This is a genomic window from Sulfitobacter sp. DSM 110093, from assembly GCF_022788715.1.
GTDB lineage: Bacteria > Pseudomonadota > Alphaproteobacteria > Rhodobacterales > Rhodobacteraceae > Sulfitobacter.
The window spans coordinates 1,515,786-1,736,995 of record NZ_CP085167.1 but is presented as its reverse complement, the minus strand read 5'-3'; the positions used below and the strand labels follow the sequence as shown (position 1 = coordinate 1,736,995).

The 221,210-nt window shown below is 59.0% G+C and carries 230 protein-coding genes, 5 tRNA genes, 1 other RNA gene and 3 pseudogenes (2 of these 239 cut by a window edge); 110 read left to right on the top strand and 129 right to left on the bottom strand.

Annotated features, from left to right (window positions below; genetic code table 11):
- Both DSM110093_RS08505 and DSM110093_RS08500 read right to left on the bottom strand, forming a co-directional pair.
- Window positions 1-808 carry the 5' portion of a tyrosine-type recombinase/integrase gene (locus DSM110093_RS08505; RefSeq protein WP_243264650.1) on the bottom strand. Its footprint begins 608 nt before the window's first position, so the window shows 808 of its 1,416 coding nt (coding positions 1-808); its start codon is at window positions 806-808; its stop codon lies beyond the left edge, outside the window.
- Window positions 809-925: 117 nt separating this feature from the next.
- Window positions 926-1,015: transfer RNA gene (locus DSM110093_RS08500), tRNA-Ser, on the bottom strand.
- A gap of 145 nt (window positions 1,016-1,160) precedes the next feature.
- On the opposite strand from DSM110093_RS08500, the gene DSM110093_RS08495 reads away from it, so the two are divergent.
- From DSM110093_RS08495 to DSM110093_RS08460, 8 genes are all read left to right on the top strand, one after another.
- On the top strand, window positions 1,161-2,003 hold the full coding sequence (locus DSM110093_RS08495) for a DUF2059 domain-containing protein (protein WP_347568617.1): 843 nt from the start codon (window positions 1,161-1,163) through the stop codon (window positions 2,001-2,003).
- Complete coding sequence (locus DSM110093_RS08490) at window positions 2,003-2,812, top strand: DUF2059 domain-containing protein (RefSeq protein ID WP_243264649.1); 810 nt, start codon at window positions 2,003-2,005, stop codon at window positions 2,810-2,812. Before DSM110093_RS08495 ends, DSM110093_RS08490 begins: the two co-directional genes overlap by 1 nt.
- 206 nt (window positions 2,813-3,018) lie before the next feature.
- A complete protein-coding gene (locus tag DSM110093_RS08485; RefSeq protein WP_243264648.1) occupies window positions 3,019-3,705 on the top strand; it encodes a 50S ribosomal protein L21 in 687 nt (228 codons plus the stop codon).
- Window positions 3,706-3,717: 12 nt separating this feature from the next.
- Window positions 3,718-3,987 (top strand): 50S ribosomal protein L27, encoded by a 270-nt coding sequence (gene rpmA / locus DSM110093_RS08480; RefSeq protein ID WP_093926210.1) that lies wholly within the window; start codon window positions 3,718-3,720, stop codon window positions 3,985-3,987.
- Window positions 3,988-4,274: 287 nt separating this feature from the next.
- The gene (locus DSM110093_RS08475) at window positions 4,275-4,811 is read left to right on the top strand and encodes a GNAT family N-acetyltransferase (RefSeq protein WP_243267697.1); all 537 of its coding nucleotides are present in this window, start codon (window positions 4,275-4,277) and stop codon (window positions 4,809-4,811) included.
- 30 nt (window positions 4,812-4,841) lie between these two features.
- Complete coding sequence (gene obgE, locus DSM110093_RS08470; RefSeq protein ID WP_243264647.1) at window positions 4,842-5,876, top strand: GTPase ObgE; 1,035 nt, start codon at window positions 4,842-4,844, stop codon at window positions 5,874-5,876.
- Window positions 5,864-6,970 carry a glutamate 5-kinase gene (proB, locus tag DSM110093_RS08465; protein ID WP_243264646.1) on the top strand — a complete coding sequence of 369 codons (1,107 nt, stop codon included), beginning with the start codon at window positions 5,864-5,866 and terminating at the stop codon, window positions 6,968-6,970. Before obgE ends, proB begins: the two co-directional genes overlap by 13 nt.
- A 33-nt stretch (window positions 6,971-7,003) precedes the next feature.
- Window positions 7,004-8,269, top strand: a complete 1,266-nt coding sequence (locus tag DSM110093_RS08460; protein ID WP_243264645.1) for a glutamate-5-semialdehyde dehydrogenase — start codon at window positions 7,004-7,006, stop codon at window positions 8,267-8,269.
- Between the two features lie 3 nt (window positions 8,270-8,272).
- Here DSM110093_RS08460 and DSM110093_RS08455 read toward each other — a convergent pair whose 3' ends face one another.
- Window positions 8,273-8,878, bottom strand: a complete 606-nt coding sequence (locus DSM110093_RS08455; protein WP_347568616.1) for a histidine phosphotransferase family protein — start codon at window positions 8,876-8,878, stop codon at window positions 8,273-8,275.
- Window positions 8,879-8,904: 26 nt separating this feature from the next.
- Between DSM110093_RS08455 and DSM110093_RS08450 the strand changes: the two genes are divergently transcribed.
- The 5 genes and pseudogenes from DSM110093_RS08450 to tsf all read left to right on the top strand — a co-directional run bounded on the left by DSM110093_RS08450 (window position 8,905) and on the right by tsf (window position 12,838).
- Window positions 8,905-9,090, top strand: a complete 186-nt coding sequence (locus tag DSM110093_RS08450; protein WP_243264644.1) for a DUF3553 domain-containing protein — start codon at window positions 8,905-8,907, stop codon at window positions 9,088-9,090.
- Window positions 9,091-9,237: 147 nt separating this feature from the next.
- Window positions 9,238-9,996 (top strand): GNAT family N-acyltransferase, encoded by a 759-nt coding sequence (locus DSM110093_RS08445; protein WP_243264643.1) that lies wholly within the window; start codon window positions 9,238-9,240, stop codon window positions 9,994-9,996.
- Window positions 9,993-10,538: pseudogene (locus DSM110093_RS20920) on the top strand (lysophospholipid acyltransferase family protein); the annotation flags it as partial. The gene DSM110093_RS08445 and the pseudogene DSM110093_RS20920, both read left to right, overlap by 4 nt.
- Window positions 10,539-10,985: 447 nt before the next feature.
- Window positions 10,986-11,864 (top strand): 30S ribosomal protein S2, encoded by an 879-nt coding sequence (gene rpsB, locus DSM110093_RS08435; RefSeq protein ID WP_243267695.1) that lies wholly within the window; start codon window positions 10,986-10,988, stop codon window positions 11,862-11,864.
- A gap of 98 nt (window positions 11,865-11,962) precedes the next feature.
- Window positions 11,963-12,838, top strand: a complete 876-nt coding sequence (gene tsf / locus DSM110093_RS08430) for a translation elongation factor Ts (RefSeq protein WP_243264642.1) — start codon at window positions 11,963-11,965, stop codon at window positions 12,836-12,838.
- A gap of 312 nt (window positions 12,839-13,150) precedes the next feature.
- On the opposite strand, the gene DSM110093_RS08425 is transcribed toward tsf, so the two are convergent.
- From DSM110093_RS08425 to DSM110093_RS08355, 15 genes and pseudogenes are all read right to left on the bottom strand, one after another.
- Window positions 13,151-13,903: a LuxR family transcriptional regulator gene (locus tag DSM110093_RS08425; RefSeq protein ID WP_243264641.1), complete on the bottom strand. Its 753-nt coding sequence runs from the start codon at window positions 13,901-13,903 to the stop codon at window positions 13,151-13,153.
- A complete protein-coding gene (aroQ, locus tag DSM110093_RS08420) occupies window positions 13,903-14,340 on the bottom strand; it encodes a type II 3-dehydroquinate dehydratase (protein WP_243264640.1) in 438 nt (145 codons plus the stop codon). The genes DSM110093_RS08425 and aroQ overlap by 1 nt, the downstream gene beginning before the upstream one ends.
- A gap of 160 nt (window positions 14,341-14,500) precedes the next feature.
- Window positions 14,501-14,971: pseudogene (locus DSM110093_RS08415) on the bottom strand (IS30 family transposase); the annotation flags it as partial.
- A 254-nt stretch (window positions 14,972-15,225) separates the two neighbouring features.
- Window positions 15,226-16,251 carry an IS110 family transposase gene (locus tag DSM110093_RS08410; RefSeq protein WP_243264639.1) on the bottom strand — a complete coding sequence of 342 codons (1,026 nt, stop codon included), beginning with the start codon at window positions 16,249-16,251 and terminating at the stop codon, window positions 15,226-15,228.
- A pseudogene (locus DSM110093_RS08405) lies at window positions 16,251-16,874 on the bottom strand (IS30 family transposase); the annotation flags it as partial. The gene DSM110093_RS08410 and the pseudogene DSM110093_RS08405, both read right to left, overlap by 1 nt.
- A gap of 132 nt (window positions 16,875-17,006) precedes the next feature.
- Complete coding sequence (gene phoB / locus DSM110093_RS08400) at window positions 17,007-17,696, bottom strand: phosphate regulon transcriptional regulator PhoB (protein WP_093926199.1); 690 nt, start codon at window positions 17,694-17,696, stop codon at window positions 17,007-17,009.
- 4 nt (window positions 17,697-17,700) lie between these two features.
- Window positions 17,701-18,408, bottom strand: coding sequence for a phosphate signaling complex protein PhoU (gene phoU / locus DSM110093_RS08395; RefSeq protein WP_243264638.1), 708 nt, complete (start codon window positions 18,406-18,408; stop codon window positions 17,701-17,703).
- Between the two features lie 4 nt (window positions 18,409-18,412).
- The gene (gene pstB, locus DSM110093_RS08390) at window positions 18,413-19,210 is read right to left on the bottom strand and encodes a phosphate ABC transporter ATP-binding protein PstB (protein WP_093926197.1); all 798 of its coding nucleotides are present in this window, start codon (window positions 19,208-19,210) and stop codon (window positions 18,413-18,415) included.
- A 15-nt stretch (window positions 19,211-19,225) separates the two neighbouring features.
- Window positions 19,226-20,581, bottom strand: a complete 1,356-nt coding sequence (gene pstA / locus DSM110093_RS08385) for a phosphate ABC transporter permease PstA (protein ID WP_243267646.1) — start codon at window positions 20,579-20,581, stop codon at window positions 19,226-19,228.
- Window positions 20,578-22,074: a phosphate ABC transporter permease subunit PstC gene (pstC, locus tag DSM110093_RS08380; protein WP_243267645.1), complete on the bottom strand. Its 1,497-nt coding sequence runs from the start codon at window positions 22,072-22,074 to the stop codon at window positions 20,578-20,580. Before pstC ends, pstA begins: the two co-directional genes overlap by 4 nt.
- A gap of 71 nt (window positions 22,075-22,145) precedes the next feature.
- Window positions 22,146-23,186 (bottom strand): substrate-binding domain-containing protein, encoded by a 1,041-nt coding sequence (locus DSM110093_RS08375; protein ID WP_243267644.1) that lies wholly within the window; start codon window positions 23,184-23,186, stop codon window positions 22,146-22,148.
- Window positions 23,187-23,324: 138 nt separating this feature from the next.
- On the bottom strand, window positions 23,325-24,377 hold the full coding sequence (locus tag DSM110093_RS08370) for an ATP-binding protein (RefSeq protein WP_243267643.1): 1,053 nt from the start codon (window positions 24,375-24,377) through the stop codon (window positions 23,325-23,327).
- Window position 24,378: 1 nt separating this feature from the next.
- A complete protein-coding gene (locus tag DSM110093_RS08365; protein ID WP_243267642.1) occupies window positions 24,379-24,900 on the bottom strand; it encodes a gamma carbonic anhydrase family protein in 522 nt (173 codons plus the stop codon).
- Window positions 24,897-25,475 (bottom strand): guanylate kinase, encoded by a 579-nt coding sequence (gmk, locus tag DSM110093_RS08360; RefSeq protein WP_243267694.1) that lies wholly within the window; start codon window positions 25,473-25,475, stop codon window positions 24,897-24,899. The genes DSM110093_RS08365 and gmk overlap by 4 nt, the downstream gene beginning before the upstream one ends.
- Window positions 25,476-25,547: 72 nt before the next feature.
- Entirely contained in the window at window positions 25,548-26,438 is an 891-nt protein-coding gene (locus DSM110093_RS08355) for a YicC/YloC family endoribonuclease (protein WP_243267641.1), read from the bottom strand.
- A 252-nt stretch (window positions 26,439-26,690) separates the two neighbouring features.
- Between DSM110093_RS08355 and DSM110093_RS08350 the strand changes: the two genes are divergently transcribed.
- Window positions 26,691-27,389, top strand: coding sequence for a PAS domain-containing protein (locus DSM110093_RS08350; RefSeq protein ID WP_243267640.1), 699 nt, complete (start codon window positions 26,691-26,693; stop codon window positions 27,387-27,389).
- A gap of 93 nt (window positions 27,390-27,482) precedes the next feature.
- Here DSM110093_RS08350 and DSM110093_RS08345 read toward each other — a convergent pair whose 3' ends face one another.
- Window positions 27,483-28,853 carry a 3-deoxy-7-phosphoheptulonate synthase class II gene (locus DSM110093_RS08345; RefSeq protein WP_243267639.1) on the bottom strand — a complete coding sequence of 457 codons (1,371 nt, stop codon included), beginning with the start codon at window positions 28,851-28,853 and terminating at the stop codon, window positions 27,483-27,485.
- Between the two features lie 191 nt (window positions 28,854-29,044).
- Between DSM110093_RS08345 and DSM110093_RS08340 the strand changes: the two genes are divergently transcribed.
- The gene (locus DSM110093_RS08340) at window positions 29,045-30,049 is read left to right on the top strand and encodes a GlxA family transcriptional regulator (protein ID WP_243267638.1); all 1,005 of its coding nucleotides are present in this window, start codon (window positions 29,045-29,047) and stop codon (window positions 30,047-30,049) included.
- Between the two features lie 4 nt (window positions 30,050-30,053).
- On the opposite strand, the gene DSM110093_RS08335 is transcribed toward DSM110093_RS08340, so the two are convergent.
- Complete coding sequence (locus tag DSM110093_RS08335) at window positions 30,054-31,151, bottom strand: PQQ-dependent sugar dehydrogenase (RefSeq protein WP_243267637.1); 1,098 nt, start codon at window positions 31,149-31,151, stop codon at window positions 30,054-30,056.
- A 183-nt stretch (window positions 31,152-31,334) separates the two neighbouring features.
- On the opposite strand from DSM110093_RS08335, the gene DSM110093_RS08330 reads away from it, so the two are divergent.
- From DSM110093_RS08330 to DSM110093_RS08305, 6 genes are all read left to right on the top strand, one after another.
- A complete protein-coding gene (locus tag DSM110093_RS08330; protein ID WP_243267636.1) occupies window positions 31,335-32,519 on the top strand; it encodes an ABC transporter substrate-binding protein in 1,185 nt (394 codons plus the stop codon).
- A gap of 147 nt (window positions 32,520-32,666) precedes the next feature.
- Window positions 32,667-32,828 (top strand): hypothetical protein, encoded by a 162-nt coding sequence (locus DSM110093_RS08325; protein WP_243267635.1) that lies wholly within the window; start codon window positions 32,667-32,669, stop codon window positions 32,826-32,828.
- A 91-nt stretch (window positions 32,829-32,919) separates the two neighbouring features.
- On the top strand, window positions 32,920-33,702 hold the full coding sequence (locus DSM110093_RS08320; protein WP_093926184.1) for an ABC transporter ATP-binding protein: 783 nt from the start codon (window positions 32,920-32,922) through the stop codon (window positions 33,700-33,702).
- Window positions 33,699-34,520: an ABC transporter ATP-binding protein gene (locus DSM110093_RS08315; protein WP_243267634.1), complete on the top strand. Its 822-nt coding sequence runs from the start codon at window positions 33,699-33,701 to the stop codon at window positions 34,518-34,520. Before DSM110093_RS08320 ends, DSM110093_RS08315 begins: the two co-directional genes overlap by 4 nt.
- Window positions 34,521-34,522: 2 nt before the next feature.
- On the top strand, window positions 34,523-35,533 hold the full coding sequence (locus DSM110093_RS08310) for a branched-chain amino acid ABC transporter permease (RefSeq protein ID WP_243267633.1): 1,011 nt from the start codon (window positions 34,523-34,525) through the stop codon (window positions 35,531-35,533).
- Window positions 35,530-36,834 carry a branched-chain amino acid ABC transporter permease gene (locus tag DSM110093_RS08305; RefSeq protein ID WP_243267632.1) on the top strand — a complete coding sequence of 435 codons (1,305 nt, stop codon included), beginning with the start codon at window positions 35,530-35,532 and terminating at the stop codon, window positions 36,832-36,834. The genes DSM110093_RS08310 and DSM110093_RS08305 overlap by 4 nt, the downstream gene beginning before the upstream one ends.
- A gap of 75 nt (window positions 36,835-36,909) precedes the next feature.
- Here the strand turns inward: DSM110093_RS08305 and DSM110093_RS08300 are convergent, their stop codons facing one another.
- The gene (locus DSM110093_RS08300; protein ID WP_243267631.1) at window positions 36,910-38,445 is read right to left on the bottom strand and encodes a helicase HerA-like domain-containing protein; all 1,536 of its coding nucleotides are present in this window, start codon (window positions 38,443-38,445) and stop codon (window positions 36,910-36,912) included.
- A gap of 467 nt (window positions 38,446-38,912) precedes the next feature.
- Here DSM110093_RS08300 and DSM110093_RS08295 point away from each other — a divergent pair, with 467 nt between their 5' ends.
- Window positions 38,913-39,578 carry an invasion associated locus B family protein gene (locus DSM110093_RS08295; protein WP_243267630.1) on the top strand — a complete coding sequence of 222 codons (666 nt, stop codon included), beginning with the start codon at window positions 38,913-38,915 and terminating at the stop codon, window positions 39,576-39,578.
- Between the two features lie 74 nt (window positions 39,579-39,652).
- Here DSM110093_RS08295 and DSM110093_RS08290 read toward each other — a convergent pair whose 3' ends face one another.
- The 4 genes from DSM110093_RS08290 to DSM110093_RS08275 are packed head-to-tail and all read right to left on the bottom strand — an operon-like array spanning window position 39,653 to window position 43,837.
- Window positions 39,653-40,861 carry a beta-ketoacyl-[acyl-carrier-protein] synthase family protein gene (locus tag DSM110093_RS08290; RefSeq protein ID WP_243267629.1) on the bottom strand — a complete coding sequence of 403 codons (1,209 nt, stop codon included), beginning with the start codon at window positions 40,859-40,861 and terminating at the stop codon, window positions 39,653-39,655.
- A gap of 4 nt (window positions 40,862-40,865) precedes the next feature.
- A complete protein-coding gene (locus tag DSM110093_RS08285; protein WP_243267628.1) occupies window positions 40,866-41,123 on the bottom strand; it encodes an acyl carrier protein in 258 nt (85 codons plus the stop codon).
- Window positions 41,124-41,155: 32 nt separating this feature from the next.
- The gene (lpxD, locus tag DSM110093_RS08280; RefSeq protein ID WP_243267627.1) at window positions 41,156-42,247 is read right to left on the bottom strand and encodes a UDP-3-O-(3-hydroxymyristoyl)glucosamine N-acyltransferase; all 1,092 of its coding nucleotides are present in this window, start codon (window positions 42,245-42,247) and stop codon (window positions 41,156-41,158) included.
- 33 nt (window positions 42,248-42,280) lie between these two features.
- Window positions 42,281-43,837: a L,D-transpeptidase family protein gene (locus DSM110093_RS08275; protein WP_243267693.1), complete on the bottom strand. Its 1,557-nt coding sequence runs from the start codon at window positions 43,835-43,837 to the stop codon at window positions 42,281-42,283.
- Window positions 43,838-44,228: 391 nt separating this feature from the next.
- Between DSM110093_RS08275 and DSM110093_RS08270 the strand changes: the two genes are divergently transcribed.
- From DSM110093_RS08270 to DSM110093_RS08255, 4 genes are all read left to right on the top strand, one after another.
- Window positions 44,229-44,798 carry a DUF882 domain-containing protein gene (locus DSM110093_RS08270; RefSeq protein ID WP_243267626.1) on the top strand — a complete coding sequence of 190 codons (570 nt, stop codon included), beginning with the start codon at window positions 44,229-44,231 and terminating at the stop codon, window positions 44,796-44,798.
- Between the two features lie 128 nt (window positions 44,799-44,926).
- Window positions 44,927-46,564, top strand: coding sequence for an FAD/NAD(P)-binding domain-containing protein (locus DSM110093_RS08265; protein ID WP_243267625.1), 1,638 nt, complete (start codon window positions 44,927-44,929; stop codon window positions 46,562-46,564).
- 119 nt (window positions 46,565-46,683) lie between these two features.
- A complete protein-coding gene (locus DSM110093_RS08260; protein WP_243267624.1) occupies window positions 46,684-47,280 on the top strand; it encodes a L,D-transpeptidase in 597 nt (198 codons plus the stop codon).
- Between the two features lie 433 nt (window positions 47,281-47,713).
- Complete coding sequence (locus tag DSM110093_RS08255) at window positions 47,714-48,004, top strand: hypothetical protein (protein ID WP_243267623.1); 291 nt, start codon at window positions 47,714-47,716, stop codon at window positions 48,002-48,004.
- Window positions 48,005-48,113: 109 nt separating this feature from the next.
- On the opposite strand, the gene DSM110093_RS08250 is transcribed toward DSM110093_RS08255, so the two are convergent.
- From DSM110093_RS08250 to DSM110093_RS08175, 16 genes are all read right to left on the bottom strand, one after another.
- Window positions 48,114-48,203, bottom strand: a tRNA-Ser gene (locus tag DSM110093_RS08250).
- Window positions 48,204-48,275: 72 nt separating this feature from the next.
- Window positions 48,276-48,998: an alanyl-tRNA editing protein gene (locus DSM110093_RS08245; protein ID WP_243267622.1), complete on the bottom strand. Its 723-nt coding sequence runs from the start codon at window positions 48,996-48,998 to the stop codon at window positions 48,276-48,278.
- A complete protein-coding gene (locus tag DSM110093_RS08240; protein ID WP_243267621.1) occupies window positions 48,995-51,358 on the bottom strand; it encodes a DUF3772 domain-containing protein in 2,364 nt (787 codons plus the stop codon). The genes DSM110093_RS08245 and DSM110093_RS08240 overlap by 4 nt, the downstream gene beginning before the upstream one ends.
- A 5-nt stretch (window positions 51,359-51,363) precedes the next feature.
- Complete coding sequence (locus DSM110093_RS08235; protein WP_243267620.1) at window positions 51,364-52,398, bottom strand: cysteine synthase A; 1,035 nt, start codon at window positions 52,396-52,398, stop codon at window positions 51,364-51,366.
- 13 nt (window positions 52,399-52,411) lie between these two features.
- Window positions 52,412-53,545: an NUDIX domain-containing protein gene (locus DSM110093_RS08230; RefSeq protein ID WP_243267619.1), complete on the bottom strand. Its 1,134-nt coding sequence runs from the start codon at window positions 53,543-53,545 to the stop codon at window positions 52,412-52,414.
- 5 nt (window positions 53,546-53,550) lie between these two features.
- Window positions 53,551-53,991: a TrgA family protein gene (locus DSM110093_RS08225; protein WP_243267618.1), complete on the bottom strand. Its 441-nt coding sequence runs from the start codon at window positions 53,989-53,991 to the stop codon at window positions 53,551-53,553.
- Window positions 53,992-54,027: 36 nt separating this feature from the next.
- Window positions 54,028-55,239, bottom strand: coding sequence for a cyclopropane-fatty-acyl-phospholipid synthase family protein (locus DSM110093_RS08220; RefSeq protein WP_243267617.1), 1,212 nt, complete (start codon window positions 55,237-55,239; stop codon window positions 54,028-54,030).
- A 62-nt stretch (window positions 55,240-55,301) separates the two neighbouring features.
- A complete protein-coding gene (locus DSM110093_RS08215; RefSeq protein ID WP_243267616.1) occupies window positions 55,302-56,723 on the bottom strand; it encodes a deoxyribodipyrimidine photo-lyase in 1,422 nt (473 codons plus the stop codon).
- Between the two features lie 61 nt (window positions 56,724-56,784).
- Window positions 56,785-58,008: an aminotransferase class V-fold PLP-dependent enzyme gene (locus DSM110093_RS08210; RefSeq protein WP_243267615.1), complete on the bottom strand. Its 1,224-nt coding sequence runs from the start codon at window positions 58,006-58,008 to the stop codon at window positions 56,785-56,787.
- A gap of 100 nt (window positions 58,009-58,108) precedes the next feature.
- Window positions 58,109-59,746 (bottom strand): BCCT family transporter, encoded by a 1,638-nt coding sequence (locus DSM110093_RS08205; RefSeq protein ID WP_243267614.1) that lies wholly within the window; start codon window positions 59,744-59,746, stop codon window positions 58,109-58,111.
- Window positions 59,747-59,923: 177 nt separating this feature from the next.
- Window positions 59,924-60,349, bottom strand: a complete 426-nt coding sequence (locus DSM110093_RS08200; RefSeq protein ID WP_243267613.1) for an HIT family protein — start codon at window positions 60,347-60,349, stop codon at window positions 59,924-59,926.
- A gap of 66 nt (window positions 60,350-60,415) precedes the next feature.
- Complete coding sequence (acuI, locus tag DSM110093_RS08195; protein ID WP_243267612.1) at window positions 60,416-61,402, bottom strand: acryloyl-CoA reductase; 987 nt, start codon at window positions 61,400-61,402, stop codon at window positions 60,416-60,418.
- A gap of 35 nt (window positions 61,403-61,437) precedes the next feature.
- Window positions 61,438-62,541, bottom strand: coding sequence for a dimethylsulfoniopropionate demethylase (locus tag DSM110093_RS08190; RefSeq protein WP_243267611.1), 1,104 nt, complete (start codon window positions 62,539-62,541; stop codon window positions 61,438-61,440).
- A complete protein-coding gene (locus tag DSM110093_RS08185; protein WP_243267610.1) occupies window positions 62,541-63,014 on the bottom strand; it encodes a DinB family protein in 474 nt (157 codons plus the stop codon). Before DSM110093_RS08185 ends, DSM110093_RS08190 begins: the two co-directional genes overlap by 1 nt.
- A gap of 23 nt (window positions 63,015-63,037) precedes the next feature.
- Entirely contained in the window at window positions 63,038-63,670 is a 633-nt protein-coding gene (locus DSM110093_RS08180; protein WP_243267609.1) for a DUF1326 domain-containing protein, read from the bottom strand.
- A gap of 1 nt (window position 63,671) precedes the next feature.
- Window positions 63,672-64,460, bottom strand: a complete 789-nt coding sequence (locus tag DSM110093_RS08175; RefSeq protein ID WP_243267608.1) for a DUF2182 domain-containing protein — start codon at window positions 64,458-64,460, stop codon at window positions 63,672-63,674.
- Between the two features lie 79 nt (window positions 64,461-64,539).
- Here DSM110093_RS08175 and DSM110093_RS08170 point away from each other — a divergent pair, with 79 nt between their 5' ends.
- The 8 genes from DSM110093_RS08170 (at window position 64,540) to DSM110093_RS08135 (ending at window position 69,756) form a co-directional block, all read left to right on the top strand.
- Entirely contained in the window at window positions 64,540-65,295 is a 756-nt protein-coding gene (locus DSM110093_RS08170) for an FCD domain-containing protein (protein WP_243267607.1), read from the top strand.
- Between the two features lie 70 nt (window positions 65,296-65,365).
- Window positions 65,366-65,713, top strand: a transfer-messenger RNA (tmRNA) gene (ssrA, locus tag DSM110093_RS08165).
- A 130-nt stretch (window positions 65,714-65,843) separates the two neighbouring features.
- The gene (chrA, locus tag DSM110093_RS08160; protein ID WP_243267606.1) at window positions 65,844-67,088 is read left to right on the top strand and encodes a chromate efflux transporter; all 1,245 of its coding nucleotides are present in this window, start codon (window positions 65,844-65,846) and stop codon (window positions 67,086-67,088) included.
- A 73-nt stretch (window positions 67,089-67,161) separates the two neighbouring features.
- Window positions 67,162-67,641, top strand: a complete 480-nt coding sequence (locus DSM110093_RS08155) for a ClpXP protease specificity-enhancing factor SspB (protein WP_243267605.1) — start codon at window positions 67,162-67,164, stop codon at window positions 67,639-67,641.
- A gap of 95 nt (window positions 67,642-67,736) precedes the next feature.
- On the top strand, window positions 67,737-69,128 hold the full coding sequence (gene fumC, locus DSM110093_RS08150) for a class II fumarate hydratase (RefSeq protein WP_243267604.1): 1,392 nt from the start codon (window positions 67,737-67,739) through the stop codon (window positions 69,126-69,128).
- The gene (locus DSM110093_RS08145; protein ID WP_243267603.1) at window positions 69,125-69,301 is read left to right on the top strand and encodes a DUF4169 family protein; all 177 of its coding nucleotides are present in this window, start codon (window positions 69,125-69,127) and stop codon (window positions 69,299-69,301) included. The genes fumC and DSM110093_RS08145 overlap by 4 nt, the downstream gene beginning before the upstream one ends.
- Complete coding sequence (locus DSM110093_RS08140) at window positions 69,298-69,531, top strand: ribbon-helix-helix domain-containing protein (protein ID WP_243267602.1); 234 nt, start codon at window positions 69,298-69,300, stop codon at window positions 69,529-69,531. The genes DSM110093_RS08145 and DSM110093_RS08140 overlap by 4 nt, the downstream gene beginning before the upstream one ends.
- Window positions 69,532-69,540: 9 nt before the next feature.
- Complete coding sequence (locus DSM110093_RS08135; protein ID WP_243267601.1) at window positions 69,541-69,756, top strand: N-(5'-phosphoribosyl)anthranilate isomerase; 216 nt, start codon at window positions 69,541-69,543, stop codon at window positions 69,754-69,756.
- Between the two features lie 49 nt (window positions 69,757-69,805).
- Here DSM110093_RS08135 and DSM110093_RS08130 read toward each other — a convergent pair whose 3' ends face one another.
- The 4 genes from DSM110093_RS08130 to DSM110093_RS08115 all read right to left on the bottom strand — a co-directional run bounded on the left by DSM110093_RS08130 (window position 69,806) and on the right by DSM110093_RS08115 (window position 74,152).
- Window positions 69,806-70,699, bottom strand: a complete 894-nt coding sequence (locus DSM110093_RS08130) for a fructose bisphosphate aldolase (protein ID WP_243267600.1) — start codon at window positions 70,697-70,699, stop codon at window positions 69,806-69,808.
- Between the two features lie 70 nt (window positions 70,700-70,769).
- Window positions 70,770-72,122 (bottom strand): cytochrome P450, encoded by a 1,353-nt coding sequence (locus DSM110093_RS08125; RefSeq protein ID WP_243267599.1) that lies wholly within the window; start codon window positions 72,120-72,122, stop codon window positions 70,770-70,772.
- A complete protein-coding gene (locus DSM110093_RS08120) occupies window positions 72,119-73,345 on the bottom strand; it encodes a hypothetical protein (protein ID WP_243267598.1) in 1,227 nt (408 codons plus the stop codon). The genes DSM110093_RS08125 and DSM110093_RS08120 overlap by 4 nt, the downstream gene beginning before the upstream one ends.
- Before the next feature lie 54 nt (window positions 73,346-73,399).
- Window positions 73,400-74,152: a cytochrome c biogenesis protein CcdA gene (locus DSM110093_RS08115; RefSeq protein ID WP_243267597.1), complete on the bottom strand. Its 753-nt coding sequence runs from the start codon at window positions 74,150-74,152 to the stop codon at window positions 73,400-73,402.
- A 91-nt stretch (window positions 74,153-74,243) separates the two neighbouring features.
- Here DSM110093_RS08115 and DSM110093_RS08110 point away from each other — a divergent pair, with 91 nt between their 5' ends.
- Window positions 74,244-74,471, top strand: coding sequence for a sulfurtransferase TusA family protein (locus DSM110093_RS08110; protein ID WP_243267596.1), 228 nt, complete (start codon window positions 74,244-74,246; stop codon window positions 74,469-74,471).
- Window positions 74,472-74,576: 105 nt separating this feature from the next.
- Here DSM110093_RS08110 and DSM110093_RS08105 read toward each other — a convergent pair whose 3' ends face one another.
- A complete protein-coding gene (locus DSM110093_RS08105; RefSeq protein ID WP_243267595.1) occupies window positions 74,577-77,438 on the bottom strand; it encodes an Rne/Rng family ribonuclease in 2,862 nt (953 codons plus the stop codon).
- 550 nt (window positions 77,439-77,988) lie between these two features.
- On the opposite strand from DSM110093_RS08105, the gene DSM110093_RS08100 reads away from it, so the two are divergent.
- Window positions 77,989-78,279: a hypothetical protein gene (locus DSM110093_RS08100; protein WP_243267594.1), complete on the top strand. Its 291-nt coding sequence runs from the start codon at window positions 77,989-77,991 to the stop codon at window positions 78,277-78,279.
- Window positions 78,280-78,302: 23 nt separating this feature from the next.
- Here DSM110093_RS08100 and DSM110093_RS08095 read toward each other — a convergent pair whose 3' ends face one another.
- The 5 genes from DSM110093_RS08095 to purC are packed head-to-tail and all read right to left on the bottom strand — an operon-like array spanning window position 78,303 to window position 83,147.
- Window positions 78,303-79,637, bottom strand: a complete 1,335-nt coding sequence (locus DSM110093_RS08095; RefSeq protein ID WP_243260551.1) for a sigma-54 dependent transcriptional regulator — start codon at window positions 79,635-79,637, stop codon at window positions 78,303-78,305.
- A gap of 4 nt (window positions 79,638-79,641) precedes the next feature.
- The gene (locus DSM110093_RS08090; RefSeq protein ID WP_243267593.1) at window positions 79,642-81,402 is read right to left on the bottom strand and encodes an ATP-binding protein; all 1,761 of its coding nucleotides are present in this window, start codon (window positions 81,400-81,402) and stop codon (window positions 79,642-79,644) included.
- 36 nt (window positions 81,403-81,438) lie between these two features.
- On the bottom strand, window positions 81,439-82,107 hold the full coding sequence (gene purQ, locus DSM110093_RS08085; protein WP_243267592.1) for a phosphoribosylformylglycinamidine synthase subunit PurQ: 669 nt from the start codon (window positions 82,105-82,107) through the stop codon (window positions 81,439-81,441).
- Window positions 82,107-82,337, bottom strand: coding sequence for a phosphoribosylformylglycinamidine synthase subunit PurS (gene purS / locus DSM110093_RS08080; RefSeq protein ID WP_067629083.1), 231 nt, complete (start codon window positions 82,335-82,337; stop codon window positions 82,107-82,109). The genes purQ and purS overlap by 1 nt, the downstream gene beginning before the upstream one ends.
- A 48-nt stretch (window positions 82,338-82,385) precedes the next feature.
- Window positions 82,386-83,147, bottom strand: coding sequence for a phosphoribosylaminoimidazolesuccinocarboxamide synthase (purC, locus tag DSM110093_RS08075; RefSeq protein ID WP_243267591.1), 762 nt, complete (start codon window positions 83,145-83,147; stop codon window positions 82,386-82,388).
- A 167-nt stretch (window positions 83,148-83,314) separates the two neighbouring features.
- On the opposite strand from purC, the gene DSM110093_RS08070 reads away from it, so the two are divergent.
- Both DSM110093_RS08070 and bmt read left to right on the top strand, forming a co-directional pair.
- Window positions 83,315-83,632 carry a DUF1476 domain-containing protein gene (locus DSM110093_RS08070; RefSeq protein ID WP_243267590.1) on the top strand — a complete coding sequence of 106 codons (318 nt, stop codon included), beginning with the start codon at window positions 83,315-83,317 and terminating at the stop codon, window positions 83,630-83,632.
- Window positions 83,633-83,766: 134 nt separating this feature from the next.
- Entirely contained in the window at window positions 83,767-84,780 is a 1,014-nt protein-coding gene (bmt, locus tag DSM110093_RS08065; protein ID WP_132443426.1) for a betaine--homocysteine S-methyltransferase, read from the top strand.
- 3 nt (window positions 84,781-84,783) lie between these two features.
- Here bmt and DSM110093_RS08060 read toward each other — a convergent pair whose 3' ends face one another.
- Complete coding sequence (locus DSM110093_RS08060; protein ID WP_243267589.1) at window positions 84,784-85,860, bottom strand: PA0069 family radical SAM protein; 1,077 nt, start codon at window positions 85,858-85,860, stop codon at window positions 84,784-84,786.
- A 201-nt stretch (window positions 85,861-86,061) separates the two neighbouring features.
- Between DSM110093_RS08060 and DSM110093_RS08055 the strand changes: the two genes are divergently transcribed.
- Both DSM110093_RS08055 and DSM110093_RS08050 read left to right on the top strand, forming a co-directional pair.
- Entirely contained in the window at window positions 86,062-86,760 is a 699-nt protein-coding gene (locus DSM110093_RS08055) for a B12-binding domain-containing protein (RefSeq protein WP_243267588.1), read from the top strand.
- 55 nt (window positions 86,761-86,815) lie between these two features.
- On the top strand, window positions 86,816-87,460 hold the full coding sequence (locus DSM110093_RS08050) for a DUF1638 domain-containing protein (protein WP_243267587.1): 645 nt from the start codon (window positions 86,816-86,818) through the stop codon (window positions 87,458-87,460).
- A 4-nt stretch (window positions 87,461-87,464) separates the two neighbouring features.
- Here DSM110093_RS08050 and DSM110093_RS08045 read toward each other — a convergent pair whose 3' ends face one another.
- A complete protein-coding gene (locus DSM110093_RS08045; protein ID WP_243267586.1) occupies window positions 87,465-87,875 on the bottom strand; it encodes a SufE family protein in 411 nt (136 codons plus the stop codon).
- Window positions 87,876-88,001: 126 nt separating this feature from the next.
- Here DSM110093_RS08045 and DSM110093_RS08040 point away from each other — a divergent pair, with 126 nt between their 5' ends.
- Window positions 88,002-88,520: a hypothetical protein gene (locus DSM110093_RS08040; protein ID WP_243267585.1), complete on the top strand. Its 519-nt coding sequence runs from the start codon at window positions 88,002-88,004 to the stop codon at window positions 88,518-88,520.
- A 56-nt stretch (window positions 88,521-88,576) separates the two neighbouring features.
- On the opposite strand, the gene rnd is transcribed toward DSM110093_RS08040, so the two are convergent.
- The 3 genes from rnd to purM all read right to left on the bottom strand — a co-directional run bounded on the left by rnd (window position 88,577) and on the right by purM (window position 91,454).
- The gene (gene rnd, locus DSM110093_RS08035; protein WP_243267584.1) at window positions 88,577-89,734 is read right to left on the bottom strand and encodes a ribonuclease D; all 1,158 of its coding nucleotides are present in this window, start codon (window positions 89,732-89,734) and stop codon (window positions 88,577-88,579) included.
- Between the two features lie 80 nt (window positions 89,735-89,814).
- Window positions 89,815-90,411 carry a phosphoribosylglycinamide formyltransferase gene (gene purN / locus DSM110093_RS08030; RefSeq protein ID WP_243267583.1) on the bottom strand — a complete coding sequence of 199 codons (597 nt, stop codon included), beginning with the start codon at window positions 90,409-90,411 and terminating at the stop codon, window positions 89,815-89,817.
- Window positions 90,408-91,454, bottom strand: a complete 1,047-nt coding sequence (gene purM, locus DSM110093_RS08025) for a phosphoribosylformylglycinamidine cyclo-ligase (protein WP_243267582.1) — start codon at window positions 91,452-91,454, stop codon at window positions 90,408-90,410. Before purM ends, purN begins: the two co-directional genes overlap by 4 nt.
- A gap of 127 nt (window positions 91,455-91,581) precedes the next feature.
- Between purM and DSM110093_RS08020 the strand changes: the two genes are divergently transcribed.
- A tRNA-Ile gene (locus DSM110093_RS08020) sits at window positions 91,582-91,658 on the top strand.
- 52 nt (window positions 91,659-91,710) lie between these two features.
- On the opposite strand, the gene DSM110093_RS08015 is transcribed toward DSM110093_RS08020, so the two are convergent.
- Both DSM110093_RS08015 and DSM110093_RS08010 read right to left on the bottom strand, forming a co-directional pair.
- Window positions 91,711-92,160, bottom strand: coding sequence for a DUF4442 domain-containing protein (locus tag DSM110093_RS08015; RefSeq protein WP_243267581.1), 450 nt, complete (start codon window positions 92,158-92,160; stop codon window positions 91,711-91,713).
- A 70-nt stretch (window positions 92,161-92,230) separates the two neighbouring features.
- A complete protein-coding gene (locus DSM110093_RS08010) occupies window positions 92,231-93,553 on the bottom strand; it encodes an ATP-binding protein (RefSeq protein ID WP_243267580.1) in 1,323 nt (440 codons plus the stop codon).
- Window positions 93,554-93,597: 44 nt separating this feature from the next.
- Between DSM110093_RS08010 and DSM110093_RS08005 the strand changes: the two genes are divergently transcribed.
- From DSM110093_RS08005 to DSM110093_RS08000, 3 genes are all read left to right on the top strand, one after another.
- The gene (locus tag DSM110093_RS08005; RefSeq protein WP_243267579.1) at window positions 93,598-94,512 is read left to right on the top strand and encodes an MBL fold metallo-hydrolase; all 915 of its coding nucleotides are present in this window, start codon (window positions 93,598-93,600) and stop codon (window positions 94,510-94,512) included.
- A 145-nt stretch (window positions 94,513-94,657) separates the two neighbouring features.
- Window positions 94,658-94,780, top strand: a complete 123-nt coding sequence (locus DSM110093_RS20885) for a hypothetical protein (protein ID WP_279290858.1) — start codon at window positions 94,658-94,660, stop codon at window positions 94,778-94,780.
- 98 nt (window positions 94,781-94,878) lie between these two features.
- Complete coding sequence (locus DSM110093_RS08000; RefSeq protein ID WP_243267578.1) at window positions 94,879-95,301, top strand: DUF4112 domain-containing protein; 423 nt, start codon at window positions 94,879-94,881, stop codon at window positions 95,299-95,301.
- A gap of 65 nt (window positions 95,302-95,366) precedes the next feature.
- Here the strand turns inward: DSM110093_RS08000 and ndk are convergent, their stop codons facing one another.
- Window positions 95,367-95,789, bottom strand: coding sequence for a nucleoside-diphosphate kinase (ndk, locus tag DSM110093_RS07995; protein ID WP_007119733.1), 423 nt, complete (start codon window positions 95,787-95,789; stop codon window positions 95,367-95,369).
- A gap of 106 nt (window positions 95,790-95,895) precedes the next feature.
- Here ndk and DSM110093_RS07990 point away from each other — a divergent pair, with 106 nt between their 5' ends.
- The 4 genes from DSM110093_RS07990 to DSM110093_RS07975 all read left to right on the top strand — a co-directional run bounded on the left by DSM110093_RS07990 (window position 95,896) and on the right by DSM110093_RS07975 (window position 99,755).
- Window positions 95,896-97,761, top strand: coding sequence for an ABC-F family ATP-binding cassette domain-containing protein (locus tag DSM110093_RS07990; protein WP_243267577.1), 1,866 nt, complete (start codon window positions 95,896-95,898; stop codon window positions 97,759-97,761).
- Between the two features lie 92 nt (window positions 97,762-97,853).
- On the top strand, window positions 97,854-98,492 hold the full coding sequence (locus DSM110093_RS07985) for a MarC family protein (RefSeq protein ID WP_243267576.1): 639 nt from the start codon (window positions 97,854-97,856) through the stop codon (window positions 98,490-98,492).
- A 46-nt stretch (window positions 98,493-98,538) separates the two neighbouring features.
- Complete coding sequence (locus DSM110093_RS07980; protein ID WP_243267575.1) at window positions 98,539-99,120, top strand: TIGR02281 family clan AA aspartic protease; 582 nt, start codon at window positions 98,539-98,541, stop codon at window positions 99,118-99,120.
- A gap of 398 nt (window positions 99,121-99,518) precedes the next feature.
- Window positions 99,519-99,755, top strand: coding sequence for a hypothetical protein (locus DSM110093_RS07975; RefSeq protein ID WP_243267574.1), 237 nt, complete (start codon window positions 99,519-99,521; stop codon window positions 99,753-99,755).
- A 51-nt stretch (window positions 99,756-99,806) separates the two neighbouring features.
- Here the strand turns inward: DSM110093_RS07975 and DSM110093_RS07970 are convergent, their stop codons facing one another.
- Window positions 99,807-100,265, bottom strand: a complete 459-nt coding sequence (locus DSM110093_RS07970; RefSeq protein ID WP_243267573.1) for a DNA polymerase III subunit chi — start codon at window positions 100,263-100,265, stop codon at window positions 99,807-99,809.
- A gap of 7 nt (window positions 100,266-100,272) precedes the next feature.
- Entirely contained in the window at window positions 100,273-101,745 is a 1,473-nt protein-coding gene (locus DSM110093_RS07965) for a leucyl aminopeptidase (protein WP_243267572.1), read from the bottom strand.
- Between the two features lie 130 nt (window positions 101,746-101,875).
- On the opposite strand from DSM110093_RS07965, the gene lptF reads away from it, so the two are divergent.
- Genes lptF through DSM110093_RS07930 form a run of 7 tightly spaced genes read left to right on the top strand, consistent with a single transcriptional unit; the run spans window position 101,876 to window position 109,854 of the window.
- Window positions 101,876-103,009: an LPS export ABC transporter permease LptF gene (lptF, locus tag DSM110093_RS07960; RefSeq protein ID WP_243267571.1), complete on the top strand. Its 1,134-nt coding sequence runs from the start codon at window positions 101,876-101,878 to the stop codon at window positions 103,007-103,009.
- Complete coding sequence (lptG, locus tag DSM110093_RS07955) at window positions 103,006-104,103, top strand: LPS export ABC transporter permease LptG (RefSeq protein ID WP_243267570.1); 1,098 nt, start codon at window positions 103,006-103,008, stop codon at window positions 104,101-104,103. Before lptF ends, lptG begins: the two co-directional genes overlap by 4 nt.
- Window position 104,104: 1 nt before the next feature.
- Window positions 104,105-106,237 carry an LPS assembly protein LptD gene (gene lptD, locus DSM110093_RS07950; protein WP_243267569.1) on the top strand — a complete coding sequence of 711 codons (2,133 nt, stop codon included), beginning with the start codon at window positions 104,105-104,107 and terminating at the stop codon, window positions 106,235-106,237.
- Complete coding sequence (locus tag DSM110093_RS07945) at window positions 106,225-107,463, top strand: peptidylprolyl isomerase (RefSeq protein WP_243267568.1); 1,239 nt, start codon at window positions 106,225-106,227, stop codon at window positions 107,461-107,463. The genes lptD and DSM110093_RS07945 overlap by 13 nt, the downstream gene beginning before the upstream one ends.
- Window positions 107,460-108,434, top strand: coding sequence for a 4-hydroxythreonine-4-phosphate dehydrogenase PdxA (pdxA, locus tag DSM110093_RS07940; protein ID WP_243267567.1), 975 nt, complete (start codon window positions 107,460-107,462; stop codon window positions 108,432-108,434). Before DSM110093_RS07945 ends, pdxA begins: the two co-directional genes overlap by 4 nt.
- Window positions 108,431-109,273: a 16S rRNA (adenine(1518)-N(6)/adenine(1519)-N(6))-dimethyltransferase RsmA gene (gene rsmA, locus DSM110093_RS07935; protein WP_243260584.1), complete on the top strand. Its 843-nt coding sequence runs from the start codon at window positions 108,431-108,433 to the stop codon at window positions 109,271-109,273. Before pdxA ends, rsmA begins: the two co-directional genes overlap by 4 nt.
- Window positions 109,274-109,275: 2 nt before the next feature.
- Window positions 109,276-109,854, top strand: coding sequence for a hypothetical protein (locus DSM110093_RS07930; RefSeq protein ID WP_243267566.1), 579 nt, complete (start codon window positions 109,276-109,278; stop codon window positions 109,852-109,854).
- A gap of 54 nt (window positions 109,855-109,908) precedes the next feature.
- Here DSM110093_RS07930 and DSM110093_RS07925 read toward each other — a convergent pair whose 3' ends face one another.
- The 3 genes from DSM110093_RS07925 to prfA form a co-directional block, all read right to left on the bottom strand.
- Window positions 109,909-110,517 carry a DUF4167 domain-containing protein gene (locus tag DSM110093_RS07925; RefSeq protein WP_243267565.1) on the bottom strand — a complete coding sequence of 203 codons (609 nt, stop codon included), beginning with the start codon at window positions 110,515-110,517 and terminating at the stop codon, window positions 109,909-109,911.
- A 208-nt stretch (window positions 110,518-110,725) separates the two neighbouring features.
- Entirely contained in the window at window positions 110,726-111,541 is an 816-nt protein-coding gene (gene prmC / locus DSM110093_RS07920; protein WP_243267692.1) for a peptide chain release factor N(5)-glutamine methyltransferase, read from the bottom strand.
- A gap of 23 nt (window positions 111,542-111,564) precedes the next feature.
- Complete coding sequence (gene prfA / locus DSM110093_RS07915) at window positions 111,565-112,620, bottom strand: peptide chain release factor 1 (RefSeq protein WP_243267564.1); 1,056 nt, start codon at window positions 112,618-112,620, stop codon at window positions 111,565-111,567.
- A 60-nt stretch (window positions 112,621-112,680) separates the two neighbouring features.
- On the opposite strand from prfA, the gene DSM110093_RS07910 reads away from it, so the two are divergent.
- Window positions 112,681-112,980, top strand: a complete 300-nt coding sequence (locus DSM110093_RS07910; RefSeq protein WP_243267691.1) for a hypothetical protein — start codon at window positions 112,681-112,683, stop codon at window positions 112,978-112,980.
- Here DSM110093_RS07910 and DSM110093_RS07905 read toward each other — a convergent pair.
- The 3 genes from DSM110093_RS07905 to DSM110093_RS07895 form a co-directional block, all read right to left on the bottom strand.
- The gene (locus DSM110093_RS07905) at window positions 112,918-113,343 is read right to left on the bottom strand and encodes a DUF1499 domain-containing protein (protein WP_243267563.1); all 426 of its coding nucleotides are present in this window, start codon (window positions 113,341-113,343) and stop codon (window positions 112,918-112,920) included. The genes DSM110093_RS07910 and DSM110093_RS07905 overlap by 63 nt on opposite strands.
- Before the next feature lie 104 nt (window positions 113,344-113,447).
- Window positions 113,448-114,413 (bottom strand): agmatinase, encoded by a 966-nt coding sequence (speB, locus tag DSM110093_RS07900; RefSeq protein ID WP_243267562.1) that lies wholly within the window; start codon window positions 114,411-114,413, stop codon window positions 113,448-113,450.
- Window positions 114,413-115,582, bottom strand: coding sequence for a M20 aminoacylase family protein (locus DSM110093_RS07895; protein ID WP_243267561.1), 1,170 nt, complete (start codon window positions 115,580-115,582; stop codon window positions 114,413-114,415). Before DSM110093_RS07895 ends, speB begins: the two co-directional genes overlap by 1 nt.
- A 64-nt stretch (window positions 115,583-115,646) precedes the next feature.
- On the opposite strand from DSM110093_RS07895, the gene mazG reads away from it, so the two are divergent.
- The 4 genes from mazG to DSM110093_RS07875 all read left to right on the top strand — a co-directional run bounded on the left by mazG (window position 115,647) and on the right by DSM110093_RS07875 (window position 119,345).
- Window positions 115,647-116,471 carry a nucleoside triphosphate pyrophosphohydrolase gene (gene mazG, locus DSM110093_RS07890; RefSeq protein ID WP_243267560.1) on the top strand — a complete coding sequence of 275 codons (825 nt, stop codon included), beginning with the start codon at window positions 115,647-115,649 and terminating at the stop codon, window positions 116,469-116,471.
- A 77-nt stretch (window positions 116,472-116,548) separates the two neighbouring features.
- On the top strand, window positions 116,549-117,490 hold the full coding sequence (locus DSM110093_RS07885) for a nucleoside hydrolase (RefSeq protein WP_243267559.1): 942 nt from the start codon (window positions 116,549-116,551) through the stop codon (window positions 117,488-117,490).
- Window positions 117,487-117,936 (top strand): GNAT family N-acetyltransferase, encoded by a 450-nt coding sequence (locus DSM110093_RS07880; protein WP_243267558.1) that lies wholly within the window; start codon window positions 117,487-117,489, stop codon window positions 117,934-117,936. Before DSM110093_RS07885 ends, DSM110093_RS07880 begins: the two co-directional genes overlap by 4 nt.
- Window positions 117,936-119,345, top strand: a complete 1,410-nt coding sequence (locus tag DSM110093_RS07875; protein ID WP_243267557.1) for a protein adenylyltransferase SelO — start codon at window positions 117,936-117,938, stop codon at window positions 119,343-119,345. Before DSM110093_RS07880 ends, DSM110093_RS07875 begins: the two co-directional genes overlap by 1 nt.
- Before the next feature lie 3 nt (window positions 119,346-119,348).
- Here DSM110093_RS07875 and DSM110093_RS07870 read toward each other — a convergent pair whose 3' ends face one another.
- Together DSM110093_RS07870 and DSM110093_RS07865 are read right to left on the bottom strand one after the other, a co-directional pair.
- The gene (locus DSM110093_RS07870; protein ID WP_243267556.1) at window positions 119,349-120,236 is read right to left on the bottom strand and encodes a DMT family transporter; all 888 of its coding nucleotides are present in this window, start codon (window positions 120,234-120,236) and stop codon (window positions 119,349-119,351) included.
- A 92-nt stretch (window positions 120,237-120,328) separates the two neighbouring features.
- Window positions 120,329-121,639, bottom strand: a complete 1,311-nt coding sequence (locus tag DSM110093_RS07865) for a DEAD/DEAH box helicase (protein WP_243267555.1) — start codon at window positions 121,637-121,639, stop codon at window positions 120,329-120,331.
- A 347-nt stretch (window positions 121,640-121,986) separates the two neighbouring features.
- On the opposite strand from DSM110093_RS07865, the gene DSM110093_RS07860 reads away from it, so the two are divergent.
- Together DSM110093_RS07860 and DSM110093_RS07855 are read left to right on the top strand one after the other, a co-directional pair.
- Window positions 121,987-122,406, top strand: a complete 420-nt coding sequence (locus tag DSM110093_RS07860) for a Fur family transcriptional regulator (RefSeq protein ID WP_243267554.1) — start codon at window positions 121,987-121,989, stop codon at window positions 122,404-122,406.
- Entirely contained in the window at window positions 122,403-123,101 is a 699-nt protein-coding gene (locus DSM110093_RS07855) for an NYN domain-containing protein (RefSeq protein ID WP_120351010.1), read from the top strand. The genes DSM110093_RS07860 and DSM110093_RS07855 overlap by 4 nt, the downstream gene beginning before the upstream one ends.
- Window positions 123,102-123,111: 10 nt before the next feature.
- Here the strand turns inward: DSM110093_RS07855 and DSM110093_RS07850 are convergent, their stop codons facing one another.
- Complete coding sequence (locus DSM110093_RS07850) at window positions 123,112-124,173, bottom strand: AbrB family transcriptional regulator (protein ID WP_243267553.1); 1,062 nt, start codon at window positions 124,171-124,173, stop codon at window positions 123,112-123,114.
- Between the two features lie 129 nt (window positions 124,174-124,302).
- Here DSM110093_RS07850 and DSM110093_RS07845 point away from each other — a divergent pair, with 129 nt between their 5' ends.
- The 3 genes from DSM110093_RS07845 to DSM110093_RS07835 are packed head-to-tail and all read left to right on the top strand — an operon-like array spanning window position 124,303 to window position 127,054.
- A complete protein-coding gene (locus DSM110093_RS07845) occupies window positions 124,303-125,205 on the top strand; it encodes a DMT family transporter (protein WP_243267552.1) in 903 nt (300 codons plus the stop codon).
- A 32-nt stretch (window positions 125,206-125,237) separates the two neighbouring features.
- Window positions 125,238-126,515: a phosphopyruvate hydratase gene (gene eno / locus DSM110093_RS07840; protein ID WP_243267551.1), complete on the top strand. Its 1,278-nt coding sequence runs from the start codon at window positions 125,238-125,240 to the stop codon at window positions 126,513-126,515.
- Window positions 126,515-127,054, top strand: a complete 540-nt coding sequence (locus tag DSM110093_RS07835; protein ID WP_243267550.1) for a GNAT family N-acetyltransferase — start codon at window positions 126,515-126,517, stop codon at window positions 127,052-127,054. Before eno ends, DSM110093_RS07835 begins: the two co-directional genes overlap by 1 nt.
- Window positions 127,055-127,118: 64 nt before the next feature.
- On the opposite strand, the gene DSM110093_RS07830 is transcribed toward DSM110093_RS07835, so the two are convergent.
- Together DSM110093_RS07830 and DSM110093_RS07825 are read right to left on the bottom strand one after the other, a co-directional pair.
- Window positions 127,119-127,793 (bottom strand): hypothetical protein, encoded by a 675-nt coding sequence (locus tag DSM110093_RS07830; RefSeq protein ID WP_243267549.1) that lies wholly within the window; start codon window positions 127,791-127,793, stop codon window positions 127,119-127,121.
- Between the two features lie 257 nt (window positions 127,794-128,050).
- Window positions 128,051-129,178: an anhydro-N-acetylmuramic acid kinase gene (locus DSM110093_RS07825; protein ID WP_243267548.1), complete on the bottom strand. Its 1,128-nt coding sequence runs from the start codon at window positions 129,176-129,178 to the stop codon at window positions 128,051-128,053.
- 66 nt (window positions 129,179-129,244) lie between these two features.
- Between DSM110093_RS07825 and tyrS the strand changes: the two genes are divergently transcribed.
- The 3 genes from tyrS to DSM110093_RS07810 all read left to right on the top strand — a co-directional run bounded on the left by tyrS (window position 129,245) and on the right by DSM110093_RS07810 (window position 131,989).
- The gene (gene tyrS / locus DSM110093_RS07820) at window positions 129,245-130,495 is read left to right on the top strand and encodes a tyrosine--tRNA ligase (protein ID WP_243267547.1); all 1,251 of its coding nucleotides are present in this window, start codon (window positions 129,245-129,247) and stop codon (window positions 130,493-130,495) included.
- Between the two features lie 127 nt (window positions 130,496-130,622).
- Window positions 130,623-131,378: a 3-hydroxyacyl-CoA dehydrogenase gene (locus DSM110093_RS07815; protein WP_243267546.1), complete on the top strand. Its 756-nt coding sequence runs from the start codon at window positions 130,623-130,625 to the stop codon at window positions 131,376-131,378.
- Complete coding sequence (locus tag DSM110093_RS07810) at window positions 131,378-131,989, top strand: hypothetical protein (RefSeq protein WP_243267545.1); 612 nt, start codon at window positions 131,378-131,380, stop codon at window positions 131,987-131,989. The genes DSM110093_RS07815 and DSM110093_RS07810 overlap by 1 nt, the downstream gene beginning before the upstream one ends.
- On the opposite strand, the gene DSM110093_RS07805 is transcribed toward DSM110093_RS07810, so the two are convergent.
- The 3 genes from DSM110093_RS07805 to DSM110093_RS07795 all read right to left on the bottom strand — a co-directional run bounded on the left by DSM110093_RS07805 (window position 131,986) and on the right by DSM110093_RS07795 (window position 135,125).
- Window positions 131,986-133,797, bottom strand: a complete 1,812-nt coding sequence (locus DSM110093_RS07805; RefSeq protein ID WP_243267544.1) for an ATP-binding cassette domain-containing protein — start codon at window positions 133,795-133,797, stop codon at window positions 131,986-131,988. The genes DSM110093_RS07810 and DSM110093_RS07805 overlap by 4 nt on opposite strands.
- A 70-nt stretch (window positions 133,798-133,867) precedes the next feature.
- A complete protein-coding gene (locus DSM110093_RS07800; RefSeq protein WP_243267543.1) occupies window positions 133,868-134,590 on the bottom strand; it encodes a GNAT family N-acetyltransferase in 723 nt (240 codons plus the stop codon).
- Window positions 134,591-134,660: 70 nt separating this feature from the next.
- The gene (locus DSM110093_RS07795; protein WP_243267542.1) at window positions 134,661-135,125 is read right to left on the bottom strand and encodes an outer membrane protein assembly factor BamE; all 465 of its coding nucleotides are present in this window, start codon (window positions 135,123-135,125) and stop codon (window positions 134,661-134,663) included.
- A gap of 90 nt (window positions 135,126-135,215) precedes the next feature.
- Between DSM110093_RS07795 and DSM110093_RS07790 the strand changes: the two genes are divergently transcribed.
- From DSM110093_RS07790 to DSM110093_RS07755, 8 genes are all read left to right on the top strand, one after another.
- Complete coding sequence (locus DSM110093_RS07790; protein WP_243267541.1) at window positions 135,216-135,767, top strand: DUF177 domain-containing protein; 552 nt, start codon at window positions 135,216-135,218, stop codon at window positions 135,765-135,767.
- 201 nt (window positions 135,768-135,968) lie between these two features.
- Window positions 135,969-136,175 carry a 50S ribosomal protein L32 gene (gene rpmF, locus DSM110093_RS07785; protein WP_093741388.1) on the top strand — a complete coding sequence of 69 codons (207 nt, stop codon included), beginning with the start codon at window positions 135,969-135,971 and terminating at the stop codon, window positions 136,173-136,175.
- A gap of 50 nt (window positions 136,176-136,225) precedes the next feature.
- On the top strand, window positions 136,226-137,302 hold the full coding sequence (gene plsX / locus DSM110093_RS07780; RefSeq protein ID WP_243267540.1) for a phosphate acyltransferase PlsX: 1,077 nt from the start codon (window positions 136,226-136,228) through the stop codon (window positions 137,300-137,302).
- The gene (locus DSM110093_RS07775; RefSeq protein ID WP_243267539.1) at window positions 137,299-138,270 is read left to right on the top strand and encodes a beta-ketoacyl-ACP synthase III; all 972 of its coding nucleotides are present in this window, start codon (window positions 137,299-137,301) and stop codon (window positions 138,268-138,270) included. The genes plsX and DSM110093_RS07775 overlap by 4 nt, the downstream gene beginning before the upstream one ends.
- Window positions 138,271-138,379: 109 nt before the next feature.
- Window positions 138,380-138,682 (top strand): integration host factor subunit alpha, encoded by a 303-nt coding sequence (gene ihfA / locus DSM110093_RS07770; protein ID WP_040701172.1) that lies wholly within the window; start codon window positions 138,380-138,382, stop codon window positions 138,680-138,682.
- A 3-nt stretch (window positions 138,683-138,685) separates the two neighbouring features.
- Window positions 138,686-139,666, top strand: coding sequence for a MerR family transcriptional regulator (locus DSM110093_RS07765; protein WP_243267538.1), 981 nt, complete (start codon window positions 138,686-138,688; stop codon window positions 139,664-139,666).
- 67 nt (window positions 139,667-139,733) lie between these two features.
- Window positions 139,734-139,810: transfer RNA gene (locus DSM110093_RS07760), tRNA-Pro, on the top strand.
- A gap of 78 nt (window positions 139,811-139,888) precedes the next feature.
- Window positions 139,889-140,965 carry a 2'-deoxycytidine 5'-triphosphate deaminase gene (locus tag DSM110093_RS07755; RefSeq protein ID WP_243267690.1) on the top strand — a complete coding sequence of 359 codons (1,077 nt, stop codon included), beginning with the start codon at window positions 139,889-139,891 and terminating at the stop codon, window positions 140,963-140,965.
- A 12-nt stretch (window positions 140,966-140,977) separates the two neighbouring features.
- Here the strand turns inward: DSM110093_RS07755 and DSM110093_RS07750 are convergent, their stop codons facing one another.
- From DSM110093_RS07750 to DSM110093_RS07715, 8 genes are all read right to left on the bottom strand, one after another.
- Window positions 140,978-141,130, bottom strand: coding sequence for a hypothetical protein (locus DSM110093_RS07750; RefSeq protein ID WP_243267537.1), 153 nt, complete (start codon window positions 141,128-141,130; stop codon window positions 140,978-140,980).
- A gap of 66 nt (window positions 141,131-141,196) precedes the next feature.
- On the bottom strand, window positions 141,197-141,853 hold the full coding sequence (gene scpB, locus DSM110093_RS07745) for an SMC-Scp complex subunit ScpB (protein ID WP_243267536.1): 657 nt from the start codon (window positions 141,851-141,853) through the stop codon (window positions 141,197-141,199).
- Window positions 141,854-141,856: 3 nt separating this feature from the next.
- Window positions 141,857-142,651: a ScpA family protein gene (locus DSM110093_RS07740; RefSeq protein ID WP_243267535.1), complete on the bottom strand. Its 795-nt coding sequence runs from the start codon at window positions 142,649-142,651 to the stop codon at window positions 141,857-141,859.
- Window positions 142,644-143,651: a beta-N-acetylhexosaminidase gene (nagZ, locus tag DSM110093_RS07735; protein WP_243267533.1), complete on the bottom strand. Its 1,008-nt coding sequence runs from the start codon at window positions 143,649-143,651 to the stop codon at window positions 142,644-142,646. Before nagZ ends, DSM110093_RS07740 begins: the two co-directional genes overlap by 8 nt.
- Window positions 143,651-144,655 carry an SPOR domain-containing protein gene (locus DSM110093_RS07730; protein ID WP_243267532.1) on the bottom strand — a complete coding sequence of 335 codons (1,005 nt, stop codon included), beginning with the start codon at window positions 144,653-144,655 and terminating at the stop codon, window positions 143,651-143,653. Before DSM110093_RS07730 ends, nagZ begins: the two co-directional genes overlap by 1 nt.
- 78 nt (window positions 144,656-144,733) lie before the next feature.
- Window positions 144,734-146,479: an arginine--tRNA ligase gene (argS, locus tag DSM110093_RS07725; RefSeq protein WP_243267530.1), complete on the bottom strand. Its 1,746-nt coding sequence runs from the start codon at window positions 146,477-146,479 to the stop codon at window positions 144,734-144,736.
- 106 nt (window positions 146,480-146,585) lie between these two features.
- On the bottom strand, window positions 146,586-147,206 hold the full coding sequence (locus DSM110093_RS07720) for a hypothetical protein (RefSeq protein WP_243267529.1): 621 nt from the start codon (window positions 147,204-147,206) through the stop codon (window positions 146,586-146,588).
- Between the two features lie 47 nt (window positions 147,207-147,253).
- Entirely contained in the window at window positions 147,254-148,411 is a 1,158-nt protein-coding gene (locus DSM110093_RS07715; protein WP_243267527.1) for a deoxyguanosinetriphosphate triphosphohydrolase, read from the bottom strand.
- Window positions 148,412-148,506: 95 nt separating this feature from the next.
- On the opposite strand from DSM110093_RS07715, the gene DSM110093_RS07710 reads away from it, so the two are divergent.
- The gene (locus DSM110093_RS07710; RefSeq protein WP_243267526.1) at window positions 148,507-148,830 is read left to right on the top strand and encodes an iron-sulfur cluster assembly accessory protein; all 324 of its coding nucleotides are present in this window, start codon (window positions 148,507-148,509) and stop codon (window positions 148,828-148,830) included.
- Between the two features lie 15 nt (window positions 148,831-148,845).
- Here DSM110093_RS07710 and DSM110093_RS07705 read toward each other — a convergent pair whose 3' ends face one another.
- Both DSM110093_RS07705 and DSM110093_RS07700 read right to left on the bottom strand, forming a co-directional pair.
- A complete protein-coding gene (locus tag DSM110093_RS07705; RefSeq protein ID WP_243267524.1) occupies window positions 148,846-149,904 on the bottom strand; it encodes a hypothetical protein in 1,059 nt (352 codons plus the stop codon).
- A gap of 56 nt (window positions 149,905-149,960) precedes the next feature.
- Window positions 149,961-150,224 carry a DUF6749 family protein gene (locus tag DSM110093_RS07700; RefSeq protein ID WP_243267523.1) on the bottom strand — a complete coding sequence of 88 codons (264 nt, stop codon included), beginning with the start codon at window positions 150,222-150,224 and terminating at the stop codon, window positions 149,961-149,963.
- A gap of 347 nt (window positions 150,225-150,571) precedes the next feature.
- Between DSM110093_RS07700 and xth the strand changes: the two genes are divergently transcribed.
- The gene (xth, locus tag DSM110093_RS07695) at window positions 150,572-151,354 is read left to right on the top strand and encodes an exodeoxyribonuclease III (RefSeq protein WP_243267521.1); all 783 of its coding nucleotides are present in this window, start codon (window positions 150,572-150,574) and stop codon (window positions 151,352-151,354) included.
- Between the two features lie 3 nt (window positions 151,355-151,357).
- Here the strand turns inward: xth and DSM110093_RS07690 are convergent, their stop codons facing one another.
- The gene (locus DSM110093_RS07690) at window positions 151,358-151,942 is read right to left on the bottom strand and encodes an HNH endonuclease (protein WP_093926080.1); all 585 of its coding nucleotides are present in this window, start codon (window positions 151,940-151,942) and stop codon (window positions 151,358-151,360) included.
- A gap of 146 nt (window positions 151,943-152,088) precedes the next feature.
- On the opposite strand from DSM110093_RS07690, the gene DSM110093_RS07685 reads away from it, so the two are divergent.
- Window positions 152,089-152,532 (top strand): VOC family protein, encoded by a 444-nt coding sequence (locus DSM110093_RS07685; RefSeq protein ID WP_243267520.1) that lies wholly within the window; start codon window positions 152,089-152,091, stop codon window positions 152,530-152,532.
- On the opposite strand, the gene DSM110093_RS07680 is transcribed toward DSM110093_RS07685, so the two are convergent.
- Genes DSM110093_RS07680 through DSM110093_RS07670 form a run of 3 tightly spaced genes read right to left on the bottom strand, consistent with a single transcriptional unit; the run spans window position 152,529 to window position 154,542 of the window.
- Window positions 152,529-153,194, bottom strand: coding sequence for an alpha/beta fold hydrolase (locus DSM110093_RS07680; RefSeq protein ID WP_243267518.1), 666 nt, complete (start codon window positions 153,192-153,194; stop codon window positions 152,529-152,531). The two genes, DSM110093_RS07685 and DSM110093_RS07680, sit on opposite strands and share 4 nt — an antisense overlap.
- A complete protein-coding gene (locus DSM110093_RS07675) occupies window positions 153,191-153,823 on the bottom strand; it encodes a DNA-3-methyladenine glycosylase 2 family protein (RefSeq protein WP_243267516.1) in 633 nt (210 codons plus the stop codon). Before DSM110093_RS07675 ends, DSM110093_RS07680 begins: the two co-directional genes overlap by 4 nt.
- Window positions 153,820-154,542 (bottom strand): precorrin-6A/cobalt-precorrin-6A reductase, encoded by a 723-nt coding sequence (locus tag DSM110093_RS07670; RefSeq protein ID WP_243267515.1) that lies wholly within the window; start codon window positions 154,540-154,542, stop codon window positions 153,820-153,822. Before DSM110093_RS07670 ends, DSM110093_RS07675 begins: the two co-directional genes overlap by 4 nt.
- 147 nt (window positions 154,543-154,689) lie before the next feature.
- Between DSM110093_RS07670 and DSM110093_RS07665 the strand changes: the two genes are divergently transcribed.
- Complete coding sequence (locus tag DSM110093_RS07665) at window positions 154,690-155,901, top strand: MFS transporter (RefSeq protein ID WP_243267513.1); 1,212 nt, start codon at window positions 154,690-154,692, stop codon at window positions 155,899-155,901.
- 4 nt (window positions 155,902-155,905) lie between these two features.
- Here the strand turns inward: DSM110093_RS07665 and DSM110093_RS07660 are convergent, their stop codons facing one another.
- From DSM110093_RS07660 to cysS, 4 genes are read right to left on the bottom strand one after another with little or no spacing between them, the layout of a single operon-like run.
- On the bottom strand, window positions 155,906-156,670 hold the full coding sequence (locus tag DSM110093_RS07660) for a squalene/phytoene synthase family protein (protein ID WP_243267511.1): 765 nt from the start codon (window positions 156,668-156,670) through the stop codon (window positions 155,906-155,908).
- Window positions 156,667-157,386, bottom strand: coding sequence for a class I SAM-dependent methyltransferase (locus DSM110093_RS07655; protein ID WP_243267509.1), 720 nt, complete (start codon window positions 157,384-157,386; stop codon window positions 156,667-156,669). The genes DSM110093_RS07660 and DSM110093_RS07655 overlap by 4 nt, the downstream gene beginning before the upstream one ends.
- The gene (gene cimA, locus DSM110093_RS07650; RefSeq protein ID WP_243267507.1) at window positions 157,383-158,999 is read right to left on the bottom strand and encodes a citramalate synthase; all 1,617 of its coding nucleotides are present in this window, start codon (window positions 158,997-158,999) and stop codon (window positions 157,383-157,385) included. The genes DSM110093_RS07655 and cimA overlap by 4 nt, the downstream gene beginning before the upstream one ends.
- Entirely contained in the window at window positions 158,996-160,366 is a 1,371-nt protein-coding gene (gene cysS / locus DSM110093_RS07645) for a cysteine--tRNA ligase (protein WP_243267506.1), read from the bottom strand. Before cysS ends, cimA begins: the two co-directional genes overlap by 4 nt.
- A 292-nt stretch (window positions 160,367-160,658) precedes the next feature.
- On the opposite strand from cysS, the gene DSM110093_RS07640 reads away from it, so the two are divergent.
- On the top strand, window positions 160,659-161,840 hold the full coding sequence (locus DSM110093_RS07640) for a pyridoxal phosphate-dependent aminotransferase (RefSeq protein ID WP_243267504.1): 1,182 nt from the start codon (window positions 160,659-160,661) through the stop codon (window positions 161,838-161,840).
- 72 nt (window positions 161,841-161,912) lie between these two features.
- On the opposite strand, the gene DSM110093_RS07635 is transcribed toward DSM110093_RS07640, so the two are convergent.
- Both DSM110093_RS07635 and DSM110093_RS07630 read right to left on the bottom strand, forming a co-directional pair.
- Window positions 161,913-162,512: a porin family protein gene (locus tag DSM110093_RS07635; RefSeq protein ID WP_243267503.1), complete on the bottom strand. Its 600-nt coding sequence runs from the start codon at window positions 162,510-162,512 to the stop codon at window positions 161,913-161,915.
- A 397-nt stretch (window positions 162,513-162,909) separates the two neighbouring features.
- Window positions 162,910-163,167: a hypothetical protein gene (locus tag DSM110093_RS07630; RefSeq protein WP_243267502.1), complete on the bottom strand. Its 258-nt coding sequence runs from the start codon at window positions 163,165-163,167 to the stop codon at window positions 162,910-162,912.
- Between the two features lie 243 nt (window positions 163,168-163,410).
- On the opposite strand from DSM110093_RS07630, the gene DSM110093_RS07625 reads away from it, so the two are divergent.
- The 3 genes from DSM110093_RS07625 to DSM110093_RS07615 all read left to right on the top strand — a co-directional run bounded on the left by DSM110093_RS07625 (window position 163,411) and on the right by DSM110093_RS07615 (window position 166,067).
- A complete protein-coding gene (locus tag DSM110093_RS07625; RefSeq protein WP_243267500.1) occupies window positions 163,411-163,908 on the top strand; it encodes a sigma-70 family RNA polymerase sigma factor in 498 nt (165 codons plus the stop codon).
- A gap of 81 nt (window positions 163,909-163,989) precedes the next feature.
- A complete protein-coding gene (locus tag DSM110093_RS07620) occupies window positions 163,990-165,360 on the top strand; it encodes a phospholipase D-like domain-containing protein (protein WP_243267499.1) in 1,371 nt (456 codons plus the stop codon).
- On the top strand, window positions 165,357-166,067 hold the full coding sequence (locus tag DSM110093_RS07615) for an endonuclease/exonuclease/phosphatase family protein (protein WP_243267498.1): 711 nt from the start codon (window positions 165,357-165,359) through the stop codon (window positions 166,065-166,067). Before DSM110093_RS07620 ends, DSM110093_RS07615 begins: the two co-directional genes overlap by 4 nt.
- Before the next feature lie 18 nt (window positions 166,068-166,085).
- Here the strand turns inward: DSM110093_RS07615 and DSM110093_RS07610 are convergent, their stop codons facing one another.
- A complete protein-coding gene (locus DSM110093_RS07610; RefSeq protein ID WP_243267497.1) occupies window positions 166,086-166,424 on the bottom strand; it encodes a hypothetical protein in 339 nt (112 codons plus the stop codon).
- A 162-nt stretch (window positions 166,425-166,586) separates the two neighbouring features.
- On the opposite strand from DSM110093_RS07610, the gene DSM110093_RS07605 reads away from it, so the two are divergent.
- Window positions 166,587-167,120 carry a class II aldolase/adducin family protein gene (locus tag DSM110093_RS07605; protein ID WP_347568639.1) on the top strand — a complete coding sequence of 178 codons (534 nt, stop codon included), beginning with the start codon at window positions 166,587-166,589 and terminating at the stop codon, window positions 167,118-167,120.
- Here DSM110093_RS07605 and DSM110093_RS07600 read toward each other — a convergent pair.
- From DSM110093_RS07600 to DSM110093_RS07590, 3 genes are read right to left on the bottom strand one after another with little or no spacing between them, the layout of a single operon-like run.
- A complete protein-coding gene (locus DSM110093_RS07600) occupies window positions 167,107-167,883 on the bottom strand; it encodes a MetQ/NlpA family ABC transporter substrate-binding protein (RefSeq protein ID WP_243267495.1) in 777 nt (258 codons plus the stop codon). The two genes, DSM110093_RS07605 and DSM110093_RS07600, sit on opposite strands and share 14 nt — an antisense overlap.
- Before the next feature lie 43 nt (window positions 167,884-167,926).
- Entirely contained in the window at window positions 167,927-168,601 is a 675-nt protein-coding gene (locus DSM110093_RS07595) for a methionine ABC transporter permease (protein ID WP_243267494.1), read from the bottom strand.
- On the bottom strand, window positions 168,591-169,652 hold the full coding sequence (locus DSM110093_RS07590) for a methionine ABC transporter ATP-binding protein (protein WP_243267492.1): 1,062 nt from the start codon (window positions 169,650-169,652) through the stop codon (window positions 168,591-168,593). The genes DSM110093_RS07595 and DSM110093_RS07590 overlap by 11 nt, the downstream gene beginning before the upstream one ends.
- A gap of 192 nt (window positions 169,653-169,844) precedes the next feature.
- On the opposite strand from DSM110093_RS07590, the gene DSM110093_RS07585 reads away from it, so the two are divergent.
- Window positions 169,845-170,762 (top strand): MBL fold metallo-hydrolase, encoded by a 918-nt coding sequence (locus tag DSM110093_RS07585; RefSeq protein WP_243267491.1) that lies wholly within the window; start codon window positions 169,845-169,847, stop codon window positions 170,760-170,762.
- Window positions 170,759-171,706 carry an MBL fold metallo-hydrolase gene (locus DSM110093_RS07580; RefSeq protein ID WP_243267490.1) on the top strand — a complete coding sequence of 316 codons (948 nt, stop codon included), beginning with the start codon at window positions 170,759-170,761 and terminating at the stop codon, window positions 171,704-171,706. Before DSM110093_RS07585 ends, DSM110093_RS07580 begins: the two co-directional genes overlap by 4 nt.
- A gap of 9 nt (window positions 171,707-171,715) precedes the next feature.
- Here the strand turns inward: DSM110093_RS07580 and DSM110093_RS07575 are convergent, their stop codons facing one another.
- A complete protein-coding gene (locus DSM110093_RS07575; protein ID WP_243267488.1) occupies window positions 171,716-172,975 on the bottom strand; it encodes a urate hydroxylase PuuD in 1,260 nt (419 codons plus the stop codon).
- 97 nt (window positions 172,976-173,072) lie between these two features.
- Between DSM110093_RS07575 and DSM110093_RS07570 the strand changes: the two genes are divergently transcribed.
- Complete coding sequence (locus tag DSM110093_RS07570) at window positions 173,073-173,987, top strand: LysR family transcriptional regulator (RefSeq protein WP_243267486.1); 915 nt, start codon at window positions 173,073-173,075, stop codon at window positions 173,985-173,987.
- Here DSM110093_RS07570 and uraH read toward each other — a convergent pair.
- On the bottom strand, window positions 173,984-174,337 hold the full coding sequence (uraH, locus tag DSM110093_RS07565) for a hydroxyisourate hydrolase (RefSeq protein WP_243267484.1): 354 nt from the start codon (window positions 174,335-174,337) through the stop codon (window positions 173,984-173,986). The genes DSM110093_RS07570 and uraH overlap by 4 nt on opposite strands.
- 139 nt (window positions 174,338-174,476) lie before the next feature.
- Here uraH and puuE point away from each other — a divergent pair, with 139 nt between their 5' ends.
- Genes puuE through DSM110093_RS07550 form a run of 3 tightly spaced genes read left to right on the top strand, consistent with a single transcriptional unit; the run spans window position 174,477 to window position 177,868 of the window.
- Window positions 174,477-175,886, top strand: coding sequence for an allantoinase PuuE (gene puuE, locus DSM110093_RS07560; protein ID WP_243267483.1), 1,410 nt, complete (start codon window positions 174,477-174,479; stop codon window positions 175,884-175,886).
- On the top strand, window positions 175,883-176,377 hold the full coding sequence (locus DSM110093_RS07555; protein WP_243267482.1) for an ureidoglycolate lyase: 495 nt from the start codon (window positions 175,883-175,885) through the stop codon (window positions 176,375-176,377). Before puuE ends, DSM110093_RS07555 begins: the two co-directional genes overlap by 4 nt.
- Before the next feature lie 54 nt (window positions 176,378-176,431).
- A complete protein-coding gene (locus tag DSM110093_RS07550) occupies window positions 176,432-177,868 on the top strand; it encodes a nucleobase:cation symporter-2 family protein (protein ID WP_243267481.1) in 1,437 nt (478 codons plus the stop codon).
- Window positions 177,869-177,964: 96 nt separating this feature from the next.
- Here DSM110093_RS07550 and DSM110093_RS07545 read toward each other — a convergent pair whose 3' ends face one another.
- The 4 genes from DSM110093_RS07545 to DSM110093_RS07530 form a co-directional block, all read right to left on the bottom strand.
- Window positions 177,965-178,786, bottom strand: a complete 822-nt coding sequence (locus DSM110093_RS07545; RefSeq protein WP_243267479.1) for a bifunctional allantoicase/(S)-ureidoglycine aminohydrolase — start codon at window positions 178,784-178,786, stop codon at window positions 177,965-177,967.
- 473 nt (window positions 178,787-179,259) lie between these two features.
- Window positions 179,260-179,826 carry a hypothetical protein gene (locus DSM110093_RS07540; RefSeq protein WP_243267477.1) on the bottom strand — a complete coding sequence of 189 codons (567 nt, stop codon included), beginning with the start codon at window positions 179,824-179,826 and terminating at the stop codon, window positions 179,260-179,262.
- A 94-nt stretch (window positions 179,827-179,920) separates the two neighbouring features.
- Complete coding sequence (locus DSM110093_RS07535) at window positions 179,921-180,646, bottom strand: RlmE family RNA methyltransferase (protein WP_243267476.1); 726 nt, start codon at window positions 180,644-180,646, stop codon at window positions 179,921-179,923.
- Window positions 180,646-181,764 carry a Ppx/GppA phosphatase family protein gene (locus tag DSM110093_RS07530; RefSeq protein ID WP_243267474.1) on the bottom strand — a complete coding sequence of 373 codons (1,119 nt, stop codon included), beginning with the start codon at window positions 181,762-181,764 and terminating at the stop codon, window positions 180,646-180,648. Before DSM110093_RS07530 ends, DSM110093_RS07535 begins: the two co-directional genes overlap by 1 nt.
- A gap of 277 nt (window positions 181,765-182,041) precedes the next feature.
- On the opposite strand from DSM110093_RS07530, the gene DSM110093_RS07525 reads away from it, so the two are divergent.
- From DSM110093_RS07525 to DSM110093_RS07510, 4 genes are all read left to right on the top strand, one after another.
- The gene (locus DSM110093_RS07525) at window positions 182,042-182,338 is read left to right on the top strand and encodes a virulence factor (RefSeq protein ID WP_243267473.1); all 297 of its coding nucleotides are present in this window, start codon (window positions 182,042-182,044) and stop codon (window positions 182,336-182,338) included.
- 30 nt (window positions 182,339-182,368) lie between these two features.
- Window positions 182,369-183,298: a methylenetetrahydrofolate reductase gene (locus tag DSM110093_RS07520; protein WP_243267472.1), complete on the top strand. Its 930-nt coding sequence runs from the start codon at window positions 182,369-182,371 to the stop codon at window positions 183,296-183,298.
- 10 nt (window positions 183,299-183,308) lie between these two features.
- Window positions 183,309-184,388, top strand: a complete 1,080-nt coding sequence (locus DSM110093_RS07515) for a methyltetrahydrofolate cobalamin methyltransferase (protein ID WP_093926292.1) — start codon at window positions 183,309-183,311, stop codon at window positions 184,386-184,388.
- Between the two features lie 221 nt (window positions 184,389-184,609).
- Window positions 184,610-184,903 carry a hypothetical protein gene (locus DSM110093_RS07510; RefSeq protein WP_243267470.1) on the top strand — a complete coding sequence of 98 codons (294 nt, stop codon included), beginning with the start codon at window positions 184,610-184,612 and terminating at the stop codon, window positions 184,901-184,903.
- Window positions 184,904-184,915: 12 nt separating this feature from the next.
- Here the strand turns inward: DSM110093_RS07510 and DSM110093_RS07505 are convergent, their stop codons facing one another.
- The 3 genes from DSM110093_RS07505 to DSM110093_RS07495 form a co-directional block, all read right to left on the bottom strand.
- On the bottom strand, window positions 184,916-185,710 hold the full coding sequence (locus DSM110093_RS07505) for an SDR family NAD(P)-dependent oxidoreductase (RefSeq protein WP_243267468.1): 795 nt from the start codon (window positions 185,708-185,710) through the stop codon (window positions 184,916-184,918).
- A 70-nt stretch (window positions 185,711-185,780) separates the two neighbouring features.
- Entirely contained in the window at window positions 185,781-186,776 is a 996-nt protein-coding gene (locus DSM110093_RS07500; protein WP_243267467.1) for a zinc-binding alcohol dehydrogenase family protein, read from the bottom strand.
- Between the two features lie 331 nt (window positions 186,777-187,107).
- On the bottom strand, window positions 187,108-188,097 hold the full coding sequence (locus DSM110093_RS07495; RefSeq protein WP_243267466.1) for a nucleoside recognition domain-containing protein: 990 nt from the start codon (window positions 188,095-188,097) through the stop codon (window positions 187,108-187,110).
- A 119-nt stretch (window positions 188,098-188,216) separates the two neighbouring features.
- Between DSM110093_RS07495 and DSM110093_RS07490 the strand changes: the two genes are divergently transcribed.
- The 3 genes from DSM110093_RS07490 to DSM110093_RS07480 all read left to right on the top strand — a co-directional run bounded on the left by DSM110093_RS07490 (window position 188,217) and on the right by DSM110093_RS07480 (window position 190,751).
- Complete coding sequence (locus tag DSM110093_RS07490; RefSeq protein WP_243267465.1) at window positions 188,217-188,669, top strand: Lrp/AsnC family transcriptional regulator; 453 nt, start codon at window positions 188,217-188,219, stop codon at window positions 188,667-188,669.
- Window positions 188,670-188,871: 202 nt separating this feature from the next.
- Window positions 188,872-189,849 carry a YeiH family protein gene (locus DSM110093_RS07485; protein WP_347568638.1) on the top strand — a complete coding sequence of 326 codons (978 nt, stop codon included), beginning with the start codon at window positions 188,872-188,874 and terminating at the stop codon, window positions 189,847-189,849.
- Entirely contained in the window at window positions 189,846-190,751 is a 906-nt protein-coding gene (locus DSM110093_RS07480; RefSeq protein ID WP_243267463.1) for a LysR substrate-binding domain-containing protein, read from the top strand. The genes DSM110093_RS07485 and DSM110093_RS07480 overlap by 4 nt, the downstream gene beginning before the upstream one ends.
- 63 nt (window positions 190,752-190,814) lie before the next feature.
- Here DSM110093_RS07480 and DSM110093_RS07475 read toward each other — a convergent pair whose 3' ends face one another.
- The 13 genes from DSM110093_RS07475 to DSM110093_RS07415 form a co-directional block, all read right to left on the bottom strand.
- Complete coding sequence (locus DSM110093_RS07475) at window positions 190,815-191,462, bottom strand: CDP-alcohol phosphatidyltransferase family protein (RefSeq protein WP_243267462.1); 648 nt, start codon at window positions 191,460-191,462, stop codon at window positions 190,815-190,817.
- Window positions 191,455-191,865: a hypothetical protein gene (locus DSM110093_RS07470; protein ID WP_243267460.1), complete on the bottom strand. Its 411-nt coding sequence runs from the start codon at window positions 191,863-191,865 to the stop codon at window positions 191,455-191,457. The genes DSM110093_RS07475 and DSM110093_RS07470 overlap by 8 nt, the downstream gene beginning before the upstream one ends.
- Window positions 191,862-192,797 carry a phosphatidate cytidylyltransferase gene (locus DSM110093_RS07465; protein WP_243267458.1) on the bottom strand — a complete coding sequence of 312 codons (936 nt, stop codon included), beginning with the start codon at window positions 192,795-192,797 and terminating at the stop codon, window positions 191,862-191,864. The genes DSM110093_RS07470 and DSM110093_RS07465 overlap by 4 nt, the downstream gene beginning before the upstream one ends.
- A gap of 1 nt (window position 192,798) precedes the next feature.
- Window positions 192,799-193,431 carry a lysophospholipid acyltransferase family protein gene (locus DSM110093_RS07460; RefSeq protein WP_243267456.1) on the bottom strand — a complete coding sequence of 211 codons (633 nt, stop codon included), beginning with the start codon at window positions 193,429-193,431 and terminating at the stop codon, window positions 192,799-192,801.
- Between the two features lie 174 nt (window positions 193,432-193,605).
- Window positions 193,606-193,682 (bottom strand) — tRNA-Arg (locus tag DSM110093_RS07455).
- 74 nt (window positions 193,683-193,756) lie between these two features.
- Window positions 193,757-194,977 carry a cysteine desulfurase gene (locus DSM110093_RS07450; RefSeq protein ID WP_243267455.1) on the bottom strand — a complete coding sequence of 407 codons (1,221 nt, stop codon included), beginning with the start codon at window positions 194,975-194,977 and terminating at the stop codon, window positions 193,757-193,759.
- A 3-nt stretch (window positions 194,978-194,980) separates the two neighbouring features.
- On the bottom strand, window positions 194,981-195,559 hold the full coding sequence (locus DSM110093_RS07445) for a YIP1 family protein (protein ID WP_243267454.1): 579 nt from the start codon (window positions 195,557-195,559) through the stop codon (window positions 194,981-194,983).
- Between the two features lies 1 nt (window position 195,560).
- Window positions 195,561-196,043 carry a YIP1 family protein gene (locus DSM110093_RS07440; RefSeq protein ID WP_243267453.1) on the bottom strand — a complete coding sequence of 161 codons (483 nt, stop codon included), beginning with the start codon at window positions 196,041-196,043 and terminating at the stop codon, window positions 195,561-195,563.
- The gene (gene sufD, locus DSM110093_RS07435) at window positions 196,043-197,323 is read right to left on the bottom strand and encodes a Fe-S cluster assembly protein SufD (RefSeq protein WP_243267452.1); all 1,281 of its coding nucleotides are present in this window, start codon (window positions 197,321-197,323) and stop codon (window positions 196,043-196,045) included. Before sufD ends, DSM110093_RS07440 begins: the two co-directional genes overlap by 1 nt.
- Window positions 197,323-198,078 (bottom strand): Fe-S cluster assembly ATPase SufC, encoded by a 756-nt coding sequence (gene sufC / locus DSM110093_RS07430; RefSeq protein ID WP_243267451.1) that lies wholly within the window; start codon window positions 198,076-198,078, stop codon window positions 197,323-197,325. Before sufC ends, sufD begins: the two co-directional genes overlap by 1 nt.
- A 154-nt stretch (window positions 198,079-198,232) precedes the next feature.
- Window positions 198,233-199,756 carry a Fe-S cluster assembly protein SufB gene (gene sufB / locus DSM110093_RS07425; RefSeq protein ID WP_243267688.1) on the bottom strand — a complete coding sequence of 508 codons (1,524 nt, stop codon included), beginning with the start codon at window positions 199,754-199,756 and terminating at the stop codon, window positions 198,233-198,235.
- Between the two features lie 36 nt (window positions 199,757-199,792).
- The gene (locus DSM110093_RS07420; protein ID WP_243267687.1) at window positions 199,793-200,827 is read right to left on the bottom strand and encodes an aminotransferase class V-fold PLP-dependent enzyme; all 1,035 of its coding nucleotides are present in this window, start codon (window positions 200,825-200,827) and stop codon (window positions 199,793-199,795) included.
- 56 nt (window positions 200,828-200,883) lie between these two features.
- Window positions 200,884-201,345, bottom strand: coding sequence for an Rrf2 family transcriptional regulator (locus DSM110093_RS07415; protein ID WP_093926308.1), 462 nt, complete (start codon window positions 201,343-201,345; stop codon window positions 200,884-200,886).
- 173 nt (window positions 201,346-201,518) lie between these two features.
- Between DSM110093_RS07415 and DSM110093_RS07410 the strand changes: the two genes are divergently transcribed.
- The 4 genes from DSM110093_RS07410 to DSM110093_RS07395 all read left to right on the top strand — a co-directional run bounded on the left by DSM110093_RS07410 (window position 201,519) and on the right by DSM110093_RS07395 (window position 204,300).
- Window positions 201,519-202,172, top strand: coding sequence for an alpha/beta hydrolase (locus tag DSM110093_RS07410; protein ID WP_093926309.1), 654 nt, complete (start codon window positions 201,519-201,521; stop codon window positions 202,170-202,172).
- Entirely contained in the window at window positions 202,172-202,408 is a 237-nt protein-coding gene (locus DSM110093_RS07405; protein ID WP_093926310.1) for a hypothetical protein, read from the top strand. The genes DSM110093_RS07410 and DSM110093_RS07405 overlap by 1 nt, the downstream gene beginning before the upstream one ends.
- Window positions 202,405-202,989, top strand: a complete 585-nt coding sequence (locus DSM110093_RS07400) for an HD domain-containing protein (RefSeq protein WP_243267450.1) — start codon at window positions 202,405-202,407, stop codon at window positions 202,987-202,989. Before DSM110093_RS07405 ends, DSM110093_RS07400 begins: the two co-directional genes overlap by 4 nt.
- 96 nt (window positions 202,990-203,085) lie before the next feature.
- Window positions 203,086-204,300, top strand: coding sequence for an NADP-dependent isocitrate dehydrogenase (locus DSM110093_RS07395; protein WP_243267449.1), 1,215 nt, complete (start codon window positions 203,086-203,088; stop codon window positions 204,298-204,300).
- Window positions 204,301-204,402: 102 nt separating this feature from the next.
- Here DSM110093_RS07395 and DSM110093_RS07390 read toward each other — a convergent pair whose 3' ends face one another.
- Window positions 204,403-204,609 (bottom strand): DUF6356 family protein, encoded by a 207-nt coding sequence (locus DSM110093_RS07390; protein ID WP_243267448.1) that lies wholly within the window; start codon window positions 204,607-204,609, stop codon window positions 204,403-204,405.
- Window positions 204,610-204,724: 115 nt separating this feature from the next.
- On the opposite strand from DSM110093_RS07390, the gene DSM110093_RS07385 reads away from it, so the two are divergent.
- The 3 genes from DSM110093_RS07385 (at window position 204,725) to typA (ending at window position 207,492) form a co-directional block, all read left to right on the top strand.
- Complete coding sequence (locus DSM110093_RS07385) at window positions 204,725-205,183, top strand: Lrp/AsnC family transcriptional regulator (protein WP_243267447.1); 459 nt, start codon at window positions 204,725-204,727, stop codon at window positions 205,181-205,183.
- Between the two features lie 15 nt (window positions 205,184-205,198).
- Window positions 205,199-205,528: a multidrug efflux SMR transporter gene (locus DSM110093_RS07380; protein ID WP_093926315.1), complete on the top strand. Its 330-nt coding sequence runs from the start codon at window positions 205,199-205,201 to the stop codon at window positions 205,526-205,528.
- A 146-nt stretch (window positions 205,529-205,674) separates the two neighbouring features.
- Window positions 205,675-207,492, top strand: a complete 1,818-nt coding sequence (gene typA, locus DSM110093_RS07375) for a translational GTPase TypA (protein ID WP_243267445.1) — start codon at window positions 205,675-205,677, stop codon at window positions 207,490-207,492.
- A gap of 84 nt (window positions 207,493-207,576) precedes the next feature.
- On the opposite strand, the gene DSM110093_RS07370 is transcribed toward typA, so the two are convergent.
- From DSM110093_RS07370 to recA, 4 genes are all read right to left on the bottom strand, one after another.
- Complete coding sequence (locus tag DSM110093_RS07370; protein ID WP_243267444.1) at window positions 207,577-208,302, bottom strand: phosphatase PAP2 family protein; 726 nt, start codon at window positions 208,300-208,302, stop codon at window positions 207,577-207,579.
- A gap of 83 nt (window positions 208,303-208,385) precedes the next feature.
- Window positions 208,386-208,673, bottom strand: coding sequence for a DUF1330 domain-containing protein (locus DSM110093_RS07365; protein ID WP_243267442.1), 288 nt, complete (start codon window positions 208,671-208,673; stop codon window positions 208,386-208,388).
- Window positions 208,674-208,678: 5 nt separating this feature from the next.
- Window positions 208,679-211,336: an alanine--tRNA ligase gene (alaS, locus tag DSM110093_RS07360; RefSeq protein ID WP_243267440.1), complete on the bottom strand. Its 2,658-nt coding sequence runs from the start codon at window positions 211,334-211,336 to the stop codon at window positions 208,679-208,681.
- Between the two features lie 139 nt (window positions 211,337-211,475).
- Complete coding sequence (gene recA, locus DSM110093_RS07355; protein ID WP_243267686.1) at window positions 211,476-212,540, bottom strand: recombinase RecA; 1,065 nt, start codon at window positions 212,538-212,540, stop codon at window positions 211,476-211,478.
- Window positions 212,541-212,750: 210 nt separating this feature from the next.
- On the opposite strand from recA, the gene DSM110093_RS07350 reads away from it, so the two are divergent.
- Window positions 212,751-213,344 (top strand): gamma-glutamyl kinase, encoded by a 594-nt coding sequence (locus DSM110093_RS07350; protein WP_243267439.1) that lies wholly within the window; start codon window positions 212,751-212,753, stop codon window positions 213,342-213,344.
- A 33-nt stretch (window positions 213,345-213,377) separates the two neighbouring features.
- Here the strand turns inward: DSM110093_RS07350 and DSM110093_RS07345 are convergent, their stop codons facing one another.
- Window positions 213,378-215,126, bottom strand: a complete 1,749-nt coding sequence (locus DSM110093_RS07345) for an ATP-binding protein (protein WP_243267437.1) — start codon at window positions 215,124-215,126, stop codon at window positions 213,378-213,380.
- Window positions 215,127-215,315: 189 nt separating this feature from the next.
- On the opposite strand from DSM110093_RS07345, the gene DSM110093_RS07340 reads away from it, so the two are divergent.
- Entirely contained in the window at window positions 215,316-215,495 is a 180-nt protein-coding gene (locus tag DSM110093_RS07340) for a hypothetical protein (RefSeq protein WP_243267435.1), read from the top strand.
- 292 nt (window positions 215,496-215,787) lie between these two features.
- Here DSM110093_RS07340 and DSM110093_RS07335 read toward each other — a convergent pair whose 3' ends face one another.
- Both DSM110093_RS07335 and guaB read right to left on the bottom strand, forming a co-directional pair.
- The gene (locus tag DSM110093_RS07335; RefSeq protein WP_243267434.1) at window positions 215,788-216,948 is read right to left on the bottom strand and encodes an RsmB/NOP family class I SAM-dependent RNA methyltransferase; all 1,161 of its coding nucleotides are present in this window, start codon (window positions 216,946-216,948) and stop codon (window positions 215,788-215,790) included.
- A 50-nt stretch (window positions 216,949-216,998) separates the two neighbouring features.
- A complete protein-coding gene (gene guaB, locus DSM110093_RS07330) occupies window positions 216,999-218,447 on the bottom strand; it encodes an IMP dehydrogenase (protein WP_243267432.1) in 1,449 nt (482 codons plus the stop codon).
- Window positions 218,448-218,637: 190 nt separating this feature from the next.
- On the opposite strand from guaB, the gene DSM110093_RS07325 reads away from it, so the two are divergent.
- A complete protein-coding gene (locus tag DSM110093_RS07325) occupies window positions 218,638-220,698 on the top strand; it encodes an ASKHA domain-containing protein (RefSeq protein WP_243267431.1) in 2,061 nt (686 codons plus the stop codon).
- On the top strand, window positions 220,698-221,210 hold the 5' portion of the coding sequence (locus DSM110093_RS07320; RefSeq protein ID WP_243267430.1) for a class I SAM-dependent methyltransferase. It continues 333 nt past the right edge of the window; 513 of the gene's 846 nt are visible here — the first part of the coding sequence; the start codon lies at window positions 220,698-220,700; the stop codon falls past the right edge of the window. Before DSM110093_RS07325 ends, DSM110093_RS07320 begins: the two co-directional genes overlap by 1 nt.

The following is a 221,210-nucleotide window of genomic DNA, read 5'->3' as shown; positions in this document are numbered from 1 at the left end:
ACGCATTGCGTTTCTCGTCAGGTTTCTTCTTCGTGGCCTTCCTTTTCGACGTCCCTTGCTCTTTGACGACCCAAGGGTTCGCAATCGCCTTTCCGCTTCTTGTCTTCAGCAGCCTTTTGTCCGTTATTGCCCATGCCCAAAGACCCCTAAGGAGTGTTGTGTGCTTTGCTACTGTCTTTGGGCTGACCTTAGCTATCAAGGGAAGATACTCATTCCTGAACCTGAACACTGTATGAGGCGTGACATCGTGCAAGGTTGGGTTCTCCTCGTCTAGAAAGGTGATGAGGTGCCTCATCGAGGAGCGGACGTTCATTGCCGAGGTGATTGCCAGAGGATCGTAACCATACGGGTTTCCCTCCTCGCGTTCTTCCAGATACATTTCCAACGCCTTAGCTAGGGGGATCGCGCCCCTGAAAACCATCTTTCCGAACGCCTCGGCCTGCTGACCCTTTCCGACCCTCTCAGCCCGCTCCAGCTCGTCACTGAGTACAAGGTCAAGGGCCTCGGGGTCATTAGCTTCCTCACGCATCTTTCGCCACTCAGCGGCGTTTTCCGGCGTAAGTGCGATAATGTTACCGACGTGCCTTCTGCCGGAGCTTTCTAGCGCATCCGCTTCCAGCTGTCTGATCTGGCCGATCCGAACATCACGTAACCGGACGGCTTCAGCATGACTGCGAGTATTGAGACCTAGTTTGATCTCTCTCCCGAACGGCTTGCTCGTCCATGGGTTCACTGTGCCTATCAGAATGTCAGGGGTGACCATGCGCAAAGAGTATCCCCGCCCACGGGGCTTGGTGAGATACTGCATGTCAGGCTCTTCTGTGCCTGAGGCGCTGGGATGATCTCTCTTGTGGTCCATCACGTACCACGCAGTAAGGTGTACCACACCTAGTTCTTACTATAGAAATCAACTGGTTAGGAAGATTGGCGGAGAGACAGGGATTCGAACCCTGGGAACCCGTGAAGGCTCAACGGTTTTCGAGACCGCCCCGTTCGACCACTCCGGCACCTCTCCGCGGGGGTCTGGGTGGCCCGTTTAGTCGCCTTTTCAGGCAGTGGCAAGAGGGGTTTTGCGCATCAACCGAAAGTTATCCAATTTTCGTTGCGCCGGGGCTGGGAAGGCCTAAGTTTAAGGTTAGAATATTCCGAAAGGACAGCCCGTGTTCCGTCAAAATCGTCTGATAATCGCCCCCTTCGTTATGGCATTCATTGCGTTGATCGCATTTGCCCACCCAGTGCGCGCAGCTGATCGCGGTGCGCTGGAACGGTTTTTGGAAGTGACCGGCTTTGACGTCGCGTTGGATAGTATCCGGCTTTCTGCCGATTCCGCACCCGAGATGCTGGGACTTCAGACTGAGGATTTTGGATCGGAATGGTCACGGCTCGTTGGGGATGTGTTCGATACCCAGCTGATGCATGACATGGCGATGGACATTCTAGCCGAAACGCTGAGCGACGATCTGTTGGATCACGCCGCCAGCTTTTACGCGAGCGATCTGGGCAGGCGTTTGGTTGACGTAGAGAACAAAGCGCATATGACCGAGGATGATGGGGTGAAAGCCGAAAGCGGCGTAGCCATCATTGCGGGGCTAGAGCAGATTGATTCACCTCGGTTAGAGACCTTACGGCGGTTAAATGTCGCCAGCGATGTTGAGGAAATATCGGTCCGGGCCATTCAGGAGGTGCAGATACGGTTCCTACTCGCCGCTGCTGGGGCCGGGGTGATCGAATTGCAAATGGAAGAACCTGACTTGCGGGAGATGATGCGCGCGCAGGCGGCTGACTTGGGCGCCCAAATCGCCGCGAATGCGTTGGCCAATGCCGCCTATACCTATCAATCCTTTTCGGACGACGCCCTTGCGGCCTATGCCGTTGCGCTCGAGCAACCGAAGATGCAGCAAGTTTACACCCTGATGAATGCTGTTCAATATGAGATTATGGCCAACCGTTTCGAGGCCGTAGCCGCTCGCCTTGCGGCGATGCAACCCAGTCAGGATATCTGATGCGCGCATGGATTTTTGCCCCGCTTCTGTGGCTTGTGGCTCTGCCCGCTTGGGCCGACGCGCGAATGTCCGTTCTCGTCGATCTGTTGGAGTTGCGCGAAGCGGCGGCGATCCTCAGCGATGAGGGGCAGGCTCATGCGGAAACGTTGAACCAAGACATGCTAGGCGGGCAGGGCGGTCCGGGTTGGGAGTTGCAGGTCGAGAGCATCCATGACCCGGAGCGGATGGCAGAGGCCGTGCGCCGTGCGCTCGAAGAAACGATGAGCCCTTCCGCGGTAGAGGACGCAATCGAATTTTACACTACAGAACTGGGTGGACGGGTCATCGCGCTGGAAAATGCCGCCCGCGCCGCCATCACTGAGCGTGAAGTAGAGCAGATCGCGCGGGCAAACTATGGGGTACTGGCTGGGGATAATGACCCACGGCTTGCTTTGATCCGCCGCTTGATTACATCTGCCGATATGGTCGACCGCAATGTAAGCACGGCGCTTAATAGCAATTTTCAGTTTCTACGCGGCATGCGCGATGGCGGCGCGCTCGAAGACAGCGACGAAGACCTGCTCGCTGAAATTGGCGGTGATCTTGATGCGGTGACCGAAGACACCTCAGTTTGGGCACATGCCTACATGCTGCTGGCCTATCACCCCTTGAGCGACGCCGAGATCGCACGCTACGCCGCATTTGCCGAAACCGATTCAGGGCGCACCCTCAATCGTGCGCTTTTCGACGGTTTTGGCCGCGCATATGAGGATATCTCTTACGCTTTGGGTCGCGCTGTGGCATTGAACATGGTGGCTGAGAACCTCTGACATCTATGCTATTTCAGCGGTCGAAAACCTACTTGACTTACCCAGCCATTCCGAAGATAAGCCCGCATCCCGGCGGTTAATCCGTCCTAGGGATTGATTTTTAATGACGCCCCACGGGCGCGCTGTTCGAGGCGGATTGGCCGGAAAGCCATCCACAAACTCCCAAGTGGGGGCCACAGAACGCGGATGACAGAAAAGGAAGACGCATGTTTGCGGTCATCAAGACAGGCGGCAAGCAATACAAAGTCCAATCCGGCGATATGCTGCGGGTTGAACGTATTGCGGCCAATGCTGGCGAAACGGTCCAGTTCAACGAAGTTCTGATGCTCGGCGGCGACAGCCCCGTGCTCGGCGCGCCCATGGTTAAAGATGCAGGTGTTCAGGCCGAAGTCGTTGACCAGATCAAAGGCGAAAAGGTAATCAACTTCGTCAAGCGCCGCCGGAAGCACTCTTCCAAGCGTACCAAGGGTCACCGTCAGAAACTGACCTTGATCAAGATCACCGACATCCTGTCTTCGGGCGCGGATAAGTCGGGCGTGTCTGCCGCTGTTGGCACCGGTTCCGTGAGCGCCTCGGCTGTGGCCGCGATCACCGGAAAGACCGACGACGCAACACAGATCAAGAAAGCCAAGAAGGCGAAAGCCACTAAGGCCGCTCCAAAAGCCGAGAAAGCCGACAAGATGTCGGAAGCTGGCGCGGACGATCTGAAGGCGTTGAGCGGCGTAGGCCCAGCACTTGAGAAGAAGCTGCACGAAGCGGGTATCACCTCCTTCGCTCAGATCGCAGCATGGACCGAAGCGGATATCGCTGAAGTTGACGAGAAACTGTCTTTCAAAGGCCGTATCCAGCGTGAAGGCTGGGTCGATCAGGCCAAAGAAAAGACCAAAGGCTAAGGAGAGACCGAGATGGCACATAAAAAAGCAGGCGGTTCATCCCGTAACGGGCGCGACTCAGCTGGTCGTCGCCTTGGCGTTAAGAAATATGGCGGCGAAGCCGTTATCCCTGGCAACATCATCGTGCGTCAGCGCGGCACCAAATTTTGGCCCGCCGAAGGCGTTGGCATGGGTAAAGATCACACGATCTTTGCTGTTGTAGACGGTGCTGTGACCTTCCACAAAGGTTTGAAAAACCGCACGTTTATTTCGGTTCTGCCACGCGCGGAGGCCGCTGAATAAGCCGTACCCCACAGGGTTTGAAAAAATTCAGGGATCGGCGATACCGCCGGTCCCTTTTCTTTTTCAGGGAATATTCCCATGTATTTAATATCACCTAAGCGGCCGTTTCGGCCCGCCAGCAATTTCGACCCTCAGGGGCGATTGCTGCTTGGATTATATGAGATCGTTACGTTCGGCAGGGAGGTTTGTGCCGAAAGTCGCGTCGCATTTACGCGCCAGCTTCGCGTGATCAGGGCAGGAGTGCGCACCCGCCCGCTACTCAGTCTGTTCGGAGGAGGAACATGACGATGCAGATGGAACCTATAGTTAACCAACCCGTGATTGAAACCGACCGGTTTGATCTGCGCCCTGTGCGCCGCTCGGATATGGGGATGATCGAAATGTACGCCAGCGATCCGCGTGTCGCCAATGCGACGTCGTCCATCCCGCACCCATTGCCGCCCGGAAGCGTAGAGGCCTATGTGACACGCGCCATGGCCGATGACCGCGAAGAAGATGTTTGGGTCATGGATGGGACCCGGGCTGGCAGTTCCGAAGTCATGGGCGTAATCTCCCTGACACGCCTTGATCGCAACCAGTCCGAGGTCGGCTACTGGGTGGCGCCTGCGTTCTGGAACACGCATCTTGCCTCTGACGCGGTGCAGGCGCTGGTGAATGCGAACCCTTTGGGCAATGACGCGCTTTTTGCCTCTGTCTTCCACGATAACCCAGCCTCGGCCAAAGTGCTGACCAATGCGGGGTTTGTCTATCTTGGCGATGCGGAAACCTATTGCTTGGCCCGCGATGCTGCCGTACCCACATGGACCTATAGTCGTAAGCTGTAGGACCGTATCCCGCGCCTGAAAGGCAAGACCATGAAGTTTCTCGATCTGTGCAAAGTCTATATTCGATCCGGCGGCGGTGGCGGCGGCTGCGTGTCGTTTCGCCGCGAAAAATATATCGAATATGGCGGTCCGGATGGCGGTGATGGTGGTACGGGCGGTTCTGTCTGGGCCGAAGCGGTCGATGGGCTGAACACATTGATCGATTTCCGCTATCAGCAGCACTTCTTTGCCAAAAGCGGTCAGCCCGGTATGGGCAAGCAGCGGACCGGGAAAGACGGCGATGATATCATCCTCCGCGTCCCGGTAGGGACCGAGATCCTTGATGAGGATCAGGAAACAGTAATCACTGACCTGACCGAATTGGGCCAGCGTGTGCAGCTTGCACGCGGCGGCAATGGCGGATGGGGCAACCTGCACTTCAAATCCGCGACAAACCAAGCGCCCCGCCGCGCCAATCCCGGTCAAGAGGGCGTTGAGCGTACGCTCTGGCTGAGGTTGAAGTTGATCGCTGACGTAGGTCTGTTGGGCCTGCCGAATGCGGGTAAATCGACGTTTCTTGCTGCCACTTCCAACGCGCGGCCCAAAATTGCGGATTACCCATTCACCACCCTGCACCCGAACCTTGGCGTTGTAGGAGTGGACAACACTGAATTCGTCGTCGCAGACATTCCCGGCCTTATCGAGGGGGCTTCCGAAGGGCGCGGCTTAGGCGATCTTTTCCTAGGCCATGTGGAGCGTTGCGCGGTGTTGTTACACCTGATCGACGGCACGTCCGAAACCGTAGCCGAAGACTATCGCACCATCATTGGCGAGCTTGAAGCCTATGGGGGCGATCTGGCGGAAAAACCACGTGTGACTGTGCTGAACAAAGTTGATGCACTGGATGAAGAAGAGCGCGTAAGCCGCTTAGATGAATTGAAGAATGCCTGCGGCGGCGATGTAATGATCATGTCCAGTGTGGCGGGCGAAGGGGTTACCGACGTGCTTCGAACCCTGCGCCAGAATATCGACGATGACCGCCTGCGTTTCCGTACCACCGAGGAAGAAGAGCCTTGGCAACCCTGAGCGCCGCCCGCCGTGTCGTGATCAAGATCGGTTCCGCCCTTTTGGTGGACCGCGATAGCGGCGCATTGCGTCGCGATTGGCTTGTCGGGCTGGCGCAGGATGTATTGTGGCTCAAGGGCTTGGGCTGCGATGTTGTGCTAGTTTCTTCGGGCTCAATCGCGCTTGGCCGGGGGGTTTTAGGGCTACCTCCAAGCGTTCTGGCATTGGAGCAGGCGCAGGCAGCCGCCGCAGTTGGACAAATTCGACTTGCCCGTGCTTACGAAGAGGTGCTTGCCCCACATGAGATTACGACTGCGCAGGTCTTGGTCACCTTGGAAGACAGCGCTAACCGCCGCCGCTACCTAAACAGCCGCGCAACACTAGAACAGTTGCTTTCGCTTGGGGTGGTGCCGATCGTGAACGAAAATGACACAGTCGCAACCGACGAAATTCGCTTTGGTGACAACGACCGGCTCGCGGCGCAGATCGCTGTGACGGTGGGGGCGGATCAGTTGATCCTGCTGTCTGATGTAGACGGTTTTTACAGCGCGAATCCCACGCAAGATGCAAGCGCGAAACGCTATGACGTCATTGACACCATCACGCCCGAGATTGAGGCGATGGCCGGAGATGCCGGGTCGGGCCTGTCCAAAGGGGGCATGAAGACCAAGGTGATGGCAGCCCGGACCGCAACTGCGGCAGGATGTGCGATGGCGATCACCGATGGTTTTGTCCTCCGCCCGCTTACCGCATTGGAATCCGGCGGAAATGCCACGTGGTTCACTGCCCAAAGCGATCCGCAGGCCGCACGCAAACGCTGGATTGCTGCGATGAAACCACGCGGCGGTGTAACGCTCGACGCCGGTGCGGTTGCTGCCTTGGCGCGGGGGACATCGTTGTTACCGGCAGGGGTGACGGCGGTCAACGGGCGCTTTGAGCGCGGCGACAGTATTACAATGTATGACCTTGCGGGGCATGCGGTAGGCTGTGGTCTGAGCCGATATTCCGCAGCAGAGATTGAACAGATCAAAGGCCATAAGAGCGCGGAAATAGAAGCGGTCTTGGGCTATCCGGGACGCGCGGCACTGATCCACAGGGATGACATGGCGCTATAGGCGCGATTAAGATCAAGACAGGGGCATAAGGCCATGAATGAGATAGTTAATATTCCTGAATTGATGGCCGATATCGGCGCACGTGCCCGGGCGGCTGCGGCGCAACTGGCGACCGCCAGTGCGGAGCGCAAGCACGCAGCATTGATCGGTGCCGCCGAAGCCGTTTGGAAAGAGCGCGCTGAAATTATCGCTGCCAACGCAAAAGATCTCGACTTTGGACGCGAGAAGGGTCTGACCGACGCGATGATGGACCGTTTGATGCTGGACGAAGGCCGCATCCGCAGCATGGTTGATGGACTGCGTTCAGTCGCAGAGCAAACTGACCCGGTGGGCGAGGTGATCGCAGAATGGGACCAGCCCACTGGGTTGAACATTCAGCGCGTCCGCACGCCCTTGGGGGTGATCGGTGTTATCTATGAATCGCGTCCGAATGTGACGGCGGATGCGGGCGCACTTTGCCTCAAGGCCGGGAACGCGGTGATCTTGCGCGGCGGGTCCGAGAGTTTTCATTCCTCCCGTGCCATCCATCGCTGTTTGCAGCAGGGGCTGCGGGATGCAGGGATGCCGGAAGATGCGGTGCAACTGGTGCCGACGCGCGACCGTGACGCTGTGCGTGAGATGCTCACCATGACCGAAACCATTGATGTGATCGTGCCCCGTGGCGGCAAGGGGCTGGTCGGGTTAGTGCAGCGCGAAGCGCGGGTGCCGGTCTTTGCGCATCTTGAGGGGATTGTGCACATCTACATCGACGCTGAGGCCGATCCGGAAAAAGCGCTTAAGGTTGTGTTGAACGCCAAGACGCGGCGCACTGGGATCTGTGGCGCGGCGGAATGCCTGCTGATCCATCACGATATTGCAAAATCTATTGGCAATGGTGTGATCCGCGCCCTGATCGACGCAGGTGTCGAAGTGCGCGCAGATGCTGGGCTGCAGGGTATTGCTGGCACCGTTCCGGCGACCGATGCGGACTGGGGCCAAGAATACCTTGATATGATCGTCGCCGCGCGGACGGTGCCAGACGCACAGGCTGCCATGGATCATATTCGCCAATATGGGTCAGGACATACCGATTGCATTTTGACTGAGAATGCTAAAACCGCTGCGGAGTTCTTTAATGGGTTGGATTCCGCGATCTTGATGCACAATGCCTCTACCCAGTTCGCGGATGGCGGAGAGTTCGGCATGGGTGCAGAGATTGGCATCGCCACAGGTAAGCTACACGCCCGCGGCCCGGTCGGCGCGGCGCAGTTGACCAGCTTTAAGTATCTCGTGCGTGGTGACGGTACGGTCCGCAGCTGAAACCTAAAAGGACAGGGTCAAAACGGTATTCGCGCTGTGTAGGCGCACCTCTTTTCCCTGCGCCTGCGCGAGGATCGGCAATAACGCAAATTGTACCTGCGCGGGCTGAAGCTGCTTGTCTTGATCTGCTTGCGATAGAAGTGACCAAAGATCGTCCTCGATTGCGATCTTGTCAGCCTCAGCCTGCAGCCGCCATTCGCCCTCCGGATGGGTGACGGTGATGCGCCCGCCATGGTGTAAAGCCGTCTCAATACACAGCAGTGCAAGGAATGCCATTCGCACATCGTTGCGTGACTGAGATGCTGTGATTTGCCAATCAACCTCGATACGTGTGGCGGCATAGAGGTCGCGTAGGATCGATGTCACCTCGCCCTGACCCATGGTCTGATCACCGGCGGCGCCAAAAGCGATGCGGAAAAATCGTATCCGCGCAGAGGCGCTTTCTACGCTTTGGCCAATCAACTCAAGTTCTGGCCCGGAGGATGCGCCGGTGCCCGCCATGTTCAACAATTCAAGCCCGTTGTTGATGGCGCCGATTGGCGATATCAAGTCGTGGCAAATACGGCTGCCGATAAGCGCAGGCAGGTCGAGGTTAACGTGGCCCATCATGGCCCCCCTGAATGATTGGAAACATCATGGATGATCTGAATGCGCTTCTTAGCCCGGGCATGTTGGTCATGCATCCACAGCACCCCGACTGGGGTACAGGCCAAGTGCAAAGCAACATCGGCGGCAAGGTAACGGTCAACTTTCGCGACCAAGGTAAGGTGGTCATAGACAGCTTTCGCTTAGGATTAATGCCGGTCTTTGATGAAGGATGACCCTTTCCAAATCCTTAAGAGTGGAAAAATATTCTCTTTCACAACTTAAAATAGAGTATCGGCTTGGGGGTGATCTGGCAAGTGTTGCGCCTTGGGAGCTGATTGCCTATCAGGCGGAGAACTTGTTTTAAGGCACAGGATTGGCCGATGCCGCGGGGCGTTGCAGCAGATTTTCAGGTCAGACTGGCGCGAACGGACGCCGATGTGCAGGCCGCACAACGGCTGCGCTATGAGGTCTTTGTGCAAGAGCTGGGCGGCGGTGGCGCAATGGTCGACCACGCGGCACGGCTTGAGCGGGACCGGTTTGATCCCTTCTTTGATCACCTTCTGTTGACGGATCTGCGCAACGGCAAGCTGGCTGGCGTCTACCGCGTGATGCGCGGCGATATGGCCGCGCGGGCAGGGGGCTTCTACTCAGAGGCCGAATACGACCTGACACCGCTGGTGCATTCGGGGCGTAGGCTGTTGGAATTGGGGCGGTCCTGTCTTGATCCGGCTTACCGCGGCGGTGCTGCGATGCATCACCTCTGGGGGGCCTTGGCACGCTATGTGGCAGAGCATGAGATTGAGGTTCTGTTCGGTGTTGCGAGCTTTCATGGCACGGATACGGCAGCTTTGGCAGAGCCTCTCTCCCTCTTGCATCACCGGCATCTCGCACCTTCGGAGTTGCGCGTCTGCGCCCGAGAATTTGCGCCAATGGATTTGATCTCAGAGGGCGACCTGGACCGTCGGAAAGCCATGCTCGCGGTGCCGAGCCTGATAAAGGCCTACCTACGGCTTGGCGGTTGTGTGGGGCAGGGCGCTTATATCGACCGCGCATTTAACACCACGGATGTCTGCCTGATCCTTGATACGAAACAGATGAATGCGCGTCAGTCTCGGATTTATAACGGCGGCGCTGTATGACCACAACGTGGGACAGTGATCAGCCGCCGCCAAAGCTGCGCCTGACCCTCACAGGGATGCTGCGTGTGGCGCTGCGCGGGACAACCTTGGCGCTACTGGTCTTTGGCGGTTTGGTTATTCTACTGGCGTTTCGACTGATCGAGCGGCCAATCTTTGGGCTGCACCGGCCCATCACGCCTTATATAACCCAGACCGTGTGCCGCGCGGCGTTCTGGATATTGGGTATGCGGTTTATCAGGCAAGGCACGCCGATGGAGCGGCGCGGTGCGGTGGTGGCCAACCATACGTCTTGGCTGGATATCTTTGCACTGAACGCGGCCAAGCGGATCTATTTCGTTTCCAAATCCGAGGTCGCAGGCTGGCCCGGCATCGGCTGGTTGGCGCGGGCGACCGGGACAGTCTTCATCCGTCGGGACCGGGCCGAGGCGCGCAGCCAGACAGAGGTTTTCCGGACGCGCTTGTTGGCAGGGCATAAGCTGTTGTTCTTCCCCGAAGGCACCAGTACCGACGGCCTGCAAGTGCTGCCTTTCAAAACAACGCTCTTTGAAGCCTTCTTCGATCCCGAACTGCGTAACGAGATTGCGGTCCAGCCGGTAAGCGTTGTCTACCACGCGCCACAGGGCGAAGATGCGCGGTTCTATGGATGGTGGGGGGATATGTCCTTCGGGGTGCATTTGCTGACGACGCTGGCCGCGCGGCATCAGGGTGCGGTCGAAGTGGTGTATCATTCGCCGCTGCCCGTGGCGGATTTCACCGGACGCAAGACGCTCGCGCAGCGCTGCGAAGCGATCGTGCGGGCAGGGCACGCAGACCCCCCGGTCGGGCCCGCAATAAGCCCCTTGCGCTGCGACGCATGCTGGCATATACGCGCCCCACTTGAACCCGCAGTCGGGGTTGGGCCTTTTGGGGAGAAATCCCAAAACGTCCGCCGGTTGGCAGCATGTCGCTGTCATACCCCCGATGAGGCTAAACCGGAAAGGTATAAAGACATGGCTCTTCCTGAGTTCTCCATGCGCCAACTGCTTGAAGCAGGCGTACACTTTGGTCACCAGACACAGCGCTGGAACCCCCGCATGGGCCCGTACATCTACGGCGCACGCAACGGCATCCACATCATGGACCTTACACAAACCGTTCCTATGCTGGACGATGCGCTGAAAGTTATCCGTGACACCGTCGCCAAAGGCGGCAGCGTTCTCTTCGTCGGCACCAAGCGTCAGGCTGCTCAGCCGATCGCCGAAGCCGCAGAGAAATGCGCACAGTATTACATGAACCACCGTTGGCTCGGCGGCACGCTGACCAACTGGCAGACCGTTTCTCAGTCGATCAACCGTCTGAAAAACATCGATGAGCAGTCCGAGCGCGGCTTTGAAGGTCTGACCAAGAAAGAGCGTCTTGGCATGGAACGTGACCAGTTCAAACTGGAAGCATCCTTGGGCGGCATCCGTGAAATGGGCGGTCGTCCTGACCTGCTGTTCGTCATCGACGTGAAAAAAGAAGCATTGGCGATTGCCGAAGCCAACAAACTGGGCATCCCAGTTGTGGCCGTGGTTGACACCAACTGCTCGCCCGACGGCATCGACTACATCATTCCCGGCAACGACGACGCGGCCCGCGCCATCTCGCTCTACTGCGATCTGGCAGCGCGTGCGGCACTTGACGGCATGTCCGCTCAGCTGGGTGCGGCAGGCGTTGACCTTGGCGCCATGGAAGAAGCCCCCGAAGAAGAAGCCGTGACCGCAGGCGAAAGCACCGGCGTCGAAATCGGCAACGCTTCGGAAGAAACTCTGCATGACGATGCCATGGGCAAAGACGCGCCGCTGGACATCGAATCCAAGAAAGAGACCGTCGCAAAAGCCGAAGGCTAAGCGTCACGGACCTGAAACACGGGGCAGGGTAACCTGCCCCGATTTCCACCAGATGCGGGCCTTGGGCCTGCCCCCGATTTCCAAAGGAGAACCAAGAGATGGCAATCACAGCATCCATGGTCAAGGAACTGCGCGACAGCACCGGCGCAGGCATGATGGACGCCAAGAAGGCGCTGACTGAAAGCAATGGCGACATGGAAGCCGCCGTTGACTGGCTGCGCACCAAAGGTCTGGCCAAAGCGGCCAAAAAATCCGGCCGTACAGCAGCCGAAGGTCTTGTGGCCGTTAAAGTTGAAGGCGGTCACGGTGTCGCGGTTGAAGTGAACTCCGAAACCGATTTCGTCGGCAAAAACGCCGAGTTCCAATCCATGGTCAGCAACATCGCCGATGCAGCGCTAAAAGTTGACGATGTTGACGCGCTGAAAGCGGCTGAGATCAATGGCAAGTCCGTTGAAACCACGCTGACCGACGCGATCGCCAAAATCGGCGAGAACATGTCCCTGCGCCGTATGCAAAGCATCGATGGCGAGACCGTTGTCTCCTACGTGCACAACGCAGCTGCGCCCGGCATGGGCAAGATCGGCGTTCTGGTCGCCATGAACGGTGGCAACGAAGAGTTCGGCAAGCAGGTCGCGATGCACATCGCCGCTGTGAACCCGGCGTCGCTGTCCGAAGCTGACCTTGACCCGGCCGTTGTCGAGAAAGAAAAGCAAGTTCAGATCGACATCGCCCGTGAAAGCGGCAAGCCCGAAGCCGTGATCGAAAAGATGATCGTGGGCCGGATGCAGAAGTACATGTCCGAAGTGACATTGCTGAACCAATCCTTCGTCGTGAACCCTGACCTCTCGGTAGGCAAGGCCGCCGAAGAAGTTGGCGCAACCATCACCGGTTTCGTGCGTCTGGAAGTTGGCGAAGGCATCGAAGTCGTCAAAGAAGACTTCGCCGCCGAAGTGGCCAAGGCAGCAAAAGGCTAAGCCCTTTTGTTATAATGATAAAAAGGCGGCGCATTTCGATGCGCCGCCTTTTTTGTTTTGCGACCTAGAAACACCACCAGCCGAACTGGCACGCGATGTCGCGGCGCGGGGCAGGGAGCATTCACGAGGAAACGGTAAAGAACCCGGCCAGCCAGGTGAAATATACCTGACTGAGACCGGCGGCCCGAAAAGAGCCTTGGTATTACAAGGATTAACGGCCCGTCATACCTCAGGTGCGAACACCCGCGATACTGGCGGACCATGGCGATCTACCACTCTGGGTTCCAGTAAGGTATTCCATACCCTAATATATTACGGGTCCATGACAAACATCTGGTTCGCGAATGCGGCCTTCAAAACCGCCTGCGCTGTGGTTTCCACCGAAAGTGCTTCCCGCGCGAGGCGAAGGTGCTTCTCCACTGTGGCTGCGGTGAGCCCCATCAGAAGGGCGATGTCCTGCGTTGTCTTGCCGTCGCCAACCCATTCAAGCACCTCCAACTGCCGTCGTGTGAGGCTTCGGTTTGGGCTGCTATAGGGCAGGGACAAGATTTTTAGATGCGCGATCTCGTTCATCAGCTGAATATCCGCACCATGTTCTGTCCAGATCGCGTCAACATCCCGTTTGGTCATCCCGCTCTTGGCCGTGAGGGCAATGGCCCCCTTAGAACGTGCCGAAATAGAGCGAAAACTGATCGTATAGCCCGCGATTACATCCATACTGCGGTTAAATTCGATCACGCGGTTTTCCGCGTCCGTCCTGCCATCGTGCTCTGCAGCTGTCAGTGAATCCCAGCTACAGGCACCTTCGTTGTTAAGCGCCCACCGCACCATTGGCGCATGCAGATAGAGCCCGCTATGCAGGTACCCGTTAAGATACTTTGAGCTCTGATTACTGAGGATCACGAAATCCGCCGGATCGCCCAGCGACGTCGGGGTTCGGTAGCGCGTAAAGCCGTAGATCAGCCGATCAAACCCATAGTCAGCCATCTGTCGTGTATGGGCATCCCAGAGTTCTTCGATTGTCGGGCTATGCGCGACCTGGTGAAGATAGTCGCGCAAATTCATCAGCTTACGACGCGTTGTTGAAGAGCTTGCAGCGCCAGAACATAGCCATGCGCGCCAAAACCGCAGATTTGCCCCAAGGCAACAGCCGCGATGTAAGACGTATGGCGATAGCTTTCTCGAGCGTGAATATTGCTTAGATGCACTTCTACCACCGGCAGGTCGACCGAGGCGATGGCGTCCATCAGGGCAATTGACGTATGGGTATACGCGCCAGCGTTTAGGACAATGCCATCATGCTTACCGCGCGCCTGATGGATCAGATCGATCATCGCACCTTCATGATTGGATTGCGCAAATTGCATTTTCAAACCAAGCCGCGCAGCTTCAGCTGCACAAAGGGCTTCGACATCTGCCAATGTCGTTTTCCCGTACACCTCAGGCTGCCTTGTGCCTAAAAGGTTCAGGTTTGGGCCGTTCAAAATAAGTACAGAGGCCATATTCACTCGCTAAATACCATCTAGACAGTGTTAACGGAGCGAAACTGGCGCTGTCCAGCGTCAGGTGCCATTGAGGTGCTACTGTGGCGAGAAGATCGCAACAACGGGGCCGTGGCAATGTGAACTCACGTTGAAGCGCAATTTCTGTTTGATCAGTTTATCAGGGTGACGTCACCCTTTCCATCAGGTTCAATCGGAAGACTTCAGCGGGCGTTTGATACCCCAGACACTTGCGCGGCGTGCTGTTGAGACGGTCGCAGATCGACCTTAAATATCGATCTGTGAACACCGTGGGATCAGCCTTTCGCGGAAGGTAGCGGCGTAGACGGTTGTTGGTGTTTTCGACCGTACCCTTCTGCCAAGGCGATTGGGGGTCGCAGAACCAAGCGTCGACACCAAGCCCAGCTTTCAAATGCCGCCAGGCAGTGAACTCTGTGCCGCGATCAAATGTGATGCTGCGACGGGCTTCAGCGGGCAGGGGAGATAAGCTATCAATCAGGCCTTCCATCACCGGCTTTGACTGACGATCTGGGTTCTTTAAAACGACAGCGAACCGGCTCACGCGTTCGACCAACGAAGTCACATTCGCTTTCCCAAACTCCTTGCGGAACATCACCAGATCGCACTCCCATGTGTGGATGCCCGCTTTGATGCAAGAGATAATTTGACGGTTTAAACATGTGATCGGGTACGGTCATGTGTCAGGCCTCAATTTGCGACGTTTCACATGCCGCGGGCCGGTATGGCGATGCGAAGGTTGGGTCCATATCAATGACACGAGCGCGGAGCTCTCTGGGAGTGCCTGGTTTTCCTAACCTCGATCTGGTCGATCATTTGTCCTTACTGTCTCAATGTCCTTCTCACATCATACCGAGCGTTGCAGGCTTACGCCGTCGCGATCGGATCTCGATAATCTTCATGCTTCGTCATCATTGCCCAAATGGTTCGGGCTGTTTTGTTAGCCAACGCGATTGCGACCAACATACGTGGTTTGCGTTCTAACATTTGCTCAAGCCACGACCCTTTAGGTGGTCCATTTTTGATCGCCCATCTGATCCGGGTCATGGCGCCGATGATCAGCAGTCGTCGGATGTCGCGTTGCCCCATCTTTGATGTTCGCCCCAACACTTGCCGCCCACCTGTTGATTTCTGAACCGGGACCAGACCCAGCCATGCCGCAAAATCCCGACCGCGTTTGAAGCCTTCTAGCGGCGGGGAGAATGCCTTGATCGCCATTGCACTCACAGGTCCGACCCCCGGCGCAGTTTGCAATCGGATCGTTTCTGGGTCGGATTTCGATTCTTCTTTCAGGCGCCGCTCTATCGCAACTATTTTGTCAGTAATGATACTTAGCTGATCCAAGTGTATATGGCTGAGTTCAATAACAATTGAAGGCAGGTCACAATCCGGGCTATCAATCTGTTCAGCTAACTTCTTTACAAAGTTCCGACCGGGAGGGGCGATGATCCCGTATTCCATCAAATGACCACGCAGCGCATTGATGATGGAGTTACGTTGCCGAACAAACAAATCCCGTGTCTTGAAGACCATCGAACGGGATTGTTGTTCAGCCGATTTGACAGGAACAAATCGCATTGTGGGCCTGACTGCCGCTTCCGCAATGGCCTCGGCGTCGTTTGCGTCATTCTTCTGGCGCTTAACGAATGGCTTCACATAGATAGGTGGGATCAAGCGGACGTCATGGCCCAACTTCATGATCTCGCGACCCCAGTAGTGCGATGACGCACATGCCTCCATTGCGACCACGCAAGAGGGCTGTTCGCCCAAGAACTTCAGGAACTGACCCCGAGTTAGTTTCTTGCGGAACATTGGCTCACCAGTAGCCGTCGCGCCGTGTGCCTGGAAAACGGACTTTGCCAAGTCGACGCCGATCATTGTAACTTCATTCATGGATGCTTCCTCCAATTTGGTGCTTTCAACATCACCATTATGGCACACTTTGATGCCGCTTCAGGGGTGGGGCATCCACACCATCAATGCCCGAATTGGCTACGTTCGGCTATCGCTTCGGGGCGATGGGCTATGGCAATTTCATCAAGAAATCTGCGCCCATGATGCCTGCGGGTTCCGCGTGGCCTGCGGCGTCGGCGATGCTCTGGTAAATGGCGATAGAACTTCTCAGCACGGCCGTCTTTGGAGTAAGCATAACGATAGATCGTCTCATGGCTGACGCGCATGGGATGGCACTCTTGCCGCATGCGTCCCGCGATCTGTTCAGGCGACCAACCCGCATCAAGTCCGTCGCGGACTGCCGCCATGATGTCAGGATATCGGATCAACTTACGATGCACCGCGCGGCGTTGTTCGTATCTGTCCTGCGCGTTCACAGCGTGGTAGCCGTTCAGCTGTGGCAGTTCTTCGTCATGATAGAAGTTCCGCCTGATCTCGCGGTAGATTGTTGAGGGCGCGCGACGCAGATTGTCGGCGATCTCTTTGATTGGTATCTTCGCATCAAGCCATTTGGCCAGCTTGCGGCGTTCTTCGAGGTTTAGGTGAGGGTAGCAGCGTCCCATTGATCAACTCCATGCAAGGTCCTGTATTGATACAGAATTCGCACTTCATTTGTGAATCCACCCCAAAATGCAGACTGATACTTATAATCAGTATTATGTAAATAAATAGTATCTGTAAGTACGCGAATTCGCTTAACCTAAGGCGTAACCCGCGCCACGTACGGTTCTGATCGGATCGCCACCGCCTTCGCGGGTTAACGCCTTGCGCAGGCGTGCGATATGAACATCGACCGTGCGTGTATCAACATAGATATCACGGCCCCAAACATGATCGAGCAACTGATCACGGCTGAACACACGACCGGGTTTTTCCAGCAACGTTGTCAGCAATCGGTACTCAGTCGGTCCCAACTTTAACTCGCTGCCTGCACGGCTCACGCGGTGACGCTCTGGATCGAGCTGTATGTCATCAAAGCTGAGAAGTGCGCCTGCAGCCGCCGGACGGGTTCGGCGCAGTTGGGTCCGTACACGCGCCATGAGTTCACGCAGATTGTATGGCTTGATCACATAGTCGTCCGCACCGGTTTCAAGACCTCGAACGGTGTCCACTTCTTCGGATCGCGCCGAGAGCATGATGACCGGGATATGCCGCGTGCTCTCACGTGATTTAAGCTGACGACACACCTCGATGCCGCTCATCAAGGGCATCATCCAATCAAGGATCACCAGATCAGGTGCGGCCTCTGACACCAGCAGCATCGCTTCTTCGCCATCTTCGGCTCGGCGCACCTCAAAGCCTTCGGCTTCGAGGTTATAGGCCAGCACCTCCCGTTGCGCTGGTTCGTCTTCTACCAGCAAAACCTGTGGCCGTGTTACGTCCATCTTCTCAGTCCTTCGTGGTGATCGAGGTGCGGTCGGCTTTGGGGCGATCTTCCTCGGGCGTTTCACCGGTCACCAGATAGACGACTTGTTCGGCGATGGCAGTCACATGATCGCCCATACGCTCGACGTTCTTGGCGATGAAATGCAGGTGCATACAGGCCGTGATGCTGCGTGGGTCTTCCATCATGAAGGTCAGGAATTCGCGAAACAGCGCGTTATACATCTGGTCGACATCTTCGTCGCGGGTGATCACATCGCGTGCGAGTTCAGCGTCGCGCTGGATATAGGCATCAAGCGCGTCTTTCAGCATCGCCTCAACTGCGCCGGCCATGCGGCGGATTGCGCCGGTGCTGTCGCTCACGGGCTCCATTTGATTCAGAACGCTTGTGCGCTTGGCCATGTTTTTCGCATAGTCGCCAATACGTTCGAGGTTGGCGCTAATCTTGATGACGCTTAGCGTCAGACGCAGGTCAATCGCCGTGGGCGCACGCAAAGCGATGACGCGGGCGGCGCTTTCGTTGATCTGTTCCTCCAGACCGTCGATGGCCTTGTCCCCTGCCCGCACCTCATTAGCGAGCTCTTCGTCACGGGTTTCAAGCGATTGTGCGCCGCGGCGGATGGCGTCTTCGACCAAGCCGCCCATTTTGAGGATCTGTGCCTGAACGGCTTCCAGATCGCGGTCGAATGCTGATGCAATGTGTTGATCTGACATGATATTATCCAATACGGCCGGTGATGTAGCTTTCGGTGCGCGGGTCTTGGGGGCGCGTGAAGATGTCGTCGGTGTCGCCAAATTCCACAAGGTTGCCGAGGTGGAAGAAGGCAGTCTTCTGGCTCACCCGTGCGGCTTGTTGCATGGAGTGTGTGACGATCACGACGGAGTAGTTTTGGCGCAATTCGTCAATCAATTCCTCGACTTGTGCGGTGGCGATCGGATCAAGGGCTGAACAAGGTTCGTCCATCAACAGCACTTCCGGCTCCGTCGCCACGGCGCGGGCAATGCACAGACGCTGCTGTTGTCCACCTGACAGGCCAGTGCCCGGCGCGTGCAGACGGTCCTTCACCTCGTTCCAGATCGCCCCACGGCGCAGCGCCTGTTCAACGATGTCGTCAAGATCGGCCTTGTTGCGGGCCAGCCCGTGAATGCGCGGGCCGTAAGCCACGTTGTCATAGATCGACTTGGGGAATGGGTTTGGCTTTTGAAACACCATGCCGACCTTGGCGCGGAGCTGCACCGGATCGACACGTTTGTCATAGATGTCTTCGCCGTCGATACGGATATCTCCGGTCACACGGGCCGCATCAATAGTGTCGTTCATTCTATTGATACAGCGAAGAAAAGTCGACTTGCCGCAGCCTGATGGGCCGATAAAGGCCGTCACGGTTTTGTCGGCGATATCGATGTCCACGTCACGAATGGCGTGGCTGTCACCGTAGTAGACCTGCACGTTGCGGGCCGCGATCTTGACGGGTTGGATTGTCACGTCACTCTCCGAATATCTGTTGTCTTTCATGGTCCCGTCCCTTGTTTACCAGCGTCGCTCAAAGCGGCGGCGGAGCAGTACGGCGATGGCGTTCATTGAGATCAGGAACACCAGCAAGATGATGATACCGCCCCAGGCACGTTCATAGAAGGCTGGGTCGGCGCGTTTGGCCCATTCGTAAATTTGGGCCGGCATGGCTGAGTTCGGCGACATCAGTCCTTCGGCGATGCTTTCCGGTGGATTGGAGGCGATGAAGCCAACCATGCCAATCAGCAGCAAAGGCGCGGTTTCGCCAAGCGCTTGGGCCAGACCGATGATGGTGCCAGTCAGAATGCCGGGCGCGGCGAGGGGCAGCACATGGTGGAAGACCGATTGCATCTTCGAGGCCCCTACCCCAAGTGCTGCATCCCGGATCGAAGGCGGCACCGATTTCAGCGAGGCGCGGGTCGAGATGATGATCGTCGGGAGCGTCATCAGCGTCAGCACCAGACCACCGACCAAGGGGGCGGAGTTCGGCAGGTGCATATAGTTGATAAAGACCGCAAGGCCGAGGATACCAAAGACGATCGACGGCACCGCCGCGAGGTTGCTGATGTTCACCTCAATGATGTCGGTGATCCAGTTCTTGGGGGCAAATTCTTCGAGGTAGATAGAGGCAGCGACACCGATGGGCAGCGCCAGCACAAGCACCACCAGCATCATTGCGAAGGAACCGATCATCGCCACGCCCATGCCCGCCGCTTCTGGCCGCGCGTCAGAAGCGTCGGCCCCGGTGATGAAGTCGAGGTTAAAGCGTTTTTTAAGGCTGCCGTCAGCTACCAAAACATCCACAAGATCAAGCTGTTCTGCGTTGATGTTCTTGTCATTCGCTATGCTTTCACGGGTGACGCGGCCTTTGAGGTAGCCATCGACGCGGCTGTTGGTCAAAAACTCAAACTCAGCATCGCCTCCGATCAGTTCAGGGTTCGCCAGAACATGATCGCGAAGCTGTGCGGCGGCGTCTTTTGACAGGAGGCCGGCCATGTCTTTAGACTTTAGCTCGGTCTCGATCCCTGCCGCTTCGACTTTGTTTTCAAAGGCTGCTTTCAAAAGGGGCGAATAGCCAAAGGTCGAGACCTTCTTGATGTCGTCCAGATCACGGTTCCCGTTCTTGTCGAGCTTGTCCTCAAGAAGTGGCACCGAGAGCGTCACATATGTTTGCTGGAACGCGCCTGTGCCGCGCGAGATAATGGTAAAGAGCAGCGTCAGCAACATCAGCAAGCCGATGGTGATGGCGATGATACCATAGAGCTTGAAACGGCCCTCGGCTGCGTTGCGGCGTTTGGTATGCCCGTCTTGCACCAGCAAGGACGCGCCGCGCGGGTCTGCAAAGGGGGCTGCGGGGTTGGGGATATCGCTCATTCGTACTGCTCCCGGTATTTGCGCACAATGTAGAGGGCCAGCACGTTAAGGCCCAAGGTCAGGACGAAGAGGGTCAGGCCCAAGGCGAAGGCCACCAGCGTCTCGGGGCTGGCGAAATCACTGTCTCCGGTGAGTTGGCTGACGATGCGGGTGGTGATGGTGGTCATGGCCTCCAGCGGATTGCCCGAGATGCGGGCGATCGCCCCTGCCCCCAGCACGACGATCATCGTCTCACCGATGGCGCGGCTGGCGGCCAGCAAAACGGCCCCGACGATGCCCGGCAAAGCGGCGGGGATCACGACCTGACGGATCGTCTCGGACTGCGTGGCGCCCAAGCCAAAGGAGCCGTCGCGCAGCGACTGGGGCACCGCGTTGATGATGTCGTCCGACAGGGACGAAACAAAGGGGATCAACATGATGCCCATGACCAAACCAGCGGTCAGGACCGAGGTCGCGCCAGACATCCAGTCAACGCCCAGCAGCCCCGCATCCCCCCGGCCAAAGACCTGCACAAGGAACGGCCCAACCGTCAGCAGCGCGAAGAGACCGTAAACGATGGTGGGGATACCCGCGAGGATCTCCAGCAGCGGCTTGGCCGTGGCGCGCACTTTGGGGCCAGCATATTCACTCAGGTAGATCGCCGCGAAAAGCCCGATGGGCACAGCCACCAGCAGCGCGATGAAAGAGATATAGAGCGTCCCCCAAAGCAGCGGCAGGATCGACAGGTCACTGTCACCGCGAAAGTTCGGCGCCCAAGAGGAGCCGAAGAAGAAGTCGGTCCATGGGTGCAGATTAAAGAAGTTGATCGTTTCGAACAGCATCGACAGCACGATGCCCACGGTGGTGAGGATCGCCAGCGACGCGGCGAGGATCAGCAGTGCCTTGATGCCGCCTTCGACCCGGTTGCGGGCGCGGAAGTCTTTGTTGGTTTCGCGAAGCACCAACACAAGCGCAACCAGCGCGATCAGCGCCACAAGGATATTGCGCCAGAAATTGCCCGTCGCTGTCATCTCACGGTAAGCCTGTGCGGCCTCAAGCACTTCGGCGCTCACGTCTGCGCCGAGGGCGACGCCGCGTTCAGCCAGCCAAGCGCGTAGGTCGTCCGCAGCGGATAGGTCCGTAGCGTCATCCGCGCTGATCACCCCGGTAGAAACCGCCGCATCCAGCCCATCGGCCAGACGGCGCACATCGCTCATGATCAGGTTAACAGAAGACCCTTCTGGCACCACGCTGGCGGGGATCATGTCGACCACCGAAGACTGCACCAGCATCGGCTGCACCAGCAGCCATATGCCCAGAACCAAAAGCGCAGGCACGGCCACGCCCATCAGCGCGTTGTAACCGTAGTAGCTGGGCAGCGAATGCAGATTGCGGCTGTCACCTTTGCCCGATGCCAATGCGCGCCTGCGGGCAAGGAAATAGCCACCCAAGGCTAGCGCTGCGATCAGCACCACCAGCGGCAGTACCGCGCCTGTTGTTAGAATTTGTCCCACATGTCCCCCGGTGGATCAAAAGGCAAAAAACCGGGGGCAGCAGCCCGCCCCCGGTGTCGTCAGATTTGGGTTCAGGAACCGCCGCCCATCACGGTCTCATTGGACACTACGGCTTGAGTCTCGGCCAGCTCGGGGTCGGACACCAGGCCGTATTCAGCCAGCGGGCCGTCGGGGCCAGCAACTTCGTCCGCGACGAAGAACTCAGCGTATTCTTTCAGACCGGGGATCACGCCGATGTGGGCTTTCTTGACGTAGAAGAACAGTGGGCGCGACACGGGGTAGTCACCGGATGCAATGCTTTCGGTGGTCGGCTCGACGTCGCCCATGGTGGCAACCTGAAGCTTGTCTGTGTTGTTCTCGTAAAAGGCCAGACCGAAGACGCCGATGCCATCTTGGTTGCTTTCGATACGCGCCAGCGTCTCGGTGTAGTCACCGTCGATGTCGACCGACTTGCCGTCGGTGCGCAGGCTGATGCACTCTTTCTCGGCTGCTTTCTTGTCGTCGCCAGCTGCCTTGAGGAAGGCCTCATAGTCGCCGGTTTCTTCGCAGCCAGCGAGGATAACTTTGTCTTCGAAAACTTCGCGCGTACCGTGCTTGGTGCCGGGAACGAAGGCTTGGATCGGCTGGGCGGGGAAGTCGGGGTTAACCTGATCCCATGTGGTGTAGGGGTTCTCGGTCACTTCGCCGTCAACAACGACTTTGGCGCTCAGGGCTTTGTACCAATCGATCGGCGTGAACTCAAAAGTTTCGCCGTTGATGTCTGAGGCGAAGACGATGCCGTCATAGCCCACACGCACTTCGATGATGTCGGTCACGCCGTTTTCGGCACAGGCAGCAACTTCGGCTTCTTTGATTTGGCGGCTGGAATTCGCGATATCGATGGTGTTCTCGCCCACGCCTTCGCAGAAACGCTTGAGGCCAGCCGAAGAGCCGCCTGATTCCACGACCGGTGTCGGGAAGTCAAAGTTTTCGCCAAAGGCTTCGGCGACGATGGAGGCATAGGGCAGCACGGTTGAAGAACCGGCAACCTGCACTTGGTCACGCGCGGCAGCGGCAGTTGCGGATACGGCGGCAATCGCCAAGGCGGAAGTGGTGAGTTTTGCGAGTGACATGATATCTCCTGTCAGATGCGAATTGGTGACCACCCCATGGTGATCTGCGCCCCGTTTATGAAGGCGATGCTGTGCTTTTGTGACAGCAACGTTACAGTTTCATGACAGTCGGCCTGAATCACCAAATTTCTGAGAAAATCAGGCAGAATCCATCTTTATCGGCAAAATCACGCGGAATTCGGCCCCTTGGCCGGGGGTGCTGGTCACCTTGAGCCGCCCGCGGTGGCGATTCATGATATGCTTTACGATGGCCAGACCCAGCCCTGTGCCGCCAAGTGCACGGCTGCGGTGGCTATCGACGCGGTAGAACCGTTCGGTCAGGCGCGGCAGGTGAATGGCGTCAATACCGGGGCCGTGGTCCCTGACGCTGATATGTACCGCCGGGCCCCGCATGGCGGGGTCATAAGAGGCGATCTCGGTCGAGATATCGACAGAACTATCGCGCCCCCCATATTTGATCGCGTTTTCAATCAGATTGGTAAAGACCTGCATCAACTGGTCAGCATCACCCAAGACCTGCGCTGGTTCATCGCCGAGCGCGGGCACCAACTTCACATTGCTATCGACAGCAAGCGGCGCGAGGTTGCGCAGGGTGCCACGCAGCACGTCGTGCACATCCAGCGGCGCTTCGGGGCGTACGCGTTCCTCAGCCTCAACCCGGCTGAGAGACAGCAACTCTCCCACCAGTCGGTTCATCCGCTCCGCTTCCTGCGCCATGATTCCCAGAAACCGTTCGCGCGCCGCCGTGTCATCGCGCGCAGGGCCTTGTAGAGTTTCGATAAAGCCGATGAGCGCGGTCAGCGGGGTGCGCAGCTCATGGCTTACGTTGGCCACGAAATCGCGGCGCATCTGACCTGCCTGCGCCATCTCCGTCACATCATTGAAACTGAGCAAAACAATCCCGTGGTCCCCCAAGGGCCGCAGGCTGACGTCATAGGTGGTGCCATGTTCGCCCCCAATGCTGGTGAACCGTGCTTGGCACGGACCATCGCCGGCAAGGCACCGCTCCACCGCTTCAACCAGCCCAGGTTGACGCAGCGCGGTCACGAAATGGCGGCCAACAAGCCCTTTGCCCAGCAAGTCTTCGGCAGGGACATTCAGAACGGTGATCCGCTCCTCGGCATTGATTGCGACGCTAGGCAGCGGCAAGGCCGCCACGACATCGGTCAAGGTAACGGCAGTGGTCGCCATGTCAGAGCGGTTCAAGATCGCGGCGGAACCGCAAGGCATTTTCAGCGTAGTGTTTCGCACTCGCGGTGAGCGCTTGGATCGCCTGCGCGTCAAGCTCACGCACCACCTTACCGGGAACACCCATCACCAGTGATCCGTCGGGGATAACCTTGTTTTCGGTAATCAGCGCCCCTGCCCCGATCAGGCAGTTTTTGCCGATCTTGGCCCCATTGAGCACCGTGGCCCCCATGCCGATCAGGGAGTTGTCGCCGATGGTGCAGCCGTGCAGCATGACCTTGTGGCCGATGGTGCAATCCTCGCCAACGGTCAGCGGATACCCCATGTCGGTATGAAAGACGCAGTTTTCCTGCACGTTGCTCCCACGTCCCACGGTGATCATCTCGTTGTCGCCGCGCAGCGTGCTGCCAAACCAGACGGATGCCCCAGACCTGAGTATTACCTTGCCGATGACATTCGCGTCGGGGGCGACCCACGCATCAGGAGAGACATCGGGGCGGGCGTCGGCAAGGGCGTAAAGGGTCATTTCAACTCCTCAAATTCAGATTGCAGACGGCGGACATGGTCCTTGATCGCGGGCTGTTGGCTCAGCCGCAGCCGTGCGGCGGTGATGATCGATTTCAGCCGTGCTTCGGTTTGATCAAGATCATCATTCACCAGCACGAAATCATAGCCATCCCAGTGGCTGATCTCGTCCCAGCTTTTTCCCATGCGTTTGGCAATGGTCTCGGCATCGTCCTGCCCACGGCTTTCTAAACGGCGCTTCAATTCGGTGATCGAGGGCGGCAGAAGGAAAATCGACAGTGTATGGGTGTTCAGATCCGAGTTGCGGATCTGCTGCGCGCCCTGCCAGTCGATGTCAAAGAGGATATCTTGCCCCTGATCGATCGCCGCCTGCACGGGCGCCTTGGGCGAGCCATAGAAATTGCCGAAGACATGGGCGTGCTCCAGCATCTCGCCTTCGGCCACCGCTTCACGAAAATCCTCCTCACCGATGAAGCGGTAATCTTTACCGTCTTCCTCGCCCGGACGGGGCGCGCGGGTGGTGGCAGAAACCGAGAAGTTGATCGTCGGATCCCATGCGCGCAGGGCGCGGGCCATGGTCGATTTGCCCGCCCCAGAGGGGGAACTGAGGATGATCAGAAGGCCGCGTCGGCTTGGCTTTGTCACGTCTTACTCCACATTTTGCACTTGTTCGCGCATTTGGTCGATCACCGCCTTCAGGGCGAGACCGACAGTCGTCAATTCAGTGCTCTGTGCCTTTGCGCAGAGCGTATTCGCCTCGCGGTTGAATTCCTGCATCAGGAAATCCAGCTTGCGCCCCACTGGGCCGCCCTGCCCGATCAGCGCGCGGGCGGCAGCGACATGGGCGGCAAGACGGTCGATCTCTTCGGTGACATCGGCTTTGACGGCAATCAGCGCCAGCTCTTGGGCCACCCGGTCGGCATCCGCGCCTTCGCTATTGTCTAGCACCCGCGCGAGGTTGCGCCGCAGGTTGGCGGCGGCGTCTTCTTTTCGCGCATCGGCCAATGCTGCGGCTTTGGCGGCAAGGGTCTCAACTTCGTTCAACTGGTCCTGCATCACGTCTGCCAAGGCAGCACCTTCTTGGCGGCGCATGGCGTTAAAGTTTTCCAAGACCGCAGGGAATTCTGCCAACAAGGCTTCGCGCAGCGCATCAATATCTTGCAGGTGATCGGCCTGTTCCAGCACGCCGCGCATGGTCAGAATATCGCTTGCCCGGGAGGGTGCGAGCGACACACCTGTATCCATCGCACGGGCTTCGATCTCATGCAGGGCGGCAAGCAAAGTATCGACTTGGGCGCTGTTAACCTGAAGCGTGCCGTCGTTCTCGGATGAAGAAACGCGCAGGTTACAGGTGATATTACCCCGCGCCGCTTCGGCTGTCAGTTGCTTGCGCAACGCGACTTCCAACCCTGCGACCCAATCGGGCACACGCAGGCGCAGATCCAGCCCTTTGCCATTGACCGCGCGTATTTCCCAGGACCAAGTCCAGCCGTCCAATGCGCCGGAGGCAGAGGCGAAACCTGTCATGGACCTGATCATCGGGGCGTTCCTTGCTAAGGCGGTCATATCCTGCCTTACGGCGAAACCCCCGCAAGGGGCAAGCCCCCGGCCCGGCACGATGCCCTAACTGCGCCCGATCTGCCTTCTGCGTCGTTAACCATTCCAGCGAAAGGCTGACGCGCTTCTTTTCTGCCTGAGGTATTAATGATTTGGTAATGTTTCCGGCCACATGATGCGCTGTCGTTTCAAAAGACGGCAGCTGTATTGGCCAAGTCCTCTAGGTTGAGTTTTATGGGCCATACAGACCACACCGCGCAGAATGTTGTCGCCATGTCAGATCATCGGACGCATGTTGGCTATGGCCCGCTGGCGCAGGTCGAAGCCTATTGGGAATCCTTGCGTGGCAGCAGATTGATGCCGCGACGGTCTGATATTGACCCGCGCGGGATCGAAACCGCGTTGGAGTATGCCTTTATCCTCGAACGCGTTGCGGTTGGCGTGGCGCGGTTGCGCATTGCTGGCGGGCATCTGCGTGACATTATGGGGATGGAGGTGCGCGGCATGCCGATCACCGCCCTCTTTGCCACGCAATCGCGCCCGCGCGTGGCCGAAGTGCTAGAGGAAGTCTTTCAAATGCCCGGTCAGACAAGTCTGCATCTAATCGCCCCTGCCGCCCACGGCCGCCCTGCCTTAGCCGGTCGGATGTTGCTGCTGCCTTTGGAAAGCGATCTGGGTGATGTAAGCCGCGTGCTTGGGTGTTTGATGATGCAAGGTGATATCGGCCAAACGCCACGCCGGTTTGATTTGGCTCAAGAGACGCGGCACAGCGTCTTGGGCGGGACGACAAGGGCGCTGACCCATACCCGCCAACAGCAACAAGCGGGTTTAAGTAAGAATTTCGGCTTTGCAGAAGAAAACCGCAGTTTCACCGGTCCTATTGCACAGCAATCGCCACCCTATCTGCGTTTAGTGAAATCAGAGCAGGATTAGGTAATTCTAAGCTGCCCTCCCAAAAACGAAAACGCCGCCCGCAAGGTACGGGCGGCGTTCGTAGTTAAACCCTTAGGTCGAAGACGCTGCTGTTTAACCAACAGCCCGCGTTGCCTGCGCCGAGCGGCGGTTCGACAGTTCTTCGGCCACCAAGAATGCCAGTTCCAGCGATTGGCTGGCATTTAGGCGCGGATCGCAGGCGGTGTGGTAACGGTCCGACAGGTCTTCGTCGCTGACGGCCCGGACGCCACCGGTGCATTCGGTCACGTCTTGGCCTGTCATCTCGAAATGCACACCACCGGGGACAGAGCCTTCGGCGTTATGTACGGCAAAGAACTCATGCACTTCGCGCAGCACGGAATCAAACGGCCGGGTCTTGTAGCCCGTGGACGATTTGATCGTGTTTCCGTGCATCGCGTCACAAGTCCAAACCACATTCGCGCCCTCTTCCTGCACAGTTTTGATCAGACGCGGCAGGTGATCGCCCACCTGCCCCGCACCAAAGCGCGAGATCAGCGTCAAACGGCCCTCTTCGTTGTCGGGATTCAGTTTGGCCATCAACTGTTTGAGGTCATCGCTGGTCATCGAGGGGCCGCATTTAAGGCCGATGGGGTTTTGCACACCGCTGGCGAATTCCACATGCGCGCCGTCCGGCTGCCGCGTGCGGTCACCGATCCAGATCATGTGACCCGAACCTGCAAGCCATTTTCCAGTTTGGCTGTCCCGACGGCAAAGCGCCTCTTCATACTCCAGCAGCAGTGCTTCGTGGCTGGTGTAGAATTCTACCGACTGCAGCGTATGCGCGGTTTCGGCGGTCACGCCAGCGGCGGCCATGAAATCCAGCGTGTCAGAGATGCGGTTGGCAATCTCGCGGTATTTCTCGGCCTTTTCGTCGTCGGTGAAGCCCAGCGTCCAGCCGTGGACTTGATGCACATCCGCATAGCCCCCGGTTGAGAAGGCACGCAACAGGTTCAGCGTGGCGGCGGCCTGTGTGTAGGCGCGCAGCATCTTTTGCGGGTCCGGAATGCGGGCCGCTTCGCTAAAGGCCAGATCGTTGATGATATCACCGCGGTAGCTGGGCAGTTCCACACCATCGACCACTTCGGTCGGAGCCGAGCGCGGTTTGGCGAATTGCCCCGCCATACGACCCAGTTTGATCACCGGCACTTTGGCACCGTGGGTCAACACGATGGCCATCTGCAACATCACTTTGAATGTGTCGCGAATGGCGTCCGAGCTGAACTGCTCGAAGCTCTCGGCGCAATCGCCGCCCTGCAAAAGGAAGGCTTCGCCACGGCCAGCGGCGGCCAGATGCTTCTTCAACCGGCGTGCTTCGCCCGCAAAAACGAGGACCGGATAGCGTGCCAGCTGTGCCTCAAACGCTTGCAATGCGGCTTGGTCAGGGTAATCGGGCATCTGGACGCGCGGTTTGCTGCGCCAGCTCGAGGTGCTCCAGTCTGTCATCTTTCTACTCCGCTCCACAGCGCCGAGTGTCGGCGCTTCGTGATCTTTCTCTATACAAAGGCGCGGGTAAAGTGACCAGAACCGAAATGCGCCCTATTGACGTTGCGACAGGGCCATGGGCAATGTTTTCGGCAAGTTCTGGCGGCCATGGCACATACCGCCCGAGACGACCTGAGTAGAAAGACGCCGAGATGTCCCAATCGCGCCCGGCCACCCGCATACCCCTCCAGACCGACAAGCCGCGGCGTTTCGTCTTTGTGCTTTTGGAGAATTTTACGTTGCTGAGCTTCGCCTCGGCTGTGGAATGTCTGCGCATTGCGAACCGTATGCTCGACCAAAAGGCCTATGAATGGCAGGTTGTGGGCGAGACGGGTGAAACATGCGTGAGTTCTTCTGGTGCGGTCTTTGCGCTCGATGGCGGGTTAGAGGAATTAGGCCGCGACGACACGATTGTGATTTGTGGTGGCCTCGACGTGCAGGCGGCCACCACCAAGAAACTGTTGGCTTGGTTGCGCCGCGAGGCCCGCAAAGGGCTGGTTGTTGGCGGGCTATGTACGGCGGCGCACACGCTGGCCAAGGCCGGGCTGCTGGATGGCAAACGCGCGACGATCCATTGGGAGAATCAAGACAGCTTTGGCGAGGAATTCGAAGAGGTTATCCTGACGAAATCGGTTTTTGTGGTGGACGGCAACCGGCTGACCACAGCGGGCGGCACCTCTTCGCTGGACCTGATGCTCAAGCTTATCGCCGATGATCACGGCGAAGAGACCGCCAATGCCGTGGCGGACCAGCTGATCTATTCCTCGATCCGCACCGACCAAGACACGCAGCGCCTGTCGGTGCCCACCCGGATCGGTGTGCGCCATCCCAAACTCAGCCAAGTCATCCAGCAGATGGAGCGCAACATCGAAGAGCCGATCAGCCCGTCGAGCCTTGCGCGTGACGTGGGCATGTCGACCCGCCAGCTAGAGCGGTTGTTCCGGCGCTATCTTAACCGCAGTCCGAAACGATATTACATGGAACTGCGGCTACAAAAGGCGCGCAATCTTTTGATGCAGACGGATATGAGCGTGATCAATGTGGCGCTGGCCTGTGGGTTTGCGTCGCCGTCGCATTTCTCGAAATGCTACCGCGCACATTATCAGACCACGCCCTATCGCGAACGGGGCAGCCAATCGTCGCGGGTGCCTGTCTAAAATGTTAGGGCGTGATCCGATAGACCGTTCCGTTGATCTCAGAGATGAACCAGATCCCGCCATCTGGCCCTTCGACAACATCGCGCACGCGGGCGGTCTCGCTCGTTTTGATCTGTTCTACCTCTTCGAGGGGATCGCCGCTTAGCCGCGCGATATAGTCGAACTTGAGCGCGCCTACGAAAATGTCACCTTCCCAATCGGGGAACTGCGCCCCGGAATAGACCATCAGGCCCGCAGGCGCGATGGAGGGGTCCCAATAGAATTCAGGCTGCTCCATTCCTTCTTTTTCGCTGCCCTCGCCGATCTTCTCGCCTGAGTAATGCTCCCCATACGAGATCACCGGCCAGCCATAGTTAGCCCCTTTGGCGATGCGGTTCACCTCATCGCCGCCCTTTGCGCCATGTTCTGACACCCAAAGGCGCCCCTCAAGGTCCAGCCCCGCACCCTGTGGGTTGCGGTGGCCATAAGACCAGATCTCGGGCAGCACATCGGGCGTATCCACAAAGGGGTTGTCGTCGGGCACAGAACCGTCGCGGTTCACGCGGATGATGCTGCCGTTATGGGTGCTGCGGTCTTGGGCTGCGGGGCGATTGCCACGTTCGCCGATGGTCACCAGCAGCGTGCCATCCGGTGCCTCAACCACGCGCGAGCCGAAATGCTGCCCGCCGTTGCTGCCGGGTTTCATCGCGAAAAGCTCCATCAGGTCTTCGAGACGGCTGGCATCATCCGACAGCCGTGCAGAGGCTAGGGCCGTGCCAGCACCGCCGCCATCTTGCGCTTTGACATAAGTTAGAAACAACATGCGGCTTTGTTCGAAATCTCGGGCCAAGGTAATGTCGAGCAGACCACCCTGCCCGACCACAGCCACCTTTGGCATGCCTGAAACCTCGTTTCGCTTGCCATCCTTTTGATGGATCAAACGCCCGGCTTTTTCAGTGACCAACAGCCCACCCCGCGGCAGGGGTGCCACGCCCCAAGGGCCTTCAAGCCCTTCGGCCATGGGGGTGATGGTATAGGTTTTTTGGGCGCTTGCGACGGTTGCAGCGCACAGGCTGCTGAGACCAACAAGCGTAATGGTGGCGAGGTGTGTTGCGGAAGTCATGCCAAGCTCCTTTAGGAATGAAGGCTTGAACAAGATGTAGCCAGCGCGCCGATCATTTCCACCGCTCGCTTTCGCCCATGGGAAACCTGCCCGTCAAAAACACTTGATAAATCACCTTTTCTTTTTTGAAACCACAACCTAACGTTCGATCAGAACGAGAGTTCAACTAAGGGAGAGTACCAAATGAAAAAAATATTGATGGCCACAACGGCTGTTGCTTTGCTCGCCACAGGCGCGCAGGCAGAAGACACAAAAATCGGCATTCTGCTGGGCTTCACCGGCCCGCTGGAATCACTGGCCAATGACATGGCTGCCGGGGCTGAACTGGCGATTTCCGAAGTCAACGAGAGCGGCATGTTCCTCGATGGCGCGACCGTGTCGTCCGAGCGTGGCGACACCGGCTGCATCGACGCGGGCCTTGCTGTGGCATCCGCAGAGCGTCTGATCACCTCTGACCGCGTAAGCGGTATCGTGGGCGGCATGTGCTCGGGCGAGACTACCGCTTCGCTGCAAAACGTTGCCATTCCGAACGGCATCGTGATGATCTCGCCTTCCGCGACATCTCCGGCCCTGTCGACTGTCGAAGACAACGGCCTGTTCTTCCGCACCTCGCCATCTGACGCCCGTCAGGGTCAAGTCATGGCCGACATCCTGAACGACCGTGGCATCACCGAAGTCGCAGTAACCTATACCAACAACGACTATGGTAAAGGTTTGGCCGACAGCTTTGAATCCGCTTTCAAAGAATCTGGCGGTACGGTCACGATCAACACTTCGCATGAAGACGGCAAAGCGGATTATTCCGCCGAAGTTGGCGCGCTGGCCTCTGCCGGTGGTGAAGTGCTGATCGTTGCGGGCTACGTCGACCAAGGCGGCGCGGGCATCGTGAACGGTGCGCTTGACGCAGGCGCGTTCGACACATTCATGTTCCCCGACGGCATGGTTTCCGACACGCTGGAAGAGAAATTCGCCGAAAGCGCGGATGGCTCCTTTGGCCAGAACCCAAGTGCCGCTGGCGAAGGCCCGGACAACTACAAGAAGATGGGCGAAGAGGCCGGTTTCGAGCCGACCAACGCGTTCTCTCCTGAATCCTATGACGCTGCGGCTTTGATGCTGCTGGCGATGCAGGCCGCGGGCTCCAACGATCCTGCTGCCTACAAAGAAAAGGTGATGGAAGTCGCCAACGCACCAGGTGAGAAAATTCTGCCGGGTGAGCTTGGCAAAGCTTTGCAGATCATCAAAGACGGTGGCGATGTCGACTATGTCGGTGCCTCTGCTGTTGAGCTGATCGGACCGGGCGAAAGCGCGGGCAGCTACCGCGAGATCGAAATGAAAGACGGCAAGATGGTTACAATTGGCTACCGCTGATTTACCTCTTGTTTGAAATGTCCAAAGGGGCCCGGTCGCATCGCGATCGGGCCTTTTGCATAGTAAATCGCCTTTTCTTCCGCGAAGGCAGCCTCTACAAATCCTATAGCGAGAACGTGGGAAACATGTTCCGACTGGGAGGACAGGATGAATAAGCATTTAATGGCCGTGCCGGTCAGGGCTTCGCGCATGGGAGATGCCGAGGCTAAATTCGGCAGCGGCGCACAAGCTGCCTTTATTAAGGCACAGGGCCTTTTTCTTCGTGAAATGGCCGCACCGGTCCCTTTCAAGAATCGCAGCAGACTGTAAACAAGTAAGGTGGCCCGTCTTTTTGGGGCGGCCAGCCGCGTTACGACCAATAAAAACCAGCCACAAAGGTGGCGGACACGGGGATGGACATATGATCGTCGTAGACGACTTACACAAACATTTCGGCGGGTTTCACGCCGTGGACGGGGCCAGCCTGTCTATCGAGAAAGGATCGATCACTGGTTTGATCGGCCCAAATGGCGCGGGCAAGACCACGCTGTTTAACGTCATTGCTGGCGTGCTTCAGCCCACTTCGGGCCGGGTCACGATGGACGGTGAAGACATCACCGGCCTGCCGCCGCATGAGCTTTTCCATAAGGGCCTGCTGCGCACCTTCCAGATCGCGCATGAATTTTCGTCGATGTCGTGCCGCGAGAACCTGATGATGGTGCCGGGCGATCAATCGGGTGAGACGCTGTGGAACACATGGTTCGGCACCAAACGCATCGCCAATGAGGAACGTGCGCTGCGCGCCAAGGCTGATGAGGTCTTGGAATTCCTGACGATCGAACATCTGGCCGAACAAAAGGCCGGTCAGATCTCGGGCGGTCAGAAAAAGCTGCTGGAACTGGGCCGCACCATGATGGTCGACGCCAAGATCGTCTTTCTGGATGAGGTCGGCGCGGGCGTGAACCGGACGCTGCTTAACACCATCGGCGACGCCATCATCCGCCTGAATAAAGAACGCAATTACACCTTCGTCGTCATTGAGCATGACATGGATTTCATTGGCCGCCTTTGCGATCCGGTGATCTGCATGGCCGAGGGTCACGTGCTGGCCGAAGGCACGCTTGATGAGATCAAGGCGAACGAGCAGGTGATCGAGGCCTATCTCGGCACCGGCCTGAAAAACAAGGACAAGGTAGGCGCATGAGCAATGATCCCTACGGCGACCGCGGCAACAAAGATTGGTCGGTCGGCAACGCAAAAGACCAAGGCAGCATCATGCCAAAGGCCAGCGGCAAAACACACCCCGCCCCCGGCGGTCCCTTCCTGATCGGCGACGGTATGACGGCTGGCTATGGCGCTGGCCCCGACATCCTGCACGACTGCACCATCGCGGTGGACCGCGGCGAGATTGCCGTAATCGTCGGGCCCAATGGTGCTGGCAAATCCACCGGCATGAAAGCGGTCTTTGGCATGCTCGACATGCGCAAGGGCCATGTGCGGCTGGATGGTGAGGATATCACCGGCCTCAGCCCGCAAGACCGGGTGGCCAAGGGCATGGGCTTTGTACCGCAGACCAGCAACATCTTCACCTCGATGACGGTCGAAGAAAACCTAGAGATGGGCGCCTTCATCCGCCGCGATGATTTTCGCGATACGATGGCGCAGGTCTATGACCTTTTCCCGATCCTCAAGGAAAAGCGCAATCAGGCTGCGGGCGAACTTTCCGGCGGTCAGCGCCAACAGGTCGCCGTAGGTCGGGCGCTGATGACACAGCCAAAAGTTTTGATGCTGGATGAGCCGACAGCGGGCGTCTCGCCCATCGTGATGGACGAACTCTTTGACCGGATTATCGAGGTGGCCCGCACCGGCATCCCGATCCTGATGGTCGAACAAAACGCCCGTCAAGCGCTTGAGATCGCGGACAAAGGCTATGTGCTTGTGCAGGGGGCGAACGCCTTTACCGGCACCGGCAAAGAGCTTTTGGCCGATCCTGAAGTCCGCAAATCGTTTCTGGGGGGCTGAACATGGATCTGCTCAACGCAATTATTGCACTCTCGAACTATGTCCTCATTCCGGGCATCGCTTATGGATCGCAGCTCGCACTCGGCGCGCTTGGCGTGACTTTGGTCTACGGCATCCTGCGTTTCTCAAACTTCGCACATGGCGACACGATGGCCATGGGGACGATGGCGACCATCCTCATCACATGGCTGTTCCAGTCCATGGGGCTGAGCCTTGGCTTCTTGCCCACCGCACTGCTCGCCCTGCCCTTCGGCATCGGCTTTGCCATTCTGCTGCTGTTGGGGACCGATAGGGTCGTCTATAAATTCTACCGCGAGCAAAAGGCCAAGCCGGTGATTTTGGTGATCGTCTCCCTCGGGGTGACGTTTATCTATAACGGCATCACGCGGTTCATTATTGGCGCAGACGATCAGAACTTCCTTGATGGGGAGCGGTTCATCATGTCGGCGCGGGACTTTAAGGCGCTGACGGGTTTGAAAGAAGGTCTGGCCTTCAAAACCACCCAAGGCATCACCATCGTCACCGCGATCATCGTTGTCGCGGTGCTGTTTTGGTTCCTCAACAAGACCCGCGCGGGCAAATCCATGCGCGCCTATTCGGACAACGAAGATCTGGCGCTGCTGTCGGGTATCAATCCTGAGCGTGTGGTGATGATCACTTGGATGATCGTCGCCGCGCTCGCGACCATCGCAGGCACGCTCTATGGGCTGGATAAGTCTTTCAAACCATTCACGTACTTCCAGCTTTTGCTGCCGATCTTTGCTGCGGCGATTGTGGGCGGCCTTGGCAGCCCGGTTGGGGCGATTGCGGGCGGTTTTGTCATCGCGTTCTCTGAGGTGACGATCACCTATGCGTGGAAAAAGGTGCTGGGCTACGTCATGCCCGAGGGGCTGGAGCCTGACGGCTTGGTCCAGCTTATGAGCACGGATTACAAATTTGCGGTCAGCTTCGTCATTCTTCTGATCGTTCTGCTGATCAAGCCCACCGGCCTGTTCAAGGGGAAATCGGTATGACCCAGACTGTGAAAAACACAATCCTTTTCGCGATCATCGCTTTGATGATCATCTACACGGGCTTTGCACAAAGCTGGAACTCGGCGCTGTTGATCGTCGCTATGGGTCTGATCTCGTCAATCATGGCGCTTGGGGTGAACCTGCAATGGGGTTTTGCTGGGCTCTTTAACGTCGGCATCATGGGCTTTGTGGCGCTTGGCGGTCTGGCGGCGGTGCTGGTTTCAATGCCCCCGACCGAGGGCGCATGGACCACGGGCGGCTTTGCTATAATCGGTGCGCTTTTGTTAGGAGCGGGCACGGTCGTTGCTGCGGTCATGCTGATGAAGCGTATGGCACCGGGCATCGCCCGTACCCTCGCGGTTATCGCGGTGCTGGTTGTCGGCTTTTTCGTTTTCCGGGCACTGCTTGACCCTGCGGTCGAAGCAGTCGAGGCAATCAACCCGGCGCAGAGCGGCTACCTTGGTGGTTTGGGACTGCCGGTCCTGATTTCGTGGCCTGTGGGTGGCCTCTTTGCCGCTGGCGCCGCATGGCTCATCGGCAAAACAGCTCTGGGCCTGCGCTCGGACTATCTGGCGATTGCCACGTTGGGCATTGCCGAGATCATCATCGCGGTACTGAAAAACGAAGATTGGATGAGCCGGGGCGTCAAGAACGTCATCGGCCTGCCGCGCCCTGTGCCATATGAAATCGACCTCCAAAACAACGCCTCATTCGTCGAGCGCGCTGCCGGTTTCGGGTTTGACCCGGTAGAGGCGTCGACGCTTTGGGTGAAACTGCTCTATATCGCACTTTTTGCCGTGGTTTTGATCATCCTCCTGTGGATGAGCCAACGTGCGCTCCATTCGCCGTGGGGCCGCATGCTCCGCGCGATCCGTGACAACGAAGTCGCTGCCGAAGCGATGGGCAAAGATGTCACCGCGAGGCATTTACAGGTCTTCATCCTTGGCTCTGCCATCTGCGGTATTGCGGGTGCGATGATGACAACGATGGACAGCCAGCTCACGCCCGGCACCTACCAGCCGCTGCGCTTTACTTTCCTGATCTGGGTGATGGTGATCGTCGGTGGATCAGGCAATAACTTTGGCGCGATCTTGGGCGGTTTCCTGATCTGGTTCCTTTGGGTGCAGGTTGAACCGATGGGCCTGTGGCTGATGAACCTCATCACGGCTGGCATGTCCGAAGGTTCTGCCCTCAAGGCGCATTTGATTGAGAGTGCTGCTCATATGCGTCTACTGACGATGGGAATCGTGCTGCTGTTGGTGCTGCGTTTCAGCCCGCGTGGGTTGATCCCCGAGCGGTAAGGACAGCGGTTTATCAAGCCATAAAAAAGGGGCGCGGTCGCAATACCGCGCCCCTTTTATTTTGTCTCCCTTAACTTAGCGACCTTTGAACAGCCCGCCCAAAATGCCGCGCACAATCCGGCGGCCTGTGGTGCCCTTTAACTCCTTGATTACTGCGCTGGCGATGGCATCCCCGAAACCATCCGATGATTTTCGAGCCGATCTGCTGCTGCTACGCGCGCCGCCATAGCGCCTAGCCTTTTGGAATTCTCGCGCAGCCTCGTCCTCGGCCTCTGCGGCGGCCTCAACCTTTTCCGCTTCCTTCGCCGCAGCCTCGGCACGGGCTTTAAGCATCTCATAGGCTGACTCGCGGTCTTTCAAAGTTTCGTATTTCCCGGCAAGATCAGAGCCCGCCATGACCGCCGCACGCTGAGCCACGGAAATAGGGCCAAGTTGCGATGACGGCGGGCGGATCAACGTTTGTTCGACCACACCGGGCACGCCTTTGCGTTGCAGCATCGAGGTTACCGCTTCGCCCACGCCAACCTCGCGGATCGCCTCTTCGGTGTCGAAACGCGGGTTCTCGCGGTAGGTCTCGGCGGCTTGACGAAGCTCCTTGCGGTCCCGCGCGGTAAAGGCGCGCAGCGCGTGTTGGATACGGTTGCCAAGCTGGCCCAGAATATCATCAGGCACGTCTGCGGGGTTCTGGGTCACGAAGTAGACGCCAACCCCCTTGGAGCGGATCAGCCGCGCCACCTGTTCCACCTTATCCACCAATGCCTTGGGCGCGTCATCAAACAGCAGATGGGCCTCGTCAAAGAAGAATACCAGCTTGGGTTTGTCGGGATCGCCCACCTCGGGCAGTTCTTCAAAAAGTTCGGACATCAGCCAAAGCAGGAACGTCGCGTAGAGCTTCGGCGAAGCCATAAGCTTGTCTGCGGCAAGGATGTTGATCCGTCCGCGCCCATCCGCATCGCAGCGCATCAAATCAGACAGCGCCAATGCCGGTTCGCCGAACAACTGTGCGCCGCCTTGATTTTCCAAGACCAGCAAGCGGCGCTGGATCGTCCCGACCGAAGCGGTCGAGACATTGCCATAGCGCAGCGCCAAGTCTTTCGCATTCTCCCCAACCCAAACCAGCAGCGCTTGCAGGTCTTTAAGGTCCAAAAGCGGCATGCCCTCTTCATCTGCGACGCGGAAGGCGATGTTCAAGATACCCTCCTGCGCCTCGCTGAGGCTGAGAAGCTGGGCGATCAGCAGCGGCCCCATCTCGGAAACGGTGGTGCGGACTGGATGGCCCTGCTCTCCGAAGAGATCCCAAAAGGTCACCGGAAACGATTGGTAGATATAATCGTCAAAGCCGATCGTGGCGGCGCGTTCGGTAAAGGGCACATGCAGTTTCGCAGCGTCACTACCTGCCATGGCAAGGCCGGAGAGGTCGCCTTTCACATCCGACAAGAACACCGGCACACCTGCATTCGCGAACCCTTCGGCAAGGATCTGTAGCGTTACCGTCTTGCCCGTCCCGGTGGCCCCGGCGATCAGTCCGTGGCGGTTGGCATAGCCGAGGTCAAGAAATTGCTTGGTCGCATAGTCGGGACCGCCGCCGCCGATAAAGATGTCACTGCTCACGCTGGGGCCTTTCTGTCAATTTTAGCCATTCGTCCGTTCCACTAGAGCATACAAACTTAACCTTTGCGCGCCATAGTGAAGGCATCCCGCCCACATGTCCTTCTATCGGGCGGGTATACTTCCTCCCTGTTAGACTGGCCGCGCCTTCGGGTGCGGCCCTTTTTCTACCATAGGCTGTTGCTTCTTCCATGACAGATTGTCGCATTTTTACTGTTGACCGGCATCACGCGCTTGCCTAACGTGGCATTAATAAGTCGGCCCAGTCCGACGGGGAGAAAGTACACGGAAGGGGGCGCGCTGCGTCCCCTTTTGCGTTTCCAGCGGATAAGTCTCTGACATTGCGGAAAATTCGCATAGCATTAGGTCGGCATGAATTTGCCCGAACGATGATTGAAATGCGGCTATGACCACTGACAATCGCGGGGCGGCATGGTAAGGGGCGGTAACGCAACTAATGTGGATATGACATGAGCAAGTTTATGACCGCCCTGCCGCTATGTGCAGCGCTTGCACTGACGGCCCCAATGACCGCTTTCGCCCAGACCGCAACGCCTGACACGGCCGCGGAAGAAAACAGCGCACCGAGCGAAGAACAGGCACCGCAGGCCGGCACCAGCGGCAATGCCTCTCAGATCGAAGAGCAGCTGAGCCTTGGTGAAGACGCGGACAAAGACCCCGAACTGGGCAAGCCCTACACCAAGAAAGAGATTGGCTCCTGGGAGATGCGCTGCATCAAGACCGAAGAAGAGGTCGACCCTTGTCAGATGTACCAACTGCTTGCTGATGGTGAAGGCGCGCCAGTTGCCGAAGTGTCGCTTTTCCGTCTGCCTGATGGTGGTCAAGCCAAAGCCGGTGCCACGGTTGTTGTCCCGCTTGAAACCGCCCTGCCCGCGCAGCTGACCCTGTCGGTCGACGGTGGCAAAGCCCGCCGCTATCCCTATGCTTTCTGCAATCCGGTGGGCTGCTATGTGCGCATGGGTCTGACAGATGCCGATATCGGCGCCTTCAAGCGCGGCAAAGAAGCGGTCTTGACCATCGTGCCAGCGTTGGCCCCCGATCAAGAGGTCAAGCTGACACTCTCGCTCAACGGTTTCACCGCTGGCTACGACGAAGTGTCGGTGATCGAGCAGTAAGACCTGCCTAAATTCACGAATTTTGATGCCGCTCCCTGATGGGGGCGGCATTTTTCGTCCGGCGCTAGTATGGATCAGGTGCGGCGCAGCGCCAAAACGGCATTCATCCCGCCAAAGGCGAAGGCATTGCTGAGCGCCACATCGACCTGCGCCTCCCGCGCCTCATTCGGCACCACGTCTAGGGCACACTCCGGGTCGGGTTCTTCATAGCCGATGGTGGGGGCGATCACCCCGTCCCGCAGTGCCATTATACAGGCCAAAAGCTCAACCGCGCCGGTGCCGCCGATCACATGGCCGTGCATCGATTTGGTGGATGAGATCATTAACTGATCCGCGTGAGTGCCAAACACATCCGCGACCGCCGCACATTCGGTCTTATCGTTCGCGGCAGTCCCGGTGCCATGGGCGTTGATATAGCCGACCTCTTCGCGGTTGATCCCCGCATCGGCCAGCGCCCCCTGCATCGCCCGCGCGGCCCCGGCTTTGGATGGCATGACGATGTCGCTGGCATCCGACGTCATGGCGAAACCTGCAACCTCGCAAAGAATTTCGGCCCCCCGTGCCCGCGCGTGGTCATAGTCTTCAAAGACAAAGACCCCTGCGCCCTCGCCCTGCACCATCCCGTTGCGATTGGCCGAAAACGGGCGGCAGGCGTCGCGGCTCATCACGCGCAGCCCTTCCCACGCCTTCACCCCACCAAAGCAGAGCATCGATTCCGATCCGCCCGTCACCATCACCGGGCTCATGCCGGAGCGCACCATGGCAAAAGCCTGCGCCATGGCGTGATTGGACGACGCGCAGGCGGTCGAGACGGTGAAGGACGGGCCGCGCAGGTTCCATTCCATGCTGACATGACTGGCGGCGGCATTGTTCATCAGCTTGGGCACCACAAAGGGATGCACTCGGTTTTTGCCCTCTTCATAGACCGCGCGGTAGTTGTCGTCCCACGTGGACACGCCACCGCCCGCCGTGCCCAGCACCACCCCGGCACGGGCGGCCAACTCATCGGTAAAGGTCAGCCCCGACTGCTCAATCGCTTCGCGGGCGGCGGTGAGGGTAAATTGCGTGAACCGATCGTAAAGCGCGATCTGCTGGCGGTTGTAGCGGCCTTCGGCCTCGAACCCGCGCACCTGCCCGCCAATGCGGATGGCCAGCCGCTCCACATCGCGGAACTCAAGCGGGCCAATGCCGCATTTACCTTCGCGCATCGCGGCGAGCGTCTCTGGCACCGACAAGCCCAGAGCGTTGATCGTGCCAGCACCGGTGATGACAACTCTTTTCATGTGCTTAGCTCTGTTCGGCCTTCAGCCGTTCCACCCCGGCAACGATACTTCGCACTGCCGAGATGTCGAAATCGCTTTCGCTTGGGCTGTTGGCATTGAAAGGCACGTTGATGTCGAATGTTTCTTCTATGGCGAAGATGCATTCGACGACCCCCATGCTATCGATGCCCAGATCTTCCAGCGTGCTGTCGAGCGTGACATCCTCCGGCTCAATCATGGCCTGTTCGGCGAGGATGGTAATGACCTGATCCTGAGTGCTCATGGCTGCGTCCCTCAACAATGTCCGGGGCAGGTTTAGTCAGCCTTGTCGGTTTTGGAAACCACCTTTTGCAAAGCCGCGACATCACGCAGCAGCTTGGGCAAGCGACGCAGTGCTTTGTAGATTTCGGTTTGCTTGCTCATCTGCGTGGCGGGGTATCCCAACATGGTTCGGCCCTCGGGCACGTTGGACAACACAATCGTCCCGCCGCCCGCGATCACCCGGTCACCGATGGTGATATTATCGGCCAGACCAACCTGCCCGCCGAGCACGACATTGTCGCCAACGCGGGTCGAACCGCCGACGCCGGCCTGCCCGCAGAGCAAACAGTTTTTGCCGATCACCGCGTTGTGGCCAATGTGCACGAGGTTGTCGATTTTCGTACCGTCGCCCACCTGCGTGTCACGGATGGTGCCGTTGTCGATGGTGGAGCCCATGCCCATCTCAACATCCGCGCCGATGGTCACAGCGCCGAGTGAATGGATGCGTGTCCAAGGCTGCGGCGCGGCATCGCCTTGATCGCCCAGCGTTTGCCGGGCTTTTTCGACGGTGGACAACTCTGCCGTGACAAAAGAAAACCCATCCCCGCCCAAGCGCACACCCGACTGCGCGATGAAGCGCGGCCCAATGGTGACCCGCGCGCCGATGCTGACGTGTTCGCGGAGGAAAGAGCCCTCGCCCAATGTCGCATCCACACCCACGAAACAAAGCGGCCCGATCACGCTGCCCGCGCCGATCCGCGCCCCAGCCGAGATGACTGCCAAAGGCCCGATAGAGACATCATCGCCGAGCACCGCATCGGGGTCGATCACCGCCGAAGGATGAATACCGGGGGCAAAGCCCTGCCCCTTGTCGAGCATGCGCGTCACACCGGAAAGCGCATAGCGCGGGCGGTTCGGCAAGATTGCCGCCTTGAGACCCAGAGCCCGCCAATCCGCGCCCTCCCAAAGCATTGCCACCTCGGCGGCACCCTCAGAAAGGCTGCTGGCATAGCGCGGGTCCATCGCCAGCGCCATCTCACCCTGTTTGGCGCTGGCCGGTTCGGCCACGCCGCTGACCTTTAGTTCGATGTCGCCCTCGGCGGTGGCGCCGACGGCTTTGGCGATTTGCTGAACACTATAGGTCATCTGGGCGGCCCTTACTTATTGCGCGCCCGAGAGTTACCCCTGAACGCCGCGCAAGGCTACCCCCGCCTTGGCAAGTGCCTTCCAGATCAGCGCATCTCGGCCATAAACGTCATCGCGGTATTCGGTGTGGCCACGGGCGTTGGTCACGGCGGTGCGGTAGATCAGATGCACGGGAACCTGCTGCTCCAGCACGATGCGGGTCTCGCGGCCACTGCGCAGAATGGCTTGGAACTCGCCTTCGGGATCCACAGACTGCGGAGCCATCAACGCATAGGCAAATTCAAACGGTTCGGCCAAACGGACACAGCCATGGCTGAAGGCGCGAACGTCGCGGTCAAACAGGCTCTTGGCGGGGGTGTCATGCAGGTAGATGTTGTATTTGTTCGGGAACATGAACTTCACCAGTCCCAAAGCATTGGTGTTGCTGGGCGGCTGACGCATGGCAAAGGGGAAAGTCCGCGCGGTGTATCTGTTAAAGTTGACCGCGCCCCGGTTCACCTTGCGGCCCCGGCTGTCTGTGATTTCGATATGGCCGACTGCGTAGGGGTTGCGCTTGAGCTGTGGCAGATATTCACCGGTGACGATCGAACGCGGTACATACCAGCTTGGGTTCACGACCATATGCTCCATCACGTCTGAGAATTCGGGCGTCGGGCGGTCTTCGCGCGCGGCACCAACGACAGAGCGGGTCTGGAACGTGGTTTTCCCATCGTCGATGATCTTTGCCGAAAAGTCAGGGATGTTGACAAGGACGTGACGTTTGCCCCGATCCGTGTTGAACCAACGCTCCCGTTCCAACGCGACCATGACCGACTGGAGCCGTTGTTCTACGCCGATGTTGATCTGCTTCATCGTCGCAGCACCGGCCACACCATCGGTGTTCAGCCCATGCGCTTCTTGGAATTGGCGGACGGCATCGGTGAGGGTGGCGTCATAGCCCACGGCATTGGAACGTTTCAGGTAGCCCATCGCGATCAAACGATTGCGCAGTGCAATGACATCGTTGCCTGTATCGCCCGGCTCAAGCTTTCCTGCGGGCACGGCTGGCCCCCAACCACCCTGCGACAACAGTTTTTCCATCACAATTTTTTCTTTGAGCAACGCGTTATACTCAAGGCTGCGGGGGGGCAGTGCGCGAAAGAAAGCGGCAGGAGAAGCTTTCGGAAGATCTTGCAGATAGGTCTTGCGGTCACGATAGGGGATTTCGCGCACGATCTGGCTGATTATGCGCTTGGGGATCAATACGCCGGTTTGCACGTCACGCGCATAGCGCAGGAACACGCGGCTCATCTCTACCTCGGCGAAACCACGGTCGCGCGGGGATTGTGCATCGCGCAGCATTTCCAAGATGGCGTCGGGGTTATAGCGGGTGACGGGCAGCCCGTGGCCATCGGCGACAGAGATCGCGCGAAGCAATTCAGAACGGCGGGCGCGATGCGTGTCATCGGCGCCTGTCCAAATCGCGGTATAATCATTCTCACGGTAAAAGGCTGCGATGTCATCGTCTTGGGCTGCGGCTTCGGCGACCGCTTGTCTAAATGCAGTGACCTGTGCCCCCACGGGCGCCGCCATAACCAGCGCCGCGATCATTAGGGCCAACCCCCCAAATAGATTGGGCAGATGCCGTGAAAAAGTCGCGCTGAATGCCATGTTGTTCCCCGTTAATATACCGCTGCCGCCAAGCGACTTTAATCTCTGTTTGGTTTGCCAATATTAACGTGCGCAAGTCCATTCAAATTTCCGTTCATCCGAAAATCAGGTTCCCGAATGTGCGTATCGCGCATCGCTTTTCCCTGTAAACGTTGGAGGTTTTAATCACTTTGCGCAAAAAATTGCCTAAATTTGATGCGCTCGGGAACCTTTCCGATTCAGGCCTTGGTCAGATTTTCCCCCTATGCAATAACAATGTTGCATCTGGGGATGAGATGAATGGCCCATGTAACATCTTGGGTAACTTAGGCAGACAACGGGACAGAGACACATGACAGGCAAAAGCTCCTCGGGGATGACCCGACGCGCCCTTTTGGGTGCATTCGCAGCAACCACTGTTGCAGCAGCCCCCACCTTCTCCAACGCGGCAGGTTTTTTGCGTGGCGCTGGCGATATCCGCCGCATCCGTATGTACTCCGGCCGCACGGGTGAGCGACTGGATATGATCTATTGGATCGAAGGTCACTATATCAAAGACGCTTTTGCCGAGATCAACCATTTCATGCGCGACTGGCGGACAGATGACGTCATCAACATGGACCTGCGCACCGTGGACATCATGGCCGCGTCGCATAACCTGTTGGATGTGAACGAGCCTTATATGCTTTTGTCCGGCTACCGCAGCCCCAAGACGAACGCTATGCTGCGCTCCCGCTCTAGCGGTGTGGCCAAGAATTCGCTGCACCTCAAAGGTCAGGCCGCTGATCTGCGTCTTGCATCGCGTTCCGTGCATCAGGTTGCCCGTGCCGCGATTGCTTGCAGCGGTGGCGGTGTTGGGCGCTATTCCGGTTCCAACTTTACCCATATGGATTGTGGCGCGGTCCGGAGCTGGGGCGGCTGATCGCAGCACCGGTTGCCAGACGACTGATTTAATTAGGGCGCCTTCGGGTGCCTTTTTTGTTGTTCCTGTGGTCTTTCCCCGCCACTGGCCTGCGTTTACGGTCGCGCGGGAATAGAGTGGAAACAGATATGCGTGCAGATGCGACTGGAAGGATTGCCATAATAGGCTTCGGCCCACGCGGACTTGGTGCGTTGGAGGCCCTCTCTCAGCGGCTAGAGGGAACCACTCACCGCATCCAGATCGATATTTATGAGCCCAGTCCCTTCCCCGGCGCAGGACCAAATTTCGCGCCGTCCGAGCCAGAGTATTGCCTGCTCAACCTACCCTACCGCGACATCGCCATTCGACCGCCGCAGGGATCGCTTGTTGGCAGTTTTGCTGACTGGCAAGTGCCCCCGATAAACCCCGACGAATTTCCGTCCCGGGCCGATATGGGCCGCTATCTGGAAGCGCGGCGTGTTGATCTTTTCAGGCAAGGTTTCACAAAAACCGATGCAAAGCTCACGTTGGTCCGCGCCCATGTTAAGCGGCTGACGCAAGAGGAACGCAACTGGCGCATTCATTTAGAGAACTGCGCGCCTGCGCTATACGATGAAGTGCTTCTTACCCTTGGCCAACCTTCGGTAGAGCCGGATGACCAATGGGCGAAGTGGCAACGTCATGCCGCACAGACGGAGGGCGAGCTCGCGCAGGCCTATCCTGCGGCAGAACTGCATAAGCGCGCAACAGAGTGGTCGGGCAAACGGGTGGCCATTCGCGGGCTGGGGCTATCGACCTTTGACGTTTTACGCAGCCTCACCGTTGCGCAGGGCGGTCACTTCGACACGGTGGGGTATCATGCATCGGCCCGGGAGCCTGACTGCATTCTGCCCTTCTCGTTAAACGGCCAGCCCCCCTTTCCCAAACCACGAGATGAAACACTAGACGCGCTTTTTGAGCCACTGCGGAGCGAGACCAAAGATTTTGCGCAAGCTGTCTCCGCAGCGGTCAGGGCTACCCCGCAGACAGCATCCTCTCTCATCTCCGCCGCCTTGGCGCCCGTGGTGACACGCATTCTTATGGCCCAAGATGTGACCAAAGCTGAGGTTTTGAAATGGCTCGCGGCCGAATGGTCTGCCCCCGGCTCTCAGGACCGTCAAAACCCGATGGAGGCTCTCCGCCACGGGATTGAACTGGCCTCTGGTCAAACCGCGCCAACCATCGGTTATGCGCTAGGCCAAGTCTGGCGTAAGTGGCAGGACGCATGGCGCTCCGGCTTCAACCCACGGCAAATAGCACCCGAGACGGCCAACGTTCTGATTGCTTTCGACGAGGGGCTAAAGCGGTATTCCTACGGCCCGCCCCTATCTTCGGCCCGTGAACTCTTGGCCCTGATCGACGCGGGCCGGGTGGACCTGTCTTTTTCCGCGAACCCAGAGATTGCCGAAACAGCGCAGGGCTGGACCCTGAAAGCGGAGGGCGAGCACAGTGAGGTCTCTGTGATCATAGACGCGGTGCTGCCCACGCCTAATTTGCACAACATCAACGTGCCCCCCCTGCCCGATCTCATTTCGAAGGGCTTGGTCGCTCCGATTTCCGACGATCTGGCTGCGGCGGTTGGGTCTGACGGCACTGTGTGCGACCGGAACGGAAGCCCCGTGCCCGGCCTGTGCTTGCTCGGGCGCTTGGCACTTGGCAGTGTAACGGCAGTGGATTCGCTTCATGATTGCTTTGGCCAATCCGCTGATCGTTGGGCCGAGGGCTTCGTTCAACGGTTAATGAAATGACGCGCTGATTGGCGGCAGAAAAGTTACAACAGTTCGTGATCCTTCGCTCTTCTTGGAACGACGCCGTCCGAAGGGGGTTTGTTTCTCAACACGAGATTGAAGAATAGGGGAACGACACAATGAGAAGACGACATTTCATTACCAGCGTGGCCGCCAGCGGCGCAGCGCTTGGCGCAGCCCTTGCGACACCGGCGCTTGCGCAGCCGCCCCAAGAACTGCCGACCTATGATGTGCCGCCAGACATGATGCCGCGCATGGTGCCGATTGCCGCAGGCGCGCCGCCCTATGAAATTCACGTCGATCCCGACAGTTTCGCACTCTACTGGACGCTCCCTGACAATATGGCGTGGCGTTATGCCGTGGGCGTTGGACGTCCGGGTCTGTACGAATCCGGTGAGTTCTACGTGGGCGCCAAAAAGGAATGGCCAAGCTGGACTCCCACCCCAGATATGATTGACCGTGAACCCGACAAATACGCTAAATATTCCGATGGTATGGAAGGCGGCGTGGACAACCCGCTTGGCTCGCGCGGGCTGTACCTCTTCACGGAAGGACGTGGGGATACGTTTCTACGCATCCACGGCACCAACGATCCCAGCACCTTGGGCAAGCGTGTTTCGAACGGCTGTGCGCGTTTGGTAAACGATCAAATGGCGGAGCTTTATGACCGCGTGCCGATGAATACCCGCGTGGTGCTTTACGAACCACTGACCTGACGGAGCATCAGGTAAAAACCGAAGCCCGGGATGGAGATTATCCATCTCGGGCTTTTTTTGTGCCTAAATCATAGGTTCAGTTTGTAACAATTTACACGCGCAGAGGAGCAGTTCGTGCGGCCAGATTGATCACCATACTGAGACAGCGTTGTAACAAAGGTTGGCGCGTCAATTCGACGGGATTTTGAGGGGTTCTTTTGGGGCGCGGGTCTTGAATAATTTGAGCAATATCAAATTATTACCATATCCGACCGCAGTGTTACGATCCAATCGCGCCCAGTCTCGCTGCGACACAGACCGGTGATCTGAGTTGCTTTGTAACCGGCCATCGCAACGCTTTAATATCATTGTATCGAACGGGCCTCCCGACCTCCCCGCTTCCTCCCAGAGCGCGAAAGCCGATGCCCTTTCCACAACCTTGAAAGGACCCAAAATGAAACTCTTTATCGCAACAGCCGCCGCCACTTTGATAGCAACAGCAAGCTTTGCTGGCCAGTCAACGCGCTACGAAGATCTGCGGCTGGATACCTCTGTGACAGCGGATGTCATCTATGCCGAAGGCGCAAGCGACACCCGCCCCAATAACCGCGCTGCTGACCTGCGGCTCGACACCTTTGGTGACCACAACCACCCGGTCGCCACATTCTCGACCAGTGGTCCGCAAAGCAGCTTGGGCGAAGGCTTTGCCTATGGCGGCTACGGCCCCGGCAACGACTCGCGCTGATAGTTTGGCGTAAAACAGGAAAAGCCCGGACCGAAAGGTGCCGGGCTTTTTCTTGATCTAGACGGCTTGCCGAACTGGGCAGCGTCGTGTCTCACCTTAAAAAGGTAAATGGCGGAGCGACAGGGATTCGAACCCTGGAGACGGTCTCCCGCCTACACACTTTCCAGGCGTGCGCCTTCGACCACTCGGCCACCGCTCCGTTGATGCGCGGTTTAGCTTGGGGGGACAGTGAGTTGCAAGAGCGAAATCCCCCCGAAGCCGATAAATTTAATCAGCCACCAAGATGGAGGTAGACGCGGCGGTTCAAACGGCCCTTTTTCTCAATCTTTCCAAGGCGAAGCGCGCCGATTTCGCCAGTCCGCGCGACATGGGTGCCGCCACAGGGCTGCAAATCAATGGGCTCTGCCGGCTCACCTATACGGATTAGCCGAATATCCCCGCGCCCGCGTGGCGGCGCGACGGACATTGTTTTGACCAGTTCCGGTGATGCATCAAGTTCATCTTCGGTAATCCAGTCTTCGCTGACCCGTGCATCAAGCGAAACGAAGTGGTTCAACGCCCCTTCCAACTCATCACGGTCTTGCGGTGCGTCGGGCATGTTAAAATCTAATCGCCCATGACTGGCCGAAATCTGCCCACCTGTCACGGCATGCGGGATCACAACGGACAGCAGATGCAGCGCTGTATGGACGCGCATGTGTTTGTGCCTGCGGTCCCAGTCGAGTTCTTGCGTGACATAGGCCCCCACCGGGGGCAGCGCGCGGGGTTCCGCGGGGACCAACGCGATGCCGCCGCTGTCGCGATCGCGCACGGTGGTCGCGATTGAAAGCAGTTGCTTGTCCCATGTCAGCCAGCCGCTGTCGCCAGCCTGACCGCCCCCTGTAGGATAGAAGAGGGATTTATCCAAGATGACTCCGCCTTCCGGTGTATGGGCCGCCACACGGGCTGGCGCATCGCGCAGATAGGCATCCTCGCGGAACAGTTCACCGGTCATGTCAGAGGCTCCGGTTTATCGTTGCTCTCATCCGCTTGAGGGTTATCGGCAACTTCGGGTTTGAATGCCTCGGGGTTGCGCAGCCAAAGATCACGTTGCGCAAAGGGAATTTCGATTCCCTCTTCTTTGAAACGGGCGGCGATGGCGTGATTGATGTCATTCTTGACTTTCATCATCCAATTGACGTCACGCAGGTAACAACGCACCTCGAACTCCAAAGCATCGGCACCGAAGTTCAGGAAAAGCACCGCAGGCGGGGGATTGGTCAGCACGATGGGCTGGGATTTGGCGATCTCTTCTAGGATGCCTTCGATACGCTTGGTGTCGGTGCCATAGGCGACGCCCACAGGGACGATCAGGCGCCCCACGGTGTTGCCCCGCGTGTAGTTGGTGACCGTGCCGCTGATCAGGTCCGCGTTGGGCACGATCACATCAGTGCGGTCAAAGGTTTCGATCCTCGTTGAGCGCACAGAGATGTCGCGCACATAGCCCATCTGGCCCCCCACCTCGATCCAATCCCCTTCAGAGATGGGGCGTTCGATCAATAGAATGATGCCCGAAACAAAGTTCGACACAACGTTTTGCAGACCAAAACCAATACCAACCGACAACGCACCGGCGACATAGGCGAGCGCCGAAAGGTCGATCCCTGCGCCAGTGATCGCCAGCAGCGCAGCAAGGAAGATACCGACATAGCCGATGCCCGAGACGATAGCATTCTGCCCGCCGATATCCATCCGGGTTTTGGGCAGCACGTTGCTGCGCAGTGCACCTTGAATGAGACGGGTCGCGCCATAACCGATGACAAAGATCACTGCGAAAGACAGGAAATCCGTCGGACGGACGCGCGTTTCGCCAAAGGCAAAGCCCCGGCTAAACAGCGCCCAAAGTTCGGTCAGGTCGGTGACCCGCGCACCCCATGCCAGCGCCATGACGGGCAAGGACAGTAGCAGCAGAATCAGGCCAAAGAACACCGGCATCAGCGCATCGCGTGCCTGCACTCCCTGCCCGGTCATCGCGCCGTAAACATCCGCCAAGAACCGTTGCAGGGTCATGACTAACCCCAGCAGAACCAGCGTGGTGACATAGGGCGGCAACAGCGACACGGCAGCGTTGTAGTAGCCGCTGATTAGCAACAGCGGCGACACGATGGCCACGATCATCGCCCCCAAGCCCAATCCGCGCACCACACGGCTTAGCGTGGAAACGCGGGGTTCCTCAGAGGCTGGCGTTTCGTCAGGGGTTGGGTCGCTGTGACCATGCAGAATCCGGCCGATACGGAACAGCGCAAAGGCACTGATCAGCAAGACAGGCAGACGCAGCACGGCTTCGGTTGTTTCTGCCGGTTGGACCCCATCAAAGATAGCATCGATGAGGGCACCGAAAAGCACGGTGACGGTTATGATGCTTACGTAAAAGCGAACGGCCTTACGCTCGGGCCGCGGCAGCAGGATCAGCGCCTCATCTTCGTCGCGGGAAAACACACGTTCGGCCACCCAGCGTACGCCCAACATCGCACCGCCAATCGCGGGGAGCAGTTGCAGCAGGGCCGACCCACGCGGCCCAAGCCAACCGGTCGCCAATACGCCCATGACCAGCAAGACCATACCCACCGTCGGCAGAATAATCCGCAGAAGCGAAACGACAAAGCGCCAAATGCCAAAGCCGCGCGCACCAAAGCGCTGTAAACGTCCGACAATCGCTGTTGACCAATGATGCCCACGAAGGATCAACACCAAACCCAGAACGGTAAGAGCCAGCACGGCGGGCAGCGATGATCGAATGCTACGGCGTGCGGTTTCCGCCTTATCGGGGGCTTCGCTCGCGATCTCGCCCGCTGCGACGATCAGATCATTGATTGCCGTTTGCCAATGCACTGGATTTAACGGGGTTGAGACGACCTCCATCAACTGCTCGGTCTGGCGCTCGCGCAGCGCCACGTCGATCTGGCCAATCAGCGCGTCGGCCCGCAGATAAGCCGATTCGGCGCGCTGCACCGGCGTCAGTAGGGTGTTAAGCTGACGGTTGAGCTCTTCACGGTTGGCCGCAACCTCGGGGGATTCCGGCTCGGCGACTTCGCTCTCGGGGGCCGTGCCAAGTGCCGCCAACTGCTCACGCAGGGCGCTGATCCGCGCCGCGTTCAGGTTGCGCGCAGCGTCAAATTCCGTGCGGTACTCAACCAGCCGGGCGCGCTGCACCTCTAGCATAGTTTCGGTGGTATCCGTCGCGTCAATCGCTTCTTCAGCGGTTGACGCAACGGTTTCCCATTCGTTGAAGTCCGGCAGGGCCGGTTCTTGTGCGACAGCAGCGCCGGTCAGCCAGACCAGCAACGCGGTAAGGCCAAGGGCGAAGCGGAGCATTTGGGTCATGTATCCTCGAAAACACCTGGAATGGATTGTGGCGCGGCATCAAGCCAGCCGGGCGTCGGCAGCCCCTTCTCGCGCAGGAACTCTGGATTAAAGAGCTTGGACTGATAGCGCGTGCCGAAATCGCAAAGGACGGTAACGATCGTATGCCCCGGCCCCATCTCTTTCGCCATGCGCATGGCGCCTGCCACGTTCACGCCCGAAGATGCGCCAAGACAGAGCCCTTCGTTCTCCAGCAGGTCAAAGACCACCGGCAGGGCTTCTTCGTCAGAGATGTTATAGCTGTAGTCCGGTGTGAAGCCTTCAAGGTTGGCGGTGATCCGCCCCTGCCCGATGCCTTCGGCGATCGAGCTGCCTTCGGATTTCAACTCGCCCTCGGTATAAAAGTTATGCAGCGCCGCACCATCGGGATCGGCCAGCGCGATCTTCACGCCCTTGGGCTGAAGCGCCATGGCGACGCCAACAAGCGTGCCGCCGGAACCGACTGCACAGCAGAAGCCGTCAACCTTACCGCCGGTTTGGTCCCAGATTTCGGGGCCGGTGGTTTCGATATGGGCCTGACGGTTGGCAGTATTGTCGAACTGGTTCGCCCAGATCACCCCTTCGGGCGTGGTTTTTGCCAGTTCCTTCGCCAAACGTTCCGAATAGCGTACGAAGTTATTGGGGTTTTTGTACGGTGCTGCGGGTACCTGCACCAGTTCGGCACCGGCAAGACGCAGCATGTCTTTCTTTTCCTGAGATTGTGTCTCAGGAATAACAATGACGGTTTTGAACCCCATCGACGCGCCAACCAGCGCCAGCCCGATGCCTGTATTGCCAGCCGTGCCTTCGACAATCGTTCCGCCGGGTTTCAGCTCCCCCCGTGCGATGGCGTCGCGAATGATGAACAGCGCCGCGCGGTCTTTGACCGACTGACCGGGGTTCATGAATTCCGCCTTGCCCAAGATTTCGCAGCCCGTCGCTTCGCTCGCGCCGCGCAGCCGGATCAGCGGTGTGTTTCCAATGGCCTCGGCCAGATCGTTTGCAACCTGCATGTTTGCCCCCAGTTCATGTTCCGTCCGGTTTAGCTGTCGCGCCCTCGGACCTCAAGCGTTCGCGGTGACGGGCCAGCCAATAGGCGCTTGCTACCAACGGCGCATTGGCAAGCGTCTGCGCGTCAGCCAAAGCTATCAATTCGTCAAAGGACATCAAATGTGAGCGAATATCCTCACCTTCAGAGGCCAAACCTCCCGTGCCGGTAATCTGATCCGGCAAATCCGCCAATCCCACGAAAATGTGAAAGAACTCGGTCGCATTGCCGGGAGAGGCATAGACGTTTCCAACCGGCTCTAGCCTACCTAGCGTTACCCCGGCCTCTTCCTGCGCCTCACGGCGCGCGGCGGCCTCCGGCGTTTCACCGGGGTCTATATGACCTGCGATGGGTTCTAGCTGCCAACAGGTTTCATCGCCCCGTGCCAGTGGCCCCATGCGAATTTGTTCCACCAGCAGCACGCGGTCGCGCACCGGATCATAAGGCAGCACCAGCGCCGCATCCGCGCCGATGAAAACCGCACGGTCAATCTGGTCAGACATACCGCCCCTGAAGGTTTCATGCCGCAGAGAGATTTCATCAAGGGCAAAGAAATTCGCGTAAACGCGGCTATGATGAGTAATGTCGACTTTGCCGCTTAGGGTGCGCGCATCATGCTGGCCCTGCTTTGCCAGCACTCGCTGATAAGCCCGACGGCGGATCATCGGAAACATCGCGTCAACCTCTGCGCGGGGGCGTTGCCCCATATAGCTCATCACCTCGCGCGCAGCGTGACACGAAAGCGCGGCCCAATCGGCCTCCCATTGCTCCAGTGACCACGGCCCTTCTGACGTCCAACGCCCCGGTTGCGGCAGATAGCCCTCTGCCGCCTGCCCGTCTGCCAAGGTTACCGGTACTAGATCATAGTCAAAAGCGCCTTCGTAAAAGTCGAGGCGGGCAAAATCATTGGCACTTAGACCGCGCAGCAGCAGGCCCGAGGTTTCAGTGCCCTCATCCTTTGCGATGGTCGGAAACGGGCCTTCTGCAGCGGCAGAGACGCGGTAGCCCGGCAAGCGCGCCGCGCTGAGGTCAATCGCGCCAAAGGGGCGGCCCAGCACAAGCTCTAGCAGCGGCAAATGCCGCAAGGTTCCGTAGATAAACAAGTTTCGCATTATAGTTAGGACCACCGGTTATGGGCAAATTCGGTCAAAAGACCCGTGATTACCGCACCGATTACAAGCGCCACGCCCATCGGTACAGTGGCAATCATCACGCCAAACTCTGCCCCGATATGAAAGATGGCGACAATAGCCTCAAACGGATCATCATAACGGTTGCGCAGGGCAAGCCGAACCATCTCATTCGCCGCTTGTAGGAATACCGCCCAAAGCATGAGCACGAAGACCCCGGCCAAGCCGTTGTTAATCGCCGCCGCCGTACCGCGCCCGGCACGCCTGCCCATAACGCGCCAGCCCACCAGCAGACCAAGCACGACGTTCAGCGGCAGGAAGTACCCAAAATCGGTGCTTTCCGGCATCAAGGGCACGACCATCCCCGACAGCACAAAGGCCAGCACTGCGAGTGAGATCGCGGCCATAAGTCGTGCACCGGTAGGCATTTTTCGGCTCCTTGCGGGGGGCGACCGCCAATGCGGTCACACAGGTCGCCGTACCGTAATCTGCGTTACATCGCAATTTCCACTGTCAAATGTCGCAGCGCAGGAAGTGAGGTAAAAATTCCACATCCGGCGAAAGCGCTCATCAAAGCCAAGCGCATTGATTTCGCCCCATCTTTCGTTAAAGGTCTCATGCCAGCGGCGCAGGGTAATATCATAGCTTTTGCCAAACTCGATCGAGCGGTCAACCACCAGCCCCGCGCGTTCAACCTGCTGGCGCAGCACTGTGGGGCTGGGCAGCATGCCGCCCGGGAAGATGTACTTTTGAATGAAATCCACACCGCGTTTATAGACTTCCCAGCGGCGATCCGCGACGGTGATGATCTGCAATGTCGCCGCCCGGCCCGGCTTTAACCGTTGATGCAGCGTGTCAAAATAGGTCGGCCAATACTTCTCGCCTACCGCCTCGAACATCTCGATGCTAGCAATGCCATCGTAGCTGCCAGTTTCATCGCGGTAGTCTTGCAATTTAAAGGTCACAAGATCCGAAAGCCCCGCTTTGGCAATGCGTTCCTTGGCGTAGTTGAACTGCTCTTGGCTGATGGTAAGCGCGGTCACGTTCAACCCGCGCTCGGCAGCGGCATATTCCGCGAACCCCCCCCAGCCGCAGCCGATCTCTAGCACATGGTCGCCGGGCTGCACGCCCATTTGGTCGACCATGGATTTGTATTTAGCCGTCTGCGCCGCCTCTAGTGATTGTTGTGCGTCGCCTTCGAACATCGCTGAGGAATAGGTCATCGTTTCATCAAGCCACAGACCGTAGAACTCATTGCCTAGATCATAGTGCTTGCTGATGTTGCGCTTGGCCTGTTTGCGGTTGTTGCGTTGCAGCCAGAAACGGAACTTCTCGAACTGGCGCAGCAGTCCTTGGCCGGGGAAACCGTCATAGACTGTCTCATTCCCCGCATGCACAAGATCCATAAAGGCTTGGAGGTCCGGCGTCGACCACCATTCATCAAGGTAGGCGTCACAAAAGCCCAGGTCGCCCTCGCGGATCAACCTAGCGAACAGATCATCATTATGGATGTGCAATTCGGCCACCGGGCCGGGTTTGGCCCCTTCGGCCCGGAACGCGCGCCCATCGGGCAAGACGAAATCCACGCGCCCATGCTGCATCCCTTGCGCCATGGCAAAGACCTGCGGAAAGTAACGCGGCAGTTCCTTCTGCCCCTCGGTGGTTGTCAGCTTCATACCTCGGTTCCGTTCTTGTTATTGGCACCCACTGTAACCGCGGGTTGCAGTTTGGCAAAAATTTAAAAATCACGATTGCGATAGGCGTCCAGAGCCCGTTCGCGCCCTTCTGAGAGATCGACAATAGGGTCGGGATAGTCGTCATCCGCGCTTCGGCCCCAACGGCGCGGGATCGCGTCGAAATAGGCCAGCGCCTCCTTGCTGGGCTTGGGGCGTCCTTCGGCAATCCAGCGGCGGGTATAATCGCGGCCTTTGTCAAAGCGATCAAGCTGGGTTTCTGGGTTGAAGATGCGGAAGAACGGCGTCGCATCGGGGCCAGATCCTGCGGCCCATTGCCAACCCATCGCGTTATTGGCCGGGTCCCAATCGATCAGATGGTCTTCGAACCATTTCTGGCCGATCCGCCAGTGACACATCAGGTGTTTGGTCAGATAGCTGGCCACGATCATGCGGCCCCGGTTGTGCATCCGGCCCGTAACCTGCAATTCGCGCATGGCGGCATCGACAAAGGGCACGCCGGTGCGCCCCTGTTTCCACGCCAACACCTCGGCGCGGCGCTCATCCTCATTCCACGGGAAAGCCTGCCATTCCTCGCGCCAGTTTTGGTCAAGAATGCGCGGCGTGTGGTACATCAGATGATAGGCAAACTCGCGCCATGTCAGTTCTTTCAGGAATGTCTCGGCACCGCGCTTGCCCTCTTGCATGGCACGTTGGCCCGCGTGCCAACACTGAGCCGGGCTGATTTCGCCCAGTGAAAGGTTTTCCGACAGAGCCGAGGTGCCATCTTCGCCGGGTCGGTCACGGCTGTCGTCATAGCCTTCGACGATATGCGCGATGAAAGCCCCTAATCGCGCCTGTGCTGCGGCTTCGCCGAGACGGACATAGGGGCGCACCACATCGCGCCCGCGCTGCATTTCGGTGTCCATCTGCCAGCTTTCAAGCGCGTCGCTTTCGGGCCAAGCCTTGGGTGCCGTGATCTTATCAGGTGTCGCCAGCGGCTCGGCCACATCGCGGCCACGCACCGATTTCCAATAGGGGGTGAACACCTTGTAAAAACCGCCGGTCTTGGTCTCGACTGTCCAAGGCTCAAACATCAGATGCCCGGCAAAGCTTTGGGCGTCGATGCCATCGTCTTTCAATGTCTCCTTGATGCGGCTGTCGCGGTCTATGGCATCTGGATCGTAAAGGCGGCTCCAATACACTGCGCCTGCCCCGGTGTCTTTGATCACGCTGCGCAGCACCTCCAGTGCATCCCCGCGACGGAGGATCAGGCGGCTGCCCTTTTCCTTCAGCGTCTCATTAAGACAGCCCAAGGCCAACCCCAGCCGGAACTTGGGCGCGGCACCCAAGGCTTCCGACTGATCATCGTGAATGAAAAGCGGGATCACCGGGCGGCCCGTCTCGCAGGCCGCCGCCAATGCTGAATGGTCGCTCAACCGCAGATCGCGGCGGAACCACATGATAATCGGGGTGTTTTCACTCACGTTTGGGGTCTTGCTCCTCGGTTGACCTCGAAACATAGCGCCCCCGCGCCGGGGTCAAGGCTCAGAGCAGATCATCCAGCGCATTCAGCAGTTTATCCATCTCTGCCTTGGTGGTGTAATGGGTAAAGCTAAGACGCAAAACGCCTTGTTCCTGATCCACACCCATCGCCGAAAGCGCGCGGCCCGCATAAAACGTGCCGCCCCCTGCCATGATCCCGCGTTCTGCCAATGCTTGGGCCAACTCGACACCGCTTCGGTCAAGTGCCAGCGCCACCGTCGGAGCGCGTTCATCCGCGTTTGTGGGGCCGATTACCCGTACCGAGTTACGCGCCGACATCGCGTCAAGCAGCGGTTGCAACAGCGCTGTCTCATGGGCGCGCATGGCGTCATGTACGGCAACACCCCGCGCCGTGGCCTCCGCCGCACCGCCTATGTGATGTGCATGGAATGCATCGATATAATCCGCCATCCCCGCGCTTGCCGCGATCTGCGCATGATCTGGCCCTGCGGGGGTGAAGCGTTTGTATAGAACATCGCCGTTAAAGCTATGCGCTTGGTTCGGCAGCAATTCCGCCAGTGCGCGGCGGATGACCATCACACCTTGATGTGGCCCAAAGGTTTTATAGGCCGAGAAAAGATAGATATCTGGCCCTAGGTCACCGACATTGGCAAACCCGTGCGGCGCATAAGACACGCCATCGACGCAAACGAATGCCCCTGCCGCATGGGCAAGTGCTGTGATCTCCGTCACCGGATTGATTTCTCCCACCACGTTGGAGCAATGCGGGAAGCAGACCAGTCGCACCTTTTCATCAAGCAATTTTTCAAGCGCTGCCGGATCAAGGTGCCCGGTCTCTGGATCAACCTGCCACTCACGGATTTCGATGCCCCGTTCGGCCAAGCGCCGCCATGGGCCGGTGTTGGCTTCGTGGTCTTGATTGGTCACGATGATCGCCTCCCCCGGCTGCATCATCTGGCCAAACGCTTGTGCCAAAACATAGGTGTTTTGTGTGGTCGAGGGACCAAAGCTCAGTTCCTCTGCCTCGGCCCCAAGGATCGCGGCCATGCGGCTGCGGGCTTCGTCCATTTCTTCACCGCCCAAGCGGCTGGCGGCATAGGCCCCGTAGGGCTGAACCTTCCGTTGGGTGTAGAAACGGTGCAGACGGTCGATGACCTGCCGACAGGTGTATGACCCTCCGGCGTTCTCAAAGAATGCTTGGCCCTGAAGGCTTGGCTCGGCGAAGGCGGGAAATTGGGCGCGGACCCACTCGGAATCAATATGCATGGCGCGAAGGTCCCCCGAGGCGCGGCTAAGGTCAAGCGCTCAAAGGAAAACGGCGACCCCGAAAGGCCGCCGTTCAAATTTTTCTTCAAGTCGCTAATGGTTAGCGAATTTTGCGCTCATCTTGCAGACCGCGGAAGATGCAGTAGCACATGAACAGCAACAGCAGCGTGAACAGCAATCCGGTGGAGATCACCATGGACTGCAGGGCCGCCAAGCCCCCGCCAATCAGCAGCGCGATCGCGACGGCACCTTCAAAGATGCACCAAAACACCCGCTGTGGCACCGGCGCATCGACCTTGCCGCCAGCAGTGATCGTATCGATCACCAGCGAGCCGGAGTCAGACGACGTGACAAAGAACACCACGACGAGCACGATGCCGATGAAAGAGGTGATCGACGCCAGCGGCAGTTGATCCAGCATTTTGAACAGCTGCAGCGGCAAACCGGCATCTTGTGCGCCTGTATAGCCGTCGTTCAACACCTGATGGATCGCGGTGCCGCCAAAGATCGACATCCACAGCACGCAGACGACAGATGGGATCAATAGCACACAAACGATGAATTCGCGCACGGTACGGCCCCGGCTGACGCGGGCGATGAACATGCCGACGAAAGGTGACCAGCTGATCCACCACGCCCAATAGAACGCCGTCCAACCTTGGGAGAAGTTCACGTCTTCACGACCAAAGGGATTTGCCAGCGCGGGCAGATACTCAATGTACGCCACCAGTGAGTCCCAGAAGAACGTGAGCAAGAAAACAGTTGGCCCGACGATCAAGGTGAACAGAGCCAGCAATGCGGCAAGCCCCATGTTAACCTCACTCAGTACCTTCACACCGCCATCAAGGCCGCGCAGAACCGAAACCAACGCCACGGCAGTGATCAAGGAAATCAGCACGATCTCAGATGTCGTTCCCATCGGCACGCCGAAGAGTTCGTTAAGACCGGCATTGGCCTGGGTTGCCCCCAAACCCAGCGACGTTGCCAGACCGAAAAGCGTGGCAAAAACCGCGATGGTGTCGATGATATGCCCGGGCCAGCCCCAAACACGTTCGCCCAGAACCGGATAGAACGCAGAGCGGATCGTCAGCGGCAGACCCTTGTTGTAAGTAAACAACGCCAGTGCCAATGCGACGATGGCGTAAATCGCCCAAGGGTGCAAACCCCAGTGATAGATCGTCGCCGCCATGCCAAGGCGCAGCGATCCAGCTTCGTCGCCCGTTGCAGCCCCCAATGGCGCCCAGTCGGTGCGCAGGCCGTTCTCTGTCGTGATCTCACCCATAGAGGTCGAGAAATGTGTCAGCGGCTCGGATACACCGTAGAACATCAGCCCGATGCCCATGCCAGCGGCGAAGAGCATCGCGAACCAGCCCAGATATGTGTAGTCAGCCACCGCTTCGTTGCCGCCAAGGCGGACATTGCCAAAGGGCGTCACAATCAACAAAAGCGCAAAGATCACGACCAAATCGGCGGAACCGATCAAGAACCAATCAAAATTCTTGGTGGTGAAGTTGAACATCGCCGAAAAAACGCCGGCGGCCTGTTCTGGCAAAGCAATTGTATAAAAGACGAAGATCACGACAGCGATCCCCGAAATTAGAAAAACCGGGTTGTGGATGTCCAATCCGAACGGCCCGATCTGCCGTTCAATATTGTCTTGACCGATCTCATAATCGGTATCGATCACATCCGCCTTGCCCTCAGGCTCGGGGATGCCGTGCGAACTCGTATCGCTCATTATCTGTTCCCTCTTTGATGACAGATCACCATGCGAAACCATGGCCTCTGTTTTTTTCATCCGTGCGCAACAGGATAGAGGCTTGCGACCATTGGGCAAGCTCTTGCGGCCAAGTCCCCTTAGAAACTTAGCTAAAACGACCTATCCGCGGCCTGCTGCGACGTAAGTTTGAGGGGGTTAACCTGCCCCGAGCGCGGCTGCAATGGCATCGGCCTGTTCGCGGATCCGATCCATGTCACCTTGGACGCCCGGTGGGCGCAGCTTGTCACCCTCATGGCGCGGCAGAATATGGTAATGCAGGTGGAACACCTCCTGCCCGCCCGCAGCTTCGTTAAATTGCTGCACCGTTATCCCATCAGCACCAAAGGCTCGCAAACAGGCACGGCTGACTTTTTGCACAGTTGCCAGACAATCGGCCAACTGCGCCGGGCCCGCGTCTAGCATATTGCGGCAAGGTGATTTGGGGATCACCAAACAATGACCCTCGGCGCGCGGCATGATGTCCATAAAACAGTAGGTCTTGTCGTCTTCATAGACCTTAAAGCTAGGGATTTCTTTGCGCAGGATCTTGGCAAAGATATTGTCGTCTTCATAGTCGGCCATCATGCTCTCCTTTTGGCAGCCGGGGCGGCGCAGTTCATTAACCACACCGCCCCGCGCCTAGGCATATCAGGCGTTTACGTCGACGACCACACGGCCTTTGACCTGACCTTTCAGGATGTCCGCCCCAAGTTTGGGCAGATCGCTGAGGCTCGCGGGCTGGATCATCGCGTCAAGCTTCTCCATCGGCAGGTCTTTGGCCACCCGCTCCCACGCACGCAGGCGGTTGTCATAGGGCTGCATCACACTGTCGATACCCAAAAGGTTTACGCCACGCAGCAGGAATGGGATCACCGTGGCAGGCAACGCCGCACCACCGGCAAGGCCTACGGCTGCAACGCTTGCGCCATATTCCATCTGCCCCAGCACACGGGCCAGCATGGCACCACCCACGGCATCAACGCAGCCGCCCCAAGTTTCGCCTTCCAGCGGGCGTTTGACCGTCTCGTTGATCTCATCTCGGGCGACGATCTTGGTGGCCCCAAGGCTTTTGAGGTAATCTTCGGTCTCGGGCCGTCCGGTGACTGCGGCGACGTCATAGCCAAGATTGGCGAGAATCGCCGTAGCGACCGACCCCACGCCGCCAGCCGCGCCTGTTACCAGCACCGGCCCCATTTTAATTCCGTGGTCTTCGAGCGCCATCACAGCCAGCATGGCGGTAAAGCCCGCCGTGCCCACTGCCATTGCTTTGCGTGTATCCAGCCCGTCGGGAAGTGGTACCAGCCAATCGGCCTTGACCCGCGCCTTTTGAGAATAACCGCCCCAATGGGCCTCTCCTACGCGCCAGCCGGTCAGCACGACCTTGTCACCGGGCTTGTAGCGCTCATCATCAGAGCTTTCTACGGTACCGGCAAAATCGATCCCCGGCACATGCGGATAGTTCCGCACCAAGCCGCCCCCCGGCCCGACGCAAAGCCCGTCTTTATAGTTCACGGTGGAGTATTCTACCGCAACCGTCACTTCTCCTGCGGGCAACTGATCTTCGGTGATCTGTGTTACCTCGGCGTGGGTCTTGCCTTCGTCGTCTTTGTTCACGATCAATGTGTTAAAGCTCATTATTCATCCCTTTCTCAGTTTTCAGCTCACCGGACCTAGGCCCAGAAATTCTCTCTTACGGTCACGTCCCGCACGCCTTCTGGGCTCCGCACCTGCAACTGCGTGCCCGGATCCCAATGGGTCATGCGCACCATTCCAACGGCCACATTCACCCCAAAATCGGGCGACCACACGGTTGAAGTCACCTGACCCACTCGCGTTTCACCCGCCATCAGCGGCCAAGCGCGATCGCACAATGGCACCGGATCACCGGCGATCTCTAAGGGACGTATCTGTTGCACGGGCCCCTCTTTGGCCACCCGTAAGAGCGCATCCCTGCCGATACAGCCCATCGCGGACTGTGTATCGCATAGCTTGCCAAGGCCACATTCATGCGGGGTGTTATCGTCGGTCATGTCGTTGCCATAGCTCAACAATCCGCTTTCAATCCGTTCAATCAGGTTTGGGCAGCCCGCCCGCACGTCCAGATCACGGCCCGCCTCAAACAGTGCCTCCCAAAGCGGCATGGCAATATCTTCGCCTTCGGTGTAGATCTCAAACCCGCCCTGTTTCGAATAGCCCGACCGCGCGATATTCATCGCCCGCTCCTGAAAATAGAACTCACCAAAGCGAAAAAACTTCACCTCTCGTACTGCATCTCCAAAGACCCGCGCCATGAGGTCTTCGGCCTTTGGCCCTTGAACCGCCAGCAGGTTAACATCAGGCTCATCCACCAGCACATCTAGGCGATAACCGTTGCATATCCCTTTGGCCCAGAACAACAAATCGCTGTCGGCGATAGAAATCCACCAGCGGTCTTCGGCCAATTTCACGGCGACCGGATCATTAAGCATGCCCCCCGTCTCATCAACGATCGGCACATAAACGCAACGCCCCGGCATCACCTCGCGTAGATCGCGCGGGGTGAGCATTTGCATCAACCGCGACGCATCAGGACCGCGCAGTTCAACCTGTCTTTCACAAGCGACATCCCAGACTTGCACGGCTTTCTTCAAGTGATGGTAGTCGGCTTCGATACTGTCAAAGACCGTCGGCAGCAGCATCCGGTTGTAGACGGTATAGGCCTTGGCACCGGCGGCTTCGACACCCGGCGTGAAGGGCGTGCGGCGGATACGACGCGAGGGAGAGAGTTCAGCCATTAAACATCCTCCGGCATGAAAATCAGATCGGTCACCGGCGCCTCTTGGCCAGCGGCAGTCAACATGGCATGTACCTGACCCCGGTGATGGGTTTGGTGGTTGAAAAAATGCATCACACATTGCGCCCCTGGTTTAGTAACTTCGCACTGCAAGATACCGGAAAACCACGATAGTTCGGCGTTCAAATTGCTTTGGTCCAACCCTTGTGCCCAATCGACAATGGCCTTGTCGCAGACTTTCCGCGCTTGAAACCAAGCTGCGCCGGACGGGCAAAGTTGAGTGTCCGGCCCGCTGGGGCCGGGCAAAGCAGTATCAAAACGCGACAGCCAAAGCTGATCACACCAAAGCAAATGGTTAAGGGTGCCGAGGATCGAGCCGAAGAATGCTCCGCGATCAGCAGTTAACGCGTCCTCATCCATCACCTCAATAATACTGGACAACTGTTTGTTTTGCCAAGCATTGTAGTGGCTCATTTCCTTGGCGTACCCGGGCCGGATCACTTTGCGCCTTGCCAGTCAATCGCACAAACCTCTGCAGATTTGCCGCCGAAATCCCAGATCCGGCCATAGTCGCGCACTTTGGATTTCACCCCACGCGCGGCCACGATATTTGGCCCCATCCAGTATTTTGAATTGGTTATGGTTACCGGCTGATCGGGTTCTGCCCCTGCGAGGAGTTCAATCTCACCATTGATCTTGCGGCCAATGTTAATGACACGGCGATTGTCGTCGCGGATAATCTCAACCGGGGCACGCTCGGCACCGATGATCTCGCTCACCAGCATTGTGAAAAGCCCCGTGGTACCGCCCGCTGCCCCGCTGAAGATTTTCAACAACCCGTCATACGCCGCCTCGCTCGCGCGATCGTCGACGTAGGCAGCCACTTTCCAGTTGCCTTCGCCCATGCGGCCAGGAATATCGACCAAAAGGCCGACATTCAGCCCGGACAGATCCTCACCCTCGAATTTTCCTTCGTCGATCACAATGCCCATCCATGCGTGGCAATGGCCTTCGGTCGGCAGATGTGCGCCAAGGCTGACCACGCAGGGGCAGAAGACATCGCAGGAACAGTTTAGAAAAAGCTCTCCTTTGATCGCCCAATCGGCGGGCGTCATTTCTCTGTTTGGCATATCATCCTCCTGTTAACATGGGCCAACCCGCCACGACGCCAGCGCCGAGGATCAGGGCGAAACCCATTGGTTTGGTTACGTAATTACCAATTTGGGGCAATTTTTCGAGCACCATGAACAGCGTTGCCACCCCCATCCACGCAAGGTTCATCACCCCGCCCGCAAAGCCCAGCACCATAAAGCCCCAGCAGCAGCCTGCGCAAAAGGTACCAAGGCCCAGCCCCATGCGGAAACCGCCGATCGTTCCCCTGCGCCAATTGCCCATGAAATACATCATCGGGGAATGGCAGACGCCGTGACAAACCTCTTTCGCGCGGGTAAATTGAAACAGCCCCACAGCAAGCAGCAGCACAGCAGCGGTCCAGCGCGATTTGGCGATACCAAGCATGTCGATCACCCCGCCATGCAGCAGCAGCAATTGAAACCCGGCGATCCCGGCGGCAAACGCAAGCCAGACCGCGAAATAGCCCCCCAGAACGGCCAGCCAGCCCATGCGGCTTCCATTGGCCGAGGTCATGAGGTCTTCGTAAGCGCGCAGCGTGGGCACCATGGTTGGCACCATCATGGCTGCCATCATAGCGCCCCACATCACAAAAAGCGGAAAGAAATGCGCCATGGGCATATACATATCCATGCCCGGATCCATCTGCCGCATCCGTTCGCCCATGGCACCGGGGCGGCCTAGTAGGTCAAGGTCCATCTGCATGGCCATGGCGTACATCATCCACCAAGCGGCCAATATCAGGGCGAAAAACCCCAGCCACATCGTGGACCGTACCATCGCAGACATCTCGCGCCCCTCCCGTGCAAGCTCTTGTGGATTTAATGTCAGACAAATAAAGTCCTCGCAAACATTAATTGTAAGACATATGAAAATCGACCCAAGCAACCCTGCCGACCTGTCAGCCCAGATCGCCTCTGCCATCCGTGATGCCATTGTCGGTGGTCGGTTGATCGTAGACCAACGTCTCCCGTCAGAAGCCGAATTGGCCGAGCAATTTGAGGTCTCTCGCCCAACAGTGCGGGAGGCACTGAAGCGTCTCGCAGCGCAATCGTTAATCCGGACCCAACGCGGGGCCACGGGCGGTGCATTTGTTAATCGGCTCAGCTTTCCAGAGGCTTACGACCAACAGATCACCACCTCTACGCTGCTTTTGTCGATGAATGCCGTGAGTTTTGAGACCGCCTGCGAAGCGCGCTATGCGCTTGAGCGGGCCTGTGCGCCCCTTTCGGCGGAGCGGCGCACAGCCGATCACCTTGCCACCATGCGCGCAGAAATCCACCGTCAGGCGCAGCCGGGGCTGACCGACGAAGCATTCTGCGCCTCGGATGTCGCCTTTCATCGGGCGTTGGTCGATGGGGCGGGCAACCCCTTGCTGAGCTATCAACTTGCGGGTGCGGTCGAGGCCATGCAGCCGTTGATGAATATGATCACCTTCACCGCCCGGGATCGTGCCCGCATCGTCGCGCTGCACCAAAATATCGCTGATGCGGCAGAGGCGCAGGATGGTGCAGCGGTTACGGCAGGTTTGAGCGCACTTGAAGTTGAGACCCAAGAATTAGCGCAAAGTGTCCTCGCCGCCCGCGCTGCACGGCTTGATGCGAAGGCTAGATTGGAAAGTTGATGTCTGACGAAAAATAGACTTATCAATGCTTTGCCTGCTTAAGTTCACCCATAAATTTCCCAGAACTGCACCCCTTGCAATTCATCCCCCCCAGCCCTATTTTAGTCATGTCCTTCGGGACTATAGACATAAACGCGCTCGTAATAAGCGGTTCGGACCCGGGGGCGGTACCCGGCGGCTCCACCAAACATCCTTCATTTGGGGATCATGGGGCCGAAATAGGATCGACGAACGTCTAAAGGGGTTGCTTTGTCTCGGTGAGTTACCACCGTTATCGGTACAAACTGTACAATTGCAAATGACAATCGTGCTCCAGTTGCGATGGCCGCGTAAGCGGTTTCAGCGACTGAAATCTAAGTCCTTAGGCTTTGCAGCTTAAGGCGGGGTTCGCAGGTACCTGGCAACAGAAACCTGCACTTTTATTCCCGATATCTGTTTGTTTATGGCAGCTTGCATGGCGATGCTGCCCACACTTGACCGCGCTTATTGGTGTGCCTATCCGTTGTGAGAAAACGCCGTTAAGGCCTCTCAGATAGCAGGAAGCGCCGATGACCCCGCCCAATTGGCCCGAGATGTTTCGCGTGTTCGGGCGCGTTGGCCTGATGTCCTTCGGCGGCCCGGCGGCGCAAATCGCTGTGATGCACCGCGAATTGGTCGAAGATCGCCCTTGGCTGAGCGACCAGACCTTCCTGCGCGCTCTATCGCTCTGCATGTTGTTGCCCGGGCCGGAAGCGATGCAACTTGCCACCTATGCCGGGTGGCGACTGCGCGGCGTGGCCGGGGGGCTTTTGGGTGGTATGCTGTTCGTTGTACCCGGTGCGATTTTTATTGCCGTTCTAGCGCTGCTTTATGCGTGGTACGGGCAGTTGCTGCTGGTTCAAACCGCATTTCTGGGGATAAAGGCGGCTGTTATTATCGTCGTATTCCAAGCGCTTATCAAGGTTTCTTCAAAGGCGCTTCAGGGCAGATTGGGATGGGCCTTGGCGCTTGGGTCTTTCATCGCGCTTTTTGTTTTCGGGCTACCTTTCCCTCTGATCATTTTGGGGGCCGCTGCCGTCGGAATGATCGCAAAAGAACCCGCCGCCGCGCCTGAAAATGTGCAGCTGCCCCGTGCCCACAGCGTTCGAACCATGCTAATCTGGGGCGCTCTCTGGGCGGCACCCCTCGTTATATTGGCGCTTTTGGGGAATGAATTCCTGCTGCAATTAGGGCTGTTCTTTTCGAAACTCGCAGTGGTCACCTTTGGCGGCGCTTATGCGGTTCTGGCCTATATGACGCAGACGGTTGTGCAGGATTTCGGCTGGATCGACACGGATCAGATGATCGATGCGCTCGGTCTGGCAGAAACCACCCCCGGACCGCTGATCCTTGTGACGCAGTTTGTGGGAATGCTGGCGGGTTTTGCGCAAAGCGGGCCGTGGGGCGCGCTTGCCGCCGGGATGCTGACGCTTTGGGTGACATTTACACCGTGTTTTTTGTGGATCTTCCTTGCCGGTCCCTACCTCGAAGCGCTTTCGGCGCAGCCGCGTATCGCGGGTGCGTTGCGGGCGATCACCGCGGCGGTGGTCGGCGTGATTGCCAATCTTTCTGTCTGGTTTTCATTGCATGTGTTGTTTGACCGTGTCGATCCGGCGACCCTCCTCGCCCTGCCCACCCCGGTCTGGGGGAGCTTTAACCTTTTGGCCGCGGTGCTGACATTAGTCGCCGCTGTTTTGATGCTGGGGCTCAAGCGCGGTTTTGTGACCTCTATGGCCCTGCTCGCGGTCCTTGCCTTGCTGTTAACCGCGATTTAGCGCCGCGCCCCCTTTCACTCGCCCGTGAATGGGGTATGCTGATCCCTGCCCATCGCCCGGACCGGAGAGAAGAATGAGCCGCAGCATTGATTACGGCAACCTAATGCACGAAGCCATGCGGGGTCTTATCCGCAAGGTTTTACAGGATATTTCTGACAATGGCCTGCCGGGGAATCACCATTTCTTTATCACCTTTGATACGTCCCATCCGGATGCGGAGCTGGCCGATTGGCTATCTGACCGCTACCCCGGTGAGATGACGGTGGTCATACAACATTGGTTTGATGGGCTGGACGTGACGCCAGATGGTTTCGCGATCACGCTGAACTTCGGAGACGCGCCAGAGCCGCTGTATATCCCTTACGATGCCATCCGCACGTTTGTGGACCCATCGGTTGAATTTGGTCTGCGGTTTGAACAGCAAGAAACCGAAGAAGACGACGACGAGACCGATGAGAACGCACTCGACCAGACTGACGAAGATGAGTTGGAAGTCGCGGAGGAGCCATCCAAAGACGCCGAGATCGTGTCGCTGGATTCGTTCCGGAAGTAAGGACAACAGCACCGTTAGCGCCATAGCTGCATTGCGCAGGTCGCAAGGCACAGGTACACCGCTGGACAACGATAAGTCACAGCAGGAGCCGCAAAATGGCCGATACCCGCACCGAAACCGACAGCTTTGGTCCTCTCGAAGTCCCATCCGATAAGTATTGGGGCGCACAGACGCAGCGCTCGATCATTAACTTCCCGATTGGCTGGGAAAAGCAGCCCATTGCCATCGTGCGCGCGCTTGGCGTGATCAAGAAAGCCTGCGCGCAGGCGAATGTGGCCCAAGGCTCGCTGGACGAAGAACGCGGTAAAGCAATCATTCAAGCCGCTGGCGAAGTCTTTGAAGGCAAGTTCGACGACAACTTCCCGCTGGTTGTCTGGCAGACCGGCTCGGGCACCCAGTCGAACATGAACGCCAACGAGGTTATCGCCAACCGCGCGATTGAACTTATGGGCGGCACAATCGGCTCCAAAGACCCGGTGCACCCGAACGATCATTGCAACATGGGCCAGTCGTCAAACGACACTTTCCCCACCGCCATGCATATCGCCACCGCGATGACCGCGCGTGACGTGCTGCTGCCGGGGCTGGAGAAGCTGCACGGCGCGCTGCAAAAGAAGGTCGAAGAATTCGACGGCATCATTAAGATTGGCCGGACCCACACGCAAGACGCGACGCCGCTGACGCTGAGCCAAGAGTTCTCGGGCTACACCCATCAGGTCGCCATGAGCATCGCCCGCGTGCGTGACGCTCTGGGCCGCATTTATGAGTTGGCGCAAGGCGGTACCGCCGTTGGCACCGGGCTGAATACCAAAAAGGGCTGGGCCGAGACCGTGGCGCATAACATGGCCGAAATCACCGGCCTGCCCTTTGTTACGGCGCCTAACAAATTTGAAGCGTTGGCCGCCCATGACGCGATGGTGGAAATCTCTGGCGCACTGAAGACGGTGTCAGCCTCGCTGTTCAAAATCGCCAATGACATTCGCCTGTTGGGCTCCGGCCCACGCTGCGGTCTGGGCGAATTGATCTTGCCTGAGAACGAGCCGGGCTCGTCTATTATGCCGGGCAAGGTAAACCCGACCCAGTGCGAAGCGCTGACACAGGTCTGCATTCAGGTGATGGGCAACGACGCCGCCGTAGGTTTCGCAGGCTCGCAGGGTCATTTCGAGTTGAACGTTTACAAGCCGATGATGGCCTATAACGTCCTGCAATCCATGCAGCTTTTGGGCGATGCAGCGTCGGCCTTCACCGACAATCTTATGGTCGACCTCAAGGCAGACGCAGACCGGATCGAAAAGCTAATGCGCGAGTCGCTGATGCTGGTGACAGCGCTGGCGCCTGAAATCGGTTATGACAATGCAACCAAGGTCGCCAAGACCGCGCATAAAAACGGTACCACGTTGAAAGAAGAGGCCATCGCACTGGGCTTCGTGGATGCCGAAACCTTTGAACGGGTCGTGCGGCCCGAAAATATGATCGGACCAAAATGAGTGCGCCCATCAACCTTAACAAGGTGAAGAAAGAGCGGGACCGTTCGTCTCGCAAAGCACGCGCCAACGAAAACGCCGTGGGTTTTGGCCAGACCAAAGCGCAGAAAGACGCGCTCAAGGCCCGCGCCGAGCAGATCGCCCGCAATCTGGAATCGCATAAGCGCGAGACATGAACGCGCGTCCTCGCAAACATTCGGTGACCCTTCGGGGTCACCGGACATCAATCTCTCTCGAAGATGAATTTTGGGATGAGTTCCGGGCCATTGCCGCCGCGCGGGGGCTGCCGATCAATGCATTGGTAACCGAGATTGACGCGGCACGGGGGCTGGACATCGGGCTGGCCGGGGCGATCCGCTTGTTCGTGCTGCGATCGTTAAAGGAACGTTTACCAAAGGCAGATTAGCGTCGGGCCATGGCCCTCGCATTCCCTCTCTCACCGGCCGCTTGGCTGGCCGATATTTTCGCCTCAAAGGCGGCCATTCGCGGTCAGGTTATTCGATGTAAAGCGCGCGATATCGAAAAGTTCGTCGGTCGCCGCGAATTGAAACGTCGTGGTTTCCTAGCGGTTGAAAACGCCGGACAGGTCATCATGTTTTGCAACAGAGAACCCATCCGGCGGATTGCCTAGCCGTTTTCTTTTAAAGAAAACGGCCTCGGAATTTTCAAAAAATTCCGTTTCAGCAGATCGACGCTTGGTAAATCTTCTCGATGTTCTGGCCAAGCGCCTCGTTGAACTCCGCGTCCGTCATTTTGACGTTCAACCCTTCAGTCAAAGCGCGCGAGAAGCTGGCGATCATGGTGCGGTTCTTGCCAAGCCGCTCGCAGGCCTCTGCCGTGGAATACCCACCCGACAGCGCCACAACGCGCAGAACGTTAGCGTGGCCGGCCAGCTCGTCGTAAAGACCGGCTTTCTCGGGGATTGTCAGCTTCAGCATCACCATTTCGCCCTCGGGCAGCGCGTTTAGGCGCTTCTCGATCTCGCCGCGCAGGATCTCTTCAGCCTCGGCTTTGCTTTCGGAGTTGATGTTCACCTCAGGTTCGATGATTGGCACCAGACCCGCCGAACAGACCTGTTTGGCAAGTTCGAACTGCTGTGCAACCACGGCGGCGATCCCGTTTTCATTGGCCTCGTGAATGACCGAGCGTTCCTTGGTGCCGAAAATGCCGTGCTTCACCGCGCGCGCCAGCAGATCGTCGATCTCCATGATCGGCTTCATCATCTGCACGCCGTTGTTGGTTTCCTCCAACCCCTTGTCGATCTTCAGGAAAGGCACCACGCCACGGTCTTCCCACAAAAGCTGCGCGACGGGTTTGCAGTTGATCGTGTCATCCATAGTGCGCTCAAAAAGGATCGCTCCGATCACTTTGTCAGAGGTGAAATCTTCGGCCAGAATAATCCGCGCCCGCATGTCGTGGACGGCTTTGAACATCTCTTCGTCGCCGTTGTAATCCGACGGTTCCACGCCATAGAGGCTCAGCGCCTTGGGGGTGGAACCACCCGATTGATCGAGCGCCGCGATGAAGCCCTTGCCGCTGTTCATTTGCTCAAGTTGTGCCTTGTCGTAGCCCATGTCACCCACGTCCTATTGTTGATTCCGTTTGCAGCGTTTCTAATCGAAACGCAAAGCCGATGATAGAAGGCTAGCGCTTTGATAGCGCTAACCAAATGCCCTTATCTGAACGGACGGTCAAATGTGCGACGGGCACCGGCACACAGTTGGGCTGCGCGGTAACGCGAAAGTCCTTTAAGATGCGCGACAGGATTAACGGCCCTTCGACCATCGCGAACCCGGCCCCCGTACAGACACGCGGCCCAGCAGAGAATGGGATGAAGGCCTCGCGCTGGCATTGCTTGCCGTTTTCGGTCTGCCAGCGGGTCGGGTCGAAACCGTCGGGATTGTCCCAGAGCCGTTCGTGCCGATGCAAATGCCAAGGGCTTAGCACAAGCTGCGCACCCTTCTTCACGTCCCGTTCCCGGAACCGTTCAGGGCAGCTGTTTTCGCGCACCATCATCGGCACGGGCGGATAAAGGCGCAGCGTCTCGCGAAAGACATCGCGGCTGAGTTTAAGCTTCGACATCACAGCGAAATCGCAGGTCTCCAGCGCCTGCGCCTCCTCGGCCAGCTGCTCTTGCCATTCGGGATAGGTCGCCATTAAATAAAGCGCCCAGGCCAGTGCAGAGGCACTCGTTTCGTGCCCCGCAAGGAAGAAGATCGCGACCTGATCGACCATCTCTTCGGTGTCAAACCGCGCCCCAGTTTCGGGGTCGGCCTGGGTCATGATTTTGGTAGCGAGATCGTTAGGTGCAGTTCCTGCCTCAATTTGCTGCATCCGCTCTTGAGTCAACTCGGTAATCAATTCCCTGATCCGCGCGGCGCTGGCGCGGGTATCTTTGCGAAACAGGCGCGGCATCCAACGCGGGAGCGGCAAAAGCGCGCCAAGATTCAAGATCGGCTGGCTGCGTTGATAGTTGCGAAACTCCGCAAACACCGCGCGGGCGACTTCGTGCTCGATGGGCAGCGAAAACAGCGTGCGAAAAATTACGTCGGCGGCGGCGTGGCTGGTCTCGGCCTCGATCTCAATTACCTGCCCTGCCTGCCCCTCCAGCCGCGCCGAAGCGGCTTCGGCGGCGTCCCACATTGCCGGGAATGTTTCGCGCAGGCGCCCGCCTTCGAACGCAGGGTCGATGATCCGGCGCTGCCGTTTCCATGCGTCCCCGTTGGTTAGAAAGACGGAGTTACCTAACAGCGGGCGCAGCCCCTCGCCGATCCGTTCAGATTTGGGGAAATCATCGGGCCGGTCTTTTAGCACCGTTTTGACCAATTCGGGCTGGTTCATCAAATAGCTACGGAAGAACGGCGTTTTGAACTCTGCCATCCACGCCCGATAAAGCCGCGCGGGCTGGGCCGAGAGGATGTCTGCGCGAAACAGCTTGGCGTAGCGCCAAAGCGATACGCGGTCAGGCCGCGCAGGGGGCTTGGGGGGAAGGCTCATGCAGCGACGGAAGTGTATTTACTGACCGCATGGTCGATCCGCGATTTGGACGCAGGCCGCCCATCATATCGCGCGGCCAAGGTTTGCGGCCCTGCGGTGATCTGGAAATAGTCATAGTCGCGGGGGCGGTCAAAGGCGCAGAGGTATTGGAAATGAAGCCGGAAAAAGCGCCAGCGCAGTTCCTTCCAACGCGCGGGGCTCAGCGTTTGGGTGAACGCGGCAGAAAAGACCAGCGGCCAGCGCTTGCCCTCGGGGGCCACGCCCGACACCGACACCGGATCACAAAGCGCAAAGGCGCAGCCATCGCCGGGAGCTGTGACATCGACCCACGCCAATTCATCGCGGGTTGAGAGGTAGCGTAGATCGGCGCGGAGCCGTTCGGCGTGAGACAAGAAAGACACCATTGGCACCACCTGACCGAGCGAGAGAAATCCCAAAGCAGGCCCGCCTGTCGGCACCCTGCCCGCGCGGATGAGATCGGCCAATACCGAGACACCTAGATGCGCCCCGGAGGAATGGCCGACGACCAACACCTCATCTACATCCGTGGCCAAGGCGGCGGCGATGGTGTCGCCGAACGCGGCTATCCGTGCTTCCAACTCTGGTGAATTGGCGCCCTTTGTCGCTGCTGAATACGCGTAGTCATGCATGAGGTAATAGGCGAAGAACTTGCCGTCCTTCTTTTTGAACCAGCGCAGCAGGGCGATGCCTAGCCCGACGCCCAAAACGGCAAAAGCCAACTGCGCGGCCCCGTTATCGCTAAGCAATCCCAGCACACGGTAAGTAATCAGACCAACCGCCAGCGCCAGCAACGCCTGCACGATCAGCATTCCCACCGGATAGAGTGCCGCAATCACCGGCCCCTTGCGTAGGCGCATCAGACGCCACAGCGTACCGGAGCCGATGTAGACCCACGCGGTGCGCAGCAATTGCCAATACGTCGCCGGGATTGAATTGCTCATGCTGGTGCGCACAATATCGGACCAGACCAAGACTTCGACCTGGGCCGAGACCTGCTCGCCCTCAATCATAGCATCAACGTTCCAGCCGTAGTTGCCCTTGCCCAACTTCGGCTTCAATGCAACCTCATAGCCCGAGATCGCCGCCTGTGCCGCGCCTTCCTTGCGGTAAAGCTCGCGGTAACGGCGCGGGTGAATAGGATCATAGCCGGGGATGTAGAACACCCGTCGCGTCTTGACCTGCCCTGTTTTGCTGTCGCTCATGCCCAACCCCTTGTCCGGCACAGTCTAGCCGCAATTCGGGGCGAGAATAAGGCTTTATCCGACGGTGGCGAGGATCGGGAACGTCTCTAGCAGCCAGAACGAGAAGGTTGTGAACGCCCCGGTCAGCAGCGCCAGACCCACCAGAACCAGCAGCCCGCCCATGATCCGCTCAATGAGCTTCATATGCGGTTTAATCCGGTTCATCAGCGTCATGGCGCGGGTGATGAACATAGCCGCCAGCAGGAAAGGAATGCCCAGCCCCGCCGCATAGACCCCCAACAAAAGCGTGCCGCGTGAGACGGAAGCCTCGCTCGCGGCCAGCGACAGAATTGCGCCAAGCTGTGGTCCGATACAGGGCGTCCAGCCAAAGGCGAAAGCCAGCCCGAGAACATAAGCGCCAAAGCTTGACCCGCCTTTATCACCTGCGTCCAAACGCGCCTCTTGATCAAGGAACGGGATGCGGAACAGGCCTACAAAATGCAGGCCGAATACGATGATAACGACGCCAGAGATCTTGGCGAAGAGCGCCTGATTCTGCAAAAAGAACATACCAAACGCCGAGGCGGTAAAGCCCAGCAGGATGAAAACTGTGCTTAGCCCCAGAACGAAAAACAGCGCCGCCACGACTGCACGCCGCCGCGCGGTGCCTTGGCTGGACATGTCGTTGATCGACACCCCCCCCATATAGGCCAGATAAGGCGGCACAATTGGCAGCACACAGGGCGACAGGAAACTGAAGATCCCGGCGATCAGGGCGATTGTCATGGCGGGCAAAAGCCCAGCGTCGAGAAGGCTGATATCAAACATGCCCAAGTCCTAGACCGCCAGCGCCCCGGCGTCACCTGTCATATTGTCACAAGATCGTGGACCTTGAGAAAGTCTTGGATTAACTGAGCTTATGAAAATCGAAAAACTAGATGCCACAGGGCTTTTGTGCCCCCTGCCCGTGTTAAAAGCCCGCAAACGATTGGTTGCCTTGGCGCCGGGCGATCAGTTGCACATGCAGGCCGATGATCCCGCCGCCGTAATTGACGTGCCCCACTTCTGCGCCGAAGCCGGACATGAACTGACCGAAACCCGGACCGAGGGTAAGGCGGAGCTGTATATCATCACCAAGGGCGGCTGAGCGCGGGGCGCGGGGCGCGGGGCGGCTCATCCGTCCAACTCATGATTACAAGAATCGAAAACGGCGGACCTAAGAGCCCGCCGTTTCTGTTTTCTGTGCCGTGACTTAGCTGCCCAGCGACCACCAGCCACGACGTTTGGGCTTGGGCTTCTCGGCGGGCTGTTCCTGCGCCTGCTCGGCTGCGGTTTCAGGTACGGCCTCTGCGACAGGTGCCTCGGCTGTGGGCGCGGGCTTTACCTCTTCCGCGACGGGTGTGGCGGTTTCCGGGCTTGGCGCTGCAATAGGTGTCTCGGTCGGAAGCGCTTCGGCCATCGCGTCGGGCGTTGCTTCGGTAACCGGCTCTACCGGTTTCGCCTTGGCGCGGCTCCGGCGTTTGGGCTTTGGTGCAGGCTCGGCCGTCTCTTCGGTGGCTGCCGCATCGGCTGTCACACTGCCCTCTGCCGGTGCATCGGTGGCGGGCTTTTTGGCCCGGCTGCCGCGGCTCCGTCGTGCCTTGGGCTTAGGCGTCTCTTCGGCCTCGACGTCAGCAGCAACCTTGGGCGTTTCGCCCTCAGCGGCAGCAAGCGCTTCGGGTGCCGGTTCGGCTTCTGGTGCGACTTCGGCCTTTGGCTTGCGCGACCGGCTGCGGGTCTTGGGTTTAGGCTTTTCTTCTGTGGCAGTTGCGGTTTCACCTTCGGTTTGGGGCGCATCGGCCTCTACCGGCTGGTTCTTTTCCGCGTCATCGGATTGTACGGCGTCCTGCTGCTGACCGTTGTTCTGGTCATCTGCATCATTCTGCTGATCACCATTGCCATTGCGGCCACGGCCCCCCCGGCTGCGACGACGACGACGACGACGCTTGGATTTACCTTCGCCATCGCCCTCTTCACCATTACCGCCACCGTTATTATTCCCGTTGTCGGGTTGGGTGGCTTCCTGAGCGGCGGGTGCCTCTTCTGCTTCGGCGGCGCTTTCATCTTCGTCGATCTGATCCATCAAGGACGTATCGACCGAAACGACGTGATCCGTCGCGGGTGGTACGGCGCGTGTCGCGGTCTTGAACTTTTCGATGTGGAAATCGGGGCTGACCAGCGATGGGTCGCCTTCGATCCGCACAGACATGCCATAGCGCATTTCGATATGGGCAATGTGCTCACGTTTTTGGTTCATCAAGAAGTTGGCGATGCCTACGGGCGCACGTACCAGCACTTCGCGCGAACGGCGGCGGGTGCCCTCTTCTTCGATCTGGCGGATGATCGACAGCGCGAGGTTGTCGTCAGAACGCACAAGGCCGGTGCCGTGGCAGGCGTGACAAGGCTGGGTCGTTGCCTCGATCATACCGGGACGCAGACGCTGGCGCGACATTTCCATCAGACCGAAGCCCGAAATGCGGCCCACCTGAATGCGCGCGCGGTCGGTCTTCAGCTTGTCTTTCATCATCTTTTCGACGGCAGCGTTGTTCTTGCGCTCGTCCATGTCGATGAAGTCGATGACGATCAGCCCGGCGAGGTCGCGCAGACGCAGCTGACGTGCCACCTCGGCGGCGGCCTCAAGGTTGGTCTTGGTCGCCGTCTGTTCGATCGAGCCTTCTTTGGTCGCCCGGCCCGAGTTCACGTCGATGGCCACCAGTGCTTCGGTCACGCCGATCACGATGTAGCCGCCCGAGGGCAATTGAACCGTGGGGTTGAACATGCCCGAGAGGTAGCTTTCCACCTGATAGCGCGCAAAGAGCGGCAGGCTCTCGTTGTAGAGCTTCACGTTCTTGGCGTGGGACGGCATGATCATCTTCATGAAGTCTTTGGCGATGCGGTAGCCGCGCTCGCCCTCGACGTGAATCTCATCAATCTCGCGGTTATAGAGGTCGCGGATCGAACGTTTGATCAGATCGCCTTCTTCATAAATCTTCGCAGGCGCGATCGATTTCAACGTCAGCTCGCGGATCTGCTCCCAGAGGCGCTGGAGGTATTCATAGTCGCGCTTAATCTCAGCCTTGGTGCGTTTGGCACCGGCGGTGCGCACGATCAGGCCAGCACCTTTCGGCACCTCGATCTCGGTCGCGATTTCCTTCAGCTTCTTACGGTCGGCGGCATTGGTGATCTTGCGGCTGATGCCACCACCACGGGCGGTGTTGGGCATCAAGACGCAGTAACGGCCAGCAAGGCTGAGGTATGTGGTCAGCGCCGCGCCTTTGTTGCCACGCTCTTCTTTAACCACCTGCACCAGAAGGATCTGGCGAACCTTGATCACTTCTTGGATTTTGTACCGACGCGGGCGCGGTTTGCGCACTGGGCGAATGTCTTCGCTGTCATCTTCGTCGGCGACGGATTCGATTGAATCGTCTTTCGCCGTGGCATCGCTGCCCTTCTCGTCGTCGCCATTGGCTTCATCGGCATGGGTGTCGTCAGAGGTATTGTCCGCAGCTTCGGTTGCCAGCGCTGTGTCGCCTTCGTCGCCGTTAGTTTCCGGCTCTTCTACCGGTGTCTCGGCGACCCGCTCCATGGGTGAACTGCCCTCCTCACTGTCGAGGTCGACCGTCTCCATCCCGGCGATCTGATCGCTGCTGTCGTCAGATACCTCGGCCGTTGCTACGGCGTCATCGCTGGTGGTTTCTGCGGCTTGGGTTTTGGAACGGCTCCGCGAGCGAGAGCGCGTGCGCTTGGGTTTGTCGTTCTCGTCGTCCTTGGCAGCCTGTGCTTCGGCATAGGCACGCTCTTCTTCCAGCAGCGCCTGACGGTCGGCCACGGGAATTTGGTAATAATCGGGATGAATTTCCGAAAAAGCGAGGAAACCATGGCGGTTGCCGCCATAGTCCACAAAGGCCGCCTGAAGCGACGGCTCGACGCGCGTAACCTTGGCTAGATAGATATTGCCAGCCAGCTGGCGTTTGTTTTCTGATTCAAAATCGAATTCTTCGACCTTGTTTCCGTCCACGACCACAACGCGAGTTTCCTCGGCGTGGGTGGCATCGATAAGCATTTTCTTAGACATAGATCCATTATGCACAGCACCCGCGCGCAAAAAGCCCCTGGTGGGGCATCGGGCTGGGAGGTGTGACTTGTCAGGGCGATGGAGGACGCGGCAACAGCAGGGCCGCTGAGGGCCCCGGTCTGTCTGCTCTGAGCATCTGCGCGCGTCATCGCGGTTCTTCTCCGATGCAAGGGCTTGTCGCGCCTCTTACATCCATTAATTAGCTGTGCTTCGGTCGGGCTAACCCTTGCGAATATCAGCGGTTCTTCGGCCGTTTCCAGCCCAATCGGTCTGCCTGCCCCCCGGTGTCGAAGTGACGCAGCAGCGAAACTGTCAAAAGTCTTCATACGCCAGTCGGGCGTTACGGGACTTATCCGGCTAGTTAAGAGCTTTAAGGGGTGAAACACAATGGCCAATCGAATGAGCAACAGTCAAATGCGGTTTATGTCGGCCCGGTTGACAACGCGCATGCGCTTGGAAACATTCAGACTGTCGGCGCGGCTACCTTCCGCGACGCAACAGTACTGCCCGGTCACAGGCTGCGGCACCCAGCCTTGAAGGACCGCATCAGATGCAAAAAATACTCCGCCCCGCGATTTGCCTTACGTTTTTTGGCCTCGCCGCCTGTGACGAAATCGCCGTGGCCGATGATCCGGCGGCGTTGGCCGACCTGCGCGGTCAGAAAAGCTGTTTGGCAGCAGTAGGCCAGCAAACGGGCGCGGCGGGCGTGGCAATCAACACCACGCGTCCTGTGGTCGAACTTTACCGCTATGTGGTAAACGTACCCGGCGGCGCAAGCTGGTCGTGCATCACCGATCCAAGCGGCAAAGCCATTGAGATTGCAGAGCAGCGCAGCGGTTAAGCCGCGCTGCTCTGCAATCGCGGTCAGAGGTAGTCTGACCGCTGCAACCCGTATTTTGCCATCTTCTCATTCAATGTCCGGCGCGGCAGGCAAAGTTCGTCCATAACGCTGGCGATTGAGCCTTTGTGACGGCGCATTGTATTGTCGATCAACATGCGCTCAAAGGCTTCAACGTATTCCTTTAGCGGCTTGCCCTCGGTGGTCATCACCGGCTGCATCTCATCATGATCGCTCATCAACAAGGATGCGATGGTGCCCGATCCGCGGCGCGATTGCAGCACCGCGCGTTCAGCCACATTGATCAACTGACGCACGTTGCCGGGCCACGGAGCCTGCAACAACTGTGCAGCTTCTTGCGCCGAAACCTGCGGTGCGTCGCAGCCGTATTCATCGGCGAATTGGTCGCTTAGACGGGTGAAAAGCGTCAGGATGTCTTCGCCCCGCTGGCGCAGCGGTGGCACGGTGATGCGCAACGCGGCCAGACGGTAGAACAAATCAGAGCGCAGCGCATCCTCTGAAGTGCGGCCTGCTTCTTGTAGGTTCGAGATCGCGACGATCCGCGTCTCTGCTGGAGTGCCTTGTTCATTGATCGCGCTCAACAGCCGGGCCTGAAGGCTTTCTGTGAGTGCCTCGATGTCTTCCAACACCAACGTCCCACCACGCGCCTCTTCGATGGCGGGCAATTGCGCGTCTTCGGGCTGCATCGGGCCGAAAAGGCGCTTTGCCAGCGCGTCTTCTTCCAGCGCACCACAGGAGACGAGGACAAATTTCTTGCCCGCGCGGCTGCCGACCGCGTGCAGCGCATGGGCCACGAGGGTCTTCCCCGTGCCGGTTTCACCATCGATCAGCACATGCCCATCGGCCTGACCCAGATCGAGGATATCCTCGCGCAGCCGTTCCATCACGGGGGACTGGCCAATCAACTTCTTCATCAGCTGGCCGCCGTCCGACAACTCCCGCCGCAGGGCACGGTTGTCCATCACCAGACGGCGGGCATTCGTGGCTTTCTTGGCCAGTTCGCTCATCCGGTCAGGGTTAAAGGGTTTTTCAAGGAAGTCGAACGCACCCACGCGCATCGCCTCAACCGCCATCGGCACATCTCCGTGGCCAGTAATCATGATGACCGGCAGGGCCGAGTCGCTGCCCATCAGTTTTTTCAGGAACTGCATCCCGTCCATGCCCGGCATTTTGATGTCCGAGATTACGATGCCTGGATAATCCGGCCCCAGCGTCTTGAGCGCATCTTCGGCGCTGCCGAAGGTTTCAGTGTCATAACCCGATAGGGCCAACCACTGGCTGATGGACTGCCGCATGTCCTGTTCATCATCTACAATCGCGATTTTCATTGCCTGAGCCATGCGTTCACTCCGCCGCTTCTATTTTCGTTTCATCTGCCAATATAGGCAGTTGCATTTCAAATACAGCGCCACCGTTCTGTCCGTTGCGCGCTGTCAGCCGTCCTCCGAGGTCGTTTACGATCCCCGAAGAAATAGCAAGACCCAGCCCAACACCGTCGCCAGGCTGCTTGGTCGTGTAGAAAGGTTCGAACAGCGCGTCTAGGTCCTCGATCCCCGGGCCATTGTCGCGCACGGTCAATGTCGCCGTCTCCCCCGCTGATAGTATAATGTCTACCTGCGGGTTTCGTTCCGATTTAGTCGCGTCCAATGCGTTTCTTAGCAAGTTTACCATAACTTGTTCGATCCGCATACGGTCCCCCATCACCAAAACGGGGTTATCGGGTAAGATCCGACTGATTTGCACCTGCCGCTGACGTAGTTGAGGCTCCATCATCGACAGCGAAGAAGCCAGCGCCGCGCCCATATCGACAGGAGAGAACGCCTCCTGCCCCTTGCGGGCATAAGATTTTAACTGCCGTGTGATCGCGCCCATCCGCTCGATCAGGTCGTCGATGCGCCCGAATGAGGACAGCGCCTCTTCCTGCCGGTTCCGCTTGAGCAGCAGCCGCGCGCCCGCCAGATAGGTCTTCATCGCCGCTAGGGGTTGGTTCAACTCATGGCTGACGGCAGCCGACATTTCGCCCAAGGCAGCCAGTTTCGACGATTGTTCAAGCGTTTGCTCAGCCACGGCGAGGGTCTGTTGCACGCGCTTCCGCTCGGCGATTTCACGCTGTAGCGCCAAGTTTAGCGCCCGAAGCTTGGCCGATTCCCGCTGAAAGATCGCCAAACGGCCCGCCGTGCGGCGGCTAAGGAAATAAAACGCCAAGGCCAAAAGAATCGCAAAACCCATGACCTCTAGCGCCAGGACGCCATTTACCTTTTCGCGGACGGACGCATAGGTGGTGTAGCTGCTCATCCGCCAACCGCGAAAGGGAATCCTATTTTCCAGCCGCATCACCGCTTCGCCCTGCAGATAGGCATCGGGGGGTAATGCTGTCCAATCTGTCGTGGCCTGAATGGCGCGTTCAATTGCGCTTTGCGGCGTGTGGTTCGCCAGCGCTTCGGGTTCGGTCAGGCCGCGCCAGCGCGGTTCAGTGGCGAGGATGATCTGGCCAGTGCTGTCCATGACGATCACCGCATCGGAAATCCCAGCCCAAGCACGCTCGAACTTTTGAAGATCAACCTCAACCGCGATCACGCCCAGCGTTTCGCCGCCCGATTGCATTCGGCGCGAGTAAAGAAACCGATACCCGCCCTGCTCACGCTCGATGGTTGAGAAGATCGTCGCGTTAGAACGGATGGCATCAACGAAATAGGGCTCAGACTTATGCGCCGATCCAAGCCTGTTGCGGTCGGTCGCGGCCACCGTACGCCCGTCAATGTCATACAACATCAAAGACGCCGCGCCGATTTCCTCAACAAAAGAGATAAGCCGCTGCGTGGAAAGCGAATAATCGGCCGTTTGCAGCGCGCCGATTAACGTGGGATCGCGCGCCAAAAGCTGTGGTACAATCGCGTTCTGGCGCAGTTCGGCCAGTAAGTTGCCACTGTAGAGCGCGATACGCAGTTCCGCGCGGTTGCGCGTGCTTTCGGTAAAGCGATCAGTCAGCAGCTTGTTGGTGATCGAAATCGTCACCACGGCCAATACCAGCAACGCAGCAATAGCAAACCGCACCCGCCAGGATACGGCTATACTGCTGCGTTCAGGTCGGGATGCATCGCTCATCGTGGCAACTTACGCTTTACGCGCATTGCACTCAAGTCAAGCAGTCTGCAATGCGCCAGTCAATGCGCGAAAGAGCGCCGCCCCATCCGTATTGCCATGGGCCACTTCCGCTGCCCGCTCAGGATGCGGCATCATGCCCAGCACACGGCGGTTTTCCGACAGGATTCCGGCGATATCATCGCGTGCACCATTCGGGTTCTCGGCATAGCTGAACGCCACACGATCTTCGCCGCGCAGTTTCGCAATTGTCTCATCATCGGCAAAGTAATTGCCGTCATGGTGCGCGATCGGAATGTTGATGACCTGACCGGCGTTGTATTCAGAAGTATAATCGCTGACCGTGGTCTCAACCTTAAGGCCGACAGTCTTGCAGATGTATTTCAGCCCCGCATTGCGCAGGAGCGCGCCGGGCAGCAGACCCGTTTCGGTCAGCACCTGAAAGCCATTGCAGATGCCCAGCACATACCCGCCGCGATTGGCATGAGCCGCCACAGAGCGGCAGATCGGCGAATTCGCGGCAATGGCCCCGCAGCGCAGGTAATCCCCATAGGAGAACCCGCCGGGAATGCCTACGATATCAACGCCTTGCGGCAGTTCGCTGTCCTTGTGCCAGACCATGGAAACCTTGGCGCCCGCGGCTTTGAAAGCCACGGCAAGGTCGCGGTCGCAATTGGACCCGGGGAAGACAACTACCGCTGCGTGCATCAGGCCAGCTCCACCGAATAGGATTCGATCACCGTATTGGCCAAGAGCTTTTCGCACATGGCGGTCACATCGGCCTCGGTCGTGCCCTCGGCAAGGTCCAACTCGATCACCTTGCCCTGACGCACGCCATTCACCCCGTCAAAGCCCAAGGCTCCGAGCGCGTGGCGAACAGCTTCGCCCTGAGGGTCGAGAACCCCATTCTTCAGCATCACATGCACCCGTGCTTTCATGGCGCGACACCCCTTTGTAACATCTGCAAATTGAACGGCGAAGCCGCGTTAGTTGATCAACGTCGGCTTGGAGACCGGCTGATTGTTTTTAGGCATTACGCCCAGACGTTTGGCCACTTCGGTATAGGCATCGGTAAGCGAGCCAAGATCGCGGCGGAACACATCTTTGTCGAGCTTCTGGCCCGTCTCGATGTCCCACAGGCGGCAGCTGTCGGGGCTGATCTCATCGGCGACGATCAGACGTTGGAAGTCACCATCGTAAACGCGGCCAATCTCGATCTTGAAGTCAACCAGCTTGATGCCGACGGCCATCATCACGCCCGACATGAAGTCATTGACCCGCAGCGCGAGGCTCAGGATATCGTCCATATCTTGCTGAGTTGCCCAGCCAAAGGCGGCGATATGCTCCTCGGTGACCAGCGGATCACCAAGCGCGTCGTCTTTGTAGCAATATTCGACAATCGGGCGCGGCAGCTGTGTGCCTTCTTCGATGCCAAGACGCTTGGACATGGAGCCGGCCGCATAGTTGCGCACGATCACTTCTAGCGGAATGATCTCAACCTGCCGCACGAGCTGTTCGCGCATGTTCAGGCGTTTGATGAAATGCGTCGGCACGCCGATGTTGTTCAGCCCGGTCATAAAGAACTCGGACAGGCGGTTGTTCAACACGCCCTTGCCCTCGATCGTGGCTTTCTTCTCGGCGTTAAAGGCCGTCGCATCGTCTTTGAAATATTGCACGATGGTGCCGGGCTCAGGACCTTCATAGAGGATCTTTGCCTTGCCTTCGTAGATCTTGTTGCGCCGGGCCATGGGCATCCTTTCCAACAGGGGGCGGGGAACATCCCCGCCGCTTGCGCTTCTCTTAGTGCAACCACCCCGCTGCTGCAAGCATGGCCCGTCACCTTTGACGCGCCACTTGTGGGAAGGCGGAGGCGACCGCATATGAATAGGGTAACCAAAGCAATCGGAGACCCTCCATGAGCAACTTTGACGACCGCGCCAACGCCTTTGAAAACAAGTTCGCCCACGATGCAGACATGCAATTCCGCGCCGAGGCGCGCCGAAACAAACTGTTGGGCCTCTGGGCTGCTGAACTTTTAGGCAAATCGGGCAGCGACGCCGACGACTACGCCAAAGAGGTCGTGAAATCCGACTTCGAAGAGGCGGGCGACGAAGATGTTTACCGCAAAGTCTCTGGCGACTTGGGCGACCGCGCCGATGAAGCGACGATCCGCGCCAAGATGCAGACCCTGATGGCCGAAGCCAAAGCGCAGCTTCTGAGCGAAACCAGCTAACCCCCACTCACCCCGGCCACGCGCCGGGGTGCACTCTACCCGCCTGCCCTCATAATGAAGATGAATATTATGAGATTGCCCCTATGAACCCATCGTGACATCAGGCGAAATTCCCAGACCCCACAGGAGCCCCCATGAGCAACGCATTCACCGATCTTCTCGCTGAAAAGGGCACATTGCTCGCGGATGGGGCCACGGGCACCAATCTGTTCAACATGGGGCTGATGTCAGGCGACGCGCCTGAGATGTGGAACACTGATGAGCCTAAGAAGATCATCAAGCTTTACCGGTTTGCAGTGGATTCGGGCAGTGACCTGTTCCTGACCAACTCTTTTGGGGCCAATGCTTCGCGGCTCAAACTGCACGGCGCTGAAAAGCGCGTTCATGAGCTGAGCCGCGTTTCTGCCGAACTGGCACGCGAAGTGGCTGATACCGCCGAGCGCAAAGTCATCGTCGCAGGCTCTGTCGGCCCCACGGGTGAGATCATGGAGCCGGTCGGCACGCTGACCCACTCCCTCGCCGTTGAGATGTTCCACGAAACCGCTGATGGTCTCAAGGCTGGTGGTGCCGATATCGGTTGGCTGGAGACGATCAGCGCCCCCGAAGAATACCGCGCCGCTGCCGAAGGCTTCGCGCTGGCGGGTCTGCCATGGTGCGGCACGATGAGCTTCGACACCGCGGGCCGCACGATGATGGGCCTGACCTCCGAAGGGATGGTCGATATGGTCCACGGGCTGGACAACACGCCGCTGGCATATGGCGCCAACTGCGGTACGGGCGCATCTGATCTGCTGCGCACCGTGCTCGGTTTCGCTGCAAAGAATGGCACGCTGCCGATCATCTCCAAGGGCAACGCGGGCATTCCGAAATACGTCGAAGGCCACATCCACTATGATGGCACGCCCGAGTTGATGGCGCGCTATGCGACCATGGCGCGGGACGCGGGGGCCAGCGTCATCGGCGGCTGCTGTGGCACCCTGCCCGAGCATTTGGTCGCGATGCGCGAAGCGCTCGACAGCACCGAAAAAGGCCCGGCCCCCACTTTGGAGCAGATCCGCGAAGAGATAGGTGATTTCTCGTCCGAAAGCGACGGCACCGACGGTCAAGGTCCAGTGCGCGCGCCACGCCGCGGCCGCCGCCGGAGCTAAGCCTTAGAACAAGCTCAATTGATCGCCCTTTTCGGAGGGCGGTCGAAACAGATCGCAGCGCAGCGGCACGCCCGCGCGGGTTAGCCCCAGCCGTTTGACCGCCAGATTAAAACGCTGCGCCACCATCTGCGCATAGGGCCCCTCGCCCCGCATGCGTTTGTGCCAGCCTGCGTCGTATTCCTTTCCACCATGCATATCGCGCAGCCGCGCCATGATCCGCTCGGCCCGGTCGGGATAATGGGTCGCAAGCCATTCTTGCACCAGCGGCGATACCTCACGCGGCAGGCGCAGCATGATCCAACTGGCGTGCCGCGCCCCGGCATCGCGCCCGGCGGCAAGGATCGCCTCCAACTCTGGATCGGTCAGCGCCGGAACCATTGGGGACGCCATGATCCGCACCGGAATTCCAGCCTCCGACAGCCTCCGGATCACCTGCAACCGCCGCTGCGGCGCTGGCGCGCGCGGTTCCATCAATCGGCTGAGGCGGGCATCGAGCGTTGTCACCGAAATTCCCACTGCGGCGAGGCCGCGTTTGGCCATATCGCTCAAAATATCAATGTCCCGCTCGATCAGACTGCCCTTGGTGACAATCGCGACCGGATGATTGAAGTCAGACAGTACCTCAAGACAGTCACGCATGATGCCATGGGTCTTTTCGATCGGCTGATACGGGTCGGTGCTCGTGCCGATAGCAATGGGCGCGACCTCATAGCGTTTCGCGCGCAGTTCTCGCGCTAGCACCGCCGGGGCTTCGGGGCGGGCGATCAACTGCGTCTCAAAATCCAGCCCCGGCGACAGGCCAAGATAGGCGTGGCTGGGCCGTGCGAAACAGTAAACGCAGCCATGTTCGCAACCGCGGTACGGGTTGATCGACCGATCAAAAGGCAGATCCGGCGAGCGGTTGTAAGTAATCACCCGGCGCGGCACCTCGATGCTGGTGTTGGTCCGCAGCACCGGAAGCACCTCTTCCCGCGCCCAGCCATCGTCCTCTGCCACGCGGGCGTGACGCTCGAACCGGCCCGCATCATTGCTGCCTGCCGCGCGGCCAAGCACGCGGAATCGCTGGTCTTCCCTATCCATGAAAGAAGGTTAGAACATTGCGCGAACATCAGCAAGTAAACTTGCGCAAACCCTTGTCCTTACACCGCAAAAAGCAGTAGTTTGCCCCCAAGGCGTCGCGCATGGCGCGGCCGATGTCGCAAACTGCGACCCCGGCGCTAACATTCCGTGAGACAAGGGCCCAAGTGTCATGCACCTGCACGCCCAGCAGAAGGAAACACCATGTCAGAAGAAGACGATATCATCCTGGCCGAGTTGGACGACGAAGAACTGGTCCAGCAGATGTTCGATGACCTCTATGACGGTCTCAAGGAAGAGATCGAAGAGGCCGTTCAAATCCTGCTCGACCGCGGCTGGGAACCCTACGAAGTTCTGACCAAAGCGCTGGTCGGCGGGATGACCATCGTCGGCGCGGATTTCCGCGACGGTATTCTCTTTGTGCCCGAAGTGCTGCTGGCCGCCAATGCGATGAAGGGCGGCATGGCGATCCTCAAGCCGCTGCTCGCCGAAACCGGCGCGCCGCGTGTGGGCAAGATGGTGATCGGCACAGTCAAAGGCGACATCCACGACATCGGCAAAAACCTTGTCGGCATGATGATGGAAGGCGCGGGTTTTGAAGTTGTCGATCTTGGGATCAACAACGCGGTCGAAGCCTATCTCGAAGCGCTTGAAGCCGAACAGGCCGACATCCTTGGCATGTCAGCGCTGCTGACCACCACCATGCCCTATATGAAAGTCGTGATCGATACGTTGGTCGAACAGGGCAAGCGCGATGACTATATCGTGCTGGTCGGTGGCGCGCCGCTGAACGAAGAGTTCGGCAAGGCCATCGGGGCTGACGCCTATTGCCGCGATGCCGCCGTAGCAGTGGAAACGGCCAAAGACTGGATGGGCCGGAAACATAACTCCGCCAACGCCTAGGCTGCTGGCACCGCTCCACTTGGCTTTGGCATCGGTGACATGCGATGGTGACGCCATGAGCGACAGCAATTTGCCAGATGATCGGACCCTCACCCAAGAGGGGCTCGCGCCCACCCGCGCGGGCCGTATCTTGCTGATCGCCTGTGGCGCGCTGGCCCGTGAGATATTGGATCTGAAGGCCGCGAACGGCTGGACCCATCTGGACCTGACCTGTCTGCCCGCGAAATATCACCTCTACCCGGAAAAGATCACCCAAGCGGTGCGCGACACGGTCGCCAAACACCGCACGGACTATGACGATTTCTTTGTCGTCTATGCCGATTGCGGCACGGGCGGCGGGCTGGAACGGGCTTGTGAAGAGATGGGCGTGCAGATGGTCGCGGGGCCGCATTGCTACAGCTTTTTTCAGGGCAACGAGAGCTTTGCCAAAACCTCGGAAGATGAGATCACCACCTTCTACCTCACCGATTTTCTGGTGCGGCAGTTTGAGGCTTTCATCATCAAGCCTATGGGCCTCGACCGACATCCAGAGCTGCGCGACATGTATTTCGGAAATTACGAGAAATTGGTCTATCAGGCGCAGACTGACGACCCGGCACTGACGGACAAGGCCCGCGATTGCGCGGCGCGGTTGGGTCTCGCCTTTGAGCGGCGATTTACGGGCTATGGAGATCTACAGACCGCGCTGCGCGACCTCTAAGCCTTCACGCTTCCTGAGCTGCCGTTTCGCGCACGCGCTCGATCATTGCCCGCAAACCGTTGGAGCGTTGCGCCGATAGGTGGTCGTTCAACCCCAGCCGTGCCAACTCCGCTTTCGCATCGACGCGGCTAACGTCCGCAGGCGTTAGACCATTATAAAGCATACGCAAAACAGCGATCAGCCCCGACACGATCATCGCGTCGCTCGCCCCGTCGAAATGCAGTTTCCCACCCTCGAACTGCGCATGCAGCCAGACCTGAGAGGCGCAACCGTCCACCTTGGTCGCGGGCACGCGCAGCGGCTCGGCCAGCGGGTCCATTGCTTTGCCAAGATCGATAACATGACGATAACGGTCTTCCCAGTCTTCCAGAAACTCGAAATCTTCGACCAGTTCTTCAAAGGCGGGCGTGGCCATCTGTGCACTCTCTTTGGGTGAATTTCACTGTTTGACAGGTAGGATGCCGATGCGCAAAGGTCCACCCCCTTCCCAAGGCCTGCGTGATGGGGTAGCACAAGACAAGTTAACTTAACGGCGGATCTTATGCGCAAGACAACCCTCGCTCTTTTGGCCTCGACCCTCTTGGTATCCGCCTGCGGCACGGTGCGTGACAGCCGTATCAACCCGATGAATTGGTTCGGCCCTGCCCGCTCGGTTGAGGCTGCACCGGCGGAGAGCACGAACCCACTGATCCCGCAACGTCGTGGTCTTTTTGCCAGACGCGCAGTTGAGGTCGACACCTATGAGGGGCGTCCCTTTGAGCAGATCACCGACCTGACGATTGAGCCTGTGCCGGGTGGTGCGATTCTGCGCGCCACGGGGCTGGCCGCGCGACAGGGTATCTATGCGGTACGTCTGACCCCCGCAACGGTTGATGAATTGCCCGTCGACGGTGTTTTGACTTATCGATTGGAGGGGATCCGCCCCGACAAAGCGACACGCCAAGGCAGCCAACCCACTCGCGAAGTTATCGCCGGGCGGCGTCTGACTGACGAAGATCTGATCGGTGTGCGTGAGATTCGCGTTCAAGGGCAGCTGAACACATTGGTGTCACGCCGCTGAGATTCCACCGCGCCTTGCCGAGTTGAGCCGCCCCTGATCGGGCGGCTCTTTTCGTTTCAGACCTTTACGGTTTTCACGTCATTGCCGTCTGCCGCCAAGGCGATTTTGCCCTCGCAAAGCAGCAGGGCATCGGCGCCAAAGACTTCGTGCCGCCAGCCGCGCAACGCTTGCACGTCACGCTCCCCGGCAGAAAGCATGTCTAAATCACTGGCCGAAGCGATCAGCTTGGCCGCGACGCCCGCGCTTTCGGTCTTGGCCTTAAGCAGCACACGCAAAAGATCGGCCAGCGCCGGGTTCACCTGTAGCTTCTCGCGCTTTCGGTCAGGCTGAGGCATATCGCCTGGTTTGCAGGTCACGCCTGCGGCCACGGCTTTCAAAATACCCTCGGCGATTTCACCCTTGCGGGCCTCGCGGAGCAGCAGGCGGGCGCGGTTCAACTCTTCTCCGTTCGAAGGCTTGAGGCTGGCCAATTCGACCAACGCGTCATCCTTAAACACCCGGTTGCGCGGGATATTGCGGGTGCGGGCATAGTCCTCGCGGAATGCAGCCAGTTCCCGTACGATCGCCAAGAACTTCGGCGAATTGGTCCGGGTTTTGACACGTTTCCACGCATCCTGCAGTTGGGTCACATAGGTATCGGGGCTGAGCAACGTTTCCAGCTCTTCAGCAACCCAACGTGCGCGGCCTGTCTGCTCCAGCTTACCGGCCAGAAACTCGTAAATCTGGCGCAGGTGGGTGACGTCGGCCAGCGCATAAGTTTTCTGTGCATCGGTCAGCGGACGGCGCGACCAATCGGTAAAGCGGGACGTTTTATCGAGCGCCTGATGCGCGATCTTACGCACCAGCGTTTCATAGCCCACCTGTTCGCCAAAGCCGCAGACCATCGCGGCCACTTGGGTGTCGAACAGCGGCTCAGGGAAAACTTCGGCATCGACAAAGAAAATCTCAAGGTCTTGTCGTGCCGCGTGGAACACTTTGACAACCGACGTGTCGCGAAAAAGCGTATAAAGCGGCTCTAGCGAGATGCCCTCGGCCAGCGGGTCGACCAGCACGGCGTTGCTGTCGTCGGTGCCGGGCATCGCGAGCTGGACGAGGCACAGCTTGGAATAGTAGGTGCGTTCGCGCAGAAATTCGGTATCGACGGTCACATATTCATGGCGGGCCGCCTCTTCACAGAATTGCGCGAGATCGGCTGTCGTGGTGATGGTTTTCATAAATGCTCTTTGACAAGTTGCATGCCCGGTCATCGGGCTTTAGCCCAAGAGGTACATCACGTGCGCAGGTTTGACCAGCGTCAGCCCTTGAGCATCACCGGTTGCCGCTCACCTGCCGCAAAACGGCGCAAAACTGCTGGATAAAGCAGATGTTCCTGAACCAGCACCCGCTCGGACAACGTCTCGGCCGTGTCGCCCGGCAGAACCGGAATGCGCGCTTGGCCAAGGATCGGGCCGTCATCCAATGCGGCAGTCACCTCATGAACGGTGCAGCCATGTTCGGTATCGCCTGCTTCCAACGCGCGGGCATGGGTGTGCAGCCCGCGGTATTTCGGCAGCAAGGAAGGGTGGATGTTGATCATTCGCCCGGCCCAAGCGTCCGTAAACCCTTCGGTCAGTTTGCGCATGAAACCGGCAAGGCAAATGATGTCGGGCGCATGGGCTTCAAGCGCGGCGGTAAGCGCCGCCTCAAACGCCGGACGATCCTTGCCGAAGGGGCGGTGGTCGACCACTTCGGTCGCGATCCCCTGCCCCTGCGCCCAAGCGATTCCGCCCGCGTCTGCGTTGTTGGACAGCACCAGACAGGGGCGGCCCGCATGGTCGCCAGTCATATCCTCGACCAGCGCCCGCATGTTGGAGCCGCCGCCCGAGACGAAAATCGCAACCCGCTTGGTCAAAGCAGCGCGCCGGAATAGGTGACGCCATTGCCGGTGGTGATACGCCCGATTTCGACGGCGGCGTGGCCATCCTCGGCAAAGGCGGCCTTGGCGGCCTCGACCTTGTCGGCAGAGATGACGGCAACCATGCCAATGCCAGCGTTGAAGGTCTTGAGCATCTCGGTCTCGGCCATGCCCCCTTCGGCGGCAAGCCATTTGAAGACCGGCGGCAGGTCCCATGCGTTGAGGTCAATCTCGGCCGCCAACCCAACGGGCAGCACACGCGGCAGGTTCTCGGTCAGGCCACCGCCGGTGATATGAGCCAGCGCCGACACGGCATCGGCGCGCAGGGCCGCAACGGCGCCTTTGACGTAAAGCCGTGTGGGTGTCAGCAGCGCACTGCCCAGATCACCTTCGCCCCATGGGCAATCGTCGCCCCAACCCAAACCGCTGCGCTCAACGATCTTGCGCACTAGGCTATAGCCATTGGAATGCACACCGTCGCTGGGCAGGCCCAAGAGCACGTCGCCCTCTTTCACATCGCGCGGCAGTTCCGTCCCGCGCTCCATCGCGCCGACGGAAAAACCGGCGAGGTCAAAATCGCCCGCGTGATACATGCCCGGCATTTCAGCAGTCTCACCACCGATCAAGGCGCAACCGGAATCGGCGCAGCCCTTAGCGATGCCCTCAATGATCCGCGCGGCGCTGTCGAGTTCCAGTTTACCGGTCGCGAAATAATCGAGAAAGAAGAGCGGCTCGGCGCCTTGGCAGACCAAATCGTTGACGCACATAGCGACCAGATCAATGCCGATGCTGTCGACATTGCCGGTGTCGATGGCAATGCGCAGCTTGGTGCCTACGCCGTCCGTCGCGGCAACCAGCACCGGATCGGTGAAACCTGCGCCCTTCAGATCGAACAGCGCGCCAAAGCCGCCAAGGCCAGACATAACGCCGGGCCGAGCGGTGGATTTCGCCGCCGGTTTGATCCGCTCTACAAGCGCGTTGCCTGCGTCAATATCCACGCCTGCTTCGGCATAGGTGATTCCGTTGTCGGATTTTGTCATGGTCATGGCCCCCGGCGCGCATTTTCCCTTGCGCGCGGAGTTAGAGTATTGTGCGGGTCACTGCAATCATTTGGTGCAGCTAATGTCTTGACGCCCCGGCTGCGGCGTCATACCCAAACGCCATGGCGGGCCTGTAGCTCAATTGGTTAGAGCAGAGCGCTCATAACGCTTTGGTTGCGGGTTCAAGTCCTGCCGGGCCTACCATTACCGCCTCAACACACCGAACTAAGCGTTTCGCGCTGACATATTGGTCCGTTCAGCGTTTTGCGCTGACATGCCAATTCATCGTCATTTCAACCACGGTTGCGCCAGCTTCATTGCGGATATCGACCGTCACGTCGAAGGCCACTTTACCCGCTTCTTGTAACGCCGCCAGAAGGTCGGTACCGGGCAGCGAAGTTTTGGCATGGGCGGTCAGCGTGCCCTCGGCAATACGCTTAAAGGTAATCTGCCCCATCGCCGCGACGGGGCGCATGTCCATGATTACGGGCGCAATCGCCCCTGCCATAGCAGCGCCTGAGGCCGCCTCTCCCAGGGTGAACATCGCCCCTGCGTGTTGCGTGCCGATGTGGTTAGACGTCTCGTGCCGCTGGACCAATTCGGCACTGGCGGTGCCGTCGCCGATTTCCAGCAGTTTCACCCCCACATGTGCGGCAAAAGGTACGGCCGTGTCGAGGTGGGATTTGATCATGTCATAGGGGGTCATGGGCGCGCTCCGTCTCAGGGTTTGGCGTATTGTGGCAAAGGATATCCAGCCACACAATCATGCCGCCGGGTCACCGCGCGATGACGATATCCGCGCGCAGCCCACCAAGTTGGTCTGATTCTCCCAGCCGCAGCACCCCACCATGGGCACGTGCAATGTCGGTGGCAATCGCAAGGCCAAGCCCCACGCCGCCGCCTTTATCTTGATTGCGTGCGGGATCAAGCCGCGAGAAAGGCCGCGTTGCCTCGTCTCGGCGTTCTTCTGGGATGCCGGGGCCATCGTCTTCGACGCGGATGCGCAGGGTGCGATCGCTCAGCATGACGGAAACTTCGGCCTGAGTGCCATAGCGCACGGCATTAGAAATCAGGTTATCGACCGCACGCCGCATCGCCATTTTGCGCAGTTTCACCACGCCCTCGCCGCTGCCCTCGGGTGGCAGCAGCGTCACCCTGCGCCCCCCGCGCTGCGCGTCCTCGACGATTGTCCGGACAAACCCATGCGGCTCCACCTTCTCCGGCTCGCCCTCGGCGGCGCCTTTGGCGAAGTTCAAAAATTCATCCAGCATCCGCTGCATGTCGTCCACATCAGCCAAGAGTGGTGTGGCGTCGTCTTCGTCGATCATCGACAGGCCAAGCCGCATCCGGGTAAGCGGCGTGCGCAGATCGTGGCTCACCCCCGAAAGCATCAATGTGCGCTGTTCAATCTGCCGCTCGATCCGGGCGCGCATGTCAACAAAAGCATTCCCCGCCGCGCGTACTTCAACCGCGCCGGTGGGGGTATAGGGCTCATGCCGCCCTCGGCCAAAGGCTTCGGCTGCACGGGCCAAGCGTTTGATCGGGCGCAATTGATTACGCAGATAGATCGAAGCAATCACGCTCAAAAGCACACCGAAGAACACAGTATATACGAAAAGCTGATGCGGATTGGATGCCGAGATTCGCCGCCGCTCAAATTGGATGCGCAGGGGGCCGTGGACGCTTTCGATATAGAGGATGACAAAATCATCATCGCTGAGGTCCACTGCCTCAATCCCGTCCATCTTGCTTCTCAGTCGCGGAATCAGCACCCGGCCGGAATAATCGTACCACAGCATCTTGTCGGCTTCGGGAAGCGGGCGATTGGCGGGGGTCACCACGAAATCAAGCGGCCCTGCCCGCGCCTCAACCGCCATCGGAACGGATTGCGCGTCGGGCGCAGTGCCAACGGCCAGCATCACCAGTTCCAATTCACGCAGAACCGTGTCGGTCATCTGGCCGGTGACGCCTTCGAAATGCCGCTGAGCAAAGATCACCACGACGACCAATTGCAAAAACACCACTGGTAACAGCAGGATCAACGCGGCGCGTCCGTAGATGCCGCGCGGCACATATCGTTTGAGCCAAGCAAAATTCATAGCTAGACCTTAGCCAGCCCCCTGCCCCTGCGAAAGGTGAAACCATGCTGCCGCCCGACAACTTCGACCCCGAGATTGGCCTTGCCGAAACCTTGGAGCCCGGGCTGCGCCGTATCGTGGCGCCCAACCCTTCGCCGATGACCTATCGCGGTACCAATACCTATCTGTTGGGCAGCACAGACATCGCCGTTATCGATCCCGGCCCAGATAGCCCCGCGCATCTTGAAGCGATCCTCGCCGCGATAGAGCCGGGGCAGCGGATCAGCCATATCATTGTGACCCATACGCATCTGGATCACTCCCCCCTCGCGCGTCCTTTGGCCGCGCGGACCGGGGCCGAGGTCTGGGCCTTCGGCGACGCCACAGCGGGCCGGTCCCCAGTGATGCAGGGATTGGCCGAGGCGGGGCTGATGGGCGGTGGTGAAGGTGTGGATCGCGGGTTTATCCCCGATCACCTTTTGGCCGACGGTGACGTACTGAGGGCGGACGGCTGGGCGCTGCAAGCGCTGCACACGCCGGGCCATATCGGCAATCACCTTTGTCTTGCGTGGGGGGATGCCTGTCTGACGGCGGATCACATTATGGGCTGGGCCACCTCGCTGGTCTCCCCTCCAGACGGAGATTTGACTGATTTCATGGCCTCTTGCGAAAAGCTGGCAGCCCGTCAGTGGCGGGTGTTCTACCCCGGCCACGGCGCGCCTGTCCGCGATCCCAACGCGCGGCTCGACTGGTTGCTGGCGCACCGCCGCGCGCGCGAGGCGTCGATCCTTGAGGCGCTGACCGCCGGGCCTGCCACGGCTGAGGACCTCGCCCGCGTGATCTATACCGAGACCCCCGCCGCGCTTTTGGGGGCTGCCACGCGAAACGTGCTGGCGCATCTGGTTGATCTGACAGGCCGGAGCCGCGTTGCCCCGCAGGGCGCCTTGCGGGCTGAGGCGCATTTCGCCCTCACCTCATAGGGGAAAGCAGCGATTTCCGTCGCATAATCGCAACAAAAGCCGCTTTCTGGGCACAATCCAGCCCTTTTTTGGACCTTAACCGCGCCCAAGCTGGTTGCAGGGGCAGAGACATCAAAACCCCAGCGAGCAGCAAAGGAGCTACCCGATGGCCCGACTTGACAGAACGCCGCAACCGCAAAAACCAAAGCCTGAGCAGACGCCGAAAGGCACCTCGGCTCAGCCCCCTCGGCGCCCGATCCCTCTCATCACCGATTACGCCAGCCTTTGAATAAGGCCGTGATGTGCCGGATAGGGGTCGGTGCATTGGGGGAACTTTGATGTGCAAACCAGCGTTGACGCTATATAGCTAAGCACGCAAGGACACCCATGGAACCCCACGCCCCTTCTCACGAAGCCGACCTCGCCCGCCTGCGCCGTTTGGCGGTGAGCATGGACAGCGCATTCAAACTGCCAGTGGTTGGCGTGCGCATGGGGTGGGATTCGATCTTAGGCTTTGTGCCTGTGGTTGGCGATACGCTGGCGCTGTTGCCCTCGGCGTATATCCTAAAGGAATCGCATCGCATGGGCGCGCCAAAAGGCGTTTTGGCCAAGATGCTGGTAAATACGGGCATCGACTATGTGATCGGTTCAGTACCACTGGTGGGTGATCTGTTCGACATCGGCTGGAAGTCGAAGCTGCGCAATGTTGACCTGCTTGAGCGGCACTTGCGAGAGAAAGCTGCCAAAGCCCCGCCGATGGGTGATATCGAAGGGCGTATGTCTTCGCATCATCCTACCCTCAACAATTGATCCCTCAAACGTAAAAAGGGCCGCCCGAAAGCGACCCTCTCAAACTCTGTCCGAAGAACGGCGGCTTAGCCGACCAGTTCAAGACCGGAGAAGAAGTATGCGATTTCAACCGCTGCGGTTTCCGGTGCGTCGGAACCGTGAACGGAGTTTTCGCCAACGCTTTCAGCGAATTCTGCGCGGATAGTGCCTGCTTCTGCGTCAGCAGGGTTGGTTGCGCCCATGACTTCGCGGTTTTTCGCGATGGCGTTTTCACCTTCGAGAACCTGAGCAACGATCGGCGCGGATGCCATGAACTCGCACAGTTCGTCGTAGAAAGGACGCTCAGCGTGCACCTTGTAGAACTCGCCCGCCTGCGCTTTTGTCAAGTGGATGCGCTTTTGTGCGACAACGCGCAGGCCAGCGTCTTCAAATTTTTTGACGATGGCGCCGGTCAGGTTGCGGCGGGTTGCGTCGGGCTTGATGATCGAGAAAGTGCGTTCGAGGGCCATTGGCTGTACTCCATAGCGGGTGTTGATTTGCGCGCTCCCTAGCATGGGGTCTGACACATGAAAAGCCGTGATTGACCTTCGGCCCGGCTTGCTCCAAACGGCGTGCATGTTACGCATTTCAGAAATCAACTACTCCGTCGAAGGCCGCCCTCTGTTTGAGGAAGCCTCCGCCGTGATCCCCGAGGGCCACAAGGTGGGCATCGTCGGGCGCAATGGCGCGGGCAAAACCACGCTGTTCAAGATCATCCGTGGCGAGCTGTCGCTTGATAGCGGTGACTTCTCTCTGCCGTCCCGCGCCAAGATCGGCGGCGTCGCGCAAGAGGTGCCCTCCTCCGAGACATCGCTGATCGACACGGTGCTGGCCGCCGATGTGGAACGCGCCCGGTTGATGTTGGAGGCTGAAACCGCCGAGGATCCGACCCGCATCGCAGACATCCAGACCCGTTTGGCCGATATCGACGCATGGTCCGCCGAAGGGCGCGCCGCGTCGATCCTCAAAGGTCTAGGCTTTGACGACGAAGAGCAGCAGATGCCCTGCTCTGCCTTTTCGGGCGGTTGGCGGATGCGTGTGGCGCTGGCGGCGGTGCTGTTTGCACAGCCCGATCTGCTGCTCTTGGATGAACCGACCAACTATCTCGACCTTGAGGGTGCGCTTTGGCTGGAAAGCTATCTGGCTAAATACCCCCACACCGTGTTGATCATCAGCCACGACCGGGGGCTTTTGAACCGCGCCGTGGGCGGTATCTTGCACCTCGAAGACCGCAAGCTGACATATTATCAGGGCCCTTACGACCAATTCGCCCGCCAGCGCGCCGAGAAACGTGCGTTGCAGGCGGCGATGGCCAAGAAACAGCAGGCCCGCCGCGATCACATGCAAAGTTTTGTGGACCGCTTTAAGGCCAAGGCATCCAAGGCGAAACAGGCGCAATCGCGTCTGAAGATGATCGAGAAGATGGATATGATCACCGCGCCCGAGGATGTGGCGCGCAAGGTCTTCACCTTCCCTGAACCCGAAGAACTGTCGCCGCCGATCATCAATATTGAGAACGGTTCGGTCGGCTATAGCGATGACAGCCCGGTGCTGACGCGGCTGAACCTGCGTATCGACCAAGACGACCGCATCGCCCTGCTGGGTAAGAACGGTCAGGGTAAATCAACACTGGCCAAACTGCTTTCAGACCGATTGCCGTTGATGGCGGGCAAGCAGATTAACTCCTCCAAGCTGCGTGTGGGCTTTTTTGCCCAGCATCAGGTTGATGAATTGATTGTCGAAGAAACGCCCCTGCAACACATGATTTCCGCACGCCCCGGCGTGCTGCAATCGAAGCTGCGGGCGCAATTGGCTGGCTTTGGCCTTGGCCCGGATCAGGCTGAAACCGAAGTTGGACGTCTGTCTGGCGGGCAAAAGGCACGTCTGTCGTTGCTGCTGGCCACTCTGCACGCGCCGCATCTGCTGATCCTCGATGAGCCGACCAACCACCTTGATATCGAATCCCGCGAAGCGTTGGTTGAAGCGCTGACGCGGTATTCTGGTGCGGTGATCCTTGTCAGCCACGATATGCACCTGCTGTCGATGGTCGCAGACCGCTTGTGGTTGGTGTCGAACGGCACGGTCAAACCCTATGAGGACGACCTCGAGGCCTATCGCAAGATGCTGCTGACGCCCGAAAAACCGGTCAGCAAGAACCCGTCAAAGCAGCCCAAGGAAGCCCCCAAACCCAAACGCGCCAGCCGCGATGAGGTGCTGGCGCTGCGCAGTGAGGTGCGCAAGGCCGAGGCGCGGATGGAAAAGATCAACGAGATGCGCGACAAACTAGCCAAGAAACTGGCCGATCCCGCGCTCTATGAAGACGCAAAAACCGGCGAGCTTGAGGTCTGGAACAAGAAATACGCCGAAGTGATGGAGGCGCTGCACCGCGCCGAAACTCTTTGGATGGGCGCGCAGGAAAAGCTGGAGAAGGCCACGGCCTGATCTTGAGCCTATCATATTAATACAACGCGGGGGTCGCCTATAGGGCGGCCCTCGTGCATTCTGACAAGACTGCACCGCGCCAAGGAATACCGATGACCTTCGATACCGCCTATATGATCACCGCCCTCGTCACGATGTTTGTTGTGGTCGACCCCATCGCCATTGCGCCTGTCTTTCTGGCGCTGACCCGCGGGATGAGTAATGCGCAAAGGCGCAAAATCGCTTGGCGCGCAGTGGGCGTAGCCGGGTTGATTTTGCTGATTTTCGCTGCCTTCGGCGAAGCGGTGCTCGGCTTCATCGGGATCTCAATGCCCGCTTTCCGCGTCGCGGGGGGCATTTTGCTGTTCATTACCGCTCTCGACATGCTTTTTGACCGCCGGACCAAACGGCGCGAGGACCGCGCGGATGAGGATGACCATGACGATCCATCGGTCTTTCCCATGGCGATCCCACTGATCGCCGGTCCCGGCTCCATCGCCTCTGTCATCCTGCTAACGGGTGAAAAACCGGGCGGCGAAGGGTTGCTGACCATTATCGTGATCACCGCACTTACCTTGGTGGTTATGGCGCTGACCATGCAAGTAAGCGGCGCACTTGAGCGCGCGATGGGCAAGACCGGCATTAATATCATCACCCGTTTACTGGGCATGCTGCTGGCGGCTCTTTCGGTTCAATTCGTGCTCGATGGCCTTGCGGCCTTTGGTTTCGGCCCCGGCCCGACACCCGGCTGACATTTGCCCTCTGCGTTCCTATATCTGGATTAGGGGGGGCGACCTAATGGCCGAAATCGACACTGCACATCTGATCTACCTAATTGTCCTGCTAACCATGTTGGCGGGCTGGTTTTTCCTCCAAAATCGTCCCAGCATGAACAAGACGCTGCAACAGGCTGCAGTCTGGGGGCTGATCTTTGTCGGTGCCGCCGCTGGTGTTGGCCTGTGGCAAGACATCAGCCGCGGCACAGCGCGCCAGCAACTTAGCATCAGCGAAGCGGGCGAGATCGTCCTGCCGCGCGGGCCCGATGGTCATTATTACCTGACTGCCGAGGTCAACGGAGCCCCGGTGCGTTTTGTCGTCGACACAGGCGCGTCAGATATTGTGTTGAGCAAGGCAGATGCCGAGCGGATTGGGATCGACCCAGGAGAACTTAACTACCTCGGGCGTGCCGCTACAGCGAATGGTGAAACCCGCACCGCTTTCGTAGAGCTTGACGAAATCGTCGTGGGCAACGCGGTAGATTACAATGTCTCTGCTGTGGTGAATGAAGGCGTAATGTCACAGTCACTTTTGGGTATGGGCTATCTACAACGCTGGGGACGAATTGAGATTAGCGGTGGCGAATTACGTCTAAGTCGCTGATCCGGCTTATAATTTCCTATCCCTCGGCATTGAGCAATCAAATTCGCCGCAGAATGACGCCGCATTCGCCGCAAATTGGACAGGTTACCGCCGTTTTGCGCGAATATCTGCAAGGCACAACTGTACCCAAATTTGGAGAACTTGCTGCCATGCTATCGAATATTTTAAGGGGGTCTTCCTCCTATCAACAGAGTAATAGGCCGCCCAAAGCCGAGAAGGTCGAAAAGCCTGGGAAACCGGAAAAGAACCAAAATAGCGCCCCCAAGGCTGAGGCAAAACCAGCCAGCGAACCACAGGCGACGCAAAACAGCGCCGCCGCACAGGAAACAACCAAGTCCCAATCGGTACAAGCGCCCGCAAAGACCCAAGCGGTACAGACCGTCGCGCAGACAAAATCGATGGAAACAACCCCGAAGGCGTCAGACGCCGACAGCGAAGCTTTCGCCCGCGCTGCGGCACAGCGTAATGTTGAGAGCGTTCGCACCCGCGCTTTGCTCGATACAATTGCGCCGGTGAATAACAGCGCTGTTGAGGCCGCGAAATCCTACGTAACCAAGGTCGAGCCGCAGGCGCAAGACGGCACGGCCAACAACGCTGGATCCGCTGCAAAATCCGCAGTCGACAAAGCGGCCTGATCCGAGATTATTCATTCAAGGGGCGGGAGGCATTTGCCACCTGCCCCTATTTCAGGTCTCAGCCTTCTTTTCCCAACGGCCACTCTCTTCTGACCAATATTGTGCCGATGCACCGTCGGACTTCAGCCGCTTCCACAGCGCGCGCGCGTGATCCAGTGCCATGGGGTCATGTCCGTCAAACAACACGCAAACCCGCTGCAACGCTGCGACTTCTTGCGCCGTGACATTGGCACCATGTACCGCCATCAGGCAATCCGCACGGTTGGGGGTGCTGTCCTCCAACGTCAACAGCACCGGCTGATCTGCATCTTGTGGACCACCAACCATGCCATGTGGCAGAAAGCTGTCTTCGGAAAATGTCCAAAGCGCCCGATCCAGCGCTTCTAGCCCCTCGCGATCCGTGCCGCGCAAGGCCACGCGCCAGCCGTTGGCGAGCGACTTTTCCAGCAGCATCGTCAGCGTCTCGACCAGAGGTCGCTGCGTCAGGTGATAGAAGTAGGCCGCTCCCATTTTCGGTTCAGCCCTTCTCGAAGCGGTCGGCGACCAGACGGTTCAGCGCCGCCACGCCCCAGCCGGTCGCGCCTGCGGGGGCCAGCGTGCTCTCGGATTTCAACGAGGCAACCCCGGCGATGTCGAGATGGATCCAAGGTGTCTCATCCTTGACGAAGCGCTTGAGGAATTGCGCTGCAGTGATAGACCCCGCCGGACGCCCCCCGATGTTTTTCATATCAGCGATGCGGCTTTTCAACTGATCGTCATAACCTTGGCCCAGTGGTAGCCGCCACGCGCCCTCGCCTTCACTCTCGGCGGCCTTTAGGAAATCGTTGCACAGGCCGTCATCGTTCGAGAAAACACCGGCGTTTTCATGTCCCAGTCCGATAATGACCGCACCGGTCAGCGTTGCCAGATCAATCATCGCGGCGGGTTTGAACCGATCTTGCGCGTACCACATGACATCGCAGAGCACCAAGCGCCCCTCGGCGTCGGTGTTGATGACCTCCACCGTGTCGCCTTTCATGGTGGTGATCACATCGCCTGGACGGGTGGCGTTGCCCGAAGGCATATTTTCCACAATCCCCACCAGCCCTACGACATTCGCCTTGGCCTTGCGCAGCGCCAGCGTGCGCATCACGCCCGACACCACGCCTGCGCCGCCCATGTCCATGGTCATATCTTCCATGCCCGGGCCGGGTTTAAGGCTGATGCCGCCGGTATCAAAGACCACGCCCTTGCCGACCAGCGCCAGCGGAGCCGTCCCCTCAGCGCCACCTTCCCACCGCATGACCACGACCTTAGAGGGGCTATCAGATCCCTGCCCGACTGACAAAAGCGTTCTCATTCCGAGCGTTGCAAGCTCTTCTTCATCTAAAACTTCAACTTTAAGGCCTAAGCTTTCCATCTCGGCCAGACGTTCGGCAAAGTTGGTTGTCGTCAGGATGTTGGCCGGGGCATTGGTCAGGTCGCGGGTCATGAATGCGCCCTCCGCCACGGCCATCAATGGCGCTGCAGCTTTGCGTGCATCCTCAGGCTTGGAACACATGACCTCAACACTGCCCTTACGGGGTTTGGGGGATGATTTATGATCCTCAAACCCATAATCCCTCATTGCCAGACCAAAGGCCACATCGGCCACCCGGCGCATGCCTGCGGCCAGAATCAACAGTTCGCTGTCGCCCCTACGTTTAGCCAAAGCCGCGCCTGCCTTGCGCGCGGTCATCACATCGGCACGGCGCGGCATGTGGACCACATCCACCGCCTCTACTGCCATTCCGGCGGGAAAGCCCATGCTAAGCACATCACCGGGATTGAGGCTGGTAAAACGATCGCTCTCAACCAGCCGTTGTAACGCGCCCTTGGTCAGCCGGTTCACCCGCCGCGCCCCGGCATCAAGCCGACCCTCTGGCTCAAGAAAGACCGCGACCCGCCCTGAATGCCCTGCGATACGGTCAATGTCGGTCTCAGCAAAGGTGATGGGGGTCAGATCGGTCATGGTATGCCTCGTGTTTGATTTGGCCCAGACCTAGCGCGCCGCGCCGCCCATGGCCAGATAGCAGTTTTCCCGCCCCAAGATTTGCTTTAAGATCCCCGTAAACGCCGTCAGAGCATCTCGGGGGATCAGAGTGGCACGAATTGACCGCTACATGCTGTCGCAACTTCTGGTTATGTTCGGCTTTTTCGCGCTGGTGCTGGTGGCGTTGTTTTGGATCAACCGCGCGGTGGTATTATTCGACCGTTTGATCGGAGATGGCCAATCTGCATTGGTGTTTCTGGAGTTTACGGCCCTTGGCCTGCCCAAGTTGATCGTCACCGTCCTGCCGATCGCAACCTTTGCCGCGTCGGTCTATGTGACCAACCGCATGTCGAGCGAATCTGAACTGTCTGTCCTTCAGGCCGCAGGTTCCGGCCCTTGGCGTCTGGCGCGGCCTGTCTTTGTCTTTGGCCTATGCGTGGCGCTGATGATGACAGTGCTGAGCAATTTTCTTGTCCCTATGGCGCAGGGCCAGCTGAAGCAGCGTGAGGCCGAGATCTCGCGCAATCTCACCGCGCGGCTGTTGACGGAAGGGACGTTTTTGCATCCGTCGGATGAGGTGACCTTCTATACCCGCGCGATCGATAACGATGGCGTCTTGCGCGATGTGTTTCTGTCGGATCGCCGCAAGGCCGATGAGGGGGTGATCTATACTGCCGCCGAAGCCTACTTGGCCCGCAATGGTGAGAATACGACGTTGATCATGCTCAACGGCATGGCGCAGCGCCTTGATACGGTCCAGAACCGGCTGGCCACCGCCAAGTTTCGTGATTTTTCCTTCGATATTTCCCCTTTGGTCGGCAGTGACGAGGCTATTGGCCAGTCGGTGTCTTCAATGGTGACGCCTGCGTTGTTATGGGACTGGGCCGGGGTTGCCGCGCAGGCTGACACAACACAAGGCATCGTTGCCGAAGAATTACACGGCCGCCTTGCGCAGCCCTTGTTCTGTATCGTCGCCGCAATGATTGGTTTTGCCACTTTGATCCTTGGTGGTTTCTCGCGGTTTGGTGTCTGGCGCGAAGCGGTGATAGCTTTTGGCCTGTTGATCGCCATTGACGGGCTGCGGGGTACCTTGGTGGTACAAATTCGCGAGAGTGCCGCCGCTTGGCCACTGGCCTATCTGCCGTCGCTTATCGGGGCGGCACTGACACTTGCGATGCTTTGGCAAGCGGCGCATCCGCGCTGGATCCGGCGGCGTCTGCGCGGCAAAGGGGCGACCGCATGATCCTGCATTTCTACTTCGCCCGCCGTTTTTTCACCAGCTTTATGGTGATAACGGCAGTGCTTGCCGCCTTGGTGATGCTGGTTGACGGTGTCGATCAGGCGCGGCGTTTTGCCGACGATGATGTCGGCTGGGATCAAGTGTTGGGCATGACCCTGCTGCACATGCCGCAGACGATCAATATGATCCTTCCACTGATCATGATCCTTGCCACGGTTGCGTTGTTCATCGGTTTGGCGCGATCCTCTGAACTGGTCGTGACCCGCGCGGCAGGCCGCTCTGCTTTGCGCGCCTTGATCGCACCGATGGTGGTGGCGCTGATTATCGGTACGCTGGCCGTGGCTATGCTTAACCCCATCGTGGCGGCAACCAGCGAACGGGCGGAGTATTTGACGCAGAAATACCGCTCTAACGGAAGCTCGGCCCTTTCTGTGAGCGACGAAGGGCTCTGGCTGCGCCAAGGCACAGAGGAAGGCCAATCGGTCATCCGCGCATGGCGTACCAACAGCGATGCCTCTGTCCTCTATAATGTGACGATCATCAGCTATAACGCCGAGAAAGGTCCGATCCGCCGGATCGAGGCCGAAAGCGCGCAACTTAGCGGTAGCGACTGGCAGTTGACCGGGGCCAAGATTTGGCCGCTAGAGGCTGGGGTTAACGCCGAAGGCGAAGCCGAGGTACATGAAACGTTGTCGATTCCCGCGTCTCTCACGGTTGAGCGTATTCGGGAAAGCATTGGCCGTGTCGCCGCAGTCTCGATCTATGAGTTGCCTGAATTCATTCGTCAGTTGGAGCAGGCGGGCTTTAGCACGCGGCAACATGAGGTTTGGTTGCAGGCCGAATTGGCGCGGCCCTTCTTTCTGGTGGCCATGGTTCTGGTTGCGAGCGCATTCACCATGCGCCATACCCGTTTTGGGGGGACCGGCGTTGCTGTGCTGGCCTCGATTTTGCTGGGGTTCGGTTTGTATTTTATTCGCAGTTTCGCGCAGATCCTTGGCGAGAACGGCCAAATCCCTGTGACCCTTGCCGCTTGGGCACCGCCCGTTGCCGCCATCTTTTTGGCACTTGGTCTGCTTTTGCATGCGGAGGACGGCTGACATGCGCGCGGCTTTGGTTGGACTTGCTCTTAGCTTTGCGCCTCTGGCCATAAGCGCGCAGACCGCCCCCACCACAGATCGACCCGCCGTTTTGGTCGCCGATCAGGTGTTCATTACCCGCGATAAGGTCTTGGTCGCGCAGGGGAATGTCGAAGCCTTTAGGGGCGAGACACGGCTGCGTGCCACCGCGATCCGCTATGATCAAGCCACCGGTGCCTTGAGCATTGAAGGGCCGATTGTGCTGTCAGAGGGCGAGAATACCACAATTCTTGCTGATGCCGCCTCTCTCGATGCGGGGTTACAATCAGGATTGTTGCGCGGCGCGCGCATGATCCTTGAGCAGCAGTTGCAGCTTGCCGCTGTGCAGATCAACCGGGTCGAAGGGAGGTATAGCCAGCTTTACAAAGCGGCTGTAACCTCCTGTAAAGTATGCGAAGATGGTGAAGCCCCGCTTTGGCAAATCCGCGCGAAACGAGTGGTGCATGACCAACTGGCCCAGCAGCTTTATTTCGACGAAGCGCAGTTTCGCATCAAGAACGTGCCGATCTTCTATCTGCCGCGCCTGCGCCTGCCTGACCCGACGTTGGACCGTGCCACCGGCTTTCTAGCGCCTTCCATTCGGTCCACTTCGCAACTGGGCGTGGGGCTGAAACTGCCCTATTTCATCAAGCTTGGCGATCACCGCGACCTTACACTGACGCCTTATCTGTCGCCCGATACCCGCACGATGGAATTCCGCTATCGGCAAGCCTTCGTGTCTGGGCGGATCGACTTTGATGGTGCGATTACCCGCGATGATGAGGAACCGGGCGAAACGCGCGGCTATCTGTTTGGAACCGGCACCTTTGATTTGCGGCGCGACTACAAGCTTTATTTCGATATTGAGACCACCAGCGACCGCTCATACCTCAATGACTATGGCTATTCCGACAAAGACCGCCTGACGAATGAGTTGACCGTGAGCCGCGCCCGGCGCGACGATTACACCCGCGCCAGTTTGCTCAATTACCGTTCCCTGCGCGATGATGATGTAAACGCTGAACTGCCGACACTGGTATTGGACGGCGAACATCAGCGACGCTATTTCCCGACCCGTCTGGGCGGAGAGCTTCGTCTATCGCTCGAAGCGCACACCCACCGCCGCGGCTCCGACGTGAGTGCGGGCGGGCTTGGCCGCGATGTCTCGCGGTTGAATGGTGAAGCGACATGGTTGCGACGCCTGACATTCTCTAACGGCTTGGTCAGCGACCTTCATGCTGGTGCGAATTTTGGCCTCTTTAATATTGCGCAGGATGATGGGTTTGAACCGCGCCATGGCGATCTAGTGCCCGAAATTGCCGTCGCGTTGCGCTATCCCATGCAACGTCGTGAGACGGGCGGCGCGGTACAACAGATTGAACCGCTTGTACAATTCGGCTGGACCGGCGGCGATCGGCTGGACATTCCCAATGAGGAAAGCACACTGGTTGAGTATGACGAAGGCAACCTACTGTCGCTCAGCCGTTTCCCTCGACCCGACCGCCGCGAGCGCGGTGCGGTTGCGGCCTTCGGCGTGAATTGGGCGCGGATAGACCCTAACGGGCCCGACGCAAGTTTTTCCTTCGGTCAGGTGATCCGGGCCGATGCGGATGATGATTTCAGCTTTAGCTCGGGCTTGCAGGGGACTTACTCTGACTTTCTGCTCGCTGGCCAATTGCGCAGCGATAATGGTTTGGCAATTATCGGGCGTGGCTTGGTTGATGATGATTTCGAAGTCGCCAAGGCCGAGCTGCGCGGCGTTTGGAATTTCAAACGCGGCCAAATCGCGAGCAGCTATGTCTGGCTGCAAGAAGATGCCGCTGAAGACCGCGATGAAGATGTGTCAGAAATCACCTTTGACGGCAGCTTTTCGATCAACAGCCAATGGCAGGCTTCTGCTGACTGGCGTTTTGACTTGGCCGACGAACGTGCAGCGACGGCGGGTCTTGGCCTGAGCTATAACAATGAATGCGTACAGGTCGACCTTTCCGTCAGCCGGAGCTATTCATCCTCAACAAGTGTTGAGCCCTCAACGGATTTCGGTTTTAACATCGGCCTCAGGGGCTTTGCCGCCAACACCGGAACAGAAAGATACGTACGCTCATGTGGGAAGTAACGAAACAGACAGTCCGTGCCGGGATCCGTGGCACCGCAGCCCTCGCCTTCGCTTTGGTCGTGGGGCAATCCGCTGCGGCGCAAAACCTCTTTGCGCCCGTCGCTCGTGTTAACGACGAGGTCATCACAGGCTATGAGGTGCAGCAGCGTCAGCGCTTTATGCAGTTGATCGGTGCGCCGGGGGCGGACACCGACAACGTCATCGACAGTCTGATCAACGACCGGCTTCGGGGGCAAATCCTTGATCAAGCTGGGCTGCAAGTCAGCCCAGACGGGATACAGTCCGGTATGGCCGAATTCGCCAGCCGCGCTGATCTGTCGACCGAAGAATTCCTTCAGGTGCTAGGCCAAGCGCAGATCTCAGAAGAGACATTCCGCGATTTCATCGTCATCAGCGCTGCATGGCGTGACCTGATCCGCGCGCGCTATAATGGCCGGGTCGATATCACCGACGAAGAGGTAGAGCGCGCACTTGGCAGCAGCCGGGGCAACAACGGCCTGCGCGTGCTTTTGTCAGAGATTATCATTCCCGCCCCGCCGCAAAATGCCGATCAAGTGAACGCGCTGGCCGAACGGATTGCGCAAAGCAGTTCCGAGGCTGAGTTTTCCTCCTATGCGAGCCAGTATTCCGCCACTGCTTCTCGGGGCCGCGGCGGTAAAATGCCTTGGACGCCGCTCGAAAACCTTCCTGCCAGCCTGCGGCCAATCCTTCTGGCCCTCGCCCCCGGTGAGGTGACGGCCCCGCTGCCGATCCCCAATGCCGTGGCCCTGTTCCAGCTACGCGGCATCGAAGAGACCGGCAAGCCAAGCGTCGAATATTCCGAGATTGACTATGCGGCCTATTACATCCCCGGTGGCCGTTCCGAGGCCGCCCTGTCGCGTGCCGCACAATTGCGCGGTCGGGTTGATCAATGTGACGACCTTTACGGTGTTGCCAAGGGCCAGCCCGCGAATGTGCTTGACCGTGGCACCAAGGCTCCGGGTGAGATCCCGCAGGATGTGGCCATTGAGCTGGCGAAACTCGATCCCGGCGAAGTCTCTACCACGCTGACCCGTGCCGATGGGCAAACGCTTGTTTTCTTGATGCTTTGCAACCGCACCACAGCGGCCAATGCCGATGCAAACCGTGAGGCGGTCATCAGCTCGATCCGGCAGCGCAAGCTTGAGGGCTATGCCACGCAATTGCTGGAACAGGCCCGCGCCGAAGCCCGCATCACCCGCCAATGAACCGCCCGTCCCGGCCTGTGGCCATCACCTGCGGTGAACCCGCCGGGATTGGCCCTGAAATCGCCGCCCGTGCTTGGGCGGCGCTTTCGTCTGATATACCGATGTTCTGGATTGGCGACCCGCGCCACCTGCCTGAAGATGTGCCGCACCGTTTGATCGATAGCCCCGAAGATGTAGGCGCACCGAGCACCCATGCGCTGCCTGTGCTGTCTCATGTTTTCGAAAGCACCGCCCTCGCCGGTGTGCCGCAGCCCGGCCATGCGCAGGGGGTGATTGACGTGATCGCCCGCGCCGTTGATCTGGTGCAGACCAGGGCCGCTTGCGCCATCTGCACCGCACCGATCCACAAGAAAGCCCTGCAGGATGGCGCGAATTTCGCCTACCCCGGCCATACTGAATACCTCGCCGCACTGGCAGGGGTTGAGGATGTGGTGATGATGCTGGCCTCCGACCGGTTGCGCGTCGTGCCCGCCACCATCCACATCGCGCTGGATCAGGTGCCGTTGGCGCTGACCCCTGCGGGCCTGCGCCGCACGATTGAGATCACGGCACAGGAATTGCAGAACCGCTTTGGCATTACTCGCCCGCGCATCGCTGTGGCGGGGCTCAATCCCCACGCAGGCGAAGGCGGCAGTATGGGCCGGCAAGAGCTTGACTGGATCGCGCCGCTGATCCTTGAGATGCAAGGCGAAGGCCACGCCCTGACAGGGCCGCTGCCAGCCGATACGATGTTCCATGCCCGCGCCCGCGCAGGCTATGACGCGGCGGTGGCGATGTATCACGACCAAGCGCTGATCCCGATCAAGACGCTGGACTTCGACCGGGGCGTGAATGTGACGCTGGGGTTGCCCTTCGTGCGTACCTCACCCGATCACGGAACAGCTTTTGACATTGCGGGCCAAGGGCGCGCCAATCCGACCAGCATGATCGAAGCGATCAAATTGGCATGGCAGATGGGCCAGAAAACATGAGTGCTATCGACAATCTCCCGCCACTGCGCGAGGTGATCAACACCCACGAGTTGGCCGCGCGGAAATCGCTGGGCCAGAACTTCCTGCTGGATCTGAACCTCACTGCCAAGATCGCACGGCAAGCGGGGGACATGGCCGATTGCGACGTGCTTGAGATCGGCCCCGGCCCCGGTGGCCTGACCCGTGGCCTCCTGGCCGAAGGCGCACGTCACGTTCTGGCGATCGAGAAAGACCGCCGCTGCCTGCCCGCGCTGGCCGAGGTGGCAGAACACTACCCCGGTCGCCTGACGGTCATCGAAGGCGACGCGCTGGAGATCGACCCGCTGAGCCATCTGACCCCGCCGATCCGCGTGGCCGCCAACCTGCCCTATAACGTCGGGACCGAGTTGCTGGTGCGCTGGCTTACCCCGCCGCAATGGCCCCCGTTCTGGCAGAGCCTGACGCTGATGTTCCAACGCGAAGTGGCCGAGCGGATCGTCGCGACGCCCGGCTCCAAAGCCTATGGGCGGCTGGCCGTGCTGGCACAATGGCGCAGCGATGCGCGGATCGTCATGCAGCTGCCGCCGGGGGCTTTCACGCCACCGCCAAAAGTATCATCAAGCGTAGTGCATCTGACCGCGCTGACCGAGCCGCGCTATCCTGCCGACCCTGCGGTGCTCAGCCGTGTGGTGGCCATGGCGTTCAATCAACGCCGCAAAATGCTGCGTTCGGCGCTCAAAGGGGCGGCGCCCGATATTGAGGATCGCCTGCAGGCCGCTGGGCTGAAACCCACCGACCGGGCCGAGCAAATACCGCTGGAGGGTTTCTGTGCCCTTGCCCGCGAAATCGCCAAGGGGTGATCATGTTCCATCGTCTGCTGCTGCTTTGCACGCTGATTCTAACCCTGTCGGCCTGCGCCATGCCCCGCAACGGCCCCCCGCCCGTCGGCACAAACGCCGAGATTGCGGAACTGACGCGGGCCATCGAACGGCTTTCGCCGGCTATTGATCCGGCAGAGGCCGCGCGCGCAGCGCAGATTGCATATCGCCACACGCATGAACTGGCGATTGCCTATCAGATCACCGATGCGCCGCTTATTCACAATGCCAAGGTCAACAGCGGTCGCCGCCCGCGCGGGCTGTGCTGGCATTGGGCTGAGGATTTGGAGAAACGTTTGAAGGCCGAAGGTTTCGCCACGCTCGACATGCACCGGGCCATTGCCAACGGTGACACCCGGCTGCTGATAGACCACTCCACCGCCATCATCTCGGCGGCAGGCGCGCCGATGCAAGCGGGGATTGTCCTTGATCCGTGGCGCAAGGGGGGCGTGCTGTTCTGGTCGCCGGTCACAAGCGATCCGCGCTATGATTGGGAGCCGCGCGAAGAGGTTCTGCGCCGCAATGGGCGGATCAGATACGTGCAAGCGGGAATGGAAGAGTAAGCCACCCTGCCCTGCAGCGATACGAAAAAGCCCCGCAAAATGCGGGGCTTTTCTTTATTCTGCGGCTTTGGCCGGATCGTTGCTACCGTCACCGCCAGCATCCTGCGGCTGTGCCTCTGCCACTTTCGGCTTGGGCTTGCGGCGCGGGGCACGTTTGGGCTTGGGCTTGCTCTCAGGCGTTTCAACCAGCGTGCTCTCTTGGCCGTTGGTTTCCGCCTCAGCCTGCTGCTGGGGTTGCTGAGGCGCGCTGTCTTGCTCGGGTTGATCGCTTTGGGGTTGTTGGTCGCCCTGTTGCTGCCCGCCCTGCTGCGCTTCACGCTCCTGCCGTTCAGCGCGCTCGCGGTCGCGCTCTGCCTGCCGCTCACGGTTCTGACGTTCCTGCTCTTCGCGGCGCTGGTCAATCTCGCGCTGTGCTTCGCTCAGCAGGCGGAGGTAATGTTCAGCGTGCTGTTGAAAATTCTCAGCCGCCACACGGTCATTGCTAAGCTGCGCGTCGCGGGCCAGCTGGTTGTATTTCTCGATAACCTGCTGCGGCGTGCCGCGCACCTTACCCTCAGGACCGGAGCTGTCGAACACCCGATTGACGACATTGCCGCCGCCGCCACCATGGGAGGAGCGTTTACGATTGTTCTTCGACCGGGAGCGTGATCTGGGAGAATTCATGGAATGATGTCAGCCTTGTGTGCTGTGTGTCGTTTACCGGGGGTGCAAAGCACGTCATCGTCCCGGCCTAAGCGATATGTTGGGCATAGTGCCGCGCGGGACCGCCTAAGGCATCCACCGCTGCAACACCCTTGACTAACCATGCCCGAAAGCCTTGAGCAAGAAGAAATTGCAATTTGCCCCGATAAAGCACCGATTTTTCGCAATTTTACGCCGGTTTATCAGCGCAAACGACCCTAGGACGGCCATCAAGATCATGTGCCAGTGTCACCCGGCCCCAGCCTGCATCTGCAAAGATGTCTTGCACAGCGTCGCCCTGTTGCCAGCCGATTTCAACCATGACGCGCCCCTGGGACGTCAGATATCCCTGCGCTTCGGCGGCAATAATGCGGTAGATGCTTAGCCCGTCGTGCCCATCGGTCAGCGCCATCTCGGGTTCATGGTGCAGGAGTTCGGGAGAGACCTCCGCCATTTCTTCAACTGCCAGATAAGGGGGGTTTGACAGGATTAGGTCAAAGCGACCGTCGACCGCGCTGAACCAATCTGACTGTCGGATATCGGCACGCGCGGCCACGCCGTGTTGCACCGCATTGGCACTGGCCTGTAGACAGGCGGCTTCCGAGAGGTCTACGCCCAGCCCCGTGGCTTGTGGGCGTTCAGCGAGCAGCGTGACAAGGATACAGCCCGATCCGGTGCCAAGGTCCAAGATCCGCTCGAAATGGTCCCCAAGGGCCAGATCAATCAGCGTTTCCGTTTCAGGACGGGGATCAAGTACATCGCGGCTGATGTTGAAATCCCGGCCATAGAACGCCCGCCTCCCGATCAGTTGCGAGACAGGCACGCGCACGGCCCGCAGCGCGATGAGTTGCTCAAAACGCTCCGCCACGTCAGGCGCGATTTCCTCGGGCGCGATCAGGGTCACGCGGGCTGCATCCACGGCAGCGGCATGGGCCAAAAGCATCCGCGCGTCCCGTGCCGGGTCAGGCACGCCCGCGGCCCGAAGCCGTCCGGCGGCAGCGGCCATGGCTTGGGCGGCGGTCTGGGGGCTCACCCCTCCATCTCCGACAATTGACGTGCTTGGGCGTCGGCGGTCAGGGCATCGACGATCTCATCCAAATCGCCCTGCATCACGGCCTCAAGACGGTAGAGCGTCAGGTTGATCCGGTGGTCGGTCATCCGCCCTTGTGGGAAGTTATAGGTCCGGATGCGCTCGGAACGGTCGCCAGTTCCGACCTGCGCCGCGCGGTCGGCTGAACGTGCGCTGTCAATCCGGCTGCGCTCCATGTCATAAAGCCGCGCTTTGAGCACCTGCATCGCCTTGTCGCGGTTGCGGTGCTGGGATTTTTCCGAAGATGTCACCACAATCCCGGTCGGAATATGGGTGATGCGCACGGCGGAATCGGTGGTGTTGACGTGTTGCCCACCAGCGCCCGAAGAACGCATCGTGTCGATCCGCAGGTCATTGGCGTTGATCTCAATATCCACGTCTTCGGCCTCGGGCAGGACCGCCACAGTGGCCGCTGAGGTGTGGATTCGCCCGCCGCTTTCGGTCGAGGGCACCCGCTGCACCCGGTGCACCCCGCTTTCGAACTTCAGCCGGGCAAAGACGTTCTGCCCAGTAATATGGGCCACAACCTCTTTCACGCCGCCAAGTTCGGTCATCTGGCTTTCGATCAGGTCGAACCCCCAGCCCCGCGCTTCGGCGTAGCGCTGGTACATGCGCAGCAGGTCGCCTGCGAACAGCGCCGCCTCATCTCCGCCCGTGCCGGGGCGGATCTCTAGCATCGCGGGCTTCGCGTCAGCGGAATCGCGCGGCAGAAGCGCCAGTTGCAGCGCCTCTTCCACCTCCGGCAGACGTGCCCGCAAACGCGGCAATTCCTCGCGGGCAAGCTCGGCCATCTCGGGGTCCTTCAGCATCAACTCGGCTTCTTCAAGGTCGCGCTGAAGCTGCTGGTAGAGATCAATTTGATCCACCACGGGCTTGAGATCGCTGTATTCCTTGGCGAGGGCTGCAAAATCGGCCCCATCGGAGCCCGCAGACATGCTAGCCTCCAGAAACTGGAAACGTTGCGAAATTTGCGCGAGGCGGTGCATCGGGATCATGGGGTTCCTGTCGCTTATGCAAATGCTTTGGTCAAGAGGCGGCTTATGCTATCATTGGCTATGAAACGCATCATGTCGCTCACCTGCCTTGTGGCCCTGACGGCCCTGCACCCTGCCTCTGCGGATGTCAAAGCGCCGGGCGGCAAGACGATTGATTGCTATTGCACCAACAGCACCGGCGCCCGTGTGGAACTGGGTGAGACCATCTGCCTACAGGTCGGAGGGCGCATGTTCATGGCGCAATGCCAGATGTCGCTCAACGTGCCGATGTGGCGCGAGGTGCAGCAAGGCTGCCTGTCATCGCACCTCAACCTGAGCGAGCCAAGCATTGACCCGCTTGGCGTTGACGCCCAGATCTGACCGGCCAAAGCGCGAGCGGCCATAGACTTCGACATAGCACGGATCAGCGCCATAGACGCCGATGGTGGTGAAATCTGGATAGCCCATCAATTTGGTGCGGGTGACATAGGTGACCTGCCCCTCTGCCAATGATCCGGCGACAACCTCGGTGCGCGGGGTTTGCAGGATCACCCGGTCAAGCTGGGCCAAGGTCTCGGCCCCGTCGCCCTCAACCGGCGCGCGCCAGATATAGCTGTTGGTGCCTTGGGTTTTGCCCATTTTCTGCCCTTCGGCCTGCACATGCCAACGCGCGGTGTCGATTGGCGCAAGGCGGACATAGGCCACCAAGGCGACGAGGGCGATCACGATGATCCAGAACAGCATTCTAAGCACCTTTCAAAGGGTGGCGATTTGAGGCGACGCAGGTGGTCGCGGTGAGGTGGGCGGCCTCCATGCCTGAGGGCCGCCCGATGATGTTGTGGCCTCGCTCACGCGGTTCTCATGCGGTGGCCCAGCAGCGACAGAATCTCGGTCGCGACATGCGCGCCCGCGATCGCCGTCGCGCCTGTGGTGTCGAAGGGCGGAGAGACTTCAACCACATCACCACCCATGATATTGATCCCGGCCAGATCGCGCAGCATGATCGATGTCTGCGCCGAGGTCAGCCCGCCCCAAACGGGCGTGCCGGTGCCGGGGGCAAAGGCCGGATCAAGCGCGTCGATGTCGAAGGTAAGATAGCAAGGTCGATCGCCAAGGATCTCTTTGATCTTGGCCACGGTGGCCTGCGGCCCCTTCTCATGCACCTCACGTGCGTCGATGATATTGACGCCCATCGTGTCTTCGTTGGTGGTGCGGATGCCCACCTGCACACTGGTTGCGGGATCGACGATGCCGGACTTCACGGCCTTGTAGAACATCGTGCCGTGATCGATCCGGTCCATGTCGTCATCTTCCCACGTATCGGTGTGAGCGTCGAACTGTAACAGGCTGATCGGACCGTATTTTTCGGCATAGGCTTTGAGGATCGGAAAGGAGATATAGTGATCCCCGCCCAGCACGACCGAGGCCGCACCGGCATCCAAAATGTTCTTGATATGCGCGGTCAGTGCGGCGGGAAACTGGCTGACATGGCCATAATCAAACGCCAGATCGCCATAGTCCGCGATGGCGAACTCGCTCAGCACGTCAAAGTCCCAGCCATAGGGCGCGTCGGGCGCTTGCAGCGCGCTCGCCTCGCGGATGGCGCGGGGGCCAAGGCGGGTGCCGGGTCGGTTGGTGACGGCCTGATCAAAGGGCACGCCGGTTACCGCGATGTCCACGCCGGTCAGATCCTTGGTGTATTTACGTCGCAGGAAAGAGGTCGCCCCGCCAAAGGTCAACTCATAGCTCGGCCCTTTGAGGTCCTCGCGGGTAAAGGCCATATCCATCTGTTTGGCCGCGTCTTCCAGTCCCATTACTTGCCTCCTGCTGGCTGTGCCCGCTCAACGATACGGGCGAAAAAGGATGCGCCGAGCGGCGCGATCTCGTCGTTGAAGTCGTATTCTGGATGGTGCAGCCCCGCGCCCTCACCGGCCCCGAGGAACAGGTAGGCACCGGGGCGTTTTTCAAGCATATAACTGAAATCTTCTGCGCCCATCTCACGGCCATAATCGCCGTGAACGCGGGCCTCGCCCACCACGTCGCTCGCCGCTGCAATGGCGGTCTCGGTCTTGGCGGGATCGTTGACCGTGGCGGGATAGCCGACCTCATAGACCAGTTCGGCGGCGACGTCATAGCTTGCCGCCTGCCCGTCCACGATCTGCTGCATGCGGCGCATCACCATCTCCTGCACTTCGCGGTCAAAGGTGCGCACGGTGCCGTTGATATAGGCGGTCTCAGGAATGATGTTATCGGCGCTGCCAGTGTGGATTTGCGTGACCGAGACCACCAACTCCTGTGCCGCGACATGATTGCGGCTGACGATGGTCTGGATCGCCGTGGCGATGCCGCAGGCCGCCACCACAGGATCGCGGGTGTCATGGGGCTTAGCACCATGACCGCCTTTGCCTTTGATATGGATATGGAATTCATCCACTGCCGCCATGATCGGCCCCGGCGTGGTATAGAAGGCGCCTTCGTCAAAGCCCGGCGCGTTGTGGATGCCATAGACCTGCGCGATGTCAAACCGCTCCATAATGCCCTCTTCGACCATGATACCCGCGCCGCCGCCCGTCTCTTCGGCAGGTTGAAAGATCAGCGCCACCCGGCCCGCGAAATTGCGTGTCTCGGCCAGATACCGCGCGGCACCCAAAAGCATGGTGGTATGCCCGTCATGTCCGCAGGCGTGCATTTTGCCCTCCCGCGTGCTGGCATAGTCCTTGCCCGTCGCCTCATGGATCGGCAGCGCGTCCATATCGGCGCGCAGGCCAATGGTCGGGCCTTCACCCTGCCCGTTGATGATCGCCACGATGCCCGTCGTCGCGATGCCCTCATGCAACTCATCCACACCAAACGCGCGCAGCCGCTCGGCCACGAAAGCCGCCGTCTCATGGCATTCCAACCCCAACTCGGGGATCCTATGCAAATGGCGCCGCCACGCTGTCATATCCTCCGCAAAAGCGTTGATGCGGTTTACCACGGGCATGGGCTGGACTCCTTGGGGTTGGTTTGGTCAGGGTGCATCTGACACCAGACACATGGGGCCTGCAATGCCGGACAACACAAAAGCCGATCTCATTCACGATTCAGATGCGGGCATTGAACGGCTGCTCGAAATCATGCGCCGCCTGCGCGATCCCGAGACGGGCTGCCCCTGGGATATCGAGCAGGATTTTGACAGCATCGCACCCTATACCATTGAAGAGGCTTACGAAGTCGCCGATGCTATTGCCCGGCGGGATTGGGCCGAGCTTGAGGGCGAGTTGGGCGATCTGCTGCTGCAATCAGTCTATCACACCGCCATGGGCGAAGAGGCCGGCCATTTCACCTTTCAATCCGTGGTACGCAACATCAGCGACAAGATGGTGGCGCGGCACCCGCATGTCTTTGGCGACGAATCCCGCGACAAAAGCGCCGAACAGCAAACCGCCGATTGGGAAAAGATCAAAGCCGCCGAACGCGCTGGAAAGGCACAGGGCGGCGCGCTGGATGGGGTGGCGATTGGTCTGCCCGCGCTTTTGCGCGCGATGAAATTGCAAAACCGCGCAGCACGGGTGGGGTTTGACTGGCCCGAAACGACGCAGGTGCTCGACAAAATCACCGAAGAAGCCGCCGAACTGGTCGAGGCAAAAGACACGCTCTCGCAAACCGAAGTCGAGGAAGAATATGGCGATCTGCTGTTTGTCATGGCCAATTTGGGGCGTCACCTTGGGCTGGACCCAGAGGCCGCTCTACGCGCTGCAAACGCCAAATTCACCCGCCGTTTTGAAGGCATCGAAGCCCGGCTCGCAGCCTTGGGCAAAACACCGCAGGACAGCGATCTGGCCGAGATGGATGCCCTGTGGGATGCCGTCAAACTGGCGGAACGCAGCTAAGTGGCGGGTCTGATGCTGGACAAAGACACGGCCCTCCGGCAAGGCTCAGCCCCAAGCAATTTGACGAAAGTAAGCCCATGACACCGCGCAAAGTAATTATAGACACCGACCCCGGACAAGATGACGCCGTGGCGATCCTTCTTGCGCTGGCCAGCCCCGAAGAGATCGACGTTCTGGGCATCACCTGTGTCGCGGGCAATGTGCCGCTTGATCTGACCTCGAAAAACGCGCGGATCGTTTGTGAATTGGCCGGGCGGAATGATGTAAAGGTCTTTGCCGGCTGCGATCGTCCGCTGGGGCGTGAATTGGTCACGGCAGAGCATGTGCACGGTAAAACCGGCCTTGATGGCCCCGACCTACCTGACCCCAAAATGCCTTTGGCCGATGGGCACGGCGTTGACTTCATCATCGAGCAGCTTCGCGGCCATCCCGCAGGTAGTGTCACCCTTTGTCCCTTGGGCCCGCTTACCAATATCGCGACCGCGCTGCAAAAAGCCCCCGATATCGCCGAAAAGGTGCAAGAGATTGTGCTGATGGGCGGTGGCTATTTTGAAGGCGGAAACATCACCCCCACGGCTGAATTTAACATTTATGTCGACCCGCAAGCCGCTGATATCTTATTCAAATCCGGCATTCCTATTGTGGTGATGCCGCTTGACGTGACACATAAGGCGCTGGTGACCAAACCCCGCAACGACGCCTTCCGCGCGATTGGCACACCCGTGGGCATCGCCGTGGCCGAGATGACAGATTTCTTCGAGCGTTTCGACAAGGAGAAATACGGCTCTGAAGGCGCGCCGCTCCACGATCCCTGCGTTACCGCCTATCTGATCAATCCTGACCTGTTCAAAGGCCGCCACATCAACGTCGAGATCGAGACCCAGTCAGAACTGACCATGGGCATGACCGTGGCCGACTGGTGGGGCGTGACCGACCGCGCGCCCAACGCGCTGTTCGTGGGCGACCTTGACGCCGATGGGTTCTTTGCCCTGCTCACCGAAAGGCTGGCCCGCCTATGAGCGCACATCTTACCCTTGGTGCGCCGGAGCATCTCGACAAGCTCGTCGGGTTGGTGACGGCTTTTCACGCCGAAGCCGGGATCGAGATGAGCGATGACCAGCGCCGCACGGGCCTTGCGCCCTTGCTGGAGGGGATCCCCCATGGTGCCGCCTACCTCATCGGCCCGCCGCGTGCACCGATTGGCTATGTCGTCATCTGTTTTGGCTGGTCGGTTGAGTTTGGCGGGCTGGATGCCATTATTGATGAAATCTATGTTCGCCCCGGCGTGCGTGGGCGCGGCATCGCTTCTGAGGCGCTGATCGCCTTGCCACGTGCCCTATCCCAAGGTGGCGTGCGCGCAATGCATCTTGAGGTCGACCGGACCAATCCGGCGGCGGTGAAACTCTACACCCGCGCGGGCTTTCGTGGCCGCGAGGATTACATGCTTATGTCACGGAAACTTTGATGCGTATCCCCTTCGATAACAGCTATGCCGCCCTGCCCGACGGTTTCTTTACCCGGTTGAGCCCGACCCCGGTGAAAGAACCTAAGCTATTGGCGTGGAACGCTGATCTGGCTGACATGCTAGGAATCGAGGGGGCCGATGCGGCGGAACGTGCTGAGGTCTTTGGGGGAAATATCCTGCCTGATGGCGCGGACCCGTTGGCGCAACTCTATGCGGGGCATCAATTCGGCAATTTTAATCCGCAACTCGGCGATGGCCGGGCGATTCTGCTGGGTGAGGTGAAAGACAAGGACGGCACCCGCCGCGACATCCAACTCAAAGGCGCTGGCCCCACGCCCTATTCGCGTAGGGGCGATGGCCGGGCATGGCTTGGGCCGGTATTGCGGGAATACCTCATTAGCGAGGCGATGCATGCGCTTGGCGTGCCCACGACCCGCGCACTGGCCGCCGTGGCCACTGGAGAGGCGATCCTGCGCGAAACCGGCCCCCTGCCCGGCGCCATCGTCACGCGTGTCGCGGCAAGCCATCTGCGGGTTGGCACCTTTCAGGTCTTTGCCCATCGCGGTGAGACGGAAGCGCTCAAAACCCTCACCGACTATGCCATCGCGCGACATTACCCAAAAGTAGACGGGCCGCTTGGCCTTTTGCGTGCTGTCTGTGCAGCGCAAGCGGAGCTTGTGGCGCAGTGGATGTCATTGGGTTTCATCCATGGGGTGATGAACACGGATAATTGCAGCATCTCAGGCGAGACGATAGATTATGGTCCCTGCGCCTTCATGGATGCCTTTCACCAAGGCCGCGTATTCAGTTCCATCGACCGACAGGGCCGCTATGCCTATGGCAACCAGCCGCAGATCGTGGTGTGGAACATGGCGCAGCTTGCGACTGCGCTTTTGCAGCAGATGGACGACAAAGAAACCGCCGTTGATGAAGCCACCGAGATTGTGCACGACATGCCCGAATTGATTGAAGCCGCATGGCTGCGGCGTTTCGCGGCGAAAATCGGGATTTCCAGCCCGCGGCCCGAGGATGTCGATCTAATCAATGAGTTACTGAGCCTGATGCAGGCGGATGGCGCTGATTTCACCAACACATTCCGCTCGCTTGGGACAGAACGGGCGCGTGATCACTTCACCAACCTCGAAGCATTTGATGCTTGGGCGCAAAACTGGCGCGACAGGATCGAAGGAGAACCGGATCCGCATGCGGTGATGCACGCGGTGAACCCCGCCGTGATTCCGCGCAACCACCGAATCGAGCAGATGATCGAAGCCGCCGTTGAAGGCGACATGGCCCCGTTCGAGCGGTTGTTGAAAGCACTCGCATGCCCATTCGTGGAAACGGACGCTGAATTGCAGCGTCCCCCGAGTGAGGATGAGATTATCCCAGCGACCTTCTGCGGTACCTAACGCTTAGCGCAACCGAGGTTTGCGGTTGATCAGATAGATCCCCGCCGCCACCAGCAGCAGCGCGGCCCAAACGCTTGGGGGGATGTCTTCGGACAGGATCAACCAGCCCAAGAGCACTGAGAACACCGGTGACAGAAAGCTGAAAGAGGCGACAGAGGCCGCTGGATAGACCGTCAGCAACCAGAACCACGCCAGAAAGCCAAAGCTTGCAACGGCGATGATCTGATAGGCCAACCCGGCCAAATGTACGGGCTCCACCCCACGCAACAAAGGGCCGAAAAGCGGTGCAAGCAGCAGAAGGATTGGTGCGGATATAATCAGCTGCATCATCAACTGCTGCGCCGGGGGCACTTTCGACAATGGTGTGACGCGCACGCAAAGCGCGATCCCAGCCCAGCAGAATGCCGCAAGAAGCGCAAGTAAATCGCCAACCCAATTTGCCCCCTCGGCGCTGCTGTCGCTCAGCGCCAGCGCCACGCCGCCCATCGCCAGCCCCATGCCCAGCAAACGCAGACCGCTCAGCCGTTCGCCGGGCAGCCATAGATGCGCGGCAATACCCAGCCAGACCGGCATCGAATAAAGCAGAATCGACGCGCGGCTGACCGTTGTAAGATCAAGTGCGAGGAAAAGGCAGACGAACTCCAACGTAAAGAAAAGCCCCGCCGCCAAACCGCCCATCAGCGCAGCACGCGGAAGGGAGAGGCCGACGCCCCGAAGCCGCATCCAAACCAGCAGCACCAACACCGCACCAAGCGACCGCAGCCCCGCCAGAAAGACTGGATTGAACCCGCCGCTACTTACTTTGATAACGACTTGGTTAAACCCAAGGTTCACCGCAAACAGCACCAGTGCCACCGCGCCAAAAGTATCAATGTGAGATTTGCGTTCCATCCCGCCAGAAGCGCCGCCTGGCCCGGATAAGTCAATGGCGCGCCGTGGTTTTCACAGCGCGCCATTGGATCGTTCAATTTTTAAGCGTCGGCTTAGGCTGCCTGTTGGCCACCCGGCTTGCCGCCGCCACCGCCGCGCCGCCGACGGCGACCGCCACTTGGTTTGCCAGCGCCTTCGCCACCACCACCACCACCGGGGCGACCACCGCCGCCACCGGGTCGGCCACCGCGCCCACGGCCACGGCCTTTGGGTTTGGACGGCTCATCGATCACTTCCCAAGGACGGCCCGAAGCTACGGGGATCGAGATGCCCATTGTCTTTTGGATCGCTTTCAACTCGCCCATCTCATCCGGTGCGCAGAAGGCCACGGCAGCGCCGTCTTTACCCGCCCGCGCGGTCCGGCCAATGCGGTGCACATAGTTGTCGGGCACGTTCGGCAGGTCGAAGTTATAGACGTGCTTCACATCCGGAATATCTAGGCCACGGGCCGCCACATCGGTGGCCACCAGCACAGTGATATCCCCACCTTTGAAACCCGCGATCGCGCGGTCACGCTGGCCTTGGCTTTTGTTGCCGTGGATCGAAGCGGCGTCAAACCCGGCTTTCACCAGCGTCTTCATCAGCTTTTCCGAACCATGTTTGGTGCGACCAAAGACCAACGCCCGCTCGCCCTTATGCTTGGCCAGCAGTTCTTTCAGCAGTTCGGTCTTCTCGGCCTTGGCGATGAAGTGAACCTCTTGCGTCACCTTATCCGCCGCCTTACCCGGAGGCGAGACTTCGATGCGGATCGGGCTGCTGAGATAACTGTTGGCGATCTCGTTCATCAGCTTGGGCATGGTCGCCGAGAACAGCATCGTCTGACGCTCTTTCGGGATCAGGTTCGAAATTTTGCGCAGGTCATGGATGAAGCCCATGTCGAGCATCTGGTCGGCCTCATCCAGCACGAGGAATGTCGTGGTGTCGAGCTTGACCGCGCGGCGGTCGAGCAGGTCCAGCAGACGGCCCGGCGTGGCGATCAACAGATCGACACCGCGCTCCAGACGCTTGATTTGCGTATTGATCGACTGACCGCCAACCACCATCGCCACCTTGATCGGCGTGCCTTCGGCATAGCCGCGCAGGTTCACTGCGATCTGTTGGGCCAGCTCGCGTGTCGGGGCCAAGACCAGACCGCGCACGGAGCGCGGCGCGGGACGGCCTTCAAGCTCCATCATCTGCGCAATAAGCGGCACACCAAATGCCGCCGTCTTGCCGGTGCCGGTCTGGGCAAGGCCCATCACGTCACGGCCATTCATGGCTTGGGGGATTGCTTGGCGTTGGATCGGGGTTGGATCTTTCAGACCCATTTCATTCAACCGGGCCACCAAGTTCTTTGGCAGGCCCATCATGTCAAAATCGCTCATTCGTTCACTTTCCGGCACGCGGGGGCGCGCGCCATCCTTAGTCGCCGCGCCCAATACAGGCGCCACGGGGTCGCGCAAGCCAGATCGCGGGCGCAGGCCACATGCCTCACACCCGTCTGTCGCGCTTGGCCCCACGCGTGATTTTGGGAACATCGGCGGGCCTTGTCGTCAGCATCCAGTGGCCCCTCATGGGACTTGGCGCTGATACTGCTCACGCGGCAGAAGGCTTCGCTTGACCCCCACATGGGCTGCGCGCGGGCAAAAGTCAACCGGCAGGGTTCAATTGCGGTGGCGTCTGGCAGCGCTAGAATGTTAGGAACGTGGTCCGACGGACGAAGGGCGAAACGATGCGCAACCCGATCATTAAACGGTGCGAGGCCATGGGCCTGCGCATGACAGGTCAACGCCGGGTCATCGCACAGGTGATTCACGACAGCGACGATCACCCCGATGCCGAGGAACTTCTGGCCCGCGCCACTGAGATCGACAGCGGCATCTCTATCGCCACGGTCTACCGCACGGTGAAACTGTTCGAGGAGGCCGGCATCCTCGAAAAGTTAGAATTCGGCGATGGCCGGGCGCGCTATGAAGATGCGCAGCGCGAACATCACGATCATCTGATCGACGTAAACTCGGGCGAGGTGATTGAGTTCGTCGACGCGGAAATCGAAGAGCTTCAGGAACGTATCGCGCGTAAATTGGGTTACAAACTGCAAGGGCACCGGATGGAACTTTACGGTGTACCGATCAAAAAGGATGACCCATGACCGACCGTGACCGCCCCCTGTTGGCCGTGTTGATCGACGCCGACAATGTCCCAGCAAAACACGCTGCAGCCATCATGCGGGAGGTCACGACGATTGGCGAGCCGGCCCTGCGCCGCGTCTATGGCGATTGGTCGAATGACCACCTCAAGGGTTGGAAAGCCCCCATTCGTGAGTTGGGTCTGGTGGCCCACCAAGAGACCGCGAACACCAAGGGCAAGAACGCCAGCGACATTGGTCTGGTTATTCAGGCGATGGACATCCTGCACAGCCGCCGCTTCGATATCATCGTGATCGTCTCGTCCGACAGTGACTTCACCGCGCTGGTGAACCGTCTACGCGAGGATGGGGTGACGGTGATCGGAATCGGCGAAAAGAAGACCCACGATTCGCTGCGCAACGTCTACAACCGTTTCATCCTGATCGAAAACCTCGACGGGGCAGAGCCGGACACCACGTCACGCGCCAGCGCCAAAGTGGCCGACGCCCTGCCCCTGTTCAAAGCGGCGATGGATAAGATCGACACCGAAGACGATTGGTACAACCTCGGCCAGATTGGCCAGACGATTCAGGCAGCACATCCGGATTTCGACAGCCGGACTTATGGCCATGGCAAGCTGAGCGCCTTGGCGGCTGACCTGAAGGCACTGGAAACCCGAAAGACAGGCAACCGGCTGATGGTGCGGCTGAAACCTTAACGCCAGCGCATCACTCGGCGGGGCGCTTCTCGCGTCGGGAGACGCGCGATAGCATGGCGGGCAACAGCACGCTCAGCACCACGAGCCGCATGATGTGGCAGGCGGCGACAAACCCCGGCACCACCGCCAGCACCGCGCCGAGGGCGATCATCGTCTCAAGCCCACCGGGTGCGAAGGCCACCAACACATGGCCCAGCGGCATGCCAAGTGCCCAAGCCACCGGCACTGCACCCAGCCCCGCCAGTCCGACGGCCACGCCGGTAATCGCCAGCCCCGCACCAAGGCCGCTGACAAACCGTGCGGGCGTGATGCCAGAAAACCGCGTGCCGATCAGGCAGCCCAGCACCAAATAGGCGATAAGGGTCAGCCAACCCGGCAGCACACCGGTCTCCAACTTGGTCAGATGCGCGATGGCAGAGACCACCATCGCCCCCATCAGCAGCGGTGCGGGCACCGAAAGCCGGGCAAAGATCAGCCCCACAACCACGGCCGCACCGATCATCACGACGATCGAGAGCACCCCCATGCCTTTGCCCACCGGGGCGATATTGCCGGTCATATCGACGCCCATCAGCAAGGCGGCAAAAGGCACGACGATGGTCAGTGCCAAAAGCCGGACCGACTGGGTGATCGAGATGCGCGGCACGTCAGAGCCTCCGTCGCTGGCAATCGCCATGACGAAACTCAGATGCCCCGGAGCCGAGGCCAGAAGCGCGGAACGCGCGTCGAAACCAAAATACCGTGCCAACATCCAGCGGCAGACGGCCATAATTCCCCAGATCACCCCCGTCATAAACACAAAGGCCAGCGGCCAGCGCACCATGGCGTTGACTGCATCTTGGTTAAAGCCCGCGCCGACAGCGATGCCCAGCACCACGAAACAGGCATCCCGCAGCCGCGGGTCGACCGCCGTCCGCACGCCTGCCAGCCCCAGACCGCTCACCGCGATCACCGGCCCCAGCAGCATATAGACGGGCGCATTGAGCCACCAAAACAGCAGTGCCCCAAGACCGCCGACGGCAAGGGTCAGCAGGGTGTCACGGGGGGCAAGGGAAAGGCTGAGCCATCTCATGCATGAGAGCTAGCACCCCGCCGCAGCGGGCGCCAGAGCCACACGCATGACGCGCATCTTGGCCTCTTGCCCTTTCATCGCAAAAGGTTCATGGGCGATTGGTAATATCCGGTGTGAAAGGGCAATAACATGGACAATCTGCGCGGCGCGATGCTGATGGTGCTGGCCATGGCCGGTTTCGCCATCGAAGACATGTTCGTCAAATTGACCAGCGATGCCCTCCCCGTGGGGCAGATCATCGCGCTTTTGGGCGCGGGCGGCGGGGCGATCTTTGCAGTAATCCTGCGCATTCAGGGGCGGCGGTTGTTCTCTGCGGATATGCTCACCGGGCCGATCCTGCTGCGCGCCGTGGGGGAGGTGCTGGGCACCCTGTGTTTCGTGACCGCCATCGTGCTGACGCCGCTCTCCTCGGCCTCAGCCATCCTTCAGGCGACTCCGCTGGCCGTGACCCTTGGGGCGGCGTTGTTTCTGGGTGAGCCTGTGGGCTGGCGCCGGTGGAGCGCGATTGTCGTCGGCTTTCTTGGCGTGCTGCTGATCGTCCGTCCGGGGTTGGAGGGGTTCAACGCTCTGTCGCTCTTTGCTGTCGCTGGAGTCATCGGTCTTGCCCTGCGTGATCTTGCGACGCGCAAGGTTCCCAAAAGCATCAGTTCCATGCAGCTGAGCTTTCTTGCCTTTATCGTACTGGTCCCGGCGGGGTTGATCCTAATGGTCGCCGCTGGAACCCCCGCCGTGATGCCGGGTGGTGCCGAGGTGATTTATCTTACCGCGGCGATGGTGATTGGTGTGATGGCCTATTACGCCATCGTGGCCGCCATGCGCGTGGGCGAAGTCAGCTTTGTCACGCCGTTTCGCTACATGCGAATGCTCTTTGCGCTGGTTGCCGGGATCTTGGTCTTTAAGGAAACTCCCGACACACTGACGCTGGTTGGGGCCGCGATCATCATCGCGTCGGGGGTCTATACCCTCCTACGGGAACGCAAAATCACCCCCCGGCCCCGCCGCGGTCTTTCCAAGCCGGGCCTACCGGGGTAAACCGCACCTAACCCGAACATGAGGACATAGCCATGAGCACGATCATCGACATCCACGCCCGCGAAATCCTCGACAGCCGGGGCAACCCGACCGTCGAAGTCGACGTAATCCTCGAAGACGGCACAATGGGCCGCGCAGCGGTTCCTTCCGGCGCATCCACTGGCGCCTATGAAGCGAACGAGCGTCGGGATGGCGACAAGTCCCGCTATATGGGCAAGGGCGTGTTGGAAGCCTGTGCGGCGGTGAACGGTGAAATCGCCGAAGCGCTGGTGGGCATTGATGCGACTGAGCAGGTCGAAATCGACGAAATGATGATCGAACTCGACGGCACCGAGAACAAATCCCGCCTTGGCGCAAACGCGATCTTGGGTGTGTCGATGGCCGCGGCGAAGGCCGCCGCTGATTTTTGTACCCAGCCGCTCTACCGCTATGTCGGCGGCACCACTGCCCGCGTTCTGCCCGTGCCGATGATGAACATCATCAACGGTGGCGAACATGCCGACAACCCGATCGACATTCAGGAATTCATGATTATGCCGGTCGCTGCGGAGAATATCCGCGAAGCGGTGCGCATGGGCGCCGAAGTGTTCCACACGCTGAAAAAAGAACTCTCCGCCGCGGGTCTGTCGACCGGGATCGGCGATGAAGGTGGCTTTGCCCCGAACATCAGCTCGTCGCGCGATGCGCTAGATTTCATTCTGAAGTCGATCGAAAAAGCGGGCTACAAGCCCGGCGAAGACATGTACCTCGCCCTCGATTGCGCGGCGACTGAATACTATAAAGACGGCAAATATGTCTTCTCTGGAGAGGGCAAGACCCTATCCAGCGAAGAAAACGCCGACTATCTGGCAGCCCTTGTGAACGACTATCCCATCATCTCCATCGAAGACGGCATGGCCGAAGATGACTGGGACGGTTGGAAAGCCCTGACCGAAGTGTTGGGCAATAAGGTGCAACTGGTCGGCGACGATTTGTTCGTGACCAACCCTGCCCGTCTGGCTGATGGTATCAAACGCGGTTGCGCGAACTCGATGCTGGTGAAGGTTAACCAGATCGGCACCCTGACAGAGACACTCAAAGCGGTCGATATGGCGCATCGTGCGGGCTATACCAACGTGATGTCCCACCGCTCGGGTGAGACTGAGGATGCCACCATCGCAGACCTTGCCGTGGCGACCAACTGTGGTCAGATCAAGACCGGATCGCTCGCGCGTTCGGACAGGCTGGCAAAGTACAACCAATTGATCCGTATCGAGGAAATGCTAGGCGAGACCGCACAATACGCGGGCCGCTCGATCCTGCGCGGCTGATGTCAAAGATCGACATTCGTCCTGTCACCACCGCTGCGGACCTCGCGGCGGTGGTTGAGCTTTGCTGGGCTTACCGTGACTTCCTCTACAACTTCGCCCCGACCGAGCGGCGTATTGTCGAAACGTTCTACCCTGAAGAAAAATACAGCATGTTAATGGGCCGACTGGCCGAAGAACATGCCCGGCCGCTTGGGGTCATTCTATTGGCCGAACAAGACGGCAAAGCCGTGGGCTGCGGCATGTCCCACGCGCTGAGCGGGACAGAGAGCGAGATCAAACGGGTTTATGTGACTGATGCCGCCCGTGGCACAGGTGCGGGTCGGGCGATTTGCCAACGGTTGATTGATCAGGCGCGCGCGGATGGGTTTGAGAAGGTCTATCTTGACACGTCTGTTGCTTTTGCGCCTGCCCGCGCACTTTACCGTTCGCTTGGTTTTTTCGCGCGCGGCCCCTATCAGCCAATGCCCGATTTCACCAAAGAGGCAATCTGTTTCTATGAGCTGCCGCTGATTGACGCTGTTCCAAGCATGGCTGACTAAACAAAGAGAGGCGGCATTTACACCGCCTCTCTTTCGGGCCTTTAGTCAGTAATTAGGCTCACGCTTAGCCTGCGAAAAGTTGCAAGAACTTCTGCTTGGAATAGCCCAACCGCAGTGCTCCGTTGCCAGACAGACGTGGCAAGACCCGCATCCGGATGATTTCCTTGTCGGAGCCCAACCCTGCGTTCAGACGCACAACTGTATCGACCTTCCCATCTGGGCCGGGGGCGACTTTTTCGACCATACCAACCAGAACACGATCTTTGCTCCAGACAGGCGCGCCCACTAGCGTAGCGATGTTAATTGTTTGGGGGGCTATCACACCGTTGTCGCCGCTCCCATTGGCACGGCCCGCAGTCATGCCGGGTACTGAACCCTGTCCTCCCGTGCCCGCGCCGCCGCCAACGGTGCCGCTACCTCCTCCGACTCCTACACCAACGCCAACACCGAGGCCGTGCCGACCGCCGACAGATGCCCCCACGCCAGCGCCGACGCCATGTCCGCCGCCAACCGAAGCGCCAACACCAGCGTTCACGCCATCATCGCCACCAACGGAGGCACCGACCCCGGCGCCTACTCCATCGCTACCGCCGACAGAAGCACCAACGCCGACATCCGCGCCGCCGACGCCAACACCGACACCCACGCCGATATCGGCCTGTGCAGTGGGTGCGATCAGAACCGCAGTTGCCGTCAGCGCCAGCGTTTTCTTGAAAGTTCCGTTTTGAAAAATGGTCATTTGTCATCTCCTCTTTGGTGAGCATGGCCGAGATCCTTGGATATGGGATCCCATGCTGCTCAATTGCCCCCGTGTTATATTCACGCACATTGGACCAAAGAGGTTTCATATAATTCCAAAAAATATCACTATTTTGAAACTTTGTTAAAATTATGCCGGAGTTTGCAAAATCCAGACACAAAGCCCGCATGCTAATGGCTATCGAAGAGCCATTTGGCACGTTTCTGACGAAATCTAGGATTCAAACGGAAGGAATGTCAGTGTCGGCTGACAGTGCCGCCACCGACCGCCGCGCGCACACCGGTTGTGCCGGGGCAGGACGTAGGCAATTTACGCGCCACGCGAACGGCGAGATAAGCAAAGGCCTGCGCCTCAAGCATATCGCCATCGAGACCAATCTCTTCCACTGCAGCGACCGGGCAATCAAGGCTGACATCCAACATCCGCATCAACACCGGGTTATGCCGCCCGCCCCCGGTCACATAGACGCGCTCGGGTGGGGCCGGGCAGTGCTGCATCGCCTCGGCCACGCCAGCGGCGCACATGGCGGTCAAGGTGGCGCAGGCATCGGCATCAGATAGCTCGCCGACCAAGGCGACCATTTCGGCGAAATCATTCCGATCAAGTGATTTTGGCGGCATGCGTGCAAAGTAAGGCTCGGCAAGGAACAATTCCAACGCGCCATGTTCCACCCTGCCCCGCGCGGCCAGCTTGCCGCCTTCGTCGAAATCGAGACCCAGCCGTGCCTGCATCAAATCATTGATCGGCGCATTCGCCGGGCCGGTGTCAAAAGCAAGCAGAGCCCCCTCTTCTTCGGGCCGCGCAACGCGCGGATCGACCCAAGTGAGGTTCCCGACACCCCCAAGGTTCAAAAAAGCAACCGGGCCGCTTTTTCCTGCGTAACGTGCGCAGGCGTGGTGAAAGAACGGTGCCAGAGGTGCCCCTTCGCCGCCCAGTTCCACATCGGCGCTGCGGAAATCCCAAACCACGGGAAGCCCGATCTCGCGCGCCAATAACGCCCCGTCGCCGACTTGCAATGTGCCTTGCATACGTGGGGCATGGGCCAGCGTCTGGCCATGAAAGCCGATCAGCTCCACCGAGGCATTGTCTTTCAATAAATCATCCAACAGCGCCAGATGCGCGGCCTCGACCGCATGCGCCGCCGCCTCAACCTCTGCCCCGTGCCATTTGCCGAATCCGGCGGCGATGACCCGACGGTCCTCAGCCGAATATGTCCGGTAGGCGCTGCGGCCAAAACTGGTGATATCATGCCCATCGGTGCGCAAAATAGCCGCGTCCACCCCGTCTAGTGAGGTGCCCGACATCATTCCCAGAGCCGTCACCACACCGGTTCCGACATGTTGCCTGTGCATGGCCCTATTCATGGCCTTTTCCTTTGCCGCTCGTGCGCATATAGATTGCCCCGCAACACAGTTTTGAGGCAAGTCACCATGACATACCATCCCAAATCGGAGTTCATCCACACGATGATGCAGCGCGGCTTTCTGGCCGATTGCACCGATTATCAGGGATTGGACGACGCCCTGATGAAAGGCGCAGCCCCCGCCTACGTGGGCTATGACGCCACGGCCAAATCGCTGCACGTGGGCCATCTGGTCAACATCATGATGCTGCGTTGGTTGCAGAAATGCGGCGGCAAGCCGATCACCCTGATGGGCGGCGGCACGACAAAGGTGGGCGATCCATCTTTCCGCTCAGATGAACGCCCCCTGCTGACGCCCGAGGCGATCGACGACAACATCGAAGGCATTCGTCAGGTCTTTGCCCGCTACCTTGATTATGGCGATGGGCCGAGCGACGCGCTGATGCTCAATAACGCCGAATGGCTGGACGAGTTGAACTATCTCGATTTCCTGCGCGATATCGGGCGGCATTTTTCGATCAACCGGATGCTCAGTTTTGAGAGTGTGAAATCGCGGTTGGATCGGGAGCAATCGCTGTCGTTCCTTGAGTTCAACTACATGATTCTCCAAGCCTATGATTTTATGGAGCTTCACCGCCGCTACGGTTGTATTCTGCAGATGGGCGGCAGCGACCAATGGGGCAATATCGTCAACGGCATCGACCTGACCCGGCGCGTGATCGACGGCGAAGTTTACGGCCTGACCTCACCGCTGCTGACCACCAGCGACGGCAAGAAGATGGGCAAATCTGCGGGCGGCGCGGTCTGGCTGAACGGCGATATGCTGAGCCCTTATGAGTTCTGGCAGTTCTGGCGCAATTGCACCGATGCCGATGTGGGCCGTTTCCTCAAGCTCTACACCGAGCTGCCGGTCGATGAATGCGACCGTCTGGGTGCGCTCGCCGGATCCGAGATAAACGAAGCAAAAGTGCGTTTGGCCAATGAGGTCACCGGCCTGCTGCACGGCGAAGAAGCGGCGCGGACCGCCGAAGCCACGGCGCGCGACGTCTTTGAAAAAGGCGGCGTGGGCGATGACCTGCCCACCCTGACCCTGTCGGCGGCGGATGTGGGCGATGGCGTTTCTATCGTTCAACTGCTGGTGAAATCGGGCCTTGCCGGTTCCGGCAAAGAGGCCAAGCGCCTGATTGCCGAAAATGGCGCGCGGATCGACGATCAGCCGCTGACAGATGCGGGCATGATGCTGGATTCGGGCGCGCTGGCGTCGCCGATCAAACTGAGCGCGGGCAAGAAACGCCACGCGCTGGTGCAACTCGGCTAAAGATGACGGGGGCTGACGACGGTCCCCGCATCGCTTCCCTTCGACACCCGCTGCGCCAAGCATCGCTTGCATGGGGCGGAACTTCGTGCTGAACTGAACAAGTGTTCATATCGGGGGGGGAGTCATCATGAAACTAGACAGTACAGCCGCCATCATCACCGGAGGCGCTTCGGGTCTTGGCGAAGCTACAGCGCGGTATTTTGCCTCGCAGGGCGCGCAAGTCACTTTGCTGGATCGTGATGCCGCCCGTGGCGAATCTGTAGCAAAGGAAATCGGTGGGCATTTCGTTCTGACCGATGTGACGGATGAAAGCTCAGTTCAGGCGGCCGTCGACTACGCCGCCGATAAAATGGGCTGGATCACGGCGGCGGTGAACTGCGCCGGGATTGCGCTTGGCATCAAAACCACAGGCCGCGATGGGCCGCACCCTTTGGACGCCTTTCAGCGCACCATAGACATCAACCTTGTAGGCAGTTTCAACGTTGCGCGTCTTGCTGCCGTGGCGATGGCCAAAAACAACCCCGAAGACGATGGTGCCCGCGGGGTGATCATCAACACTGCCTCTATCGCCGCCTTTGACGGGCAAAAGGGCCAAGCTGCCTATGCCGCATCTAAAGGCGGGATCGTCGGTATGACCCTGCCCATGGCCCGGGATTTGGCCAAGGACGGTATCCGTGTGATGACAATCGCGCCCGGTATCTTCAAGACACCCATGCTGGCGGGCCTGCCGGAAGAGGTGCAAGCCGACCTTGCCAAAGATGTCCCCAACCCTGCCCGCTTGGGCGATCCCACTGAGTACGGACGGCTGGCCGGGTTCATCGTTGAGATGGGATATCTTAACGGCGAAGTAATCCGCCTGGACGGGGCGCTGCGGATGCGCTGATGCCGCTGCAAAACCGCGTTCAACCTGATGGAGAGATCATTACCCACCCCGCGCGGGGTGGGTTCATGGGCAATCGCGGTATCCTGCACGATGAGAGCGGTCTGCACCCCAAACGCCGTTGGGCGCATCGGAATTGGGTATGCTGTGTGCTGCGTTTCAAGGGACGTCAACGTCAGCTTATGGCCCCGCGCCGCTATACCGAGCTGTTTTTTCTAGATGAAGCTGTCGCCTTTGCCGCCGGTCACCGACCTTGCGCAGAATGCCGTGCCGCAGATTATCAACGGTTTCGCAGTTGTTGTGAGGTTCCCGGCCCGGCCGCTGCTTTGGACCGTCAGTTGCACTGTGAACGCGCGGTGCCGCGTGTCTTTCGGCAACACCGCCATGTGAATGTTGCGGCCAGTGACCTGCCGGATGGAAGCTTTATCCTCGACGCAGACGGACAAAGCGGCGCGCTGGTTGGCGATGCGTTCTATCCCTACGCGCCAGAGGGCTACAAGACAGCGCGAAAACGCCCACATGGAACTGTGACCCTACTCACGCCGCCCAGCATCGTTGCGGCGTTTCGTGCCGGATACCGGCCGCAGATCGCGTTAGAGGGCGCGCAGACCTAGGCCTGCGCTTTTTCTTCCAACGCCATCCATTCCTCTTCGGCATCCGAGAGTTTCTCGTGCCGCTGCACAAGCGCGTCACTGGCCTTTTGGAATTTGACAGGCTCACGCGTAAACAACTCCGCATCGCTGAGCAGTTCTTCGAGTTTGCCGATCTCGGCTTCGAGGCGTTCAATCTCACCCGGCAGCGCTTCGAGCCGGTGCTTTTCGGTAAAGCTCAGGCCCGAGGCGGATTGCTTTTTCTCGGCCTTAGCCTCGCCCTTGCTTGGCTTGGCTTTCACCACGCTTTCGGAAAAATCGTCCTGTCCGCGCTGCGCGAGATAATCGCTCCAACCGCCTGCATAGACCGTCGCACGCCCGTCGCCTTCCATCGCAATGGTCGTGGCGGCCACACGGTCGAGAAAATCGCGGTCGTGGCTTACCAACAGCACGGTGCCGTCATAGGTGCCCAAGAGCTCTTGCATCAGATCCAGTGTTTCGACGTCCAGATCGTTGGTCGGTTCGTCGAGCACCAAAAGGTTCGATGACCGCGCCATGATCTTAGCCAGCAGCAGCCGCGCTTTTTCCCCGCCTGAAAGGGACCGAACGGGGGCGCGGGCCTGCGCCTCGTCAAACAGAAATTCCTTGAGGTAACCCACCACATGTTTCGGTTGGCCACGCACCAGCACCTGATCGGCCTTGCCAGATACACGCATGTCAGGGTCGCCAGTCAGGCTTTCCCACAGCGTCATATTGCCATCAAGCTGCGCGCGCGCCTGATCGAAGAGCGCCAATTCCAGATTGGTGCCCAGCTTGATCTCCCCGGTGTCGGGCTCTTCCTTGCCGATCAACATGTTCAGCAGCGTGGTTTTGCCAACGCCATTCGGCCCCACCAGCGCAATCCGGTCGCCCCGTTGAACGGTGATCGAAAAATCACGCAGGATCTGTTTCTCGCCGAACTTCTTGGCCACGCCCGTCGCTTCGATCACCTTGCGGCCTGATTTGGGCCCAGCCTCCAGCGCCATCGCGGCGGTCCCTTGGCGGGTGATCTGCGACGACCGTTCGGCCCGCAGATCTTGCAACGCCCGGACACGGCCTTGGTTACGTTTGCGCCGGGCCGAGATACCCTCAACCGCCCAACGCGCTTCGGCCTTGATCTTGCGGTTCAGCTTATGGCGCTGCATGTCTTCTTCTTCCCAGATCTGATCGCGCCATGCTTCAAACCCCTCAAAACCGATCTCTTGACGGCGCACAGCGCCGCGGTCGATCCAGAGGGTCGCGCGGGTCAGTTCGCGCAGGAAGGCGCGGTCGTGGCTGATGATGACAAAGGCGGTGCGAGTGCCCTTAAGCTCAGATTCGAGCCAAGCAATCGCTTCGATATCGAGGTGGTTGGTCGGCTCATCCAGCAGCATCAGCTCGGGCTCTTCGGCCATCAGCCGCGCCAGTGCCGCGCGGCGGCGTTCACCGCCCGAAGCAGTGGCCACGGGGCGTGCAGGGTCAAACTTCAGCCCCTCGCCCGCGCGTTCAACTTTATACATCTCGCCGGGATCAAGCCCATGTGCCGCGAAATCGCCAAGCGTCTCGAAACCCGACAGGTCGGGCTCCTGCTCCATATAGCCGACCGACACGCCGGGACCGGCAATAACCGCCCCGCTGTCCGGCTCGACCAGTCCGGCCATCACCTTCATCAGCGTGGATTTGCCCGAGCCGTTGCGGCCGACCAAAGCCAGCCGGTCGCCGGTCTGAACCACCAGTGAAAGATCTTCGAAAACAGGGTCGCCGCCAAAGGTCAGCGAAATGTCGGTGAGTTGTAAAAGGGGTGCGCGTGCCATTCCCGCCAGCTACCTCTCGGCGCGGGCAAGGTCAATGTCCCTTGGGTATGGGGAGGCGCTTTCGCGTGCTTTAGGCCAAAGCCCGAAGCAGCCGCGCACGATTGGGAGGGATGGCCGCGATTTCCAGTCCGGTAAACACATGCAGCGTGTTCATCTGCTGGTCGATCACCGCATGATCGCTGACCCAACCGCCCATGGCAAGATAGCTGCGCAGCAGCGGCGGGGTCTGCTGCCGCGCGCGTCGGGAATCGGCAGTTTGCGTGTCGCGGGTAAAAGGATAGAACTGATCGGCTTTGAGTCCGGGCCGCCACTTTGCCGGAGCCAGATGCTGTTCATTCATACGGGCAAAAGCATCCCGGTACACTGTCGGATCGGTTCCTGTGAAGGATGAACAGCCGAACAGAAGCGCCGCTTCGTTGTGATCCACCTCAAGTGCCAGCCGCCCCCAAGCCAGGCGCTGAATGTCGGGGTCTTGCCAGTCGGGGTGCACGCAAAAGCGGCCGAGTTCAAGCAGCGCGTCGTCGACCCTTTCTAGGTTGGAAAGGTCATAAAACTGTGCGGCATAGCTGTGCGCCAGTGTCGCGCCGCGAAATAGGGTCAGGCGAAAGCAACAGACCAAAGTGCCACTGGCACGATCCTCTACCAGAAAATGTCGCGCGCCTGCATCGAAAGCATCGATGTCGGGCTGGATGCCTGTCTGGAAACACCGGGCGCGCAGCACCTGCGCGCGGGTTATATCGGCAGGCGATAGGGCTTCGCGCGTCAGATATCGGCCCGGTGACGCTTGGGTCATCTGCGATGTCGCCTTCGGTTGCCTGCAGCCCTGCCCCGCCAATCGACCGCCGGGGCTTTCAAGGATGAATTTAGCTGCCGAATGCCGTCGGGCTAAAACGGCCAAGGTTGCCCAAAAGCTGACGCAAGAATGTATTGTCAGCCACTGGCGATGTCGTCACGCGGCGCGACAATGGCACCACCTGCCCGCGCTCTAGCCCGAAGCGTTCGACATTTGCCACGACGCCCGCTTCGTTAAAGCTCACGGTGACCACTTCGCGGTCGATCTCTTTCGGGGCCATGAACCCCAAAGCGCGTTGGCGCATCTTAACGTAGTAGTAACTATCATCGCTCAAAACACCCGAGGCTGTGGGCACACCGATCTTTTGAGCGACGGTTTCTTTGGTGTCGCTGCCGACGACGATTTGCTCAAGCTGATCTTGTGGCGGAACATAGCCGTGGTTTTCATACTGTGGCGTACAAGCCGTCAGAAGCAGTGCAAGGCCCATACCTGCGATCCGGAGGCGTGTCTTGCCGGTCTGTTTCGTATTGCGCATTTGGTCTGCCCTCTTGCCCTGACGGATTATGGCTTTTATTTCGCATACACTAAGGCACCCCAAGTGTACAAGAAACGAAAGTCATATCTCATGTCGCGCAAATCACCTACGCCCACCGCTCTTCGGGTCGCTGACCTGTCTCAGACGGAGCCAAACGGCTTTGCGCTGCGCCCGGAAGGTGACGTTGTATCGCAAATCGCTGAGGAGTTGGAACTGTCCGCGCTGCGCAAACTCAGCTTTTCGGGGCAGATCAAACCACTGGGCAAACAAGATTGGCAGCTCGACGGCAAGCTGGGTGCCACCGTGGTGCAGCCCTGCGTTGTTACGCTAGAGCCTGTCACCACCCGCATCGACGTAAATATCAAACGCCGTTTCGTGCATGACTTCGAACTCCCCGATGAGGAAGAAGTCGAAATGCCCGAGGACGACACGACAGAGCCTTTGGGCCAATGGATCGACCCCGCGCAGATCATGATCGAAGCGCTGGCGCTGGAAGTGCCGGAATACCCCCGTAAGGACGATGTTGAACTGGGCCAGATGGTTCATGCCGAGCCGGGCCAGAAACCGATGACCGACGAGGATGCGCGCCCCTTTGCCGGGCTTGGCGCCCTGCGCGACGCGCTTAAGAAAGACGAAACCTAAAGAAACAGGCGGAAAACCGCGAAAATTACGGGTTGCATCGCCGCGCATTCGCGTTATTTTGCCGCCCTCACCCCAATTAAGGTTGGACATTGCGCGGCTGCGGCCCTAAAGCGTCGTCACGCCCGAAACGGGGTCCGAATTGAAACACGGTTGCGGCATGCCTCATGCAGGTCAGCAACCCCGAAGGCAAAGGCACCAGACATGGCTGTCCAACAGAATAAAGTATCCAAATCGCGCCGCAACAACCGCCGCGCACACGATTCGCTCACAGCAGCGAACCCGAACGAATGTTCGAACTGTGGTGAGCTGAAGCGCCCACACCACATCTGCGCCGCATGCGGCCACTATGACGACACCGAAGTTGTCGCCCTGACCGAAGAAGTAGACCTGGAAGACGACGCAGCCTAAGCGCGCGTTGTTCCTAAGGTTTTTTCAATGGCAGTGAGGCATTCGCACCGATGACGGCACAGCCCGATCACCCCAACGCGAAAGCCGGACACACCCTGATCTCGGTTGACGCGATGGGGGGTGACGAAGGCCCGGCAGCAGTTGTTGCCGGGTGTGCGCTTTCTGCGGCAGCCAATTCAGACATCGGCTTTATCTTGCATGGTCCCCGTGATCAGCTTGAGCCGCTGATCGCCAAGCGCAGCGATTTGGCTGGTCGTTGCGAGGTTCGCCACGCAACGGATGTCGTCACGATGGACGACAAACCCAGCCAAGTTGTACGCACCAGCAAGGCCAGTTCCATGTGGTCCGCCATCGAGTCCGTGCGCAGCGGAGAAGCCGCCGTGGCTGTCTCTTGCGGGAACACTGGCGCGCTGATGGCGATGTCAATGATACGGCTACGGAAATTGCCGGGCGTGAATCGCCCCGCGATTGCCGTGCTCTACCCGTCCTCCAATCCTCAGGGGTTTAACGTGATGCTCGACGTAGGCGCCGATGTGCGCGCCGACGCCGATGATTTGTTGCGCTTTGCTTTGATGGGCACCTCCTATGCCCGCAACGGTATGGACCTAGAGCGCCCGCGTGTTGGGTTGCTGAATGTCGGTACAGAAGAACATAAAGGCCGCACTGAGCTTAAAGAAGCCTATGATCTGATTCGCGCCCAAGGCGATGCCACGGGCTTTGAATTTGTAGGCTTTGTTGAGGGTGGCGACATTTCGGGCAACCGCGCGGATGTGATCGTGACCGACGGGTTCACCGGGAACGTGGCGATCAAAACCGGCGAAGGCACCGCCAGCATGATCGGCAACCGCCTGCGCGAAGCGTTCAAATATTCGCCTATGTCACGGCTTGCGTCGCTTCTGGCCTATACCTCGCTGCGCCGCCTCAGCAAAAAGATTGATCCGCGCCGTGTGAACGGGGGCGTCTTTCTGGGTCTGAACGGCACGGTTGTGAAATCCCACGGCTCAGCTGATGCAACAGGCATCTCTGCCGCGATCAAACTTGCGGCCCAGTTGTCGCAGAATAAATTCAATGACAAGCTGGCCGCCCGCGTCGCCGCGACGCTGCCTGCCGAGGAGTCCGTCAAATGAGCCTGCGCGCCGTTGTCACTGGCTGTGGCCACTACCTGCCCGCCCGTGTCGTGGAAAATGCCGAATTTGAAGCGACCCTCGACACGAATGACGAGTGGATCCGCTCGCGCTCTGGCATCGAACGCCGCCATTTCGCTGCTGAGGGCGAGAATACATCCTCCATGGCCAGCGCAGCCGCACGTAAGGCGCTTGAGGATGCGGGCCGCGAGGCATCCGACGTGGATGCGATTGTCGTCGCCACCTCAACGCCTGATCTTACTTTCCCTTCTGCCGCAACAATGGTGCAAGCCGAATTGGGCATGACCAGTGGCTTTGCCTTTGACGTGCAAGCGGTTTGCGCCGGGTTCGTCTATGCGCTTGCCAATGCCAACGCGCTGATTGTGTCGGGCCAAGCCCGCCGCGTGTTGGTAATTGGAGCAGAAACCTTTAGCCGCATCATGGATTGGACGGATCGTTCGACCTGCGTGCTTTTTGGTGATGGCGCAGGTGCGCTGCTGCTCGAAGCACAGGATGGCACCGACAGCCCTGAGGATCGCGGCATTCTTGCGACCGATCTAAACTCAGATGGCCGTTACCGGGACCTGCTTTATGTCGATGGCGGGGTGTCCACGGGCACCACTGGCTATCTGCGCATGCAAGGCAATCAGGTCTTCCGCCACGCGGTTGAAAAACTGGCGGCGACGGCGAATACCGCGATGGAGCGGGCCGGTGTCTCTGCCGAAGATGTTGATTGGATCGTGCCACATCAGGCCAATATCCGCATCATTCAAGGCACAGCGAAAAAGCTGAACCTGCCGATGGAGCGCGTGGTTGTTACCGTTCAAGACCACGGCAACACCTCGGCGGCTTCGATCCCATTGGCGCTGTCCGTGGGGCGTGAGCGGGGGCAAATCAAACAAGGCGACCTGATCGTTACCGAAGCCATTGGCGGTGGTCTGGCGTGGGGTTCTGTCGTCCTGCGCTGGTAAGCTACTGAGCTAACGCAGAAAATCTCCGCTCAAATGCCCGCGATCCGGGCATTGATGTTGACTCTAAAAAACGCAGCAGCATATGCTATTGAAAAGCATGGGGGATATAATGCCGAACAAGACATTGACGCGCATGGATTTAAGCGAAGCTGTATTTCGTGAAGTCGGTCTTTCTCGCAATGAAAGCGCCCAACTGGTCGAAGCGGTGCTAGAGCATATGTCCGACGCTTTGGTTGAGGGGGAGCAGGTGAAAATCTCTTCCTTCGGGACATTCTCTGTGCGGGACAAGACCGCGCGCGTGGGGCGCAATCCGAAGACTGGCGAAGAGGTTCCGATCAACCCGCGCCGCGTGCTGACCTTCCGCCCTTCGCATCTGATGAAAGACCGCGTTGCCGAAGGCAATAAGTCCTGACCCATGGTCAAATCGCCGGACGCTTTTCGCACCATCTCCGAAGTCGCTGACTGGCTCGGTATTCAGGCCCATGTTCTGCGGTTCTGGGAGAGCAAATTCACGCAGGTAAAGCCCATCAAACGGGCTGGCGGACGGCGGTACTATCGTCCGGCGGATATGCTGCTGTTGGGGGGGATCAAAAAGCTTCTCCATGATGATGGGCTGACCATCAAAGGCGTGCAAAAGATCCTGCGCGAAGAAGGGATGACCCATGTGTCCTCTCTCTCTGCACCGCTGGATGAGTTGGACTTTATGGAGCCTCGGCCCGCCCCCAAACCGGACATCATCCGCCCGGAAACCGGTGTGGTTTTAAGCTTTGGCAGCACGAAGACAGAAGCGCCGGACGACGCTGGTTTGGATAAGCAAACTGCAGAAGCGGAATCGGCTGACAATACGCCCGCAGCTTCGCCTGCTGCCCCACCACCAAGCGCATCGCAGGTCACCCCCACAGAGTCCCTGCCCCCCTCTCCTGTGCCGCCTGCCGACGATCACCCGCGCGCGATGCCTGATCCGTTGGCTCCGTCGGACCGAGCCACACCCGACGCGCCGGAGCCGGATCGCACCGCTGGCCCCGAAGTTGAGGTGAACCCAGCCGAGTCCAAGCCGCAGACCGCCGCAGATGCCAGTCTGCCCGACTTCCTAAAACGCCCCCTCGCGTCAGAACCCGAAGCGCTGACCGATGTGGAACCTGTATCCCCTGCAGATGACGCGCCCTCTGAGCCAGAAATCGAAGAGTTCGACGATACGCCCAGACCTGCGATCATTGACTTGCCGGACTTCACCCCCGAGGATGAATTCCCAGCCCGTCCGGGTCTGTTGAGTGTGGCGACCCGTGTGCATTACCTGCCCCGCGATGTGCAGCCGCTCGTGGCCGGTCTGCTTCTTGATCTGGCAGAGTTGCGCGCGCGGATGGCCGCCGAACCCGGCTTTGAAAGTAATTATTAATCGCAATGAAAAGATCGGCAATTCCCTCTTGCACCCCCTGCGAGATCGGGTATGAAGCCCACGTAGTCGGGCTATGGCGCAGCCTGGTAGCGCGTCCGTCTGGGGGACGGAAGGTCGCAGGTTCGAGTCCTGCTAGCCCGACCAAGCGACTACAACAAAACGCCCGCGCCGGTAACGCGCGGGCGTTTGTCATTTGAAAGGCCCCGCTTGATGCCCAATGCGATGAACGGGGTGCTCCCCAACCAGCAGATTGCAGCGATGATCGAAAGCGGTGCCATTGCCGCCGATCCGGCAGTCACTTCGGCCCAGATCCAGCCTGCCAGCCTTGATCTACGCCTTGGCAACGTCGCCTATCGCGTACGGGCATCCTTCCTTGCCGGGCATGGGGCAAAGGTAGCGGATCGTTTGGCAGAGTTCGAGATGCACCGCGTTGACCTCAGCGAAGGTGCAGTACTAGAAAAAGGCTGCGTCTATGTCGTGCCTTTGATGGAAACGCTTGCGCTGTCTGACAATGTCTCTGCGGTCGCCAATGCCAAAAGCTCCACCGGGCGGCTCGATCTTTTGACACGCACCATCACCGACGGCGGGACCGAGTTTGACCGGATCGCGCCGGGCTATACCGGCCCGCTTTATGCTGAGATCTGCCCCCGCTCCTTTTCCGTGCTTGTGCGCCCCGGCATGCGGCTGAATCAGATCCGCTTCGGCAGTGGCGATGCCACGCTGGACGATGATGCCTTACGTGCGCTGCATGATAAAACCCCCTTGGTGGATGGTACCGCCGTGATCGACGAAGGCTTGGGCTTTTCCGTCGATCTGCGCCTGCCCGGCACCAGCCTTGTCGGCTACCGCGCCAAGCCGCATACTGGGGTGATCGACCTCGACAAGATCGGCCACTACGACCCGGCAGCCTATTGGGAAGAGGTGCACAGCACCAATGGGCAGATCATCCTTGATCCCGGTGCATTCTACATCTTGGTCAGCCGCGAAGCCGTGACAATTCCCCCCGTTTATGCTGCTGAAATGGCGCCTTATCTAGCGATGGTGGGCGAATTCCGTGTGCATTACGCGGGCTTCTTCGATCCGGGCTTTGGCCATGCCGAAGCAGGCGGCGCAGGTTCGCGCGGGGTATTGGAAGTGCGCTGCCATGAAGCGCCGTTTGTGCTAGAGCATGGTCAGGTCGTGGGGCGGTTGGTCTATGAGCATATGGCCCAGATCCCCAGCCAGCTTTACGGGGCTGACATCGCCTCAAATTACCAAGGTCAGGGTCTGAAGCTGTCAAAGCACTTCCGCTCAGCTTGAAGCGGTAGTCTTTTACCTAGACCGAAAGAACCGCCGCAGCATCCGGATACCCTGCTGCGCAGAGCGCGCATTAAACGCAGACCCTTTGCCGGCCCTGCGCTTGCCTGCACGCGATAGCATCCGCCGCATCACCTGACGCATGACCATATTGACGATCTGTTTCATCGAAACTCTCCCCGGATCAACCTATCTGATGTAGGTATAGTGGGCCGTATGTCAGCCCCACATCTATCAATCCTCGAAAAGCTCGCTTTGCCCTTCGGTGGTCTCCGGCTCGTCCTCGCCATCGCCAACCGTTGGCAGCAGCCCAGATGGCGGGCGGTTTTCCAACAGCCCGGCAGAGCGGAGTTCTTTCAGCCCCGGTAGATCCCGCGCGCTTTCCAAACCAAAGTGATCGAGGAACTCTTGCGTCACTACAAATGTCACCGGGCGGCCCGGTGTCATCTTGCGACGGCCAAAGCGGATCCACTCCATCTCTAGCAATTGGTCCACCGTGCCACGAGAGACCGCGACACCGCGAATTTCTTCGATCTCGGCGCGGGTGACGGGCTGGTGATAGGCGATGATCGCCAGCGTCTCGATCGCGGCACGGCTGAGTTTACGCGTCTCAACCGTTTCGCGGTGCATGAGAAAGCCAAGATCGGGCGCGGTCCGAAAGGCATAGGCATCGCCCACCTTCATCACCTGCACACCGCGCCCTTGATAGCGATGCCGCAAGAATGCCATTGCTTCGCCCACATCCGATCCCGCCGGCAGGCGGGTTTCCAATTCACGCAAGGTGATCGGTTCGGAGCTTGCGAAAAGCACGGCTTCGATCATGCGCTCTTGTTCGGCCAATGACGGCGCGTCGAACAGTTTTTTCTCTTTCGTCTTAACTTCTTCCGACACGCATCAATCCTTTTTGCGCAGTTGGATAGGGGCGAAAATCTCTTTCTGACGGATCTCCATATGCCCCTCTTTCACCAGTTGAAGCGATGCAGCAAAGGTCGCCGCCGTGGCAGAGCGTCGCCGCTCAGGATCGCTCTCCCAACCTTCGGGCAGATAGCTGTTAAGATCGCCCCAATCGCCCGCATAGCCAATCAGCCCGCGCATCCGTTCCAGCGCCTCTTCCATGGTGAAAACCTTGTCGCGGTCCATCACGAAGGGGCGGAATTCATCTCGCGTGCGGGTGCGCGCATAGCCCTGCATAAGGTCCAGCAGGGTCGCGGTATAGGTCACCTTTTTGACGCGGGTGATCTCATGGGTCTGGCCACGGGCAAAGAAATCGCGGCCAAGCTGATCGCGGGCCATCAGGCGTGCGGCAGCGTCGCGCATGGCTTGGAGACGTTCCAGTTGGAACGCCAGATGTGCAGCCATCTCTTCGCCAGATGGGCCTTCTTCGGTCGGGTCCGGGGGCAGCAACAGACGCGATTTAAGGAACGCCAGCCATGCGGCCATCACAAGGTAATCTGCGGCCAGTTCCAGGCGCAGTTCTTTGGCCCGCTCGACAAAGGCCAGATACTGCCGTGCAAGTTGCAGCACTGAGACTTTGCGCAGGTCGACCTTTTGGGTACGGCTAAGCGACAGCAGCAGATCAAGCGGCCCCTCATAGCCCTCAACATCAATGATGAACGCCTCGGCGGCCAGCCGATCGGCAACGGAGCCGCCAGCCCCGTCCATGTCTTCCTGAAATGTCGTGTCAGCCATGCAATGCTCCGCCCAGAAGCGTCTCAAGTTGGGCGCTGAGGGCGTCGATGTCAACGTCATCGGGGGTCTGCCGCGCATCCATGGCCCGCAGGGCGCGGGTCTGGGCGGCGGGGGTCATTTCGCCTGCGGCTTCTGCAACGGCGCGGCGGTCTTCTAGCGGGCCATTGCAAAAAAGGGCCACGTCACAGCCCGCCGCAATTGCCGCGCGGGTGCTTTCCGCCGGGGTCATTTGCAGCGCCTTCATCGAGATGTCGTCTGTCATCACGAGGTTATCGAAGCCGATATCCTCACGGATGATCCGCATGACCTTAGCGGACAGGGTCGCCGGGGTATCATCCAGCGCGTCATAGACCAGATGGGCTGTCATCCCCATGGGCAGATCCCGCAGACTGCGGAACGGCGCAAAATCGACCGCCTCCAGATCAATCCGACGGGCATCGACACGGGGCAAATTGTGGTGACTGTCGAGCGTGGCACGGCCATGACCGGGCATATGTTTCATCACCGGCAACACGCCCCCCGCCAGCAGCCCGTCGGCCACCGCGCGGCCAATCTCGGCCACCTGCCCCGGCGTTTCGCCATAGCAACGGTTGCGCAAAAACGGATGGGTCTTGGGCCCCGCCACGTCGATCAGCGGCGCACAGTTGCTATCGATGCCGACGTTGTGCAGCTCTTGGGCGATGATCCGGTACATAAGGTAGAACGCTTGACGCGCTTGATCTCCGGCACGTTCGGCTAATTCCATCGGAGGCACCCAATTGCGCCACTGAGGCGCGCGCATACGCTGCACGCGACCTCCTTCTTGGTCGATGGTGATTACCGCCTCGTGGCCCGCCGCCTCGCGCATCTCCTCACAAAGCGCGCGAACTTGGTCGGGGCTGTCGATGTTGCGAGAAAAAAGAATAAAACCAAAGGGCCGCACGTCCCGAAAGAATGCTTTTTCCTCGACGCTGAGCCGCAAGCCCGTCGCATCGAGGATCGTGGCCCCAAATGGGCGCATCAGCGCATTACCACCGGAATGCAATCTGCGTTTTCAGCCACGAGAGCCGAACAGAAGCGGCGCGCATCTGCGATGTCGTCAAAGCCCATCGCGCGCAGGCGATAGAACACCCGGCCACCGCTGGTCGCCTTTTGAACAACGCGGTTTTTACCTTCAAGGTAGGCGCCGAAGCGGCCCTGAAGACGATCCCACTGTTCGCGGGCAACCTCTGGGCTGTCGAATGCACCAAGCTGCGCCATGCGGGTGCCAGCGGGAAGGGCCGCGGGATCGACCTCTTGCGTGGCGGCTTTGACCGGATTGCTTTGAACCGAAGCAGGCGTCACCACGGCACCACCTGCGGGGCGACGGCGGGGGCGCAGCGAATTGCGTACGCCGGGTGCGTTCAGCACGGCTTTGACCACCTTAGGCTGCGCCGATGTATCGGCCAGCGCCATGGCGACGGCAGTATCGACCGGGTCGGCAGCCGCCTCACCGCTCAAGGGAGCCACACCATTGGTAAGTTGAGCCACAAGGTCTTGGACGTTGCCTGAGCGGATCGCGGCAGAGGCGTCAATCAGATTACCGTCGCCACCTTGGGCCACGGCTTTGGTCGCCTCGCCTTGTGGTTTTCCGGCAACCATCGCCACTTGCACGGGCTGGTCTTCGTCCTGCAATTCGATCTGGCGGGGCGCGAGGCGCAGCTGATCGGCGGGGCGTCCGGCGTTGCCTTCGGCGGCCACTACGTTGACCGACAACCCCTGATGTCGGGCCAATTCTCCGCCCGGTTCTTCGGGGCGCACACGCATTTCACCTTGGACGGCGCGGACCACGGGAATACCCGTCACATCACGTACCAACAGTTTGTAGCCCCAAACGCCGATCCCGGCGACCAGCGCCAGTGAAACCACGGCGCCAGCGATATTGGTGAGCGTTGTCAGTGCCTTGGGCGCGGTGCCCACTGCGTATCCATGCGCGGAATCGGGCGCATAGCCCGCCGTCGTCGGGGAAGACGTGAAATCTGCCATCTCTGCCTCTTTGCCCGACGTGATACATCGCCACGCGGGTCTATCTTGGGGTTGCCTGTTTTCGGCGCGCTGGTGCGGTTATCGCATCTCTTGTGCCGGTGTGACGCCAAGAATACCAAGACCCGCCGCGATTACAATCGCAACGGCACGCGACAGGGCGATTTTTGCCTGTGATGTGTCAGCATCGCCTTCTTGCAACGCGCGCAACCCATCTTCAGAGCGGCCCAAGTGATAGAGGCTGTGGAAATCGGACGCGAGTTCATAAAGGTAGAAGGCAACGCGGTGCGGTTCATTGCTACGCGCGGCCGTCTCAACCAGACGTGGCCATTCCGCAAGTTTGCGCAGCAGCCCGATCTCGGCATCATGGTCAAGTTTGGTCAGATCGGCATCCATCAGGGTCGCGTCATTAACGTTGATCTCAGCCGCTTCGGCCTTGCGCAGGATCGAGGCAACGCGCGCATGGGCGTATTGCACGTAGAACACAGGATTCTCGCGGCTTTGCTCAAGCACCTTGTCGAAATCAAAGTCCAACATCGCGTCATTTTTGCGGGTCAGCATGACAAAACGTGTCACATCAGGGCCAACCTGATCGACCACATCGCGCAGGGTGACAAAAGTCCCTGCCCGTTTGGACATCTTGAATGGCTCACCGTTTTTGAACAATTTCACCAGCTGTGTCAGCTTGATATCAAGCGGCACATGCCCATCGCTCAGCGCTTTGACTGCCGCTTTCATACGTTTGACATAGCCGCCGTGATCAGCGCCCAAAATGTCAATCAACATGTCAAAGTCGCGGCTTATCTTGTCGTAATGATAAGCGATATCGGGAGCGAAATAGGTCCAAGAACCGTCCGATTTCTTGACCGGGCGGTCCACATCATCGCCATGCTCGGTCGATTTAAACAGCGTCTGTTCGCGCGGTTCCCAATCCTCGGGTTTCTTTCCCTTTGGCGGCTCCAGCACGCCCTCATAGATCAGCCCCTTGGCTTCGAGAGAGGAAATCGCCGCCTCAATCTGACCCGTACCGTAGAGCGATTTTTCGCTATAGAAGACATCCATTTCAACGCCCAGCGATGCCAAATCCTCACGGATCAGGTTCATCATCGCATCGGTCGCGAACTCTCGAAGATCATCGAGCCATTCGCTTTCAGGTTGATCCACCAGCTTGTCGCCGTACATTTTAGCCAGCGCTTCGCCTAGCGGGATCAAGTAATCGCCGGGGTATGTGCCATCGGGGAAGGCCACCTCTTTGCCATTGGCTTCGAGGTAGCGCAGGTAGACCGACCGCGCCAGAACATCGACCTGTGCACCGCCATCGTTGATGTAGTATTCACGGGTCACATCGTAGCCTGCGAAATCCAGCAGGCTGGCCAGCGCGTCGCCAAAGACCGCACCACGGGTGTGGCCCACATGCAGCGGGCCGGTTGGGTTGGCCGAAACATATTCGACGTTCACCCGTTGACCGGCGCCAAGGATCGCGCGGCCAAAGTTGGTGCCTTGGTTCAAGACCTGCCGTGCCACGTTTTGCCAGACTGAAGGCGCAAGCCGCAGGTTGATGAACCCCGGACCGGCCACTTCGGCAGAGGTGATACGCGGATCGTTCTGCAACTGTGCTGCCAGCGCTTCGGCGATGTCACGCGGCTTCATGCCTGCGGGCTTGGCCAGTACCATCGCGGCATTGGTCGCCATATCGCCATGCGCAGGGTCGCGCGGCGGCTCAGCGGTGATCGGGTCAAAGTTCAGGGTCGCAGGCAGGGCTTCCTGCGCGACCATCTGTTCCAGCGTCGCAATGATAAGATGGCGAATTTCGGCAAATAGGTTCATGTCGGGTATCCTTGTTCCCCGCCCGTTTATCATGTGCGGGGGTGCAGTCAATCAAGCGGCGGGCCGCGATGGCCCAAGTCAGGGAATGGCGTTTGAAGCGGCGCTATCAGCCGAGGTCCAAACGCCCACTTCGGAGCCGTCGGCCCGCTTCGGACCCGAGGAAAAGCGCGGTGTCTGCGGCCAGTTCGGCCTGTCCCTCGGGCACAGTGATCAGATGAAAATGCAGGCCGCGTGCGCCAAAAACCTCATCAAGCGCGGCATTGGCCGCCTCAAAGGCCCCGATCAGCCCATGCCCGGCAAGTGCAAGCGGCTGACTGGGGCGCGGCAGAACGGTCACAACGGACCCCTGCCCGGCTACCAAGCCACGGCCCAAGGCCCGCACCAGCGCAGAAAGCCCCCGGATCTGCGCATCAATACCTTTTGCACAGTCTTCTGGGTCAAGCGGCATCAGGTTCAACACCAAATGCAACGGCGTGCCGCCCCAGTTGCGGTAGAGCGGCTCGAACCGGCTGACCAGATCACCAGCCAACGCCAGCCCTTCGACCCGTTCTGGCGATTGACTCATCAGACGGGCCAAAACGGTCGGGTCGCGGTCCATCGCCACAACCTCTGCCCCCAGACCAGCGGCACGTTTGGTCACCGCCGAGCCGGGTGCTTGACCCGCGGAAAGGATCGCAAAGGTCGCGTCACCAGCCAAGCTTTCCGGCAGAACGGGGGTCTGTATCATCTATGTCACCTATGGATCGTCAATGTCAGACTACCATGTCCAAGGGCCTAGCGGAAGCTGCGCAAATCACTGCCAAAGAGCCGCGCATGTTCTTGCAGCGCGAAACGGTCCGTCATGCCTGCAATGTAATCAGAGACCATCCGCGCCAGCGTGGTGTCATCCTCTGCCGCCTCAATCGCCGCCGCCCAATGACGGGGCAGAAGGTTGGGCTGAGATAAAAACAGCGGAAAGAGGTCTTCGACCACCTTGGTTACCTTCTCACGATTCTCCATGACCGAGGGCGCGCGGTACATGCGGGTGAAAAGGAACTTCCGTATTTGGCGCAGATCCTGCCAGACGAGATCCGAAAAGCGGATTACCGGGCGACCCAGATGGCGGATGTCATCGGGGGATTGTGCGCCCGTTTCCTTTAGCAGTTTGGCGGAGGTTTCGATCACATCACCGACCATTACGCCGAACACCCGGCGCAGCGCCTCGTGGCGGCGGCGATAGCTGTCGGTGTCGGGGTACAGGCGGTCCACTTCCGCATAGGCCGCGCCGACCATGGGCAGCTCAGCGATCTCTTCTTCGGTGAACAGGCCCGCTCGCAAACCATCATGGAGATCGTGGTTGTTATAGGCGATATCATCCGAAAGCGCGGCAACCTGCGCTTCGGCGCTGGCATGGGTGTGCAGTTCCAGATCATGCCGCGCGTTATAGCCAGCAAGCGCATGGGGCACATCGCCGATCACTGGGCCATTGTGTTTGGCAATTCCTTCAAGGGTATCCCACGTCAGGTTCAGCCCATCGAATTCGGCATAATGCCGTTCCAGCGTGGTGACGATCTTGATCGCCTGCGCGTTGTGGTCAAACCCACCATAGGGCTGCATCAGCTTGTGGAGCGCGTCTTCTCCAGTGTGGCCAAAGGGCGTGTGGCCCAGATCATGCGCTAGCGCCACGGCTTCGGTCAGCTCTCCGTTCAAGCGCAGCGCGCCTGAGATCGTCCGTGCCACCTGTGCCACTTCAATCGAATGGGTCAGCCGGGTGCGGAAATAATCTCCCTCATGCTCCACAAAGACCTGCGTCTTGTGTTTGAGCCGCCGAAAGGCGGAGGCGTGAATGATCCGGTCCCGGTCCCGCTGATAGCAGGAGCGAAAAGTGCTTTCCTCTTCGGGCACAAGCCGTCCCTTGGCTGTGTCCGGATCAGAGGCGAATTTTGCGCGCATTGCGGCTGGTCCTTCTTGCGGTCCTTGTGACCTGTCCTTGTGGTTTCTATATGTTAAGGGAACGCGAAAGAAAACCGATGCATCGGAGCCCGCAGATGAACCTGCCCCCCAAAGTTACGTCCCGCGCCTTTGAACGCCTCGCCGAGATCGGGGCCGCCGACGAAGGCAAAGCCCTGCGCATCGCCGTCGAGGGCGGCGGCTGTTCGGGATTTCAGTATGACATTGCATTGGACGCACCTGCCGAGGATGACCTCGTTCTGGAAGGCAGTGGTCAGAAAGTGGTGGTCGATAGTGTATCGCTGCCGTTTCTGGCTGATGCGGTGATCGACTTCACCGAAGAGTTGATCGGCGCGCGGTTCACGATTGAGAACCCCAATGCGACGGCGGCCTGCGGCTGCGGCACATCTTTCTCGATGTGAGCTTTCCGGGCGCGTCTAACCGCGCGCCCGTGCAAACCCCTCAAAGAATTTTTCAAAATGCGGGCCAGATTGCTCAGCCGCGAGTAAGACCGCGTGACTGTCTGGCCCAAGATAAGACAGAACATGCGGGCGCATATGCCCCCAATCTGCACTGCGCTGCGCCCCCATATCACTCAGACATTCCGCCAAGGGCCGCAGCGCCCCCTGCCCCCGGGAACGGCATTTAAACCGCAGCGCACCATCGGACAGGTGCTGCGGGCGCAGGGGACGGCCCGCAATATGTATGGCCCACCCGGTGACGAGCCATTCATGGTAGTCGTCCTGCACAGGGGCGTGCGTATCCGCCTGAATGCGAGAGGCACGGTGGCATTCCGCCACAGAGTTTTCCCACGACCTAGCTGGCGCCACTCCGGCAAATCGCAGCGCGGCGCAGACTTCGGCGAGCAGATCCATATCTTGATCAAGAAAAGCGAGCAGTCCAGTGAACTGTAAGCTCAGCAAAGCTTTTTCGGGCAGGCTCGGGTCTAGGCGGCCATAGTCCGACAGATAGTAGACAATATGTGTTAGCTCATACGCGGCCTTACGGTTGGGTATGGCGAAGGTGGCGCTGCGGGTAATAAAATTGTGCAACCGCTCGCCAAGCGCACCCTCACCGACCAGCGGCCCGACAGCGCGGCGGCGCAGCAGGCGGCGTGCCTCGGCACGTTGTAGATCGGACAGCTCCATGCCCTCTAAGCCCACGCGGGCAACCTCATCGCACAGTGCCGCGCCGTAAAGTTCCGGCAGGCCAAGCTCTTCGAGGTCGAGACAGAGCGACAGGATAAAACGGTAGTACTGCGGGAAATCGCGGAGCATGTTGCGGCTCTTTGAATGGAAGGCGACAAGCGGCTCAAGCATCTCGGCGTCCAACGCGGCCCCTATGCTTGCTAGCATCCCCAACAGTTCGGCGTTTTCCTTCATCCAAAAGACATCCCCCTGCTGGCGGCGTTCGCTGGCAAAGGCGCGGATCAACCGCGTTCTTCGGGTCGTCGTGTCGCAATTATCTTCAGGTCTTAGCAGAACAACATTGGTCATTAGAGGGCCTCCAAAAAGGGACAGCGGGCGGAGGAAACCGCCCGCTTGATCAGGTTTCAGGCGCCGAATGGCAGCACCTGCGCCTCAGAAGCCGCAAGCCCAGTGGTGAATAGGCCCACCCCCGCCCCCTGCGCGATGGTTCCGGTGTTTTGTTGTAACCCAGTGGTGAACAGTTCCACCCCATCGCCCATGAGCATGTCGCTGCCCATTGGATTAAGGCCCGTGGTGAATAGCCCAACCCCCGCGCCAAGTGATATCAGGTTGTCGTCCTCTACAGGCGCTGTTAGTGGGGCGAAAACTGTTGCAGTAGTCGTAGTCATATCGAAATCCTTTCGAGAAGATTACCATTTAAACGTGCAGTTCCTACACTGATGCATCTTAAGATTGTTTCGCCAACTGATTTCCGTCTAAGTCTTTGTCCTGAAAGATTTATCCACATGAGGATTAATGCGCAGTTCTCACGCCTTGATCATTTTTCTGTTTTCGTTGCTATGCAGAATAAAATCGATCCACAGGGCTGACTCATGACAAAAGAGGAATACGCAATCCCGTCATTCCCGCATTAAGGGAAACAATGCCCATAGAATCATCTTAAGCGCGCGCGCCTTCCCCTTGCCCCGCAACAACGATTGCGCGATAGCAGTCAGGTGTCTCAAGGGAGCCTGATATGAAAATTGCGAGTTTCAACATTAACGGCATAAAGGCCCGCGTGGCAGCGCTCCCAGAGTGGTTAGATGAGGCGCAGCCGGACGTTGTGGTCCTACAAGAGATCAAGTCAGTCGACGAGGCCTTCCCCCGCGAGATGCTTGAAGAGCGCGGCTATAACGTTGAAACCCACGGGCAAAAATCCTTCAACGGCGTGGCGATCCTGTCAAAGCTCCCGCTTGAGGATGTGACCCGTGGTTTGCCCGGTGACGACGCGGACGATCAGGCCCGTTGGATCGAAGCGACCGTCATGGGGGATGAAATGGCGGTTCGGGTCTGCGGGCTCTACCTGCCCAACGGCAACCCGGTGCCGGGGCCGAAATATGATTACAAACTCGCGTGGATGGCGCGGCTTCAGGCCCGCGCCGAGGCGCTGCTAGCAGAAGAAACGCCATTCCTCATGGCGGGTGATTACAACATCATCCCGCAGGCCGAAGACGCGGCCAAGCCCGATAGCTGGCGCGAAGACGCGCTGTTTCGCCCCGAGTCCCGCGCCGCATGGCGGCGGTTGGTGAACCTTGGACTGACCGACGCCTTCCGCGCACGGACCCAAGGACCAGGGCATTATTCATTCTGGGATTATCAAGCGGGCGCGTGGAACCGGAACAACGGCATCCGCATCGACCATTTTTTGCTGTCGCCTTCCTGCGCCGATCGGCTGCGCGACTGCCAGATCGACCGCGACGTGCGCGGGCGCGACAAGCCGTCGGACCATGTGCCGATCTGGGTTGAGCTTGCTATCTGAGCGTCACGCTTCGAGCTCGGCATCCCAATAGAGGAAATCCATCCAGCTCTCATGCAGATGGCCGGGTGGGAATTTGCGGCCCATGTTGCGCAGCTCTTCGGCAGCGGGCTGGCGCGGCGGTTTGCGCAAGGCAAGCCCGGTGCGGTGCAAGGGTCGCGATCCTTTGCGCAGGTTGCAGGGGCTACAGGCCGCCACCACGTTTTGCCAACTCGTCACGCCGCCTGCGGCGCGCGGCACCACATGGTCAAAGGTCAGATCGCCCTTCGCACCGCAGTATTGGCACCGAAATTCATCCCTCAGAAATAAATTAAAGCGCGTGAAGGCCACGCGCTTTTGAGGTTTGACATAGTCTTTTAGAACGACAACCGAGGGTATCCTAATCACCGTCGAGGGGCTGCGCACCACCTCGTCATATTCGGCGACGATCTCTACCCGGTCGAGCCATTTGGCTTTAACGGCTTCTTGCCAAGGCCAAAGCGACAGCGGGTAATAAGATAAAGGTCGGTAATCCGCATTAAGCACCAGCGCAGGGCGGTGTTTCAAAGCCGCCGGTTGGCGGGTAAATTCGGTCCTGAAATCGCCGTCCATCTGGTCGCGTCCTCTGCCCGTTTCGCTTCACTATATCTCGCGGTTTCGCTCTGGCAAGACAAAGGTGAACCACTAGATGTCGCCGGTTTTGCCAGCCAAGTACGACAGATGCGTGACAGATAGGCAGAGTCTGTTAACCTTATTGCATGACAGATAAGCCCCTGCCCGACGCCCCCGCTCCGCAATCGCTGCTCGAAGCCGCGCTTTATGTCGGTGATCTGGATGCCGCGCGACAGTTCTACCGCGATCACTTGGGCTTACAGTTATTTCAAGAGGTACCGGGGCGGCATATGTTCTTTGCGCTTGGGCCATCTGTGCTGCTGATCTTCAACCCCACCGCGACGGCGCAGCCGCCCGGCAACCCGCAGATGCCGGTGCCGCCCCATGGGGCACAAGGGCCGGGGCATGTCTGCTTTGCGATGAAGCGCGACGAAATCACTGCGATGGAGAGGCGGTTGAGCACCGCCGGGGTCAAGATTGACACCCGCTTTGATTGGCCGAACGGGGCGCGCTCGTTCTATGTGCGCGACCCCGCTGGCAATTCAGTTGAATTTGCCGAACCTTGGCTTTGGGACGAAATGAAGGGTTAAAGCCCCAGTTTATCCCGCATAAAGGCCAGCGCCACACTCAAACCATCGGGCGCAATGCCGTGGCCAGTGCCTTTCATGACGTGGGCAAAGACATCCTGCCATCCTGCCTCTTGCAGTGCTTCGGCGGCCTGAGGCAAGGATTCCGGCGGCACCACGTCATCGGCATCGCCATGCACCAGCAACACGGGCGGTTTCACCCGCGCCTCTTCGGTCAGCGCTTCGGGGTTCAGCAGGCGGCCCGAAAAGGCCACGATGCCCGCCACCGCATCCTCGCGGCGCGGGGCCACATGCAGCGACATCATCGTGCCTTGGGAAAAGCCAAAGAGCACGACCTGTTCGGGCAGCACGTCTTCATCCACCATCAGCGCATCAAGAAACGCGTCGAGGTCTTCGACCGCGCTCATCATGCCGCGCATCGATTCCTCTTCGGACGATCCGTCGATCCACGGGATCGGGAACCACTGAAAGCCCATCGGCGCACCTGCGCAAGCCTCGGGCGCGTCGGGCGCGACGAACAGCGTGTCAGGCAGATGCTCGCCCAGCGGATCGGCGAGGCCCAGCAGGTCAGCCCCATTGGCCCCATAGCCATGGAGGAACACCACAACCGACCGTGTGGTGCCAGAGACCGGCTCGCGGCGCTCGGCGTTCAAAACCCGTGTCATGACAATCCTTCCTTTTGTTTCAACACCCGGTAGTAGGCAAAGAGCAAGCGCGCCGCAACCGACCGCCAAGGTGACCAAGCGGCGGCCATCGCAGTAAGGTCTTTTGGCGTGGGACGCGCGGACAGATCAAATAGACCCCGCGCGGCTTCTTGCAACGCCAGATCGCCGCTTGGGAAAACATCCCGCCGACCAAGGCAGAACATCACATAGACCTGCGCGGTCCATGGGCCGATGCCGGGCATGGCGATCAGCGCGGCGATGGCGTCGTCATCAGAGAAGTGGTGTAACGCGTCAAAGTCGAATTCGCTTTCCGCCAATGCCAAGACATAGCGCGCCTTTGGCCGACTTAGCCCCGCGGCACGCAGCCCGCTGTCTTGAGCGACAAGCACATTTTCTGGCCTATCCAACCCGGCCTCGACCAGCCGCGCATAGATCGCCCTTGCAGAAGCCACGCTGACCTGCTGTCCAACGATGATATCAAGCAATCCGGCATAGCCCGGCGGCCGCAAGCGCAGCGGCAAGGGTCCAGTTTGGCTGAGCGCCATGGCAAAGCGTGGCTCTGCCTCGGCCAGCCACGACGCCCCTTCCGCGACATCAGCATCACAGGTAATCGAAGGATAGATGCTCAAAGTCGGGCCACCCAATCCAGCATTGCTTCGAGGTTACTGAGACACACCGCCCCCTCTGGCAAACGCGGCCTTTCGATCAGGACCACAGGCAGGCCAAGGGCGAGTGCGGCGTTGACTTTCGGGCGACTCGCCTGCCCGCCGAGGTTACGGCAGATCAGAAGGTTGACGCCGAGGTCGCGAAACAATGCGGTTTCAGCAGCCACGGTGAACGGTGGATCGCCAAAGATCAGATCGACGAAATCAAAGGGCGCAGGTCGCTCATGACGGCTGGTCTGGCGCAGCATTAAGCGCTCGCCGTCAAAGGGCAGAAACTGCGGCAGGCTGGCCCATCCTGTGGCGGCAAAAACACGGGCGCCGGACGGCACCGCGCGGGCGGCGGCAGCAACATCACTGACCGATCGCAACAGCGGATCATCTAAAGCCCAGCCAGGCCGCGCGAAACTGACAAAGGGTTTGCCCAATCTCGTGGCAGCGGCAAAGCCTGCATGGCTCAGAACCGCATCAAATCCGTGGCTTAGATCCAAAACCGCATCGTATTTCGCCATATCGCGTCGCAATGCGGCCGGGTCTTCGGGGTCGCGCATTTCAAACGTCACTGGCATCGGATTGTTGCCGCGCGGCAGTTCAGACAGCCATGCGGTTACCCTATGGCCCGCCTGCTGCAATTCTACGCCAAGTTGACGCGCTTCGGCAGTGCCAGCGAGGAGAAGGAGGTTCAATGAAGGGCTTCTTTGGGAGGTCATTGGCGCGATCATCGGCGAGCTTGGCTCCGGGCGCAAGCGCCAAGCGCGACGCAAAAAGCCGTGGCGGACTTGCCCTTACCCAACGGCAAGGCTACGCCTTGGCGGCAAGTGAGGAATTCAGACATGATCGACGACAGACGCGCACGGCGCAACGTGGCGGTGCTGGTGGCAGCGCAGGCCTTTCTCGGGGCGCAAATGCCGATGATCTTTTTGGTCGGGGGGCTTGCTGGGCATTCGCTTGCGACGAATGTTTGTCTGGCGACGCTGCCGATTTCGATGATCGTTCTGGGCTCAATGCTCGCGGCCACGCCAATCTCGACCGTGATGCAGCGTTATGGCCGTAAAGCGGGCTTTTTCCTAGGCGCTGCGGGCGGGGCTTTGGGGGGCGCGGTGGCAGCCTATGGACTTTATCTGGCCTCTTTTCCGGTCTTTTTGCTCGGCTCGTTGCTCACTGGTGTCTACATGTCAGCGCAGGGGTTCTACCGCTTTGCCGCTGCCGATACCGCATCGGATGATTTCCGGCCCAAGGCGATATCCTATGTCATGGCAGGCGGCCTTGTCTCTGCTATCATCGGGCCCCAGCTTGCCACAGCGACTTCGGGCAGCCTCGTGGTGCCGTTCCTTGGCACCTATCTTGCCGTGGTTGCGGTGAACCTGATGGGCGCAGTGCTGTTTTTGTTTATCGACATTCCCAAGCCGCCGATCCCGGCGCATGACGCGCCCAAGGGCCGTAGCCGTTGGGAACTCCTGACCACGCCGCGCATCGCCGTGGCGGTAATCTGCGCCATGGTGTCTTATGCGCTGATGAACCTTGTCATGACATCGACGCCGCTGGCTGTCGTGGGGTGTGGGTATAGCCAAGACAATGCGGGCTATGTGGTCACCGGCCATGTGCTGGCGATGTTCGCGCCATCCTTCTTTACCGGGCATCTGATCAGCCGTTTCGGGGTTGAGCGGATCATGGGCCTTGGCATTGCGATCCTTGCAGCCGCTGGTCTGGTGGCGCTGCAGGGGGTGGAACTTAGCAACTTTTACATTGCGCTGATCCTCTTGGGGCTGGGTTGGAACTTTGGCTTTATCGGCGCAACCACGATGCTTGCCGGCGCGCACGAACCGCATGAGCGTGGACGGATGCAGGGCTTGAACGATTTGCTGGTCTTTGGCGGCGTGACCGTTGCCTCGCTCGCATCGGGCGGGCTGATGAACTGCTCGGGTGGCACGGCACAAGAAGGCTGGGCGGCGGTGAACCTTGCCATGGTGCCGTTCTTGGTATTGGCAGGTGGCTCGCTGATCTGGCTGGTGCTGCGCAGCCGTCGTGAAACGCAGCCGAGCTAAGCGCCTACCAGCGCGAGACCATGGCCCGAAGCGCGAAATGGCGGCGCGGGTCCGGCAGGGCAGCTTGGGAAACCTTTTGCGGGTCTGCCACTGCCGCCCGCAATACCGGCCCAGCGTGGGCTGCTGGAAGCACGGCCGCGCTGGCCGAGCCGGGGAACCTTCCACGGTTGGCGCGGGCCGACTTCAGACGGCCCAACGCGCCCGATGCGAGAGTCGAAACCCCTTCTGCCGTACCGTCCAACAGCGGAACGCGGCCTGCTTCCTCCAAGGTGGGAATGGCGCAAAGCCATGCTGCAATCCCGGTTGCGTAGGCCGCATCGCGCACGGTGGTTTCATCGGTCGCACCTAGGCGGCGCGCTGCCACCCACATCAGATGACCAGCGGTTTGGTCGATGTAACGCTCAAAGTGGGCGGCATCTTCAAACGGGTCTTTATAAATATCCCACCGCCGCGCGGCGACGAGTTCGTCGAGCAGTTCTGCATCCTCTGGGGCGATGGCCCTTGCCAGCGGCGTGGTAACTTCGTGACGCCTGACGGGACCGCCCTTGGCAATCTCCTCCAGCGCGTCGCGCCACCATTGCAGACGCATCTCGGCGATCATCGCCTCTTGCGTGACCCATGGCGCGCGGGCCACTTCGACGTTAAAGGCATAGAGCGGGAAGAGCAGCTTGCGTGCCTCAAGGGGTGCGGCCATGGCCGCGCGAAAGCGCCATGGGTCGGCGCGCTCTACCATGGCCGCGCAGGCGTTTAGGTCGGCGTCGAAGGTCATGCGGGGCGTGCCACCGTCAACAGATAGCCGAATTCCTCGCGGTGCGCGCGCCAACAGGCGATTTCCGCCTCTGTTGCATCTAGCACCTGCGCCAATGCGTCATCCGCGCCGGGGCGCAGCTTTTCGATACGGGCCTCCAGCGGGGTGTAGTAATTTTCCCAAGCCTCATCCGACAGAACACGGGTCGCCACCACCTCATACCCTGCCGCGTGGACCCGTTCGGCAATGCCGTCTGTATCACTCATCGCCGGATAATCGGCCCATTGCGCGCGGGCTTTGTCGGAAGGGGTATCGGTCAGCCAGCAAGGCTCGGAGAATGCCACCACACCACCCTTGCGCAGCGATTTACGCCAGCGGGTCAACGCTTCGGTAACGCCAAGGAAATAGACGGCACCGGCGCACCAGATCAGGTCGTATTCATTGGCGATGGCGGCCATATCCGCGCGCAGCAGGGTGACATTGCCATCCGCCACGAAACGGCCACGTGCGGTGTCGACAAAATGCGCGGTCTTATCGAGTGCGGTGACATGTCCCTGCGGGACCGCCGCGCGGAGTGCGCCGATGTCGCTGCCGGGGCCGCAGGCCACATCCGCAATCTCGGCACGCGCGGGCAGGTCGACCTGTTCCACAGCCCAGTTCACGTCCGAAGGCTCCCCCGGCCCTTCGCGCGGCAGGTCGCGGTGGAGCGTGAAAAAGGCGGTCATATCATCTGTCATTGGGCGCGGTCCCGGATCAATTTCCAACGTATCGCATCAAGCAGCGCTTCAAACGAAGCGTCGAGTATGTTTGCGCTGACGCCCACGGTGGACCAGCGCCGCCCCTGCCCGTCTTCGCTGTCGATGATGACGCGGGTGGTGGCTTCGGTGCCGCCTTGAGTGATCCGCACTTTGAAGTCAACCAGACGCATGTCGTCCAAAAGGCTGCTGTATTTGCCGAGGTCTTTCGCGAGCGCTTTGGAGAGCGCGTTAACTGGACCGCGGTCTGCCCCGCCTTCATCAAGGGATTCCGAGACTGAAAGGCGCTTTTCCCCATCCACTTCAATCACAACGACCGCTTCGGATAGGCTGACCATCCGCCCCTCGGCATTGCGGCGGCGTTCCACCGTGACGCGGTAACGCTCGACTTCGAACAGGTGCGGCAGTTGGCCCATCACATCGCGCGCCAGCAATTCAAAACTGGCCTGCGCGGTGTCATAGGCATAGCCCTGCGCCTCACGATCCTTGACCACGTCTAGAATGCGGCTAAGCGCCGGATCGCCTTTTTCAACCGCCAGCCCTGCATCGCCCAAGCGTTTGCGCAGGTTGGACTGCCCGGCTTGGTTTGACATGGGAATGATCCGCGCGTTGCCCACCAGCGCCGGGTCGATATGTTCATAGGTGCTGGGGTCTTTGGCGATGGCCGACGCATGCAGCCCCGCCTTATGCGCAAAGGCCGAAGAGCCGACGAAGCCTGCCTGTTTCATCGGCACGCGGTTAAGGATTTCGTCCAACATCCGACTGGTGCGGGTCAGCCCACGGAGCGCTTCAAGGCTGACGCCAATCACATACTTGCTGGCATAGGGTTCTTTGAGCAGCAGGATCGGGATCAGCGTGGTGAGGTTCGCATTGCCGCAGCGTTCACCCAGCCCATTCAGCGTGCCTTGGATTTGGCGCACGCCTGCGTCGATGGCGGCCAGTGTACAGGCGACAGCGTTCTCAGTGTCGTCGTGGGTGTGGATGCCCAGCCGGTCGCCGGGAATGCCTGCGGCGATCACATCGCGGGTGATGCGCCCGATCTCCTCGGGCAGCGTGCCGCCATTGGTATCGCACAACACGATCCAGCGCGCACCCGCCTCATAGGCCGCGCGGATCGCCTCAAGCGCGTAGTCGGGGTTGGCCTTATAGCCGTCAAAGAAATGCTCTGCATCAAACAGCGCCTCGCGCCCTTGGGAGACCAGATGGGCGACGGATTTGGCGATGTTGTCGGTGTTTTCCTTCAGCGTGATGCCAAGGGCGGTTTTGACGTGGAAGTCATGGGTCTTGCCGACGATGCAGACCGACCGCGTCCCTGCGTTCAAGACGGCGGCCAGCACATCGTCATTTTCCGCCGACATGCCCGCACGTTTGGTCATGCCGAAGGCGGTGAGCCGTGCCGAGGTGGGCGGTGCCGCGTCGAAGAACGCGCTGTCGGTTGGGTTCGCACCGGGCCAGCCGCCTTCGATATAGTCCACCCCAAGCGCATCCAGCGCCTCGGCGATCTGGCGTTTCTCGTCAGTGGAGAATTGAACGCCTTGGGTCTGCTGCCCATCGCGCAGCGTGGTGTCATAAAGCCTGAGACGTTCGCGGGTCACAACAACCCCTCCAACTGCGCCCGATCAAAGCCGGGCGGTGGGGTCAGTTTCACGCCGTCCTTGCTCATCTGGACTTCGATCCCGACGGAGGTGAGCGCGGTTTTGATCCGGTCGACTTGCGCGAAATCCTTCGTCTCCATCGCGGTGGCACGGGCATCACTTAGAAAAGCTTCGACATCGCTGAGATCGAGCGCCTGCGCCGCGGCCCATTCAGGGATCAGATCATCCAGCAGCCCCAAAAGCGAGAGCGCGCCGCGCAGCCCTGCCGTATCGCCCGCATTCGACAGACGGTGGCATTCGGTCAGCGCACCGTGGGTGTTGAGGTCATCTGCCAAGAGCGTGACGAGGTCCGAAGAAGGCGTCGCGGCCTCGGCCTCCGCCGCCTGAAGATACCATTTGCGCAGGGTCTTTTCGGCCTCCTCACGCTTTTTCTCGGTCCAGTCCATCGGCTTGCGGTAATGGGTCGAGAGCATCACGAAGCGGATCACCTCGCCCTGCACGCCCTGATCCAGCAGATCGCGCACGGTAAAGAAATTGCCCAAGCTCTTGGACATCTTCTTGCCCTCGACCTGCAACATCTCATTGTGCAGCCAGTAGTTGGCAAAGCCGTGGCCCGCGCATTTTGACTGGGCGATCTCATTTTCATGATGCGGGAATTGCAGATCGATGCCACCGCCGTGGATGTCGAACTGCTCCCCCAGCAGGTCATGCGCCATGGCGGAGCATTCGATATGCCAGCCCGGACGGCCCTGCCCCCAAGGCGACTCCCAGCCTGGCGTGGCCTCATCCGAAGGTTTCCAGAGCACGAAATCCATCGGGTCTTCTTTATAAGGCGCGACTTCGACCCGAGCGCCTGCGATCATATCGTCGATCGACCGGCCCGAGAGCGCGCCATATTCGGCATATTTGCGCACCCGGAACAGCACATGGCCTTCGGCCTCATAGGCGTAGCCTTCATCGATCAAGCCGCGGATCATCGCAACCATCTGCGGGATGTATTGCGTGGCACGGGGCATGTGATCAGGCTCCAGCGCACCGACGGCGGCCATGTCATCGAGATACCACTGGGTGGTCTCGGCCGTGATCTCGCCGATGCTGCGCCCGCTTGTCGCGGCGCGGGCGTTAATCTTGTCATCGACATCGGTGAAGTTGCGCACGTAAGTAACCTGTTCGGGGCCATAGACGTGCCGCAGGAGCCGGAAGAGCACATCAAACACGATCACGGGCCGCGCGTTGCCCAGATGCGCCCGGTCATAGACCGTGGGGCCACAGACATACATCCGCACATTCTGCGCATCAATCGGCGTGAAATCCTCTTTCTTCCGGGTGGCGGTGTTGTGCAGCTTGATCGTCAGGTCACGGGTCATGGGCAGGCGTCCTTGCGCGGGTGTGACGCGGGCTTGGCATAGTTTTGTCAGAATGGGAATGACGTGAACAGCGGCCCGCGAGGAAGTCTCAGCGGGTAATGCAGCAAATAATGAGCGTTGCGGTGTTCATGACTGACTTGTAGCAAGCCTGCCCTCATCCGCCAAGCCCCTTGTCTGGTTAAGTTTTAGCTAGTTGATCTAATGGGTGCGAAAATGCGCGGCTCGCACCGGGCCGAACGGATTGACAAAACGGCATGCCTCTGCCCCCTTGGGGCAAATTTCAGGAGGCACTATGGATAGATCATCGCGCATCAAAGGGGTTCTGGCCGGAGGGTCCGACGGCTGGGAAGTTTTTCATAAATCACGCGCGATGATCGCAGCTGGGGTGCCAGTGACTGAGCTGACCATTGGTGAGCATGACATCCGCACCGCCGCGCCCATCTTGCAAGAGATGCACCGCACGGCGCTTGGGGGCCATACCGGTTATGCCGCGGTGCCGGGTACCGATGCCCTGCGCGACCGGATTGCGCAGCGGGCTCAGGACCGGACCGGCGTACCCACCACCCGTGACAATGTCGTGGTGACACCGGGCGGTCAGGCGGGGCTGTTTGCGGCGTTTATGGCAGTCTGTGATCCGGGTGATGCGGCGCTTTATATTGACCCCTATTATGCCACCTACCCCGGCACCCTACGCGCCGCTGGGGCACGCCCCATTGCGGTAGAGGCGCGGGCTGATCTAGGGTTTCGTCCACGCGCGGCCGACCTCATCGCGGCGGCTGATGGCGCGAAGGCGCTGTTGATCAACACGCCTAATAACCCAACCGGGGTGATCTATGGTCGTGAGACTTTGACCGAGATCGCAACGGCCTGCCAAGATCGTGATCTATGGCTGGTCTCAGATGAGGTTTACGACACCCAGATTTGGGAAGGCGAACACCTAAGCGCCCGTGCCCTGCCCGGCATGGCGGATCGCACGCTGGTCATCGGCTCCATGTCGAAATCGCACGCCATGACCGGCAGCCGCTGTGGCTGGATCATCGGGCCTGAGGACATCATCGCCGATATCATCGACCTCGCCACCCATACCAACTACGGCGTGCCGGGGTTCATTCAGGACGCGAGCGATTATGCTCTTGCTCAGGGTCATGCACTAGAGCAGGAAATCGGCGCACCGTTTGAACGTCGTCGGGCGCTGGCCCATCAGGTCTTGGCTGAGCAGAATGTGGTGCGTTTGGTGCCTTCGCAAGGGGCGATGTACCTGATGCTGGATATCCGGGCCACGGGGCTAAGTGGCAGCGAATTTGCCGACGCATTGCTGGAAAACCTCCACATCGCGGTCATGCCCGGCGAGAGTTTTGGTGCGGCGGCGGCGGGCCATGTGCGCGTCGCTATGACCATCGAAGACAGTGCATTTGAAACAGCACTACGAAGCCTCTGCAGCTTTGCCGAAGGGCGCGCCAGCCGCGCGGCATAGATCCATGAAAAAGGCCGGCCCCCTTCTGGAAGCCGGCCCGTTCATCCAAGCGCGTTAACGCGCCGGAACAGATTAGAAGCGCATGGAGCCGCGCAGGGAGATCGTTGTCGCGTCAAGATCGTCGCCTGTGCCGCCTACGTCGTCAAATTTGTGCTGCAGCACTTCGCCACCGACGGTGTAACGGTCTGTGACTTTGTACGTGACACCCAAACCAGCGAAGGGGCCAGTTTCATCACCAACGTCCGTGTCGGCACGGGCCGCACCAGCTGTTGCATAGACCAGCGTGTTGCCGAAGTCGTAACCGGCTTTCAGCTTGGCACGGGCAACGGAGTCAACGGCTGCGCCGCTGTTGCCCAGATCGATGTCGGTTTTGTCATAGTCGAGTTCACCACCCAGTACGAACTTCCCGAAGTCATAGTCGTAACCGGCGTGGAAACCGTAAGATGTGTCGTCACCATCAAGCGCCCCGCTGTCGCTGTCGATGTCTGTTTGGCCAACCTGAAGACCGGTGTAGAAACCTGTCCAGTCGCCATCAACGGCTACAGGTGTCGGCGCTGGTGTGAAAACCGGTGCTTCGACTGTAGTGTCTTCCAGCGAGCCTGCCGCGGCTACGCCAGCCAGTGCGCCTGTTGCGATGAGGGCGATGCTCGCGATTGTTGTCGTGCGTTTCATGTTCTGCTCCTTAAATTCAGGTGACCTGCGATCCTCGCCGCAGGGTCACTCACGCAACGTCCCATCTAGTATTCGGTTTCATGTTTTTCACTTCACAGAATTGCGATGCGCTGATTGTCGCACATTTGCAACATTCGGTAGGCCAAGCGCCGCTTAAGTTATGTATCAACTGGGAAAATAGATCAGCGGTAGAAGAAGACTAATGATCTAGATCAACACCTTATCGGCGCAATACGATTTAGTGCCCAGCCTAGCCGCTTAATCTTGTCTCGCATCGTCTTCTAGGCGCGAGACCACCCTTCCTCTTAAAACATCCTTGAAAGCAAAAAGGTCCGGACCTTTCGATCCGAACCCTTCCGAAGCTTTTGAGGGAGAGGCAAAAGCCTTCTGTGTTAGACTATTCCTCTGCTGGCGCTGTCGGCAGCATGCCGGATTCACCCGCGCCCTGAATCTCTGCCGCATCCAAACCGCCATCGGCGTTCAAATCCATGACCGAGAACTGCTCGCCTGTGATCTCAGGATAGACCGTCTGCAATTCCGCCACGCTCAGCAGACCATCGCCATTTGCGTCTACTTCTACCGTGTCGGCTAGGACGAAGGATGGCACCGCAAATGTGGCTGCTACGAGGGCGGCGGTTTTGGTCAGTCGTGTCATTTTGATACTCCGTTTAGGTTTTTGATGCGAAGGCTTCGGGTGCCTTCATAGTGTTAGACGCGCCCGCCGCTGTTTGCGTCCGACCACCCCAAGACCCGCGCGGGGGTCTGCCGATTGCAGCCCCGTGGTTAAGCGGCCCCTCGCCCAAAAAGCCCCCTTGCCCCGCGTCGGCGGATTTCGCGTACTGGTTGTGCGCTCAGAAATCAGCATCCTGCCCCAAACGCAAAATAACGAGAGGCAGAGATGACATCAGATACAAAAGACCCGCTCACCCCCCTGTGGCCTCGGCTAAGCGCCCGCGCCCGCCGGCTGTCGAACACGGCGGAAGAAGCAGACGACCTGATGCAAGAAACCGCCATGAAACTGATGCAAACCCTGCGCGATGGCACTGTGATCGAAACACCCGACCGCTATGCGATGATCACCCTACACAACCTCGCCCGACAGCGCTGGCGACAAAAGCGCGAGACAGAAGAATTGGCCGACGATATGGCCCTTACGCCCCCTGCCGCTCCTGCCCGACTTGCCTGCGCTGATCTGCGGGACGCGATTGCGCGGTTACCGCCTGAGCAATTGACGCTGATGCAACTGGTACAAGACGGCGAAAGCAGCCCTCAGGCCTTGGCCATCCAGACCGGGTTGCCCCTTGGCACCGTCATGTCGCGGCTGTCCCGCGCCCGTACGCGGCTGCGGGCAGAGATGGACATGGCGGCAGATACATCGGTGAAGGAATTGATGTAGCGCCATTACGGCAAAGCTTGCTGTTAAGATCGAAAGGGTTATCTGCTTGTCTTGTTAGCAAAATGGAGCAAGCCGCACCCGATGTCTTGGATCACCACACACTTAGAAATTGTCATCATCGTGGTCCTGACGCTGCTGGCGGCCATCGTGATTTTGCAGCAGCGGCGCACGCCGCAATCGACCGCGGCATGGCTGTTGTTTATCATCGCCCTGCCGTGGGTTGCGGTGCCGCTGTTTCTGGGCCTTGGCTTTCGCAAACAATCCTCACGCTATTCCCCGGTGCATTTTCTTAAAGGTGACACCGGCGGCCCACCGCCGCGCCCGGTGCATACGCTTGATGCCACAATGCAGTATTTTGGCCTGCCTGCTGCCGCGCATGGGCAAGACCTGCGGCTGTTGGGCGATCCGACCGCGGCGCATGAGGCGGTGATGGCGTTGATACAAGGGGCCGAGAAACACCTTGATGTGCTGTTTTATATCGTCGCCAATGACGAGACGGGGCGAATTTTTGTGGATGCGCTGACCGAACGGGCCAAAGCCGGTGTGAAGGTGCGTCTGCTGATGGACCGCTTGGGCACCCTGCGCGGCCCCGCTGCTGCCTTGCGTCGCCTACGTGCGGCGGGGGGCGATGTGCGGTTTTACTCCCCATTGCTACAATTCCCCGGTTCAGGGCACCTTAACCTGCGCAATCACCGTAAGATGATCATCGCCGACGATGCTCGCGTTTTTTCAGGGGGCATGAACATTGGCGCGCATTACCTCGGCCCCACTGCGCGCGCGGATGGTTGGACCGATTTGGCCTATTTGCTTGAAGGGCGTGCGGTGCAAAGCTTTGGGGATGTCTTTCGGTCCGATTGGGAAGTGGCCAGCGGCGAAACGCTGGAGCCCGCGCCATCGGTCGCTGCTGACACGGGCGGCGGGGCAACCGTGCAATTGGTCCCGTCTGGCCCTGACATTACCGAAGATCCGCTGCATGACGGTCTGATCCGCGCGCTGCATTTGGCAGAGGCACGCATCTTGTTGGTCACCCCCTATTTCGTCCCGACCGAGGCACTTGGTGCAGCGCTCACCACGGCGGCGCGACGCGGGGTGGATGTGCGCGTACTGGTGCCCGAACGCTCCAATCAGCGGCTCGCGGATTTTGCCCGCGGTGCCTATCTGCGCGATCTGCATGAGGCTGGAGGCCATGTGCTTTATTATCAACCGGGGATGATCCATGCCAAAGCGGGGGTCATCGACGATATGGGGCTGGTCGGCACCGCGAATTTTGATGTTCGCAGCATGTTGCTGAATTTCGAAGTGACGCTTTTCGTCTATGACGCGGCCACGGTCGCAAAGTTGCACGATTGGTTTGCGCATCTGTCAGAGCATTGCGCCATGGAAAAGCCGCCCACTGGGATGATCCGAAAGGTCGCCGAAGGGGTTTTTCGCCTCGGAGCGCCAATCCTATGATCCCCCCCGTAGCCCCGCAATCGCTGCGCATCGTTAGCTATAACATCCGCAAAGCCATGGGCACAGATCGCTGCCGTGATCCTGAGCGGATCATGCGTATCATCCGCAGCTTGCATGCCGATGTGGTGGTCTTGCAAGAAGCAGACCGTCGCCGTGCCCCGCGCCCTTCTGCCCTGCCGCTGGACAGCGTTGAAAAGGCCACCGGAATGCGCCCCGTGCCGACCCCCAGTGACGTGAGTATCGGCTGGCATGGCAACGCGGTGCTCGTCCGCCCCTCAGCAAAAATCGACCACGTGGCGCACCTGACACTGCCAGGAGTAGAGCCGCGCGGGGCAATGGTCGCGGACCTAAACATAGGCGCGCGTCAACTGCGGGTCATCGCCTCGCATCTCGGCCTTCTGCGCCCCTCGCGCAAAGAGCAGTTAAGCGCCATGATCGCCCATCTCGATGCCTGCACCGCCTGCCCGACCCTGATTGCCGGTGACCTTAATGAATGGTCGCAAAAGGTTGGTCTGGGGCGGCTGGCGAAACGCTTTACCATCCATGCACCGGGCAAGAGTTTTCACGCCCGGATGCCAGTGGCCTTTTTGGACCGTATCGCCTTAGATCAGCATCTCACCGTGATGCAAGGTGGCGTGATCGAGACGCCGCAGACCCGCCGTGCATCAGACCATTTGCCCATCTGGCTTGACGTGGCACATCGCTGAACGCAGCGACTTCTCTACCTAGCCGGTGGCCCACGCAAGTTCGCCCACCATCATGTTGCAAGCCTGCTGAGGCGTGGAAAAGGCAACCTGCATATCAAAGGCCATGCGCACATCTGCGCGCGCCTTGGCAATTGTCGTATCGGTCGCGCCCAGCCGACGTGCCGTAGCGATATTCTGGTTCGCATCATGGCGCAGCTTCTGCACACTTTCATAGCCGCCCGCAAATCCGGCACATTGCTTGGCGGTCAACTCTGCCGCCGCCGCCCTGCGCGCCGCCGCCTCCATAGGCGAGGCCGGAGGCTCCACACAAGCCGCCAACGAACTGGCGAGAAATCCTATTATAGCAAGACGTTTCATCAAATTCTCCCTTTCCCACTCTTGATAGGGAGAATCTGGTTTAATTTTGGTTAACGGATCATCGGCTCGTCTGCGAAAGTTAACGACCTGCCCCCCACAGGTCCTTCATTCACAACATAATCCGTAAAGACATCCTGCGCCGCGGCGCTTTATTTCCGGGGGCTGAGCTTCGGCTCATCTGGTAATCTCAGCCTGCGCGTCGACCACGGCTGGTTGATGATCCCAACCCGTTTTTCTATGGGAGACCTCGTCCCGGCGCGCCTGTCTCTGCTTGACCCCAAAGGCCGCCACATCTCAGGCGATGCCCCCGCTAAAGAAGGTTTTTTTGGACATAGCGATGTTTGCCAAACGGTCCGGCGCGTCGGCCATCGTCATCTGCACTCCACCCACCCCGTAGCCGTAAGCTGCCTGAAATGCTTTGATCACAAGGACGTTCTACCACCCCTGACAGCCTATTACGCCATGCGGGTCGGCAAGCTGCCCGCCATGCCCTGTTTCGCGCCGGGGGATGTCGAATTGGCCAAGGCAGGGGGTGAAATGGCCTCGAACTACCACCCGCTCGACAAAATGGCGGCTTTGGTCGCGCCCGCTGGGCAAAAGCATGATCGCGATGGTTCCTTGGAGAACTTGACCCACGCGCAGCGGGTCAAGTCTTTCTCTAATGAGCGCGCTACGCGAGCCCTTACCAAGAAGTAATAACAGTGCCCTGATAGCTCTCATCGATGAAAGTTTTGATTTCGTCGGAATGGTAGGCCTTGAGCAGCGTCTCAACCCATGCGGCTTCCTCGTCGCCTTTACGCACGGCGATGACGTTTACATAAGGGTTCTCGGCGCTTTCCATTGCGATGGAATCTTCCTTCGGGTTCAGACCAGAGGCAATCGCATAGTTGGTGTTGATCAAAGCAGCCGACAGATCGGCCAACGAACGCGGCAGTTGGGCGGCGTCAAGTTCTTTGAAAGACAGGCCTTTCGGGTTCTCGGTGATGTCGAGCACAGTTGGCACCAGACCAGCGGCCTCATCAACTTTGATCATGCCCAGTTCTTGCAGCACCAAGAGTGCGCGGCCGCCGTTCGTTGGGTCATTTGGGATGCCGAATGTGGCCCCCTCTTCCAGATCGACGATATCGGTGATCTTGTCGGAATAGACACCCATCGGGGTGGTGATGGTATTGCCCACAACGCTAAGCTCAAACCCGCGGTCTTTCATCTGCGCCTCAAGGTAAGGCACGTGCTGGAAGGAGTTGGCCTGAATGTCGCCATCGGCGAGCGCTTGGTTCGGCACGACGTAGTCAGAGAATTCGATCACGTCGATGTCCAGCCCCATCGGCTCAGCGATACGGGCGACCTCTTCCATGATCTCGGCGTGTTCACCGGGGGATACACCGACCTTAATTTCTTCGGCAGCAAGGCCCGTGGCCATGAGCGCCAGAACGGAAGTAAGCGTGGTAAGACGAAGCATAGTAGTCTCCTTAGATTGAGAGATCGGATGTTTAAGGTAAGGATTATTGCCCACCGCTTTTAGTGGCGCGCTTATCCACGGCGGTCGCGATACGCTCGCCGATGGACTGCACAAGCTGCACCAAGACGATGAGAATGATTACAACGATGGCCATGACGTCGGGCATAAACCGCTGATAACCATAGCGAATACCCAAATCACCAAGGCCTTCACCGCCAACAGCACCGACCATCGCGGAATATCCGATCAAGCTGACGATGGCGAGCGTCAGGCCCAGTGTGATGCCGGGCAATGCCTCGGGGAGCAGCACTTTGCGGATAATCTGCACCGGTGTCGCGCCCATCGCGCGGGCGGCTTCGATCAGGCCAGAATCGATTTCGCGAATGGCGTTTTCAACCAGCCGCGCGATGAAGGGCACCGTTGCGATGGTCAAGGGGACGATGGCGGCAGTGGTCCCGATCGAGGTGCCCGCGACCATGCGAGTGAAAGGGATGATCGCCACGACAAGGATAATAAACGGCACCGAACGCGTGGCGTTCACCACCAGCCCGAGGATTTTGTTCACCCAAGGTGCCGACAGCAGTTCACCGCGCTGCGACGTCGCCAGAAACAACCCCAGCGGCAGGCCGAACACCGTGCCAAGGATCGCAGAGATGGCAACCATATAGAGCGTCTGCCCGGTCGCTTCGATCAACAGGTTAATAAGATTAGCCGACATAGCCCAGCACCTCCGTCAGAAGCCCGTGTTGTTCCAAAAATACGCGCGCTTGGGCGGCCTGCGGCATTGGCATCGACACCAAAAGGTTGCCGAAGGGGCGTGTGCCGATTTCTTCAACAGCGCCAGCCAAGATATTGACGGGTATGCCCATTTCCTTGGTCAATCGCGCCAGCATCGGATCCGTCGCATGCGCACCTGCAAAGGTAACGCGGATTACCTCTTCGCCGCCTGAGACGGGCGCGGTTTGCGTCAAGCGGTCTCTGACAAAGGCGGGCAGCGTGACCCCGGTCACCCCCGACAGGAACGACCGCGTCGTCTCATGTTGCGGTGCGGTGAAAATATCGTAGGTCGCCCCGTGTTCAACGATGCGGCCAGCCTCAATCACCGCCACATGACTGGCGATGTCACGCACCACGGCCATTTCATGGGTGATCAGCAGAACCGTCAGCCCCAGATCGCGATTGATGTCTTTCAGCAGCGACAGAACCGTCTGTGTTGTTTCAGGGTCGAGCGCCGAAGTCGCCTCATCCGAGAGCAGCACTTTCGGCCCAGTGGCCAAAGCGCGGGCGATGCCGATACGTTGTTTTTGCCCGCCCGAAAGCTCTGCCGGATAGCGGCCCGCCTGCGCGCTTAGGCCAACCCGTTCGATCAGGTCCGCCACGCGCGGCTTGATCTGTGCCGATGGGACCCCCGCAACTTCGAGCGGCAGCGCGATATTGCCCGCCACAGTGCGCGAAGACAGCAGGTTAAAGTGCTGGAAAATCATGCCCACGTCACGGCGGATCGCACGAAGCTTGCCGCCTTTCGCGGTGCCTACGTCCTCGCCTCCGACCAACACTTTGCCCGATGTGGGCCGCTCTAACCCATTGACCATACGCAGCAAAGTTGACTTGCCCGCGCCCGACCGTCCGATGATCCCGGTGATCGAACCGGGCGCAACATCAAGAGAAATCCCCTCAAGCGCATTGACGGTCGCTCCGCCCGCTTTGGTAAAGGCCTTGCCGACCTTGTCAAAGGCGATCGAGGCGCCTTGGATCATGTTATCAGTCATTGTCCGTCCGGATTGGCTTGGGTTTCGGGTAGCGCCCCGTAGACAGAAACACGGGCCGCGATGCAAGGCACGATCATGCATATCTGCTTTGCTTTTCGGCCTTAACGTGTGGCGGCGCATTCCCCTCTTGTGCCCTGAGGGTCAGAAGATGATTATATTCACGAATCGGAATGGATACTGGGAGGGGGTAGGATGAAGCTCAATAGACGAATGGTGATTGCCGGGATGGCCGGTGCAGCCTTTTCCCATGGTCCGCTGCGCGCCTTTGCCACAACCTCGGCCCAGGCCAGCGACTACGAGTTTTTAAGCGTGAGCGATGGCAATCTGGTCCTGCCGCGCAGCTTTTTCTTCGACGGCTTGCCGCAGGAAGAATTGGCGCAGGCCCTAGCGCCGTTCAACCTGCCCCATGATCAGTTGGAGCCGCCCTGCAACTTGACCCTTCTGCGCAATAAGGAACGTGTGGTGCTTTTCGATGCGGGCTCGGGCCCCGCATTCATGCCCTCTGCCGGAACGCTGTTGGACAGACTTGAGGCTGCTGGCGTTACGCCCGATCAAGTGACGGATGTCGTCTTTACCCATGCGCACCCCGATCACCTTTGGGGCGTGCTGGACGACTTCGATGATCTGGTATTCCAAGAGGCACGTTATCACATGGGACAGGTCGAATGGGAGTATTGGCGCGATCCAACGACTGTTGACACGATTGGCGCGGCGCGCACCGCCTTCGCCGTGGGCGCGGCACGTCGGCTTGACGCGATCAAAGATCGGATGAACCATTTTGTCGATGGCGCAGAAGTTCTGCCCGGTATTATGGCCCACGCAAGTTTTGGCCATACGCCGGGGCATATGTCTTTTGAAGTGGGCGGCGACAATGATGCGCTGATGATCGGCGGCGATGCCATCGGCAACCACCACCTTGCCTTCGCCCGGCCCGGTTGGGCCAGCGGATCAGATCAAGATCCGGAACTTGGGGCACAGACCCGTCAGCGGCTGCTCGACAAGCTTGCCCATGAACAGATCCTGCTGATGGGTTTCCACCTGCCGAACGGCGGCTTGGGCCGGGTCGCACGGGATGGGGATGCGTATCGTTTTGTGGGGGCAGACCAATGATGCGCTATTTGCTAAGCACTGCCCTGCTGATCGCCACCAATGCCACAGCCAGCGAAGATATCGCCGATAAATATCCTACCTCACTGCTCTATGATAAACCCTATGAGGTGATCCCCGGTGTCTTTTCCGCAATTGGCGCGACAGCCCCGCCGACTTACGAAAACGCAGGTCATAACAACAACCTGAGCTTTATCGTCACCGGCGAAGGCGTCGTCGTCATTAACGGCGGCGCAGCTTATGGGCTGGCAAAGGCGCTGCACCAAGAGATCAAGGCCGTGACCGATCAACCGGTAAAGCTGGTGTTCAACGAAAATGGTCAGGGTCATGCGGTTCTGGGCAACAGCTATTGGGCTAAGCAAGCCGTGCCCATCGTCGCCCATGTGGACGCGGCGCATGAAGTCGCAAGTTTTGGCGGCAGCATTCTGGAAGGGATGCAGCGCTATAACCGTGACCGTGCCGAGGGCACGAAGGTTCAGCTGCCGACAGAGACATTTGCGGACGAATATATCGTCGAGATGGGCGATTTCCGTATCGAAGCACGCCACCTTGGCCCGGCCCATAGCCCCGGCGATATCGTGATCTGGTTGCCAAAGCAGCGCCTCGTCATTTCGGGCGATATGGCCTTTCACGAACGCATGTTGCCGATCTTTCCCGACACGATGACCGCTGAATGGATCGAGACATGGGAAACCGCCTTTGAGCCGCTGGAGGCGACCTATGTGATCCCCGGCCATGGCCATCCGACCAATATGGATCAGGTACGGCGCTACACCCACGACTACCTCGTTTATCTGCGCGAACAGATTGGCGCGCATCTAGATGCAGGTGGTGGGCTGGCCGAGGCCTATTACGTCGATCAAACACCCTACGAAGGATTGGACACCTTCGAGGAATTGGCCACCAAGAACGCAGGCCGGGTCTTTGAGCAGATGGAGTTCGAATAAGCCTAACGGTTACTTCCCGGCGAGGCTAAAGGGCTGGTTGGCCACCCCATCGCGGTACCAGCGCATGATCTTGCGGCGCTCTTCTTCTTCCATGAAGGACACATTTGCAGGCGGCATGGCGTTGGTCACCCCCGCCTGCAAATAGATCTGCCGCGCGGCGCGCGCGATGTCAGCAGGTGTTTCCAGCAGCAGCCCCTTGGGTGCGCGGTGAATACCGTCATAGAACGGTTCGCGCGCGTGGCACATGGCGCAGCGGCCCGGCACGATATTTGCCACATCCTCAAACCCTTGGGTGTTGGCGAACATCTGTTCAGTTTTGGTCAGGGGTCGCGCTTCGGCCGCTTCAACATCGTCCTGCATCAGCGGCGCGGTCGACAGCCACATGATCGCCACGAACAGCAGCGCGGTCACGCCCCACGTCCAATGCGGCCCCTTTCCGGTGGCATGCATCGTGTTGAAATAATGCCGGATCGTCACGCCCATCAGAAACACCAGCGCCGCGATCAGCCAGTTGTATTCGGTCGCAAACGCCAGCGGGTAATGATTGCTCAGCATCAAGAAGATCACCGGCAGCGTCAGGTAGTTGTTGTGGGTTGAGCGCAGTTTGGCGATCTTGCCGTATTTGGCGTCCGGTGTACGGCCCTCTTGAAGGTCTTTCACCACAATGCGCTGGTTCGGCATGATGATGAAAAACACATTCGCCGTCATGATCGTGGCGGTGAAGGCCCCCAGATGCAGCAGCGCGGCGCGGCCCGTGAACACTTGGTTATACCCCCAAGCCATCGCCACCAGCAGTACGAACAACAGCAACATCAACGCCGTGGGCCGGTTTCCAAGCTGCGATTTGCATAGGAAGTCATAGATCAGCCATCCCAGCATCAGCGAGCCCGCCGAGATCAGGATGCCTTGGAAGATCGAAAGGTCGGCCTTGGCGGGATCAATCAAGTAAAGCTCTGCCCCGGCCCAATAGACCACCATCAACAGCGCGGCCCCTGAAAGCCACGTCGAATAGCTTTGCCATTTATGCCAGATCAGATGCTCAGGCATGTTCTCCGGGGCCACCAGATACTTCTGAATGTGGTAGAACCCGCCGCCGTGAACCTGCCATTCCTCGCCAAAAGCGCCAGCGGGCAGATGCGGCACTTTGCGCAGCCCCAGATCAAGCGCGATAAAATAGAATGACGCGCCAATCCACGCCATGGCGGTGATAACATGCACCCAACGGACGGCAAAACCGATCCAATCCCACATGATGGCGATGTCGTGCATGGTGTTCTCTCCGGATGATTCACCGGCCAGACTATTCAATCGCGGATTTTACCGCTAGATTTGTCATTCCCTAAACTCTATCAAAAGTTCCCGATAAATGTCCTATTTCGACAACATTCGCACCTTTGTGCGCGTCTATGAACTTGGCAGCATGTCGGCAGCAGCCCGCGATCAGCGCGTTTCGCCTGCTGTTGCCTCGGCGCGGATCACCCAGTTGGAGGGGCATTTGGGCGTACGGCTGTTCCAGCGCACCACGCGCAGCCTGTCGGCGACGGAACAGGGGCGGATTTTCTATGATGGGGCTTGCAAGATCCTTGCCTCCGTGGCCGAGGCCGAGGCGGGGATCGATGACGTTACCGACAACCCACGCGGCACGCTGCATGTCGCGGCCCCGCTGGGTGTGGGGCGTCGACTGATTGCGCCGCATGTACCTGAATTCGCAGCAGACTACCCGCTGGTGGATGTGCGTCTGCGGTTAAGTGACAGGAAACTCGACCTCACTGCCGAAGGACTTGATGTGGCATTTTTCCTTGGCCGCCCCGAAGATTCCACGTTGCGCATTCGTAAGGTCGCCGATTGCGAGCGCGTGCTCTGCGCGAGCCCGGCGTATCTTGCTGCGCATGGCCACCCCCGCACGGGGGGCGAGATTGATCGGGGCCAGCACAACTGCCTGAACCTGCGCTTTCCCGGCGCGACCGAGTTTCAATGGCAGCTACAAGGCCCGGAAGGCGCAGTAAAATATGACGTACGGGGCCGGTTTGAAAGCGACGACGGCGATGTGCTTACCGATTGGGCACTGGCAGGCGCAGGCATCGCGATGAAACCACTGTTTGAGATCGCCGATCACCTGCGCAGTGGCGCACTGGTGCGGGTGGTCGAAGACACGCCGCCCCTGCCCGTGCAGATGGCCTGTCTATATACTCACCGCCGCCACCAAGATCCGAAAACCCGGCTGTTCATGGAATTCATGATCGCCCGTATGGAAAACGCGCTGAAGGCGGGAGAGGCTTAGCTGCCGCGATAGGTCGAGTAGCCAAAGGGCGAAAGCAGCAGCGGGACATGGTAATGCGCGGCATCCGACATGCCAAAACGCAGCGGCACCACATCCAGAAAACGCGGTTCTTCAGCCGGCGTGCCATTCGCGTCAAGGTAGTCGCCACAGTGAAATAGCAGCTCATAGGTGCCGATCTTGAAGTCCTCAGCGGGCAAAATCTGCTCATCGGTGCGGCCGTCCGCATTGGTGGTCACGCTCCGCAGATGGGTCCGGGCTTCGCCCTCCAAACGGAACAACTCGATCTTCAGCCCCGCCGCGGGACAGCCACGTGCCGTGTCCAAAACATGTGTTGTTAGATAGCCTGCCATCATACCCTCCGTGCTTAACCCTTGATCGCCCGGCGCGTGCCCGAACGAAAGTGCCCTTTTCACGATAGTCTTTCAGGAATTAATTGAAAGCAATGCAAGACCTTCCGGTTTAGACAGAGAACGACAGAAGGAGAATAACATGACTCGCTACCCCCGCGACATGCAGGGTTACGGCCCCACACCCCCCGATGCACAGTGGCCCGGCGGCGCTAAAATCGCTGTGCAATTGGTGCTGAACTACGAAGAAGGCGGGGAAAATAACATCCTGCACGGCGATGCCGCATCCGAAGCCTTCTTGTCAGAGATCGTCGGCGCCGCGCAATGGCCGGGGCAGCGACATGCCAATATGGAATCGATCTATGAATACGGTGCACGCGCCGGGTTCTGGCGTTTGCATCGACTGTTAAAAGACCTGCCGATCACCGTCTACGGCGTCGCCACGGCACTGGCCCGTTCGCCGGTGCAGACCGCCGCGATGATCGACGCAGGCTGGGAAATGGCGACCCACGGACTGAAGTGGATCGAACACAAAGACATGCCAGAGGATGAGGAACGCGCCGCCATTGCCGAGGCAATCCGCTTGCATGCTGAGGTAACGGGCGCTGCCCCGCGCGGTTTCTATTGCGGGCGCTCATCCGAGAATACAATCCGGCTCGCCGCCGAAACCGGGCAGTTCGCCTATGTCGCCGACGCCTATGCCGATGACCTGCCCTATTGGGTTGAGTTCGATAGCAACGACCAGTTGATCATACCCTACACGCTCGATGCCAACGACATGCGCTTTGCCACGCCGCAGGGCTTCAATTCTGGTGCGCAGTTCTTTGACTATCTGAAAGCGAGCTTTGACGCGCTTTACCGCGAAGGGGCCGAGGGTGCCGCGAAGATGATGTCGGTTGGCCTGCATTGCCGCTTGATTGGCCGTCCCGGTCGGGTAGAGGCGCTGCGCCAGTTCATCGAATACGCTCAAAGCCACGAAGGCGTCTGGTTCGCCACCCGTGAACAGATCGCGGACCATTGGGCCGCAACGCACCCGCACCAGCGCCGCGAGCGCCCCAGCCAGATGGAGCGCGAGACTTTCGTTGCCAAATACGGCAGCGTCTTTGAGCATTCATCATGGATCGCAGAGGGCGCCCACGCACTGGAACTGGGCGCGGGCCATGACAGTGCCGTGGGGCTGCACAACGCACTGGCCCGGATTTTCCGATCGGCCTCAGACGCGCAACGCCTCGGCGTTTTGCAAGCGCACCCCGATCTGGCAGGCAAGCTGGCACAGGCCAAACGCCTGACCTCTGAAAGCACGTCCGAGCAGGCGGCCGCCGGATTGGACGCGCTGACGGATCAAGAGCGCGAGACCTTTACCCGGCTTAACAACAGCTATGTCGAGAAACACGGCTTTCCCTTCATCATCGCCGTCCGCGACCACGATAAAACAGGTATCCTCGCCGCTTTTGAGCGTCGCATCGATAATGACCGCGACACCGAATTTAAAGAGGCCTGCCGACAGGTCGAACGCATCGCACAGCTGCGGCTGAAAGACATGCTGCCATGAGCCGCCAACTTGTCCTCCAGCCCCTCACGGCCAAGGCGTTCGCCCCGTTTGGCGAGGTGCTGGAATTGCGCGGCGCGCCCGATAAGATCATCAATCAGGGCATGTGTGGGCGGCATCATGATTTGGCCGATTTGGATCTCGGCCAAGGCCGCGCGGGCATCAGCGTTTTTGACGCCACACCCCGCGCCCTGCCCTTTACCCTTGATATGGTAGAGCGGCATCCGCTTGGCGCGCAGGCCTTTTTGCCAATGCACCAGAACCCGTATCTGGTTGTCGTCGCCCCCGACGACGCTGGCCAACCCGGCAGGCCGCAAGCCTTTTTGGCGGGCCCCGGTCAGGGCGTAAACTATCGCCGTAACACTTGGCACGCGGTCTGCTGCCCGCTCAGCGCGCCGGGGCTTTTTGCCGTGGTCGACCGGATCGGGGATGGCGACAATCTAGAAGAATATTGGTTCGACACGCCGTGGGAGGTGGTCGACACCGCAACATAAGCGCCATGCCCTCAGAAGAAGCGGCAGGCGCAATCGGTCACAAGGGAGAACGACATGACTGACGCTTCACTGGGCACGCCCGCGCAACTGCGTGACCCCGATTACACCCCTGCGCTGACAAAAGCGGTGCCCTTGGGCATCCAACATGTGCTGGCAATGTTCGTCTCAAACGTGACGCCCGCCATCATCGTGGCGGGGGCTGCGGGGTTCGGGTTTGGCTCCGACGCCGGGGCGCAGGGTTTTCCCGACATGACCTATCTGATCCAGATGTCGATGCTGTTTGCGGGCATCGCCACGTTGTTTCAGACCATCGGCTTCGGGCCCGTGGGCGCGCGCCTGCCAATCGTTCAGGGCACGAGTTTCGCCTTTCTGCCCATCATGATCCCGCTGGTCGCTGGCAAAGGGGTTGAGGCGTTGCCAGCGCTCTTTGGCGGCGTTCTGGTTGGCGGGCTTTTTCATATGGTCTTAGGCACCTTCATCGGGCGCATCCGCTTTGCCTTGCCCCCGCTCGTGACCGGGCTGGTGGTGACGATGATCGGCCTCGCGCTGGTCAAAGTGGGCATCCAATATGCCGCTGGCGGCGTCCCCGCCATTGATCAACCCGAGTACGGCAGCCTGCTCAATTGGTCGGCGGCTTTGGTGGTGATTGTCGCCACGCTGGGGTTGAAGTTCTTCACCCGTGGGATGCTCTCGGTTTCAGCCGTCGTGATCGGTATCGCGCTCGGCTATCTCTATGCGCTGGCGGTGGGCATGATCACCTTTGAGGGCATCGCCACCAGTTGGGATCGTGCCGCCACGGTGGCGCTGCCAATACCCTTTGCCTATGGGTTCGAGTTCAGCTTTGCCGCCATTGTTGGTTTCTGCCTCATGGCATTTGTCTCGGCTGTTGAAACCGTCGGAGATGTCTCTGGTATCACCAAAGGCGGCGCGGGGCGCGAGGCGACCGACGCCGAGATCACCGGTGCTACCTATGCCGACGGTCTGGGCAGCGCGATTGCCGGGGTTTTCGGCGGCTTTCCCAACACCTCGTTCAGCCAGAATGTCGGGCTGATCGCGATGACCGGCGTGATGAGCCGCCATGTGGTGACCATCGGCGCACTATTCCTGATCCTCTGCGGCTTGGTCCCCAAGGTTGGCGCAGTGATCCGCACCATTCCAATCGAGGTACTGGGCGGCGGTGTGATCGTGATGTTTGGCATGGTCGTCGCTGCCGGTATTTCGATGCTGTCGGACGTGAACTGGAACCGACGCAATATGGTTATTTTCGCCATTTCCCTGTCGATCGGTCTTGGGCTGCAACTGGACCCCAAGGCGGTGCAATATCTGCCCGATACACTGCGGGTGTTGATGACAAGCGGGCTGCTGCCAGCGGCGCTGATTGCCATCGTGCTGAACCTACTGTTGCCAGAACAACTGTCGGATGACGCGACTGAAGAGGTTTCAGGAGGGCTCTCGGGCCACGGCAAAGGGTCACTGGAAAAACGAGGCTGATTAATCCGAAAGGGCGCCGATTGGGCGCCCTTTTTTACTTCCGATGTCTTCTCGACCATCCAGCCCCGAACCAAGGGCCGTCGTTCCAAAGCTGGCTCAGCGCAGCTTCATATGACGGTTCACGTCTTTATACAGAAGATACCGGAACGGCCCCGGCCCGCCTGCATAGCAGGCCTGCGGGCAGAAGGCGCGCAGCCACATGAAATCACCCGCTTCAACCTCGACCCAATCCTGATTGAGCCGGTAAACCGCCTTACCCTCTAACACGTACAGACCATGTTCCATCACATGGGTTTCACAGAACGGGATCACCCCGCCGGGTTGCAGTGTGACGATGGTGACATGCATGTCATGACGCAGGTCATTGGGGTCAACAAAACGCGTGGTCGCCCAAACCCCATTGGTGTCAGGCATCACATTTGGCGCGATGTCCTGCTCATTCAGAACCAACGGATCGGGATGCTCCAGCCCTTCGACCGCCTCATAGGCTTTGCGGATCCAGTGAAACCGCGTGACCGTGTCGCCGTCATTTTTCAGCGCCCATGTCGCGCCCGCAGGAATATAGGCATAGCTGCCTTCGCGCATCGCATGGTTTTTCCCTTCGATGGTTAGGGTGAAACCACCCTCGACCACGAACAGCACCCCTTGCGCCTCTTTATCCAGTTCAGGCCTGTCCGAGCCGCCACCGGGCTGCACTTCCATGATATATTGCGAGAATGTCTCGGCAAAGCCGCTTAAGGGGCGGGCGATCACCCATAGCCGCGTACCTTCCCAGAACGGTAGGAAAGAAGTCACGATATCGCGCATCGTACCGCGCGGCAAAACGGCGTAGGCCTCGGTAAAAACGGCGCGGTCCGACAACAAAGTCTTTTGATCTGGATGGCCACCGGTGGGCGCGAAATAGCTGGGGGGGGTCATTTTCTCTCTCCGTCGGGGGTATCCTTAGAATTGCCGCTCCCCGCGCGAAGTCCAAGGTCTTTATCGCTGAAGGATTATCTGGCTAAATTTGATAGTCTTCGGAAACGGTTTTATCCCAATCGGGGCAAATTTCCCGCACTTGCCTCCGAAGGCCCCAAAGAACGCCCTATTCGCTCTTTAGCCCTTAAATTACTCGAACATATCCGCCAAATGGTCGCTAAGGAAAAAGATTTGCTTCATAAAACCTCCTCTCAGGATGAAAGCCGCCATCGTAAACTGTTTGAGATCCTGTGTCATGCGGAACGCGCGGCACAGACCAGCGCGCGGCTTGCCCAAAGCGCCAATCAGCCATTGGATAAACCCACGGCGTGGCGGCTACGGCGGGAAGCGATACGCTCTCTTCACCCAACTTATAATCCCGACGCAGGCCGTCCAAAATTATGGAACGGCCTGCTCAGACTGCTACAAGGTGATCAAAAGAATGCGGCGGCTTCCAACTCGACTGTAATCACGCCGATGATCGCACCGTTCGACGGTTCGGTGATAGGCATCGACACGCGGCTTTGATGGGCCTTTGTGCTATCGTCGAAGGCGACCTGTTCAACCATAAACGCCCCAGACGGCGGCGAAAACTGATTGCTGATCTTTGGCTGACCACCTTTGAAATAGACGGATGCCGTTCCACTGCTGACCACGGTCAGCCCATAGGCATCCAGCACCGTCACGCCTGCAATCTGACCTGCCGAACTGGCGACTTGCTGCTTAAGAAAAGCCTCAACTGGTTTGGTGATCGATACCTGTGTCAGCGAGGTTTGAGAGGCCATTCCCATCGCCGAAACGGCTGCGACTGCTAGACTATTCATCTGTAGGTGGCGCAGGTTTTGCTCTGCAATCGCATCCACAATGCGGGCGTCATTCACCCATGTCAGCAAATTCCGATCAATATAGTCGTTCAGGGCCCATGGCACCTCTGACGCGGCGACCCTGAGCCCAGAACATAGAACGAAGATAAGCGATACAATTGGCAGATGTCGTAGCATCAAGGAGCCCTCAAAATATAGGCGGCCGAAGGACCGCGGGAGGACTGCACCCTAGCTACAGATTGGTTTACGCCACGTGAACGGCAGCGCTTACCTAAGCCTCTTCGCCCTTAAACCCCGTAGCCACGACGAATTTTTCCGAAGAATCCGCGCGGCTGGCTGGCGGTTTGATATTCGCGACCTTGGTAAAGCGGCGCTTCAACAGCTTTTGCAACTCGCCCTCTGCGCCGCCGGCCAGAACCTTCGCGACAAAGGTGCCGCCGTCTTCCAACACGTCAAAGGCGAAATAGGCAGCCGCTTCGCAGAGCGCGATGATCCGCAAGTGATCAGTCTGTTTATGCCCCGACGCCGAAGCGGCCATGTCGGACATTACGACATCGGCCTTCCCGCCAAGCCATTCCTTAACCTTTAGGTCTGCATCGTCTTCCATAAAATCAAGCTGATGGAGTTCGCAGCCTGCGATTGGCTCCATCTCTTGCAGGTCGACGCCTAGAATAGTGCCCACTTGTTTGCCCGATCTCTCGCCCAGCACATTGCAGCGTTTGACGGCCACCTGACACCAACCGCCCGGTGCCGCGCCCAGATCGACGATCCGCGCACCTGGTACGAGGAACCGATATTTATCATCCAATTCCATGATCTTATAAGCCGCGCGACCGCGATAGCCTTCGGCCTGCGCGCGTTTGACGTAAGGATCATTCAACTGCCGCTGCAACCAGCGGGTTGAGCTAAGCTTGCGCCCGCGTGCGGATTTCACCTTAACCTTCAGTTCACGCTGTCCGCGCCCTGATGTGTTCTTTCCGTCCGGTGTCTTGGCCATCAAAAGACCCCTTCTTCTAATACGCCATCGGCGCTCATCTGTGCATATAGCAGGCCTTCGCGCAGACCGCGATCCGCAACTGACAGCCTGTCGGTCGGCCAGCAGCGCATCAAGGCCTGTAAGATCGCAGCGCCCGACATAATCAACGCTGCCCGGTCTTGTCCGATCCGGGGATCCGCGCGTCGTCCGCCCGGCCCCATGGCAATATAGGAGTGGATCACCTTGTCGATCTGCGCGCTGCTCATGCTAAGCCCGTCGACCTTAGTCCGGTCATAGCGTTTCAGGTTCAGGTGGCTCGCCGCGACGGTGGTCACGGTGCCCGAGGTGCCGACAATCTGAAACCGCTTTTGCGACTGGATTGTCTGATAGGGCGTGAAATCGGTGAGGTTTTCCTCAAAGAACCAACTCATCAGCGCGAAACGCGCGGCGTCATCCTCTACGTCAGAGAACTGATCACGCAGGGTTGCCACGCCCAATGGCACGCTGATCCAATCCACCACCCGCGCCGAGGGCACATCAGATTTCGCCTGATTGAACCCACCCTGAAGCCGCATGATCGACCGCGCCCGGTCGGCCTTGGGCACTTTGGAGATGTCGATCCACACCAGTTCAGTCGAGCCGCCGCCGATATCGACAACCAGCAGATTTTCCGTCTTGCGACTGACCAGCGGCGCGCAGGAAATCACGGCAAGCTGGGCTTCTTCCTCGGGCCGGATAATGTCGAGCTTGAGGCCGGTTTCGCGCTGGATACGGCGCATGAACTCCGCACCGTTATGCGCACGGCGGCACGCCTCTGTCGCCACAAGACGCATTTTCTGCACCTTGTTGCGCCGCAGTTTCTGCTGACAAATACGCAATGCCTGAATGGTGCGCGCCATCGATCCGCGCGACAACCGCCCGGTTTTTTCCAAACCGGCACCCAATTGCACCGATTTTGAAAAACTGTCTACCACATGGAAACCGCTGCCACGTGGCTGGGCGATCAACATGCGGCAGCTATTTGTACCCAGATCTAGGGCCGCATATAGCTCATTAGATCTGGGCGGAACTGGCGCGGGGCTCAGAGCCGGAATGTCCTTATCGAGCGCACCCGCACCTTTGGGACGCTGTGGCGCCATGGTTACGCGCCTTTCATATCGAGTTATCCCCACGGTATTCTCTGCGCAGTGCCGGTGCAAGAGGTCGCGGCGGCTTGGGCCATTTTCCGCGGCGTATTCTTTGGCCCCGGCTCACAATCATCTTGAGAATAATGGGGGCGCAGAGCCCTCGTGATGGCCCGCCCGATGCGCTATCACCGCCCCAAGTCGCGGATGGGTCGTGTTTCGTCGAAAAACGGCCCTGTCCTGACCGCGACGCTCGTTAGACAGGCTTAAACCGGACCGGAGGAATCGTCCCATGCCCGCAGTCACAATCGTTTATTGGCGCGATATTCCGGCTCAGGTCATCGTCGGCAAAGGCCGCCGTGGGTCGAAACGCCCGCTGCCCGAACGCTTTGAACAGGCGATTGACCGCGCGGCAATGAAGATTGGCGCCGAGGATACCGACGCTTATCTGGCGGAATGGCGCAAGGCGGAGCCCTTTAAGGTTGAGGGCGATCCCGATGCCATCGCCGATGCCGAAGCCGCCCGGATCGACGCGGAGTACGACCGCGACCGGATCAAGCAACTGATTAACAACGATGGCTGGGCATAGCCTGCCAGCCCTATGATCAAGGACACGCTCATGGCACTTTTGAACTTCCGCAAGAAAGAAACCGCCGCCTCACAGGCGCCGGTGGCCGAAGTTGAGGCGCTATTGAAAGATTATTCGATCGAGGTGATGCCCCGCACCGCCGATAAGGTCGAAGATTTCCGCGCCCTGCTGCCAGAGGGCACCCGTGTCTATATCGCCCATATCGACGGCACCCCGATCGAGGATATGGTCGCTACCGCCGCGCGGCTGAACGCCGATGGCTTCAAGGTCATGCCGCATTTCCCGGCCCGCATCATTAAGGATCGCGCCACGCTGGCCGACTGGATCGCCCGCTATCAGGGCGAGGCCAACGTGCGCCAAGCGCTGCTGCTGGCGGGCGGTGTCACCGCGCCCGTGGGCGACTTTACTGACAGCATGCAGCTGATGGAGACGGGGCTTTTCGACAAGGCGGGTTTCACCCGGTTGCATGTCGCTGGCCACCCCGAAGGCAACCGTGATATCGATGCCGACGGGGGCCGCCTAAACGTCGATGCGGCGCTGAAGTGGAAGAACGATTTCCAGACCCGCACCGATGCAGAAATGGCAATCGCCACGCAGTTCGCCTTTGAGGCGCAGCCGATCATCGAATGGGCCGACAGTCTGAAAGCCGCTGGCATCACCCTGCCTATTCACATCGGCATCGCGGGCCCTGCGAAACTGCAAACGCTGATCAAATTCGCCATTGCCTGCGGTGTCGGCCCCTCGCTCAAGGTGCTGCAAAAGCGTGCGATGGATGTCACCAAGCTGCTGTTGCCCTATGAGCCCGCAGATGTGATCAGTGAATTGGCCGCCTACAAGGCAGCACACCCGGATTTTAATATCACCCATGTGCATCTGTTCCCGCTGGGCGGGATCAAGACCAGCGCCACATGGGTCCAAGAGAATGGCGGCGCCTCTGGCGTGCCCGCCGACGCAGCCTAAAGGAAGTTACATGACCAGAACCGTCATCGAATCCAAGACCAAGACCGCCGTCATCGGCTTTGACGAGCCGTTTTGCGTGATCGGAGAGCGGATCAACCCCACGGGCCGCAAGATCCTCAGCCAAGAGCTTGAGCAAGGCGATTTTTCGCGGGTAGAGGCCGATGCCATCGCGCAGGTCGCCGCCGGGGCCACGGTTTTGGATGTGAACTCAGGCGCGGTTTTCTCGAACAAGATGGCCGAAGACCCGCGCTATGCCGACAATAACTTCGTCGAGCCGATGCTGATGCCGGAACTGATCAAGGTCGTGCAGAACGCCGTCGACGCACCGATCTGTATCGACAGCTCCGTGCCCGGCGCGCTTGAGGCGGGGCTGGAAGCCTGCGAGGGCCGCCCGCTGCTAAACTCCGTCACTGGCGAGGAAGAGCGGCTCGAACTCGTGCTGCCGCTGGTCAAGAAATACAACGTGCCGGTGGTGGCGATCTCAAACGATGACACCGGCATTTCCGAAGACCCGGATGTGCGCTTTGCTGTGGCGAAAAAGATCGTCGAACGCGCCGCCGATTTTGGCATTCCGGCGCATGACATCGTCGTCGATCCGCTGGTCATGCCAATCGGCGCGATGGCAACGGCGGGCCATCAGGTCTTTACCCTCGTGCGCCGCCTGCGCGAGGAACTGGGCGTGAACACCACCTGCGGTGCCTCCAACATCTCTTTCGGCCTGCCCAACCGCCACGGGATCAACAACGCTTTCCTGCCGATGGCGATGGGCGCGGGCATGACCAGCGCGATCATGAACCCAGTCGCGGTGCCGCTCAACGCCGTCAAGATTGCCGAAAAACGCGCCGAGATGGCCGCCGCCGGTATCATCCTGCCCGAAGAGATGGACGATGAGACGTTCCTCACCCTCTTCAACCTTGGCTCCACCAAGCCACGCCCGGGCAAAGAAATGGAGGCCATCCGCGCCGCCAATTTCCTTTTTGACCGAGACCCGCACGGCAGCGCGTGGATCGAGTTTAACAAGGTAGCCCCCAAGGCAGGACAAGAGGGCCGAGGCCGCGCGGGCCGCACCGGAGGGCGTCGCCGTCGGTAAGGGAAACGCGCCCTAACGTAAGACACATATGACCCCGTCAGCACCGCTGCATGGGGTCTTTTTTCACGATTTTACGGTAAACTTTCCCGCATTTCGGGAATATAAGCCCTAATTCCGCCTTACTTTAGGACACTGTTCTTCTTAGGTAATCTCTGTCATGTACCGTGGGTGTGGATCGCCCGAATCCCGACCAAACATCAAGCCTGATGAAAGACAGCGGCATGACCGATGACGAAGAGCGTATTGCAAGCAAACAGCAAGACGCCCGCGGCGCGCCTCCGAACACCATGCCTTCACCTTTAACACCACTTGATGATCCGCCGAACGAGAACTCAAAGGACGCTGAACGCACGCGTAGGCGGACGGCCATTCGACTTGAAACGCTGACGGGGCAACTGCCAAAAAGCGACAACCTAGCCTCTGGCTGGTGGATCGGCGTCGGGCTGATCTTTGCCATCGCCTTCTGGGGTTGGGTGTTATCTAAAGTCTGGAGCTATTTCGCTGGGGCAAGTTAATGCCCCGAGCAGCTAGCCCTTAGGGGATTCTCCGACAAGCGCGTGGATCGCCGCCATAACCTCTTTGACATGAGGCATATCACGCGCAGCACTATGAGGCTGCCCGAAATCACCCATATCATTATCGAAATACGCGCCAGAGGCATCGGCAAACTCGTCTGACAGGGCCGCGCGGCAGAGGATATCCGCCCCGATGCTCAGGTCATTTCCAGCCACGCCGAACCCTTCCTTTACCATTTTCGATGCCAGCAAGGATCCCGGGTTCACAGCAATGAATACCGGGCCATCTTGACGCAAGCGGGCCATTTCCTGCGTCCAGATGGTGATCGCAAGTTTGCTTTGTGCATAGGCTGCCATATCTTCCAATGCCCCGTCCCCCCGCAGTGCAGTCACATCTACCGGAGCCTGCGCCGCCGAAGAGAGGTTTACCACCCTGCCCTCCTTCGGAAGCAGCGGCAGCAACCGTTGTACCAGCAGATAGGGCGCCAATGTGTTAACCACAAAACGTGCGTCCAACCCTGCTTCGGTCCGCGGGTTTGGAAGTTTGAATACACCGGCGTTATTGATCACCACGTCGATCTGTCCGTGATCGTCGCGAAGCGCTTTAGCCAAACCTTCGACCTCCTCCAACCGGGACAGATCAGCGCGGTAGGTCTTGGGGCTGCCCCCAACCTCTGCCGCCGCGTTGGTCAGTTTCTCGGCGCTGCGACCATGAAGCAAGACAGTATGCCCCTGCTCGGCCAACTGCTTTGCGGTCAACAGGCCGATACCGTCGGTCGCGCCGGTGATGAGGATGGTCTTGGTCATGTATCTTTCCTTACTAGAATATCTGCGCTGCTAAGTTTGAGGGGCGAGTGTGGTTAGAATGACATCTCTATCACCAGCCGCCCAAAACCTGCTTGCCAATCACACGCCCGCTTTCCTGACGCAGATGTGCGGCCCGAAGGTTCTCAACTGTGATCGTCCCGGCGTGTTCGGTGACGGTGGACTGCAACGTACCTGCATCGATCATCTGCGACACACGGTTCAACAGATCGCGCTGCGCGGTCATGTCAGCGGTCTGGAACATCGCCCTGCTGAACATAAATTCCCAGTGAATGCTCAGCGCTTTGGGTTTTGCAGTTTTGATGTCCAACACATCGGGGTCATCAATCAGCGCGATCTGGCCGCGCGGCGCGATGAGGTCAACAATGGCGGGCCAATGCATGTCAGTCGCGGTCAGTGCTGCCACATAGGTCGGCGTGAGGTCCAGTTCCGCCAGCTGCGCCACCAGATCGCCTCGGTGATCTACCACATGGTCTGCGCCCATTTTACGCACCCAATCTTGGGTCTCAGACCGCGAGGCCGTGGCCACAACGGTCAACCCAGTCAGGGCCTTGGCAAGTTGGATGAGGATCGACCCCACACCGCCTGCCCCGCCAATCACCAAGATCGATTGCCCCTTCCCAGCCCCTTCGGTCAGGCGGAAGGCGTCGAACAACATTTCCCAAGCCGTGATTGCAGTGAGCGGCAAACCAGCGGCTTGGACGAAATCCAACGTCTCTGGCTTATGTCCCACGATCCGTTCATCAACAGCATGGAACGCGGCATTGGTGCCCGCACGGGTCACATCGCCCGCGTAAAAGACTTCATCACCAACTTTAAAATCTATGACGTCGCTGCCCACTTCGACCACGACCCCGGCCGCGTCAAAGCCCAAGACTTTCGCCCCCGCCTCGGGCGCAGCGAGTGCGCGCAGCTTTACGTCGACTGGATTGACTGAGATGCCCTTTACCTCAACCAAAAGATCACGCGGTCCGGGTACGGGGCGGTCGATCTCGAGTTCTTCCAAAACCTCTGCCGCGCCTATAACGCTGTAGCCGATTGCCTTCATCTTATCCGTCCTAATGCATGTGTTTCCGTGTTGAACACTAGGTATCAGATTGCTCTGATATATAAATATGGCTGAATCTGGATTGAGTTTATAGGAACGACATATAATCATGACTGGATTATTGGCGGTTAACTTGACAACTATTGCGGTCTAATTTTTCAGAAATGCATCTCACGAACGCATGATGGTGATCTGATCCCCCCGCAACCTCAAATAGCGGCACACGAGGGAGGAGTAATTGATCCAATCCCCCCTAAGGGGCGCCGACATGAAGCATTTCTATAAACTGTGTTGCCCCAAAACGTCCCGTTTTCAGCTTTCATGACAACCATCAAGACACGCCTTGTTTGACAGTCGCATGCGCGCCTTGCGTTCTGAATGCCCATTTCGAAAACGCTTCGTCCGAGATGACGCGAAGGAGCCCGGCAATTGCAGCAGTCGCAACAACCGCGAAAACGACCCGCCCCCCAAGCACAGCACCAAGGTCCGCGCCAATGGCGACCACGATCAGGGTATCTTCGATGACGCTATGTGCAAAACCCATGAACACACATGAGATGAAAATCTGACGCGGCGAGACCACACCTGACCGTGCTTCCCGAATGAGGAGACCTCCACCATAGGAGATCCCCAAGAAGAGACCGACCGCCGTCAAATGTCCTGCCTCGCCGCGTATCCCGGCCAACTGCAAAAGAGGCGCGAGCGCTTTCATAACGAGCTTTAGAATGCCAGTGACCTTGAGAATCTCAAGGCCCCAAGTTAGCGCGAGGAGGATGAAGAACATGGTAACCATCGCCTCAAGAAGACCGATTAAAAACCCGGTCCAATCGGGCGCCGCGTTCATGGGAATCCATGCAGGGTTCACCGGGTCAGAAAGCCACCCCGTGACAACCAGAAAATTGTGCAACAAAAATGCATAAAGCAGCCCGCCGAAAATGCGCAGAGCCGTGGTTGTTAGCATTCGAGGCCCCGCCTGCTGAATGATTTTCTGCTCGATTGGCAAAGCGTGCGCAAAAAGAATCAGAGCCGAGAAAACCGTCACGTCCGCCACGCTCAAGCTGTCCATCGGGACAAGAACAAAGAGCAGAGGGACAGCCCCCCAAATGCCGACCAACATCCCGCTCAGCCATGCCAAGCCAAGCTCAGGCGGCAGCCCGACTAGGCTCATCACTGGCGCAAATGCAGGGGCGATCGCTTCAATCACCCCCATGCGGGACAGCACCTCCGTGATGAGTGTGATCGGAACCATAACCCGTAGCAGCACCCAGTATATTTCCAGTGCTTCCAGAGTCTTAACGTAGGCGGCGCGGAGGATTGGCATCGAAGAAGTCCTATAACATTATCCCGGCCCTTATACTGCGTCCCCTAACGCATGTGTGGTCAAATATTGCATTATTGTGCAATTTTATTGCAAACTTGGGCTGAGCAAGAGGTGGACGCATGGATCAACTCGACAGAAAGATTTTGAACCTGTTGCAGCGTGATGCATCACGGTCGAACGTCAGCGTGGCAGAAGAGGTCGGCTTATCTCCCTCTAGCTGTCTCCGGCGGGTCCGACGGCTCCACAAGACCGGGATCATCGATCGCACTGTCGCGATTCTGAACCCTGCGAAAACGGGACGAGGTCTGAAGGCGATGGTCACTGTCGAACTCAAACTTCATGGCGAGCAGCACATGCGCCGCTTTCTGGACCTCGCAGTGACCGAGGACGCCGTATCCCAAGCCTATGCTGTCACAGGCGAAACCGACGTCGTTTTGATGCTAAACCTGACTGACATGGAAGAATTTGACGCGCTTTGCGATAGATTGTTCCGCGATCAAACCAATGTCGCCAGATTTTTCACGATGATGGTGATCCGCACTGCGAAAGAAGAAACAGCCGTTCGGATTTAACTGGGCTTCCGATTGATTGTCGCCTCCCTCCGACCATTCACCAAAATCGATCAATCCCACTCAAACAAACAGTTTTTATAATATCTATGGCAGACTTAGAGATACCCCCGAACTAATCGCGAGGGGATTTCAGATGACATATTTCGGCATCCAAGAAGGTGGCGTTGGGCTGAGGCCGCAGCAAAGGACGAAAGCGCCCAGTGTGTTCCCTGGCCTTTTCCTCGCAGCGCTGATCGCAGCACTTGCATTTGGCCTGCGCCACTTGCCCGGCATTGGTACGCTCAGCCCGCTCATTTTGGCCATCCTGATCGGCATGGCGTTTCACAACCTGATCGGAACCCCAGCAATTGCAAAGGCTGGTGTGTCGTTTAGCCTCAAACGCATCTTACGCGCCGGGATCGTGTTGCTTGGCCTGCAACTTACGGTTCAGCAAGTCATCGCCGTGGGCGGCGTCGGTGTGGCGCTGATTGTTGCGACGCTACTGGCCACATTCGCCTTTACCACTTGGCTAGGGCGGGTGTTGAAAGTGAATGCAAAACTGACGCAGTTGATCGCCTGCGGCAGTTCGATTTGCGGTGCCTCTGCTGTGATTGCCACCAATACCGTGACCCGTGGCCGTGATGAGGACGTGGCATATGCCGTTGCCTGCGTGACGATCTTTGGGTCCCTCTCGATGATGCTGATGCCCGTGATTGCAGGTCTGTTTGACATGGGCCCGCAGGCCTACGGCCTGTGGACCGGAGCGTCGATCCACGAGGTGGCACAGGTTGTCGCTGCCGCTTATGTACGCGGGCAGGAAGCCGGGGAATTCGGCACAATTGCCAAGCTGACACGTGTTATGATGCTGGCACCTGTCGTGCTGGGCCTTGGCTTTTTTGCCGCCCGCAAACTACGTCAAACTGGTGGCGTGGCGAACCGCGCGGCAGCCCCCTTGCCGTGGTTCGTGTTCGGGTTCGTCGCCATGGTCGGGCTGGCCAGCACGGGCTGGGTTCCTGAGGTCACAACGCCCTACACCACCGGCATCACGCAATTTTTGCTCGCCATGGCCCTCGCGGCGATGGGGCTAGAGACCGACATGCGCAAACTGGTGGCCGCAGGCATCAGGCCCGCGCTGTTGGGGGCTGGGGCTTGGATTTTCATTTCCTTTTTCAGCCTTGGTCTGGTTCTTCTACTGACATGACGCTTGAACAACTTAGAATCTTTATCGCTGTGGCCGAACGTGAGCATGTCACTCAGGCGGCGGCGTATCTCAACCTGACCCAGAGTGCGACCAGCGCCGCAGTTGCCGCGTTGGAGGAACGCCACGCCGTTCGCCTGTTTGACCGGGTTGGAAGGCGTGTTGTGCTGACCGACTCAGGAAGGTTGTTTCTAAGCGAGGCACGGGCCGTTGTGGCACGCGCTGAACAGGCAAAACGTCTGCTAGGTGATCTGGCCGGGATGAAACGCGGCACGCTGCGCTTGGGCGCCAGCCAGACAATTGCAAACTACTGGTTACCGCCTTTGATGCAGCGTTTTCGAGAGCATCATCCGGGCATCTCACTTGAACTTGCCGTTGGTAACTCCACCCTCGTTGCGCAGATGGTCCATGACGCTACCGTCGACCTCGGATTCGTCGAGGGAGAGATCACCGAAGCGGCGCTGACCAGCCAAAGCTTGCCCGGTGATCAACTGGCGCTCGTCGTGGCCCCGGGGCACGATTGGCAGTGCCGCCCGCCTTCTGCACCTGAAGACCTTAAGGCCAGTCCATGGGTGATGCGAGAGGCAGGTTCCGGCACCCGGTCGGCCTGCGAGAAGGCCCTTCTCGACCAAGGCCTATGCACCGAAGACATAGAGATTGCGTTTGAACTGCCATCGAACGAGGCTCTTTGTGTCGCGGTAGAAGCGGGTGCAGGCGCTGCGATCTTGTCGACCCTCGTCGTTGGCCGTGCAATCAAAGCAAACCGGCTGATTTCGGTGAATTTCAGGCTACCGCAGCGCCAGTTTCACGTATTGCGCCACAAGGAACGGCATCTCTCATTGGCAGAACAGAAGTTCCTTGAACTAATCTGGGACCCTGCAACTCATGACGAATATTGCAGCTAACAACGTGATAAGCTTACGTTACCAACGTTTCGATCCGCTGGAATACCCGCTAGCCCATTCGCTTTACCCTCGTTTCAACAGGTCCGTTCGAATACGCGCGGCACGCCGTATGGCGGTCAGTGCAGCACCAATTGCAGCGATCCACAGCGCCCAAGTCAGGACCGCACCTGCCGCTGTGAACAGTGGTTCGAATACTGCCATTATCGCGGCGCCCGTCACCAATGCCATGCGCTGCGGTTTCGCCATTGGTCCTCTAAAGTCAGGTGCAAGGCCAATTCCGGCACCCAACTCGCGGGTATAAGCCGTCAACACTGACATCGCGCCTGCCGCCAGCCCCAGCGAAAGGTTTCCGACGCCCAAACCTACCCCTGTGAAGATCAGCAAGTCTGAAACGCGATCAGGAAATTCGTTCCAAAGCGGCCCGTCAGGCGCGCTTTTCCCCGCTTCGACCGCGACCATTCCATCAAACAGGTTACACAGCAGCCGTAACTGGCAGAAAAACGCACCAAGGATCAAAAATGCGCCGGCACCGTAAACACTGCCCACATGACCACTGGCTGCGAACGCGACACCTGCCACAAGTGCAGTCCCCATGCTGGCTTGGGATATAGCGTTGGGCGTCACCCCCTTGTTTGCAAGCCAAGCGGCACAGCCTGCGGCCCATTTCGTATCACGGCTGCTTAGGGGGCGGCGGTTTTTAAGGTTAATCATGGGCTTCTTTCGTGCTGATCTTTGGGTTTTCCCGGATCTGGCGCAGGATGTTGTACGTAAAGATATAGCTTAATGACACGCCAAGCGGCACGGCGATTGTCATCGCTATTTCCGGCGTACCGCTTAACCAATGGGTCACAACCAGCAATAGGGCCGAACCGCAAATTGCGACTAAGGGGGGCACCCAGTATCCAAGTCCGCGCGAGAGGCGCGGACGCATCCAGTCGACAGAGTTCTTCAGTCCGAATGTCAGCGCGCCCGAAATCAGACCCTGAACAAGCCCCGCGACAAGCATGGCGCGTATACCGTGCCCTGCGTTGGCAAAAACGGCCCTACCGCCCATCGCCAAGAAACCGACCGCCACATGCAGCGGTGTCGAGCCGATCAGACGCTGAATATTCAATGCAGATCCCAGTAAAACCGAACAATATGAAAGAAGATTGGCGCGGAAAAGATCACCGAATCCAACCGATCAATGAAGCCGCCATGCCCGGCGATAAGGTGGCCCCAATCCTTAACCCCACGGTCACGCTTGATCGCGGACATGACCAGCCCGCCGAAGAAACCCATCAATGTTATGACCAGCGACAGCGCAAATGCCTGCAGAACGGAAAACGGTGTGATCCAAAACAGAGCAGCACCCATTAGACTTGCGCTGATGACACCGCCAACCAGCCCTTCTAATGTCTTGGAAGGCGACAGGGTTGGCGCGATCTTGCGACGGCCCATTAGTTTACCCCAGACATATTGCAAAACGTCTGAAGACTGCACAACGACGATCAAGAAGAAAATCAGAAACAGGTTTTTTCCCTCATAGCCGGGAATATCCAAGCTTAGCAGCGCGGGTACATGGCTGACGCAGAAAACCGCGATCATCAGGGCCCATTGCGCTTCGGATACCCGGATCAGGAAGTTTCCAGACTGCCCGCGTAACGTCGATAAAATTGGCATCAACAAAAACGCATAAACTGGAATGAAGATCGAATAGAACCCATACCAGCCCATGCCAACAGATAGATATTGCAACGGAAGCACGATGAAAACGGCAGCGGCCAGCGCCCAATGATCCGCCGCGGCGGTGTTGGTCAGCGTGAGAAATTCCCGCAGTGCTGCGAACGAGCAGATGGCAAACAGGATAACTACCCCCGCCGTGCCAGCGAGGAATGCAATCGCCATAGTGGCAACCATTACCCACCACGCGTTGATCCGAGCCGTGAGGTTCTGGATTGTTAGGTTATCCGCTCCAGCCCGTCGTTTCAGGAGTTGAGCCGCCCCCGTCGCTATCAGTAGGACGGTCAGCACAAGGCCGAGCAGAATGATGAAATGTCCGTTCATATCAGCTATTTCCTTCAGGATTTAATGCGACGAGGGCGCTTTCAGCGCGCGCGAGGAAACTCGCCTTATCCTCACCAGCTTCCAGCCGCATAGCTGCGCCAAAGTTGACGGTGCAAATCAACGGAATTGGCACCAAAGCCCCCTTGGGCATGACACGATTTAGGTTTTCGATCCAAACCGGAACCATGTCGATTTCGGGGTTTGCCGTGGCAAGGTGAAATAAACCGGATTTAAACGGCAGCAGCGGAGACTGCCCGGTGTTGCGCGTACCTTCAGGAAATAGGATCAGACTATCACCGCCTTTAAGCGCGGCGCTCATCTGTGTCATCGGGTCGTCGGTGCGCGTCTCTGGATTACGGTCGATCAGGACGGCATTGAAAACATCCTTGCCGATGAATGATTTCAGCTTTGATGTCAGCCAGTAATCGGCCCCCGCCACAGGACGGGCACGAAGGCGCAAATCAGGTGGAAGGACGGTCCAAACCAACACAAAATCCCCATGGCTGTTGTGATTGGCAAAATAGATACGCTGTCCCTGCACCGGCTCGATACCGTCCCAAACTCCGCGAACGGCCGTCACGGCACGGGCAAAGCCAACGATGAGCGCAGCGGTGAAACGGGATGCTAGCCTCATAAGGTGTCTCCAAGCTGACGGCAGTTGCGCAAGGCCTGCAAGGCCCACACAGCGCTATTGCGAATTACGCCTACTGGACAAAACAAGAAGTATCTGACCGGCACAGTCACGTTAACGGGCTTGGGACCAAATTCCCAGTTCCTGCGAAACCAGCCTAAATATGATTGTGACTAATGGCGGACCCTAGAGGATTCGAACCTCTGGCCTCTGCCTTCGGAGGGCAGCGCTCTATCCAGCTGAGCTAAGGGTCCACTAAGGGGCGGTATAGCCAGAGCGGGCCGCCCCTGCAATGGGAAATCAGGGTTCAGGGGAAGCGAAAATCAGGTCAGGCGAAAAGATCATGCGCCAGTTCAAGCGCTTCGACCAGCGTGTCCACCTCAGCGCGGGTGTTGTACATGCCAAACGACGCGCGACAGGTGGCCGAGACGCCGAGATGTGTCATTAAAGGTGCCGCGCAATGGTGCCCTGCCCGCACGGCCACACCCTTCTTGTCCAACACCGTTGAGATGTCATGGGCATGGGCCGCCCCGTCGAGTGTGAAGCTAAAGATCGCAGCTTTATCCGGCGTGGTACCTTGCAAGTTAAGCCAATTCAAACCGCCAAGACGCGAGACCGCATAGTCGCGCAAATTATCCTCATGGGCGGCGATATTCTCCATCCCGTGATCCATCATGAAATCAAGCGCCACACCCAAACCAATGGTTGCAACAATGCCGGGCGTGCCTGCTTCGAACATCATTGGCGGATCATTATAGCTGATCGTGTCCTTGGTAACTTCGCGGATCATGTCACCGCCGCCGATGAAGGGACGCATTTCAGCCATACGCTCGGATTTGATGTAAATCGCACCGGAGCCGGAAGGGCCATAAAGCTTATGGCCAGTTACCGCGTAGAAATCACAACCGAGGTCTTGAACATCGACCGGCATGTGAACGGCCGCTTGCGAGCCGTCAACCAGCACCGGAACACCCTTTTCATGCGCTGCGGCGGTGATCGCCTTTACATCAACTTTGGTTCCTAAAACATTGGAAAGATGAGATATTGCAACCAATTTGGTCTTTGCGCCGATGGCATCAATCACTGCCTGCGGGTCCAATGCACCAGTGGCATCCACATCGACCCATTTCAGCACGACGCCTTGCCGTTCACGCAGAAAATGCCAAGGCACGATGTTGGCGTGGTGTTCCATCACCGACAGAACGATCTCATCACCGGCCTGCATGCGCGGCATGGCCCATCCATAGGCAACGGTGTTAATCCCCATCGTAGCGCCGGTATTCAATACAATCTCATCCTCAGACCCAGCATTTAGGAAACGAGCAACCGTACCGCGCACCCCCTCATACTTGTCTGTGGCTAGATTAGAAAGATAATGTAAGCCACGGTGAACATTAGAGTATTCCTGCGCATAGGCCTGCGTGATCGCGTCGATCACCACCTGTGGTTTCTGCGCGGAAGCACCATTATCCAGATAGACCAGCGGCTTGCCGTTCACCTGACGTGAAAGGATCGGAAACTGCGCCCGGACGGCTTCAACGTCGAACATGACTTAAACTCCTTGGGCGGTGAGCCCGATCAAAGACAGCAAGAGGCCGAGGCCCAACAGAACCCCAAGCGCGGCACCTGCCAGCACAGCGGCCGCATGAAAAAGCCCCGGCAACTGCAGCAGCTCGGCGACGAAATTAAGCAAGATCCAAAGGCCCCAGAATGTGACCACAAAAGAGGCCAGCAAAGCCAACGGCGGCAGGGCGACCGTTAGCAGCAAAATCCCCAACTGCGCACAAAGCCGCAGCGCCTGTAGCCAAACCACAGCGGCCAAGAGGGGTTCAATCGTACCCTGCCCGCCCATCGCGCGCCCAACCCACGACAATGCATGGACATAGAGCACCATCAGCCCTCCCAACAGCGCGAAGAGGACAAGTGGTGATTGAAAGTAACTGGGCAGAGCAATGGCAGGCGGCGCAATGGCGAACATGGCCGAGATCACCAGCGCATTGAGCGCCGCAACCAAGGCCAATGCTGTCCAGATGACCTCTCGGCTAAGTTGGAGGGCCGCGATCAGACCCGCCGCTGCGCGTGGGTTGCGCAGGGTGGTTTGCACAAGTGGGATCAAGGCTGCACTGTTCATCCTAGCCCCGCTGTGCCGCAAGCAGGCCCGAGACCCAGAACCAAAAGAACACAGCCAACCAAACCGCGCCCACGATCTGCGCTTGGACCCCCGGCCCGATGAAACCAAGCGCAAGGCCCAGCAGCAACAGGATTGGCGCAGAGGCCAGCAGCGACCAGACCAAGGTCAGCCGCACCGCGTAACCTGTGAGCTGTTGACCCGCGACACGGCTGATCACCCAAACCATTGCCGCAAATGCATAAAGCAACAGCGGCATCAAAAATATCCAGAAAAACGCGCTCCAATACTGCCGAACCGAAAGCGGCCCTTCAGGATCAAGATGCGCCGCCCGCGCTTGATAAGGCGACAGTGCCACGAAGATCAGCAGCCCCGCCATCAGCGCGAACATCAACACGCGCACCTCGTTACGGCCCTGCGCAAGCAGCCCCGACATCACTGTGCCGGGGCCGCGATAGGTCGCAACGATATCGCTGGTAACAGCCATCAGCTGCTACGACGCTCCAACCAAGAGCTGAGACGCCCATTGATCTCTTCGCGCAGGCCTTCGGCTTCGATTTCCTCAACCGCTTCGGCAAGGAAGGCGAGCGTCAAAAGATCGGTCGCTTCGGCATGAGACACACCGCGCGCGCGGAGGTAAAACAACGCCTCTTCGTCGATCGCGCCCGAGGTCGAGCCGTGCGAACAGGCGACATCATCGGCGTAGATCTCAAGCTCAGGCTTGGCAAGGAACTGGCTGTCACCATCCAGCAGCAGCGATTGGCTGATCTGATAACCATCCGTTTTCTGCGCGCCTTCTTTAACAAGGATCTTGCCTTGAAACACGCCCGTCGCCCCGTTGCGCAGCACCTTTTTATAGACCTGACGGCTTTCGCAATTCACCGCGTCATGGGTGATGAAGACCGTGTCGTCATGGTGAAAATCGCCATCACCAACACAGGCGCCTGCCACATGCGCCGACGCATCATCGCCCGTCAATTCGATCACGCATTCATTGCGCGTCATCGCGCCGTTAACGGTGACGGTAAAGCTTTTGAACAAGGACTCGGTGCCGAGACGGGTGAAGAGATGCGTCGCAGCGCGCCGTTCGTGGTCACGCCCTTGTGCGCGCACATGGTGGAAGCGCGCGGTATCGGCGACTTCGACTTCCAAAACGGTGTTGAAACGTGCCGCTGCGGGTCCGTTCTCCAACAGGGTCACTTCGGCCCCTTTGTCGAGCTTTACCACGTGGTGTAACATCGCATCAGAAGTTTCTGACTTATGGTGATAAACCAGATTGATCGGCTTGCTTGGCGTGCCTGTCACATGGATCAAAACACCATCACTGGCGTAGGCCGTGTTCAGTGCTGCAAGTGGGCGTGCGACTGGGGTCTGGCCGTTCTTTTCCAGCGTCCCATAGAGGTCACGCGCCCAATGCAGATCACTGTTCGCCGCCGCGAGCCGTTCAATGCTGACACCTTCGAGCGACAGATCGTCGGAGGCTTCGGCGTCGAAGACCCCATCCACAAAAACAATACGCAAACGCTCGGTATCATCGAACAGCGGCGCATCACCGTGATCAAAGATCGCAGCCGGAACAGGTTCGGCTTGTGTCAGCGTATCGGGGCGTGTGAACTTCCAATACTCATCACGGCGTTGTGGCAAGCCCATTGTGCGCACACGCGCCAGCGCGTCTTCACGCGCCGCCTGCGCCCAGCCACCCTGCGGCATATCGAGGGATGCGATCATCGCCTCGGTCGGGGTTTCTTGGAGTTTTGCTTCGGCCATTACGCCACCTCGGCGAGGATGTCGGCGTAACCGTTGTTTTCGACTTCAAGCGCAAGCTCAGGGCCACCGGTCTTGATGATGCGGCCATCGGACATGATGTGCACGACATCGGGTTTGATGTGGTCCAGAAGACGCTGATAGTGCGTGATCACAAGAAAACCACGGCCTTCGGTACGCAGTGCGTTGACGCCTTCGGCGACCAGCTTCATCGCGTCAACGTCAAGCCCGGAGTCGGTTTCGTCCAAGATGCACATCTTGGGCGCGAGCATCGCCATCTGAAGAATTTCGTTGCGCTTTTTCTCGCCGCCCGAGAAGCCCATGTTCACGGGGCGTTTCAGCATATCGGCGTCGATTTTCAGATCCTTCGCCTTCGCGCGGATTTCCTTAAGGAAGTCAGCCGCCGACATTTCCTCTTCGCCACGCGCTTTACGCTGTGCGTTTACGGCAGTCCGTAGGAAGGTCATGTTGCCAACACCGGGAATTTCGACCGGATATTGAAAGGCCAAAAACAGGCCAGCCGCGGCACGCTCTTCTGGCTCCAGATCAAGCAGATCATTGCCTTCCAGCGTTGCGGAACCGTCGGTCACCTCATAGCCGTCTTTGCCGGAAAGCACATAGCTCAGTGTCGATTTGCCCGAGCCGTTCGGCCCCATGATCGCATGCACCTTACCGGCTTCGACTTCCAAGTCGACGCCTTTGAGGATTTGCTTGTCCTCTTCTTCCAGTTTCACGTGCAGGTTTTTGATGCTCAGCATTTCGGTCTCCTTCTGGCGCGCGCTCGCGCCGCAATATCAATATTCTGTTTTCCAACAGGGGCTTACCCCTGCGTATTAAGTTATCACCGCCATCGGTAGACGCGCTGCGCTGCGGGACACTAGCCCTCAATGCTGCGCAACACGCCATGCCCGATCAGCCGACAGAGCCTTCCAGCGAGATCGCCACAAGCGCTTGGGCTTCCATGGCAAATTCCATCGGCAGCGCCTGTAGAACGTCCTTGCAGAAACCGTTCACCACCAGTGCCACGGCCTCTTCTTCGTCCATACCGCGCGAGCGGCAGTAGAACATCTGATCGTCATCTACCTTAGACGTGGTCGCCTCATGCTCCACCCGGCTGCTGTTATTCTTGACCTCGATGTAAGGCACAGTATGCGCCCCACATTCAGAGCCGATCAGCAAGCTGTCACACTGGGTATAGTTGCGCGATTCCTTGGCCTTAGGGTGCATCGACACCAAACCGCGATAGGTGTTCTGTGCCTTACCGGCAGAGATACCCTTGGACACAATGCGCGACTTGGTGCGTTTACCGAGGTGGACCATCTTGGTGCCGGTATCGGCCTGCTGCATGTTGTTCGCGATGGCAATGGAATAGAACTCGCCTTGGCTGTCGTCGCCGCGCAGGATGCAGGAGGGGTATTTCCAGGTCACGGCGGAGCCGGTTTCGACCTGCGTCCACATCACCTTGGCGCGGTCGCCGCGACAGTCGGCACGTTTGGTCACGAAGTTATAGATGCCGCCCTTGCCGTCTTCGTCACCGGGGTACCAGTTTTGAACGGTGGAATATTTCACCTCGGCGTCTTCTTCGATGATGATCTCAACCACAGCGGCGTGCAGCTGGCTCTCGTCACGCTGCGGTGCGGTGCACCCTTCAAGGTAGGACACGTAAGAGCCTTTGTCCGCGATGATCAAAGTCCGCTCGAACTGACCGGTGTTCTCGGCGTTGATGCGGAAATAGGTAGAGAGCTCCATCGGGCAGCGCACGCCCGGTGGGACATAAACGAAGGAGCCGTCGGAAAAGACCGCCGAGTTCAGCGTCGCATAGAAGTTGTCCGACACGGGCACGACCGATCCGAGGTACTTGCGCACCAATTCAGGATGCTCGCGGATTGCCTCAGAGATCGAGCAAAAGATCACGCCAGCCTTCTTCAGCTCTTCCTGAAAGGTCGTGCCGACAGAAACGGAATCGAACACCGCATCCACGGCCACCTTGCGGCCTTCTGCTGGCGCATCCTCAGCACCTTCAACACCGGCCAAGATCATCTGCTCTTTCAGCGGGATGCCAAGTTTCTTGTAGGTGTCCAAGAGCTTGGGATCGACGTCATCCAAAGACTTGGGTTTTTCCGCCATGCTTTTGGGGCGAGCATAGTAATACTGGTCCTGAAAATCGATCTCAGGGTAGTCGATCATCGCCCAATCGGGTTCTTTCTTGGTCAACCAACGATCATAAGCTGCCAGACGCCATTCGGTCATCCACTCCGGCTCTTCGTTCTTTTCCGAGATCAGCCGCACGATGTCTGGCGTCAGCCCTTTTGGGGCGTATTCCATTTCGATGTCGGTGGACCAACCGTATTTGTATTTGCCGCCGACTTCGCGCACGGCATCCACGGTTTCCTGGTCAACGCCTTCTTTGACGCCGTCATTCTCTTTGAGGGTCATATTATCCAAGGTTTCGGTTCCTTTCCGTGGCGGCGCTCAGGCGGCCCGCGTTTCGTGCTTTTTCATTTTTGCGGTCCAGCTTGTCGCGAACCGCAAGACATCTTCCCGGGTGGTTTGCAGGCCCAGCGACACCCGGATCGCGCTGGCGGCCTGTGTTTCATCAAAGCCCATGGCGCGCAATACGGCACTGGCGCGTACCTTGCCGCTGGAACAGGCCGATCCTGCGGAGATGGCAAAACCTGCAAGGTCCATCTGCATGACCTGCGTCTCACCTTTCCAGCCGGGCGAGATGATGCAGGAAGTGTTGGGCAGACGCGGCGCGTCTTTTCCTACAGAAGTAGTCAACTTTGAGGCGTCCGCAAGGGTCACTTCCAGCAAATCACGAAGCTGTGCCACCTCTTCCCAACGACCCGCAGCCACATCTGCCGCAGCCGCTTCTGCTGCCGCGCCAAAGCCTGCGATGCCGGGGATATTCTCGGTGCCCGAACGGCGGCCCATCTCTTGTCCACCGCCGCGCAATTGCGCAGCCACATCGATGCCCCGCTTGACGATCAGCGCACCTATGCCTTTCGGCCCGCCCAGTTTATGGGCAGAGACGAGGATGAAATCCGCGCCCGATGTGGCCATTTTGAACGAAGTTTTCCCAACCGCCTGCACCGCATCAACCAGCACATAAGGCGTGCTTTCCATCGCCCAACATTGTTGCGCCAGCGGCATGGTCTGTTGCAGCACACCCGTCTCGCTATTGGCGGCCTGAAGGGCCACCACATCGGCCCCTTCGGCAATGCTGAGATCACCGTCCCAGATGCCCTTGGCATCGACACCCAGTCGATCCGCCTGCCCCCACGACAGGACCGCGTCATGTTCTACTGCCGATGTGACCACCCGCGCGCCCAAAGAGGCGGCCAGTGCAGCCGCTTCGGTGGCACCAGAGGTAAAGATCACATCAACCGGATCGCAGCCCACCAACCCCGCCACCTGCGCGCGCGCACGCTCGACCATGGCTTTGGCCGCGCGGCCTTCGGCATGGACCGAAGACGGGTTGCCGGGCAGGTCCATCGCCGCGATCATTGCTACACGTGCTTCTGCCCGCAGCGGCGTGGTTGCGTTATGGTCGAGATAGGCTCTCACGTCTCATCCACCACGGCAAAGAGGGTCGGCACCGCAGGGCATGGGGCCAATTCATTCTCAACCACATCTGACAAACGCGTTTGATGCAGGAAAACATAGACATGCGCGCTCAACCCTTGCCAGAGGCGGTTGGTCAGTGATTGCGCACGGCTTCCCGACAAGCCACCAGAGGCGCCTGCCCCTTTGTGCATCGCGTCCACAGTCTCATCCACAGCGGCCAAAACATCGACCACCCGAATATCAACTGGCGAACGCGCCAAACGGTATCCTCCGCCGGGGCCGCGCACTGAGGTCACAAGTTCGGCGCGCCGCAGTTTGACGAACAATTGTTCCAGATAGGGCAAAGACACTGACTGCCGTTCGGCAATGTCACCCAGCGACACAAGCGACCCTTCGGGCTGCAACGCAATATCGGCCAAAGCGACCATGGCATAACGCCCTTTGGTAGATAGCTTCATCGTCTTACCCTCACTCGCCGTGCCATTTGATTGACGTGGGCGGCTTAAATGCCTAAGTCCAAAGACTGATCCACGCGACACTGCGCGGAACCAGATTTAGAACCGTTCTAAGGTGGCATAGCGAATTCGTCAACTATTCGCAGCGATCTTTGAACCCCCAGACAGGGACACCCATGCCCGAGGTTATTTTTCCCGGACCCGAAGGCCGCCTTGAAGGCCGCTACCACCCCCAAAAAGAACGTGACGCCCCGATTGCCATCGTGCTGCATCCGCACCCGCAGTTTGGCGGGACGATGAATCACAAGGTTGTCTATAACCTGCACTATGCGTTCTACAACATGGGTTTCACCGTATTGCGCTTTAACTTCCGTGGCGTAGGCCGCAGCCAAGGCGAATATGACCAAGGCATTGGCGAATTGTCGGATGCCGCCTCGGCGCTCGATTACCTGCAGTCGATGAACAACAACTCCAAGCATTGCTGGGTTGCTGGTTTTTCCTTCGGCGCATGGATCGGCATGCAACTGCTGATGCGCCGGCCCGAGATCACCGGCTTCATCTCGGTCTCGCCGCCCGCAAATATGTACGACTTTTCGTTCCTCGCGCCCTGCCCGGCCTCTGGTCTGGTCATCAACGGCACTGCCGACCGCGTGGCGCCGCCTGCGGACACGACCAATCTGGTCAGCAAGCTGCATGAGCAAAAGGGCATCACGATCACCCATCAGGAGGTCGAAGGCGCAGGTCACTTCTTCGAAGAGCCGCATATGGACACGTTGATCACCTCGACCAGCGACTATGTGAAACGCCGTCTGACGGAATCCACGCGCTGATGGCGGATGCAGTCGTTATTGAACTGGCCAACAAGCTTGCCGAGGAATGTCTCGCCGTGCAGGCCGAGACCGGTGAAGAACGGCTGTTTATGGAAGTCGGCGAGGTGCTTGGCGCCTCGTCGCAAACACTCGAAGAAGCCTTTCTGACGGCGATCCGCACGCGGATGGCCAACGACAAGGCCCGTGGCTTTCTCGCCCGCAAGTTACGCGAACATCGCGGCAAGGCCGGGGCATGACCGAACGGCTCGACCAGCAGATCGCCTTTCTGAACGAGGCCGATAAGCTCAAGACCATCCTGCGCGGCACCACTCTGTGCGATGCAAGCCGGGCGGAGAATTCTGCCGAACACTCATGGCACCTGGCTCTCTACGCGCTGGTGCTGGCCGATCAGGCCGGGCCTGAGGTGGACATCAACCGCGTCATCAAAATGCTGATCCTGCACGACCTTGTAGAGATCGATGCGGGCGACAATCCGATCTTTGGCGACTACGATGCCGCCGATATGGAAGCGCAGGAACAAATCGCCGCCGACCGCATCTTTGGCTTGCTACCCCCCGATCTGCGTGATGACCTGCGCGGGATTTGGGAGGAGTTTGAAGCCGCCGAAAGCCCCTCAGCTCGATTTGCCAAATCGCTCGATCGGTTCCAGCCGCCCATGCAGAATCTCGCCTCAGGCGGCGGCAGTTGGACCGACTACAACGTCTCAGAGGCGCAGATCGAAGAGAAGGTGGGCCGCAAGATCGCCATCGGCGCCCCTGCCCTCTGGGCCTACGCCCGCGCCCGTATCAGCAGCTTTTTTGCCGAGGCCGGCCCCTAAGCGCGACCTTCGGCATACCATGGTATACGATCTTCCTCTTTGGTCCCGGATAGGCTAAAGCACGGACAAATGCATCCCCAACCAAAGGAATTCGTCATGTCGAAGATTAAGGTAGAAAACCCCATCGTCGAACTCGACGGCGATGAGATGACCCGGATCATCTGGGATTTCATCAAGAAAAAGCTGATCACGCCCTATCTTGACGTTGACCTAAAGTATTACGACCTCGGCATGGAAGTCCGGGATGAGACCGACGATCAGATTACCGTCGACGCAGCCCATGCTATCCAAAAGTACGGCGTTGGCGTGAAATGCGCGACCATCACGCCCGATGAAGCGCGGGTTGAGGAATTTGGCCTCAAGCGCATGTACCGCAGCCCCAATGGCACGATCCGCAATATTCTGGGCGGCGTGATCTTCCGCGAGCCGATCATTTGCCGCAATGTGCCGCGCCTTGTGCCGGGCTGGACCCAGCCGATTGTCGTAGGCCGTCATGCCTTTGGCGACCAATACCGCGCCACCGATTTCCGTTTCCCCGGCAAGGGTAAGCTGACCATCAAGTTCGTTGGCGACGATGGCGAGACCATCGAGAAAGAGGTCTTCGACGCGCCCTCAGCTGGCGTCACCATGGCAATGTACAACCTCGACGATTCGATCCGTGATTTCGCTCGGGCATCCTTCAACTACGGTCTGAACCGCGGCTGGCCGGTGTATCTGTCGACCAAGAACACGATCCTGAAAGCCTATGACGGGCGCTTCAAGGACCTGTTCCAAGAGATCTTTGACGCAGAATTCGCCGAGGATTTCAAAAAGAAGAGCATCTGGTACGAACACCGTCTGATCGACGACATGGTCGCCTCAGCTATGAAATGGTCGGGCGGTTATGTCTGGGCCTGCAAGAACTACGACGGCGACGTGCAGTCCGACACCGTGGCGCAGGGCTTTGGCTCGCTCGGTCTGATGACCAGCCAGTTGATGACACCCGATGGGAAGATCGTGGAGGCCGAGGCCGCGCACGGTACCGTGACGCGCCACTACCGCCAGCACCAGAAGGGCGAGGAAACCTCGACCAACTCCATTGCGTCGATCTACGCATGGACCGGTGGGCTGAAGCACCGTGGCAAACTGGACGAGAACAGCGCCCTGATTCACTTTGCCGAAACGCTGGAAAAGGTCGTGGTGGACACGGTGGAATCGGGCTACATGACCAAAGACCTCGCGCTGTTGGTTGGCCCCGATCAAGGCTGGCTCACCACCATGGGTTTCCTTGAGAAAGTTGACGAGAACCTTAGCAAAGCGCTTCAGGGTTAAGCGTGTCGCAATGACAGATGATAAGGGCCGCAGCGATGCGGCCCTTATCTCGTTAAGTAGGAATAGCGAACCGGCCTAGAATCGCGCGGCAGCCAATTGCCTCTACTGCCCCCGGTTATGGGTCCGAGCGTAAAGCTTGGCGATAATGCCGCTCGCCGTTTTCTCAAACAAGCAGGGGATGAGCGCGTGCACCAACGCCGCCCCAGCCGCCGCGAACAGCAAACCTGAGAACTTCAGCGCAAATGCCATATGTTCAAAAAACGTCTCATCCACCTTTGCCGGATGGTCGAAAAAGATGCGTGCGATCATGGAAATCTCCTGTCATTGGCTTTCCACCAGCATAGACCAGCCGCCCTGTGACGTTTTCTCAATTCCTTGCAAAGATACGCTTGCCTATGGGAAAACTTCTCGCCAAATTGCTCATATGGCAACACTTGATGAGATAGACCGGAGCATTCTGGTAGAATTGCAACGCGACGCGGGCCAATCGCTAGAGGTACTTGGCGCGGCGGTAAACCTGTCGCGCAATGCCTGCTGGCGTCGCATTCGCGCGCTGGAAACGGCGGGTATCATCAAGGGGCGCGTGACATTACTTGACGCGGCCAAGCTTGGGCTTGGGCTTAGCGTCTTTATCCAAGTGCGCACCAACGCCCATGCGCCCGATTGGCTTGAGAAATTCTCCCGCGTTACACAATCCATGCCAGAGATCCTTGGCGTTTACCGTATGACCGGCGATCTTGATTATTTGATCCGGGCGAGGGTTGCGGATATGGCCGGTTACGATCAACTGTATCAAAATCTGATCCGCAAAGTTCCTCTCTCGGATGTCTCGGCCAGTTTCGTGATGGAAGAGATCAAGGAAACCACGCAACTTCCCCTTTGATAAAGGCGCGCCCCCATGCATTACCTGTGGCTGTTCATCGCGATCATCGCGGAAACCATCGGCACGACCGCGCTGCAAGCCTCGCAGCAGTTTACCCGGCTTTGGCCCTCGGTGGCGGTGGTCGTATTCTATCTCGTGTCGTTTTATTTCATGGCGCTGGCGCTAAAGGTCATGCCGGTTGGAATCGTCTATGCCATTTGGTCGGGCCTTGGCATCGTCTGCATCGCAGCGATTGGCTACTTACTTTTTGACCAACGGCTTGATGGTCCGGCCCTGCTCGGGCTGAGCTTCATCATCACCGGCATTCTGATAATTCATCTCTTTTCCGGCACCACCACCCATTAAAGTGGCAGGCGCGCAGCGATGGACCGCGCAAGCGGCATCCATCGGGCATTAGGGCTAGCAATTGCAGCCGGGGCGCGGTATGGGCGGCGCAATTATTCGCGCAGCTTCAGGCTGGCGCGCCACTCCCCTATCCAAAGGCTGACTTAATGGACCTGCGCAACATCGCAATTATCGCTCACGTCGACCACGGCAAAACGACGCTGGTGGACGAGCTTCTGAAACAATCCGGCACATATCGTGAAAACCAGGCGACCACCGAACGCGCCATGGACAGCAACGATCTTGAGCGCGAGCGCGGCATCACCATTTTCGCCAAGCCGACCTCGGTCGTCTGGAACAACACCCGCATCAACATCGTCGATACCCCCGGCCACGCCGACTTTGGTGGCGAAGTTGAGCGTATCCTGTCGATGGTCGACGGTGTGGTCCTGCTGGTCGACGCCGCCGAAGGCCCGATGCCGCAGACCAAATTCGTGACCTCCAAAGCGCTGAAACTGGGCCTGCGTCCGATCGTTGTGCTGAACAAAGTCGACAAGCCCGATGCCGAGCCTGACCGCGCGCTCGACGAATGCTTTGACCTTTTCGCCAGCTTGGATGCCACCGACGAACAGCTTGAATTCCCACATATGTATGCCTCGGGCCGTTCCGGCTGGGCGGATGCCGAACTCGACGGGCCGCGCAAAGACCTGAACGCGCTGTTTGATCTGATCCTTGAGCACGTCCCTGCCCCCAAGCAGATCGAGAACGCCGACAAACCCTTCACCATGCTGGCCACCACGCTTGGCGGTGACCCCTTCCTGGGCCGCTTGCTGACCGGCCGTGTGGAAACCGGCACCCTGAAGGCGGGTCAGACACTCAAAGCTATGTCGCGCGACGGCACTCTGATCGAGAACTTCCGCTGCACCAAGATCCTCGCGTTCCGCGGGCTGGAGCAGACCGCCATCGACGTGGCCGAAGCCGGCGACATCGTCTCTATCGCGGGCATGACCAAGGCGACCGTGGCCGACACGCTGGCCGATGCCTCCGTGAACGAGGCGATCCCGGCCCAGCCGATCGATCCGCCAACCATCACTGTGACCTTCGGCATCAACGACAGCCCGCTGGCTGGTCGTGACGGCAAAAAAGTACAGTCGCGCGTGATCCGCGAGCGCCTGATGAAAGAAGCCGAATCCAACGTCGCGATCAAAATCTCCGACACACCGGGCGGCGACGCTTTCGAAGTGGCTGGTCGTGGCGAATTGCAGATGGGCGTTCTGATTGAGAACATGCGCCGCGAGGGATTCGAGCTTTCGATCTCCCGCCCGCAGGTTCTGTTCCAAGAGATCGACGGTGTCCGGCATGAGCCCATCGAAGAAGCCACCATCGACGTGGATGACGAATACTCTGGCGCGGTCATCGAAAAGATCACCGGCACCCGCAAGGGTGAACTGGTCGAGATGAAACCAGCAGGTGCAGGCAAGACCCGCATCATCGCTCATGTCCCCTCGCGCGGGCTGATCGGCTACCACGGCGAATTCTTGACCGACACGCGCGGCACAGGCGTCATCAACCGCGTCTTCCACTCTTGGGCACCGCACAAAGGCACGATTCCGGGCCGCCGCGCGGGCGTTCTGATCTCCATGGAAAACGGCTCCTCGGTGGCCTTCGCCCTGTGGAACCTCGAAGAGCGTGGCAAGATGATGATCGGCGCGCAGGCTGACGTTTACACCGGCATGATCATCGGTGAACACAGCCGCGAAAACGATCTTGAAGTGAACCCGCTAAAGGGCAAAAAGCTGACCAACGTGCGCGCTTCGGGCACCGACGAAGCGGTACGTTTGACCACGCCGATGACGCTGAGCCTTGAAGAAGCCATCGCTTATATTGACGATGATGAGCTGGTCGAAGTGACGCCAAACGCCGTTCGCCTGCGCAAGCGCTACCTTGACCCGCATGAGCGTAAGCGGATGGCCAAAGCTGGCTAAGTCATTGCCATAATTTGAAAGGGGCAGCGCATCTTAGTGATGCGCTGCCCCTTTTTGTTTCCATGTCGTAGATTGGAACCTGAGCTATGCGTCGCTTGCTTCCTGTTCGATATGCCCCCGCTTTGCCAAACTCCGCGCGATAAGCAGGCACAGCACGGCCCAAGCCCCGCCAGCGAGCCAGCCGGCCGCCACATCCGTCGGCCAATGCACCCCCATATAAATCCGGCTCATCCCGACCAGAAGCGTCAGCAAAACGGCGACGGACAATGTATAGACCTTAAGCGCCCATCGCTTTTGCGCTCGCGCCACCATCGCCCCGAGGGTCAGATACGCCACTGCCGCCATCATCGAATGGCCCGAAGGAAAACTCGCTGTATGCACCAATGATCCATGCGGAACAAGATCAGGTCGAGGGCGGTCGAAGAATTCTTTGGCGATACTGCTTAGCACAATACCACCGCCCACGGTGGCAAGAATATAAACCATCGTCGACCAACGCCGATGTAACAAAAAGAACAGCGACACCACGACTGTAGTCAGCACAAGGACGGCCACCCCGCCCAACGCCGTCAAGTCGCGGCCGATCTCTTCGACCCACCACGGACCAATGGGATCAGAAAGGTCTCCGGGTGTGCGCAGGAACAATAGAATGTCGCGGTCGAGGTTGCTGGTACTGCCCTCGACAACTTCTTCGGTAAGCTCCGCTAAAATCCAAACCGCCCCGATGGAAAGGCTCATCAACGTCAGCGTTGTCACTTCCACGTGGCGGCGACACCAGCGGGCTAAGGCGGATATTCGGGTGAGGTTCATGTGGACCAACCTCAATTCCGGTGGAAGGTTCCCCAATCGGCGGCAAAGCGCCCCGCCTTTCACCAAGGCGGAGCTCCTTCAGATCATTCGTCAGTTTCGACGATCATCAACTCCCGCTCAGATGCGCCGCGTGCATGGCTCAATGCCGCTTGATAAGCATCTGAATGGTAACATTTTTCCGCCGTCTCGATATCGGGGAAACGGGCCACGACGTTGCGAGGCCGCTCTTTGCCTTCAAGCTGCACAAAACGTCCGCCGCGTGCGATAAACTTACCGCCGTGGGCAGCAATCGCTTCGGTCGCACCGACCGCGTATTTCTTATACGCCTCTTCGTCAGAGACGGTGACATGTGCAATCCAAAGTGCGCCCATGAGTCTTATCCTTTCAAGATATTTTCAGCGGCAGCGATCGCGGCCTCTGCATTCTCTGCCGATGCACCGCCGCCCTGTGCCATATCAGGACGGCCACCGCCGCCTTTACCGCCCAGTTCAGCCACTGCAGCCTTCACCATGTCGACCGCCGAAAGGCGATCTGTCAAATCTTTGGTAACGCCGCCTGCAACCGCTGCTTTGCCGCCAGTATCGGCAATCAACAGCACCGCGCCTGAACCAAGCTTGGCCTTATGTTCGTCCACCAGACCCGGCAAGTCTTTGCCCGTCACGCCGCTCAACACTTGGCCGACGAACCTCACACCATTTACTTCGCGTACTTCGGGTGCTGCCGCGCCGCCACCAGACATCGCCAATTCGCGGCGCAACTGGGCCACTTCGTTGGAGAGGCTGCGGCGTTCGTCAAGAAGCGCGCGGACACGATCAGGCACATCGCTTGTCGAGGTTTTCAACTCCGCTGCGACGCGGCTCAAGGCGGCCTCTTGCTCACGCAACCAAGCCAATGCTTCTGTACCAGTCAGCGCTTCAATCCGGCGGACGCCCGCACTGCTGGCACTATCGCCCAGTAGAACAAAAGCGCCGATATCGCCTGTCTGCCGCACATGGGTGCCGCCGCAAAGCTCAAGCGAATATGTTGATTTGTCGCTGCCCTTACCCGAGCCTTCAAGCTGCCCCATTGAGACAACCCGCACTTCATCGCCGTATTTCTCACCGAAAAGCGCCTGTGCGCCCATGCCACGGGCATCATCCGGGGTCATGATCCGCGTCTCAACCGGCGTGTTCTGGCGGATATAATCATTGACCTCGCGCTCGACCTGGCTCAGCTCTTCCTGCGTTAAGCCCTTGGCATGCGAAAAATCGAACCGCAGCCGGTCGTGCGCATTCAACGATCCACGCTGCGAAACATGGTCGCCAAGTGCGTTGCGCAATGCCTCATGCAGCAGGTGCGTGGCCGAGTGATTGGCCCGGATTGCGGTACGCCGCGCCGGGTCGACATTAAGAACCGCCGTCTGGCCGGGCTTCACTTCGCCTTCGACGACATGGCCGAAATGCACGAAAACGCCCGCCGATTTACGCGTGTCCGTTACATTGACGATGCCGCTTTGGGTGCGGATCACGCCAGTATCGCCAACCTGCCCGCCGCTTTCAGCGTAGAAAGGTGTTTGGTTCAGCGCGACTTGCACGTCGCTGCCGACGGCTGCGGATACGACTTTATCGCTGCCCTGTACCAAGGCGACGATCTGACCTTCCGCGCTTTCAGTGTCATAGCCCAAGAATTCAGTGGCGCCGCTCTTGTCAGCCACGTCAAACCAAACGGTCGCATCCGCCGCTTCGCCCGACCCGGCCCAAGCGGCGCGGGCTTTGGCCTTTTGTGCCTGCATCGCCGTGTCGAACCCATCGGTATCAACTGCACGCCCCTTTTCACGCAACGCGTCCTGCGTCAGGTCAAGTGGGAAGCCGTAGGTGTCATAAAGCTTAAACGCCGCCTCCCCCGGCAGGGTCGCCCCCTCTGGGAGAGAGCTCAACTCATCGTCCAACAGCTTCAAACCCCGGTCGAGCGTTTGGCGGAAACGGGTTTCCTCCAGCAACAACGTCTCACGGATAAGCGATTGTGCCTGACCCAATTCAGGGTAAGCCGCACCCATCTGCTGTACCAGCGACGGTACCAGTTGATGCATTAATGGGTCCTTAACGCCCAGCAAATGCGCGTGCCGCATGGCGCGGCGCATGATGCGGCGCAATACATAGCCGCGGCCCTCGTTCGAGGGCATAACCCCGTCGGCAATAAGGAAAGATGTCGAACGCAGGTGATCCGCAATCACCCGGTGGTGGGTCTTGCCCGGCCCGTCGGGGTCAGTCGAAGACGCATGCGCACTGGCCTCTATCAGGCTGCGCATCAGATCGGTGGCGTAGTTATCATTCGTGCCCTGCAGCAACGCCGCCACCCGCTCGATCCCCATGCCGGTGTCAATCGACTGGTTCGGCAACGGCTGACGCGTGCCGTCCTCGAACTGCTCGTATTGCATGAAAACAAGGTTCCAGATCTCGACAAATCGGTCACCATCTTCCTCCGGTGATCCGGGGGGGCCACCCCAAATATGGTCGCCGTGGTCGTAGAAAATTTCAGTACAGGGCCCACAGGGGCCGGTTGGGCCAGCCGACCAGAAATTATCGTCCGTGGCGATGCGGATAATGCGGTCGTCCGGTAGGCCGGTGTGGGCTTTCCAGATTTTCACCGCTTCTTCGTCCGTATGGTAAACTGTGACCAGCAGGCGGCTCGGGTCGATGCCGAATTCCTTGGTTAGCAAGTCCCAGGCAAAGGGGATCGCTTCGGATTTAAAGTAATCCCCGAAACTGAAGTTGCCCAACATCTCGAAGAACGTGTGGTGTCGTGCGGTATAACCTACATTGTCGAGATCGTTGTGTTTCCCGCCCGCACGCACACATTTCTGGGCCGACGTGGCGCGGCTATAATCCCGTGTTTCGACCCCGGTAAAGAGGTTCTTGAATTGCACCATACCGGCAGCGGTGAACATCAACGTTGGGTCATTGCGCGGCACCAGTGGGCTGGAGGGCACGATCTGATGCCCCTGCGCATCGAAATAATTCAGAAAAGTTGAGCGAATTTCATTCAGCGTCTTCATGGGCGAGGCCTTCCGGGGCAGATTGGGTCGGTCCCAAATACCCCTCAGCCCCGGCGCTGTCTACCGTTCCTGCCCATGAAAAAGGGGACGCAGCCACTGGCCACGCCCCCATTGAAACATCACATCCGCACCGAAGGGTTTACGCTTCGAGGATATCCGCGTCGTCACCACCGGACCCTTCAAAATCCAGCCCATGCGCCGCGCGGATTTTATCTTCGATTTCAGAGGCCATGGCGGTATTTTCTTTCAGGAAGTTTTTAGCGTTCTCACGCCCCTGCCCGATCCGCTCATCACCATAACTGAACCACGATCCTGACTTGTCGACCACGCCGGCCTTCACCCCAAGATCAAGCAATTCGCCCATTTTCGAAATACCTTCGCCATACATGATGTCGAACTCGACCTGCTTAAAGGGCGGCGCAACTTTGTTCTTGACGATCTTGACCTTAGTCGCGTTGCCAACAACTTCATCGCGGTCCTTCAATGCGCCAATGCGGCGGATATCAAGCCGGACAGACGAATAGAATTTCAACGCGTTACCGCCGGTCGTCGTCTCGGGCGAGCCGAACATGACGCCGATCTTCATCCGGATCTGGTTGATGAAAATCACCATACAGTTGGAGCGGCTGATCGAACCGGTCAGCTTCCGCATGGCTTGGCTCATCAGTCGCGCCTGCACGCCGACGCTACTGTCACCCATTTCGCCTTCGAGTTCGGATTTTGGCGTCAACGCCGCCACCGAGTCGACGATAACCATATTCACCGCACCAGAGCGCACAAGCGTGTCAGTAATCTCCAACGCCTGTTCGCCTGTGTCAGGCTGCGAAATCAGCAGCTCATCAATATCCACGCCAAGCTTTTTCGCATATTGCGGGTCAAGCGCGTGCTCCGCATCGACGAAGGCGCAAACGCCGCCAGCTTTTTGCTGTTCTGCCACGCAGTGCAGGGTCAGCGTGGTTTTACCCGAGGATTCCGGGCCATAAATCTCAATGATACGCCCCATCGGCAAACCGCCAATGCCAAGCGCAATATCAAGGCCAAGCGAGCCTGTTGAGCTGGCCTTGATGTCTTGGATCGCCCCTTCCGCGCCCAATTTCATGATCGACCCTTTGCCGAACTGACGTTCGATCTGGGCCAGCGCGCTGTCGAGCGCCTTTTGCTTTTCCGCGGTTTTCTTGCTGTCCATTGTCAAAAGATCTGCCATTGCCATTAGGTTCATCCCTTAGTGTCACAGTGGCGCCCCGGCGGCAATCGCCCGCACGCCGCGCTGCACATGTTCTTCTAATGTTCCATATGAGGGCAAACGAAGAACATTTCAATCATTTTGTTTGCGCTTTAAGTTTTATCTCGAATGGTAAAGAAATGGTTTACGCCGCAAATATGGGTCCATTCGCAGCAGGGAGTTAAGGCACGCGTGATTGTTTTCTTTAAAGAACGGTTAGCTTTTCTGTCGGTGCCAAAAACCGGAACCACTGCCTATGAGAAAGCCCTCGCACCACGCGCGGACATGTGGATTTCTGAGCCGCCCATGCTGAAGCACGCTCCGGTTTACCGCTACAACCGCTTCATCCGGCCGATGTTCCTAAAGGTATGTGATGCAGAGCTTGAGCTTATGGCGGTGATGCGTGAGCCCATATCTTGGTTGGGAAGTTGGTATCGCTATCGCCAGCGTCCCTTCATGGAGGGCAAACCCAACAACACATTCGGGATCACATTCGATGAATTTGTGCTCGCCTATATGAAAGGAAACAAACCGGGTTTCGCAGATGTGGGAAGTCAGTCAAAGTTCATGGAAACCCAGCCAAACGGCACCGGGATCACCCACCACTTTCGCTATGAAGATCAGCAACGGCTACGCAGCTTCTTGGAGGAGCGACTAGAAGTAAGCCTGTCACTTGGCCAAGAGAATGTCTCGCCCAAATTGGCAATCGAGCTTTCGCCATCCGTTGAGAAGCGCTTTCGCCGAAAATTTTCCGCAGAATTTGAGCTTTACGAGTCAATTCCCTAACTGGAACTTATTTAAATGTTTGGGGCATAGTGTTTAGTGCAATTGGTTATGTACCGTGTTGGTCAGATCAGTCAGTGAAAAAGGTTTAGGCAGAAAGACCGAGTTTGGAATTTTCGACTGCTCCTCGCCAAAGTTATCCTCCGCATAGCCTGAAACGAAGACGACACGCACATCGGGTCGCTGTTTAAGTGCCTGACGCACCCAGCTTGGGCCGTCCATTCCGGGCATCACAACATCTGTCACAAAGACGTCGATCGCAAGGTCTTTGTCTTCGAGAGTTTTCAATGCAGCTTCCGCTGATTCCGCCTCCAAGACAGTATATCCGCGCAGGCGCAAAGCGCGGCTGGCAAAGGCCCGCACTGGCGCTTCATCTTCTACCAACAAGATCACCCCATCCGAACGCTGCGGCAGCCCCTCCTCCGGTTGAGACACAGAAGCCCGAGAAACCGTCGTGGGCTGCCCTTCGAGCACGGGAAAATACAGGATGAAAGATGTCCCCCGCCCCACCTCGCTGTCGACAAAGATAAACCCGCCCGTTTGTTTGACGATGCCATAAGCGGTTGAGAGACCTAGGCCCGTGCCTTCACCCGTCCGTTTGGTGGTGAAAAATGGCTCAAATACCTTTTGCAGTCTATCCCGCGGGATCCCGGTGCCATCATCATTCACTTGGACAGTTACATAGCGGCCAGCGGGCACGCTGACCCGGTCCCGCTCAAGCGGCTGCTCGAGAGTGCTCACCTCGGTCACGATGCGGATCTCCCCCCCAGCCGGCATTGCGTCGCGCGCATTTACGACGAGGTTCATCAACACCTGCTCCAATTGACGCTTGTCTGCGCGAATGGGGGCCAACACCGGATCATGGCTTAGCGTAAGCGTTACCTTTTCTCCGACCAAACGGTTGAGCAGATGGGTTAGATCGGCCAGCGTATCGCGCATGTTAAGCGTTTCAGGGCGCAAAGTTTGCTTGCGGGAGAAGGCGAGCAACTGACCGACAAGGGCAGCGGCCCGATTGGCGTTCTGGTTGATCTGAACCAAATCGCTAAAATCGGGATCGCCTTGATCATGGCGCAGCAAGAGCAGATCGCAATGGCCCGAAATAGCGGTGAGAAGATTGTTAAAGTCATGCGCCACGCCGCCTGCCAACTGGCCGATGGCCTGCATTTTCTGGCTCTGCACAAATTGCGCCTCAAGGGATTTCAACTCAGTCGCGTCCTGCAGTACCGCGATCAGAGCCGGTTCTTCTCCGTCCGATATCCGGTTAAGCGAGACCTGCACAAAGATCTCCTGATCCGTACGGGTTAGCCTAAGAAATTCGGATTTCTGCACCAGTCGCCCCGCCAGACTGTCATCCAACCAATCCGAGATAGAGCGGCCCAAGCCTTCCATTAACTGCGAAAGATGTGCTTTCCGTCGGAGCGATACGCCAAGCAACTTAGCCGCCATACGGTTGAAGGCCAGTACAGTTCCATCAGGGCCAAGCTTAATCAGGGGTACGGGAAGGTCTTGGAAAGATTCCCAGCCCAAGTCAGTCGCAGAGTTAGCCCCTTCGGGCGGCGGCAAGAGATAGATTGCGCGACGATTGGCACCTGCCTCAATCTCACCTACCAGAACTTGCCGATTGCCCGCAGCAGTTGTGATTTCAGTAACGGTCCCGGGCGTTATAGGGAGCGAGATAAATAACCGGTCCAAGGATTTCACCCGGTCCCCAACAACGGTGCGTGCCGCGTCATTCATAAAAAGGATAGCCCCGCTACGACCGACCATCACCATCGGTAGTGCCATGCTTTCCTGAGCACTGCGCGCGCCGTCGCGGGCGGGAACGGGATCAATCCGCCACAAGATACGCTCAACAGAAAGCTGGTGGGCAGATATCCGAACCGGGCCCTTGCGGGTAATTACTTCCTCTCGCGCAGTGCCACTTACGGCCGCCCGCGATTGAAGGCGATAAAGGAGGCTAACAGGATTGGAAAAATGCGTCTGCAGGACCCCCGCAAGGGTCTCTTCCTGCTGACCGCCAAACTGCACTTCAGCCGCCTGATTGCGATACAGAATCTGCCTGTCCGCCGCTACAATGAAGCTGGGCGTGGCGTCGTCAGCGATGAAATCTATCACCCCGGCAGAGCGCGCCTGATCCCGCGCTTTAGTGCTTAGGTGGAGACCTAAGTACCCCAGCAATATCAACCCAAACGTAATAGCGGATACTGTAAAGCCGATTGCTATCACAACCTCTGTGCTACGGAGCGCAAGACCGGCTGCGGCCATAGCCAATAGCCCAAGCAACCATAGCCGGCCTTGACCTACCTGGCCCCCAATCGTTGAATGGCGGACGTCCTGCTGCACGCATTTCCCCTAACAACCGAATCATACGACTATTACGTGCGATAGAGGTTAAGCAGGCTTTAACTCTAACTGCTTTGCACGCATTGGTTGATTATGGGGGTATTTAATCGCGCGTCAACTGTGCTACGAAGAAGCCGTCGCCCTCGGAAGTGACGTCATAGCGGTCCATTCGCGTCGTTTTCCACTCCGGATGGCGGGTCAAAAAAGCGTCTACCCGTGCTTCGTTCTCTTCTCGGAACAAAGAGCATGTCGCATAGGCCAATACGCCCTGTGCCGCTGTAAGTGTCGCTGTAGCATCAAGAATTTGATCCTGAATGCCGGTCAATTCGGTCAGGCGATCGGAGGTAAGGGTCCATTTTCCTTCCGCCGCGCGCCGCCATGCGCCAGAGCCCGAACAAGGCGCATCGCACAGGACAAGATCATAGGGGTCGTCAGCCACGACCTGTTCGCGGTCTGCAATCGAAATCTCCACGCCAGCGCGTTCAGCGCGGAGCGGCAGATCGCTCATACGGCGCGGGTCGATGTCATGGGCGGTGATTTGCCGTGACGGGTCCATCGCCAAAGCCAGCGCCTTGCCTCCGCCCCCGGCGCAATAATCGAGCACCCGTCCACCCAAAGGCAAACCAGCGACAACGGCTTGGCTGGCTGCATCCTGCAATTCGACATAACCATCAATAAACGCCCGTGAATTTCGTATCCGGCGCGGGCCTTCGGTGACTGTCAGTGCGGCAGCGGCCAAAGGGTTGTCGCGGGTTTGAACGCCATCTTCGGCCAGTAGCGCTTGTGCGGCGGCCACTTCTATCCGCGCTGTGTTAACCCGCAGGCAAACGGGCCCACGTTCCTGCAGCGCTAAGGCGGCGGCATCTGCTTTCTCACCAAGTGCGGTATCAAACAGGGGTAGCAGCCAGTCGGGCAAGTTAAGGTTTGTCGCGCGATCTTCGGGTGTTTGCGGGAACCGGCGCTCCTCCTCGCTCAACGGAGTGGGCGCGTGCCCCTCACCTGTGAATAGCGCTTCTAGATCAGCCTTCTGCCCGTGCAGCATACCAATCATTAACGCGCGACCCGTCTCACCACTGCCATAATGCGCCGCAGTTCGTTTTTGGCGCAGCACATCAAATACATGATCCCGCACAGCAGCCCGATCTTTGGAACCGGCAAAACGGCTCTGTCGCGCCCAACGGGTTAGCGCCTGTTCGGCGGCCAGCCCCCCGGCGATCGCGTCCAAAACTTCTATCGCAGCCGATACGCGCGCGCCCGGGGTCATGGCATCTTCCTTTTTGTCACGAAGGGCCCGAAGGCCGTTCTCTTTGCTTGTTACCCGATACGGTAGTTTGGGCTTTCTCGCGTGATCTGCACATCATGCACATGGCTTTCTTTCAGCCCAGCACCCGTGATCTTTACAAAACTACAGTTGCTGCGCATCTCGTCGACGGTCGCACAACCGGTATAGCCCATCGCGGCGCGCAGCCCGCCTACCAGTTGGTGCAAGACGTTGTTCGCACTGCCTTTATAGGGCACCTGACCTTCGATCCCTTCAGGCACCAGCTTGTCTGAGGCGGCGTCTTTCTGAAAATAGCGATCCGCCGAGCCGCGCGCCATGGCGCCCATGCTGCCCATGCCACGGTAGCTTTTGAAGCTACGGCCTTGATAAAGAACCACTTCACCGGGGCTCTCGTCGGTGCCGGCGATCATGCTGCCGACCATGGCGCAGGAGGCTCCTGCCGCAATCGCCTTGGCGAAATCGCCGGAGAACTTAATGCCACCGTCAGCGATGATCGGCACGTCACCGGCGGCGGCAACGCAGTCCATAATCGCGGTCAGCTGCGGCACGCCGACGCCTGCGACCATCCGCGTGGTGCAGATGGAGCCGGGGCCGATGCCCACTTTCACAGCATCCGCACCCGCGTCGATCAATGCGCGGGTGGCAGCGCCGGTGGCGACATTGCCAGCGACAACTTGTACATCGCCGAATTGCTTTTTGGCCCGTGTCACCGCAAGGGCCACGCCTTCAGAATGGCCATGCGCTGTGTCGATCACGATCATGTCGACTCCGGCGTCCACCAGCGCTTCGGAGCGTTCAAAGCCCGCGTCCCCCACCGTGGTGGCAGCAGCGACGCGCAGACGGCCCAGATCATCCTTGCAAGCGGTTGGGTTCAGCACGGCCTGTTCGGTGTCGCGCAGGGTCAGAAGACCGGTTAGTTTGCCCTTGGCATCGGTGACTAGCAGCTTTTCGATCCGGCGGGATTTCATCAGGCTGATCGCCTCGTCGCGGTCGGCAGGTTCTTGCAGGATCGCCAGCCGGTCAGAGGTCATCATCACCGACACCGGTGTGCGATCGTCAGAGGCAAAGCGCATGTCACGGTTGGTCACGATGCCCAGCACACGACCGCTTTCATCCACCACCGGGAAACCTGTCACGCGGTAGCGTTCTTGCAAAGCTTTGGCATCTGCCAATGTCTGCTCAGGCCGCAGGGTAATCGGGTTGTAAACGATACCGGATTCAAACCGCTTGACCCGGCGCACTTCGCGGGCCTGCTCTTCGACCGTCAGGTTGCGGTGCACAACACCCATCCCACCGGCCTGCGCCAGCGCAATCGCCATGCGGCTTTCGGTCACCGTATCCATGGCCGAACTTAGCAGCGGGATATTGAGCGCAATGTTCTGCGTGACGCGGGTTCTTGTATCTGCGGTAGACGGCAACACAGAGGACGCTGCGGGAACCAGCAGTACGTCATCAAAGGTCAGGGCCTCACGAATCTCCATTTAACACCTCGGTCTGGATGGGTTCATTTGGCGGTTTCCTATTTCACGGATGGCCCGGATTGGAAAGACCTATTCCCCAGCGTAAGCCGCAAGGCTGCAATGACGTGCGCGCCTAACGAATTGCCGCGCAGTGCCTTTCCCCTGCCGCGCGGGACGCTATGGTGGCGCAAAGAAGTAAAGGACGGCCCTGATGAGCAGTGATCCCCTCGTGATTTTCACGCCCTCCGGCAAGAGAGGGCGCTTTCCCAAAGGCACACCGGTGCTGACCGCCGCACGGCAGTTGGGCGTTGACTTGGACTCGGTCTGTGGCGGGCGCGGCATCTGTTCGAAATGTCAGGTCTCGCCGGGCTATGGGCAGTTTTCCAAACATGGCGTCACCGTCGCCCCTGATGCGCTGAGCGACTGGAACGCGGTCGAGGAGCGCTATGACGAGAAACGTGGCCTGAAAGAGGGCCGCCGTCTGGGCTGTCAGGCCACGGTGCAGGGCGACGTGGTGATTGACGTGCCACCAGAGAGCCAAGTGCACAAACAGGTGGTCCGCAAACGCGCCGAAGCGCGTGATATCGTGCTGAACCCTTCGGTCAAACTCTTCTACGTTGAAGTGACAGAGCCCGACATGCATGAACCTTCGGGTGATCTGGAGCGGCTGCGCACCGCGCTGAGCGAACAATGGGAGCTGGAGAAGGTCACCGCCGATCTGCACATCCTCCAGATAATGCAGCCGGTCCTGCGCAAGGGCGCATGGAAGGTGACAGTCGCCGTGCACCTTGGGGATCAGGAGAACCCGGCCCGGATCATGAACATCTGGCCGGGGTACTATGACGGCACCGTCTACGGGCTGGCGGTTGATCTGGGCTCCACCACCATCGCGGCGCATCTGTGTGATCTGCAAACCGGAGAGGTCGTGGCTTCCTCTGGCGTGATGAACCCGCAGATCCGCTTTGGCGAAGACCTGATGAGCCGTGTTAGCTATTCGATGATGAACCCCGAAGGCGCCCAAGAGATGACTCGCGCGGTGCGCGACGGGATGAACGCGCTCTTCGCCCAGATCGCCGAAGAAGGCGCTATAGAGCCAAACCTGATCGTTGATGCTGTATTTGTCTGCAACCCGGTGATGCACCACCTGCTGCTGGGCATTGATCCGTTTGAGCTGGGCCAAGCGCCGTTCGCGCTCGCGACCTCGGGTGCGCTGCGTTTACGGGCCGAGGATCTGGACCTCAATATCCCCCCCTCTGCGCGGGTCTATCTGCTGCCGTGTATCGCGGGTCATGTGGGGGCCGACGCCGCCGCCGTTGCCCTGTCCGAAGCGCCTGAGAAATCGGATGATCTGATGCTGGTGGTTGACGTGGGCACTAACGCAGAGATCCTGCTGGGCAACAAGGAAAAGGTGCTGGCCTGCTCCTCTCCCACCGGGCCCGCTTTCGAGGGTGCGCAGATCAGTTCTGGCCAACGCGCGGCCCCCGGCGCGATTGAGCGGGTCGAGATTGACCCCGAAACCAAAGTGGCGCGGTTCAAAGTGATCGGCTGTGATATCTGGTCCGACGACGAGGGTTTTGAAGACGCCGTCGCAAGCACGGGGATAACCGGAATCTGCGGCTCGGGCATCATTGAGATGGTCGCGGAAATGCGCATTCACGGCATCGTCGACGCGCCCGGCCTGATCGGCAGCACAGAGCAGACTGGCTCCCCATCGGTTTTCGCCGATGGCCGCACCAACAGCTATCTGGTCTATGACGGCACGGAAAAAGGCGGACCAAAGATAACGGTGACCAACCGCGACATCCGTGAAATCCAAATGGCCAAGGCCGCGCTCTATTCCGGCGCACGTCTGCTGATGGACAAATTCGGCGTCGATAAAGTGGACCGCGTTGTGCTCGCCGGGGCCTTCGGCGCGCATATCAGCCCGCGTCACGCGATGGTGCTGGGCATGATTCCCGACGCGCCGCTCGACAAAGTGACCAGCGCGGGTAATGCGGCAGGCACGGGGGCGCGGATTGCCCTGCTCAACACCGACGCCCGGGCCGAGATCGAGGCCACGGTGCGCGCCATCCACAAGATCGAAACCGCTGTCGAACCGCGCTTTCAAGAGCATTTTGTCAATGCCTCTGCCATTCCCAACGCGGTCGAGCCCTTCCCGATCCTCAACAGCCTCGTGGCCCTGCCGGATGTTACTTTCAACACGGGCGGCGGTGGTGCTGGCGGTGCAGAGGGCGCACGTGGCGGACGGCGCAGAAGACGGAAGACATCGTAATGAGCGATCAAGGCAACAGCGATCAGATCGACTTCTGGAGCAGTGCTGCGGGCCATAAATGGGTCGCGCGACAGGCAGAGTTAGATACCCTCATGCAGCCGGTGCTCGACGGTGTGCTGACACGGGCAGACCTGCGCCCCGGCTTACGCGTGCTGGACATCGGTTGCGGCGCGGGCGCGGGCTGCCTCGCTGCCGCGCAAGCGTTGGGTGACAGGGGCGCGGTGCTGGGCGTTGACGTTTCGGAGCCGCTGCTTGATCTGGCGCGGCAGCGGGCGGCCGCCCTGCCCCAAATCACCTTTCACCACGGCGACGCCACCGCATTGCGCCTCGATCCGCCCTATGATCGCCTGATCTCACGCTTTGGGGTGATGTTCTTTTCCGACCCAGTTCTCAGCTTTACCCGCATGGCTGCGCAGCTTCGCTCCGGCGCGCGGATCAGCTTTGCCGCTTGGGGGCAAATCCCTGAAAACCCCTTCTTCACCCTACCCGCCCGTGCTGCCCGCGCGACCATC

Bases quoted from the DNA above. Each gene is read 5' to 3' on its own strand.
- DSM110093_RS08490 (WP_243264649.1), top strand. From the start codon at position 2,003: ATGCGCGCATGGATTTTTGCCCCGCTTCTGTGGCTTGTGGCTCTGCCC.
- DSM110093_RS08485 (WP_243264648.1), top strand. From the start codon at position 3,019: ATGTTTGCGGTCATCAAGACAGGCGGCAAGCAATACAAAGTCCAATCC.
- rpmA (WP_093926210.1), top strand. From the start codon at position 3,718: ATGGCACATAAAAAAGCAGGCGGTTCATCCCGTAACGGGCGCGACTCA.
- DSM110093_RS08475 (WP_243267697.1), top strand. From the start codon at position 4,275: ATGCAGATGGAACCTATAGTTAACCAACCCGTGATTGAAACCGACCGG.
- obgE (WP_243264647.1), top strand. From the start codon at position 4,842: ATGAAGTTTCTCGATCTGTGCAAAGTCTATATTCGATCCGGCGGCGGT.
- DSM110093_RS08460 (WP_243264645.1), top strand. From the start codon at position 7,004: ATGAATGAGATAGTTAATATTCCTGAATTGATGGCCGATATCGGCGCA.
- DSM110093_RS08455 (WP_347568616.1), bottom strand. From the start codon at position 8,878: ATGATGGGCCACGTTAACCTCGACCTGCCTGCGCTTATCGGCAGCCGT.
- DSM110093_RS08450 (WP_243264644.1), top strand. From the start codon at position 8,905: ATGGATGATCTGAATGCGCTTCTTAGCCCGGGCATGTTGGTCATGCAT.
- DSM110093_RS08445 (WP_243264643.1), top strand. From the start codon at position 9,238: ATGCCGCGGGGCGTTGCAGCAGATTTTCAGGTCAGACTGGCGCGAACG.
- rpsB (WP_243267695.1), top strand. From the start codon at position 10,986: ATGGCTCTTCCTGAGTTCTCCATGCGCCAACTGCTTGAAGCAGGCGTA.
- tsf (WP_243264642.1), top strand. From the start codon at position 11,963: ATGGCAATCACAGCATCCATGGTCAAGGAACTGCGCGACAGCACCGGC.
- DSM110093_RS08425 (WP_243264641.1), bottom strand. From the start codon at position 13,903: ATGAATTTGCGCGACTATCTTCACCAGGTCGCGCATAGCCCGACAATC.
- aroQ (WP_243264640.1), bottom strand. From the start codon at position 14,340: ATGGCCTCTGTACTTATTTTGAACGGCCCAAACCTGAACCTTTTAGGC.
- DSM110093_RS08410 (WP_243264639.1), bottom strand. From the start codon at position 16,251: ATGAATGAAGTTACAATGATCGGCGTCGACTTGGCAAAGTCCGTTTTC.
- phoB (WP_093926199.1), bottom strand. From the start codon at position 17,696: ATGGACGTAACACGGCCACAGGTTTTGCTGGTAGAAGACGAACCAGCG.
- phoU (WP_243264638.1), bottom strand. From the start codon at position 18,408: ATGTCAGATCAACACATTGCATCAGCATTCGACCGCGATCTGGAAGCC.
- pstB (WP_093926197.1), bottom strand. From the start codon at position 19,210: ATGAAAGACAACAGATATTCGGAGAGTGACGTGACAATCCAACCCGTC.
- pstA (WP_243267646.1), bottom strand. From the start codon at position 20,581: ATGAGCGATATCCCCAACCCCGCAGCCCCCTTTGCAGACCCGCGCGGC.
- DSM110093_RS08375 (WP_243267644.1), bottom strand. From the start codon at position 23,186: ATGTCACTCGCAAAACTCACCACTTCCGCCTTGGCGATTGCCGCCGTA.
- DSM110093_RS08370 (WP_243267643.1), bottom strand. From the start codon at position 24,377: ATGGCGACCACTGCCGTTACCTTGACCGATGTCGTGGCGGCCTTGCCG.
- DSM110093_RS08365 (WP_243267642.1), bottom strand. From the start codon at position 24,900: ATGACCCTTTACGCCCTTGCCGACGCCCGCCCCGATGTCTCTCCTGAT.
- gmk (WP_243267694.1), bottom strand. From the start codon at position 25,475: ATGGCCCGCGCCCTGCGCGCATGGGATCCGACGATCAACTTCTCGGTT.
- DSM110093_RS08355 (WP_243267641.1), bottom strand. From the start codon at position 26,438: ATGATCAGGTCCATGACAGGTTTCGCCTCTGCCTCCGGCGCATTGGAC.
- DSM110093_RS08350 (WP_243267640.1), top strand. From the start codon at position 26,691: ATGGGCCATACAGACCACACCGCGCAGAATGTTGTCGCCATGTCAGAT.
- DSM110093_RS08345 (WP_243267639.1), bottom strand. From the start codon at position 28,853: ATGACAGACTGGAGCACCTCGAGCTGGCGCAGCAAACCGCGCGTCCAG.
- DSM110093_RS08340 (WP_243267638.1), top strand. From the start codon at position 29,045: ATGTCCCAATCGCGCCCGGCCACCCGCATACCCCTCCAGACCGACAAG.
- DSM110093_RS08335 (WP_243267637.1), bottom strand. From the start codon at position 31,151: ATGACTTCCGCAACACACCTCGCCACCATTACGCTTGTTGGTCTCAGC.
- DSM110093_RS08330 (WP_243267636.1), top strand. From the start codon at position 31,335: ATGAAAAAAATATTGATGGCCACAACGGCTGTTGCTTTGCTCGCCACA.
- DSM110093_RS08325 (WP_243267635.1), top strand. From the start codon at position 32,667: ATGAATAAGCATTTAATGGCCGTGCCGGTCAGGGCTTCGCGCATGGGA.
- DSM110093_RS08320 (WP_093926184.1), top strand. From the start codon at position 32,920: ATGATCGTCGTAGACGACTTACACAAACATTTCGGCGGGTTTCACGCC.
- DSM110093_RS08315 (WP_243267634.1), top strand. From the start codon at position 33,699: ATGAGCAATGATCCCTACGGCGACCGCGGCAACAAAGATTGGTCGGTC.
- DSM110093_RS08310 (WP_243267633.1), top strand. From the start codon at position 34,523: ATGGATCTGCTCAACGCAATTATTGCACTCTCGAACTATGTCCTCATT.
- DSM110093_RS08305 (WP_243267632.1), top strand. From the start codon at position 35,530: ATGACCCAGACTGTGAAAAACACAATCCTTTTCGCGATCATCGCTTTG.
- DSM110093_RS08295 (WP_243267630.1), top strand. From the start codon at position 38,913: ATGAGCAAGTTTATGACCGCCCTGCCGCTATGTGCAGCGCTTGCACTG.
- DSM110093_RS08290 (WP_243267629.1), bottom strand. From the start codon at position 40,861: ATGAAAAGAGTTGTCATCACCGGTGCTGGCACGATCAACGCTCTGGGC.
- DSM110093_RS08285 (WP_243267628.1), bottom strand. From the start codon at position 41,123: ATGAGCACTCAGGATCAGGTCATTACCATCCTCGCCGAACAGGCCATG.
- lpxD (WP_243267627.1), bottom strand. From the start codon at position 42,247: ATGACCTATAGTGTTCAGCAAATCGCCAAAGCCGTCGGCGCCACCGCC.
- DSM110093_RS08275 (WP_243267693.1), bottom strand. From the start codon at position 43,837: ATGATCGCGGCGCTGGTTATGGCGGCGCCCGTGGGGGCACAGGTCACT.
- DSM110093_RS08270 (WP_243267626.1), top strand. From the start codon at position 44,229: ATGACAGGCAAAAGCTCCTCGGGGATGACCCGACGCGCCCTTTTGGGT.
- DSM110093_RS08265 (WP_243267625.1), top strand. From the start codon at position 44,927: ATGCGTGCAGATGCGACTGGAAGGATTGCCATAATAGGCTTCGGCCCA.
- DSM110093_RS08260 (WP_243267624.1), top strand. From the start codon at position 46,684: ATGAGAAGACGACATTTCATTACCAGCGTGGCCGCCAGCGGCGCAGCG.
- DSM110093_RS08255 (WP_243267623.1), top strand. From the start codon at position 47,714: ATGAAACTCTTTATCGCAACAGCCGCCGCCACTTTGATAGCAACAGCA.
- DSM110093_RS08245 (WP_243267622.1), bottom strand. From the start codon at position 48,998: ATGACCGGTGAACTGTTCCGCGAGGATGCCTATCTGCGCGATGCGCCA.
- DSM110093_RS08240 (WP_243267621.1), bottom strand. From the start codon at position 51,358: ATGCTCCGCTTCGCCCTTGGCCTTACCGCGTTGCTGGTCTGGCTGACC.
- DSM110093_RS08235 (WP_243267620.1), bottom strand. From the start codon at position 52,398: ATGCAGGTTGCAAACGATCTGGCCGAGGCCATTGGAAACACACCGCTG.
- DSM110093_RS08230 (WP_243267619.1), bottom strand. From the start codon at position 53,545: ATGCGAAACTTGTTTATCTACGGAACCTTGCGGCATTTGCCGCTGCTA.
- DSM110093_RS08225 (WP_243267618.1), bottom strand. From the start codon at position 53,991: ATGCCTACCGGTGCACGACTTATGGCCGCGATCTCACTCGCAGTGCTG.
- DSM110093_RS08220 (WP_243267617.1), bottom strand. From the start codon at position 55,239: ATGAAGCTGACAACCACCGAGGGGCAGAAGGAACTGCCGCGTTACTTT.
- DSM110093_RS08210 (WP_243267615.1), bottom strand. From the start codon at position 58,008: ATGCATATTGATTCCGAGTGGGTCCGCGCCCAATTTCCCGCCTTCGCC.
- DSM110093_RS08205 (WP_243267614.1), bottom strand. From the start codon at position 59,746: ATGAGCGATACGAGTTCGCACGGCATCCCCGAGCCTGAGGGCAAGGCG.
- DSM110093_RS08200 (WP_243267613.1), bottom strand. From the start codon at position 60,349: ATGGCCGACTATGAAGACGACAATATCTTTGCCAAGATCCTGCGCAAA.
- acuI (WP_243267612.1), bottom strand. From the start codon at position 61,402: ATGAGCTTTAACACATTGATCGTGAACAAAGACGACGAAGGCAAGACC.
- DSM110093_RS08190 (WP_243267611.1), bottom strand. From the start codon at position 62,541: ATGGCTGAACTCTCTCCCTCGCGTCGTATCCGCCGCACGCCCTTCACG.
- DSM110093_RS08185 (WP_243267610.1), bottom strand. From the start codon at position 63,014: ATGAGCCACTACAATGCTTGGCAAAACAAACAGTTGTCCAGTATTATT.
- DSM110093_RS08180 (WP_243267609.1), bottom strand. From the start codon at position 63,670: ATGCCAAACAGAGAAATGACGCCCGCCGATTGGGCGATCAAAGGAGAG.
- DSM110093_RS08175 (WP_243267608.1), bottom strand. From the start codon at position 64,460: ATGTCTGCGATGGTACGGTCCACGATGTGGCTGGGGTTTTTCGCCCTG.
- DSM110093_RS08170 (WP_243267607.1), top strand. From the start codon at position 64,540: ATGAAAATCGACCCAAGCAACCCTGCCGACCTGTCAGCCCAGATCGCC.
- chrA (WP_243267606.1), top strand. From the start codon at position 65,844: ATGACCCCGCCCAATTGGCCCGAGATGTTTCGCGTGTTCGGGCGCGTT.
- DSM110093_RS08155 (WP_243267605.1), top strand. From the start codon at position 67,162: ATGAGCCGCAGCATTGATTACGGCAACCTAATGCACGAAGCCATGCGG.
- fumC (WP_243267604.1), top strand. From the start codon at position 67,737: ATGGCCGATACCCGCACCGAAACCGACAGCTTTGGTCCTCTCGAAGTC.
- DSM110093_RS08145 (WP_243267603.1), top strand. From the start codon at position 69,125: ATGAGTGCGCCCATCAACCTTAACAAGGTGAAGAAAGAGCGGGACCGT.
- DSM110093_RS08140 (WP_243267602.1), top strand. From the start codon at position 69,298: ATGAACGCGCGTCCTCGCAAACATTCGGTGACCCTTCGGGGTCACCGG.
- DSM110093_RS08135 (WP_243267601.1), top strand. From the start codon at position 69,541: ATGGCCCTCGCATTCCCTCTCTCACCGGCCGCTTGGCTGGCCGATATT.
- DSM110093_RS08130 (WP_243267600.1), bottom strand. From the start codon at position 70,699: ATGGGCTACGACAAGGCACAACTTGAGCAAATGAACAGCGGCAAGGGC.
- DSM110093_RS08125 (WP_243267599.1), bottom strand. From the start codon at position 72,122: ATGAGCCTTCCCCCCAAGCCCCCTGCGCGGCCTGACCGCGTATCGCTT.
- DSM110093_RS08120 (WP_243267598.1), bottom strand. From the start codon at position 73,345: ATGAGCGACAGCAAAACAGGGCAGGTCAAGACGCGACGGGTGTTCTAC.
- DSM110093_RS08115 (WP_243267597.1), bottom strand. From the start codon at position 74,152: ATGTTTGATATCAGCCTTCTCGACGCTGGGCTTTTGCCCGCCATGACA.
- DSM110093_RS08110 (WP_243267596.1), top strand. From the start codon at position 74,244: ATGAAAATCGAAAAACTAGATGCCACAGGGCTTTTGTGCCCCCTGCCC.
- DSM110093_RS08105 (WP_243267595.1), bottom strand. From the start codon at position 77,438: ATGTCTAAGAAAATGCTTATCGATGCCACCCACGCCGAGGAAACTCGC.
- DSM110093_RS08100 (WP_243267594.1), top strand. From the start codon at position 77,989: ATGCAAAAAATACTCCGCCCCGCGATTTGCCTTACGTTTTTTGGCCTC.
- DSM110093_RS08095 (WP_243260551.1), bottom strand. From the start codon at position 79,637: ATGGCTCAGGCAATGAAAATCGCGATTGTAGATGATGAACAGGACATG.
- DSM110093_RS08090 (WP_243267593.1), bottom strand. From the start codon at position 81,402: ATGAGCGATGCATCCCGACCTGAACGCAGCAGTATAGCCGTATCCTGG.
- purQ (WP_243267592.1), bottom strand. From the start codon at position 82,107: ATGCACGCAGCGGTAGTTGTCTTCCCCGGGTCCAATTGCGACCGCGAC.
- purS (WP_067629083.1), bottom strand. From the start codon at position 82,337: ATGAAAGCACGGGTGCATGTGATGCTGAAGAATGGGGTTCTCGACCCT.
- purC (WP_243267591.1), bottom strand. From the start codon at position 83,147: ATGGCCCGGCGCAACAAGATCTACGAAGGCAAGGCAAAGATCCTCTAT.
- DSM110093_RS08070 (WP_243267590.1), top strand. From the start codon at position 83,315: ATGAGCAACTTTGACGACCGCGCCAACGCCTTTGAAAACAAGTTCGCC.
- bmt (WP_132443426.1), top strand. From the start codon at position 83,767: ATGAGCAACGCATTCACCGATCTTCTCGCTGAAAAGGGCACATTGCTC.
- DSM110093_RS08060 (WP_243267589.1), bottom strand. From the start codon at position 85,860: ATGGATAGGGAAGACCAGCGATTCCGCGTGCTTGGCCGCGCGGCAGGC.
- DSM110093_RS08055 (WP_243267588.1), top strand. From the start codon at position 86,062: ATGTCAGAAGAAGACGATATCATCCTGGCCGAGTTGGACGACGAAGAA.
- DSM110093_RS08050 (WP_243267587.1), top strand. From the start codon at position 86,816: ATGAGCGACAGCAATTTGCCAGATGATCGGACCCTCACCCAAGAGGGG.
- DSM110093_RS08045 (WP_243267586.1), bottom strand. From the start codon at position 87,875: ATGGCCACGCCCGCCTTTGAAGAACTGGTCGAAGATTTCGAGTTTCTG.
- DSM110093_RS08040 (WP_243267585.1), top strand. From the start codon at position 88,002: ATGCGCAAGACAACCCTCGCTCTTTTGGCCTCGACCCTCTTGGTATCC.
- rnd (WP_243267584.1), bottom strand. From the start codon at position 89,734: ATGAAAACCATCACCACGACAGCCGATCTCGCGCAATTCTGTGAAGAG.
- purM (WP_243267582.1), bottom strand. From the start codon at position 91,454: ATGACAAAATCCGACAACGGAATCACCTATGCCGAAGCAGGCGTGGAT.
- DSM110093_RS08015 (WP_243267581.1), bottom strand. From the start codon at position 92,160: ATGACCCCCTATGACATGATCAAATCCCACCTCGACACGGCCGTACCT.
- DSM110093_RS08010 (WP_243267580.1), bottom strand. From the start codon at position 93,553: ATGAATTTTGCTTGGCTCAAACGATATGTGCCGCGCGGCATCTACGGA.
- DSM110093_RS08005 (WP_243267579.1), top strand. From the start codon at position 93,598: ATGCTGCCGCCCGACAACTTCGACCCCGAGATTGGCCTTGCCGAAACC.
- DSM110093_RS20885 (WP_279290858.1), top strand. From the start codon at position 94,658: ATGGCCCGACTTGACAGAACGCCGCAACCGCAAAAACCAAAGCCTGAG.
- DSM110093_RS08000 (WP_243267578.1), top strand. From the start codon at position 94,879: ATGGAACCCCACGCCCCTTCTCACGAAGCCGACCTCGCCCGCCTGCGC.
- ndk (WP_007119733.1), bottom strand. From the start codon at position 95,789: ATGGCCCTCGAACGCACTTTCTCGATCATCAAGCCCGACGCAACCCGC.
- DSM110093_RS07990 (WP_243267577.1), top strand. From the start codon at position 95,896: ATGTTACGCATTTCAGAAATCAACTACTCCGTCGAAGGCCGCCCTCTG.
- DSM110093_RS07985 (WP_243267576.1), top strand. From the start codon at position 97,854: ATGACCTTCGATACCGCCTATATGATCACCGCCCTCGTCACGATGTTT.
- DSM110093_RS07980 (WP_243267575.1), top strand. From the start codon at position 98,539: ATGGCCGAAATCGACACTGCACATCTGATCTACCTAATTGTCCTGCTA.
- DSM110093_RS07975 (WP_243267574.1), top strand. From the start codon at position 99,519: ATGGAAACAACCCCGAAGGCGTCAGACGCCGACAGCGAAGCTTTCGCC.
- DSM110093_RS07970 (WP_243267573.1), bottom strand. From the start codon at position 100,265: ATGGGAGCGGCCTACTTCTATCACCTGACGCAGCGACCTCTGGTCGAG.
- DSM110093_RS07965 (WP_243267572.1), bottom strand. From the start codon at position 101,745: ATGACCGATCTGACCCCCATCACCTTTGCTGAGACCGACATTGACCGT.
- lptG (WP_243267570.1), top strand. From the start codon at position 103,006: ATGATCCTGCATTTCTACTTCGCCCGCCGTTTTTTCACCAGCTTTATG.
- lptD (WP_243267569.1), top strand. From the start codon at position 104,105: ATGCGCGCGGCTTTGGTTGGACTTGCTCTTAGCTTTGCGCCTCTGGCC.
- DSM110093_RS07945 (WP_243267568.1), top strand. From the start codon at position 106,225: ATGTGGGAAGTAACGAAACAGACAGTCCGTGCCGGGATCCGTGGCACC.
- pdxA (WP_243267567.1), top strand. From the start codon at position 107,460: ATGAACCGCCCGTCCCGGCCTGTGGCCATCACCTGCGGTGAACCCGCC.
- rsmA (WP_243260584.1), top strand. From the start codon at position 108,431: ATGAGTGCTATCGACAATCTCCCGCCACTGCGCGAGGTGATCAACACC.
- DSM110093_RS07930 (WP_243267566.1), top strand. From the start codon at position 109,276: ATGTTCCATCGTCTGCTGCTGCTTTGCACGCTGATTCTAACCCTGTCG.
- DSM110093_RS07925 (WP_243267565.1), bottom strand. From the start codon at position 110,517: ATGAATTCTCCCAGATCACGCTCCCGGTCGAAGAACAATCGTAAACGC.
- prmC (WP_243267692.1), bottom strand. From the start codon at position 111,541: ATGGCCGCTGCCGCCGGACGGCTTCGGGCCGCGGGCGTGCCTGACCCG.
- prfA (WP_243267564.1), bottom strand. From the start codon at position 112,620: ATGATCCCGATGCACCGCCTCGCGCAAATTTCGCAACGTTTCCAGTTT.
- DSM110093_RS07910 (WP_243267691.1), top strand. From the start codon at position 112,681: ATGAAACGCATCATGTCGCTCACCTGCCTTGTGGCCCTGACGGCCCTG.
- DSM110093_RS07905 (WP_243267563.1), bottom strand. From the start codon at position 113,343: ATGCTGTTCTGGATCATCGTGATCGCCCTCGTCGCCTTGGTGGCCTAT.
- speB (WP_243267562.1), bottom strand. From the start codon at position 114,413: ATGGGACTGGAAGACGCGGCCAAACAGATGGATATGGCCTTTACCCGC.
- DSM110093_RS07895 (WP_243267561.1), bottom strand. From the start codon at position 115,582: ATGCCCGTGGTAAACCGCATCAACGCTTTTGCGGAGGATATGACAGCG.
- mazG (WP_243267560.1), top strand. From the start codon at position 115,647: ATGCCGGACAACACAAAAGCCGATCTCATTCACGATTCAGATGCGGGC.
- DSM110093_RS07885 (WP_243267559.1), top strand. From the start codon at position 116,549: ATGACACCGCGCAAAGTAATTATAGACACCGACCCCGGACAAGATGAC.
- DSM110093_RS07880 (WP_243267558.1), top strand. From the start codon at position 117,487: ATGAGCGCACATCTTACCCTTGGTGCGCCGGAGCATCTCGACAAGCTC.
- DSM110093_RS07875 (WP_243267557.1), top strand. From the start codon at position 117,936: ATGCGTATCCCCTTCGATAACAGCTATGCCGCCCTGCCCGACGGTTTC.
- DSM110093_RS07870 (WP_243267556.1), bottom strand. From the start codon at position 120,236: ATGGAACGCAAATCTCACATTGATACTTTTGGCGCGGTGGCACTGGTG.
- DSM110093_RS07865 (WP_243267555.1), bottom strand. From the start codon at position 121,639: ATGAGCGATTTTGACATGATGGGCCTGCCAAAGAACTTGGTGGCCCGG.
- DSM110093_RS07860 (WP_243267554.1), top strand. From the start codon at position 121,987: ATGCGCAACCCGATCATTAAACGGTGCGAGGCCATGGGCCTGCGCATG.
- DSM110093_RS07855 (WP_120351010.1), top strand. From the start codon at position 122,403: ATGACCGACCGTGACCGCCCCCTGTTGGCCGTGTTGATCGACGCCGAC.
- DSM110093_RS07850 (WP_243267553.1), bottom strand. From the start codon at position 124,173: ATGAGATGGCTCAGCCTTTCCCTTGCCCCCCGTGACACCCTGCTGACC.
- DSM110093_RS07845 (WP_243267552.1), top strand. From the start codon at position 124,303: ATGGACAATCTGCGCGGCGCGATGCTGATGGTGCTGGCCATGGCCGGT.
- eno (WP_243267551.1), top strand. From the start codon at position 125,238: ATGAGCACGATCATCGACATCCACGCCCGCGAAATCCTCGACAGCCGG.
- DSM110093_RS07835 (WP_243267550.1), top strand. From the start codon at position 126,515: ATGTCAAAGATCGACATTCGTCCTGTCACCACCGCTGCGGACCTCGCG.
- DSM110093_RS07830 (WP_243267549.1), bottom strand. From the start codon at position 127,793: ATGACCATTTTTCAAAACGGAACTTTCAAGAAAACGCTGGCGCTGACG.
- DSM110093_RS07825 (WP_243267548.1), bottom strand. From the start codon at position 129,178: ATGAATAGGGCCATGCACAGGCAACATGTCGGAACCGGTGTGGTGACG.
- tyrS (WP_243267547.1), top strand. From the start codon at position 129,245: ATGACATACCATCCCAAATCGGAGTTCATCCACACGATGATGCAGCGC.
- DSM110093_RS07815 (WP_243267546.1), top strand. From the start codon at position 130,623: ATGAAACTAGACAGTACAGCCGCCATCATCACCGGAGGCGCTTCGGGT.
- DSM110093_RS07810 (WP_243267545.1), top strand. From the start codon at position 131,378: ATGCCGCTGCAAAACCGCGTTCAACCTGATGGAGAGATCATTACCCAC.
- DSM110093_RS07805 (WP_243267544.1), bottom strand. From the start codon at position 133,797: ATGGCACGCGCACCCCTTTTACAACTCACCGACATTTCGCTGACCTTT.
- DSM110093_RS07800 (WP_243267543.1), bottom strand. From the start codon at position 134,590: ATGACCCAAGCGTCACCGGGCCGATATCTGACGCGCGAAGCCCTATCG.
- DSM110093_RS07795 (WP_243267542.1), bottom strand. From the start codon at position 135,125: ATGCGCAATACGAAACAGACCGGCAAGACACGCCTCCGGATCGCAGGT.
- DSM110093_RS07790 (WP_243267541.1), top strand. From the start codon at position 135,216: ATGTCGCGCAAATCACCTACGCCCACCGCTCTTCGGGTCGCTGACCTG.
- rpmF (WP_093741388.1), top strand. From the start codon at position 135,969: ATGGCTGTCCAACAGAATAAAGTATCCAAATCGCGCCGCAACAACCGC.
- plsX (WP_243267540.1), top strand. From the start codon at position 136,226: ATGACGGCACAGCCCGATCACCCCAACGCGAAAGCCGGACACACCCTG.
- DSM110093_RS07775 (WP_243267539.1), top strand. From the start codon at position 137,299: ATGAGCCTGCGCGCCGTTGTCACTGGCTGTGGCCACTACCTGCCCGCC.
- ihfA (WP_040701172.1), top strand. From the start codon at position 138,380: ATGCCGAACAAGACATTGACGCGCATGGATTTAAGCGAAGCTGTATTT.
- DSM110093_RS07765 (WP_243267538.1), top strand. From the start codon at position 138,686: ATGGTCAAATCGCCGGACGCTTTTCGCACCATCTCCGAAGTCGCTGAC.
- DSM110093_RS07755 (WP_243267690.1), top strand. From the start codon at position 139,889: ATGAACGGGGTGCTCCCCAACCAGCAGATTGCAGCGATGATCGAAAGC.
- DSM110093_RS07750 (WP_243267537.1), bottom strand. From the start codon at position 141,130: ATGAAACAGATCGTCAATATGGTCATGCGTCAGGTGATGCGGCGGATG.
- DSM110093_RS07740 (WP_243267535.1), bottom strand. From the start codon at position 142,651: ATGGCTGACACGACATTTCAGGAAGACATGGACGGGGCTGGCGGCTCC.
- nagZ (WP_243267533.1), bottom strand. From the start codon at position 143,651: ATGCGCCCATTTGGGGCCACGATCCTCGATGCGACGGGCTTGCGGCTC.
- DSM110093_RS07730 (WP_243267532.1), bottom strand. From the start codon at position 144,655: ATGGCAGATTTCACGTCTTCCCCGACGACGGCGGGCTATGCGCCCGAT.
- argS (WP_243267530.1), bottom strand. From the start codon at position 146,479: ATGAACCTATTTGCCGAAATTCGCCATCTTATCATTGCGACGCTGGAA.
- DSM110093_RS07720 (WP_243267529.1), bottom strand. From the start codon at position 147,206: ATGATACAGACCCCCGTTCTGCCGGAAAGCTTGGCTGGTGACGCGACC.
- DSM110093_RS07715 (WP_243267527.1), bottom strand. From the start codon at position 148,411: ATGCGCGCAAAATTCGCCTCTGATCCGGACACAGCCAAGGGACGGCTT.
- DSM110093_RS07710 (WP_243267526.1), top strand. From the start codon at position 148,507: ATGAACCTGCCCCCCAAAGTTACGTCCCGCGCCTTTGAACGCCTCGCC.
- DSM110093_RS07705 (WP_243267524.1), bottom strand. From the start codon at position 149,904: ATGACCAATGTTGTTCTGCTAAGACCTGAAGATAATTGCGACACGACG.
- DSM110093_RS07700 (WP_243267523.1), bottom strand. From the start codon at position 150,224: ATGACTACGACTACTGCAACAGTTTTCGCCCCACTAACAGCGCCTGTA.
- xth (WP_243267521.1), top strand. From the start codon at position 150,572: ATGAAAATTGCGAGTTTCAACATTAACGGCATAAAGGCCCGCGTGGCA.
- DSM110093_RS07690 (WP_093926080.1), bottom strand. From the start codon at position 151,942: ATGGACGGCGATTTCAGGACCGAATTTACCCGCCAACCGGCGGCTTTG.
- DSM110093_RS07685 (WP_243267520.1), top strand. From the start codon at position 152,089: ATGACAGATAAGCCCCTGCCCGACGCCCCCGCTCCGCAATCGCTGCTC.
- DSM110093_RS07680 (WP_243267518.1), bottom strand. From the start codon at position 153,194: ATGACACGGGTTTTGAACGCCGAGCGCCGCGAGCCGGTCTCTGGCACC.
- DSM110093_RS07665 (WP_243267513.1), top strand. From the start codon at position 154,690: ATGATCGACGACAGACGCGCACGGCGCAACGTGGCGGTGCTGGTGGCA.
- DSM110093_RS07660 (WP_243267511.1), bottom strand. From the start codon at position 156,670: ATGACCTTCGACGCCGACCTAAACGCCTGCGCGGCCATGGTAGAGCGC.
- DSM110093_RS07655 (WP_243267509.1), bottom strand. From the start codon at position 157,386: ATGACAGATGATATGACCGCCTTTTTCACGCTCCACCGCGACCTGCCG.
- cysS (WP_243267506.1), bottom strand. From the start codon at position 160,366: ATGACCCGTGACCTGACGATCAAGCTGCACAACACCGCCACCCGGAAG.
- DSM110093_RS07640 (WP_243267504.1), top strand. From the start codon at position 160,659: ATGGATAGATCATCGCGCATCAAAGGGGTTCTGGCCGGAGGGTCCGAC.
- DSM110093_RS07635 (WP_243267503.1), bottom strand. From the start codon at position 162,512: ATGAAACGCACGACAACAATCGCGAGCATCGCCCTCATCGCAACAGGC.
- DSM110093_RS07630 (WP_243267502.1), bottom strand. From the start codon at position 163,167: ATGACACGACTGACCAAAACCGCCGCCCTCGTAGCAGCCACATTTGCG.
- DSM110093_RS07625 (WP_243267500.1), top strand. From the start codon at position 163,411: ATGACATCAGATACAAAAGACCCGCTCACCCCCCTGTGGCCTCGGCTA.
- DSM110093_RS07620 (WP_243267499.1), top strand. From the start codon at position 163,990: ATGTCTTGGATCACCACACACTTAGAAATTGTCATCATCGTGGTCCTG.
- DSM110093_RS07615 (WP_243267498.1), top strand. From the start codon at position 165,357: ATGATCCCCCCCGTAGCCCCGCAATCGCTGCGCATCGTTAGCTATAAC.
- DSM110093_RS07610 (WP_243267497.1), bottom strand. From the start codon at position 166,424: ATGAAACGTCTTGCTATAATAGGATTTCTCGCCAGTTCGTTGGCGGCT.
- DSM110093_RS07600 (WP_243267495.1), bottom strand. From the start codon at position 167,883: ATGCTTCGTCTTACCACGCTTACTTCCGTTCTGGCGCTCATGGCCACG.
- DSM110093_RS07595 (WP_243267494.1), bottom strand. From the start codon at position 168,601: ATGTCGGCTAATCTTATTAACCTGTTGATCGAAGCGACCGGGCAGACG.
- DSM110093_RS07590 (WP_243267492.1), bottom strand. From the start codon at position 169,652: ATGACTGATAACATGATCCAAGGCGCCTCGATCGCCTTTGACAAGGTC.
- DSM110093_RS07585 (WP_243267491.1), top strand. From the start codon at position 169,845: ATGAAGCTCAATAGACGAATGGTGATTGCCGGGATGGCCGGTGCAGCC.
- DSM110093_RS07580 (WP_243267490.1), top strand. From the start codon at position 170,759: ATGATGCGCTATTTGCTAAGCACTGCCCTGCTGATCGCCACCAATGCC.
- DSM110093_RS07575 (WP_243267488.1), bottom strand. From the start codon at position 172,975: ATGCACGACATCGCCATCATGTGGGATTGGATCGGTTTTGCCGTCCGT.
- DSM110093_RS07570 (WP_243267486.1), top strand. From the start codon at position 173,073: ATGTCCTATTTCGACAACATTCGCACCTTTGTGCGCGTCTATGAACTT.
- uraH (WP_243267484.1), bottom strand. From the start codon at position 174,337: ATGGCAGGCTATCTAACAACACATGTTTTGGACACGGCACGTGGCTGT.
- puuE (WP_243267483.1), top strand. From the start codon at position 174,477: ATGACTCGCTACCCCCGCGACATGCAGGGTTACGGCCCCACACCCCCC.
- DSM110093_RS07555 (WP_243267482.1), top strand. From the start codon at position 175,883: ATGAGCCGCCAACTTGTCCTCCAGCCCCTCACGGCCAAGGCGTTCGCC.
- DSM110093_RS07550 (WP_243267481.1), top strand. From the start codon at position 176,432: ATGACTGACGCTTCACTGGGCACGCCCGCGCAACTGCGTGACCCCGAT.
- DSM110093_RS07545 (WP_243267479.1), bottom strand. From the start codon at position 178,786: ATGACCCCCCCCAGCTATTTCGCGCCCACCGGTGGCCATCCAGATCAA.
- DSM110093_RS07540 (WP_243267477.1), bottom strand. From the start codon at position 179,826: ATGCTACGACATCTGCCAATTGTATCGCTTATCTTCGTTCTATGTTCT.
- DSM110093_RS07535 (WP_243267476.1), bottom strand. From the start codon at position 180,646: ATGGCCAAGACACCGGACGGAAAGAACACATCAGGGCGCGGACAGCGT.
- DSM110093_RS07530 (WP_243267474.1), bottom strand. From the start codon at position 181,764: ATGGCGCCACAGCGTCCCAAAGGTGCGGGTGCGCTCGATAAGGACATT.
- DSM110093_RS07525 (WP_243267473.1), top strand. From the start codon at position 182,042: ATGCCCGCAGTCACAATCGTTTATTGGCGCGATATTCCGGCTCAGGTC.
- DSM110093_RS07520 (WP_243267472.1), top strand. From the start codon at position 182,369: ATGGCACTTTTGAACTTCCGCAAGAAAGAAACCGCCGCCTCACAGGCG.
- DSM110093_RS07515 (WP_093926292.1), top strand. From the start codon at position 183,309: ATGACCAGAACCGTCATCGAATCCAAGACCAAGACCGCCGTCATCGGC.
- DSM110093_RS07510 (WP_243267470.1), top strand. From the start codon at position 184,610: ATGACCGATGACGAAGAGCGTATTGCAAGCAAACAGCAAGACGCCCGC.
- DSM110093_RS07505 (WP_243267468.1), bottom strand. From the start codon at position 185,710: ATGACCAAGACCATCCTCATCACCGGCGCGACCGACGGTATCGGCCTG.
- DSM110093_RS07500 (WP_243267467.1), bottom strand. From the start codon at position 186,776: ATGAAGGCAATCGGCTACAGCGTTATAGGCGCGGCAGAGGTTTTGGAA.
- DSM110093_RS07495 (WP_243267466.1), bottom strand. From the start codon at position 188,097: ATGCCAATCCTCCGCGCCGCCTACGTTAAGACTCTGGAAGCACTGGAA.
- DSM110093_RS07490 (WP_243267465.1), top strand. From the start codon at position 188,217: ATGGATCAACTCGACAGAAAGATTTTGAACCTGTTGCAGCGTGATGCA.
- DSM110093_RS07480 (WP_243267463.1), top strand. From the start codon at position 189,846: ATGACGCTTGAACAACTTAGAATCTTTATCGCTGTGGCCGAACGTGAG.
- DSM110093_RS07475 (WP_243267462.1), bottom strand. From the start codon at position 191,462: ATGATTAACCTTAAAAACCGCCGCCCCCTAAGCAGCCGTGATACGAAA.
- DSM110093_RS07465 (WP_243267458.1), bottom strand. From the start codon at position 192,797: ATGAACGGACATTTCATCATTCTGCTCGGCCTTGTGCTGACCGTCCTA.
- DSM110093_RS07460 (WP_243267456.1), bottom strand. From the start codon at position 193,431: ATGAGGCTAGCATCCCGTTTCACCGCTGCGCTCATCGTTGGCTTTGCC.
- DSM110093_RS07450 (WP_243267455.1), bottom strand. From the start codon at position 194,977: ATGTTCGACGTTGAAGCCGTCCGGGCGCAGTTTCCGATCCTTTCACGT.
- DSM110093_RS07445 (WP_243267454.1), bottom strand. From the start codon at position 195,559: ATGAACAGTGCAGCCTTGATCCCACTTGTGCAAACCACCCTGCGCAAC.
- DSM110093_RS07440 (WP_243267453.1), bottom strand. From the start codon at position 196,043: ATGGCTGTTACCAGCGATATCGTTGCGACCTATCGCGGCCCCGGCACA.
- sufD (WP_243267452.1), bottom strand. From the start codon at position 197,323: ATGGCCGAAGCAAAACTCCAAGAAACCCCGACCGAGGCGATGATCGCA.
- sufC (WP_243267451.1), bottom strand. From the start codon at position 198,078: ATGCTGAGCATCAAAAACCTGCACGTGAAACTGGAAGAAGAGGACAAG.
- sufB (WP_243267688.1), bottom strand. From the start codon at position 199,756: ATGACCCTCAAAGAGAATGACGGCGTCAAAGAAGGCGTTGACCAGGAA.
- DSM110093_RS07420 (WP_243267687.1), bottom strand. From the start codon at position 200,827: ATGATCGCGGCGATGGACCTGCCCGGCAACCCGTCTTCGGTCCATGCC.
- DSM110093_RS07415 (WP_093926308.1), bottom strand. From the start codon at position 201,345: ATGAAGCTATCTACCAAAGGGCGTTATGCCATGGTCGCTTTGGCCGAT.
- DSM110093_RS07410 (WP_093926309.1), top strand. From the start codon at position 201,519: ATGCCCGAGGTTATTTTTCCCGGACCCGAAGGCCGCCTTGAAGGCCGC.
- DSM110093_RS07405 (WP_093926310.1), top strand. From the start codon at position 202,172: ATGGCGGATGCAGTCGTTATTGAACTGGCCAACAAGCTTGCCGAGGAA.
- DSM110093_RS07400 (WP_243267450.1), top strand. From the start codon at position 202,405: ATGACCGAACGGCTCGACCAGCAGATCGCCTTTCTGAACGAGGCCGAT.
- DSM110093_RS07395 (WP_243267449.1), top strand. From the start codon at position 203,086: ATGTCGAAGATTAAGGTAGAAAACCCCATCGTCGAACTCGACGGCGAT.
- DSM110093_RS07390 (WP_243267448.1), bottom strand. From the start codon at position 204,609: ATGATCGCACGCATCTTTTTCGACCATCCGGCAAAGGTGGATGAGACG.
- DSM110093_RS07385 (WP_243267447.1), top strand. From the start codon at position 204,725: ATGGCAACACTTGATGAGATAGACCGGAGCATTCTGGTAGAATTGCAA.
- DSM110093_RS07380 (WP_093926315.1), top strand. From the start codon at position 205,199: ATGCATTACCTGTGGCTGTTCATCGCGATCATCGCGGAAACCATCGGC.
- typA (WP_243267445.1), top strand. From the start codon at position 205,675: ATGGACCTGCGCAACATCGCAATTATCGCTCACGTCGACCACGGCAAA.
- DSM110093_RS07370 (WP_243267444.1), bottom strand. From the start codon at position 208,302: ATGAACCTCACCCGAATATCCGCCTTAGCCCGCTGGTGTCGCCGCCAC.
- DSM110093_RS07365 (WP_243267442.1), bottom strand. From the start codon at position 208,673: ATGGGCGCACTTTGGATTGCACATGTCACCGTCTCTGACGAAGAGGCG.
- alaS (WP_243267440.1), bottom strand. From the start codon at position 211,336: ATGAAGACGCTGAATGAAATTCGCTCAACTTTTCTGAATTATTTCGAT.
- recA (WP_243267686.1), bottom strand. From the start codon at position 212,540: ATGGCAGATCTTTTGACAATGGACAGCAAGAAAACCGCGGAAAAGCAA.
- DSM110093_RS07345 (WP_243267437.1), bottom strand. From the start codon at position 215,126: ATGGCACTACCGATGGTGATGGTCGGTCGTAGCGGGGCTATCCTTTTT.
- DSM110093_RS07340 (WP_243267435.1), top strand. From the start codon at position 215,316: ATGCGTCTGCAGGACCCCCGCAAGGGTCTCTTCCTGCTGACCGCCAAA.
- DSM110093_RS07335 (WP_243267434.1), bottom strand. From the start codon at position 216,948: ATGACCCCGGGCGCGCGCGTATCGGCTGCGATAGAAGTTTTGGACGCG.
- guaB (WP_243267432.1), bottom strand. From the start codon at position 218,447: ATGGAGATTCGTGAGGCCCTGACCTTTGATGACGTACTGCTGGTTCCC.
- DSM110093_RS07325 (WP_243267431.1), top strand. From the start codon at position 218,638: ATGAGCAGTGATCCCCTCGTGATTTTCACGCCCTCCGGCAAGAGAGGG.